This is a genomic window from Streptococcus dysgalactiae subsp. dysgalactiae (genome assembly GCF_900459225.1).
In the GTDB taxonomy this organism is placed as follows: domain Bacteria; phylum Bacillota; class Bacilli; order Lactobacillales; family Streptococcaceae; genus Streptococcus; species Streptococcus dysgalactiae.
Map to the genome: position 1 here is coordinate 1,245,931 of NZ_UHFH01000003.1, position 230,686 is coordinate 1,476,616.

Genomic DNA, 230,686 nt, shown 5'->3' on the forward strand with positions numbered 1-230,686 from the left:
AACGGTCGCCATAGTAGCTGTGTAGATAGTCTCAATGCCTGTCTCAACATTAAACTGTTTAGACAACATGTCTTGAACCATTTCAGGTGTGCGTGTTGTATTATTAGTCACCAATAAATAGGGAAGGTCTTTTTCTTGTAGGCGTTTGATAAACCGTTCCCCTGCTGGAATACGGTTTTTCCCTTGGTAAATTGTTCCGTCTAAATCAATTAAATAACCCTTATAAGGCACTAGTCTGTCTCGCTTTCTATTTGTTTAATCGCTCGCCATTCAATCGTGGCTTGGGCGTTCAGCTGCCCAGCTGTTATGATTTGATGATAAGAAGTCAATTGATCTAACTGATAACTGGAGGTAATTTGACCACCTGGTGAGACTTCTTTGACGTATTTTAAAGTCATGCGTAAAGGCTCATGAGCCTTTAGAAACTCATACCCCAACACATCATAAATCCAATCTAAATATTTACTGTTGTTAACGTGACCATTCATGTCAATGTCAAAATAGCGTACACGGTAATCTTGGTCAATGGGCTTTTCTAAGAGATGCATTTTAGGAGCTCGACGTAACTTTTTAACAAAATTAGTTTCAAACGGCGCTACTAAATCTTCCGGAATAGAGGCTACCTTGCGAGTTTCTGGATTGAGCAAAGCAAAATAAGCTAGAATATCTACCAAAAGTTGTCCCTCTTGGTCATAAATATAGAATTGTCGGTAACAAAAGAATTTATTATAAGATATGGCTTGTGTCTCAATGGTAATGGTTTCTTTGAAGCGAGGCAAGCGATGAATAGTTGCTTCATAATCCGTCACAATCCAAATTAAGCCGTATTGCTCTAAAAGGTAGTCATTACTTCGTCCTAATTGGGCAGATTGTCTCCCAGAGACCGTTAAACAATAGTCCAAGAGAAGCGGAAACTTAATATCTGATTTAACATCACACAGCTCAAAAGGAAGTTTGATGTCCTCGCGATAACTTAATCCCATAATAACTCTCCTAATCTAATATAAACCGCTCAGCAACAGAATCACCTAAGAAAAGACCCTTTTTAGTCATTCTGACAAAGGCATCATCTTTGACAAGCAGTCCTTGATCTTGAAGATCCCTAACAATAGTTCCATAGCGCTCCTCAAAAGAAATACCAAATTTTTCTTGAAATCGCTGGATGAAGACTCCTGTCTTTTTACGTAATCCTAAAAAGAGTTCCTCTTCCATCATTTCCTCTTTGCGCAGCACTTCCTCATTTAGTCTAGCATTCCCTGCTTCAACTGCCTTAAGGTAGTGCTGAATCGGTACCCTATTTTGATAGCGAATGCCATTAAGGTAACCCGAAGCCCCTGCACCACATCCAAAATATTCAACATTATCCCAATACATCAAGTTATGACGACTTTCAAAACCAGGTTTGGTAAAATTGGAAATTTCATAATGCTCAAAACCATTAGCTTCCATTTCTGAAATAATATACTCAAACATTTCCGCTTCCAAGTCTTCCGTTGGTAAGTTAAGTTTACCACGTCGCATTTTGTTCATAAAAACGGTGTGATGTTCCAAAATAAGGCTATAAAGACTAAGGTGGGGAATATCAAGTGCCAGAGCTTTAGCAACATTTTCCTTGACTTGAGCTAAGGTTTGACCTGGCAAAGCATAAATTAAATCAATGGAAATATTGTGAAAGCCTGCAGCTTTTAAATTAGCGATGGTGCTATAAATTTGTTCTTCATTATGGCTACGGCCAATCTGCTTTAATTGTTTATTATTAAAGGTTTGCACACCAAGCGAAATCCGGTTGACAGATGATTGTTTGAGCACTTCAATTTTATCTGGGGTTAAATCACCAGGATTGGCCTCAATAGTGAACTCTTCAAGATAATCTAAATTGAGGTTTCGTTCAAGGTGACTTAATAAATACTTCAGCTGAGCTGCAGTAATCGCCGTTGGCGTTCCCCCTCCAATATAAAGAGTCTTTAAGTCATTAATGTCATAGGATTCGAATTCTTGAATCAGCGCTTCCAAGTAGGCATCAACAGGTTGATTTTGGATAAAGACTTTAGAAAAGTCACAATAGTAACAAATTTGTGTGCAAAAAGGAATATGCACATAAGCTGAGGTAGGTTTTTTTGACATGTTCTTATTATACCACTTTAGAGACCAAACGCCTCACTAAGAATACCTTTCTACACTTTACTCATGCTTTAAAGAGGTCTTTAACCAGTTGGCAAATCAACTTACCGTCAGTTGATTTAAAAGCCAAATCATCAACTTTCTGGTAAAAGCCATGGGCTTGGTAAAAGATTCTTGCTGCTCCTTGCTCAACTGTAACGGTTAGCTGTAAAGCGTTTCCCTTAGTAGCTGCCAAAAGATGCTCCTCAATAGTAGTTAACATAGCTGGTGATATGACCTTTTGCTCTGCCTTGGTCAGTATTACTAAATCCATATGAACGGTTTCATTTGATTTTTCTAACACAAGCAAAGCCAGTCTAGAGCCATTACGAAGTAACTGTAAAACTTCTTTTTCATCCTCAACTGCAGCTTCAAAGGTCTGAATAGCCCCTACGCTGGATAAAGAGTGACAAGCTATTTCTTCATCCCTTAACAGCTGTCTGCCTACTTGTGTGGAAAGGGGCATAACATAAAACGAAGGCGTGTCTAGCAAGCGCGCAAAACTTTTAGTTAACTGCTTAATGCGACGGTTTTGAATATCTTCTTTTGGGGTTTGATAAACATATGAAGCATAACCATCTTGAAATTCAGGAATCATGTCTAAGTAAAGTTTGGCTGCAAAAGGAGGCAGTAAGTCCGCTAGTTTTTCGATTTGCTGTTTTGTCATCCGATATCCTTTCTCTTCTACTTTAGCAATTTATAAAAAGAGACTTGAGCTAAACGCCCCAAGCCTCTTTCCAATTGTTGACAGAAGCCTTAGAATTAAGGTTTCTTGTTTGTACTCAACTCGTTAGTTATCGCATCCGATTTCTGTACGGACTACATCAGCAATAGTATCGACATAATAATCAACTTCGGCATCTGTTGGCGCCTCTGCCATGACACGAAGAAGAGGTTCTGTACCACTCGGTCTCACGAGAATACGACCATTACCAGCCATTTCATCCTCCATTTTTGCAATGATGTTAGCAATAGCTGGAACTTCCATAGCACGTTCTTTCATGCTGTTTTTCACACGAATATTAACCAGCTTTTGAGGGTAAATGGTTACTTCAGCAGCTAATTCCGAAAGTGATTTTCCAGTTTCCTTCATCACCTTAGTTAATTGGATAGCTGTCAACTGACCATCTCCAGTGGTATTGTAGTCCATGATAATGACATGGCCTGATTGCTCACCACCGAGATTGTATCCTGAGCGACGCATTTCTTCAACCACATAGCGGTCTCCAACTGCTGTAATTGCTTTATTTATACCTTGTTTATCTAAAGCTTTATGAAAACCGAGGTTAGACATCACCGTTGTGACAATGGTATTGTGAGCAAGAAGTCTTTTTTCTGACAAGTATTTACCAATGATAAACATAATACGATCGCCGTCAACAATCTCGCCAGTTTCGTCCACGGCAATCAGACGGTCGCTATCGCCGTCAAAGGCTAAACCAAGATCTGCTCCTGTTTCCTTAACTAACTCTTGAAGCTGTTCTGGATGCGTTGAACCAACACCGTCATTAATATTAAGACCATTTGGTTTTTCACCAATGACAGCAATTTCTGCATTTAAATCTAAAAAGACATCACGTGCTGACACTGAAGCAGCTCCATTAGCAGTGTCTAAGGCAACTGTCATACCACTTAAGTCAGTACCTGTTGTTACCAAGAACTTTTCATATTTACGAAGTCCTTCTGGATAATCTACCAAGGTTCCAAGTCCTTCTGCACTTGGGCGAGGAAGCGTGTCCTCCGGAGCATCTAAGAGAGCTTCAATTTCCAATTCTTGGTCATCAGCTAACTTAAACCCATCATTCCCAAAGAATTTAATACCATTGTCAAGCGCAGGGTTATGACTCGCAGAAATCATCACACCAGCACTTGCTTTTTCAGTTCTAACTAAATAAGAGACACCAGGTGTCGCTAAAACACCAAGTTTATAAACTTCAATACCAACAGATAGTAGACCAGCAATCAAGGCTGACTCCAACATTTCTCCTGAAATACGGGTGTCACGCGCCACAAAAACTTTAGGTCTCTCGGTCTCATGTTGACTCAAAACATAACCACCGAAGCGGCCCAGTTTAAAAGCCAACTCAGGTGTCAGTTCAACATTTGCTTCGCCACGAACACCATCTGTTCCAAAATATTTTCCCATAATTTATATAAGCCTAATGGCTTCCTCCATTCAATTTTCTTAGCTATTATCCATTATTTTTTAGTAGTTGTCAACTGAACGGTCACTACTGAGGGCTCAATAGAAACCTGATTAGATGACAAACTCACAGTCTTACTCGTATTTTTAGTGACATCAGAGATGTTGACTTCTGCTACAATTTCGTTAATGGCTTCTAGGGCCTCTCGACTTCCTGAAATAAGAGCAGTCTGTTTTGACAATTTATATTGAATATCTGATAACCGGTCATCCATTACACCAACCGCTTCAACCCTAATCGGTACAGACTTAGTGATCCGCTTAACCCCGACAAACAAGTTAGCTTTTGCCGGATCTATAGCACTAGCCAAAATCGTTCCATCAGCAGAAACAGCTTGAAGCGTTACCCGACTACTGTAATTAGCATCCAATACCTGATCATCTGGTAATTTTGCCACAACATGATCAATCAAAGCAATGGTTGAGTCATCACTGGTCACTTCAACCCTATCAATCCCTGTTTCAATTTTATTGATTTCATAACCATTGGCAATCTGTTTGGCATCAACTGCTCCTCGAACTGGAAACATTTTGGATTCTTTTTTACCAATAATCACTGAAATCTTATCCGGTGATACCGTAGCGGTTACCCCAGAAGGTAAATTTTCCACTTTCAGGTCGACTGTGGCAGTGCCTGGATGACTCTTTGTTAAATCCGCAACGATTTTAAAACTGCGAGTATCACTATTTACTTCAGAATCCAATTTAACACGATTAGTCGATGTTAGATAAACTTCAGTGCCATAAGAGTAGCCACTGATAAAGTATTTTTCACTGTCATATTTCATGTCAATAGGAACATCTTTGAGACTATGCGTATAGGTTTCAATCGGACTATAGGTTTGCGAACCAGAATTATTATGGTTACTAGACGCAGCTGTCAAAAATAACAGAATGGCAAAAAAGACCGAAACTAGCCCTAACCAAGGGCGGCTATTTAAAAATCGTTTCATTTGCCTTGTCCTCCTAGAATTTTCTTGTACCATGGTAAAGTCATCGTTGGTTCACTGATTAAATAAGTTCGCAAAACAGTCTCAAATTCTTCTGCAGTCAGATCATGTAAAAATTGTCCTTTACGGGCAACCGAGGTGGCTCCTGTTTCTTCTGAAACAATAATAGTTAAGGCATCTGAGTTTTCAGATAGGCCAATTGCTGCTCGGTGCCTTGTCCCAAATTCCTTAGAAATTGTCATGGATTCTGACAAAGGTAGGTAAGCACTAGCTGCTACTATTTTATTATGGCCAACAATGACTGCACCATCATGCAGTGGAGTGTTAGGAATAAAAATATTGATTAAGAGTTGGCTGGAAATATCTGCATTTAAAGGGATTCCTGTGGCAATGTATTCTTGTAAGGTTTGAGTCTGCTCAATAGCAATCAAAGCACCGATTTTTCGAGGACCCATATAAGCAACAGACTTGATTAATGCGTCTACTAAGGCTTCTTCACTGCTAACCGTTTGCTTTTGTAAAAAGACCTGTGTAGAGCGACCAAATTTTTCAAGTCCTGCACGGATTTCTGGCGCAAAAATCACAACCCCAGCGATAACCCCATACGTAATAACCTGGTTCATCAAATAGGTAATAGTGGTGAAACCAATCCATTCCGCCATAAACCGAATAATCAAAAAGAAAATAACCCCCTGCACCAAGGACATGATTTTGGTACCTGTCAAGGCCTTAATAAAACGATAAATCAAGTAAGCCACAATCAAAATATCCAAGAGATGCACCGCTAGCATCCAGGGATCAGAAAATAAACTCAATAAAAACTTGGTGTCAATACTAGATAAATTACTCATACAACTCTCATTTCTATGTAAAAATAGATATCATTAACATTATATCATGATTCGTGACGTTTTTCTCTATCTAAAATTAAGAAACTTATGCTAAAATATAAACATGAAAATGAAGACATTACTCGGTCTCAGCGCCGGCAAAACAGCTCAATTGATGTTAAAGAAACTAGGGCGCGGTTCTACTTATCCCGGCCGTTTAGCGCTAGCCTTCGATAAAGATATTTTAGATAGCCTCTCAAAAGATTATGAGATTGTTGTCATCACAGGTACCAATGGGAAAACATTGACAACAGCTTTAACCGTAGGTATCTTGAAAGAAGCATTCGGCGAAGTACTTACCAACCCGAGCGGTGCCAATATGATTACGGGAATTACCGCAGCTTTTTTATCAGCTAAAAAAGGAAAATCTGGTAAACACATTGCTGTCTTGGAAATTGATGAAGCAAGTCTTCCAAAGATTACTAATTACCTCAAACCAAGTCTCTTTGTCTACACCAACATTTTTAGAGATCAGATGGACCGCTATGGGGAGATTTATACCACTTATCAAATGATTGTTGATGGAGCAAGCAAGGCACCTCAAGCAACTATCTTAGCCAATGGCGACAGCCCTATTTTCTCTTCAAAAGACTTAGTTAATCCGATGCAGTATTATGGTTTTGATACTGCTAAGCATTCCCCACAATTGGCTCATTACAACACTGAAGGCATCCTATGCCCTAAATGCGAACACATCCTACAATACCACCTCAATACCTATGCCAATCTTGGAGACTTTATTTGTTTAAATTGTGGCTTCAAGAGACCACAGTTGGATTATCGATTAACTGAACTCACGACAATTACCAATCACAGTTCTGAGTTTATCATTGATGGTCAAGATTACAAAATCAATGTCGGTGGTTTATATAACATTTACAACGCCCTCGCTGCCGTCTCTGTTGCTGAATTTTTCGGGGTTTCTCCCGAGAAAATTAAGGCTGGTTTTAACAAAAGCAAGGCCGTTTTCGGTCGCCAAGAAACCTTTAAGATTGGTGATAAATCCTGCACCCTTGTGCTTATCAAAAATCCTGTTGGAGCCAGTCAAGCACTGGAAATGATTCAATTGGCAGATTACCCATTTAGCCTATCTGTTTTACTGAATGCCAATTACGCTGATGGCATTGATACCAGCTGGATTTGGGATGCTAATTTCGAACTCATTACACAAATGCCAATTACTGAGATTAATGCTGGTGGTGTCCGTCACTCTGAAATTGCCAGAAGACTTAGAGTCACAGGATTTGACGATACTAATATAAAACAAGCTGAAAAGCTCGAGCAAATCATGGAAGCTATTGAAAAACAAGAAAGCAAACATGCTTATATTTTAGCAACCTATACTGCAATGCTAGAATTTCGTAGCTTGCTAGCTGACCGCCATGTGGTTGAAAAGGAGATGAACTAATGACTTACACTTCACTAAAATCTCCAGCAAACACTGACTATCTCTATGACCTAAACATTGCTCATCTCTATGGAAACCTGATGAATACCTACGGTGACAACGGGAACGTCTTGATGCTCAAGTATGTCGCTGAAAAACTTGGAGCTAGAGTTACTGTTGATATTGTTTCTCTCAATGATGCCTTTGACCAAGAGTACTACGACCTTGTTTTTTTTGGTGGTGGACAAGACTATGAGCAAACCATCGTTGCTAAGGATTTGCCTAGCAAAAAAGCTGCCTTAGCGGATTACATTGCTAAGAATAAAGTGGTACTTGCCATCTGCGGTGGCTTCCAATTGCTAGGGCAATACTATGTCCAAGCTAATGGGGTTAAAATCGATGGACTTGGGATTATGGGACACTACACCCTTAACCAGCACCAAAATCGCTTTATTGGAGACATTAAAATCCACAATGAGGCATTTAACGAAACCTACTATGGCTTTGAAAATCATCAAGGACGTACCTTCTTATCCAATGACGAAAAGCCACTTGGACGAGTGGTTTATGGCAATGGTAATAATAAGGAAGACCAAACTGAAGGTGTTCACTATAAAAACGTCTACGGCAGTTATTTCCATGGTCCTATCTTATCACGCAACGTGAACCTTGCTTACCGCCTTGTAACAACAGCTCTCAAAGAAAAGTACGGATCAGCTATTGCACTACCTAGCTATGACGATATACTGAAACAAGAAGTCGCTGAAGAATACGCCGACATCAAAAGTAAAGCTGCCTTTTATAAAGCTTAAGTTCTTTTTTCATATCGTCAAACAAAAACTCCTAAGCGGGACATGTCCCGCTTAGGAGTTTTATTATTTTTCCTTCTTACAGAATTTCTCAGTGCTTAAAATCATTAAGCAACAATAGCTTTAGCAACTTCTTCAACGGTCATACGTGAGAAGTATTGAGTCGTATCAATCGTTTGCAAACGTTCAAGAACATCCCGGTACTCATATTTACAACCAATTAATAGGTTCTCAATATCTTGAACATCTTTGATTCCAAAGAAATCACCATAGATTTTAAGGTTTTTAATAATAGAATTTTCAACATTTGCGAAGGTTGAAATTTTACCTGCAGGGTAACGAACATTGCGTTCAATAGTGTACTCTGGAGCTTTCCCATAAGTCCAGTCCCAGCTACCAAATTGCTCTTTGGCAGATTGTTCAATCTTAGCTAACTCATCTTCTGACAAGACATATTCTGTCATATCTGGGTAAGTTTCTTTCATTTTGGCCAAGATTTTATCTGAAAATTCCTCAACGGTAATTTTTTCTGGTAATTCATTTAAAATATTGGTCACGCGAGCACGAACAGACTTCACTCCTTTAGACTCAATCTTGTCCTTACTTACTTTAAGAGCATCGCCAAGAACGGTCATATCCACATCAAACAAAAGGCAACCATGGTGCATCATGCGACCCTTGTAATAGGCTTGAGCATTACCACAGATTTTTTTGCCATCAATCTCAATATCATTACGACCTGTAAAATTAGCTGTCACACCTAAATCAGCTAAAGTCGCAATCACAGGTTGTGAGAAAGTTTTGAAATCAAAAGCCCCTTCAGCTGTTTTGTTAGAAATAATGGTGTAGTTCAAATTATTCAAATCATGGTAAACCGCACCACCACCAGACAAACGTCGCACAACATGAATACCATGTTCATCAATGTATTCTTTATTGATTTCTTGAATTGTGTTTTGATGTTTGCCAATAATAATAGCCGGCTCATTGATCCAAAGGATAAACAATTCGTCTTCTTCCACTAGTTCTCTAAAAGCATAAGCTTCCAGAGCAATGTTAAAGGCAGGATTTTGACTTTTGTTAACGATGTATTTCATAGGAAAAAAGTCCTTTCAAAAATATGTAATCTACTTCTCTAGTATAATGAAAACAAGCCTAAATGACAAGCTTTCTAGACCAACTAACTAAGGGTAATATTACCAAAAGCGTTGGTGATGAGTAATTGACGAGGATGGGTCCCTTCACGATAGTAATGGCAACTTGTAGATTGTTGACCAAAAATATGACAACTTCCAAAATCTGTTGTCACATCAATAGTCACTTCTGTCTGATCTTGAGGTAAAAGTCTGACATCAGCATTACCACTAGCCATCTCTAAAAGCATGCGTTCAAAATTACTATTTTCAAGTGCCACATCACCATTAGCCAGCCTCATTTCAACTTGGCATAATTGACTCTGATTGATATGCGTATCCCCATTCTGATTATCAATGATGAGTCGATCTGAGCAAGTCCCGTTAGTCATTCCGATGTCGCCATTGTAACAGATAAGGTGAGTGTTAGCACTCTGGCTTTCTTGCCAGCTCATATCACCATTATTTAATTCCAGCTTTAGGTCTTGGAAATGACAATTCGAGAAACTGATATCTCCATTGACTAAAAAGCCTGATAATTGCTCAGCGGAAATAGCTCTTGCCTTAACATTACCATTGGTTAGGGTAAGCTGACATGTTTTGACAGCAAGACTTTCTATGTCGCCATCGGACGATACCAGATGGATAGCAAGATTTGTAAGAGTCAGTCCTTTGGGAACTAATAAGGTCAGCTTAGGTAACAAAAAATCAGGAACTTTGTCAGTTACTAGATTCAAAAAACGGAAGTTTTGCTTGGGTCTTGGTTTTACTTGTTTAATACTAAATTGCTCATCTCCTTGTTCTATCTGCAGAAAGGTCGAGAGGTTAGAAGGATAATCTAAAGTTAGCTGAGTAACGTCAGCTTCTCTAATCATGAGGTCAATATCCTCTAAGAAAACGGAAACTTTTTTGGTCACTACAACCTTGCTATCTTCAAGCGCCATGAATTCTCTCATCTCCATGGGAATGCCTTGTACCTTCATCTCTGATAACAAGTCTTGAGCAACTTGGTGGGGGGTCACCAAGTTCAGCAAGAGCATCGCTGGACTCTCCTACTTCTGCCAAATACTCTGTGAAAAAGACTAGTGCCTCTTCTCTAGCCTGAACAGGTAAACTGCTTAGGTCATGCTCTAATACTTGTAAAAAATCTTGCCTCATCATTTTGTTTCTCCTTTTGCCAATGCTAAGATAGCTGCCGAATAACGCAGCCATTCCTTCTCCAAAAATAGCAACTGTTCATACCCTTTCTCAGTTGGTTGGTAATACTTCCGTTGTCTCCCCTGATGAGCTTCCGTGTATGTCGATAGCCACCCATTTAACTCCATTTTCTTTAAAATAGGATAAAGGGTAGATTCCTTGATAGGGGTTAATTGCCGCAACTGCTGACAGATATCATAGCCATAAGAAGCTTTTTGCCCTACCATTCCCAATACTAAAAACTCAATCACAGGGGATGGTACTGGATAATACATGGTCACCTCCATAGATTTATTTTATTTATATACTTAATTTAAATATATATAAAATATAACTCTATCATGAGATTTTGTCAAGCTAAAACGGGCCCTCTAGCTTGATTGAGTTCTTAATACTGGAAAGTTTTTAGAGAGTATTAGATGAAATCGTCTTCTCCATAAGAAATAGCTGTAGAACCATGGTTCTACAGCTATTTTATTTATTCTGAGGTAAGATTTGACGACAATTATTTGCGTTTTGGTGGGTTGTGGATAGCTTCACCAAGAACATCTGCAAAGGCTTCATACATCACTTCAGAGAAGGTTGGGTGTCCATGAATTGATAATAACAATTCATCAACTGTTAATTCTGATTCCATAATTGTTGCTGCTTCGTTAATCATTTCTGCTGCAGTTGGACCAATAATATGAACACCTAAGATTTCATGGTATTTGGCATCAGCAATAACTTTAACAAAACCATGTGCTTCATTTGAAGCAATCGCGCGTCCGTTACCGGTAAAGCTATTTTTTCCGATAAGCACATCACCATATTGCTCACGAGCTTGTTCTTCAGTTAAACCAACCATTGCCACTTCAGGGTGTGTGTAAACAGCCGCTGGTGTGTATTTAAGGTTAGCTTTACGAGTTGTGTTACCATGCATAGCATTTTCTGCAGCCACTTCACCCATACGGTAAGCAGCATGAGCAAGCATTTTAGTTCCGTTAACGTCACCTGGTGCATAGATACCTGGAATTGATGTCTCTTGGTAGTCATTAACTTTGATACGGTTACGATCCATTTCAAGGTTAAGGTTTTCAAGACCGTTCATTTGTGGTACACGTCCGATAGAAAGCAAGGCTTTTTCAGCGACAACTTCTTCACCATTGTTAAGTTTCAAGGTCAATTGGTTATTTGCTTCAACAATTTCAGAGACACCAACAGATGTTTTGATCTTCATACCTTTCTTAGAAAGGATTTTTTGAAGTTCAAAAGATACTTCTTTATCCATAGCTGGGATAATGCGGTCAGCCATTTCAATAACGGTAACATCAACACCGTAAGATGCCCAAACAAGTCCAAGCTCGATACCAACAACACCACCACCCATAACTGCTAGTGATTTTGGCATTTCACGGAGGTCAAGGATATCGTCAGACGTTAAGACAAGTTTAGAGTCAATACCTGGGATATTGATACGTGATACTTTAGAACCTGTAGCAAGGATAACGTTGCGACCCTTAATGGTTTGTGATCCAATAGTAACTGTCTTATCAGGGTTTACTTGAGCAAGCCCGTTAAAGATAGTGACTTTATTAGCCTTTAGAAGACCTTGAACGCCGCCTGTTAATGTTTTAACAACAGTGTTCTTGAAGTCAACTGTTTTATCCATGTCAATGGTATAGTTAGTTGAGGCAAGATTAATCCCACGTCCTGCTGCGATCTTGATACCATCAAGAATTTCAGCATTTTTAAGGTAAGTTTTGGTTGGAATACATCCTACGTTCAAGCAAGTTCCACCAAATTCAGATTTCTCAACGATTGCAATTTTACCACCAAGTTGGGCACCACGAATAGCTGCATAATAACCTGCAGGTCCACCACCGACAACGATGATGTCATACTCATCATCAGCAAGTACAGCTTTTGGTGCAGCTGAAGCAGCTTGAACTGGTGCCTTTGGTACTTCAAGTCCGGCAGCTTCTAAATCTTCTGTTGTACGAGCAACATTCACATCTGAAGCAGCGGGGCTAGAAACCTCAACAGATTCACCTTCTGCACCGATGTAACCAATAACTTCTGTTACAGGTACTGTTTCACCGGCTTGACGTGTAATTTTAAGAAGAACACCTGAGTCTTCTGCTTCAAGTTCCATATTGGTTTTATCTGACATGATTTCAAGAAGAATATCGCCTTCATTGACAGTATCACCTTCTTGTTTTTTCCACTCGATGATTTCACCTTCTGCCATGTCAACACCGAGTTTCGGCATAATAATTTCAACAGCCATAATTTAAGATACCAAGAGCGAGGAGAAAGCGATTGAATTTTTGCGGTAAGTCAGAAATCTTTGATTTTGTTGACGCACCCACGTCAGGACGACTAGGACTTTCCGAAACAAAAATTGAGGAAAGTTCAGACGTCTACGACGCTAAGATTAGCCAACTCTTACCACTTTTATCCGAGCTTTCCGCTCGAGTTCAATCGCTTATCACTCATTTCCATGAAATCTCCTCGTTCTACATCCTTTCTATATTTTTGAGAAAAGGGCACCAAGCCTAAACTTAGCAAAATCCCTTTTATTAATCAATGCTTTTCTTTTTTAAAACTGATTGATCAGATTAACAATTCAAATGGATTTTCCATCAATTTCTTGAGGTCAACCATGAATTTTGCACCGTTCATACCGTCTACCAAGCGATGGTCGATGGTTAAGCACATCGCCATAATTGGACGAGCAACAATCTCACCATCCACAACCGTTGGAGTTGGGATAGTTGCTCCAACACCAAGAATTGCTGAGTTTGGCTGGTTAATAATTGGGTTAAATGTCTTCGTACCAAACATTCCCAAGTTTGTGATAGAGAAGGTTGATCCAGACATTTCAGCTGCTTTCAACTTACCAGTTTGCGCTTTTTTAATCACATCTTTTGAAGCAAGCACGAAATCTGACAAGCTCATCTTATCTGCACCATGGATAACTGGAACAATAAGACCATCATCAAGACCTACAGCAATACCAAGGTTCACAAAGCGGTGCAATTCAATATCATTAGCGTTATTGATGAGGGAAGCATTCATGTACTCATGCTCAGGTTTCATCAAAGTTTTAACCACTGCCATACCAATCAAGTCTGTGAAGCTGACTTTAAGGCCTGTTTTAGCCATGATTGGGTCAATTAACTTCTTACGAAGGGCGATCATTTCTGTCATGTCAATATCGTAATTAAGCGTAAAGGTAGGCGCAGTAAGGTAAGAGTTTGTCATACCTTTAGAGATTGCCTTACGCATAGCTGACATTGGCTTGTGTTCCACACCCTCTGGAAGCTCAACAACTTTTGCTTCTTTAGCTGCTGGTGCTTTTGCTTCAGCTGGTTTAGCAGCTTCAAGAATAGCCATGATGTCTTCTTTCATGACCTTACCGTTAAAGCCAGTACCTGAAACAGTCGCCAAGTCGATACCTTTATCAGCAGCGATTTTACGAGCAAGTGGTGAAGCTTTCGGTTGAGCACCTTTAAAGTTCTCAACATCTTCTTTATGGACACGCCCTTTTGGTCCTGTTCCTGGAACTTGGCCAAGGTCAATACCCATTTCTGCTGCAACCTTACGTGCAGCTGGAGTAGCACGAACTTTTCCACCATTTCCTTGCGGAATAGCTGTCGCTGCTACATGAGGAGCTGGACTGGCCACATCTTCTTTTGGAGCTACTGTTGGTCCTGCATCTGCTGAAGCAGGAACTGGAATTTCTGTTGTTTTTTCACTTGAAGCAATAGTATCTACTGATTCACCTTCTGCACCAATGTAACCGATAACTTCAGTTACAGGTACAGTATCACCAGCTGGACGAACAATTTTCAATAGAACACCTGAGTCTTCTGCCTCAAGTTCCATATTGGTTTTATCTGACATGATTTCAAGAAGGACATCACCTTCATTGACGGTATCACCTTCTTGTTTTTTCCACTCGATGATCTCGCCCTCTTGCATGTCAACGCCGAGCTTTGGCATAATAATTTCAAATGCCATTTCTACATCCTTTCACGATTTTATAAGCGCCATCAACAGCTCCGTCTTGTTACCTAAAGTAAGATTGACGAAACTGTTGTGACAAGGGATAAGACGATGTAGCCTTTCTTACAATAGGTTTTATCTATCTAAGAAATGACTAAGGGATAAGGTCTGTCCTAGACCATATGTCTTATCGCCTAGTTGCCTTTGTTTGCCATTTTCACAATAGCAGCTTTGATTTTCTCAACATCTGGTAAGATCGCTTGTTCAAGTACACGTGCATAAGGTACTGGAACATCTTCACTTGCCAGACGAACGATTGGGTGATCAAGGTAATCAAAGGCTTCACTTTCAGTAATCATGGTTGCAATTTCCCCAATGAATCCACCTGTTTTGTAAGCATCATTGACAAGCATTAATTTACCTGTTTTCTTAACAGATTCAATGATCAATTCTTTATCAAGTGGGATGAGGGTACGTGGGTCAACAACTTCAACATTGATACCATCTGCTGCAACTTCTTCAGCCGCTTGAAGAACACGCTCCAACATACGACCGTAAGAAACGATTGTCAAGTCAGTACCTTCGCGTTTGATATCACCTTTACCAAGTGGGATATAGAAGTCAGGATCTTGATTAACTTCTTCTTTTTTACCATAAAGAGCCTTAGGTTCCATGAAAAGAACAATATTATTATCACGGATAGCTGATTTCAATAATCCTTTTGCTTCGTTCGCATTACCTGGAGCGACAACTTTAATTCCTGGAATATGAGTTAACCATGCTTCAAGAGATTGTGAGTGTTGCGCAGCGGAACCAATACCAGAACCTGATGCTACACGGAATGTTACAGGGGTAATAAGGCCTCCACCAAACATGTAGTTATTTTTAGCACCGTTATTCACGATAGCGTCCATCATGATGGTAAGGAAATCCATAAAGGTAACGTCAACAATTGGACGAAGTCCTGTAATCGCTGCACCAATAGCTGCACCAGAGATAGCTGCTTCTGAAATTGGTGTGTCTTTAACACGTTTAGGACCAAATTCTTCAATCATTCCAACAGAAGTACCAAAGTCTCCTCCGTATACCCCTACGTCTTCACCCATAAGGAAAATGTTTTCATCCTTGCGCATTTCCTCAGTCATAGCAAGGTTGACTGCTTCACGCAAAGCCATTAATTTTGTTTCTGACATAATTTTTATTTCTCCATTTATTATTCAAATACGATTGCTTCTTACTGACAAGGTGATATTAGTCAACCCAAACGTCTTCGAAGGCTACTGAAAGTTCTGGATCTGGACTATTTTGTGCAAATTCGTAAGCATCGTCAACCTCTTTTTTGACTTGTGCTTGAATAGCATCCAATTCGTCATCAGTGGCAATGCCTTCGCTTGTCAGATAAGTACGATATTTGATCATTGGATCTTTTTCTTTCCACTCATCAACTTCTTCTTTAGTACGGTATTTACCAGCATCTGCAGTTGAGTGACCAAACCAACGGTATGATTCTACCTCAACAATAGCTGGGCCATTTCCGCCACGAACATGCTCAACAGCTTTGCCCATTGTTTCATAGACAGCCATCAAGTCATTTCCATCTTCACAGTAGAATCCTGGAATACCGTAAGCTTCTGCACGTGTGTATAAATGCGGTGTGTTTGTCGCATTGTTAATGCTCATGGAGATTCCATAACGGTTATTAATGATAAAGAAAATAACAGGAAGTTTCCATGTTGCAGCCATATTGACAGACTCGTGGAATGATCCTTCATTAGTAGCACCATCGCCTGAGAAAGCAACAGCAATGTTGTTAGTTCCTTTATATTGTTGGGTAAGCGCTGCACCTACTGCAAGAGCGTAACCACCACCAACGATACCATTGGTACCATAGTTTCCTTTTTCAAAGTCAGCCAAGTGCATTGAGCCACCGCGTCCTTTAGAGACACCAGTTGCTTTACCTGCAAGTTCAGCCATCATTTTGTTAAGGTCCATATCTTTTGCGATTGATTGACCATGTCCACGGTGATTTGAGAAAATAATATCATCGTAAGTCAAGTGAGCCACTGCACCAACATTAGCTGCTTCTTCACCAACAGAGAAGTGAGTCATCCCTTGTACAAATCCACGACGGACGAGTTTATTAATACGTGAATCAAATTCACGAATACGTTCCATTTTAAGGAACATATCCAAATGTTGTTCTTTAGAAACTGTTACCATTTTGGCCTCCATATTATCATATTACTTTCCTATGATAAAACTTTTTTTCACAATTTGCAAATAATTAAATCGCTTTCTTCCTTATCTTGTCTGATTTTATGGAATTGTAATAGTTTGTGAAGTCACAAACAAATCTGTACTAATAAATTTCAAAATAATATATAACAGTTCAGTATTTCACTAATCTTTCCTCAAAAAATGCGTCATTTTAAAATCTCTTTTACCGCTTCAAACAAGTTTCAAAGCCATAAAAATAAGCCTAGCAAAAATGCTAAAGCTTGTTTTTATGATTCTATTTGTTCAGCGATGCTTTCCCATTCTTCCATGAGAAGCTGTTGTTCTTGATCCAATTGGTCCCACTCTTCTTGCCATGTCATTAACTGAATTGTATCATTGCAAGCATGCATGTCTTCTTGAATAGCACCAATACGCTCTTCAATGATTTCCAATCTTGCTTCAATCTCCTCATATCGTCGAGCCAAGCGACGACGCTCTTTTTGATTAGCTTTTTGTAGCTGATAATCAGTGGCAGAGGCTTCTACTGTTACTGTTTCCTCAACATCCTCTCCTGCTGCTAGGCGGGCTAATTCTTCTAGTTCTGCCTTTTTCTCAAGGTAATAATCATAGTCACCTAAGTAAAGTGTTGAACCTTTTTCAGTAATTTCTAACACTTTGGTCGCTAAACGATTAATAAAATAGCGGTCATGACTGACAAAAAGTAAAGTGCCATCAAAATCTATCAGAGCATTTTCGAGCACTTCCTTGCTATCAATATCCAAATGGTTAGTCGGCTCGTCCAAAACAAGAAAATTATTGTTTTCCATAGATAACTTTGCAAGAAGAAGACGGGCTTTTTCGCCACCTGACAGCATGGACACCGATTTTTTGACATCATCTCCAGAGAAGAGAAAGGCTCCTAATCGGTTTCTGATATCGACTTCTGGAGTGGTTGAAAAGTCCTGCCATAATTCTTCCAAAACCATATTGCTTGGCGTCAAATGCGATTGAGTTTGGTCATAATAACCTGTTTCGACATTGGCACCATACTTGAGTTGTCCTTTGAGCAAAGGCAATTGTCCAATAATCGACTTGATTAAGGTCGATTTACCAATACCATTTGGCCCTACAACGGCAATAGCATCCAACTTATTGATATCTACATTAATAGGTTCGGACAAGACTTGGTCTCCATAACCGATCGCTGCTTCCTCAACTCTTAGCACAACATTTCCTGATGGTTTTTCTGCATGAAATGTCATATGAGCAGATTTACGCCCACTTGTGGGTTTGTCCAAACGCTCTATTTTTTCCAATTGCTTGCGCCTAGCCTGAGCCCTTTTTGTGGTAGAGGCCCTGACAATGTTTTTTTGAACAAAATCTTCTAGCTTGGCAATTTCTTTTTGTTGTTTATCGAACTGTTTTTCTTCGGCTACTAGTTTTTCAGCTTTTAAGGCCATAAAACGAGAATAGTTACCACTATACCGATCTAAACCGTTAGGCGTCAAATCTAAGGTCACGGTCGCCACTTTGTCTAGAAAATAACGGTCGTGACTCACAATGATTAGAGCTCCTTGATAATTGGCCAAGTAGTTCTCTAACCAGGCAATGGTTTCAATATCTAAGTGGTTTGTTGGCTCATCAAGGACCAATAGTTCTGGCTTTTCTAACAACATCTTGGCCAAGGCTAAACGGGTATTTTGTCCGCCAGACAACTCAGCGATAGTCATCTGCCACATGCTTTCATCAAATTTAAAACCATTTAAAATGGCTTTAATCTCAGCTTCATATGTAAAGCCGCCTTGCTGACGAAAACGTTCTGCTAAAAGATCATAATCCATCATCAGCCGTGTTAAGTCCTGACCTGAAACGGTTACCATATCCATTTCCATCTGACGGAGACGCTTTTCATCTTGGCGTAATGCTTCGAAAACCTTGAGCATTTCCTCATATATCGTTTTATCTGATTCAAAATGACTATTTTGAGCCAGATAAGACAAGGTTAGGTCTTTTTTAGTATTAATTTCTCCGCTCGTTGGCGTTTCTTCACCAACCAATAATTTTAGTAAAGTGGACTTGCCAGCTCCATTAGGACCAACCAAGGCAATGCGGTCACGTTCATCAACTTGCAGTGATATGTTTTGAAAAAGAACATCTCCTGAGAAAGAGCGTTCTAACTTGTTTCCTTGTAAAATAATCATACTTTCATTCTAACAAAAAAATGCCCTTTTGAGGACATTTTCAATCTAGTTTCCAAAAGAAATCTAACTCTTTTAAGTCATCGATGATCTTCTTGAGCACTAGCAAGGAAAGTCGAATGCCTTTTATCACTTTGATGATGCATCTTTGCAGATGGCTTTTGTGTTAAGGTATCAAAAATTTGCACCACTTGCTCAGTAACTGTCGAGATTTTATTGGCCAAAACGGAATCACTGTGATTAGAATAATAAATCAGCCCTATAATAATAATCGTTACTAATAAGACAGTTTGTAAAAACCCTTTGATAAGATGCCAAAATATTTTCACTATTAGCTTAGGAAGCCACAAAATGATCGCCAGTAATTGTTTCATTCGTCACCTCATGTTGTACTAGGAAATGGTTAAGACAACCTTTCTTCTTTTTGGTAGTTTATCGGTAACCACTCTAACAGAGCTTCTAATTGCTGGTTCCAATAGTACCACTCATGTTTACCATGACCTTTATGATAGTCAATGTCAAGACCTTGAGCTCGAAAATCAGCAATAGCTTTTTCATTAGCGGCAAAAAGGAAATCCTCATAACCACACCAAGCATAGAACTTAGACTTGCGATCACTCTCGCTTACCATCGTTTTAAGGTAATGCCTTTTAAGATTAGAGTCGTCAAAGGCTCCAAAAACACCTTGCCAATAGGCTGGTTCTCCTAGTTGTCCCTCAAGTAAGATCTCCGGAGAAAAATCCAAAGCTCCTGAAAACGAGGCCGCATAAGAAAAGCGATTGCTTTTGAGTGCCCACTTAAAGGCTCCATAACCTCCCATTGACAGACCAGCAACGAACGTTTTTTCACGTTTCTGGGTCATATTAGGAAAGAAAGATGCTAAGACCTGTGGTAACTCTTGTGACAACGCCTGATAATAGTTAAGCCCATAAGCCGTGTCTGTATACCAACCTAGGTCTGTCGAAGGCATAACGACTATCAAATTGGTATGCCGCAACAAGCGTTCAATATCCGTTCGCTTTTGCCAAGAGTTTTCATTGCCTCCCATCCCATGTAGTAGGTATAAAACTGGAATATCTTTGTCCCCTTGTTCTTCTTTAGAGATTTCCGATTGATCAGGATAAATAACCTGAACCCTACGCTCCATCTCTAAAACCGTTGAATGGTATTCAATCGAAATACTTGCCATAACAGATGCTCCTTTACTTGATTTTCATGTTTTATAAACAAGCTTAAACCAAAGAAGGTTGGCAATCAAGGCCTAACCTTCTTTTACATTAGCGAACTTCCATGACCACAGGTAGAATAGCTGGGCGTCGTTTGGTTTGTTCAAATAAGAATTTAGACAAATCATCTCTGACATTCCCTTTTAATTCTCCCCAATCAAAGGTATCTTTTTGGAGATAGGCTTCAACCGTTTTATTGACCAATTCAGCACTTTCTCTTAAAATATCACGGCTTTTCTTAACATAGACAAATCCGCGAGTGTTCACCTTGGCTTTTGAAATAATGCGTTTTTCTTTTTTGGAAACTGTAATAGCAACAATAAAGATACCATCTTCTGACAAGACTTTACGGTCTCTTAATACAATATTACCAACGTCACCGATAGCATTCCCATCAATCATGACATCGCTGGCAGGCACACTTCCTTCATGGAGGAAGCCTTCCTCATTAAGAACCATGATATCGCCGCGTTTCATAATATGAATATTTTCAGGGAAAATGCCGACCTCTTCAGCTAACTTAGCATGAGCAGCTAGGTCACGGTACTCTCCCTGAACGGGGAAGAGATACTGAGGCTTCGTTAAATTAATCAACAGTTGCAAATCACGTCCATTCGCATGGCCTGAGACACGTAAGTTTTGGGTAATTAATTTGACAGAACCACCAGCCTTGTAAATCAAGTTTTCAACACGCGCCACCATAGCTTCTTTTGCAGTACTTGGGGTTGTCACGATGTAAACAAGATCGCCTTCTTTAATCTGAACATAACGATGACGTCCCGCTGCCATTTTTTGCAAACTGTTGATAGGCTCACCCATGCGACCAGCCTCAAGAATAATAAGTTCGTGGTCTTCGAACTTAAACATGTCTTTTGGCTTGATCAGCAAACGCTCGTCTGTAATCATCAATTTTTTCAATCGTAGAGCTGTTCGTACAATATTTTCAACGTCTGTTCCCGTTAAGACCACACGACGTCCATAGGCAACAGCTGAATCAAAGACCTGCTGGATACGGACAAGGTTAGACGCCACTGCCGCCACAATAACACGGCCATCAGCATCTGCAATAACACTATCCATTTCTTCCCCAACTTCAGATTCACTAGCAATCTGATCGTTGCTAGTGGCATTTGCAGAATCAGACAAAAGCGCTAAGACGCCTTCTTTCCCAATCTCAGCTAGACGTAGTAAATCCGTCTGGTAACCTTCACGGGCCGCCTGGTCAAACTTGAAGTCACCGGTATAAACAATGTTTCCTTTATCTGTGCCAATCACTACCCCCATGCTTTCCGGAATAGAGTGTGTTGTTTTAAAGAAGGACACCAAGCCATCTTTAAATTCGATTTCTGTTTCACTATCCACCACATGGAAATTGTTAAATTTCTTAGTGTTATTATTGCCTTTGACAAATAATTTTGCCAACTCAATGGTCAATTCAGATCCAAAGACAGGAGCCGATACTTCTGACAATAAATAAGGTAAGGCACCAATGGCATCTGCATGCCCATGGCTCAAGAAAATCCCTTGGACCTTGTCTTTGTTTTCAATCACATAGTCTAAATTGGGGATAACTAAATCAACCCCAAGTTGTTCATTTTCTGGGTATTTAAGCCCAGCATCCAAAATAAACATGGAATCGTTAATTTCTACCAAATAGAAGTTCTTTCCGTATTCACGGACCCCTCCTAAGGCAATCAATTTGATATCAGTCATGATACTCCTCTAATATTTAATATTTTTTATTACAAACGGTCCTTACGAAGTAAGTCGAATTACTGTTATGTAGCTAAGCTACTATCCTTTATAGTATATCATATTTTAGGCAGTTTTTCGCTAAATAGTCTTGGTACTTTCAGATTATTTTCATGACAAGCATCCAAAAAACCATTGGATGAAGGTTCTCCAATGGTCACGTTTGAACAGATTAATCAAAAAGCTGGTAATAATCGGCAATGGTTAGTTGGGCCTTATCAGCTTGATTGAGATCTTTGATGATTTTCCCATTTTTCATCACAATGAGGCGGTTGCCATAAGTTAAGGCATCTTCCAGATGATGGGTAATCATCAGAGCTGTTAAATGATCCCTTGTCACAAATTCATCGGTTAAGCGCATCAAGGACTGACTTGTTTTAGGATCTAGAGCAGCGGTATGCTCATCTAGCAACAATAATTCTGGTTTTTTCAGGGTTGCCATTAATAAACTTAAAGCCTGCCTTTGACCTCCTGATAGGAGACCGGTTGGTGTTTCCAAATGCTTTTCTAAGCCGTTCCCTGTTCGTTTAACCAAGTCTTCAAAACTAGCTAAGTGCTCTGTTATTTTCCGAGAAACTAAAGAGCGTTTTTCACCTCTTTGTTGAGCAATTAAGAGATTTTCAGACACAGTCATTCGAGGAGCTGTTCCCATTTTAGGGTCTTGGAAAACACGTGATAAATAAAGAGCTCTTTTTTCAGCGGGCCAGGTCGTCACATCTTGCCCTAGAATCTTGATTTGCCCCCTCGTTAACATGAGAGTCCCCGCGATGACATTAAAGAGAGTGGACTTGCCAGCCCCATTCCCACCTAAGATCGTTAAAAAATCGTGTTCATAAATCGTCAATGAGACATCGTCTAAAATAGTTTTAATATCATCAAAACCGTTATTCACTTCCACTGTCGCATGGATTAATTCAATAATTGCTGTCATCGTGATAACCTCATCCCTTTAAAAAAGCGCTGCTTCAACACTGGAACCATCAGACATAGCGCTAAGACGAGAGCACTAAACAGTTTTAGATAATTAGTGTTAAAACCTAAAGCAATAACCGTTGAAATCAAAAATTGATAAAGAATTGATCCTACGACAATAGCAATCAAGCGTTCCAATAGTGTTAAACTTGTGGAATAAAGGACTTCTCCAACAATAATACTTGCTAAACCAATAACAATAACCCCAATCCCTTTTGACACGTCCGCATAGCCATCTTGTTGACTAACCAAGGCACCTGATAAAGCAATCAAAGCATTAGACACCACTAATCCCATCACTTCCATACGGTCGGTCTTAATTCCAAAACTCTTAGCCATGTCCCTATTGTCACCCGTGGCAATATAGGCTTGTCCAAGATTAGTATATAGAAAATAAATCAAGAGGCTAATCACCATAACAACTGCAATTAGGCCTGTGAGTAGGCTATTAACGTCTGCTGAAAAAGGCAAGTAGTCTTGGATACGTCTGCTCTCATGTAAGCCCAAATTAGCCTTCCCCATCACCATTAGCATAATAGAATTACAAGAGGTCATGACTAAGATTCCAGCTAAAATCGTTGGGATTTTTCCTTTAGTGTATAAGAGACCTGTCAATAAACCTGCCAGAGCTCCCGCAATCATCCCAAGGACAGTTGCTACCAAAGGATTCCAACCTAAACTTATTGCGGTAATGGTAACAGCACCTCCTAAGGGAAAGGAACCTTCAGTGGTCATGTCTGGAAAATTTAAAATTCTAAACGTTAGGTAAATACCTAATCCCAAAATCCCCCAAAAGAGACCTTGTGAAACTGATGAAATAATCATAGGATTCCTTTCTTCATTTATTCTATAACGGTGACTGTCTTCAACAGTCTTGGTGGTATAATTATGCCTAGTTCTTCTGCTACTTTCCGATTAATCAATGGTTTTCCATCATCAACGACTTTAACAGGGATATCAGACACTGCTTTTCCTTTCAGGAGCTGAAGTACTTGATTAGCTGTCTCAACCCCTAATTGATATTGACTTTGAGAAATAGAGGCTAAGCTTCCTTCTTCTACCATCGTGTCCACACTAGAGTAGACTGGAACCTTTGCGGCTTTACTGGCAGAAACGACAGATGAAAAGGCACTGGCAATCGTATTATCTTGCGGAATAAATATAGCATCTACCTTACGCAACATGACAGACATGGTCGCCGGTACCTCATTGGTGGAAGGCACCGCGTAAGGAACGATTTGGTAACCTTTTTTCTGAGCTAGCTGGCGGAAGGCTTTCACTTGAGACAAAGAATTGTCCTCATTGCTAGCATACAAAACTCCAATTCGCTTCACTTCGGGTGATAGCTCATTAATCAGATCAACAGTTTGCTTGACGGGAACCTTATTGGAAAGACCCGTAACATTGCTTTCAGGTTTTTCCAAATCTTTGACCAACTTGGCACCGACAGGATCTGAGATAGCTGACATGACAACTGGAATATCCTTAGTTACAGCGGATAATCCTTGAGCAGCTGGCGTGGCAATCCCAATCACCAAATCATTTCCTGATTGCGTTAATTGGCGACTCATGGTTTGAATTTTACTTTGATCCCCTTCGGCATTCATGAGTGTAATGATCACTTTTTTCCCTTTTGGGATATGCTTGCTCAGTTGATCCTCAATGCCTTGCTCAATATCGTCTAGGGCTTCGTGGGTAACCAGTTGTAAGATACCAATTTTAATATTTTGTTGGTTAGCTAAATCACGGTTTGCCTGTGATACTCCTTTTGATAATAGAGAGCCTATCACCATGACTGTCAGCAAGATTAGCGTCGCTATTAAACTCTTGTTTTTCATCTTGTTCCTCACATTTCATCTTCATATCGTTAACAGATTGATGAGAATACTTTTTAAAAGAAAAAGCACTTAGTAATGACTACTAGGCGCTCTTGTGAAATCCAATCTTAGCCTTAGCGCACAGATATCTTTTTAGAAGTACTCTAAAAGTCGTATCTATGCCAATCCATAAACACAACTTATCTATGCCAGCTTTGCCAATTAGTTAGATGTTGTGTTTGGGCCATTGCAGGACTTCCTTTCTTGTTTTTTTAACATTATAACCTAAATTGAGGAAATTGCAAGCACTTTCGTCCATATTGTATGTGTCTCAATTTTTGTGAAAATTAAATTTATCCCTTATCACTCAAGAAAACAAGCCTACTTTTTATGAAAAAAGACTGAAACAAGCCATTTTCCCCTTGCTTCAGTCTTGACGTTATCGTGTATGTTATAGTACAATAAGGTTCGACTGATTAAGTCAAGGGACAACTTGCTTAATCGGTGGTGTAGGAGTTCGTCGCTCCTACACCTTTTTTGTTTTTGACATTGTTATTATAGCATTCTTATAGACTAAATGCAAGTGAATACACGACAAAAAAGCCCTAAAAATCAACTTTTTAGCGGTTTTTCCTGGTTCGCATCTTCTCGTATCTAATGCTTAATAATGACTGCCCCATGGGGATAATGATCAACTAAATGGCCTACTCCTAAACGTGTTCCTTTATATTCTTCGTACCGTTTGCGCCAATCACCAAAGAATAAATTTTCTAATTGATCGATTCTCTCCAAGAGGATTAACTTAGCCATCGCATAAGCCCCCTTAAGACTCCAATACATTCCTCGATGTTTCATACGATACGTGACTTTCCGATGTTGCGACTCCATAACACCAATTCCTCTTGACGCTAAACCTCTTAACTTAGCCGGCTTAGTATCCTTAAAGTTCCTAAAGAGTTTTTGTTTAAAGGCAATCAAACGCTCATACTCTTCTTCACTCGTAACCAGTGATTCTGTTGTATCAAAAACAGTTCGTAATAATGATTTTCGATGTGTTTCGATAGCCTTAAACGCTAAATCTCTTAATAGTTTAGGATAGGGTTTAAAAAACTGTTTTAGACTATCATTTAGGTGATAACTATCCCAAAAATGTTCATGATGTTTAATTCCCAGTGCTTTCTTAATTTCCTGAAAGGCACGTCTCGTGTAACCTTTACCGTTATCTGAATTTGTCACAAGCAACGTTTGATCTGTTAGTTCAAAATGATTATAGAGATAATCAAGCAGCTCTGACATTGCTTTATCGTAATTGGTATGAATAATCTCGTGCTTGTTTTGCAGGATGTAGCGGTTTTTGCCAACCTTTTTAGAGCCTGTATGGATAAGGAAATGGGCCAGGTCCGTATTATGTCGTTCATCTTTTCCTGAAGTTGTTTTTACCATCACACCATCCCCTTCAATACAGAATTGTTGTACCTTTAATTTATGTGGTGATTCTTTTTCAACAAAGAAGCGATAACGCTCTCGTTCAAAAAAGAGATTCTCGGCCATTTTAACAGCTTTTAAAACCGTATCTTTAGTAATACTCAAGCGGTAAGTATCACGAACCGAACGACAAACTTCTCTGTAAGACATCTTAGAGGCTAGCTTAGCTAATTGAAATAGCAACTCTGGAGAATAGCGCAGATACTTCTTTAAACCTAGCCATTCATCTACGGGATAACGTGTCTTTTTCCCTTTACACCATCTATTTCTTGAGAAAGTCATTTCTCCAAAAGTAAAAAGGACTGTTCGTTCTGGGGCGTCAATTCTTCGATATCCATTCATACGCATCGTTGATGCGACTTGCTTATCATAAGCTGCCACTTGCTTTAGAAAGGCTAGTTCACTTTGTCTATTACGCTCTACTAAAAAAGTTTTTTCATCAAATCTCATAAGTCTATTTTAACTTAAATCAAACATTTTGACATCTTACATAAAAAAAGCGATTACATCTATACTGTTTTTTAAAATTGTTATATAATAAAATTATGAATCTGTTATGTATGTGCTGTTATTTTAAATTTTTCTATAATAAAATTAGTAACCAATCACCTAATTAGTAAGAAGGGGGGTCTAAGCGTTAATAAGGTGAGCTATTATAAAAAGGAGAAACTCCATGAAGGCAAAATCTCTTATCGTATCAATTACATCACTTTTCCTATTAGGAGCCTGCGCCACTGTCTCTGCGGCTGAATATCAGTCAACCACTCCAGATTTATTATCTCCAGTTATCAATGATAATCAAATTGTAGAAGCTTTACCAGAGGGCGGATTTATTTACAATCTCAATGGAAGCTCGACATTTGATCCTACTATTGTTACAAATAATCAAGGGAAGCTAATGTCTTATAAGCAGTACAAAGATACAGAAATTCCTAATAAAGGCATGGTTGACTATATAAACCCTCCAATTTTAGTCAGGTCTGCCTCTCCTTATAGAGCTACCAATAATCCTAAGATTCTTCCTTTAGGACAAAGCTATCGTTCTCAAGCTTTCTCAGGGTCAGGTTGGCGTTTTTCAGAACTTAAATTTGAGGCTGCACCGGGAACTGGAACTTGGTTATTTTGGGAATCTGTTGGAGACAGCGGATTAGTTGGAAATGAATATGAAGCTTACCGTACTTATGAATCTAAAAAACCTGTTTCTAGAGCAGTCATTGAAAACGGTCAAGGAAAGTATGTTAACGGCGAAGGTTCTTGGCTATTCTTCTATACTCATAATCCAGTTAATGGTTCTTGGTATAGAGTCACTAATAAATAAGGATATATAATTATGAAAAATAAGATTTCTTTAGGCTTAGGAGTAGGATTACTATTGTGTCCTCTGGTTATTTCTCAACAGACTTTCGCCTCAACTGAACAACAAGTAACACAAGAAACCACAGCAGTAGAAAAAAATCTCCCAAAAGAAGGGACACTTACAAGAAGCTTTGAAATCCCCCTAACTAAAAAAATGACGGTCAAGGATGTCTATAAAGTGGACCTTAATAATCGATCCGTAAAAAATTTAAAGAAAAAAGCTAAAAAAGACCCTTACTTGATTAATTCTTTTCTTGCTCATCCAGATACAGTATGGGTCATTTGTCATGGTGGTGGAATAGACTTCAGCTATGATATGCGTACTAAATTCGGCATTGAAAAAGTTAATTTGGCAGATGGAAAAGTCATTGACAGGGATGATGAACCAATCACAGTTGGTGCAGTCAAAAAATTATTAATGGATCTTGATAATCAAATTATTGATTATTCTAAAGTTGTTCCATCAGATAACACATTGGTTTATTAACCGTTATTCCTTTTATTGAATAGATATATTGAATAGAGACCGTCAAATTGTGATTAATCATAGATTTTGACGGTTTTTCCTTTGCTTTTAAAACAAGTTAATGACTATCTCCTTCAATAAGGATATCATTCTAATTAATAGCGATTGTATTATTACACAAATTCTTAATAGATTCTTTGATTTGGTCAATTTGGTATTAAAAATGTTTTTTCGCATCGCTCTCATAGGGAGTGATGTCAGATAATACCAAAGTTTCAATGTGCATAGTGACTCCTTTTATCGTTGACGAGTTTTTGATTGGTGATACTTATGGTCATAGCGTTCCTCCATTTCGTTCGCAAAATCGTAGTCCGTCACAATACGATTACGACGTTCCAACAGAGTTTCACGTTCAATTTGTAGTTCTTTAATCTCTTTACGTATCAGATGACGCTCAGTTGCACTGCTAACTTTAGCTTTTTCTAAAATAGCCATAGTGACTACAGACGGGATTAATTCATCCTGATAATCGGACAAGGCACCTAGTACTTTATTTAGATAGGCGATCTTATCATCCAACGCTGTCAAGGTTTTATCCGTTGCTTCTAGTTGCTCTAAAAAGCGTTCTTGCATTTCCTGAAACTGTTTGGAATTAGTAACCTTGTTAATGGCTAAGAAATTAAATTCTTCAACTAATTGATCTAATTTGGAAATTTGGCTATTTTTAGTTAGAATGACTTCTCCATTTTGACTAGCTAATTGTTTGATTAGAGTTGTTCCTTTGATAAAACGGTTTTGTTCCGAGTGATCCGCATTCAAAAAGTAAAAGAAATCATTTTTCTTTAGATAAGCCGTAAAGGTTCCATCTTCATTTTGGTCTAGCATACGAGCTGAAATAGAAACTGTTCCTTGTCGGTCTAAGCCAAAAGTGATTGGGACATGAATAGATTTTGTCGTTAAGCGGGAAATTTGCCAGGGCTCAATAATAACTTTCATTTCAAAGTCTTCTGCTTTCTTAGCCTGTTCTTCATTGTACTTTTCTTTGATATTATCCAAGTTATAAACTACTTCATTAAATGACAATCTCTCTTCAACTTTTTCAAGACTGTACTTGCCTTTTTTAGACAGCGTTCTATCTCTGACTGGCCGCTGTTGAGGCTGATCAGCTAATCGATAAGTGACGTACTTACCATTGGTATCTATTTGTAAGTTCAAAGCTTTAGCTTTTTGTAAGAGGTCTTGCTTATCAAGTGAATGTCTTATCAGAAAATCTAAGCGTTCCTTTATCTCAAAACGGAAATTATGTTGACGCCGCCAAGCAGAATAATCAGTATAAGAATTTCTTAGTTTGGGTTCTAAAATTTTAGCCCCGTACAATTCCGCATATTTATCTGAAATATGTTCTAAACTTTTCTTCGTACCTTTTTGCCAACGAAATTTTTTTAGGGTTACTTCATTGGTTGTATTAAAAATAATATGATTGTGTAAAAAACCTTTATCGACGTGTGTCGCTACAACAAATTGGTAATCTCCTCCTGTAAATTCTAAGGCTGTTTTTCGACCAATTTCATTCACTTCTTCAGGTGTCAAATTGTCATCTGGTGAAAAGGATTGAACGATATGATGCGCCAAGACACGATTATCATTTTTCAAATCTGACAAGGTGTCATTATCATAGAGGTCATCAACTGACTGTTTCAATAAAATGAAATCATCATAAATGGCATCACGGTCGCTTGAGTCAATGAGGTGATGGCCTGAAATCAATTTCTTGTGAACCTCACCATCTACCGTTAGCGTATAATCAAAAGCATCATCTTCATCATGTTGCTCAACTTTCATAAGAGTCGCATCATCACGTGTGATATAATCAATGGCTCGTTTTAAGTTTTTAGTTTGTTTGATTTGAAAGACTTTGGTCACTACCATGTTGTTTGGCAACCTCCTTTGTTTTAAATTCTTGGACAATCATCTGTTGGAGTTCTTTGACTTCTTCTTGTAAAGCTTTAAATAGCTCCTGGTCAATTTCCTCAAAAGTGTTCACGTAACGAACCAGCTGGTTGATATTTTGACCAATGCGATTGACTTCAATCCGTAGTTGACGCAATTCAGAATAGTCATACCTTTCAATTTTACCCTCAAGTAACATCTTTAAAGCGTAAGCTTGAAAGGTTTTCTTTCCTGATAACGTAATCCGATGACGTAACTTATCAGCTTCACTATAGTTCGTTGAAAACTTGAAAACAATAGGCCTAGTTCTCTTCTTTTGTTCCATCTTCCTTCTTCCTTTCCTCATTTCTACTTATTCGTCCTTACTAGGGACTTGACAGTTTTCTCAGAGCCCAGTAGGCTTATTCTCTGGCAAGCGTAGCACGTGTGGCCACACATGCGTAAATAAAAAGGGCGACAAGCCTATTTGCGGGTATCCCACAATTAGACTTTTGCCTTTTTCAGTTTTGGGGAAATCCCCAATCCCCTTTTTTGCACGACGTGTACTTTGTAATGTTACACTTTTTTCCGATCCTGCATTTTGATCAATGGCACAGCTTTTAAAAGTGTCATTTTTGAAAAATGCACGCAGTAAAAAACGGACAATCGTTACATTGTCCGCTTCTTATGTTGTGTCAATCAACATGTATTGTGGTTGGCTCCCAAGACAACATGTCTAATGTCATTTTTTGAAATTGGGCTTCAGACAGAGTTTCTAGCACTGTAAGTGTTATCTGTAGGTCTTCTTCATAATCTGTGACTTGGTCAGCTTGAAGCATTATCAAATCGTTTTTAATGACAGTTACGAGCTCCTCTTTTGTCAGTTGTGCCTGTTGTTGCTGGATGACTTTCTTGTCTTTGAGCCACTCATCTATCTCAAATAAGTAGGTCATTAGAATCACTTCAGTTGTCGTCATCATCTCTTCGGTTATCATATCTTTGTCCTCCTGATAGTGTTATTGCTTTCTGTGATGACCTACGTTGCACTACGGCATCGTAGGTCGATTGTCTTTTTTTACGCTTGATTCCTTTTCTTGAATGGCAGTTTGTGTTCTTGATGTTTTAGCGGCTGCTAAACTTTGGTAAAAGGGATGAGACTGCTTTTTCATTTCTTGTTTAGTCAATTGTTGGCCTTCTTTATTCAGTGTTACTGTTTGATATTGACTTAACTGTTGATCAATCCGTTCCATTAAGCTTTTGGCTTCTTCTTGCACGATTTCCAATTGTGCTGTTAAGTTGGCAAGTCCGTCTTTTTCTTTTGACCAGGACGCTAAATAAGGAAATGACTCTTGACTGGTATCGAATCCTAGATAGTTCGACACAACGTAAGCAATGGATTCTGCTTGAAGTTCTTTCGAACTAATCGTTAGTTTACCATCAAAGCGTTCGCTCAAACTTTTTTTATTGTGTAATTCCGAATGAGCCATTTCATGAATCAGCGTTGATAAAGTTCGTTCATAAGACATTCCTCTTTTAATAACGATTTCATTTGTCTGTGGACTATAGAATCCATCTTCTTGTCCAAGTTCTCTAAATCGAATGGGAACGTTATTGTTATTCTGAGAAATATCTCTTAAGCTACGATAGACATTTTGGTAGTAGTCTTTATCCAATTGTTCTGGAATAGTTCCCATGGCTTTAGGGAGATTGAGTTTTTTTCCTTCTTGGGGAGAAACCTGTTTAATGTCAAAGACAGGGACAGGTTTAAAGTAAGTGATGGTCTCCTTTTCTCCCGTTTCGGGATTAAGAATAGGTTTCCCATTCTTATCTTTTTGAATGACAGATACAGGCGCTTGAATGTAGATTGCTTTTTCACCTTTATTGACAGAGCCATTACGCTTCTTCCACTCTTGGAAAGACGCAACCATTGATGCTTCTGGAAACTGTGACATAATCAATTGAATATTTCGTGGCGAGTAGTTATTGAAGTGGGCCATCCCTTCTAGGTATTGCTTATAGGTATCACTATCAAAATACTGTTTTATGCCGTCTTGCAAGTGTTGATTCAGCGCTGCGGTATTTTTGGCTTTAATCATTTCTGACAAAGTGAAGTCACGTTTATTGGCTTCTTGTTGCCTTGTCACCTCATTATCAGAAACGTTGGTTGGGTCTGTACCATTTGCCTTTTCGACATTATCTGGAGTCCCATCACCATCACTATCAGAACTAAAGGGATTGGTGCCTAGAGTGATTTCTTCATCATCGGTTAACCCGTCTCCATCCGAATCTTTAGGATAATTAGTCTTTTGGTTGCCTTTTTCTTGTAAGTTTTCTGTTTGTATTGGTTCGAGTTCTCGGTTTACAATCATATCTTTTAAGGCCTGTCCGCCGTCCGTAATGTATTGATTGTTAATAGAGAGAATATTAACCTGACCATCTTTTTCACTAACGACACCAAGAATAGCCTTATTTGAAGCAACTGACAAATCTGACTCAAGTTTATGTGTCACTTTCATTAATGATGCTGGGAAGAATTCACCGTCAACATTCCTAAAAGCAATTAAGACATCACGATCTTCTGTTCGAATCGCCTTAGCTAAATCAAGACGATTCATCCGTTCAACCTCTGATAGATCATCAAAAATAAAACTGTTAGCATCTATAACAGCTTTAAAATCAGGTAAAACTTGAATTTTACTAAAGGTCGCTCCTCTGTTAGCAATCATAATATTTTGATAGCTCCCCTTACCTTCAACAAGGTCAGTAAGTGTTTTGGCAGCAGTTTGGTTTTCATTAATGGCAAACAATCCAATCAAATGAGGGTAGTGTTCCGGCTTAAAGGAAATTTGAAGAGCTTGTAATTGATTCTCATTTTTGTAAAAATAGGTCACTTGACTGTCTGCTAGCTCTGATTGATACCAGGAGGCATTTTCCTGGATTTGTGATGCATAACGATTCAATTTATTCAACTCTTTCGTGCTAATTGGGTGATAGCCTTGCTTATAAATTGACTTTTCAGTCTCAGAAATGGTAAAATGAAGTAAAGATTGAGACTGAGTTTGAGTCGGTGACGGCTCATTCAAAGAACGCTTTAACTGAGCGTTAGGTAGGGGTGCTGCCTCCTGAGACTTCTCAGGTAAATCCCCGATTGGGTTCTCAGTCTTTTTTGTTTGCCCTTGAATAGTATCAGGGGCTTTTTGTGTATCCTCAGTTTGTAACATTGTTCTTAGTCCTTTCTTTTGTTTCAAATAATCATTCCAATCCATTTTACTCTGGTATTCTTTCCGTGGTGGGAGGTCTACGGTAATTGGAATGCCATCTTCCTGTAACTCCTTAATAAAGTTTCGACCTGACTCGTCATTATCAACGGCAATGGTAATCAGATTGGGATTATTTTTAAGGATTTTGGTCGTTTGGTTAATGGCATCTATCGCTCCTCTAATCGACTCTCTGGGCATAGTTTGAGAATACTGACCACCAGTTAGTAAATCTGCTGTATAGCGACTAATAATCCCTTTTTTGATTCCGTCCATAGCCACTAAGCGGACATCCTGTAAACTCTCCTTATGCAGTTCATAATAAGAGAGAAGGTCAATAGGAGCTTCCGTAAATACGAGACGTTTAGGTGTTCCAACGTCCAAATGAAAACCTGCTAGACCGTCTGAATGCTTCATGATTTGTTTGAGACGGCCACGTTCAGGATGCTGGACTTTATTTTCAACGATCCCCTGAAGGCTACCGCCGATCATTCGACCGTCTTCCGCAAAACTTTTAAAGATAATAACAGGTTCAAAATAATCACCCTTTTTCAATGTCGCAGAGCTCATACTACCTGATGCGAAAACAAATTCAATGGTCTCATCAGATAGTCCCCGTTCTTCTTTTAAATACTGTCGTCCTAAGTCAAAATCGTGATATTCATAAGGGGCGAGGTAATGCTTAAAGGGTTCTCTAACGTTTGGTGTTACCGTAACCGATTCAAATTGCCCTGTTTCTAAGAAATTGACAGTTTCTCGAAAGCTAGGTTTCTTTCCTGTTAGCTCTTCTTGAATGATTTGGACTAAATCAATGGTATTGGTACCCACGCTTCTTGACCACCAACGAAAGGTGTTAGTTTGGGGATAAATATGAAAACTGTCGTGTTCGTCCCAATAGAGATGCCCACCTGAACCTTGTTTCAAGTTAATTCCTAGTGAACTCGCAACGGCCACAATATCTATAGCGATGAGTTTCTGACGTTGCGATTCAAAACGCTGAGATAATAAATCTCTTGTATTTGCCATAGGTTTTCCTTTCTGCTAAAACAAAAAGAATGGAAGCCTTAAACCTCCACTCGTTGATCCTCAAATGAAATCTCTCCGAAATCTTCTCGGTCTTCAGGGGGAAGTTCAAAAATCTCTCCAGTACCCATATCCACTAGTTTTTTAGAGGTTTCTGGTGTCTGAGAGGAGCTTTCTGAAGGCATTTCAGGATTAGTTACAGGGACTTGGTCATTAACTGACGTCTCAGGAGCTGATTGACGTGTGTTGTCAAAGCCGTTTTCTACTAAGAAGGCTTGGTAGTTAGACATATCAGGAGCCCAAATGTGGTCTTCTGGAATTTGTCCTGTCATGACAGCATCAATAAATTCCGCACCTTCTTCCATAAAGCGTTTATAGTGATACCATGTTTTATCCTGATAGTGATTAGCTAACCAATCTTTCATAGGATGATTTGATACCATGGCTTTCTTATCACGAAAAACATTTTGTTTGGAGATAAAGACTAAGGCTTCATCGACACCGATACGAGCAATCTCATCTGGGGTCATAAGATCCCGTTGATGCGCTTGTCTACTGGTCGTCCCTGTTCTTCGCTGTCCCCGTTGTTCCGAATAACTGGTCTGGGTAATGGTTTGTTTACCTGCACGCATCGAAAAATACTTCATGGTATCTTCATCATTGGTTCCTAAAAATAAAAGCGTTGCACAGTTATTAATCATCGATTTTCTAGCAGGTACACCATATAGGCTGTCTAGTTGACTAATGGCTTGAATGATGATTTTAATAGACATCTCACGGCTACGAATAGAGGCTAGGACTTCGTTAAAGTGTGGCATCTTACCACAATTGGCAAATTCATCGAAGTAGAATTGCACGTGTAATAAATCTTTCAGTTCATAGCCTTTCTTCTGACCTTGGATAATAGCATCTGCACTATGAGTCAATTGGTCAAAAACAACTGTAAAGAATGTGGAAGCCAAGAAGCTATAAGCCTTATTAGTTTCTGAAATGGCCACAAAGACTGCTGTCTTTTCGGTATTCCAAGTATCCATCTCCATCGTATCAGTCTTAATGAGATTTGTTACAGCATCATGATCAAAAATGGAGTACTGAGTGGCCACAATAGCTAAGACACTAGTCCTGGTTTCTGCCTCAAAGTTACTGTTAAAGAGTTCCCACTGTCGACAGGCATAGTTACCTGGTAATTTTTCTTCCAATTGCTTAAACATCTTCTCAACTGCACTGAGTTCCTTTTCATTGGGGCGTTTCAAATTTCTAAGTAAATCTGCCACCATTGATAAGTTCGGTTCATAATGTCTCACCTGGCTATCAAAATAAAGATAGCCAAGTAAAGCACGGTTCAAAAGAAGCTTGGCCTGATTCCAGAAGTCCTCTCCTTCTCGATCTCCCTTTTTTGTCCCTTCGACAATGGCTTCTGTAATGCGATCAATATCCAATTCTGATCTCATATACCTAAAGGGGTTAAACATATCCGAATTGGCTAAGTTAACCAGATCAAAGATTTTGATTTGATAGCCATTTTCTTTTAACATTGTTCCTACTTCTCGGACAAGCAACCCTTTAGGGTCCGTTACGATAAAAGAGGAATTCATTTGCATGAGATTTGGCTTTACATAGGTGTAGGTTTTTCCATCTCCAGGCAGACCTACAACTAAGACATTTTTATTGAGTTGCCGCTCAAACGGCAAGCGCTTATTAAAGAGTCCCATTTGAGCTTCTCTCGAGAAAATCATATTATTTCTTGGTTCTTCATCTTGAAAACCTTTTAATTCTTGGGCTGTTGCCATACGAGCTGAACCCGATTCTTCTCCATGCCGATAATTACCATCTAATCTAATCTTTAGATAGAAAAATAAGCCAACAAAAAAGCCCACTAGTGCAGAAAGAATTGCTAGTGGGCTAGTATTCCAATAAAAGTAAGGTGGTTCCGTTATCTTTTCAAAAACATAGGTATAGGGGGCAAAGAGATTAGTCATATCTGTCTGTGGTGCCATACAATAAAGGATATAAGCACGATGTGTCAGGTAGGCTATAAGCAAACTGAGCAGAAGATAGGGAAGCAATCGTTTACGTTTTAGTTCCATCAGATCCCCTTTCCTTTCTTCTTGTTTTTTACGGCTTCCGTTGATTTCTTAGAGGTTTTCTTGAGGTTTTCAATCTGTTGTTTAGGGGTTAATTCATGAGATTTCTTCATGTATTTATCTAGTGCTTCTTTTGGATTAGACACAATTTCCTGATTGATTTTCCTGAGAGCTTCTTGAATGACCTGTTGATTAGTAGCTTCAAACCAGACTTGCTTGGTGCCATCTCCATTCTTTTTAAAGTGAAAGTTAACCCCTGACTTTTTGAGTTCTTTTCTTAATTTTTCAAGATTAACCTCAGCCTCTTCAAAGTCGATATGATCTTTTGTTCGGGGTAACTGATTGAAATCCTTCCAGGACATCTCCCCTGATTGTTTGTGCTCTTTATAAGTCTTAGCTCCTTGGCTAACAGCATAAGCTAAAAACTGAAATAAGTGCTTCCCTGTATCCAAGGTGACTCGTGACCCTTTTTCCATAACTCGTTCTTGATCCATATGCTTCGTCTCCTTTCTTCATTAGGGGTAAGTGGTTAGTCTTGGCTTTTTGATAACAAGATAGCCATACTGAGCCTTCTTATCAGCCCTGACGGCTAGTGTTAGGCGCTTACTTGATACATGATCTTGTGCTTTTTTGATATTAACTACATAAGTCACAAGGGTTGTATCCCCTTTTGTTTCCTGACTTTCCAGTAAGACGCTGACTGGTATGACTTTCTCTGTTTTAAAATCTTCTTTAGGAAGTTTCTCTGATAAGTAATCTTCTAAATTGAGACTTTGAGAGAAGTAACTGCTAATGAAATAGCGACAAAAGACATCTGCCTTTTGATTGGTCACTACCGTCTCTCCTTTGGGAGTCACCTGCGGTTGTGTCTTAACTAACTGCAAGGTCTCCAAGGACAAGTAGATACTCGCTATCGATAGTACCATCGGCAGCAACCACATCAGCCCTTTTACTAACTTGAAGACGCCCGTTTTAGATTGGGAATCATTGGAATTTGAACTATTAATAGCTTGTGGTTGTTGTTTTGATTCGGAACGTTTCCAGAACGGCTTCTTAGCATCCCCCTTTCGTCCAAATTCACCGATTAATTCCTGAACTTCTTTGTCTTCTTGAGATGGGATGGTTATTTCCATTGATTCCATAATCTCTTCGTTTTTATCCAGATGAAACAGATAAAAGCTAGTCCTCATATTTAACTGCAAGCACCGTTTTTCCTCTCCTTCTAGTGAATATAGAAGAGCTGCCAGATTCTGAAATTCCTGTTCCTTCCCATCAGATTGATTCTGAATGCGAAACATTACCCTTCACCTCCAAATTCTTCTTTGTGAGTGGCTAAAATAGCTTCTAAGCCGTGTAAATCAATACCATATTCGGCCATAATTTCCTGTTGGCGTTTGCTTTCTAAGATGGCAATATCATCTTTTAGCGTTTTGATTTTCTTTTGAAGAGCGTCTTGACTTTCTTGTGCTTTTTCTAGCTGTTTTATCTTATCCTCTAAACGTTCTTGAGTGGATTTCTGACGACGGCTTTTTGATGAACTGGTTTGATTAATATATTCTTCATTTGTCATGTTCTTATCTCCTTTACTTTCTTTAGTCTGTTTCTGAAGGCGTAATTGCTCCATAAGCTTCTTCGCTTTCTGTTAAGTCAGATGAATCTGTTAATAGTAAGGTGCTCATGTGATTCACTAAAAAGTTACCATGAACTTTTGCATAATCTAATTGAATGGTTGTATGATTGACAACTCCCTTTTGTGCCCCTTCTGAATTATTCTTTTCCTTTAAAAGATCGTTTGTATAAATGACCTTGCAAATGACTTGATGATTGATGTGATCAATATAGATTTGTGCTGATTCAAAAGCGTAATTAATAATATAACCTTTATACGTTTGACTCTGAGCCTTATTTTCTTCTGAGACTGTCGCATTATAAAGCCCTTCGGTCATATACTCTTTATACCGCTGACGATTTTCTTCTAAATCTTTCTTCGTATAATAAGCAATTAGAAACTTCTTGACTAATGATTCATTCAGCCGCTTATCATCAGACTTATTTGTCGTTGATACTTTTGTTTCTGAACTATCTTGACTATTTTTACCCATTTGGCCAAATCCAAATCCTATACAGAATATTAGAATAAGACAAACGATCCCAATCGCTCGTTTAAAATAGGTTACTTTTACTGTATCAATCATGATTACTTCTCCTTCTTGTTTTATTATTTAGGTGTCGCAAAGCTATAAAAAGGAGCTGGGCGACAGACTCGATAGTGAATTTTATGTTGAATCCCCCCATAATTGAGTTCAGACACTAAAAATGAGCCATCTGGGTTAACCACTTCTACAATCCCAACATGGCCCCATTGTGGAAATGTCCCATCAAAACCGCCCGCCGTTGAAACAACAGCTCCCTTGATGGGAGTTGGACTATATCGCCAGCCTTTAGCAACCAAAGATGCCACCCAATTTTGGCCATTACCTAAATAGCCATAAGAACCTGATAAATCGGTAATACTACCTAGCTCCACTAGACGATTGTAGCTATACCAAGTACACTGTCCTACAGGATAACCATTACCAGCCTGTGTCGTCATCGCTCTTTGGGTTGGTGGGTTAGGAAACCTAGAACGATACTCTTCTGGGAAGTTATACGATGAAGCAAGCGTACCTCCACCTACAATATTAGGGTATTTAAACCAAGAAAGTGCTTGCTTGGCAATAGCTTGTCTCTGAGCTAATTTATTACCAGGTACACCTTCCCATTTGGCTAAGAACTCGGCTGTTAAACTATTCAGATCACTGTGCCCAGTCGCAATCTGTTTAAAGATGTTAATGTAGTAAGGATTATCCCCTTCCAACATAAATTGAACTTGTAACTCTAGACTATACCACTTTTTACCTTTACGTTTAGCGTAGGCTCGTAATAACGTATTACGATTCGCACCGTCAGAGGTATCTGTCCATTGTCCTAAACCGAGTCCTCGATGAAGGATATTCGGATAGCCACCGCCATAAATGGCCGGGCCACCTAACGTTAACCAGGACTCGTCATCCCAAGAAGAGTCAGAAGCGCCTACTGGCGGGCTGAGGTAGTCCCCTTCAGCTCGCTTAGGGTTGATGCCAGACTCTACTCCAAAGCAACCTACAATAGCTGCAATTCCATTATCGGTTGCCTGGGGCAAATATTTTTTAACCAAATCATAGAATTGCTTGGCTCGACCACCCATTTCAGATGGGGTTTGAGTCACAATAGTTGTTTCTGCATACTTCACAAAGGGAAAATAAAAGCCTGGGTTGGTGAGTACCCAAACTTCTTTCTTATCCTTCTTTGTTTGTATCGTATAGCCGTAAGGAACCTCTCTATCCCTAATATTTTTTAACCATGCGGCATCTTTATCATCTACTTCCCCGTAGCACTTAGCATACGCTATTTTTTGGGTGCTTCCTGAAACCGTAGCTAATTCTTGACCCGTTTCAACCCTATCTCCTGTCTTCACTCGACTATTTGAGACATCATAATAGATAAAGCGGGCCTCCTTATCTTCAATAATGAGGTTAGTGGTTTTCGTTTTTTCACCCTTTAAGTCTTTTGTGGTAACAGTTATTTTACCATCCATAACCGCATACAACTTTTGACTGGCTTTTGCTTGAAGTGTCGTCGTTGGATCAATGGTAGCTTGATCAGTATAGCCATAGCGTTTTGCCACAGTCAAGTATTCTGAATCTGCTTTGTCATCATTAGATGAATAGAAGGGGTTAGAAAGTTCTTGATAAGCTAAGAATTTGCCCGTTTCGGCTTGACTATCTAGAATCTCCTTATATTCCTCAAGATCATCTTTTGAGAACTTGATCCACTCTTTCCCATTGGTATAGAGTTCAGCCATGGTTTTTAGGTGATCAATATCTTGGTTTTCTTCCTTCCAAATATCATCTAGGGCATCTGAGAAGTGATTGAAACCTAAAGCACCTGTGACTTTTCCACCAAAGCCATCGTCCCACCTGGCATCAGGTTCCCACTCTCCACCATAGCGGTAATTCATATAGAGTAAGATGGAATCAATATCGGTATAGTAATCCACCTTATCAGAAGACTTCTGACGGTCTACCTTTGAAATATGAAGCCAGGACTGATTGAGAGTAAATTCATTTTGTTGGACCACATTACTCGAAAAGACCGAAGATACCAGGATAACGATTAACAAAAGCAAGCTGATGACTCCAGTCACAACCCAGGTTATCGGATTAGCAATAATGGGCGTAATGGCGCTCACTAATGCTTTTGAAGTAGCCACAAGAGTTTGAGTGGTTTTAGAAGCCACTTTAACCGTTTCTTGAGTAGCTTTTACGCTTCCTTTTCGTGTTTGATGATAGGCGTACTTAGTTCCTTTAGCTCCTAGTTTTACCGTTCCCTTGGCACTACGATAGGTCAATTTGATACCTTTACCGGTTGCACGTCCTGCTTGTTTAGCCATCGCTTGGGTTTGACGAATCTGATGCTTAGCTCTCACCAAATCAGATAAAGTATCATCTTGTTCTAACCCCATTTCTAGGATTTCTTGACCTGTTCGTTTAGTGATACGCCTACCTGTCTGTCTGGCTTTTTGACTAAGAGTTGGATTGGTTTTGCGTACTTTCTTTTTGACTTTTTTAGCATCCTTGTACTTAGCTTTAGCTTGTTTTAGCTTCTCCTGAGCTTTTTTAAGCGCTTCGTCGTCTATTATTCCAGCCCTAAAGTCTGTTTGTGCTTTTTGATAGGCTTCTCTAGCTTCTTTTAACTCTTTAGTGGCTACTTGAAGCTCTCCTTTCGCTGCTTTTTGAGCCTTTCTAGCGGAAGACTGGTTATGCCTGTGGACACTTGCTTTAATCTGACGTTTTCTTACAACTCGACTTCTAAGGTCTTGTTTTTCTTCTGTCACGGTTGCCTCCTTTCATATTGATTAACGTCCTAATTATTCTTACTCCATTTTTCGATAAGCATCGGTTGCGACTAAGCGAAATAATTCTGTATCCTCAGGAATAGGATTTTCAAATGGGACAGTTGTTGTACCTGCAATAATTAAGCCCGTTCCAATCGCTTTTGGCTTTTCAATATAGCGAACGAGAGCATCGGTTAGATTAATGGTTTTTAGTAAGTAGGGAATGGTCGTTTTCTTTTGTTTTAAGAGCACGAGGAACTCACTATTATATAGTAAGTTGCGACCTTCTTTCCGAGAAAGCAATGTTTCCACATTCTGCGTAATCCCTGTTGGGATTGACCCGTATTTACGGATACGTGCATACATTTTAGAAAAGAAAGCTGCCTGGTCATCTGTTTCAAATTGATTCTGCATCTCATCAAAGTAAACCCTAGTCACAAACTCATCTTTGTGATCAACGACGTGTTGCCAAATATAATCCTGAATGACCATCATGGCAAAGGGTTTTAATTTCCCAGATAGTTTTTTCAAGTTAAAAATAACAACTTGGTTATTGAGGTCTACATTCGTTTCATAAGCAAAAATATCTTGAGATCCTTTGGTATAGGATTCTGATTTTAGAGCGAGACTTTGCGCTTCCTCTTCAGGCTGTTCCAAGAGAATATCATGCCAATCCTTTAGGGTTGGGATGCGATCGGTAATCTGTTCATAACAAAGGCGAGTGACACGGTCAATAAGTGACACATCATCGTCAGTCACTTCTTGAAGGATATTTTCAAAGAGTCCCATGATAAGAGATGCTTTTTGCCCTACAAAATCTTTATCTTCATCTCGAAGCTTATCCAGATCAGGAATATCCATGAGATTAAAATGGGTTTTCGTTCCTGGATAGATATCAATAACCTGAGCACCAAAGGCATGGCCAATGTCCACGTACTCTTCCTCGGGATCGACTATGATGACCCGATCGTTTGGAAAACGTAAAATAGCTGGAATGACTTCGTTTATTTTAACAAAAACAGACTTCCCTGACCCAGAAGACCCAAGAATAACACCTGAAGACGTATATAAATCCCGTTGTCGGTCAAGAGAAATAATATTATTAGAAATTTGATTTTGACCATAGTAATTAGCTAGTGGACTTTGAGATTGTAAGTCTGTATTAGTGAATGGAATTTGGGTAGCTATATTGGTTGTCGTCATATCTCGCATAAAGCGACGTTTAACATCGATATAAGTCTTTCCAATCGGTAGCATACTATTGAGCGCTTCCTCTTGGTGATAATAAGTTTCCTCAAATTCTATCACGTGTTTGCGTCCAGCCTGTTTGATGCGACTTGTGTAGTCTGCCAATTCTTCAGCACTATCAGCTTTTACCATAACCAAAAAAACACCAGAAAACATTTTCTGATCGTTGTCATTGATTTCTGCTTTCCATTTTTCAGCTTCATCTGCCGTATCTTGAGCAACACTAGAAACTGCTAAATTACTAGAAATCCCTTTTTGAGCAGCAGACACTTGAGATTTAACCATGTCCATTTTCACACCTGCCTCAGCTGTATTGACTTTTTTCACCGCTTCAGCAACGTCATAAGGCTGGGCATGAATGGAAATAGCTAATTCAATCCCAATGTCTGTTAAGGATTTAATGAGTCGGTCATTAAGGAAGGCTGGGAAAGTTCTGGCAAAGAGAATCTTACAATATTTCTTATCCATCATAAACTGGTCAGGTTGAAACCAAAGACGACCAGGAGCGATGAAGGATTTAGTGCTCAGACCTGAAATTCTCACATCCTTATAGTCCACATCGAGGTAAGGATTCCCTCTCAGCAAATCCGCAAAGATATTGAGCCTTTCTGTCCCATCTAACGACTTGAGAAGGACATCAACTAATTGAAACTGTGTTGTAAAATGGGTATCAACATCATTTAACTTACGGTAAGCTTGTTTCCGATCTTTAGCCCTTGTCGAGACCGTCACAAATTTTTCCACTTTAAAGTTATTTTGATCTTTTGCAAAGCGAGAACGGATAATATTATTGTATTCTTTCCGAAAGACATCTCGCTCATCACCTTCTAAGTCATAGGTAATCTGATCCAGTAAGGTTGTAGGGACAGGACGATTAAGAATCGTCAACTGATAGGTATTTTCACTATCTAGACCATTTAAAGCATCAACATAGTATTCAATAATATCTAGTTTTTCGTCTTCACTACCTGTGATGTAATTCGTATCGCCTAATTGCCAAGACTTGGAATAGGTTTCATCAACAATGTGCATGAGTCCATCTTCAAAGAGAGAGGTGTACTGAATTGTATTTTGTGTACTAGCCTTCAGAGCTCTCTGTAATTGTTTTGCTCGTTCTTTTTCAGTTTTCATTAGGGTCATTCCATTCTTGGACACCCTTTTGGGGAATAAACGCACCATGAATTTCCTCACTTTCATATTCGGTTTGGTAGGCTCTTTCTTGCACCTTGAGCCTAAAGGTAATCACTTCTTTGATGTGTTCATCTTTTTTGATGCCATAGATAAAGGCCGGTGGCACGGTTAAAACTAGCGAGAGGTAAAAGAGAATGCTTGGCAGCTGCAGCAATGAGATAACTGTCGCAAATCCAACCCCCAAGACAATTCCCACAAACATCAGAATTTGTCTCCAGGTAAAACTTCCGATAATGCCTCGCTCAAATTGATCTATGGCCTTAAAAAATTCACTTCCTAGTTTGTTCATTGGTCTCCTTTCTTCAAGTGGTATAATATCCATAATATCTATGGAATGGAGAAAAAGGTACATGTTCAAATTTTCAGCAAATTCGCTTCAAATCATCCCAACTTTACAACCTTTATTTTTAGTTTTGTTCATAACGGCTATTATCATGCCTGAAACATTTCAAATGGTCATAACTGTTTTCACCTCTTATATGCCTGTTATCCCGTTTGGGATAATGGAGCTGGTATTCAGTTATAAGCTATTGACCATGTTATACCTAGGGGCTAAATTGATTGATGATATCTTATCCTTCAATAACAAAATGGCAATACCAGTACTGTATGGTATTTGGAATATCACCACATTCATCGTCTTATACCATGCTTGGACGAAGCCCGAGGGAGTTTTCCTGCTATTTTGGCAATCAAAAGAGAATCTCCTAGAAGTATCAATTCTCCTTTTGGGGTTCCTGCTATTTCTTTTTGATAAATTAGAAACTATCACAGCTCTCTACGTAAACTCCCATAATCCGTATAAAAAGATAATTACCATTTGTGGTTCTATCATAACTGTCCTATTTTATTTGATAAAACTATAGCACTTAACAAAAATGATTAAGCAATAGAGTATCGCAACAATCCAACAACATACAAATTCAATGTAGGCAAATACCAGTCTATACTTATATTCCAATAGTCCTACCTGTTCGGGACGTTCAAAGCCTTTGGCATCCCAATGAGACGGAGGTATTTTCTCGGCAATATAATCCACCTTCTTGCTTTTAATCACTTTTATGGCTATGCGACTTAACCAAAGGAATATGACTATCAGCAGTGGTTCATAGATTCTTATCGGATAGTTAAACATATAGTTATAGAGTCTTTCAAACATTGGGCTCCTTTCTGTCATAGTTGGTTTGATTATCTGATGATTGAGTAGATAACCCATAAAAAGAATCAACAATTCCAGCAGTACGCATAGCTGATTGCATAGCAGAGCGAGCGAGTTCTGAAGCAGCGATACTTCTGACTTTCAGCTCCCACAGCTCTTCTTCTTTTTCCTTGATGAGACCGTCCATCCATTCATTATCTCGGGTAAGTTCGTCTCGTCTTTGTTTCAGTTGTTCTAATTCCATTAGACTATCCTTTCATATATCATAGAGCTTGGTCTATCATGAAACCTGTAATAACTGCTTGGCTTTGCGCTGAGAACCAAATAACAAAATTAAAAAGATAACACACTTACCTATGTAACTGATCGCTGGTGCATACGTCCCTAACCAATTATTCTTATCCAACTGTATTGCAGTATCAATCTTAAAACCTTGCCAAATTAAAAGAAACAATACTATAACAGCTCCTTGAAGAGCAACGGCTCCGAAGGTTTTAAGAAAATTTTTAGCAATAGGTCTAGTATCATCTCCCATCCAAAAAGCAACGATAACTGGAGCAATTGCTTTATAGAAATAGAGTTCAATAAAACGAAGTAATACCATAACTTTTATAGACATAGTAGCTGCCGCTCCAATTAGATATGCTAGGAAGTTAAGACCTGTTCGTATTCCATAAGCTCCTTTTTTCAAGGCTTTAAATTCAAATAAATTACTTCCACTTAAATCTATACCAATAATTTTGGTCACACCGTTTGTAAACCATAAAATGGCATTGAGGATAGCTCCTGATTGGGAAACTAAAAAGTAGGCTATGAAGTATTTAACAGCCACTTCTAAGAATAGTTTCCACGTCATCTCTCCCCCCTGGTTACGAATAAAACGATACCAAGATAACAGCTCAATTAAAAATAAAATGGATACTAAAATGTATCCAATGGCCATGAGGGATTTATTAACGGCAGTCATGGAATTATTTACTGAGGAATTGTAGCTTCCTAGTCCCTTGGTTAGCTCTGAAAGTATATCTTTCATCGGTCTCCTTTCTGTCAAAAATAAAAAGAACCTCGAAAGGTTCTTAAGTATTAAGCTTCTGTTTTTGAAAAAGTGGTTACTAATGCTACGAATAGTGTAAGAATAATACAGATTATGATGTCAATTTCAGTAAAATAAATTGGCTCTAGGGCATTCGTCATAAAATCCTGTGCGAAAAAACGAAGCAGAGCTGGCGCTTGCATCAAGGTATTTATATTGCGCCAAGTTAAAAACTCAGCCAGCAAAACTCCAACAATACCTTTTGTCACAACACACATAACTACTACAGCAAAAGCAGATTTAATCAGATTAAAAAAGAAGAGGGTGAGATAGACTGGTGATTGAATAAGAATGAGGAGAGCTCTAAAGAAATTTCGTGTCACAAAGCTGAGCCCTGTTTTTAAGCGTTCCCATAAGCTTGGTCTGTAGGAAGCATTGATACGCTCAATCTCAGCTTGTGTTTCTTCTGGTGTATGAAACGCGACAATTCCTTCCCAAAGATCAATCCCTTGTTCAAGTTCTTCAGCTGTTGGTGGACGACCGTGTCGCTTTTCAAAGTCCTTGGCAAATGCCACATAATCAAAGCTTTCAGACATCTTCTTCCCTTCCTCTCGTTCTACTTTATTATCTCTATTATACCATATTTTAGGTCAATGGATGATCCATTTTCGTTTCTTTAGCCACATTTTCTAAACTAGGTTTAAAATGAAATAGCTCGCATAGCAGCTACAATCGCAGCTGCTACACCAGCAGCAATTACCGCCAAGGCACCTCCTGAAATCATAGAAGTAAACCCCTGGTCCATCATCTGAGGACTTCCGTTTTTACGACCTGCAAAATAATCAAAAGCTCCTGTCAAGATCCATCCCAGTCCGACAATCGCAAGTATTGCTCCCATAGCGGTGACAACACGTACAGCTGTATCCATTTTTATCAATCCTTTCTTCATAAAAATCAAGGCTAGAAGGTTCTAGCCTTGAACAAACCAGGAAGCCTTATGTCTCATCTTTTTTTTAGTTCTCCTGGTTACTTAGTTTTATGACTTTTCGGTCACTACTCTAGTGATAAACCAAAATCTATCCACTCACCCTAACAAGTAACTAAGAGTAAACTTTTTCGGCTAATTTTTGAAGGGAAAGGAGATCTCCCCTAATAGTCACTTGCTAGAGAGAATGGATAGACCCAAAGCAACTTGCTTTGATGGCTTATCCATTAACTGCTTACTATTGACGCTTTTTAAGTCCCACAAGGCCTAAAAGTGATAGTAAACCTGCTCCAAGAACCGTTAGTACAGATACCCCTTGCTCTCCTGTGGATGGTAAAGCTGGTGCTTTAGGTGTCACAGGTTGAGGTGGTTCTGCCGTATGAGTGGTGACTTTATTAGACTTCACAGGATTACCGTTGACATACAAAGTGTACTCATTTGTCACATCACCTGCTTTGATGCGTTTAACAACCACAAAAGCATCTGCACCAAATTCGCTAGAACGAACGACTTTAGCTAAGAAGTCTTGCTTGAACGCTAATTCATATTGTCCTGTTTCTTTGTTATATACTGTTTCTGTATATTGAGCGAGATCAGAACCTTTTGAAATTACCATGCCATCTGATAAAGTAATATCAACTGTCGCAAGGACCTTGTCTTTCTGGTAGAGGTCATGCGTGTGCTGAAGATGATCCACAAATTTATATTCTGTTAGGTCATAGCCACGACCTGCTGGGATGACCCAACCTTCCAATTTATAAGTTACTTCATCACCGATTTTCACTGTGCCATTTTGGATAGACTTACCATCTTGGTCAAGCACTTCTTTATGAACAGTTAATTCAGGCAGGTGGTTAACCACAACGTTGCCGTAATAGCCATTGCCCATATCTAATTGATAGGTTTGGTTAGTAATGTCACCTTTCTTGAATTCCTGCTTAAGTTTAAAGGACAAGTTGTAGGTAATGTCTAACCCTTTTTGAACATAAGCTTTGTAAAAGGCTGCTGGGTCTTTAGCTACCCACATGTAAAATTCACCGACTGGAGAAATGCCTGATGCCTTGATGAGTGCTTTTAGCTTATCGTCAAGCGTATCTTGAGACAACACATGGCGCATCTCTAAGAGATTGGTCACATCATCTCCGTTAGCGGCATTAATTGAATTCACAACGAGTGAATGACCATCTATCGCTTCATCCTTGTAATCATCGACATAGATAAAGCCTTTCATGACACTTTCTTTGGCAGCTGTCATCCCTTTGTACTGATCAAAATCTTGCTTAGCCAGGTAAGTCAGCGTGCTGTTTGGCAAGACAGACTTCCCATCAATGGACTGACCCTTGTCATCCACAATGGTTTTAGTTGGCTGAATCAGATTATCATGCGGTGTTGGATTATCTCCTCCTGGGTTACGAGGTGTTTTCGGATCGTTCCCTGGTGTATAAATCACTGGTGTGTTAGAGGTTACCATATAGCTACCAGTTGGAGTAGTGACCACCGTCTTAAAGGTATTGTGATAAGTTCCTGCATCATTCAGTAAACGACCAACCAATGATACCTTAGGGACTTCTGCTTCTTGGTCACGTTTAGCATTGAAGTGCTCCAAAAGGGTTTGCGAAGCCTTAAGACTAACCTTCCCTGCTTCATCCGTTGTTATCACCCAATCAGGAGAAAAGGTTTGTGTGGCGGTAACATCTAACTCAAAACCATCTGGTAGTGGATCAGTTAGTTCATAGCTTGTGATGTCCTGACGACCAGCTTTGAGAGAAGTATTAACAAGCTCCCACGTTACCGTTGATCCTTTTGGTACCAGTTGTCCATCGATATTAACCTGATCACTATTAGTAACAGACTTAACATTTGTTGGCGTTTGTTTCACTTGAACAGGATGAACCATAACCTCATAGACGACCTTTTCAGGAACGGTGACATGGGGTTTCACAACTGGTTTAATCGGATTATAAATCTCTGGCGTAAAGCTCTTGAGATCTGGCTTAACCGTTTCAGGTTTAACTGGAGTTGGTGGGACTGGTTTTTCCTTCTCTAAGTTTGGAACATCATCTGTTGGCTTTTGAGGAGCTTCTGGGACTGGTTTTTCTTGTTCTAAAACAGGTTTAACTGCCTCTGGTTTAACTGGGGTTGGTGGGACCGGCTTTTCCTTCTCTAAGTTTGGAACATCATCTGTTGGCTTTTGAGGAGCCTCTGGGACTGGTTTTTCTTGCTCTAAAGCGGGTTTAACTGCCTCTGGTTTAACTGGGGTTGGAGGAACAGGCTTTTCCTTCTCTAAGTTTGGAACACCATCTGTTGGCTTTTGAGGAGCCTCTGGGACTGGTTTTTCTTGCTCAACTTTTGGTGTAACTATATCAGGCTGTACTGGCTTGTCTGGTACCTCTACATGTGGCACAGCATCATTGTTATTAGTATAAGAAACTAAAGCAGAACCATGTGTATCATGTACCCAGTCATCATGCAATTGAAATACTTTGATATCTTTTACAGCTTCATGCGGTTTTAGTTGGTAAGTTAACTTAAGAGACACTGTCTTATTTAAAGTTTCACTAAAAGTTTTATCACCATCATGGGCTTTGACAAATAATTCTTGACCTGTGGCACTTAAAATACGAAAAGCAATATTTTTATCAACTGCGTCATTTTTAGCTACATTTTGATATTCATACTTATCAAATGTTACACTATCAATATAAGCTGTAATGCTACCATCTTTATTAGCCTCATAATGATGATTAATTTTACCCGTTAAAGTCCCATGCCCAATTGTTTTAACACCATCGATCATGTCATGCTTAAAAACAAAAGTACCATCTGGTTGCGTTGTAACAGTCATGATTGAATTACCATATTCTGCATTATCAACACCGTTGGCTTTTGCATCAATTCCAAAGACAACCTGATCGATAGCTTTGTTTTCAGCTTCTTTTTTAGCCTGTAGTGCTTGTTGGTAGGCTGATAATTGAGCTTCATAAGCTGCTTGGAGCGCTTGGGTTTGACGCTCTGCTTCTTGTCGAGCTTTAGCATTACGATCACGGATAGCGGCATTTTCGGCTTTGATGCGCTCAATCTCCGCTAATTTTTGTTGGTATTCTGCTTGTGCTACTTGATTGGTTTGATTCGTTGCTTGACCTGCTTGTTCATTACGTTTACGGATAGCTTCATTTTCGGCTTCAATCTGCTTGATTTCTGCTAATTTTGCTTCATAAGCTGCTTGGAGCGCTTGGGTTTGACGCTCTGCTTCTTGTCGAGCTTTAGCATTACGATCACGGATAGCGGCATTTTCGGCTTTGATGCGCTCAATCTCCGCTAATTTTTGTTGGTATTCTGCTTGTGCTACTTGATTGGTTTGATTCGTTGCTTGACCTGCTTGTTCATTACGTTTACGGATAGCTTCATTTTCGGCTTCAATCTGCTTGATTTCTGCTAATTTTGCTTCATAAGCTGCTTGGAGCGCTTGGGTTTGACGCTCTGCTTCTTGTCGAGCTTTAGCATTACGATCACGGATAGCGGCATTTTCGGCTTTGATGCGCTCAATCTCTGCTAATTTTTGTTGGTATTCTGCTTGTGCTGCTTGATTGGTTTGATTCGTTGCTTGACCTGCTTGTTCATTACGTTTACGGATAGCTTCATTTTCAGCTTCAATCTGCTTGATTTCTGCCAATTTTGCTTCATAAGCTGCTTGGAGCACTTGGGTTTGACGTTCTGCTTCTTGTTGGGCCTTAGCATTACGATCACGAATGGCAGCATTTCCAGCTTTAATGCGCTCAATCTCTGCTAACTTTTCTTGATAGGTAGCTTGTGCTGCTTGATTAGCTTGATGAGTTGCTTGATTAGCTTGTTGGTTGCGCTGACGGATAGCTTCATTTTCAGCCTTGATTCGCTCGATTTCAGTTAACTTGGCCTCATAGTCTGCCTTTAATTGGGCATTCATAGTATCAGCCGCTTCTTGGGCTTGTTTATTTTGCGCATCTACTTGAGCTTGACCCGCTTCATTTTTTGCCTTAGTATCCGCTTCTCCTTTAGTATTAAGAGCGTCAACTCTAGCTTTTTCGTCACGATTAGCTTGATCAATAGCTTTATTTTCCGAAACTGCTTGATTAATAGCAGTTGTATTAGCTTCTTGCTTAGTTGTAGCTTCTGTTACAGCTTTAGTTTGTTTCTCTAAATCGGCTTGCGCAGATGATAAGCTATCATGCGTGACCTTCTCAGACTGTTTTACAGCAACACCTGCTTCCTGAGCTGTTGTGACAGCATTGTCCCATTCAGTGTCGCTCACATCTGATACTAACTCACCTGACTGATGGCCAGCTTGATGAGCTAGCTGTGTTTGATCAGCTCTTGGAGGTGTTTGTAGCGTTGTTAAGTTAGTCGCTGGGTTTAAAGAAGTTACATCATCCGCAAAAGCTGTCGATCCCAACGTCAAAGCCCCTGCTAAAACAATACCACAAACAAGACCATAGGCCTTTGTTTTTCTAAAATAGCCATAACCCTTAGTTTCCATTTGTTTCATGTTATTTTCTCATCTCTCTTCTAGGTTGCTTTTTGTGACATTCCCAGGTCATGTGATTAGTGCGATACTTTTTTCTTGACAGCGTAGCCTAAAACCGAAATTAACATCATACCCAAGTAACCAAGCACGCTTTGTTTATCACCTGTCTTTGGTAGCGTCTTTTCAGCACCTGTAGCGTCTTTAAGTGTAACGGTACCATTAGGATTAACGTAGCCACCAAGGCTCTCAGGGGTAACGACTTGTGTACGGCCTGCTTGGTCACGAATAATCACCTGACTGTCCTTAGTACCGATAACTGTTTTGTCTGGTGTGACTGGAATCGGTTTAAAGACCACTTCACCTGTCGTGGTATCCACCTTTTCAATAATGTCTTTTGAGACATTATCTGGGACAAGCTCTTCTTTTTTCTTGTCTTCACTAGACTTAGGAGTTTCAGGTTTTACTTCTTCTTTAGGCTTTGTTTCCTCTTTAGGCGTTTCAGCCTGACCTGGGACAGTTTCTGGCTTGTCCTCTTTACCAGCTGATGGGGTGGTCGGATCCACAGGAACTGGTCGTTCTTCTCTTGGAGTTTCTGGCTCTTCTGGTTTTAAGGTGTCTAGTAGTTTTTCAGGTTGAGCAGGCGCAGGAGTGACCACTTCCGTTGAAGGAGCAGTCGGATCCACTGGCACTGGGGTCTCATCTGCGTAAGCAAGAGAGGTTGTGAGTAGGGCCACTGTGGTCGCTGTGAGGACACTAAGTAATTGTTTTTTTGTCATAAACGTTATTCCTTTCCTTTTCGGTGATACCCCCTACCGGTTAAACGTAGTGGGCTTTGTCGGTTGATTCTACGAGCCACTAAAGTATTTTGGGATTTGATGGTTCGTATCTGGTTTAAAATCTTTGGGTAAGGGATAATGACATCAATCTCTTTGAGGATGCCGTCCACATACCCTTTTGTCCTTCGAGTCGCATGTCTTGCTCTTAGAGTGATCAGTGTCCCATCTTCTAAGAGCGCGGTAGCGCCTCCTTGTTTTCCTAACTGTTTTAAGTCACTTAGGGTGACTACTGTTTCATTTTCATCAATCATTGGTTTCTCCTTGATGTTAGAAGGCTGAAATGAACAGCCATGCTGGAAGAGGTCTGTCACCTCTTCTCGGTAGTTTTGACACACGGTTTTTAGTCTAGGTACCGCAAACTCCTTCGCCTTAGAGGACAGGTCAAACTCTGGCTTTACGTTAAGTGGTCAGCACTAGCTATCCTTTTCTAGTTACAAACACCGCCCCCTTTTTTCTTTTATGCTTAGACCACGCTGATCAGGACAGTGGGGGTATTTAGTTGACAAAGGACTATGAGCTCGTTTACCCGCTCGAAGCAACAACTGTAGGCGAAGACTAAGGGATAAATCCACTCTAACAGTTGCTGGTTGGAGCAGATAAACTGCTCAGTTCATTAGCTTACTCGGCTTTCTTTTTAACAGAGACTAGGCCAAGGAGCGAGATGATAGTCATTCCTAATAGGCTTAAAAGTGATAAGGATTGCTCACCTGTCTGAGGAAGGCTACTTTGTGAAGTAGCGACAGTATCAAGAACCTTTTGATGGCCTTGCTTGACCATCGGTTGTGCACTAACAGAGGAAGTGTTCATTGTCTGTGATGATGTTTCTTCTGTTCTCACTGCTACAGCATCAGCCAACTGTGTTGTCCCAGACACGTAATCTGTTACATGTCCTACTTCATTGACCACAGGAACAGCTTCTTCTCCTTTAGCGTTAAAAGCATCAACCCTAGCTTTTTCATCACGATTGACTTGAGCAATAGCTTTGTTTTCTGCCATCGCTTGATCAATAGCTGTTGTGTTAGCTTCTTGTTTGGTTGTCGCTTCTATGACAGCTTGATAGGCTTTAAAGATGGCTTGATACTGTGCTGTTAGGTCAGCCTCTTTGGCTTGCAAGGTTTTTAAGGTCTCAAGTTCTTGTTCTAAACGAGCACTTGCTTCACTGAGAACCGCCTTAGCTTGGTTTACTTTGTCTTGACTGTCTTGTCTCAGTTTTGTCACTTGCTTAAGATTCGTCACATAAGCCTGTTTTTGGGTGAAGTCAGCCTTAGCCTGTTCAACTGCTTTTGTCGCACGGCCAAGATTTTCTTGAGCTACTGAAAGCACTTGAGTTAACTGTTCTAAGCTTTTCTCTTGAGTTGCTAGCTCCGTTTGAGCTTTAGCTAGGTCATCTTGTTTAAGGGTTAGATGTTCTTGAGCTTGCTTAAGATTAGCTGTTTTCGTTTCTAGGTCTTGTTCTGCTAATTTAGCCGTTTGTTTAGCCTTATCCAACATATCTTTGGCTGTGACTAAGTTAGCCTTAGCTGCAGCTAATTGTTCTTTGGCTTGTGAGGTTTGAGCAACAACTTGTTCTAAGGCTTCTACATTCGCTTCTGCTTGTTTAACAGCTTGCTTAGCTTCATCTAAGCCTTCATTAGCTACTGCTTTTGCCCTTTCGAGCTGTGCCATTTTTTGAGTTGTTATTTTAAAGAAAGGTACTCCAACCTCTGCTGTGTCAATAGCATCACGACTTTGTTCATTCCAAAGGTTAGCTACAGGATACCAACCAATATTTGCTTTTTCATATGGATCGTAGACATAAGTATTTCCATTTGAGTACCCACGCAAGACAATTTCATGACTATATTGTGGTCCCCAAGGACTAAATTTATTATTCTGTACTGCGGCCAAAACATGATGACCTGCTTGTAAAGCTGCAATAATAGTTGATTGACTATCTAAATGTGTTGAAGCAAAGCCATAATGATTAGTAGCAGCTACAAGTCCTTTACCGCTCGTGCCTCCATAATGTTTATTAAACTCATCTGTGTTATGCCATAAGTAATCAGCAATCTCAGTCGGTGTCACCTCTCTTTTAGCCAGCTCTGAAAAAACCATAGCCAAAGCACTAGGTACACAACCAGTTGCTGCAAAGGTTTGATTACCATAAGCTTTTTGCCACTCGTTATCTCTTTGGTTAAAGTAAGTGCCATTTTCAACAGGTTTGGTCAGACGCTCTGCTTCAATCGCAGCCATGACTTGTTCTAGAGTTGTTTGTTTTTCTGCTAACTCTTGTGACTTAAGGTCAAGCTCTTCTTTAGCATGACTCACATCAGACTCATGTTTTGCATCTGCTTCCTGAGCCTGAGAAACTTGTGTTTCTGCTTTCGTAACCGCTTCTTGAGCCTCTAACACTTTTTCTTCCGCTGCACTGACATCAACGGCTTGATTAGTTGTCGTGAAAGCTGCCTTAGCATGATCAACAGCTTGAGTAGCACTTGTCACTGCAGCTTCTTTCTCAACAACTGCTTGAGACGCTTTGACAACTGTTTCTTTTTGATGGTCAACTGCTGTTTGGGCTTTTGATTCAGCCTCTTGAACTGCTTCAAGTTGTGCTTGTGCATCAGTAACAGCATTTTGACTAGCCTCAGCCTCTTCTTGGGCTTTTGTTAGACCTTCTGGCGTTGCTTCACTGGCTAGTTTTTCGGCATCATTAACTGCTATTGTCGCATCAACTAAAGATTGTTGGGCTTGAGTTTTTTCTGCTTCAGCAGCTTTCACTGTAACTTCCTGATCCTTAACGGCTTGAGTGGCCTCATCAGCTTTTGCTTTGACATCAGCTACTTGATTTTCTGTCACTTCCGTATGTGTCACAACTTCAGCTGCTTTAGCTGGTCTTGTATTTGATAAATCATCTGCCTGCACAAGACCTGTGCCTGTCGATAAAGCTGCGACTGCTATTCCTGTTAATACTTTTGTTTGTTTCATTATTGTCTCCTTTAGTTTTGATTATTCTGATGTGTGATTAATTGTCAGTAACTGGCTTTGATAAGACTTGGAAAAAGGTTGACCAAACCTCCATGACAAAGTGCTTTTGACCATCTTTTTCGTAGTTGCGAGTTCGTAGCTCACCTTCAAGACTCATCAGAGTTCCTTTGTCGGTCCAACTAACAAGATTTTCAGCAGCTTTTCCCCAAATGATACAGGGAATGAAATCTGCCTCACTTCCTGACCCGCCTGCTTTCTTTTTACGGTTAATCGCTAGGGTAAAGCGAGCATAGGTTTTCTTATCAGGTGTTTGATAAAGTTCTGCTTTCTTGGTCAGTCGTCCAATTAAGTTTGTGTTATTCATTGGCTTCTCCTTTAGTTTCCATAAAGCATTTCAGCTTGTTTATGCGCTACGATTTTAGCCTCCAATCGCCGTTCTTCCTTGAGGTTTTCAAGCATCTTCATGAGATAAGCTAGAGGATGATCACAGTCATAAGGTACTCGCTCAATCATATCGATCACTTCATGACTTGTGATATACTCTTGTGTCAAGTACTGACCAATCATCATTTTTTGCTTATGCGTTAAACTATAATTTTGAGAATCTCCTGTAAAGAGGTCAATCTGACAAAACTTGCCGTTATACCTGTCCGCAATAACTTGTAAGAGGGAATAATATTTAGGCGGAACATACGTCACAGAATTTGCTTGAGAAGAGGTGTTATCAGTTTCAGTAGGTTGTGGCCATTCATCAGAATTGGGCACAGCCTTTCTAGAACTATTATTATCTTTACTAGAGTTAGTATTACTAGTATTAATATAATTCGGGTCAATATTTTTGACTGGCCCCGTCAATTTTTTTGACCCCCCCGGTAAACTATTTTTACTGGGGGTCTTTTGACGTTGTTCTTGTCTTTTTTGAAAGGCTTTCTCTTGGCGTTCAATACGTTCTTGTTTGTATTTTTCAGCATCATAGGTCATGACATTGCCTACATAAATACGATTAGCCACTTGTCCGTCCGCATTAGAATACTGATTAACTTCATAGATTAAGCCATAGTCCGCTAGAGCGTTTTTTAGCTTGATTGCTTTGGGTTTGGAGCAATTAAAATAACGTTGAATCTCCGCATTTGAAAACTGAATATAAACACGTCCTACTTCATCTACCCAACCATTCTTAGCAGAGAGTTCTAAACGATTCTTCATCATGCCATAAAGCGTTTTGCCATCTGATACCAAGTTTTGGTAATGAGTATCTTCCCAAAGTACCCAAGGCATCCTAAAAAAACTTTCAGATGTTTGCATTTGTTCTAGCGTAATCGCTGAAAATTGATCTAAACCAGTCATGGTGTCACCCCTCGAAAACTCTTAAATGAAAATTGCCATTACCAGAAAACTGAATCGTCTTTTCTACTTCTAGCCATTCTAAGGCTTTAAGGACTCTTTCTCTTGGCCAACCTGTTTGTTTCATGAGGTCGACGACCATCATATTTTTGGTTAATTGTGCCATCGAAGATTGTTTTGATGCCATAAATTCTCCTTCCCTTTCAACTCTCACCTTAGTATTCACATACTATTTTCTAATTGATTTACTTCTCTCAGGTTCCGTCTCTAGCATGTTGGTAGTATGGGTAAGTGCCGTGTTTATTTTTAGGACTCCGTTCATGAATGACTCCATCTCTCTCTACTTCTAAAAGCAAACTGGAGGAATTGTAATAATAGCCACTACACAGCCAAACTCTATTTAGGTCATCATACGGTGATTCTTTTACTTCTTCAGTAAAATCCTTAGTATCTTTAGCTACTACTTCTTCCTCGTTATCAAGATCTATTACTTCAAATATTTCTAAGGTGTCTATATCCATAACTATTTCTAAATTGTTTGACATTCATTAATACCTTTCTACTCGTTTAAAGCATAACTGCTCAAATTAGGGGTCAAGTGGTTACAAGTTTATCAATTGAGGCATTACTGAGAGAAATCACTTTATCCTTGGTTTCAATAATTATGACAAACGAAAAAGAGAACGATTTCTCGTTCTCTTAAGCTATAAGGATATTTAATTTTTTCGTTTCACAAAACTCTAGACACTTACCGTCCATATTTTTAGTCAAGCATTTGTGGTATAATGAAGAGATTAGAATTCAGAAAGGAGAAACCATGTCTTTTGACGGCTTTTTCTTACACCATTTAACCAAAGAATTAAAAGAGAGCTTGCTTTACGGGCGTATTCAAAAGGTCAATCAACCCTTTGAGCGCGAACTGGTTTTAACTATTCGTAACCACCGCCAAAATTATAAATTGTTATTGTCTGCTCATCCCGTTTTTGGAAGGGTACAAATCACCCAAGCAGACTTTCAAAACCCCCAAGTCCCAAATACCTTTACCATGATTATGCGCAAGTACCTTCAGGGTGCAGTCATTGAGCAGTTAGAACAGATTGAAAATGACCGTATTATTGAGCTTAAAGTGTCCAACAAAAATGAAATTGGCGATGCTATTCAAGCCACGTTAATTATTGAAATCATGGGGAAACACAGTAATATCATCCTAGTGGACCGTTCGGAAAATAAAATCATCGAATCCATTAAGCATGTTGGCTTTTCACAAAACTCTTACCGTACCATTTTACCAGGCTCTACCTATATTGAGCCTCCTAAAACAGGTGCTGTCAATCCTTTTACGATTTCTGATATGCCTTTATTTGAAATCCTTCAAACACAAGATCTATCTGTTAAAAGCTTACAACACTATTTTCAAGGATTAGGGCGAGACACTGCAAAAGAATTGGTTGAACTTCTGACAACAGATAAATTAAAACGGTTCCGTGAGTTTTTTGCTAGACCTACTCAAGCAAGTTTAACCAATACCTCTTTTGCACCAGTTCTTTTCTCAGAGAGCCAAGCAACGTTTGAGACTTTATCAGAGATGCTTGATCACTTTTATCAAGATAAAGCTGAGCGTGACCGTATCAATCAGCAAGCGAGTGACTTGATTCACCGTGTACAAAATGAACTAGAAAAAAATCGCAACAAACTAAGAAAACAAGAAGCTGAACTTTTGGCTACGGAAAACGCTGAGTTGTTCCGCCAAAAAGGTGAGCTGTTAACCACTTACCTCAGTATGGTTCCTAATAACCAGGACTCCGTGGTGTTAGACAATTATTACACAGGCGAAAAGATTGAGATTGCCTTAGACAAGGCACTAACACCCAATCAAAATGCTCAACGTTATTTTAAAAAATACCAAAAGCTAAAAGAAGCTGTCAAACACTTATCTGGATTGATTACCGATACCAAGCAAAGTATTGCGTATTTTGAGAGTGTGGACTACAATTTGTCCCAAGTAAGTATCGAAGATATTGAAGATATTCGGGAAGAGTTATATCAAGCTGGCTTTTTGAAAAGTCGCCACCGTGACAAACGACACAAACGTAAAAAGCCTGAGCAATACCTAGCTACAGATGGGAAAACCATTCTCATGGTTGGGCGTAACAACCTTCAAAATGAGGAGCTGACCTTTAAGATGGCTAAAAAAGGGGAACTCTGGTTTCATGCCAAGGATATCCCTGGAAGTCACGTCCTTATTAAGGACAACCTTGATCCAAGCGACGAGGTTAAAACGGACGCTGCCGAATTAGCAGCCTATTACTCTAAAGCCAGATTATCAAACCTCGTTCAGGTCGATATGATTGAAGCTAAAAAACTTCACAAACCAAGTGGCGCACAACCAGGATTTGTGACTTATACTGGACAAAGAACCTTGCGCGTAACACCTGACGAGGATAAAATCCTCTCCATGAAATTACAATAAGGCTTAACAGACTAAAAACAGTCCTCTGATGGGAAATGACTCCCAGATAGAGGACTGTTTTGTTATTCTAATAATTGATCATTTAGATGGTCTAAAAATGCTTGCATATTGACATCATCAGGCACCTGATTGAGATAATGGGTAGTCACCTTAACTGACTTAGTCAGCTCACCGAATTCTCTCAATAGATAAGCATAGTCTTGTAAAAATTCCGGATTTTCTGCTAAATCTTCCGCAATTTCCTTATAGAGAGACAAGGTTTTTTCTTCTTGCTCCAAGGCATGATAAGCTTTGGCAATCGTCCATTTAGTCAAAACATTGTCAATAGTATCATAGTCAAGCGCAACAACGTCTTCAAAACGATTCGCTTCAAAATAAAGCGTGGCCAGTCGCATCAGAATCTCTTCATCATCATCTGCTACTTCATTAGCTTGAAGAAGATAACGTTCAGCATTTTGACTATCATGTAGCTCATAAGACAATTGTGACGCTAACAATAATAAGTGACTGTCAAATGCATTTTTGCGAAGTCCTTGTTGGGCCAAACGCAAGGCATCTTGTGTTTTATGTTCCTCATGAAGGCTCAAGGCATAACCATATTCATAACCAGGAAAATCAGGGTTAATGGTCTCCAACTGTTTGAAATATAAGTTAGCTTTTTGGTAATTCTCTTGATCATATAAGAGGGTAGCCAGTTCAAAAACAGCTTCATCTTTATACTCAATCGCTACTGCTTTTTCTAAAAATTCGATGGCTACCTCAAATTTACCTAAACTGGCATAGGCTCGTCCAATGCGTTGGTAAGTAGAAATGCCTGTCAATTCAAGAATATGACGATTATCTAACTGCGCATAGTAATCAATAGCTTCCTTAAAATACTGTAAGGACATGTCAATTTCTGCCAAGCCAAAAATAATCAATGGCTCTGGGCTGATCGCTGCTGCTTGAAGTAATTTCTCGCGCGCCACATCTGTCAACCCTTCCATATCATAGAGGTCAGCCATGACTAAAAGAGCTGACAAATAATCGGGACTGTCTTTTGGAATCTTGTCCAAATAGAGAAAAGCTTCTTCCATAGCATCATCTTCAGCAGCGATTTGCGCCAAATTAATATTAAGTTCAGGATAGTCATCAGCCAATTGTAGGTAAAGACGTTTGGCATGTGGCAAAAAACCAATACTTTCTAAATATTCTCCGAGTGCAATCAAGGTTTCCTCATCATCTTCTTTCAAAGCCTTTTGAAAATATTTCTCCGCATGTGCTAAGTCTTGTTGGTCCAAGGAAGCAATCATTTTTTCACTACTCAACATGGTCAGTAACCTCCTCAACCACTAGGACTTCTTCATCATACAGGCCGCTAACTTTTTGATACCAGTCAAACAATTCTTTCACCACAACCTTGACAGAAGCATAAATCGGAATGACTAAGAAGACACCCCAAACGCCAAACATTGATCCTGCAGTCAACAATAAGAACATGATCGTAATCGGATGAATGCTCAGCTTATTTCCAAGAACAAGCGGTGCCACAAAACGGCCTTCAATGGTTTGCTCAATCATAAAAATCACAAGAACTTTGACTAACATCAACGGCCCCTGCACCATAGCCATAATAATGACAGGAATCATGGCTAGAAAACTCCCTAAGTAGGGAATCATATTGAGAAAGCCTGCGATGATCCCGAACGTAATGGAATATTTAAGACCTACAAGACTAAACATGATAGAAAACATAAAGCCGACAACAATAGCCACCGTTACTTGTCCTTGAACATAGCCTGATAATTGCTTGTTAATATCCCCCAATACCCGGGCCATAGGCACACGTAATTTAATTGGTAAAACATTAACCAAACCATTTTTCATCTTGCCACTATCTCGTAAAAAATAAAAAAGAATAAAAGGTGAAATAATGATGGCAACGGTAATTCGAGCAATGGCACCTGCAAAATTACCAGCCCAGTCAATGGCATTTTTTGAAAAGCTTTGCGCATAATCAAGAGCTTTTTGGCTGGTATTAGCAAGCATATCCTGTAACTGAGGCTTGTAGCTAACTAGCCATTCATTTTCAAGAAGTTTATTAGCTTCGTTGTTGACCTTACCAACATATTTTGGGAGATCTTCAATAAAGCTGGTAAGTTGAGTCTGTACCATTGGCACAAACCCTGAAATCGCCCAGACAAAGAGTAAAATGATTAAGCCAAATACAATAAATATAGAGGTTGTCCGACTAGGACCCAAACGATTAATCAAGTCAACGAGGGGCTTGGTTAAATAATACAGAATGGTTGAAATGACCAAGGGTAACATGATGACCGCAAAAAAAGAAATCACTGGAGTAAACAAAAACGAAATTTTCGTAAAGACAAAAATCGTTAGAAAAACTAAAAGGGTGATTACAAGGGCCATCACTGCTTGATTATTTAAAATCCACTTATAAAACAAACTATCTGTTTTAGAGGTGTTGGGTGTTAAGGGCATTAAGATAAGGTTCCTTTCTGTTGAAAACTAAAGGGGATGTAAACAGTACTCAGTCATAAAAGGTGACGGATTTCTCAATAAGTTGGTTAGTTTCATTGTAGGTAAATTTGGCAGAAAAAAAGGGGCAATCCTCTAAAATCCATTTAAAAATGTCATAATCCCCTTCCCATGTCGGTTTTTCCAATACTTGTTCGTAAGGCACCCATTCCAAGGTTCCCTCTCGTGAGTCAGCATCCGAAATAAGCTCCCCTTCAAATCCTGTTACTTTAAAAACATAGGTATACCAATCATGACCTGGTGTGAATTCTGGAAAAGTAATGATTCCTTTAAAAGCCATCTCTGTAACGGTCAAATGGGTTTCCTCTAGAATCTCACGACGGGCACACTCATCTGGAGTCTCCCCTGCTTCAAGCTTGCCTCCTACTGAAATCCACTTCCCTTCGTGGACATCATTTTCTTTTTTATTGCGGTGTAATAATAGCAAGGACTCGCCATTATCAATATAACAAATAGTTGCCAATTGGGTCATCTGTCTCTTTCCTTTCCATCTTTGTTTCTATTATACCAATCTCTGAAAAATATGCTATTATTTTATGATTGGAACAAGCGTTGAATCAAGCAAGGTAACAGAGAGATGATGCCTTTCACTCTTTCAACGCAAACACTTGCTAAAAAAAGAGTCTTATGATTAAATGAAAGCAACTTAAGAAAGAGAGGAAAAGAAATGAACCCACAAGAATTATTTGAGCACATCAAGGAATTAATCGCTAAAAAAGATTTTGCAGCTGCTAAAACCTTTCTTGAGGACCATAAAGAAAAGTTAGGAGACTACTTTGACAAAGCCAAAACAATGCTGGAAGGCAATGATATGGTCAATGATGCTCTCAAGAAAGTAAAAGGCCTGTTTGGCAAATAAGAAATCTTATTCAAAAAGAAAGAGGAAAAGAGCAGCCTCAAAAATCTCTGGTTTTTAAAGGCTAATCTTGCCTCTTTTTTGATATCTTTATTTAACCATTCGCAATGAATAAAAGGGTAATAAGTTTGGTGACCACATGTATACTGATAGGGACTATTAAACGATTGGTTTTGTAGTAGGAATAAGCAAAAACAAGGCCACTTGCCATATATAAAAACTATGTATCCAACTCGTGGTGTAATGCATGCCTGCAAAAAGCCAAGCGGAAACTATTATTGCTACATATGGGTACTTAGGCAAGATATATCGCATCACTAACCCACGCATGACAAGTTCTTCCAAAAATGGATTTAAGATAACATATACAAGAATCAATTGGGGCTAGGAAGTTTGAAAAAGACTTTGATTTAAGAGGACTTGATTAGCAGTTTCTCCAATTGGTAACCATTCTGACACCATTTGAATAACTTGGTTGGCGACAAGTCCTGCTAATAGCACCCAGATAAATGACTTCTGCCATTTTCCTTCAGTGAAAAAACGCATGCCACAGGCATTAAAAATTCCGTAAACGCTGATTGCCCACAATACCTGCCCTATAATAAGAGGCAGCGAGGTTGTGTTTAAGAATTCTTGGTAGGGCACCGTGCCAGGTTCCACATTTTGATAGACTATCGGTATAAGAGCCACTGCTAACTGATCAACAATAATCGTCACTATATGGTAAAAAATAAGTAATCCTAATCCAAAATACCATTTGATTGGAGAATCTTTTCCTCCTTGCCAACTTAACTCTTGTTCTAAAAGGTGTTTAAACAGACTCTCTCCTTCGCATTTTCCTCACTTCTAGAACTCTATTGTATCGTATTACTATTACAATAACAACGAACTACTACTATTCCCTTTTTACGATTGAGAAAGACTATTTGAGCTATGGAAAACAAAATAGCAAAACCCCTTAGCGATAGGGCTTCCCGCATCACTAAGGGGTATGTTCTCTCTAAACCTTATTTTTGGATAACTGTTTGAGTCTTGGCATAATTGGCCTCAACAGCTTCCTTATCAGCTTTCCACCAATCTTCGTGATCTGTATACCATTTGATGGTATCTTCTAAACCTTCTGAGAAATTGGTAAACTGTGGCTCCCAGCCAAGCTCCTCACGAAGCTTAGTAGAGTCAATAGCATAACGCAAATCATGACCGGCACGATCAGTCACATGATCATAAGCATCTTTAGGTTGCCCCATCTTCTCAAGAATAAGTTCAAGCACTTCCTTGTTATTTTTTTCACCATCGGCACCTATCAGATAAGTTTCCCCAATTTGACCTTTTGTCAAGATTGCCCATACTCCTGTAGAATGATCATTAGTATGAATCCAATCACGGACATTTTTCCCTTCACCGTATAATTTTGGCTTGATGCCTGATAAAATATTGGTGATTTGGCGAGGAATAAATTTCTCAATGTGCTGGTAAGGTCCGTAGTTATTGGAACAATTTGAAATGGTTGCTTTCACACCGAAAGAACGCACCCAAGCTTTAACAATAAGGTCTGAAGCAGCCTTAGTTGAAGAATAAGGTGAGCTTGGATTGTAGTTCGTATCCGCTGTAAATTTTTCACCTGGTCCCTCACCATGTCCTGGAAGATCTTCGCGCAAAGGAAGATCTCCATAAACTTCATCTGTTGATACATGGTGGAAACGAATATTGTAGTGACGCGCAGCCTCTAACAAGGTATAGGTGCCAATAAAATTCGTGTGAATAAAGGGACTTGGATCGTTGAGAGAATTGTCATTGTGGCTTTCAGCCGCGTAATGCACAATCGCATCCGCTTTTGCGGCTAATTCATTAACCAATTCTGCATCGACAATATCTCCAACTACCAACTCAACGCGATCCCCTAAAATTTCTTCAATATTAGCTCTATTCCCAGCGTATGTTAATTTGTCAAGGACCGTCACATGTACCTCTGGATGATTGTTATAGACATAGTGTACAAAGTTAGAACCGATGAAACCTGCCCCACCGGTTACGATAATATTTTTATACATAAGATACAAAGGGACCTTTCGTTTCCGAAAAAATCTATTAAAAGTAAATAACTCTAAGGGAGATGTTACTCCTAAAAAGGTATCTCTTTTCTAAGATTTGAGTCCCATGTTCAGCTCAAAGAGAGAAACTGAACTTTCCTTTCATCATTTTTAGTTGTGGCTTGTTGCCTGAAATAGAGAAGACTAACTTCCCCTCATATCCGTCTCAAATGATTAATTCCAATCATCTGAGTATGTTATTTCCTTATAAGTCTTCTGGTTTCAGTGGTTTGACATCACTAAGAAGAGGATGGTTTTTATCTGCTTCGGAAACTTCTGCAGCTGCTAGATTTTCCCAAGTAATCCCAAGACTTGGGTCAGCATAGTTTACAAAAGCATACTTAGGTTTCAAGTCAAGAGCCCAGTAGTCATTGACAAGATAACTGTAAGAGACAGTCTCTGAAAGAACTTGGAAGCCGTTAGCAACCCCTCTAGGAACAAAAATTCCTTTCGAAGCATCAATCACTGTCTGGTAGACGTTTCCAAATGTGTCTCCCTCACGAAGATCAACCCAAGCTCCTAAAACCTTGCCATCATCAGCAACTGAGATGTATTTATCCCAAGGTTCAGCATGAAGTCCACGTAGCACATGCTGACGTGAAAAAGAAACGTTGTTTTGTAGTTTTCCTTCCTCAAAAAAATGTTCTGGAAAGCCAATTGGCAGCATTTTTTCTTTTTGGAAATTTTCTTTAAACCAGCCACGATTATCCCCACGAACAGGAATATCAAACTCTAATAAGCCTGGGATTTCTTTGATTTCTCGGCAAGCCAATGGTTTGTCAAAAAAAGTTTCTGTCATTAAGCTTCTCCAATCAAACGAAGCAAGTATTGCCCGTATTCGTTTTTCTTTAAAGACTGCGCCAATTCATGGACATCTTCTTTACTGATGTAACCCATGCGATAGGCAATTTCTTCCAGATTTGCCACTTGAGCGTTTTGCAAACGTTGAACTGTTTCAATATATTGAGCCGCTTCAAGAAGACTTTCATGCGTTCCAGTGTCTAGCCATGCAAAACCACGCCCCATCAATTCAACGGAGAGGTCACCACGATCCAAGTAAGCCTTGTTGACGTCTGTAATTTCCAACTCACCACGCGCACTTGGTTTAATGTTTTTAGCAATTTCTACCACGTCATTGTCATAGAAATAAAGTCCAGTCACTGCAAAGTGGGACTTAGGCACTTCTGGTTTTTCTTCGATAGAGATAGCATTCATCTTCTCATCAAATTCCACCACTCCAAAGCGCTCAGGGTCCTTCACTTGATAACCAAAAACGGTGGCTCCTTTTTCTTTGGCAGCTGCCTTTTGAAGCATTTTAGTGAGGCCATTACCATGGTAAATATTATCTCCTAAAATAAGAGCAACACGGTCATCACCAATAAATTCCTCTCCAATAATGAAAGCTTGTGCTAAACCATCTGGGCTTGGCTGTTCCTTATAGGATAAGTTAATGCCAAATTCTGACCCATCCCCTAGTAATTCTTCGAAACGAGGAAGATCTTGAGGGGTTGAAATGATTAAAATATCTTTAATCCCTGCCAACATCAAGGTTGACAATGGGTAATAAATCATTGGTTTGTCATAAATGGGCATCAACTGTTTAGATGCGGCACGAGTCAGTGGATACAAGCGTGTCCCTGAACCTCCTGCAAGAATAATACCTTTCATACGTAGTGCTCCTATTCTTCTATATACCCTATTATTCTATCATTTTTTGAAAGCAGTGTCACGCTTTACCAGTAGACCGCCAAAGGTAAGGATCAGGGGAATAGTCGCTAGCCGTTAAAAGTCCTTCGTATCCTAGCAATAATTGAGCTAATTCATAGCCAATCAAAGGTCCAACTGTTAATCCCGATGACCCTAAACCACTAGCTGTATAAAGGTTCTTCAATCCTGGAACCTGACCATAAAAAGGAGAATAATCACTGGTATAAGCTCTTATCCCTACACGACATGATTTTTGATTAGCTTCTTTTAATAACGGCAAATAAGCGAGAGCTTGCATTTCAAGTTTTTTTAAGACCTGCCAATCAGGCTCCAAATCATAACCTTTATCATTTTCATGACTCGCACCAACAGAAATCTTACCTTGATTAAAAGGAATAAGGTCTATTCCACCTTCTGGCATAACAACGGGATAATTGTCGCTGATGACATGATGAACGCCATAATCCAAGAGTTGTCCCTTTTGTGGTCGCACATCAACCTGATAACCTAAAGGCATCAATAAGTCAGGTAACCATGCTCCTGCTGCCAGAATGACCTGATCAAAATAATGACCAGCAATCTCATACCCACTTCCTTGCTGTTTCAGAGTGACTTTCTGCCGAATAACAGGGTAACCACTAGCCTTGAGTAACGTCTCACATAAAGTAGCCCCTTCAACCCTAGCAGCTCCTGAAGCGTACAGACAACTGTCAAAACCAACTAAGCCTGGAAATGCCTCTTGTATCTCCTCACGTTTTTTTACTTCCAAATGACCGATTAAAGGAGATTCTTCTTGTCTACTTAAAGCTAATTGATAAAGATCTTTTAACTTCTCCTCTTGCTTTTTTAATAAGTAAATCCCATTTTGCTGGTAAAAATCCGTTGCAAAGCCATCAGTCTGTAAGTCGCTGACTAACTGTTGATAAAAATCGGCTCCTAAACGAGCCATGCGGTACCAAACTTTATTGCGACGCTTTGAAAACCAAGGACTAATAATACCAGCAGCAGCCTTAGTAGCTTGTCCTTGACCATGGTCAAAAAGAGTAACTTCTTTTTGACCACTTTGTTGTAAATAATAAGCAGCGGTTGATCCTACAATCCCCGCCCCAATAATGGCTATTTTCATCTGTTTATCCTATCCTAATGCGACATCCATCACCATCATAATCACGAAACCTAGCATTAAACCTAGGGTTGCCACGTCTGTGTTACCGTTGGTTTGCGATTCTGGAATCAATTCTTCCACCACCACAAAAATCATAGCCCCTGCTGCAAAAGATAGGGCATAAGGCAAAACCGAAAGCATCAACAAGACCAAGGCTGCTCCTACAACAGCCCCAATTGGCTCCACAATAGCTGACATAGCACCTCAATAAAAAGCTTTTAAACGTGACTTGCCATCAGCACGAATAGGAATAGATAAAGCTGCACCTTCTGGGATGTTCTGCAACCCAATACCAATCGCTAATCCTAAAGCGCCTAACAAGGCTGATGTTAAGGCCTTACCATAAGCCAAGGCTCCAAAAGTCACCCCAACTGCCAAACCTTCTGGAATATTGTGAATCGTAATGGCTAAAAACAACAGAGCTGTCTTAGACAATTTTTTAGGTGGCTGCAAACCTTCCACATCTGAGACCTCTTTGTCGAGATGTAAATGCGGTACAATGGCGTCTATGGATCTAATAAAAAGACCACCAAGTAAAAAACCAAAAGCCGCTGGAAACCAAGACCAAATACTACCGTCAGCCTTTGCATAGGCAATAGATGGTTCTAAAAGCGACCAAAAAGATGCCGCAATCATGACACCAGCCGCAAAGCCCATCATAATATCTAATAATTTATGACTAATGTTCCTGAAAAAGAAGACGATAGCCGCTCCTAAAATAGTACAACCCCAAGTAAAAAGTCCGGCTAAAAATGCTAGTAATACTAGATTTTGTGATAATAGCCAATCCATCTTAATTCCTCAATCTCCTACAAATGGCTAAACGGATTGGTTGAAGCTTCACTTGAAATAATGCTGACATCCCAATCGTTCTCTTCTTTCCAGCCTTGGAGTTTCTCCCTTATTTTCTCCGTAAACAGCACTTCAATGTGATGCCCCGGGTCAATTCCCATTACCCCTTCTGTCAGCATCTCCTGTGCTGTATGATAATAAATATCCCCTGTGATGTATACATCTGCACCTTTTTGTAAGGCAGCAGGATAAAAATCATCACCACTTCCACCACAAATGGCAACCTTTGACACCAAAGGATTTGCTTTATCGTAGCGCACGATCCGCACCGCATCTAAGTTAAAGATTCGTTTGACTTTACTTGCCAATTCTTCTAACGATTGCTGCTCAACAGTTCCGATACGACCGATGCCAAACCCCTCTTTTGTTTCAGATAGATCAGTCGTCTCCTTGATTTCGAGCAGATCACAAAACCAATCGTTTAGCCCACCTGGTACAATATCAATGTTGGTATGGCTGACATACACAGCAATATCATGCTTAACCAAATTTAGAAGAATATCACGCTGAGGTGAAGAGACAAGGTCTTTAACCCCTTTGTAAATCGGAGCATGCTTGGTAATGATTAAATCAACACCTTTGGCAATAGCCTCAGCTACGGTTTGTTCACGGATATCTAAGGTAACCATAACTTTGTGGATATCCTTATCAAGACTACCAATTTGTAACCCACGCACATCCCCCTCCATCGAAAGATTTAAGGGACAAAAGGCTTCGTAGGCATCAATTAGGGTTCTAGCTTTCATGTTTGATCACCTCTTCTATTTGGTTGATTTTTTGTTGAATAGCTGCGCGGTCATCCCGATTAGTTTCTGGAACACAGGACAAGGCGTAAGCTAACTTCTCCAGCTCTCGCTGCCATTTTCCAATAAAAACAGCCGATTGTTCACGACTTAAGAAGGGGCCGAATCGTAAGTCATTGGCTGATAGTTTCTGGCTGCCAGGCTCAGCTACGATAATTTCATAATATTTGTCATTTTCAGTCATAATCGTTTCGGCAACTATCCTAAAAGCGTTAGCTGATAACCAGGTCCGTAAATCATCCTCTCTGTTATTAGGTTGCAAAATCAGGCGTTCAATGCCCTGCAATTTTTCCTTACCTGCTTCTAAAATATCAGCAATTAAACGCCCTCCCATACCACAAATGGTAATGGTTGTTACGTGGTCAACCTCTTCAAAAGCTGCTAATCCATTAGCTAAACGAACCTCAACCTGCTCGCAAAGACCTGACTGACTAACATTTTTAAGAGCAGACTCATATGGTCCTTTGACCACTTCACCAGCGATAGCTGCAGAAATCTGATTGCTCTCCACTAAAAATATAGGAAGGTAGGCATGGTCGCTGCCAACATCTAAAAGCTTGGCCCTTTTAGGAACATATGCTGCAACTTGGGCTAAACGGTTTGATAAATGACTTTCCATCTTGACTTCTTTCTAAATTGTAATGCTTTTATTATAGCAAAATTCTCATCATAACAAAAGAAAGCCCAAGATTAGGCTTTCTTTTTCCCATAAGTATCCTTATAGTATTTGCAATAAGTTTGGACGGGACAAATCGCACATTTTGGATTTTTAGCCAAGCAATGATAGCGACCAAAGAAAATCAAACGATGATGCGTGATAATCCAATCTTTTTTAGGGATTTTAGCCATCAAATCTTGCTCAATCTCAGTCACATCTGCATTAGGAGCTGACACATTCAAGCGTTTGGCAACCCTTGAGACATGAGTGTCTACTGCAATTGCTGGCACACCATATACTTCTGCCAAGACAACATTAGCGGTTTTACGACCGACTCCTGGCAAAGATTCTAGTTCTTTGTGTGTTTTTGGCACTTGACCACCAAAGTTGGTTAACATAGCTTGAGCTGTCTTAATGATATTTTTAGCTTTATTTTTATAGAGGCCGATGGTTCGCAGACAATTTTCAACATCAGTCACATTTGCAGAGGCTAAATCTTCTATTTCAGGATATCTAGCCCAAAGGGCTGGTGTGACTTTATTAACTGCTTTGTCAGTAGTCTGTGCTGATAGAATCACAGCAATTAAAAGTTGAAACGGAGTTTCCCAATCCAACTCCCCTTTAGCTTCCGGGAACATCTCAGCAATTAAGGCTAAAACTTTACGTAAGCGTTCCTTTCCTATTTTCATGAGTCACTCCAAAGGTTCATGGCTGCCAAAAAATCATCAGACACGTTTACTTGAGAAGCATTCTGATCTTCTCTTGCCCGTTTACGCTCTTCTACTTGTCTAAGGTTAACAATGCCTTCTTTTCGCCAATTGCGTAAGATAGCTTGAATGTATTTCCAATTGGTTTTACCATTGAAAACAGCTTCTTTGAGGGCCTCTCGAATCAAGTCTGGATCTGTTTTAGCCTCACGAAGGGATTTTTCCAAATCTTCTAACTCGAAAGGACTCAAAAAACGCCCTAATTCTCGTTCAAACTCATCAACTAACTGTTTGAAATGATTAGGTTCTGTTTGATGTTCAGAATTGGTAGAAGTTTGACTAGCCAATAGTTGATCTAGTTTTGCCAAGACTGGACTAGCGTCAAAAATAATCTCAATCTCACCAGCCAACTCAATGGTTTTCATATCCAAGAGTTCTTGACTCGTCAAAGATGAAATGACCTTGTTAATGTCTGCAACTGATTTACCAAGGGCATTAGCAATCTGACTAGGCGCTAAATCATCACGCTTTGTCGTATTTTGCAAATAGAAAAATTGCCAGACCAAAAAATCATCTGAGCTCTTAAAAATATCTTTGTAATGAAAAAGCAAGGCACTTGGAAGGACCAAGTTACCTGACTTATAATGTTCTAAAAAACTCATAATTCCTCTATCAAGAGACTAAGATAATCTCTGTATCGTTTGCTACTTCACTGATTTCAGAAACCTAAACTCGTTCAATTGACTAATCTATTCTACTCGACTCGAAAAGAGCAAAGCCAATATGCTTATTTTGTAACAGGAAACTTTCTAAGTTGTCACTTTCATATCCCTTTACTACATGCTCTCTTCTAGTACTTTTTTGAGCCGTGTTTTTTATTATCCAGGAAATTGCATTAAGACTTTGCAATCATAGTCGTCAATCGCATCACGGCCGTTTAAACCATCCAACTCAATAAGGAAAGCACAACCTGCAACCACACCACCAAGTTGTTCAATCATGTCGATAGTTGCTTTTACTGTCCCACCAGTTGCTAATAAATCATCAACAATCATCACACGTTGACCTGGTTTGATAGCATCTGAGTGCATGGTTAAGGTATCAAGACCGTATTCTTTTTCATAATCAGCGGACACCACATCTCTTGGCAATTTACCCGGCTTACGAACAGGTGCAAATCCGATACCAAGTTCTACTGCTACAGGGCAACCTATGATAAAGCCACGCGCTTCTGGGCCGACAATCATATCAATGTCTTTGTCACAAGCATACTGAGCAATTTCACGAATAGCGTAGCTATATGCTTTCCCATCCGCCATTAAGGGGGAAATGTCACGGAAAGTGATACCCTCTTTAGGGTAGTTTTCAATTGATGCAATGTAATTTGTTAAATCCATAATTAATTCTTTCTAGTGGCAAGCTGCCAAAAATAAAATACTCTTCATTATATCACGAAAACTTTTTTTCGTAAAATAAGACTTTTACCTATTACCTTATTAACGCGTTAACTCTTATCTGAAGGCAGGTATGATTATGGTTTCGAATTGATTAAATAATCATACATTTCTTGAGGACTGGCCAAGGCCATGATTTCTTGGAACTTCACGAGTTCTTTTAGCTCTTGGTAGATACGACTCTCAGAAATATCTCGCTTTTGCGCTTGCGGGTTAACTGTCATCAGGCCATCTTCAATCGTCACAAAAGCTAACTCTTCAAAAATCTGAATGAGCTTAATCAATAAAAGTTTGTCAATGTTTAAGTAGCGACTCAAGTCAGTCAATTTATGACGCACATCAAATTTTGGAAATTGGTAAATGGTTTTATAGAGTTTAGCAAACTGTTCACGACTTCCAAAACCTGTTAGGTAATAGGGGTGCTTAATCTGATTTTTAAAATAAATGGCATCGAAGGTTCTATCAGCGAACTGATGACGCCAGTCTTTAAAAGATTCCGGAAGCTCCTTAATAACAATAACTGTTGCATTGGGATCTTCCTCAATCGTCGGAATACCTTCGGGTAGTTTAGCTGTTTTTGACCGTAAATCAAGCAACTGCACTCCTTCAACACGGGCGTCAACCAACATTAGTTGAAGACTGGTATTGCCATTCCAGTGGTTGACGGATAAAGTTACCGCTAACTCTAAACCAGTAGCTTGTTGAAAGTCTTGTAGTTGGCTTCCTTGACCAAAAGCCAGAACATCAAAGGAGGTCTTACCCTGACTGACTTTGAATTTAAGATGACTCTGGTCTTGACCCATGGTACGCGCTTGACTAACTTTAATATCCTTAACATAAAAGATTGGCTTAGGATGATCCATCCCATAGGGGGCTAGTTTGTCCAAACTCTTTAAAGTATCAAGACTAAGATCCTCCAAAGACAGCCTTTCATCAATAGTTAACGTATTTTTAGCAGTCTGATCTAAGCCATGTTCTATCACAAACTGACAAAGCAAGTCCGATAAAGCTTCTAAATTATCCACGGGTAAAGTCATCCCAGCTGCACCAGCATGTCCACCGAAGGCTGTAAAAAGATCACGATTCCCACTCAAGGCTTCAAAAATATTAATGGCCTCTAAACTTCTGGCCGAGCCTTTCGCAAAACCGTTATCAATAGCTAAGACAATAACCGTCTGTCCAATGGCTTCCATAATGCGACCCGCTACAATACCTAGCACACCTGGATGCCAACCAGCTTGAGCTAAGACTTGAACTGGTTTTTGAGGATCCACCATAGCCATCGCTTGATCAAAAATGTCTTGGACCAAAGCCTTACGCTCTTCATTTTTTTCCTTAATCATCAAGGCAATCGCTTGGGCTTCTTGATCATCAAAGCCCGTCAGTAGCTCGATGGCTGGATTAGGATTATCTAAACGACCTAAGGCATTCAACTGGGGAGCAATCTGAAACCCAACAGCATCTTCCGTAAATTGGTCCAAATCAATAGGAGACAAGGACATCAGTTCCTGCAACCCCACTCTTTCAGTGTGTTTTAGCATGGTCAAGCCATTTTTGACCAAGACACGGTTTTCACCTGTCAAGCTTACCATATCAGCAATGGTTCCAATAGCTACTAAGTCTAGACAGTCTGTTGGCAAACTTTCTAGCAAAGCAGTTGCTAATTTAAAGGCAACGCCACAGCCAGCTAAGTGTTTAAAAGGATAGTCAGCATCGGGATGCTCAGGGTGAATGATAGCAAAGGCTTCTGGCAATTCTTCAGGCAGGCTATGATGGTCAGTTACAATGACATCAATTCCCTGTACCTGGGCATAGCTAATCGCTTCGTGCCCAGCTACTCCATTATCCACTGTTATAATTAAGGAGACAGCCTCCTGCTCAATAAAGTACTTATAAACACTTTGGTTGGGGCCGTAGCCATCTGTAAAGCGGTTGGGAAGATAAACCAAAGGCTCTGCTCCCATCATGTCTAAGGCTTCTTTGACAATGGATGCCGACGTCATGCCATCAGCATCATAGTCGCCGTAAATCAAAATCTGCTCACCATCTTCAATGGCTTGACGAATCCTTAACACAGCTTTTTCCATATCATGTAGCAAATAAGGGTCATGCAGTTGAGATAAGTCCGCTGTTAAAAACTCATCTAAGGCTTCTTCAGTCCTTATCCCTCGCTCGTAAATCAACTGAGCGGCGGTCTGGGACAGGCCCTTTGCTTTTGCTAGCTTAAAGAAGCCATCATCTGGCTTCTTGTCTTCTATTTTCCAACTATATTTGGATTTAATCATTTATAATTAAATACCTTTCTTGCAAGATAATCGGAGAGTTTCGGGAAAAGAGTGTAGAATTGATGAGTTACCGCTAGAATAAAGGGCATATTCAATTCTCGTTTATTTTTCCCGATAATGGAAACCAAGCGCTTAGCCACTTGATTTGGTTGAAGAGTAAATTTACCAACGCTTTCCAAATAATGGCCAGACGGATCTGCTTGGTCAAAAAACTTGGTGGCAATGGGACCTGGATTAACGGTGGTCACGTAAACACCTTTATCCGCTAATTCTAAGCGAAGGGCATTGGAAAATCCGATAAGAGCAAACTTAGTCGCCGAATAAATACTCGATTTAGCGGATGCAATCAAGCCTGCCATGGACACAATGTTAATAAGATGGCCTTGTCCCTGCTCTGCCATTTGCTGACCAATCAAGCGAGCAAAGTGAATACTTGCTAGGGTGTTAACCTGAAACATATCAGCTATTTCTTGGGCGGGAAACTCTTCAAAACCTTTGAAAGCTCCATAGCCAGCATTATTAATCAAAACATCCACACGGCCATAACGCCGGTAAATCTGGGCAACCATCTCCTCAATGGCTTCTGGAGAGGTAATGTCCACTTCAAGGCATTCTTTGTTGTCAATATACCTGTAACAATGTTCTAAGCGCTCTTTACTACGCCCTAAAAAAATCAATCCATCTTCTTTAGGCAACTGTTTAACAATTTCTTGAGCTAGTCCTCCTGAAGCTCCTGTCATAACAATAATTCTTTGTGCCATTAAATAATCACTTCCTCTAAATCTCTGACCACCTTAACAGGCTCAAATATGGTTGCGGCATCCTTTTCCATTTGGCGACAATCACGTCCTAAAAAGCGGGCAGAGACGTGATTAAGTAGGAGGCGTTTAGCGCCTGCTTCATGAGCGATTTGCGCTGCCTGCATGTTAGTGGAATGGCCATGGTTTCTAGCGATACGCTCGTCACCCTTACCATAGGTTGATTCGTGAACCAAAACATCCGCATCTTTAGCGAGTTTAACACTAGCAGACGTTTTTCGCGTATCACCAATAATGGTAATAATTTTACCTTTTTTAGGGGCTGAAATAAAATCTTTAGCACAAATCAGACGACCGTCTTCGAGCTCAACATCCTGTCCATTTTTAATCTTGCCAAACAAGGGTCCAAAAGGAACACCTGCTGCCTTTAAGGCTTCAGCATCCAAGGTACCTTCTAAGTCTTTTTGAACCACTCGATAGCCCATGCAAAAGATAGTGTGTGCCAGGCGCTCTGCATAAACTTCAAACTTATCTGTTTCCATAATTTTGCCAAGAGATTTCTCATCAAATTCATGAAAGTGTATGATGTAGGGAAGGCGAGACCCTGACATTTTCAAACTGGTCAGGACATAGGTTTTGATACCCACAGGGCCGTAAATATCAAGATCTGTTTGCTCTTCACTAGCCTGAAACGCACGGCTGGACAAGAATCCTGGTAAGCCAAAAATATGATCGCCATGCAAGTGGGTGATAAAAATCTTTTTAATTTTGCGAGGTTTGATGGTCGTCTCTAAAATTTGTCTTTGGGTTCCTTCACCACAATCAAACATCCAAACTTCATTGATTTCGTCTAAGAGTTTCAATACTAGACTTGACACATTGCGCTGTTTGGCAGGTTGACCGGCTCCGGTTCCTAAAAATTGTAATTCCATTCAGTCTATTCTTTCTATTGGGTAATGTAAATCATAAATTCTCGTTGGGCAAAGTCATAATAACGTTGACCAGTAAAAGCTTGACTAAGGGTACAGAGTTCATCTACATTAAAGCCTTTAAGCAAGACAACATCATTTTTTAGATGGTAAATCTTCGTCAAGAGTGCGTCATCGGGCGTAATGTCTTCACATTGTCCTTGGTCAAACTGCTTGGCCTGCATTTTAAGTTGGCCTTTATCTTCATAAACCATGTATTGTGGAAAAATTTGTGTTAATTCAAAAAGGATGTTGGGATCCTTAGGCTCTGCTTTTTCAGAAAAAACAAGGGCTACTTCTTTGTCATTCTGATAGGCAAATCCGTAAGCTTTTCCAGATAAATTGAGGCGTACAAAAGGCTTGATTTCCTCAAAGGAAGGGTGGTCAGCAAAGAGCCCTAGAGCCTTCGAAAGCGTAAAATAATAATCAGTCGCAGCCTGCGGCGACTGTTTTTGATATATTTCAGCAAAGTAAGCATTGATAACACTGGGTGGTGGGGTAATAAAAGCTAGTTTTTGCTGATCTGTTAATCCAGCTAGTTGATGGTTCAAATAGTTAGCATCTAGATTGGTAAAGCCACCATATGTTTTAGCTAAGTCAATATAATCACTCATAAAAATCGTCAAGTCTCCATTGCTGTTTTTTGGAAATATAGCCAGATATCTCTTCGGTTTCTTGGTCAAACGTGTAGTGGTCTAAAAGGGCTACCCGATTCAAGTCGTACAGCTTATAAGCCTTGTCTTGATGCACTTTGATAGTAAAAGGAACAAACTGATCTCGAATTTGGTTAATGATTAAGCGTCTCAAGAGAAGTTTACTGTCTTTTGAACGCGCTGAAACCCTAACGTTTGGAAATACGGTAGCTCTTAACTGCTCTGCCATATCCATTTTGTTGTAAACAGCTAATCGTGGAATATCTAGCATGTCCAACTCTTTGAGGAGATCTAAAACTACCTTTTCTTGCTCGCTATGATTGGAATCACTCGCATCAATCACATGTAAGAGCAAATCCACATGTTTGCTTTCTTCCAAGGTTGATTTAAAGGCAGCCACCAATTCTGTTGGCAAATCTTGGATAAACCCTACGGTGTCCGTTAAGGTTGCTTGAAATTGATTTTCTAAGTAGAGTTGCTTTGTGGTCGCATCCAAGGTAGCAAACAACTCATTGGCTTCATAATGACTATCATCTGTCAACAAGTTCATAATGGTTGATTTTCCAGCATTGGTGTAGCCAATCAAGCCAATTTTAAAGGTATCTGATCCCACCCGACGATCTCTAATGGTTTGGCGATTTTTCTCTACCTGAGTTAATTGGCGTTCAATATCAGCAATCTGATGACGAATCGAACGGCGGTTTAATTCTAATTGGCTTTCACCTGGTCCACGGCTCCCAATACCACCTGCTTGACGACTTAACATGATACCCTGTCCAACCAAGCGAGGTAACATATACTTCAATTGGGCAAGGTGTACTTGTAATTTGCCCTCATGGCTTCTGGCACGCATGGCAAAAATATCTAAGATTAACTGCATACGATCAATAACTTTAACCTCTAAAACAGTTTCTAGATTAGCATTTTGTCTAGCAGTCAAACGATTGTTGACAATGACTGTATCAATCTCATCTGCTTCCACAATCGCCTTAATCTCATCCAATTTTCCTGAACCGATAAAAGTTTTGCTATCGTAGCGCTCCCGCTTTTGGGTAAAACTTCCAACAACTTCTGCCCCGGCAGTCTTGGCCAGATTAGCTAACTCAGTCATTGACATGTCAAAATGTTCTGTTGTCTGCAGTTCGACTCCTAAAAGAATCACTCTCTCCTGCTGACGTTTTGTCTCAATCATTACCTTTACCAATCCTCCAAATTCCGTAAACTTTATTATAACACACCTTCACTAGTTTCTGCTAATCTTACTCTAGAGGTTTTATCCTTGCTCAAGGAAATGTTTGACCTTGTCATAGACGACTTTTGGGTAATCAGAGGCAGTTATCGTCTCAAAATGGACAGACATTCGATTACGGAACCAGGTTAATTGGCGCTTAGCAAAGCGTCTGGTGTTTTGTTTTAACTGATCACTAGCTTCTGCCAAAGTCATTTCACCTGCAAAATAGGGGAATAATTCCTTATAACCTATGCCACGAATAGCCTGAACAGTCGGGTAATGCTCATATAACCATTTTGCTTCTTTCAACAAGCCGTTTTCAAGCATACGATCCACGCGCTGATTGATACGGTCATAGATCACTTGACGGTCATCATTCAAGCCGATAATAAGCGGCTCATAAGCCGTCTCGGCATTCTCTAATTTATCAGCAAACTGAGCCAATTCAAGGGCTCGAATCGCCCGCCTGCGATTCACCTGCTCAATAGTAATATTATTGACTTGCAAGCGTTCATACAAGTCTTGGTCGGATAATTGCTCTAACTCATTCCGATAGGCTTTTACAGCCTCTTGGTCTACTGTTCCTCCTAAGTGGTAACCTTCTAGTAAACTTTGAAGGTAGAGACCAGTTCCCCCCACAATAATCGGTAATTTCCCACGACTAACAATGTCTGAAATAGCTTTTTGGGCATCTTGAACAAAATCGTAAGCCGAATAAGACTCAGTCACCTCACGAATATCAATTAAGTGATGAACTGCTGCTGCTTGCTCTACCGCGGTAGCTTTGGCGGTACCAATATCCAATTGTCGGTAGACCTGTTGACTATCTCCTGAAATAATCTCACCATTAAACTCCTGAGCTAAGGCAATCCCAAGTGCTGTTTTTCCCACTGCTGTCGGACCAACAATCACAACTACTTTTATTTTTGTCATTTCCTTGTCTTTCTATTAGAAAAGCGTCCAAAAAACGCCTTTTACTTGAAAAATAGCTTATTTTTCGCTACCATATATTATAACATAAGATTAAGGACCACTGAGGTCCTTCACTAGAAATGGAGAATAATCATGGTTAAGAAATATCAATTTGTTAAGGGTCTTGTGACTGGTGTTTTAGCAACTGCTGCTACCGTTGCTGGTGCTGTCTTTGCTGTTAAAAAAACAATTATTGATCCTGAAGAAGAAAAAGCGGCTTTTGTTGAAGAAAACCGCAAAAAAGCAGCGCGTCGTCGTGTTGCTCGTTAATCAGATTGACAATAATCAAAAAAAGCTAGCCTATCACTGTGCTAGCCTTTTTCTTTATCTTAATGAGTTTTTAAGAAATAACTTACATATGTTACAGTACTTCTGTCATCTATTTTTCTTGCAGCCAAATAGGAAGTTCAAGTAAGCTCCGTAAACATAACTGACTAAGGCTGTTGCCAACAAGACTTCAGCAAACAAGAGCCCTTGCCATAACCAACCAATCCATCCTAAAAAAGTTAAAGCCATTTTCAAAGAAGTAGCGCTAATCACAAAAGGAAAGGTAAAAGCGGAAAAGCCGGGATTAAAGGGACGATTGAGTAAACGAGGCAGTTGCAAAACCACAAAAGCATATAATACCTGTGAACTGATGAGAAGAAAGAGAATCATTCCTTCTTGCGGCTTGGAAAAGGCTACTAAGTAAGAAGCTGACAGCAAGGACAAAGGAGCACAGAACGTTGAAATATTGGGCATTGCCGCTTCAGCCAGACCAATTTTATAAGCCTTTGTTGCCATAAAGGGTAAAAGCACACCTGTTAAAGACAGGCATACCCAAAAAACCACTTGTCCTAACAGAAACTGCTTGCTAGCAGGAGCCGTCAGTGCTGCCATAGCAATTCCTACAAAGAGAACTGACCATGACGGAAAGACATTATCCCACGAAAAAGGGAAAACAAACCGATACTGATAATAGACAATCAGAATAAAATTTCCTAAAAAGAATAACCACCAAGCCAGATAACCTAACCACTCCCCACCCGTTGCCTTTAGATAGAGAGATGCCAACAACATTCCTGTCATAAAAAACGTTGGAAAAACAGAAGCAATTAGAGGTTGTCGTAACTGCATTTTCGTCTCGTGAGGGTTTCTGACCATACCGACCAGCAAGATCCCATAGATAAATAGGGAGGCTGAGAGGCCTAGATAACCAAATAGGGGGAAATAGGTTGCCAAGAGATTGCCTAAGGAAAGGGTTCCTAATGCCAATCCCGACATTACTAAAGGAGGATTCTTCCAAGGTGTCATAATAGTCCTTTTCTTGTCTATTAATAAGTCTTTATGAGTAGCCTCATCTTGTCTATTTTAACATATCAGAGTTACTTTTAACATCCAAAATCTACAAATGCTCCACTATCTCAGAGAGGGTTTTCAGTGTTAAAGACTACAAAAAGGAGTAAGAAACCAATTCCTACTCCTATATCGTTTTATTAGTGAGCCGCAGCAGTCACTTTCTTAACAGCTGCATCCTCTATCATTTTTGCCATAAAAGCAGCTAAATGTGGGTAATTTTCATATGATTTAGGTGTTTTTTGCGACCATAAAGCCATGACATAAGCATAAGCATCTGCAATAGTTCTCTGATCGTGATAAACATGCCGACTATCTCCAATAAGACCATCTAAATGCGTCATAGCAATATCAATCCGCTTGTAAGAAGCTTGTTTGACTTCTTCAAGCGCTTGATTCTCTTGAGAAATAGTGTAGCGATGAGGGCTAAACATTGGCCAAAAAGCAGGGTGAAATTCACCTGTTAAGAAGTCCATGATTTCGTTGAATCGACTTTCTGCCAAAAGATTGTCTTGGGGAATGAGCTGAGCTCTAGAAGCTTGTTTCGCTATAAAGGTCAAGATGGTACCTGCCTGTGTGATAATTTGACCATCTTCAATCTGTAAAGCTGGCACCATCCCAAAAGGATTGATGTTAAGGTATTCTTCAGAACCTAGTTTTACCTTCTCTACCTCGTAATCCAATTGTGCCCATTCCATAGCTATCCAACAGGCTAAGGCACAAGTTCCAGGAGCATAATAAAGTTTCATCGCAACTTTCTCACTAATTAGTATTAAATTAAGTATAACACTTTTTTAAAAACCTTTTCAGGGATGAAGTATCCTTGTCTCATGTTTTTCTTTCTAATAGGCACTTATTTTGAGACTGGTTCAGCAGAAACTCACAATTCTTTTGAAAAGGTTCTAAGTAGAGTTGGTATTGACGTCTTCGGTGTTGACGGCTCTGTATGACAAAATGAGCTTGGCGTCCACGTTCACTAGTATCTCGTTGCAAACGCCTCTGCAATTCGGTCTCATTATCTGTATAGCAAAAAATAGAAAGATCAAACAATTCTTTTTCCAAGAAAGTAGATGACATCCCCTCAACAATCAACAGTTTACCCTGCCCTGAAATGATTTGACTAGGTGACCATGACGTATCAATCGTCAACAAATCCATTCCTTTTCGAAACATGAGGATATCTCTTTTGAGACTGGCTAACTCATGCCTAGCAGGATGGCAGGCAGTCATCTGATAACAGCCTTCTACACCTTTTAAATCATAGGTCACTTGAACACCTGAACTGTTACTTATAATATAGGCATCTGTTTCCAATAAATATGTGCTGTCTTTTGGTAAAACTTGATACAATCGTTTGGCTAAGGTCGTTTTCCCAGATGCCCCATGCCCACAAATACGAATAACTGTTTTCTCTTGCTCCTCAATACTATCCAAAATTGCTTGAATAACTCTTTCCATATGCCACCTCTTCTCTATTGTTGATAGCATTAGTATAACAAAAAACAAACCAGTTTCCTGATTTGCTTTGAGATATTAGGCACCTACAAATTCTGGTAAGGTTTCGCCAATTGCTTCAAGACGAGCTGCCCATTCTTGACGGCTCAAGCCATTTTCTGCCACATAACGGTTACGGTCATGGGCACGACATTCTGGTGAACACCCACGCACATATTTGTCTTCGTTTTCTTCAGAAGTGAAGATTTGTTTGTTACAGAATGGATTGGCACAATTAACGTAACGTTCACATGGTGTGCCATCGAAATGGTCACGTCCGATTACGGTTGGATCAACATGGTTGATTGGAACTGAAATACGTTCATCAAAGACATACATTGCTCCATCCCAGAGTTCCCCTTGAACTTCAGGGTCTTTACCATAGGTTGCAATACCGCCATGAAGCTGACCAACATCTTTAAAGCCTTCACGAACCATCCAACCAGAGAATTTCTCACAGCGAACACCACCCGTACAGTAAACAACAACACGTTTTTCCATAAACTTGTCCTTGTTGTCTCGCACCCATTGTGGCAATTCACGGAAGTTACGAATATCTGGTCGAATAGCACCGCGGAAATGACCAAGGTCGTATTCATAGTCATTACGCGTATCTAAAACCACTGTATCTTCATCAAGCAGTGCTTCTTTAAATTCCTTGGGTGATAGGTAAGCACCTGTTGTTTCAAGCGGGTTAATGTCGTTATCAAAGTCATTATCTTCCAAACCAAGATGAACAATTTCTTTTTTGTAACGGACAAACATTTTCTTGAAAGCTTGCTCATCTTCTTCGTCCATTTTGAACCAAAGATCTGCAAAGCGCTCATCGCTATGCACCCAATCCATGTATTTTTGAGTTGTTTCATAGTCACCTGAAACCGTACCATTGATGCCTTCGTCCGCAATCAAGATACGACCTTTAAGACCAATTGACTTACAAAAAGCCAGATGCTCAGCAGCATAGGCTTTAGCATTTTCAATAGGGACATATTTATAGTAGAGTAAAACTCGAATCTTATCTGACATGTGTTCTCCTTCGTCATCATTTCAATTATTCTCCATTATAACTTGTCAAAAAAGGTCTAAGCAAACCATTTGCTTGTCTCTTTTGTCACAAAAAACTTAACTATCTAAGTTTTTTCATCCCGTCATGAAGGTTAAACAAATGATTAGAAGCTTTCAATGTAAAGTGCTAAGATAGGAGCATGGAGGTTATGAGCAATGACTTACGAACTTTGTTTAGAATATGGAACTTATCCACTGTCTCTTGTGGATGCTACTTTAGGAGAGGATCAAAATCCACCAGAATTTATCCAAGATGATCAGGTGCTTCTTAATAAACTTGACATCATGAATCAGCTTTTTCATGACTTATTTGCAACCATTGAGTCGCAATTTCACTACATTGGCTTTAGCATGCCGGAAAAGAGAGCTCAGATTCGAGAACTCTACGATGAAGTGGTTACTATTTTGGAAACGAAGTACAAGGATTATCCTATCGTTATTGAAAAATTCCTCCTCTAATCCTGATAAAAAACAAAAAGCTAGAAACTTCTGTTTCTAGCTTTTTGAGTAATATCAAGCGCCGCTTAAGATTCAAATCGCTTTGCAAAATCAAGAAAAGCTTGTACTGAATCTGTTAAAAATTGCGCAGCAGTGGAATCTATGAAGTTCCCCTGTGCATTCACAATGGTATGAATGTGTGCTAAATAAATTTCTGGTTGTGGCATGACAGGAACATTTAAAAAGACCAAACTCTGTCTCAAATGATGGTTTGCACCAAATCCTGCCAAACTCCCATTAGATTGTGAAATAATCATTGCAGGTTTACCGCTAAAAGCTACCTGTTGATAGGGTCTGGAACCAATTTCGATGGCATTTTTCAAAGCTGCTGGTATGGTGCGATTGTATTCTGGTGTGATAAATAAAAGGGCATCTTGTTCTTTAATAGCCTGTCTAAAGCGTTCGTAAGAATCAGGTCTACGTCCTTCTTTATCAATATCTGGGTTAAACAATGGAAGATTTTCGATACGGATGAAGGATACCTCAACACTTTCAGGAAAAAGCGGCAACATTGCCTTAGCCAAAGATTTAGAAGATGACTTCTCTTTGATACTTCCTAAAATAATACCTAATTTCCTCATTATTACCTCCTTCTCATGTTTTGTGTTGTTATTAAGGATACTTTATTATCATACCGCTTCTTAGCGATAATTAGTAATATTTTTTTCGAATGCATATTTTCGATTCAAGTATAGTTTAAAACTATACCTTAAATGCTATTACTCTAAAAACCTTCAAAAGTCTCTTAACCACGTTTGCTAATCACCTATTTCTCCTTTTAAAGACACCAAAAAAAGCGGAAAATCCGCTTTTTAGGTAGGTGTTTAGTTTGAATGCCAGATATCTTCGTTGTACTGTTCAATGGTGCGGTCAGATGAGAAGAATCCAGCTTTGGCAATGTTGTGAACCACTTTTGTCATCCACAAATCTTGGGCTTCGTAGTCTGCCAACATTTTTTCTTTAACTTCAATGTACTCTTCAAGGTCAATCAAGGTCATGAACCAGTCTTTTGAAATCAATTCTTTATAAAGACGGTCAAGACGTTCTTCATTACCAAATGCTAGTAATTCTGGACTGATAATAAAGTTCACTGCTGCTTTAATAGCAGGGTGGTTATCATAGTAATCTTTTGCTACATAAGAAGCAGTTGCATAAAGGTTGATGATGGTGTCAGAATCTTTACCAAAGGTGTAGATATTCTCCATGCCTGCAAGCTCAGCGATCTCTACGTTAGCACCGTCCATTGTACCAAGTGTTAAAGCACCGTTAAGCATGAATTTCATATTACCAGTCCCAGAAGCTTCTTTAGATGCTAGTGAAATTTGTTCAGAAATATCGGTTGCAGGAATCAAGTGCTCTGCTACTGTCACATTGTAATTTTCAACAAGATGCACATTAAGGTATGGGCTTACTTCAGGGTCATTGTTAATCAATTCAGACAAGCAAAGGATTAAGTGAATGATGTCTTGAGCAATGATGTAAGCAGGCGCTGCTTTACCACCAAAAATAACAGTGATTTTACGTTTTGGAAGGTTGCCTTTTTTAATTTCCAAATATTTGTGAATCACATAAAGAGCATTCATCTGTTGACGTTTGTACTCGTGGAAACGTTTGATTTGGGTATCAATAATAGAATGTTCATCAAGCTCAATGCCTTTATTGTCTTTAAGGTAACGTTTAAGGGCTAATTTGTTGTTGAATTTGATTTCAGCCAATTTAGCATGAACAGCTTTATCATCTGCAAAGGCCATCAATTTTTCTAATTTTGTTGCGTCAGTCAAGTACTCATCGCCAATAAGTTCTTTAATATAATCAGCCAAGTCTTGGTTAGCAAATTCTAGCCAACGACGGAAAGTAATCCCGTTAGTTTTATTGTTGAATTTTTCTGGGTAAAGGTCATAGAAAGCTTTTAATTCACTGTTTTTCAAGATTTCTGTATGCAGCGCAGCTACCCCATTGACACTTGTTGCAAAATGAATATCCATATGGGCCATGTGCACACGACCAGTTTCATCAATAATTTGAACAGCTGGGTCAGACACTTCTGAACGAACAAGAGCATCCAATTTTTCAATGATGGTTACCAAGTGTGGCACTACTTCGTTTAAGTAATCTGTTGGCCATTTTTCAAGCGCTTCCGCAAGGATAGTGTGGTTAGTGTAACCAACCATGTCCTTCACAACAGATACCGCTTCATCAAAGTCAAAGCCATGTTTTTCTGTCAACAGACGAATCAATTCAGGAATAACCATTGATGGATGCGTGTCATTGATTTGCACGTAAGCGTAGTCTGCAAGATCATGAAGGTTAGAGCCACGTTCAATAGCTTCGTCAATCAACAGTTGAGCTGCATTTGACACCATAAAGTACTGTTGGTAAATACGAAGCAATTCTCCGTTTTTATCAGAGTCATCTGGGTAAAGGAACAAGGTTAAGTTTTTAGCAATTTCAGTTTTATCAAATGAAATACCGTCTTTGATTAATCCGTAATCAACGCCCTCGATATCAAACAAGTTAAGGTAGTTTTTAGTGTCGCGTTTGTAACCCAAAACATCAATACGATCAAGACGAGATTTCAAGGTGAAGTTCTTAAAAGGCACATCGTAAGAAATGTCTGTTGGAACCAACCATGAGTCATCTTCAATCCAGAAGTTTGGCTCTGCTTCTTGTTCATTGTGTTTGAAAACTTGTTTGAACAACCCACAATGATAATTCAAGCCAACCCCTTCACCATTAATACCAAGAGATGAAATAGAGTCAATGAAACATGAAGCAAGACGTCCTAAACCACCATTACCTAGTGATGGTTCTAATTCAACATCTTCGACTTCTGCGATAGATTTGCCAGCAGCTGCCAATTCTTCTTTGATGTCTTTGTAAATTCCTAGGTTAATCAGGTTGTTTGATAGTAATTTACCAATCAAAAACTCTGCCGAAATATAGTAAACTTTGCGTTTGACAGAATTTTTAGCCTTGTGGCTAGCTTCTTCTTTGACAAAGTTTAATAATGATAGATAAATCTCTTCATTGCTGGCCTGCGTAAGCGATTTTCCTAATTTAGTTTCAGCATATTCTGTAAAGCGTGTCATGTCTTCCTCTTTTCTATTGTTCTCTTATCATTAGTGATTGACGCGATCGTATAATTCTGTCAAATGTATCAAGTAGGCTTTGTGCTCTTCAGTGATATCTCCTTCAAGCATCCGCCATTGCCAATTACCACCCACGGTATTTGGCATGTTCATGCGGCTATCTGCCCCCTTATCAAGCAAGTCTTGCATGCACAAGATAGCCGTATCACTAACTGTTGCGAAAATCGTGCGCAACATGGCTTGTGTAATACTTTCATCTGCACCTTTGTGGAGGTAGTCGTTCACAAAAGCAACTTGTTCTTCCGTAAGGTTTGCATACCAACCATTAACCACTTCGTTATCATGCGTACCAGTATAAACCACACAGTTACGATCATAATGATGGGGTAAATCACTGCTTTGACTAGTAATGTCAAAAAGGCCAAATTCTAAAATCTTCATTCCTGGAAAGGCTGTTGAGGCTAATAGCTGCTCTGCCTTTTCATCAATATAACCAAGATTTTCTGCGATGATAGGCAGTTCTCCTAAAGCCTCACGAACTGCAGCAAACAAAGCAAGTCCCGGAGCTGATTCCCAATGTCCATTTCGAGCAGTTGTGTCGCCACCAGGAATTTCCCAGAAATCTGAAAAGCCTTTAAAGTGGTCAATTCTCAAATAGTCATATAATTTGAAACTTTCTTGAATACGGTAAATCCACCAAGCAAAGTTGGATGCTTCATGGGCTGCCCAATTGTAAATCGGATTGCCCCAAAGTTGACCATCTTCACTAAAGCCATCTGCAGGAACTCCAGCGATAAAGAGTGGGTTTTTATCCTCATCCACTTTAAACAAGTCTGGCATTGTCCAAACTTCCACACTATCTGCAGAAACATAGATTGGCATATCACCAATAATCTCAATACCGTTATCATTGGCATATGCTTTTAAGGCCAACCATTGTTGGTAGAAGAAATATTGACAAACTTTATGGTAGTGAACGCTTTCAGCAAGTAACTCACGGTAATGATATAAGGCTGCTTCTTCGCGTTTTACAATTGCTCTGTCATCCCATTCTTGTAGGGCCTTATTTTGAAAGTGTTCTTTCAATGACATGAACTCGGCAAAGTCACCCAACCAGCTCGCTTCTGCTTCAAAAGCTGCCAATTCTTTGACGCCTTCTTTAGTTGCAAGAAAGGCTTGGACCGCTTTTTCTAATAAGGGACGTCTTGCTTGAAAAATTTGAGCATAGTCAACCACCTCAGGGTCAGAACCAAAATCAACGCCAACGAGATCAGCTTCCTGCAAGTAGCCGTCTGCAACAAGTAATTCAAGATCGATAAAATGAGTATTACCTGCAATGGCTGAAAATGATTGATAAGGTGAATCACCATAACTTGTTGTTGTTAAAGGTAGGATCTGCCAATAAGTTTGTTTGGTTTCTTTTAGGAAATCAACAAAGTCAAAAGCTGCCTTCCCGAAAGTTCCAATTCCGGTCTTACCAGGAAGGGAACTAATATGCATTAAGATACCGCTTGCACGTTTATTCATTCATTTTTTCTCCTCATGAAATCTAGTTATGATGAAATTATAACGCAACCGTTTGCGTAAGTCAACCTCTTTCGTAAAAAAGTAGCATTTCTAAGAAATGCTACTGGTCGTTTATACCTTATTCATTAATATTACGGACACTCTCACGCTTTTTCAAGGTAAAAGGAACAAAGATTTTTTGGCTAAGGCTCTGCTCTTTCGAATTGATGATATCTAGCAGCTGCTTAAAGGATGTTTTACCAAGATTGTCAACATTGATGTCAAAGGTAGTTAAATAAGGGTGAATCAACTTGGCATAGCTTGAATTATTAAAGGTAATGATGGAAACATCATCGGGTACCTTAATGCCATAAAAAGATAATAATTGAACCATGCGCACTGATAAGACATCTCCAATAACAACTAAAGCTGTCGCCTTAAAGTCACGAATACCCTCGATAACATTTTGCACACTAACAGGATCTTTTCGGTCAAATAAAAGCATTGGTTTAGTCTCTAATGACAATTTTAAGCAACCTTTTAAATAACCGATGTAACGCTCTGATGCAACCTCGGAGACAAGATCATCTGTGATAAACAAAATCTGACGATGCCCTTTTTGATAGAGGTGATCTACTGCGGTTTTAGCCATTAATTGATTATCATTGTCAATATAGGTAATTTTATTGGCATCTCCTTCTGGAGCTCCTACAATAACAAAAGGAATTTTATTGGTCATCAAATAATTTCTGACCGGGTCTTCTTGATCAGAATAAAGAATAATAAAGCCATCAACCCGCTTTTGTAAATGCATCAACTTTACTTGCCCCAGCAAATCCTCTAAAGACATCCCTGTTGCAATAGAAACCGTAAAGTGTTGCTTTTTGGCTTCATTAGTGATGGTGGATAAAATTTCCATGAAGAAGGGCTCACTCAATCGGTCACTGGTCGTAATAGGCGGAAAAACCAGTCCAATATTATGTGTTAACCCACTGGCAAGCATTTGCGCAGCGACATTCGGAACATAGCCCAAATCAGCCATTGCTTTTCGAACTTTCTCCTTGGTTTTTTGAGAAATAGAACGATTATCTTTTAATACCCTACTCACGGTTGAGGGATTAACACCCGCTTTTTGGGCGACATCTTTAATTGTTACCATATTAACCTCGTTGTTGTATGTTCCCAAGATAATCCATACCTCAGGCCTTTTCTCTAGTGTTTTGTTTCCATTATACAGTTATCTTTTAAAAAATCAACTTTCATTTGAAGCTTTTTTTAAGTTCCAAGAAGCATTCCTAATTCTTTTTAAAAAATTTCAACTTTTTTTAAAAAAAGACTTGACTTTTTCTGCAAGCGGTTGCATAATAATAAGAGTAAGAAATATATCTTAGGAGGAAACAGCTATGAAATCATGGCAAAAAGTTATCGTCGGTGGTGCAAGTTTGACACTTGCAAGTACCTTATTAGTGGGATGCGGATCTGCTTCAAAAGATAAAATGGATTCAGCGTCAAGCTCTGATTCAAAAACCATCAAACTTTGGGTTCCAACTGGAGCGAAAAAATCATACGCAGATATCGTTGCTAAATTTGAAAAAGATTCTGGTTACACTGTTAAAGTGGTTGAATCAGAAGATCCAAAAGCACAAGAAAAAATCAAAAAAGATGCTTCTACTGCTGCCGATGTCTTCTCACTTCCTCATGACCAACTTGGTCAACTTGTAGAATCTGGTACTATCCAAGAAGTTCCAGAAGAATACACTAAAGAAATCGCTGCAACTGCTACTGACCAAGCGATTGTCGGTGCTCAATACAAAGGAAAAACGTATGCTTTCCCATTTGGTATTGAATCACAAGTTCTTTTCTACAATAAATCAAAATTAGCTGCTGAAGATGTTGCTTCATATGACACTATTACAACAAAAGCAACCTTTGGTGGTACCTTCAAACAAGCAAATGCTTATGCTACTGGTCCATTGTTCATGTCTGTTGGTAACACTTTGTTCGGTGAAAACGGTGAAGATGTTAAAGGCACTAACTGGGGTAACGAAAAAGGTGTTGCTGTTCTTAAATGGATTGCAGACCAAGCATCAAATAAAGGTTTTGTTAACTTAGATGCTAACAATGTCATATCTAAATTTGGTGATGGCTCAGTCGCATCATTTGAATCAGGACCATGGGATTACGAAGCTGCTCAAAAAGCTATCGGTAAAGAAAACCTAGGTATCGCTGCTTATCCAAAAGTAACCATCGGTGGCGAAACTGTTCAACAAAAAGCATTCTTGGGTGTTAAACTTTACGCAGTTAACCAAGCACCAGCTAAAGGAGATACAAAACGTATCGCTGCTAGCTACAAACTTGCTTCATACTTAACAAATGCTGAAAGCCAAGAAAACCAATTCAAGACTCGTAACATTGTTCCAGCTAACAAAGAAGTTCAATCTTCAGAAGCTGTTCAATCAAATGAACTTGCTAAAACTGTTATCACAATGGGTTCTTCTTCAGAATACACTGTCGTAATGCCAAAACTTAGCCAAATGGGAACTTTCTGGACTGAAAGCGCAGCTATCCTTAGCGACACCTTCAACGGTAAAACCAAAGAAGGCGATTACCTTGCTAAATTGCAACAATTTGACAAAGACATCGCTGCAACAAAATAATCTTATCTCGTTTTACTAATACCATATGAAAACAAGCACAGAGGTGAGTAACTTCTAGATGCCATCTGGTCTACTCATCTTTTGGGAGTGGAACTGAGCTCCATCACGTTTTGTTGGGGTTTAGTCCCACTCCTACTTGTTTTTGATGTTATGTGAGTAGCCTAGTGCTACTTAAATTTTTAACCACTTAAAGGTTTACGTAACACTTAGCTATTTGTTTTTAACAAGAGATATAACCTGATTTACCGACTCTGGTATCCTAAAATAAAGGAGAATCTATATGACTCAGTCAAGCTTGACACCACAAGTATCTGTGGCAGAAGCCCTAAAAAAAGGAAGTTGGGATATTAAGCTCTCTGCTATTATCATGGGATTTGCTAATCTCGCCAACAAGCAATTTGTCAAAGGGACACTATTTTTGCTTAGCGAATTGGTATTCCTAATCGCTTTTGTTTCTCAAATCATTCCTGCTATTGGAGGCCTCTTCACTCTTGGGACCCAAACCCAAGGCATGACCACTAAGACTATTGATGGCATCAAAATCCAAGTTGCCGTTGATGGAGATAACTCCATGCTAATGCTTATTTTTGGATTAGCATCACTCATCTTCTGCCTCGTTTTTGCTTACATTTACTGGTGTAACCTCAAAAGCGCTCGTAACCTCTACCTTCTTAAACAAGATGGTCAGAAAATCCCAAGTTTCAAAGAAGATTTTGTGACACTTGCCAATGGTCGTTTCCATATGACTTTAATGGCTATCCCACTGATTGGTGTGCTTTTATTCACCATTCTTCCTTTGATTTACATGATCTGTTTGGCCTTTACCAATTTTGATCATAATCACTTGCCTCCAAAATCTTTATTTGATTGGGTTGGTTTAGCTAACTTTGGTAATATTTTAAGTGGCCGTATGGCAGGAACTTTCTTCCCTGTCTTCTCATGGACTTTGATTTGGGCTGTTTTTGCGACAGTGACCAACTTCTTCTTTGGCATTGTCTTAGCCCTATTAATCAATACCAAGGGTCTAAAATGGAAGAAAATGTGGCGTACAATCTTTGTGATTACCATTGCTGTTCCTCAGTTTATCTCATTATTGATTATGCGGAACTTACTCAATGACGAAGGTCCACTCAATGCCCTTCTTAATAAAATCGGCTTGATTCACGACCCACTCCCATTTTTATCTGATCCTCTTTGGGCAAAATTTTCTATTATTTTCGTTAACATGTGGATTGGTATTCCTTTCACCATGTTGATTGCGACTGGGATCATCATGAACCTACCAAGTGAACAAATTGAGGCTGCTGAAATTGATGGCGCTAGCAAATTTCAAGTCTTCAAGTCTATCACATTCCCTCAAATTCTCTTGATCATGACACCAAACTTGATTCAACAGTTTATCGGAAATATCAATAACTTTAACGTTATTTATCTCCTTACTGGCGGTGGCCCAACAAATTCAGAATACTATCAGGCAGGAACTACAGACCTCCTCGTGACCTGGCTCTATAAATTAACTGTTACTGCTGCTGACTATAATTTAGCGTCAGTTATCGGTATCTTAATCTTTACGGTCTCAGCTATCTTTAGCTTACTTGCCTATACTCGAACAGCATCATACAAGGAAGGAGCGGCTAAATAATGAAAAACAAACGTCGATTTCAACTTGGCCTCGTTTATGCCACTTTAATTATCCTCTCAATCATTTGGCTCTTCCCAATTGCTTGGGTCCTTCTGACAAGTTTCCGTGGTGAAGGGACAGCCTATGTGAATTATTTTATTCCAAAAACTTTCACATTAGATCACTACATCAAGCTTTTTACCAATGAGACTTTCCCATTTGGCAGATGGTTCTTGAACACCTTTGTGGTAGCTACCTTTACTTGTATCATTTCAACCTTTATCACCGTTGCGATGGCCTATTCACTCAGCCGTATCAAGTTTAAATTCCGCAATCGCTTCTTGAAGCTGGCCCTTATTTTAAATATGTTCCCTGGTTTCATGAGCATGATTGCTATCTACTACATCTTGAAAGCTTTGGGCCTTACACAAACCTTGACAGCTCTTGTTCTGGTGTATTCAGCAGGTGCTGCTCTAGGCTTCTACATTGCTAAAGGGTTCTTTGATACTATTCCTTACTCGCTCGATGAATCAGCTATGATCGATGGAGCTACTCGGATGGATATTTTCTTCAAGATTACCCTACCTTTGTCAAAACCTATTATTGTTTATACTGCTCTTCTAGCATTCATGGGACCTTGGATTGACTTTATCTTTGCCCAAGTTATCTTAGGAGATGCTACAAGCAAATACACCGTTGCTATCGGTCTCTTTTCAATGCTTCAGCCAGATACCATTAACAACTGGTTTATGGCCTTCACTGCTGGTTCTGTCTTAATTGCCGTCCCAATCACTCTCCTCTTCATGTTTATGCAAAAATACTATGTTGAAGGAATTACAGGCGGTTCTGTTAAATAACTTACCAACATGCCAAACCTTCTAGGGGCCAGTTCCTTAGGAGGTTTTTAACGAACAAGCTAATAGCTGACCTGTTACTCACTTTTGCGAAAAGTTATAGAAATGTCCATCTTATCACCAAGACTTTGAGCCTTTCCTTGACTTTTACCCTTAATTCGGATATAACAAGACTATGACATCTAAAGTTACCATTAAAGATATTGCACGAGAAGCTGGTGTTTCTGTAGCCACTGTTTCTTACGTGTTAAATCAACGAAATGATCAGAAGATTAGCGAAGAAACTCGCAATAAAGTATTACACATCACTAACCTCCTGAACTATACCCCAAATCAAGCAGCCCGTTCTCTGGTGGCACGTCAATCCAACAGTGTTGTTCTTTATTACAAATACACTGACTCTATCCTGACCAGAGCAGAGCAACTACATACCATTAGCTGCTTATCACGATTGTTGCATGAACAGGACTATCAGCTCGTTTGCCTTAATGAAGATAGTATTGGAAAATTTGACTGGGCTGACCTTATTCTGACCTTAGATATTGAAAATGAGACCTTTTACAAAATCGGGAAACTTAATTTCAAGCCCTTAATTGCTATTGATAGCTTTGTTAATGACCCTCTCTTCTTCCAAATTAACACAAATTACGCAAACCTAAAAGACCAAGCAGATCAGTTTTTTAAGGATGAACCTTATACCCTGCTGACTCTCCCTATCAACAATCAAGAACGGTATGAGGCTATCTCCACCCTTTTTCCAAGCCTACATGTGGTTGACGACATGAGGGAGTTGCCCCGCTTTGAAAAGGAAAATCTTTTACTCATTGATGAGAGTTTGGATCAGTTCTTTGTGAACTCTTCGCAAAAACTCTACTGCCCACGTTTTTCCCCAGAAAAAGGGCAAGTTATCTTAGAGGCCATCGAGTGGGCCAAACAACGACAACTCAACAAAAATCATAACCTTCTCGTCTAATAGCACACAAAACCCCTTGCCACTTCAACTGAAGTGGCAAGGGGTTTTGATATGACATCGGTGTCAGAGTTCTCTTAGGATGGTAACGAATCTCTAAACTGTGTTTTGTAGAACACCCAGGTCAGCATTAATAAGGTACCAAATACTTGGCAATTCATAATCAATAGGGGATCCTGAATAAAGAAACTAAGAGCAATTGCCAGTAGACTTGGCCAGGCCAAACAATTGACCATCAAACCAAGACCTTCTGAAAAGTTTCGAATCATAAACAGCCGTGATCGTTTGGTCAAGGTCAAAAAGAAAGTGCCTAGACCAATCACAATAAGGCTGCCTACATACACCATGAGAACAAACGTCAACAGAATAAAACCAAGTACACTGGCTTTATTACTGTCATACCATTGCTGATTGACAAAGTCCTTCACTGCTTGAACTGTTGTTAGGTCAGCGAGCGACTGCTGCTCGCCTCTAACGTGGGCACGGAGTTCCTTGCCGTCAGGGGTAACAAAACGCCATTCTTTTTTCGTCACAATAATTTGCCTGGTTGATTCTGATGCCAATTTCTCTAAATCGACCTTTGTCGGTAAGACAGCCAAAACCACTTCACCATCTCGTCGAATCAAAGATTGACCCTGAAAGGTATTTTCCTCAAGCTTTCCTTGGGTCAATGCGTGATAGGTTTTGTCTGTGATAGGCGACAAACTCTTAGTTACAATCCGTTCCAAGGGATATGTTGTCATGTTAGCATAGTGTAACGTAACTGGAATCATTATTAAGGCGTTCAAAAAAACAATAATAAGAAGGTTTTGCCACCAAGTAAACTGAGCTCGGCTGGCAAACATTGCCCTAGGAGAAAGGCAATGTGATATGTAAGAAATAGGAAATTGTTTTTTATCTGGCATTAAACATTACTCCTTGTCAGGTTACCCTTTGGTACCACCACTTGTTAAACCTGAAACGAAATTTTTCTGTAGGAAGAAAAAGAGAACTGAAATAGGCACTGCAATCAGAATAGCTCCCGCAGCAAATAAGGTTACCTTAGGATTTCTAGCATCATTCGTAATAAACGATTGAAGACCAACTGCTACCGTATAATTTTCTTGCGCCCGTAAAAGGAATTTAGCCAACATGAAGTCTCCAAAAGGACCCATAAAAGCCCATAAGGATTGTACTGCAATCATTGGTCGCACAAGTGGAAGGACAATTTGGTAGAAGGTCCTAAAGTGTCCAGAACCATCTAACTTAGCAGATTCGTCCAAGTCATAAGGTACCGTGTCAAAATAACCCTTCATCAACCAGGCATTCATTGGAATACCACCACCGACGTAAATCAAAATCAAGAACCAGTATTGGTTTAAGGCATTAAAGAGCCAAGCCATAACAAAGTAAGCTGTTAAAGCCGCCATGGTAGGAACCATCTGTACGACTAGGAAAAAGATTAAACTTTTTTTGCGTCCAAAGAAATTGTAACGGCTATACGCATAACCTGTCAAAGTGATGACTGTTACTTGTATGAGCATGGTGAAGAATGCCACGATTAAAGTGTTCCAATACCATCTTAAGTATAAGGTATCTTGAAAGAGCGTTTTAAAGTTAGACAAGGTCCATGGCCCATCAAAATGAAAACTAAAGGCTGTGGTATTTCCTGGTCTAAAAGCTGAACTGACCGTCACTAGTATCGGGAATAAAATCACGATCGCTAAGGAGATTAGATAGAGATAGGTCAATAATTGGGTGAAGAAACGTTTGCGTTTCATGGATGTTGAAACATAGGTCTTTCTCATTATCTCTCCTCCATATCAAAAGCTTTAAATTTCTTAAAGGTAATCAAGGATACCGAAATCACTATTACAGAGATGATTAAGGTTACTGCCGACGCCATCGAAAACTGAGATGAGGTTTGTGTGGTCAACTTATAAATCCAGGAAATGAGGATATCAGTTGTCCCAGCTCCCCCCCAACAGTACCAGGGCCCCCATTATTAAACAGATAAATAATAGAAAAATTATTGAAGTTAAAAGTGTACTGTGCAATCAGCGTCGGTGCTGCAACCGCAAAAATCATTGGCATGGTGATATGACGGAATTTCTGCAAGACTGTCCCACCATCAACAGTTGCTGCTTCGTATAAATCAGCTGGAATTGCCTGTAAAATACCTGATACCAAAATATAGATATAGGGAAATCCTAGCCAACCTTGAACCATAATAACAGCCACTTTTGTCCAGAAGGGGTCTGTCTTCCAAGGCACAATTCCGAAGTCAACGAAAGGAAGGAATTTCTCGATGAAAGGAAGAACCTGAACATTCATGGCCCCAATGGAATCATTAAAGAAATTACCAAAACTCATAATAGAGATAAAGGCTGGAACAGCCCATGGTAACAAGAATATCACACCAAAGAGACGTTTTCCTTTGATAAAGGATTGATTAGCAATAACAGCCGTTGCAATTCCAATAACAATTTGAAGACTTGTTGCTGCTAATGTCCAGATCAGCGTCCATGACAAAACAGACGTAAATGCTGTTTTGAAGGTGCTTAATTCTAAGATATTAAGAAAGTTCTTCAATCCTACCCAGTCCAATAAACGATACGGAGGAATGTGCCTAAAATCGTAATTGGTAAAAGCAATCAGCAAGGTCACTAAAACTGGAAAAATAATAGCGAAAGCCATTGCTAAATAAGCCGGAATGATAAGCAAGTAAGGAAATCCTTTTTCATAAATCGCTTCAAGGGTTTCTTTAGCCGTCACCGGAACCTTCTTGCCTTCATTCATTTGACGAGCAACTAATTTAGCATCTCTCATAGCAACCAAATGAAAAATAACAAATAAGGCTAGGATAATTAATTGCATGGCCCCCTTAATTAACATAAATAAGGAGTGATCTTGCATTGGAACACTTCCAAGACTGTAAAGACCTGTTAAAGCAGGAATTGCTAGAACTACAATTTCTAGTAGTTCTAGCAAGAAAACAACTAATAAGACTCCCCCTTTAACGATTTGTTTATTGTATAGTTGTCCCAAGCCTGGGATAACAGATAGCCACATGGCTTTATTAGACTTCTGTTGTCTTTGGTTATCTATCATTTTTTATTCCTCTTTTCATAAACAATTAAGTGACTCCCCTTACTCAATGGCCTGCTTTTTCAGGTGAGCACCTAACCACTTATGTCACAATATAATCATGTTTTCCATTTAAAATGGGACTCTTAGTTAGATATCACGACATAGCCACCTTGAAGCAATTGGGCATTCTCTCTATCTACCCCATTACCGGTTAACACTTGTCCCTTATCCTTAATAGGATAATCACTCTCTCCATTGTTAAGAACAAGTGTAATGCTTTGCTCACTTAAGCTGCGTTTCAGAATGAAGCAATCTCCGTCATGATCAATGCTAATAGCTCCTTCTTGAAGAGCTGGCTGTTGGCGAAGAGCAATAATCGCTTTTACTTTGCTAAAGAAATCCTTGTCCCACTCAGCATCATCCCAGGGAAAACCGCGACGAGAATCAGGGTCGTAGCCCCCTTCCATTGCCACTTCTGTCCCATAATACAAGCAAGGAATGCCCATAAAGGTAAAGAGCAATGCTAAAGCAGCTAACAATTTATCTTTGGAACCCTTAACTTGAGTGAAGAAACGATGCGTATCATGAGAATCCAAAAGATTCAAGTTCATGCGATTAACTTGCCAAGTGTTTCGCATCAAAATGTTGCTTAATTTCTCAGCCAATTGTTTTGATGTCATGGTTTCAAAAGCAAAGTAATCCAAACAGGCTTTGGTGAAAGCATAATTCATAATCCCATCATATTGATCCCCTGCCAAATAAGGATAGGCATCATGCCAGTTCTCCCCAATTAAAATAGCATCAGCTTTTTCAGCTTTAACCGTATGACGGAAACGTCGCCAAAAATCATGAGATACTTCATCAGAAACATCTAGGCGCCAACCATCGATACCAAATTCTTTAATCCAGTATCGCCCAATCTCAATCAGATAGTCTTGAACATCTCTATTTGAGGTATTCCATTTAGGCATATAGTTACATCCAGCAAACGTCTCATAATTGACCAGTTCCATAGACGGGTGTTCATCATGAGTCATAAACCAATCAAAAAACTTAGACTCTTTACCGTATCTCAAGACATCCTGAAATTCCACGGCATCACTGCTGGCATGGTTAAAAACAGCATCTAAGATAATCTTGATTCCCATTTGGTGAGCCAAATCAATCAATTCTTGCAAATCATATTTAGTTCCAAATTGTGGATCAATAGCGTAGTAATCACTAATATCATATTTATGATTACTAATGGATTGAAAAATTGGCGTTAAATAGATGACATTAATCCCTAAATCTTTGAGGTAATCTAGTTTTTCTGTAATTCCCCTTAAATCTCCACTAGCAAAACTTTTAGGAGTCGGTTTTTCTAACCAATCCATGTTGACATAACTGTCATCTTTTTCCCAATCCCCACGGTTAAAGCGATCAACAAAGATTTGATAAAAAACCGCGTCTTTTGTTCAAGGAATGACCTGATGAACATCAACAGCATTGATATAAGGCATTTGGAAGAAATTATAAAAACCATTTGAAAAATCGTAACTAGTGGTTAACCCATCTTCACTAAAATAATAGGTTTGACCTTCTTCTTCAATTTTAAAAATATAAGCCAATCTCACATCGTCTAATGTTAAAGTGGTTTCATAATAGGCATGCGTATGGTCTGTATAGGCAACTGACATTTCCAATTCTTCTTGGAATTCATGATAACCATATTTAGGCCCGTGGACCAAATTAACAGTAATATCTTTATCTTCTTTGGCCACACGTAATCGGATGACAAGTTCCTTTTGAAATAAGGCAAAGCAATACCTCGAATCTGGAATATGTAACATTCCGGCAATATTCATTTCTACCTCCATTAATAAAGTATTGACATTGACGGTGAAGTGACCCCCAAAAGTTGGACATTATATTTTAAGTTAAGGATTGAGTTCTGTATTGCACAGGACTTAGTCCTTTTAATGTAAGTTTGATTCGTTTAGTGTTGTAGTAGTTGATATATTCTGAAATAGCTGTTTTTAATGTTTCGAGGGAAGTAAATTCCTTCTCAAACCCATAAAACATTTCTGTCTTCAATGTTCCAAAAAAAGATTCCATCATGCCGTTATCTAAGCTATTTCCTTTACGCGACATGGACGGTCTCATTCCATGCTCCTCAAGAAAATGATGGTAGTAAGTGTGTTGATATTGCCATCCTTGGTCACTATGTAAAATAGTGCCCTGGTAAGTTTGTTCAGGAAAAGCCTCGGAAAGCATCGTTTTAAGTTGTTGTAAGTTTGGCGAGGTAGATAAATGATATGCAATAATCTCACTGTTAAAGCCATCAAGAACTGGTGATAGATACAATTTTTGATCACTAGCAGGAATTGAAAACTCTGTGACATCGGTATAACACTTCTTAAGTGGTTGGGTAGCTTTAAATTGACGCTTAATGAGATTATCAGCTTTCTTGCCAACCTCACCTTTATAAGAGTTATAGCGACGTTTCGCACGGATTCTAGCTTTCAAACCAAGTTCTGTCATCAAACGTTGAACTTTCTTATGATTAACTTTATAGCCTCGATTTTTAAGTTCGAGGTGAATTCTACGGTAACCATATCTCCCTTTGTTCTCAGAATAAATATCTTGAATAGCTTCTTTTAATTCTTTGTTGTTATCTCCCTGAGTTAGACGTTTAACCTGATAATAGTAGGTTGATCGAGACAGCTTCAAAATATTAAGTAGGATTCTTAAATCAAATACATTGATTAGTCCTTGAATGATTTCTGTTGCTCTTTGAGCCTTGCTTCGACCCTCAATCGGAGTTCTCTCAACTTTTTTAGTACGGCATTCTCCGCTCTAAGGTACTCATTATCATATTGAAGACGCTCTAATTCAGTCATTTCTTCAAGTTTTCTCTTTGGTTTGCGTCCTATCTTTACAGGTCTCCCTCTTGATTTCTCAAGAATAGTATACCCGTTTTTCTTGTATTGCGCTATCCAATTAGGAAGCATTCCCTTGTTTGGTAATCCATAATCTAGAGAAACCTCTAGCTGAGACCTACCTTTCATCAGAACTTCGTTTATGATTTCCTGCTTTAGTTCAGGAGAATAATACCTATTTTTCCTTTTACAAACACTTTCCAATCCGTGTATATCAATAAGGCGGACCATGTATTGAAGGTTATACTTACTCATATTAAATGTTTGACTGATTTTAGGCCATGTCCAACCAGATTGTCGTAAGCGATAGATTTCAATTTTATCTTCATAACTTAATTTCATAGAAAAACACCCCAAAAGTTAGATTTGTTGTCTAACTTTTGGGGTGCAGTTCACGGTACTTCTTTTTCTTTAAAACGAAAAATAGCAGAACGACTCATACTTCTACATTTTTAGTATCTGTTTCATCTTCATCAAACTAAAAGAAATAGAGGCTGGGCGTACTTCTTTGTCCCAGCCTCCCTTTCTGTCTTATTTAGCGTATTTTTGTTCAATAGCTTCCTTAATAGTTTTTGCTGCTTCTTTAGCAGCTTTAGAAGCTTCTTCCTTACCAGAAGCCACGTTAAAGAACATATTTGCACCTGGTTCCCAAACTTCAGCCATTTCTGGAATATTTGGCATTGGTTGTGCGCTCTCAAACTGACTAATCACAGCTTTCGTTAACTCATTACCCTCTTTAGAAGCATAATCACGTGCTGTTAAGTTAGCTGGAATTTCTTGTGTTTTATCATAGAAACGTTTTTGGTTTTCAGCGTTGGTCACATAATAAAGGAATTTTTGAGCAGTCGTTTTTCCTTTAGAATAGTTTGAAATAACCCAAGCTTTACCACCTGCGAACGGTTGGTATTTTTTACCATTTGTCAAAGTAGGAATTTCCATGACCCCAAAGTTAACGCCAGCATCTTTAAATGAGCTAGCTGCCCATGGACCATCAATGATGACACCAGCTTTTTTAGAAATAAATTGTTCAGTGATAAAATCACCAGCTTTTTTAGTGTCTTGCATCCCTTGAGACCAAGTACCATACCACTGTTTCGCGTAGTTTAACCCTTCAACAGTTCCGCCGTTACCTAAGCCTAAATCACTTGGTTTGGTTCCTTTATCGCCAAAGACATAACCATCATAACCAGCAATCAAGCCATAACCATAATAGAAGTCTGTCCATTTCGCCAAGAAACCTACAGATTTTCCTAGTTCAGAGGCAAAAGCAAACTTAGGATCTTTTTGTAATACTTCTAATTCAGTAAAGGTTTTAGGAGCATCTGCCACTAAATCTTTATTGTAATAAGTTACCAAAGTTTCAATAACGTCTGGTGCACCATAAGTTTTACCGTCAATGGTTACTAATTTCTTAACCGTATCGTCAAACTCTTTGCTGTTTCCTAAAGTAACCTCAGCGATTTGACCTTCAGATCCTAAACCTCCCACACGGTCATAAGGTGCTAAAAAGACATCTGGTGAAGTGCCAGTTGAACCATCTGTTGATAACTTATCAAGAGTATCCATCATACCTTCTTTTTTGACTTTAACGGTGACTTTATTTTCTTTTTCAAACTCACCCTTAATGCTCTTAATGTAATCAGCATATCCCTCATCAACAGAGACTACAATAGTCTTTCCGTCTGTTTCTTTAGCGTCTTTACTACCACCACTTGTGCAAGCAGTTAGGTTTAGCACTAAAGCCAATGATAAGGTTCCAATCACAGATACTTTTTTTCCAATTCCATGACATAACATGTTCCTCCAAAAATGGTTTTTTAATGACAAATAAAATAGCTTATCAACTTAACTTCTATTTAAGCGACAAGATAGGAAGGTAACGTCAAACGACTCAAGTTGAGTTTGATCAAAATCAACTTAAACGTTTAAGTTAATTACGTTTTATCGTAATCGCTTACAAATGTCAATACCCTTTCTTAAAAAAACTGTCAGTGACTATCTTCTTTTAACTAGTTGTCTACCGCTTAACAATTGTCGTGAATCTTCTCAACTTTCTAAAGGAGAAGTTATTTTAAAAGGTTTTTAGCAAAATAAAAAAAGACCAAACAAGAATAACCTCTTCACCAGTATAACTGCGATTTGATATATGAAGAGAAATATCTTGTTTTAGTCTTATTGTTAAGCTTAGTCTTGGGAGACTAACCGCTTATTAGCCCATTCCTTACTATAAAAATAAGAATTAAGCTTATAATGTGGACTTGACTGATTGTTTTCCAAGAAAGGTTGCACTTCCTTATCAAAAGCTAACCAGCCATTCCAACCGAGATGGATAGTATCTTGCATAAAGTAGGACTCACCACCATCTTTTGAGAAGTCAGCAATGCGATGAAACCCTTGAGCTTTTAACTGATACTTAATCTTACGAACAGCTTCTTGATACTTATCTTGGTTGAGCCCTGTATATTCTGCCCAAGCTTTATTGACAGGAGTAATCACAAAGAGAACATCTGTTTTTTGTTTGGCAAATTCTGATAATAATAATTGAAAATCATTATATTCCGGCGAAGCCAGGTAACTATAATTGACCTGAAAATTTTTATAGAGGTTGTATTGAGGGGCAATGCGCTTACTATAAAAAGCATTCTTGATCCCAAAGCGGTTATTGGTCGTTGCCAATTGCCCACGTTTAGTGGCTAATTCATTTAATCGCTGGTATGAAAATACTTTTGGCAATCCTTTAACCCGTGGGAGAATCTTCCTATCGTAATTATCTGATTTACCTAAGAAACTAAAGAGAGATTCCTCTCTCAGTGCAACCTGGTGCTGCCATCTCAGGATAGCCCTATCCCACTTACTAAGAGATTGACCTTTACTGATTTTCTTCAATAAATCGGATTTGGATACGCCAGGATTAACCTCAAGTAAACGCTTAGCAGCAAATCGTGATTCTTTATCAGATTTAGCGTTTAACAAGAACTCAATGACTTGTGTATTTGACAAGTACATTTGAGCTGCTCCTGGATTAATTCCCTGCGGTGTGAACCATTGAGGAGAAACCACAAAAACCGCTTTTTGTCCTTGCATTTCCTTTGAAATTTGTTGCATGCCATAGTAATGAGATAAGGATGCAGAACCTCTTTTTCCAATTAAGAAAGGCCTATAGGTTCGATTGTAACGTTCCGCAAGAACCGAGGGATGCATACCGTCCATACGACTCCATTCACTGGAACCAAAAAACGGAACAAAGTGAATCGTTTTATCCGATAGGGCCTGCCTTTTAATCAGACCATTCTTAAAAGAACTATCACTAATGGCCACCGCATTTGAGCGTTCTTCTGTCAATGACTGATTCAGCTTTGTTGGAAAACTAAAAATAGTAATCACCACTAGGATAAAAGCTATGAAAAGAGGACCTAGGATTAACCAAAGTCTCTTAAGCATGTTGCAATTCCTCTACACCTTGAACAATCTTAGTTACCGTGTTCCAATCGTCACGACCAAATTCTGAAATTGGTACTTTAATATTGAACGTTGACTCTAACTCAACAATCAATTCAACTGTTCCTAGACTATCCAACACACCCGCATCAAACAAGTCTTCATCCATCATCTCTGAAACATCTTCCATAAACAAACGGTCAAACAATTCAATTACAGTTTCTTCAATAGACATTTTTATACTTCCTTTTATTAATGTAGTGGCCTGTTAAACCAAAGGTCATTTAAAAAACCAGAGAATAACAGAAGTGAAAACATGACAATATGGAAAGTTATCATGATACATAAGACATGGAACACCTTACTCTGAAAGAGGGGGGACAAGCCTTTTTTCTTACGGTGACGGTTGATTTCTTTTTTCTTGCGAATCCAGGCATCATTAATAACAAGTCCTACACCATGGAAAAGCCCATAGGCAATATAATACCAAGTCAGACCGTGCCAAAATCCCATCACTAACATGTTAACCAGATAGGCAACACCTGAGGTGACGTTACGATTCTTAAAGGTTTTATGCTTGATTAACAAGTGAACCAATCGCATAAACACATAATCTCTAAACCAGAAGGACAAGCTCATATGCCATCTATTCCAAAAATCTTTTAAACTTGCAGATAAGAAAGGCATATTAAAGTTTTCCGGTGTCCTAATGCCTAGCATGTAGGACATCCCAATCGCAAACATAGAATAACCCGCGAAATCAAAGAAGAGATTGAAACCATAGACATACATGACAAGGATTGTTTCCTTGTTAAAATAGCCTCCGGCCATCAGTGCTTTGTTTTCAATAATTGGAAGTAAAATACCACCTAAACAATACGAAATGATATGTTTATAGAGAAAACCAAGCATGAGGTACATGACTGCCTTGTTTAGCATACTTAAGTAGTCATTACGATCAGGAAGCTTATGATAATCTTCTTGAAAGCGTCTGAAGCGATCAATTGGCCCACTGGAAAAGGTAGGGAAAAAAATCATAAAGCGAATAAAATCTGGCAAACTAACTTCTTTAAGGGTTCCATCACGCATCTCAATAATCATTCCCACACTCTTAAAGGTCAGGTAAGAAATCCCCAAAAAACTAAAGAGGGTTTGGTTAGAAGATAGGGTTAAAGGTGCCACCTTAACACAGATAAGCGGAAACAGAGCCATTACAATAGCCAGGTAGAAGACTGCTGTACTATTGGCATTTTCACGGTATTTTTTGTAAGCAAAAACACTAACGATTTGCCAAGCGAGATAGAAGAGAAAAGCAACTAACTGTTGGTAATGATCTCCCCCAAACATAAACAAGATAAAAACCAAACTGACAAGGATTTCATAGACCGTCAGGCGTTTCTGTCTAAAAATCCCAATAATCACTGGCAAGAATGCCAAAATAAGATAAACAAAGTAAATGGGATTTCCGTAAGGTTCCATATAGGGAATATGGTCAAAGATCGTCATCATCGGTTATTGACCTCATTAATCAAAGCTTTAATATCTATCTTACCATTTGGGGTTAATGGGAGACTGTCTCGGTAAATAAACTTAGAAGGCATCATATAACTCATCATATGATCCTTAACAGAGGCTTTGATAGCTTTGGTTAACTCTAACTCTCTGTCAAAACGCTCTTTAACCCCATCTTTGACAACGATATAGGCTAAGAGATTTTGAACTTTGTGTTCCTTATTATATCTTGGAACAGCTACTGCTGAGGCAACCATTGGGGATTGATTCAACTGTTGCGACACGTCTTCCAGCTCGATGCGATAGCCAGCATATTTAATCTGAAAGTCTAAACGTCCACCATAGAGTAAGATATTATCTTCTGTTAAGGAACCAAGATCCCCTGTATGATATGCAGGCTGTCCTTTAAAAGTAAAGAAGGCTTCTGCTGTCTTATCAGGATTATTGAGATAACCTTTTGATACAGCAGGTCCTGTTACAATAATTTCCCCTTGTTCCCCTAAAGGCAATTCGTTCCCCTCTTCATCAATGATAAAAGTTGGAGAATCTGGTTTTGGGTAACCAATTGGCAAACGTGTCGAAGTCGAAACCATTTCTTTAGTAATTTCAATAGCAGACAAAGCCACAGTCGCTTCGGTTGGTCCATAGGCGTTAATAATCTTAGCATCTGGGAAGCGCTCAAAGAGTTTTCGAGCGGTCGATACCGTTAGCTCCTCACCATCAAAGTAAAAATGTGTCAAATTTGGCATCTTTTCTTGACAAAACTCATCGCTAAGCATGGCCATATCTGCAAAAGATGGCGTTGACGTCCAAATACCAACTGGCAATTGAGCAATCGTCGCAAAGAGTTGTTTAAAATCTGATACCAATTCTTTTGGAAGGGCAAATAAGGTACCACCTAAAGCTAAGGTTGGCGCCCAATACATGACTGAAAGGTCGAATGAGTACGGTGGCTGCGCTAGCATTTGTGGTTGTTTAGGAACATCAAATGCTTCATCCTCAATCATCCAGTTGGTAAAACTTAAGAGATTGTCGTGAGAAATTTGCACTCCCTTTGGTTGACCAGTCGTCCCAGAAGTAAAAATAATGTAATAATTATCATCCCCTTTAACTGGATGTGTTAGTTGGTAAGGTGTTTCTGTTGCTTTTGCCGATTCGATGTCTGCTAATGAAATCAGTGCGACCTTCTCAATAGTGATGGGTAAATCTTCAATAGCAATGACTAAACTTGGTTTAGCAATCTCAACAATAGACAAAATCCGTTCTGGTGCAGAGTGTACATCTACCGGAATATAAGCATGACCTGACTTGATCAAAGCAACAAAAGTAGCCAACATGTCATAGGTTTGTGCCCCAAAAACTAAAACAGGCGACTTTTCTGGTAATCCTAGACCATCTATATAGGCAGCAATGCTGTCAGAATCCTTTTTCAGTTGCCCATAGGTGCAACGTTCTCCCAAGCAATCATAAACTGGAAAATTAGCTTGTGTTTGAGCAAAATATTCAATGCTGTCAATCATATCCTTAATCATCAGTCCATCTCCTAAAATTCATTATAAATAAAGTTACTTTGACCATGTCCTAGGTAACCAAAGAAATAGACCAGCAACATAAAAATCAGATAAAATAAGGCTATTTTACCGATAAAAACGGCTACTTCCCTCATTCTTGATTTATTTTTTATCATACTTTACCTTCTTGTATTAGTGAAATAATGTACTAAAAAATTCTACTCGAAAAAGTCTCAGTTGACAAGCTAAAACCTAAATTATTAAAAAGAAAATTTATTTAATAAAAAACTTCTCAAATCTTAATATAAATGACTTGTCAATCGCTCTCCTAACTGTCATTTTAAGCCTTTAGCTTAAAGTTTTCTTAACAAAATGGAAACATTAAAAACAGCTAATATTTGACCGGTTTTGGAACATTTAAAAAGGCCTAATCCATTAGTTTTAACTCTAATATCATGTCACGAATTTGAGCAGCCATTTCAAAATCAAGTAATTCAGCTGCTTCTTGCATCTGCTTCTGTAAGGTTTTAATAGCTTCTTTTCGCTCAGAACGAGACATGGTTTCATAGTCCACTGCAGTTTCTGCGACATCAGACTCCGCTGCTTTGCTGATACTGATAAGATCTCTGATATCCTTTTTGATGGTTTGTGGGATAATCCCATGTGTTTCATTATAAGCCATTTGAATCTCACGACGACGAGCCGTTTCATCGATAGCCCGTTGCATCGATTCCGTGACCTTATCAGCATACATAATGACATGTCCATCTGCATTCCGGGCTGCTCGTCCAATAGTCTGAATCAAACCACGCTCGTTACGGAGGAAGCCTTCCTTATCCGCATCCAAAATGGCGACAAGACTAACTTCTGGCACATCAATTCCCTCACGCAGTAAGTTGATTCCAATAAGTACATCAAAGACACCTAACCTCAAATCACGGATAATTTCTGTCCGTTCTAAGGTCTTTATGTCGCTATGCATATATTTGACCTTGACACCCATTTCTTTTAGATAGTCTGTCAGATCTTCTGCCATTTTTTTCGTCAGTGTTGTGATAAAGGTCCGCTCACCACGTTCAACACGCTGATTGATTTCTCCCAATAGGTCATCCATTTGCCCCATACTTGGTCGCACATCTATTTCAGGATCAAGCAAGCCCGTTGGACGAATGATTTGTTCCACAATCGTATCTGTCTGCTCCATTTCATAGTCACCTGGAGTAGCAGAAACATACACGATTTGGTGCACATGGCTTTCAAACTCTTCCCGCCTTAAAGGACGATTATCCAAAGCAGAGGGCAACCTAAACCCATAGTCAACTAGCATTTGTTTTCTGGCTTGGTCACCATTATACATGCCTTTAATCTGTCCCATTGTCATATGACTTTCATCAATCATAATCAAAAAATCTTCTGGGAAGAAGTCTAATAATGTATAAGGGGGTTCTCCTGCTGCTCGACCATCCATATGGCGAGAATAGTTTTCAACACCGTTAGTGTAACCCATCTCCCTTAACATTTCAATGTCATACTCAGTTCTTTGGCGTAATCGCTGCGCTTCCAATAATTTGCCTTCAGTTTCAAAAACCTTCAACTGTTCTTCCAGTTCAGCTTGAATCTTAGCAATGGATTGTTCCATGTGTTCATCATTGGTAACAAAGTGAGTAGCAGGAAACAGAATCAAATGGTCTACTTCTCCTATGGTTTTACCAGTCAAACTTTCAATTTCTCGAATACGATCAATCTCATCTCCAAAAAATTCTATCCGAAAGGCATGTTCATCTCTTGAAGCGGGAAAAACTTCAACCACATCCCCGCGAACTCGAAAACGGCCACGTTGAAAGTCAATATCGTTACGCTCAAACTGAATATCCACCAGCTGGTTAAGCAGTTGATCCCTAGAAATTTCTTGTCCAGGTCTGAGGCTCACTGCTGAATCAGCATACTCTTTTGGAGAACCCAGTCCGTAAATACATGAGACCGAAGCCACTACAATAACATCATTACGCTCCAATAAGGCTGAGGTTGCAGAATGACGAAGTTTATCAATCTCATCATTGACAGAGCTGTCTTTTTCGATATAGGTGTCGCTTGATGGCACATAGGCTTCCGGTTGGTAGTAATCATAATAGGAAACAAAATATTCCACAGCATTATCAGGGAAAAATTCCTTGAACTCTCCATAAAGCTGTCCCGCTAAGGTTTTATTGTGAGCAATCACTAAGGTCGGTTTATTAACCTTGTTAATGACCTGACTCATGGTATAGGTCTTTCCCGTCCCAGTAGCACCCAAAAGAATCTGAGCTTTTTCTCCGCCTTTAATATTGTCTACTAAGGTCTCAATAGCTTGGGGTTGGTCGCCAGATGGCTCATATTTTGAAACCAAATGAAAAGGTTTGTTATCACGTTTATCAATCATTTCATTATCCTCGATTGTCTCTCTTACTTCCATTTTATCATATCCCAGAAAGAAACGTCTGATAAAAACTCCCCAAACCTTCCACACTAATGTTAGGTTTTATGACATGAAAAACTAGACTTATTGCCTTCTTTTAAAAAATTTGCTATAATGAGTCATATTTTTTATTTTTATAAGGAGATTAGTATGACCTACAAATTAAAAGCGTTATTGCTTGCAATAGTATCCATCATTTTCATGACAGGTAGTATTGCAAGCACTGAAACAATTGATATTGTTTCGGATACAGCTTACGCCCCATTTGAATTTAAAGATTCAGATCAAGTTTATAAAGGAATTGATGTTGATATTATCAATGAGGTAGCAAAACGCCAAGCTTGGGACTATAACATGACCTTTCCTGGATTTGATGCGGCTGTTAATGCCATTCAATCTGGTCAAGCTGATGCTCTGATGGCTGGTACGACGATTACTGAAGCTCGTAAAAAGGTCTTTCATTTCTCAGACCCATACTACGACACTAAAATCGTTATTGCGACACGTAAGGCAAATCCTGTCAAAAAGTATAGTGACCTAAAAGGAAAGACAGTTGGTGTCAAAAATGGTACGGCAGCTCAATCTTTCTTGGATAAATACAAGAAAAAGTATGGGTATACTGTTAAAACATTTGACACGGGCGACCTCATGTACAACAGTTTAGCTACCGGATCGGTTGCAGCTGTCATGGATGATGAGCCAGTTATCCAATATGCGATTAGCCAAAACCAAGACCTTGCCATCAACATGAAAGGTGAGGCAATCGGTAGTTTTGGTTTTGCCGTTAAAAAAGGAAGTGGCTATGACTACTTGATTGATGATTTCAACGCTGCTCTTGCTGACATGAAAGCTGACGGGACTTACCAAGCTATTATGGCAAAATGGTTAGGAACTGACGACAAAGCAACAACAAGCCAGGCAACAGGTGATCCAACTGCCAAAGCAACACCTGTGAAAGCAAGCTATAAAATTGTTTCAGATTCCTCTTTTGCTCCTTTTGAATTTCAAAATGATAAAGGAAAATATGTCGGTATCGACATGGAGCTAATTAAAGCTATCGCCAAACAGCAAGGCTTTAAAATTGAAATTGCCAATCCAGGTTTTGATGCGGCTTTAAATGCGGTACAATCTAGTCAAGCTGACGGTGTTATCGCTGGTGCAACCATTACTGACGCTCGTAAAGCCATTTTTGACTTCTCTGATTCTTACTATACCTCAAATGTGATTTTAGCGGTCAAAAAAGGAAAAGCTATCAACCGTTATGATGATTTAAATGGTAAAACCGTTGGCGCTAAAAACGGAACTTCTTCTTATTCTTGGTTGAAAGAAAATGCGGCTAAATATGGCTATAGCGTTAAAGCTTTCGATGATGGTTCAACCATGTACGATAGTTTAAATTCAGGTTCTGTTGAAGCCATCATGGATGATGAAGCCGTTCTAAAATATGCTATTTCACAAGGACGTCGCTTTGAAACCCCGCTTGATGGTATTTCCACAGGTGAAGTTGGTTTTGCCGTTAAAAAAGGAACTAATCCCGAATTAATTGAAATGTTTAACAATGGCTTAGCTGCCTTAAAACAATCTGGTAAATATGACGCTATCATCGATAGCTATCTAGATTCTAAAAAAGCTGCTAAACCTGCTGAAAAAAATGTCGATGAGTCAACGATTGCAGGACTCCTCTCTAATAACTACAAACAATTATGGGCTGGTCTTGGAACAACCCTCAGCCTAACCCTTATTTCATTTGCTATCGCTATGATTATCGGGATTATTTTTGGGATGATGGCTGTCTCACCAACCAAATCTCTCCGCCACATCTCAACCATTTTTGTCGATGTGGTCCGTGGTATTCCGTTAATGATTGTGGCTGCCTTCATTTTCTGGGGTGTGCCAAACCTTATTGAAAGCATGACTGGTCACCAATCACCAATTAACGATTTTTTAGCTGCTACTATCGCCCTGTCACTTAATGGTGGTGCCTATATTGCTGAAATTGTTCGTGGTGGTATTGAAGCTGTTCCAGCAGGACAAATGGAAGCTAGTCGTAGTCTTGGGTTGCCTTATGCAACAACAATGCGTAAAGTGATTCTTCCACAGGCCGTGAAGTTGATGTTGCCTAACTTTATTAACCAATTTGTTATCTCCCTAAAAGATACTACAATTGTCTCAGCAATTGGTCTTGTGGAACTCTTCCAAACAGGTAAAATTATTATTGCCAGAAACTATCAATCTTTCCGTATGTATGCCATCCTAGCAATTATTTACCTTATTATGATTACACTCTTAACAAGACTTGCAAAACGTTTAGAAAAGAGGCTTAACTAATGGCAGAACTAAAAATTGATGTCCAAGATTTACACAAATCTTATGTTCAAAATGAAGTGTTAAAAGGAATTGATGCTAAATTCTACGAAGGTGATGTTGTTTGTATCATTGGTCCTTCTGGTTCTGGGAAATCTACCTTCCTTCGCACCCTCAACCTCCTAGAGACGATTACCAGTGGTAAGGTCGTGGTGGACGGTTTTGAATTATCAGATCCTAAGACTAATATTGACAAGGCACGTGAAAATATCGGAATGGTATTCCAACACTTCAACCTTTTCCCTCACATGACTGTTCTTGAGAATATTATCTTTGCTCCTGTCGAATTAGGTAAAGAGTCTAAAGAAGCTGCTAAAAAGCACGGCATGGCACTTCTAGAAAAAGTCGGACTTTCTGATAAGGCTGACGCCTTCCCAGGAAGCTTATCCGGCGGACAAAAGCAGCGTGTGGCTATTGCACGAAGCCTAGCCATGAATCCAGATATCATGCTTTTTGACGAACCTACTTCTGCCCTTGACCCAGAAATGGTTGGAGATGTTTTGAACGTTATGAAAGACTTGGCAGAACAAGGCATGACCATGTTGATTGTTACTCACGAAATGGGGTTTGCTCGTCAAGTAGCTAACCGCGTTATCTTTACAGACGGTGGTCAATTCTTGGAGGATGGTACGCCTGAAGAGATTTTTGACCATCCTAAGCACCCTCGTCTCATTGAATTTTTAGACAAGGTCCTAAACGTCTAATAGATTAGACACCATACTAACTCCCAAAGAATAAAAAGGCAATGGCACTATGAAACCATTGCCTTTTGAATACTTTTTTCCTAAAAACAGAACCATTCATTCCCAAATGGCGATAGTTTTTCTAAGGTACTGTTAGAAAAGACCACTATCATTCCTGTCAAAACTGACTTCCTATTGACAGATCATTTAGGGAAGATTTATCTTTGTCAAGAACATAAACAAAATTTTTTTGACAAATTTATATCTTCTCCATTTCTCTCTTGATTAACTTTAGTATTTTATCTTTGTATGTTTCCCCTGTACCTTGCTTGAAATATAGGTTTACAGTGTATTTTGTCTTTCCAATATCCATAATTAACTGTTTATTAGGTGGTTCTTTTATTTCTCTTTTTCTTCTTCCATGTGCCCTCCTTTCCGTTTTTATACAAAGAAAAAACAGTAAATCTGGATGTATACTATAAAAGTAGACAAAACTTTGTGTGTTACAATCTGTTTTAAAAGACACAAAAACGAAAGGACAACCTATGTCAACATTTAAACGCTATGATGAAGAATTCAAACAATCTCTTGTCAACCTTTATCAAACTGGAAAAACTCAGTCTGAACTCTGTAAAGACTATGGGGTATCCGCTTCTGCGCTTGCAAAATAGATCAAACAGTATTCTCAAGTCAAACTCGAAGATAATTCTGTACTTACTGCCAAGCAAATACAAGAGCTACAAAAACCTAATGCGCAGCTTGAAGAGGAGAACCTTATCCTAAGTGCTATATTCATGCAAAACTTAAAGTAAGACTCCTTGCTGTCTATCGGTTACGCTTTGAACACGCCACAACAACCTTGTGTCGTGTTTTACGTGTCAATCGCTCCACTTACTATAAATTTCTAAAACTTAAGCCCTCAAAAAGAGAATTGGATAATCAAATTTATAGAAAACAAATACTTGAGATTTATACCAAAGCAAACAAAAGACTTGGTGTGAAGTCTATCAAGGTCATTCTTCAAAGAGACTACGACACAAAAATCTCTGAAGGAAGAATTTACCGTCTGATGAAGAATATGGCGCTCCCTAAAATGGCTACCCTTAAGCCAAAAACAGCTCTTAAAAAGACTCAAAAAACGTATCCTCAAAACTTACTCAACCAGACATTTTATCCTGACAAACCTAATCAAGTATGGTCTTCTGACTTCACCTATATTTCTATTGGATATAAGAAATATGTCTATCTCTGCGCAATACTTGATCTCTATTCTAGAAAATGTATTGATTGGAAACTGAGTCATCGTATGGATGCAAAGTTAGCATGTGACACTCTAGAATTAGCTCTTAATAAAAGAATGATTGAAGAAACACTTCTCTTTCATTCCGACCAAGGGTCACAATTTAAGGCCAGGGAATTTAGAAAAATAATTGATGACAATAATATCATGCATTCTTTTTCTAAACCTGGATATCCTTATGATAATGCCGTAACTGAAGCATTTTTCAAATATTTAAAGCATAGACAAATCATTAGCACTTTCAAATAAAATAAGCTCTGCGGTATGTTCGTTGTAAAAATCTTCCTGTTTGCTTTTCTTTAGCTTGCTATAGGCTTTATAGGTATCTTTATGTTTCAAATATTTTTCTGCTTGGTCTATAAGTTTGGTGTTATCATCAATTCTTTTTTTCAGTATCTTTCAAGGCTCTTGTGGTCTTGTAATTCTTATCTCTTAAAGTAACTATACTTTATTTACAAACTGGAATGTTAATCCAGCTTGTCTTTTCTTTTACTATTGTTATCACAATTGGTCTTGATATGATCACTTTTAGGCAAACTAAAAAGACTATTTCAGCCATTATCTTACTATATTTTTTCATATTTAAGCATGCTAAAGTCAGCCCAAGAAACCAGCGGTAAGCCACATTAACCTCAATTTCCTTGATGGTTTGACGCATGGAACGAATGCCAAAGAGACATCGAATCATGGGAATTTTTACTAACATGACCGGATCCAAACTAGGACGACCATTATCCGCACAATAACTGTCTTCAACCAATTGATAAATAAATGAAAAATCAACTGCACGATCAATGCGACGTAGGAGATGGTCTTTGGGAACCAACTCATCTAAACTATAGAACCCGACTTGATTTCGATTATAGTCAGGATTTTCTTTGTGGAACCTAGCAATACCTCCCAGAACACCTTACCTTTATGATAACTCTAGACAAACAGAAAAGTCCTTAGAAAAGTGAATGTCTAAGGACTTTGTCTTCAATCTGGGATGAAGTCTTAAGCTTCATCCTTTTTTAATTTCTCACGTTCTAAGCGTAAGCGCCTATTGGGATTTAAAAGATTAAATAATTCTTCTAATTTCTCAGCATTCCAAACATCTGCTGCCGATACAAAATTCCCATCCTTATCCTTAAAGGATATTGGTTTATCACCCATAAGAAACCTCCTCTTAAAGATAACACACAAGAGCACTATCACACTGCTATTGCCATGGATTGCCTTAATCCACAAATTCAAATTCAAACTTGCCAATTCGAACTAGATCCCCATCTTTTGCTCCGCGTTCACGTAGGGCTTCATCAACACCCATACCGCGCAATTGACGAGCAAATTTCATAATGGATTCATCACGTTCCATATTGGTCATGACAAAGAGACGTTCCAATTTCTCACCAGACAAGACCCAAGTAGCATCATCATCTCGGGTAATCTCAAAGTCTTTTTCAGTTTCTGCAAAGCCATAGTAAGCTTCTTCATCCACCAGATCAGCTTCATCATATAATAAGAATTCATCCGTCTTAGCAAGTAAGTCTGCTGTTGCTTCTAACAAGTTATCTAAGCCTTGATGTGCTAAACTTGAAATAGGGAAAATCATTGGTAGGTCATCAAACTCGTCATATTGGGCAGCCAATTTTTCCTTGAAGGCTTTCAAGTTTTCTTGAGCCTCTGGCATGTCCATTTTATTAGCTACAATAATCTGTGGGCGCTCCATCAATCGCAGATTATAGGTTTCCAACTCGTTATTAATGGAAACATAATCTTCGTAAGGGTCACGGCCCTCACTAGCAGACATGTCAATCACATGTAAGATAACCCGCGTCCGTTCAATATGACGGAGGAACTGAGTCCCCAAACCAACCCCTTGGCTAGCACCTTCAATCAAACCTGGTAGATCTGCCATAGCAAAGCTATCACCTGACTTGGTACGAACCATTCCTAGATTAGGTACAATAGTGGTAAAATGATAGGCACCAATTTTCGGTTTAGCTGATGACACAACACTTAACAAGGTTGATTTCCCAACAGATGGGAATCCGACCAAACCAACATCAGCTAAGATTTTGAGCTCTAGTTCTAACTGACGTTCCTCACCTGGTTCACCATTTTCAGCAATTTCCGGCGCAGGATTACGAGGAGTTGCAAAACGAATATTACCACGACCACCACGGCCACCCTTAGCAATCACCACTTCTTGGCCATGTTCTACTAAGTCTGTAATCACTTTTCCAGTTTCGGCATCACGAACAGTTGTTCCTTGAGGGACAGCGATAATCAAATCTTCTGAGCCACGACCATGCATTCCCTTAGTCATGCCTTTTTCACCAGATTTCGCCTTGAATTTACGATTATAGCGGAAATCCATTAAGGTACGCAATCCTTCGTCAACTCTAAAGATGACTGAGCCACCCTTACCGCCATCTCCTCCCCAAGGACCGCCATTTGGGACATACTTTTCACGACGAAAGGCCACCATGCCATCGCCACCGCGACCCGCTTGGACACTAATTTTTGCCGTATCTAAAAACATACTCATACTTTTTCTTCTCTAACTTTCTTTTACTTTAAAAAAACGCCTTTCAGCGTTTCCTTACATCAATACTGATAGGGCACTCGCAATAAGCCCGCCAACAGTTACAAGAACCATTAGGATAACAACAAACATTGTTACTTTTTCAAAGGTTGTTTTTTTGCGAGGTCCATTTTCTCCAAATGCCACGTTAAATACCTCATCTATTATTGATTTTTCTTCTTATATCTTAACATGAATGCGGCTTTTAAGCAAATATCAGCTAAGGATTTCTCGCTATAAAGGCATTCTTTTTCACAATTTCTTGTACATTTCCGTTGAATATGATACATTAGAATTTACAAAATAATATTTAGGAGATTCCCATGGTTTTACCTCATTTCGAACACAATCTTGACAAATACGCTAATTTGCTTATCAAAAAAGGGGTCAATGTTCAAAAAGGGCATACCCTTTTGATTACTATTGCTGCTGAACACTATCGCTTCGCTCGTCTTCTGACAAAGAAAGCTTACGAAGCTGGTGCTGCAGAGGTTATTGTAGACTATACTGATGATCAAATCACGCGCGAAAAACTCTTGAAAGCTGATGAGGACCGTCTCCTAAATGTACCCGACTATGTTGTTGAAAAGTCTCATTACTTACTTGGTAAAAAAGCTAGTCGATTAGTGGTTCGCTCATCTGATCCAAATGTTTTTGCAGGCGTTGACTCAGACCGCTTGTCTGGTTCTACCCGTGCTACTTCAATTGCTCTTGAAAAACAACGTGCAGCTACTCAAGCTAATAAAGTGAGTTGGAATTTAGTAGCGGCAGCAAGTTCTGAATGGGCAGCCATGGTTTTCCCAGATTTGGCCAGTGAGGAAGAACAAGTTGATGCTCTTTGGGATGCTATCTTCAAAATGAATCGCATTTATGAGGAAGATCCTATTAAAGCCTGGGATGACCATCAAGCACGCCTTGTTTCCAAAGCTAACCTCCTCAATGACTATCAATTTGATGCCCTCCATTACATGGCACCTGGGACTGATTTAACCCTCGGTATGCCTGAAAATCATGTCTGGGAAGCAGCAGGTAGCGTCAACGCTCAAGGGGAAGAATTCATCGCCAATATGCCAACTGAAGAAGTCTTCACCGCACCAGACTATCGTCGAGCTTACGGGTATGTCTCATCTACTAAACCACTTTCTTATGCCGGTGTTGTTATTGAAGACATGACCTTTACTTTCAAAGATGGCCAGATTGTTGATGTAACGGCTAAAAAAGGGGAAGAAACCATTAAGCGATTGGTCGAGGAAAATGATGGTGCTCGTGCCCTTGGTGAAATAGCCCTAGTTCCCCATAAAACCCCAATTTCACTTTCTGGTTTAACTTTCTTTAATACTCTTTTTGACGAAAATGCGTCTAACCACCTTGCCATCGGTGCTGCTTATGCTTTCAGTATTAAAGGTGGCACTGAAATGACCAATGAAGAATTAAAAGCAGCTGGTTTAAACCGCTCAACCGCCCATGTAGACTTTATGATTGGCTCAGAACATATGGATATTGATGGCATCACGAAAGATGGGCAAATTATTCCTATCTTCCGCGGTGGCGAATGGGCAATCTAAACTAACGAAAAAGTCAGTCTTGTGCTGGCTTTTTTTAATGGATAAGCCTATAATGTCAGTATGTATTACTTAATTTTAGAAAAATTAACGTCTGTCTCCCTGACAGACTGTCTTAACAACAAGCATCCTTATGTAGCTATCTTAACGCCAGAGGAATGGCGGCGCCACCACGACCTTTTTGATATGGATATTGATATGGAGTTTAACATTGATGTGGCCAATTCAACCAAGGCAGAAGTGAATAGTGATTCTTTAACAGGGACTTTTAAAATTCCCGATCGAAAAGATTTGCTTGGTCAAGCCATGGATTTTTCCTTCGCTCTTGATGAAAGAGGGGTTGTCTTTATCGATGAGCATCGTCATGTTGCTGATTGGTTGGTACAGATTCAATCTAGTAAAAAATGGAAAACGCCAAGCTTAGAACGTTTTCTCTACGATTTTTTAGAAACCATTATTCATGGTGATTTAACCCTTCTAGAAGATTTCGATAACCAACTAGATAAACTAGAAGAAACGATATTAACAGATAAAGGTATGATTAGTCAAGTTCAGCTGAATCTCATCAGACGACAACTCACCAAGTTAAATCTCCACTATGGGCAATTGATTGATTTGGCACAGGAATTTTACGAGAACGAGAACAATTTCTTCGCCGAGGAAAATCTACGCTTCTTTCATCTCTTCTCTTCACGAGTAACGAGACTTCAGACGACAGTTGTTACTTTACGTGAGACCCTTATTCAGATTCGCGAATTGGCCCAATCACAGTTGGAAACGAAACAAAATAAAATCATGAGCGTCTTAACCATCGTTACCACCTGCTGCATGCCTTTGACCATTTTAGTAGGCTGGTACGGCATGAACTTTAAGTACATGCCTGAACTCTCTAGCCCCTTAGGTTATCCTGCAGTGATTGGCTTTGCCATTTTAATTTTTGTGTCTGCTATTGCCTTTTTCAAATACAAAAAATGGTTGTAAGAATAAGGTAAAATCCTTCTCAGTCAAATGGAGAAGGATTCTTTTTTCTTTTATAATAGGCTCTGACAATAGGCTTCTAAGCTCTGCAATTCCTCGGATGTCAAGCGCCTAAAGTCACCTTCTGCGAGACTAGGGTCTAATCGCAAAGGTCCCATGCTAAGGCGTTGCAATTCCAGTACTTCCTTGCCACAAGCTGCTACCATGCGTTTCACCTGATGAAATTTGCCTTCTTGAATGGTAATGCTAACCAGACAAGTCTCTTGGCTTACATCCTTATCAAGCACTTCCAATTTAGCAGGAAGACACTGGTAATCCTTTAAAGAAATACCTTTGGCAAAATCATCTTTGTCAGCCTCAGTCATGATGCCTGCTACTTTCGCTAAATACTCTTTGGTAACGTGTTTTTTAGGGGATAAAAGGTCATGAGCTAGCTGACCATTATTGGTCAAGAGCAACAGCCCTCGAGTATCCTTATCTAATCTGCCAACAGGAAAAACGTCTTTTTGTCTGGCAGTTTCATCTAATAAGTCTATAACGGTTGCTTGCGCTCTGTCCTTTGTCGCTGACAAAAAGCCCGCTGGCTTATTCAAGACATAGTAAACAAAGGCTTCATAAGTCAAAGGTTTTCCAAGGTAAGTCACCACGTCTTTATGTTCATTTATTTGAACCTTGGGAGATGTTTCCACCTCTTGATTAACCAAGATAGCTTTCTTTTTCAAAAGACTCTTGACTTGGCTTCTACTCCCAACTCCTGTTTCTACTAGAAATTTATCTAAACGCATTGTCACCCTTTCAAGAAGAATTCTTTAACTAAGTATAACACAAAAAACAGTTATCCCGAGACTGAAAACGCTTAATGTATTATAATATATAGTATAGAAACAAGGAGATTAACTTATGACTATTTACTCTCATACTTACGAAACTGACAACCAGCATTCTGCGAAAGCCATGGGCTCTGGAACACTTGACGTATTGGCGACTCCTGCTTTAGTGGCTTTTATGGAAAATGCTTCTTACTTATTTGCCCAAGAATCACTAGAAACAGGATTGACCACTGTTGGTAGTGAAATGGCTATTCAACATTTAGCTGCTTCTGCCATTGGCCAAGCAGTAACCATTGTCATCACTGCTCTCAAAGAGGAAGGCCGAAAATACGATTTCCGCATAGAGGCTTTTGTGGGAGACCAACTGATTGGAAAAGCCTGTCATACCAGAGTGAGGGTAGATAGTCGAGATTTCATGGAAAAAGTAACAGACTAAAATGTTAAAGGTAAGCAATGAACAATTGCTTACCTTTTATCATGTCTAAAAGTGAACGATATCCTTGACAAGCGACTTTGATAGAGCTACATTCTTACCTATTTCAATTGCTGATAGGCCTCTGCCTTTAGTTGGCCAATCGTCCACATGGCAGCAAAACTAATGAGGTAGAGACATGATAGGAACATCATGACCATTGAAACTCCTGAAATATCTAAGATGCTTCCGATAATAACCGATGAAAAACCACCCAAAGCACGGCCGACATTTAAGATCACATTATTAGCTGTTGAACGGATATGATGTGGATAAAGTCTGGTAATCATCGCACCATATCCTGCAAACATCCCATTGACAAAAAATCCGACAATGGCACCTCCAATAAGCATAGTGCTCATGGAATGAGCAAATTGGAAGAGGTAAACACACAGCGAAGAGGCAAGCAGAAAGATTCCATAGACCAGGCGCGGTCCAAATCGGTCTAAAAGCTGACCAAATGTCAACATTCCTAAACACATCCCCAAAATGGTCGCTACCATCCACAACGAAGAACTTTTTACGGAGAGATTCAGACTTGTTTGAATAAGGGTTGGTAACCAGTTCATCATCCCGAAATACCCTGCAATCTGAACGGTTGTCATGACCATCAAAGCGAGGGTTTGAGCAGTCAATTCTTTTGTTTTGAAGAGCTCAGCAACACTTACCGGCTGATGATGGGTTTCTTCTTTTTGACCATGATAATCCCAAACCTTACGATCATCTATAGCTAAGATCATCCAGATTACTAATACTATCGGAAGGAGTCCGAAGAGAAAAAGTCCTCGCCAGCCTAAACTTGGTGCTAGCCACCCTGCTAGGAGAGCTGAGCTAATCGATCCTAATTGTCCGGCAATTCCGTTCAAAGAAGAAATGCGCCCCATTTTTTCAGGTGGAACAATTCCCGCCATAATGGCGATAGCCACGCCGTACTCTCCACCAACCCCTATTCCAGCAATAAAACGCATCCAGTATAAATAAGACAGAGACGGAGTCAAATAAATTAATCCTGTAGCGACTGAGAACAAGACGATTGTCCATTTAAAGACCTTAAACTTATGATACCTATCTGCCAGTAAGCCAAAAATAAGGCCTCCAGCTAACATCCCTAAATTCGTCATCGTCGCAATCCAACCTCCCTGTGTGCCACTAATTCCTAATTCGGTAATAATAGAGGACATCGAGAAAGCCAGAAACATCACATTCAGGTCATCCGTACCTGAAGCGACAATAGCGGCCACTAAGGCCCGTTTGTTGGTGGTATCCAAAGATCGTTTTGACATACTTGTCTCCTTTTTAATAGTAGCTCACTGACTACCTTAATTAATTACATACCTTCTTTCCAAGTAGCAAAAAAGACTTGGGAACACGTCCGCAAGTCTGCTAAAGGTCACCAAAAAACAAAAGATTAGTCTAAACTCTCTTTGATCTTAATGCTTTCATGCTTCACGGAACATGTTTAAAGCGGTATTTAATTGTTAATAGTATAATAAAGCCTCTTATACTTGTCAAGTGATTCCTACAGAACCTTTTACCTTTCTGCTGTAATACGCTCACCAAATCTAATTCTAATAGTGATAAATTCTGCTATCCCCACAAAAAATCTTTTGCTTCTCTTTGTTTCTTTGTTATAATGCTTTACAGAGGTGAAAAAAATGAAGACTATTGCTTTTGATTCTAATAAGTATTTAAACTTACAAAGGGATCATATTTTAGAACGTATTAGCCAGTTTGATGGTAAACTTTACATGGAATTTGGTGGGAAAATGTTAGAAGACTACCATGCTGCCCGTGTACTTCCAGGTTATGAACCTGACAATAAGATTAAATTGCTCAAAGAACTCAAAGAGCAAGTCGAAATTGTGATTGCCATTAATGCTAATAATATTGAGCACTCAAAGGCGCGTGGCGATCTAGGCATTTCCTATGACCAAGAAGTTTTCCGTCTCATCGACAAGTTTAACACATTAGACATTTATGTCGGTTCAGTCGTGATTACTCAATATAACAATCAACCAGCTGCAGATGCCTTTCGTAAACAACTCGAAAAAAATGGCATCGCTTCTTACCTACACTACCCTATCAAGGGCTATCCAACCGACATCAACCACATTATCTCACCTGAGGGGATGGGGAAAAATGATTACATCAAAACCAGCCGTAACCTTATTGTTGTGACAGCGCCAGGGCCTGGTTCAGGAAAACTAGCCACTTGCATGTCCCAAATGTATCATGATCAAATCAATGGTATTAAGTCGGGCTATGCCAAATTTGAAACCTTCCCTGTCTGGAATCTTCCTCTTCATCATCCTGTTAATTTAGCTTATGAAGCTGCTACTGCAGATTTAGATGATGTCAACATGATTGATCCTTTCCATCTAGAAACTTACGGTAAAACAGCTGTCAATTATAATCGTGACATCGAAGTCTTTCCAGTGCTAAATCGTACATTTGAACGTATTTTGAGCAAATCACCCTACGCATCGCCAACAGATATGGGGGTTAATATGGTTGGCTTCTCCATTGTCAATGAAGAAGCTGCTATTGAAGCATCCAAACAGGAAATCATTCGCCGTTATTACCAAACCCTCGTCGATTTTAAGGCAGAGCGTGTTTCAGAGGCTGCTGTTAAAAAGATTGAACTCTTGATGAATGATATTGGTGTCACACCTGAAGACCGTCAAGTTACTGTGGCTGCTCGCCAAAAAGCTGAGCAAACAGGACAGCCTGCCCTTGCTCTGCAATTACCAAATGGACAGATTGTCACCGGAAAAACATCTGAACTTTTCGGACCAACTGCTGCTGTGATCATCAATGCCATTAAAACATTGGCGAAAATTGACAAAGGCACTCATTTGATTGAACCAGAGTATGTGAAACCTATCCAAGGCCTCAAGGTAAACCATTTAGGTAGTCAAAACCCACGCCTACATTCCAATGAAATCCTCATTGCGCTAGCCATCACTGCTATGACTAATGACGAGGCTAACCTTGCCATGAAAGAACTTGGTAACTTGAAAGGCAGCGAAGCCCATTCTACCGTAATCCTAACTGACGAAGATAAAAATGTTCTCAGAAAGCTTGGGGTTAACATTACATTTGACCCTATTTATCAAAATCATAAACTCTACCGAAAATAAGGAGAGTCTAGAATATTTTCGGTATTCCCTATCATTTTCAAAAATAGCCTACGAACCATGGTCGTAGGCTATTTGTTTAGGATGGCAATACTAATTGTTTCTTATTGTTAAAGAAACTCCTATAAGCTAAATAAGTTGCTATAAAAGAAGCAATAGAGGTTGTCGATAGCAACATAAACGTCACCATCATCTGGTACTTAACAGCCTGAATAGGCGGGGTGCCAGCTAAAATCAATCCTGTCATCATACCAGGTAAGGTCACAATCCCCAAAGTCTTGGCAGAATCAATGGTCGGTACCATACCTGTTTTGATCACTTCTCGGATAATATCAATGGAAGCCGGTAATACATCTGCACCGAGAGCCAACTTGGTTTCCACTTCTGCTTGTTTGGTTGAAAAATCTGCATTGAGTTGTTTGTAACACAGACCAATAGCGACCATGGAATTGCTAATAATCATCCCTCCCACTGGAATGATTTGGTTGGGAACAAATCTAAGAATCCCAGATAACAACAAGACTGCCAAAGTGATTAAGGTCCCAGATAAGATGGCGACAAATGAAATCACTGCACTATGTTTAATTCCTTTTCCTCGTTTGGCAGCATTATAAGAGGCATTCAACATCATAAACAGGAGGAGTCCAGCTGTGAAGAGGGCACTTTGATAGCCAAAAATATAATCTAAGACAAATCCCACAATGAGAAGCTGGATAACCGCACGTACTGCACCTACAATAATCTCTTTCCCTAAACCAAGTTTTTGCCAATAGGAAAAAAAGAGAGTCAAGACAACCAATGATGACGCCGCTAATAAAGAGACGACACTGATATCGTTAACAGTATTCATTTTAACACCTCCAAAGATTTGAGTTGCCCTTCCACAATCGTTAATCTCTCAGTGGCATCACGCTTACTTTGCTCCTCATTATGAGTCACCCAAAGGATAGTCAAGCCCTCTTGATTTAAAGAGCGAATGACCTCTTCAACTAACGCGGCATTTTGGGCATCAAGAGCTGATGTAACCTCATCTAGCAACAGCACCTTAGGTTCAAATAGCAGTTGCCGAATAAGCGCTAAACGCTGCTTCTCTCCACCTGAGAGCTTGGTGATGTCCTTATTGACATACGATGCATCCATCTGAAAACGCTCTAACCACTGTTCTACCAAAGACTTATCGAGGGCTTTCTTTCGCAATGAAAAAGGGAAGAGCAGATTGTCCTCAACCGTTTTTCCAAAAAGATAAGGCGTTTGAAAACAGTAGGAAATCTCTTGCCGCAACGTGATTGGGTTAAACGTATCTAGTGATTTTCCGTGAAAATGAATCGTTCCCGAACTTGGGCTAATGAGATAACTCGCTAATTTTAACAAGGTCGATTTTCCTCCGCCTGAAGGACCTACAATCGTTACAAAATCCCCTTGGTCAATGCTAAAACTAATCTCTTTTAAAATCGTATGGTCCTTGTCTGTAAAAGTGACCTGATCAAATGCTAAAATAGCCATCAGTCTTCCCCCTCCTAAGCCTTTTTGGATACTTCTTTTTAAGAATAATTCTAATTAAAAAATCTAGCTTTAGTTTACCACGTTTTACTTTAAAAATCTGTCTTTTTAACCGAAAAAAATAAACAAAACCTCTAGCTATCAAAAACGCTAAAGGTTTTGCTTTAATGATTCTCAGATAGACGCTGATACAGCTGTTAGTTGTATTAGGATTTTTTCACCACAAACATAGTGAGGCCAACTTTGGTAAGCACTTGTTCTTTTTGATTGTAAACCACTACTTCGATTAATTGTGTCGAACGACCACCATGAACCAGCTTCCCTTCAATTGTTAGAATATCTCCTTTATGACCTGCTTTTAAATAATTAGCGTTAGCTTGGAGGGTAACCGCATCTTGACCAGTTGATCTGGCAACTAACCCACCAACTTGATCACAAAGGGTAAACAAATAGCCGCCATGGGCATTCCCATAGTAGTTAAGAGCAGAATCTGTCACTTCTGTTTTTAAAATCACATGACCATTTTCAAAATGCTCAACACTGTAGTTTTCAAAAATACTAATGACCTGTAAGTCAATCTCTTTTGGTAATTTAGGCATTTCCTATCTCTTTTCCTCTTAGTCTAAAATCAATACAAGTTTCATTATACTACAAATGTGAAAAGAAGGCAGAGCTCCTGTTTAAAAATCAGTAGGTTGTTCGACCTTGTCTAGTGTATGAAGCACCTCTAAACATAAATTGAGGGCAAAGGTAAAGGAATCTGATCCCCAGTTGCGTTGATCGTATGCTTCGACATCTGCTAGTGTATCTGCTGTAAATAAGAGTTGTCCCCAAAGAACCTTCCTGAGCTGAGCTACTGCTGCTAGGGCAGAACATTCCATCTCAACAACCGAACAACCTTCTTCCCGGCGATAAGCCACTTTCTCTTTTGTCTCCCGGTAAAAACCGTCCGTTGACCAGGTGATGACCTCTTGGTAGGCTAGTCCATTTGCTAAAAGAGTTTGCTCAATCAGACGGAGCATAATAGGACTGATGGCTATATAGCGCGATGGTGCCACATAATGATAACTTGTTCCTTCATCTCGTAAAGCCTTAGTTGGTACCAAAAAACGATTTTCCTCGATAGGCACCAAAACACCACAAGTTCCTGTACTCATGATTTCTTTGACCCCATAACCAATCAGCCAGTCCATGAATTGCGCGGCAGGAGCCGATCCAACAGGAGCCTGAGCTAAACAGATATCTTGTCCTTTATAAGTTAACAGATAAACAGGGTAAACCTTTGTAGCTGAAACGAATTCTGCGATTTTTTTACCTTGTTGCTCTAACGCAAAGACTTCAATCTCGTCTTCCAAGAAAGCATAGACACACTTAGCTGGCAGCTGAATATCCAGTCCTTCATGGGTAGGCATAATGACGGCTGATGGATCACTATCAAATTCTAAAAGAGGAATCTCGTGTTTAGTAATAGGCATACATCTCTCCTTACTATTATCATGTTCTAGGCATACGGCTAGTTCTTTTTATTGTAACAGCTTACCTTCAAAAAGCAAGGACTATCTATCACAAAAACTCTTCTAACACATGGCTAGAAGAGTTTTTGTGGCTCTTTGTCAACTGTAGCGGGTGACTTATAGCTAAACACGTGAGAAGACGAGACTCATCTTCTCTTTTGTTATGTTCAAAGTGAGGTGAAAAGGCCACAGTTTTCTATACAACATTTATAAAGTGTTTTTATTAGACCGTTAATCTTTTGGTCAGGGGTGTCTGGTAGTTGAGACCGCCATGAATGCGACGGTACTTCCACCAGTGGACGTAATCTTTTGTTTTAAGGGCTAATTCTTCTAGCGACTGAAAGGTTTCTTGACGAATAAACTCCAGTTTGAAGGAACGGTAGGTGCTCTCAGCTACCGCATTATCATAAGGACATCCTGCTTGACTTAGCGAACAGGTGATTCCGAAGGCCTCCAGCATGTCATCAATTAGCTGATTATCAAACTCCTTGCCACAATCAGCATGGAAGATCTTGACTTTGGTCAGAGCGTAAGGGATACTCTGAATGACTTTAACAGCTTTGCTACTTTTGTTGTCTTCACCCCCAACAAGTGAAACAGCAGAGAAATGGTCCTTACTTTCTTCAACTAATACACCATCTTTTTTCGGTGTTAAATTGAGTTTGGCAATGTAAGTTAGGTAGTTGAAAATCATGTCTTTTTCATTATATGCTTCATTGAGATTAAGTAATGACACTGGTGAAAAGACGAGATATTTTGAATTTTCCGTAATGTCTTCAACGTTTACTGACATACTCTTTGAATCACGAAAGTCAATTATCTTGCATAATAACTAAGCCATAATGCCTGAAATATTTTTTACTTTTTAGCTCTCCTAAGCACATTTCTTTCGGTCAAAAGATAATTCTCATTATTTCACTATACTTAACATTGTAATATAACTATCTCGATACTTTGTCCTCTACTTCCTACAGCATACATTTTCTTATATCTCTGTCACTTTCCTTTCTCTACTGCCTTGACATAAATAACAATTGTGTTATATTAGAGATACAATAATACAATACAGTATATGAAAGGAATGCCATATCTATGACAATTATCAAAAAAATGACTTATCTGGCTGCCTGTCTCCCATTATTTGCTCTCTTTATTTTACCTGACATAGTTATGTCTAAACCATGGGCAAATCAGCACACATATCCCTTATATCAAACAATGCTAGGTTGTAGTTTGGTTATACTAATTGTTTATCTTGCATATCGTCTCGCCAATTATTGGAATCTGATTCAGTTTAATCGTCGTTTTTTTAATTGGAAAACCCTTATTCTGCTAGGAATTGCTTATGCTATAGCTACCCTGATCAATCAAATAGGTACTGCTTGGTTAGATGCATTGGGTTCTTCAGCTTCTTCGAAGAATCAGGAAATGATGGAGACTTTGAAAAGAATGCCACTCATCTTTAACTTTTTATCCATGGCTGTTTTACCATCTATGTTCGAGGAACTCATTTCTCGAGGTATCCTCATGAAAAAAATATTTGGTTTTGGACGCCTCAAATGGATTGGACTCGTAGTCTCTAGTTTGATTTTTGCAGCTCTTCATGGACCAGCAAATCTACCAAGCTGGTTGATGTATACTGGCCCAGGTTTTTTGATGGGCTATCTCTATCTAAAAACAGATAATTTAGCTTATCCTATTGCTCTACATTTTATTAATAATGTAACTACTATTATAACAATTTATCTCTAAATCCTACCGCCAACTCAACCCTTACTTCTTCAATTAAAAACAAACAGACCATTTAAAAAAATCGTCTGTTTGTTTTTTTATGACCTATTGTGAAAATTCCATTATAATGTTGTTTCAATAATGCAACCATAATATATTCTTTTCATTCCAAATCACTTTTCTTCTCAGCCCAGTCTTTTTAAATTATCATTAAAAACCAACTACCTCCATATAAGGTATTTGCAAAAGTAAAATAAGCCCAAAAGCTATATTATTAAAATATAGCTTTTGGGTATGGAAAAAGACACCTGAACGGTGCCTTTTGGCTTATTTATTAAGTTCTAAATACTTATCATTTGCCACAAGCAGTTTTTTATAATACTCATCATAACTCTTGCTAAACTTTCTGATAAGTGGAATAGCTGTTTCACAGTATTTATTATCTAGTATATATTTGTTCAACTTATTTTGAGTGATTTTCATCGGGCTATTTTTATACTCATCACTATTTTTATAATTTTGATACTGAGATATGATGTCCTTATTTTCTTCTAGCCACTGTTCAGAATTCTCTATGGCTTCAATTTTTGATGCATTCACTTCTTTTAAAATTCTCATGTCATAAGTAGAGCTAACTTCTTCAATATACCCTTGCTCTTCTTTACTCAATTCAAATGAAGGTAGACTATCTAAATAGGCTACAAACTCCTTATATGCATCCTGCCCGTCTTTATCAAGTGCTTCATTTAAAAATGGTTGATAAGCAGAAAATATTAGCTGTCCAAAATATCCAGGAAAGGCATTTTCTAGTTTTTCGTAAATGCTTTCTTCTGTTTCTATCAAAGCTATTTTACTCTCAATTATATTCTGATTTTCTTTCTTAACTAGCAGTTCAATAACTTCTTTTCTTTTTTGTTCAATTTCTAGTTGATGCTCTTTTCTTCTAAGAATAGAAGATAGCGAACTACCATTTGATGATAAGCATTCCTCAATCTCAGATATACTTAGACCAATTTTCCTAAACAAAGATATTTTATTTAGGATTTCTAAATCGTTATCACTATAATCTCGATAACCATTTTCTAATTTTAAAGGCTTAATCAAACCTCTTTCTTCATAATACTCAATTGCTTTTCTAGTCAAACCTGTTATTTCTTGAATTTCATTTCTAAGCATGGTCTAACACCTCCTTGATTAAAGGATACTCCAGTCCCTAACGGACAGGTCAAGGCTTATATTAATATTTTTCTCCTCCATAAGGTATAGTATCTTTCCGTCTACATCAAATCACATATTTTAGGTGGGTGCATTTTTCTTGTTATCCATTCCCTAGTGTCAACTCTTATCTATGGATACGTTTCCATTAAGCCTGATTTTCTCCTAAAAAATAAAGCTTGCTCCAAGCTACCGATACCTTTTAACCATAGCCTTAGAATAAGCCTTTGTTTTCAACGCTTTATTTACTTAGTGGGTGTAACACTTGACATCAATACTAACACACTCCACGTGATGCGTCTGTGGGAGTCAAAAGGTCCAGTGGACCTTTTGAGCGTCTCATCTTGAAATAATAGAGTGAGACGGACTCTTTAACTACGTTTCTCAAGTAAACTTACACACTCCACGTGATGCGTCTGTGGAAACAAATCCACTGGCTGCACTTTGGTTAATTTGTAGCCCAAGTCTTGGTAGCGTTTGATATCACGCGCCATGGTGGCTGGGTTACAAGACACGTAGGTGATTTTTTGTGGTCCCATTGCCACGCTGGCCTGGATAAAACTTTCTGTTAAGCCTTTTCGTGGTGGGTCTACCAGAATAACACTTGGTTTGATGCCTTCTTTAGCCCATGTTGCCATGGCATTTTCTGCTGTATCTGCGACAAAGTGGACATTGGTGATGCCATTACGAGCAGCATTCTGTTGAGCATCTTTGACAGCTGTTTCAATCACTTCAACACCATAAACAGCTTTAACTGTTTTAGCAAATGACAGACCAATGGTTCCAATACCTGAGTAAGCGTCAATGACAATATCATCGTCAGAAAGGTCTGAAAAGGCTATCGCCGTTTGGTAAAGTTTTTCTGCCATAACTGTATTCACTTGATAGAAAGACTGGGCAGAAATGGCATAGTCATTTCCAAGTATACTGTCAGTAATGGTATCCTTGCCGTAAAGCCTTTTGAAGTCTTTACCAAAGATTGCATTGGTATTTTTATCGTTAATATTTTGAATAATGGACACTACTTCTGGGAAGGTTTCAACAATTTTTGAAATAACTTGATCTACACGGAAAACTTTTGGTCTGGTAGTCACTAAAACCAGCATCATTTCCCCAGAATAATGACCACGGCGCACAACGATATGGCGAATAAGACCTGTTTGTTCTTTTTCGTCATACGGTTTGACATCAAAGCGATGTAATAACTCACGGGTAAAATTAATGAGACGATCAATCTCTTTATCCTGAATATAATAATCTGAAATAGGAACTAAGTCATGAGAATGTTTTCGGAAGAAGCCAGTTTCAAGCTGGCCATTAACACGTCTAACCGGAACTTGGGCTTTATTTCGATAAGCCAGAGGATTATCCATACCAATGGTTTGGTTTACCGTTACATCATTGATACCAGCAATTTTATACAGGTTATCTTGCACTTGCTTTTGTTTGAATCTCAATTGGTCTTCATAAGCTAGATGACCAAAATCTGCAATACCTGTCCGTAAGTAAGTGACGTCGATAGCTTGGTTTCTCGCAGGTGATAGTTTCTGATAGGCTTCCACCTTACCAAAGCCACTGTTTTTATTCACCTTCAAGACACGCATGTCTATGATTTCTCCAGGTAGGGCATTATCCACAAAGAAAACAAAACCGTCGTGTTTAGCGACACCTGCTCCCTCATGGCTTAAGTCAGAAATGGCAACTGTAATGACATCGTTTTTTTTTAACATTGTGTTTTATTTTTTCCTTTTCTAGGGAATGCTGCTTGCTCAAAAAAGAAGAGCAACTTTAGTTACTCTCCATTATAACACATTTTAACGCAATCCCAATTGAGATAATGTTTTCTGATATTTGTCAAAATCAATGTAAAGGGCTTGCCCACCATACATGTCATATTCATCCACCCAATCTCCATTTTCTGGGATAGTCACGTGTTCAATGCCATTTTTACCACTTCCTAGAGCCGATACCCCATTTTTGAGAACAAAGGGGAAGGATACGTTTGTGGAGGTAAGGGCATAAATTTTACCAATGGCTGCAGAGCCAGTGAAGAGTTTGGTTGGGTCTTTGATTTGAGACATGACTTCGGACATGACTTGCTGCTGTCTCACAGTCCTACCAAAATCCCCCTCATCATCTTTACGGAAACGAGCATAGTTGAGCAAGGTTCTGCCATTCATGCGTTGTTCTCCGACTTCAATGGTCTGATTAGGGACCACACCATCTTTCATTCGTAAATCATCTGGAACTTCCACAGAGTCAACGGCAACACCGTCTACCGTAGCAAATTTGGCATCAATCTTAACCCCATTTGGGAACAGAGTATCAATGGCTTCCGCAAAAGTTTCAAAGTCCACCATGACGTAATATTTAATATCGATATCAAAATTGTGTTTAAGCGTCTGACGAACAAATTCTGCTCCGTGATGATCCTCTTGTTCTCCTAGGTTAAAGGAAGCATTGAGTTTGAGATCATAGGAATCACTATCATTATAGCTATAACCTGGGATATTAACCAAGGTATCTCGCATAAAGGAAACCATTTTGATTTTCTTATCTTTATTACCAACATTCACCACCATAATGGTGTCTGTCCGTGCTTCGGTAGAGCCTTGTGTGACCCTTTGATCCGACCCCAAGACGAGAATATTGGTGCCATCCTTTGTATCTTTGCCATTAAAGGCCTGCGAGACTGCTGGCTTATAAGTTGCCTTATTGCTCGAAACATCAACGATTCCTTTGAGAAACATGAAACCAACTGCCAAAATCATCAATAGCAGTAAGAAACTGAGCAGTTTAAAGAAACGCTTAATGCGACCTTTTTTATGGCGACGTCGCTTTTTAGCTTTAGGAAGAGGTTGCGCCACAGGGTATTCTTCTATATAACCGTAGTCACCATATGCAGGGTCTTCTTCGTAGGCTTGTCCATAAACTGGCTGCGGGGGAACCAAGGCCTTACGAGCTGCGGCTCTGGCCTGCCGTTTAGACCGTTTCTTTTCCTCTTTTGGGTAAAGAGGGAGACCATTTGGCGTTAAGGAAGGATCTTGAAAAGGCTCCTCTTCTGAGTAAGTGGCGTAAGAATCTTCCTCATAGTAGTTTTTTGGGGGAAGGTAGGGCTCGGGCTGTCTGACAGGGCGCGTCGCTGACGGTGTCGCGTAAGCACGCCCAGCTTCCATTTTCGATTTTAAAAATGCGAATTCTCTTTTTTCATTCTCGCTAAGGTAACTAAGGTTCCTTAGGAGATAAAAATAACGTAATTCTTCGTGGTGACTAAGGCCACCGTTTTGGTATTTTGTCATATCAAGTCATCTCTTAGTATTACAATACAATCTATTCTTTTTAACTAACACTTCTATTATAACCTATAATGGTTATATTGTCCTCCCCCAATTTTAATACAAGCAGGCTTAGAAGAGATATTTGCTGATCCTTTAATAAAAAGAAGAAGGGACTTTTGGTATTTGAACTGCACCCCAAAAGTTAGACAACAAATCTAACTTTTGGGGTGTTTTTCTATGAAATTAAGTTATGAAGATAAAATTGAAATCTATCGCTTACGACAATCTGGTTGGACATGGCCTAAAATCAGTCAAACATTTAATATGAGTAAGTATAACCTTCAATACATGGTCCGCCTTATTGATATACACGGATTGGAAAGTGTTTGTAAAAGGAAAAATAGGTATTATTCTCCTGAACTAAAGCAGGAAATCATAAACGAAGTTCTGATGAAAGGTAGGTCTCAGCTAGAGGTTTCTCTAGATTATGGATTACCAAACAAGGGAATGCTTCCTAATTGGATAGCGCAATACAAGAAAAACGGGTATACTATTCTTGAGAAATCAAGAGGGAGACCTGTAAAGATGGGACGCAAACCAAAGAGAAAACTTGAAGAAATGACTGAATTAGAGCGTCTTCAATATGATAATGAGTACCTTAGAGCGGAGAATGCCGTACTAAAAAAGTTGAGAGAACTCCGATTGAGGGTCGAAGCAAGGCTCAAAGAGCAACAGAAATCATTCAAGGACTAATCAATGTATTTGATTTAAGAATCCTACTTAATATTTTGAAGCTGTCTCGATCAACCTACTATTATCAGGTTAAACGTCTAACTCAGGGAGATAACAACAAAGAATTAAAAGAAGCTATTCAAGATATTTATTCTGAGAACAAAGGGAGATATGGTTACCGTAGAATTCACCTCGAACTTAAAAATCGAGGCTATAAAGTTAATCATAAGAAAGTTCAACGTTTGATGACAGAACTTGGTTTGAAAGCTAGAATCCGTGCGAAACGTCGCTATAACTCTTATAAAGGTGAGGTTGGCAAGAAAGCTGATAATCTCATTAAGCGTCAATTTAAAGCTACCCAACCACTTAAGAAGTGTTATACCGATGTCACAGAGTTTTCAATTCCTGCTAGTGATCAAAAATTGTATCTATCACCAGTTCTTGATGGCTTTAACAGTGAGATTATTGCATATCATTTATCTACCTCGCCAAACTTACAACAACTTAAAACGATGCTTTCCGAGGCTTTTCCTGAACAAACTTACCAGGGCACTATTTTACATAGTGACCAAGGATGGCAATATCAACACACTTACTACCATCATTTTCTTGAGGTGCATGGAATGAGACCGTCCATGTCGCGTAAAGGAAATAGCTTAGATAACGGCATGATGGAATCTTTTTTTGGAACATTGAAGACAGAAATGTTTTATGGGTTTGAGAAGGAATTTACTTCCCTCGAAACATTAAAAACAGCTATTTCAGAATATATCAACTACTACAACACTAAACGAATCAAACTTACATTAAAAGGACTAAGTCCTGTGCAATACAGAACTCAATCCTTAACTTAAAATATAATGTCCAACTTTTGGGGGTCACTTCAATTCCAATACCTTTTTAAATCAAAGACAACTGACAAGTAGGAATCAGTTGTTTAATTTTTGTGTGACGATTAATAAGCTTTGATTATCCCTGCTATTTCTGCTGGTGTGCGATGATCAACGGTAATCACCAAGTCTGCTAAACCTTCATAGAGAACCATACGCTTTTGATAAAGGTGATAAAAAGCTTCTTTGGAATGCTTGCTAAAAAGCGGTCTTTGAGTTTCTGTATCCTCTTGTAACCGTTGGTATAGGACTTCAAAAGAGGCGACTAACAAAATATTCTGGTGTCGATTCGCTGCCAATAATCGACGATTTTCTTTTGAAAGCACCACACCACCGCCCGTAGCAATCACAAGATTATCTGGTTCAGATAGCAAGTCTGCCAAGACCTGACTCTCAATGCTTCGAAAAGCTGTTTCACCATATTGATCAAAAAAGCTAGCAATAGGCATGCCTACGCGCTCCTCAATAATAGCATCCATGTCTCTATAATTCTGATCTAACTCCTTTGAGACAGTGCTTTTGCCCACTCCCATAAATCCCAATAAAACTTTAGTCATGACACAGCCTCTCTAAATCATTGAAAAACGTCGGGTAAGACGTCATGATAGCTTCTTCTCTATCCAGATGGACCTGCCCTTGTTTCACAAGTAAGGCTGCAATAGCTGTCATCATACCAATTCTATGATCACCAAACGTACTGGTTTTGGCCGCGTGGAGGGCTGTCGGCCCTTCAATAATCATCCCATCTGCTGTCGCTTTAATAGTAGCCCCCATGCTTTTTAAAATATCAGTAACCACCTGAATACGGTCCGTCTCTTTGACCCGTAGTTCCTGAGCATCTTTAATGTAGGTGACCCCTTGTGCTTGGGTTGCTAGTAAAGCAATAATAGGCAACTCATCAATTAAGCGTGGAATCAATTGACCAGAAATCGTTGTTCCTTTGAGTTGAGAATAAGCGACTCCAAGATTGGCTGATTGTGTCTGAGAATTAACAGCCTCATAAGTGACCTGCCCACCCATTTGTTCAATCACTTCTAAAATACCTGTTCTTGTCGGATTGATACCGACATTTTCTAAAAGAATAGCCGAGCCAGGAACAATGAGGCCTGCCACCAACCAAAATGCTGCACTTGAAATATCTCCTGGAACAGTGACTTCTTGACCGATGAGTGTCTGAGGGCCTGTTAACCAAATCTTTTTACCATCAACACGTAGCCGCCCTCCAAATTGTTGAATCATGTCTTCCGTATGATTACGGGTTATTTCCTTTTCAATGAGCTCTGTCGTGCCATTTGCCTGTAAGGCAGCTAACAAAATCGCTGACTTGACTTGGGCAGAAGCGACTGGAAGCGCATAGGTTATTGGATTTAACCCTCGACTTCCCTTGAGTTTGAGAGGGGAGAGATGTCTAGAACTTTCTCCTGTGATGTCAACTCCCATTTGGCGTAAAGGCAGGACAATACGATCCATAGGGCGCTTAGACAAACTATCATCTCCTGACATGGTAACCTCAAATGATTGTCCTGCTAAGAGGCCAGCAATGAGACGCATAGAAGTTCCAGAATTTCCCATATCAAGTATCTGATGAGGAGCAGTCAATCCTTCAAAGCCTTGCCCCTCTATCACAAGCTGATCATCCTTTTCTTCGATACGGACGCCTAAATTCCTAAAGGCTTGAATCGTGGAAAGCACATCTTCCCCTTTTAAAAGTCCTTTTACGCGTGTTTCCCCTTTAGCAATAGCTCCTAATATGACTGCTCGGTGACTAATTGACTTGTCTCCTGGAACGCAAATAGTTCCCTGTAACCACCCCACATTTGTTCGCAATTTCATCCGTTTCATCTGCCTTTCTATTTGCTAAGATCAATAATTTTCTTTTCATCCTCATAAAAAATGAAGCAAGAAAGACCCTTCCTACTTCATCTCGTTTGTCAGTTTTTTTACTCTCCATCAACAGAGGAAGATGGCGATTGATCCGTATCATTCCCTAAGGTTTTTTTGAAAATGGATACCACATCTCCACTGCGGCTTTCTAGTTTTCCTACAGATATTTCTTGATAAGTGGCATTAAAAATGGCTCCTAAGATCAAAATTCTAGCCAAGAAAATAAACCATAACATGATAATGAAAATCATCACGGACCCGAAGGTTTTGATATCTACCATTTTCTCAACATTATGTACCACATAATTACCAACCAAGTTACTCAAAAAAGTCATGACAAATGACGTGAAAATCGTACCTGGCAAAATATAGCGAATCTTTTTAATCTTGACATTTGGCAAGAGGAAATACAATAACATCAGGCCGACAAATATAATCAAGACCGTAATAGGCTGGATTAAGAGCAAGAATGCCGTCGTGATATTGTCACTTAGGTTATAGTGGTTATCTAACACCTGGATAGCTGCCTTTGAAAAGGTCGAAAAGATCAAGGCAAAGGTCAAAAGAAATAAAATAATGAGACTGGTCAAAAGTCCAACCAAGTGACCGATAAAGAAATCACGATGTTGTGAGGCTCCATAAGCTTTATTGATGGCTTTTTGCAAGGACGTTAAGCTTCGAGACATGGTCCAAAAACCAGTTAAGGTCGCAACCCCAAGCACACTTCCTGAAGGTTTTGAAAAAATATTAACCACAATCGAAGAGGCTGGTTTGAAAATATCCTTAGGCAGGTTTTGCTTCATTAACCGTAGCAAATCAGCAATGTCAATATTAAGGTAAGGAAAAATATTGGCTGCAATAATAATCAATGGAAAAGCTGTCAAAATAAGATAGTAAGCCACAGCAATTGAAGACAAATCCATTTCAGAACTTTGAAAATGTCGCATAAAAGCTTGAATGGGTTCATACTGCCACTTTGACATGACTCTATCAAAGAATTTTTTTTCTGCCATTTTAGTAAGTTCTTTCTTCTCCTTGGCTCGTTAAAATAACAGGGCCGTCTTTGGTAATGACAAATTGATGTTCATATTGACAAGACAGGCCACCATCCAAAGTCTTATGCGCCCAACCTGTTTTCATATCCGTGTCAATTTCCCAAGTTCCTGTGTTGATCATTGGCTCCACTGTCAAGACCATTCCTTCTTTCAGACGAAGGCCTCGACCAGCTGTTCCGTAGTTTGGTACCATTGGTTCTTCATGCATGGTAGGTCCGACACCATGACCAACAAGGTCACGTACCACACCATAGCCAAAGCTTTCAGCGTACTCTTGGACAGCTGCTCCGATATCACCGATACGGTTACCAATCACAGCTTTCTCAATCCCGCGGTACATTGCTTCTTTAGTGACATCCATTAATTGTTTCACTTCGTCAGATGGCGTTCCTACAGCATAAGCCCAACACGAATCTGCCAAGCCACCAGAATAAGACTCTGTCCATTTTTTCATCTCAGAAACATTATCAAAATCTAGGGCTGAGACATCCACAACTGATTTGTCCAAAGGCTCGCTTAAAACCATGTCAACCTTAAGCAAATCCCCTTCTTTAAGGATGTAGTGGCGTGGAAAGGCGTGAGCCACTTCGTCATTCAACCCGCAGCAGGTAGCATACGGGTAATCCATGACATGACCATCCACTCCAATTTGCAAGGGAAGCACATTGTCTTCTTTACAACGACGACGAACGTAGGCTTCAACTTCCCACATGTCCGCACCAGGCTTGATAATATCTCTTAGCCCAATATGGATATCAGCTAGGAAGTCTCCAGCTCTATCCATAGCTTCTATTTCGCGTGCAGATTTTAATGTTATCATGTTTTATCTTTCTCCTCTAATTAATCTTGGTTGTTATTATTGCTTTAGCAATCACTTGATCATCGACAAAAACTTCGATATCAATGGTGCTGCTTCGTCTATTTTCAGTAATGATTTTAGGGTATAGTTTCAATTGATCATCAATTTGAACAGCATGTAAAAAGTATATCATCATTTGTTCAATAATGATATTTTTTTGATGCTTTTTCGTTAGGACACGAATACTGATTTCCTTGAGAAATTCTGAAATGACCCCATTCGACATGTTACCAGCACTATCAATCATGGTGGGTTCAACCAAAACCTGATAATAATCAAGAGTCTCTTCAAGGCTGGAAAGCATCTGTTCACTGTAGGTGTAGAGGTTACTTGGCTGGTTAGTCGGAAGATTCTCCATTGCTTGTCTACGGGTAATCATCCCTAGTAAGACATGGTCTTCATCAACAACAGGAAGCATGTTCAAATCTTCAAAAATCATTTTTTGACTGATGTTCGCAAGGCTGGTATTGGGTTTCGCGGTGATGGGGTTTCGAGACATGATTTTAGTCACTTTAGTGGTCGGTAATTGATCCACCACATCTCGCATACTGACCACCCCGATTACTTTGGATTTGTGATCCAGAACAGGAAATCTTACCTCTCGTGTCTTCTTAATGAGGGCATTAAATTCTTCAATCGTATTGTCCTCATAAAGACAGCCATACTGCTCAACAGGAATCAAGACCTGCTCGACGGTTTTGAGGTCTGTTTTGATGCGAATGTTAGACAAGGCATGATTAATCATGGTCGCGACCGTAAAGGTGTCATAATTGGTTACCATGACAGGAATACCTTGGCTATCTGCTGTTTCAATAACCCGTTTAGAAACTGGGAAACCACCAGTTACCAAGATGGCATTATGATTTTCCAAAGCCAGCAATTGGATATTTTCGCGGTCACCGACAATTAAAAGCCCTCCTTTAACGAGGTAGCGGCGGATATTTTGCTGAGTCATAGCTCCGATTGAAAACTTACTAAATTCATGCCCCAGACCAGCATGTCCCGCTAGCACTTCTGAATCACTAATACGAGCAATTTCGGCATAGGTCAGACGATCAATGCGAACCCGTCTTTTTTTCTCAATGCGAACCGTGCCACTTCTTGGTTTGGTTTCGACAATGCCTCGATTTTCAGCTTCTTTGATAGCGCGGTAAGCCGTGCCATCACTAACCTTTAAATGGTTAGAAATACTTCTGACACTCACCCGTTTCCCGATAGCGAGCTTTTCCAGATAATCCAAAATATCTTGATGTTTACTCATGATGATCATCACCTATTCTTAATTGGTACGCTTTATAATCGCGAATCTTGTGGGTATAGCGATCACTGCCTCTAAATCGTTTGTAACAGCGAAATCCTGCTTTTTCAGCCACACGTTGACTGGCTACATTTTCCAGATGGATGAGTAACTCCAATGTTCTAAGTCCAAAAGTTTGAAAGGCTAAAAAACTCAGCGTCTTAAGAACTTCTGTCATGATACCTTGCCCCCAGTAAGCATGATGTAAAAAATAACCAACTTCAGAACTGGATACTTTAGCGTTATAATGTTCCAGTCGGATACAGCCTATCAGTTGGTGTGTCAGCTTGTCCTCAATGGCCCAAATCCCTAAAGGAGATGCCATAAACTCATGAACTAAGAGGTAGTCGCTTTCCTCTTTAGTCCTTTTTTCTGGAAAGACATAAGATAAGTACTCAGTATCATTAACCATGGCGTAAAAAGCCGCATGATCGGCATATTGAAAAGGCCTCAGTGTAACCTTTGGAGTATCCCAAAAGGCAAATGCTGCCAACTGTGTCCAAATATCCATTGATGCCCTTTCCACTTTCCCTGTATTAGTTTTATTATAACAAATATCGTAGAAATATTCTATAACAGTTTTTAGCTTTCTGTGAGCTTTTTTAGCAAAAACTACTGTTTTCAGAACTTAGATGTCCTATCCTGTCCACATCCTTAGAGAAACAGCTGTCAACTGTATTACTTGTGTTTTAAAAACACAAAAAAGAGGAAACCTAGAGTTCCTCTTAAAAAGCTTTTTGTCAAAAGCAATGTCAATTAGTCTTCTTTACGTTTTGAAGCGACTGCCAAAGCACCCGCACCAGCCATTACTGCAAGCGCAGCAGCTGTGAAAAATGGGTTGCTTCCTTCACCAGTTGTAGGAAGAGTTGCAGCTTTCTTAGCTTCTTCTTTCTTAGCTTCTTCTTTCTTAGCTTCTGGTTTTTTAGCTTCTGGTTTTTTAGCGTCTTCTTTCTTAGTATCGACTTTCTTAGTATCGTCTTTCTTAGCGTCATCTTTAGCAATTGGAGTTGCAGGAGTTAACGGAACAAGAGGGATACTTGCTTCTGGCTTTTCTGGTTCAGTTGGTGCATCACCAGGAATTTCAGTAACCATTTCAGTTACCGTAAAGGTCTTAGTCGCATCATCGTAAGTCCAAACACCATCAACACCGTTTTCGTTAGCGTATTGTTTGAAGGCTTTTTCTGCAGTTTCTACGTCTACTGCTTTAGTAGTTGTTTCGCCTTTCAATGTTTTACCATTGATAACAAGTTTGTAGGTTGTCAATGCTGGTGTTAATTCAGGTGCGTCAATCACTGCTGGTTTTTCAGTAACTGTAAAGGTTTTAGTTGCATCGTCATAAGACCATTCACCGTCAACATTGTTAGCTGTTGCGTATTGTTTGAAGGCTTTTTCTGCAGTTTCTGCGTCTACTGCTTTAGTAGTTGTTTCGCCTGAGAAAGTGTTACCTTTAACAATAAGTTTGTAAGTAGTCAAGGCTGGAGTTAGTTCAGGTGCGTCAATCACTGCTGGTTTTTCAGTAACTGTAAAGGTTTTAGTTGCATCGTCATAAGACCATTCACCGTCAACATTGTTAGCTGTTGCGTATTGTTTGAATTCTTTTTCTGCAGTTGCAGCATCGATAGCTTTAGTAGTTGTTTCGCCTGAGAAAGTGTTACCTTTAACAATAAGTTTGTAAGTAGTCAAGGCTGGAGTTAGTTCAGGTGCGTCAATCACTGCTGGTTTTTCAGTAACTGTAAAGGTTTTAGTTGCATAGTCATAAGACCACTCACCGTCAACATTGTTAGCTGTTGCGTATTGTTTGAATTCTTTTTCTGCAGTTGCAGCATCGATAGCTTTAGTAGTTGTTTCGCCTGAGAAAGTGTTACCTTTAACAATAAGTTTGTAAGTAGTCAAGGCTGGAGTTAGTTCAAGTGCGTCAATCACTGCTGGTTTTTCAGTAACTGTAAAGGTTTTAGTTGCATCGTCATAAGACCACTCACCGTCAACATTGTTAGCTGTTGCGTATTGTTTGAATTCTTTTTCCGCAGTTGCAGTATCGATGGCTTTAGTAGTTGTTTCTCCTGAGAAAGTGTTACCTTTAACAACAAGTTTGTAAGTAGTCAAAGCTGGAGTTAGTTCAGGTGCGTCAATCACTGTAGGTGCTTCTAGTTGAACTGCCTGAACTGCATCTCTCAACTGATCTGCAAGATTGTTGACTTTATCTTGAGAATCATACTTACTGTAATCTTTTGATTCTAACACATCGTATGCATCATTAATTAACTTATACAACGGCTGAATTGATTCTGCTGTATAAGCATCTGAATTATTAACAATTTCATTAGCAGCATCATACCAGGTATTCAAGCGAGTAGTATCAAATACTACTGGTTCTACTCCAATTGGTAAAAGAGACTGCGTAGTATTCTTTAAATTGTTTACCAATTCAACAATCCTATCTTGAGAATCATATTTTCTATAGTCTTTTGATTCCAACACATCGTATGCATCATTTAGTAAACGATATAATGCCTTCATTGAGTCTGCTGTAAATACGCCTCCCGGAGTAGCATTGTCAGTCGCAACTAAATCATTTGCAATGTCATACCATTTTTGTAATTCTGTAGTATCTAGGCCAACAGGTACAATGACCGCTGCAGGTATAGTTTCTGCAGAAACAGTTATAGTATTTTCTAGTGCTCCCGAAACTAAAAACGCAGCTGATACAGACGCTAATCCAAAAGCTGATTTACGTAAAAAGTATTTTACTTTTTTTTCTTTTTCCATTACTTTCTCCTTTTTTATTTAATACGCCAGCACATATTAAAAAACCAAAAAATTTGAAACTACAATCTAATAATTTCACCTTTTATTATACAACTTAACAAAATTAAATCAAGGATTTCATTTAATTTTTCTATCAATTTTCGTTAAATTAATAAAATTAGGAAATCCTGGCAAATAAATCTCCTATCATAGACTCATCAATTTATATTTATGGCTATTTTATTAGCATAAAAGTGGTTTTCTATAATTTTTCAAAAATTACTTTCTTTTATAATAAAATAAAGTTTTATAAAAATGGGATTTTCTGTCAATATCACCGTTTATTTATTTCGTAACAGAGATCAATCATTTTTTGTCAAAAAAACGTTAGGAGAATATCTCCCAACGCTTGACTAATATTCTTTTTATAGTAGTTCGTTTTTCGCTTTAGTTTCAGTACTCTCGCCACAAGTGCGTGTCAATAAGACCACAAAAAGCATCTACTGGTGAAATACCTGTGAAGCTTGACTCACCCGCCAATTTCTCCACCAAGGCTTTCATGGTATTATCCTTGCCGTCGTAAGCATTGATATAAGTACCTACTTGTGGCATGTCTGCAAGAGCAAAAGCATGCTGAACTGATACCACAATGGTTGGGATTTCATGCACATAAAAGGGCTGATCTGGTGTCCCCTTGGCTGCTGGCCAGACAATACGCTGAACTGTTCCACCAGAGTTGACATCAACAAGGTTAAGGATTAAATCGTAATGGTCTGTTAAATTGGAAATCGGTTGTTTTTGGGCGTAGACATTGGCAATTGCTGCAGCTCGTTCACTTTCTGGCAATTGCATGATGCGTTCTTCCGTTGATTCCCACACTGTGACGTCATGGCCACGCGCTTCTAGCAATTCCTTGACTACATCAGATGCTCGTTTTTTCTGCCCTGCAATCATAGCACCAAAACCACCTTTGTGACCTTCTACATTGACAATTAAAATGCGTTTGTAACGTTCAGGAGTGACTGGGAAAATATCCTTTTGCTTATCTTTAACAAGAGTAATAGCTTTGTCAGCTACCTCGTCAGCAATGGCTTGCGCTTCTTTGGTATTAATCAGAGCCATCGCTTCTTCTTTTGGTAGCATAATCTCTTCACGACGACCTTCATATAAATGAAGTCCTAGACGTGCTTTCAAACCAAGGGTACGACGAAGGGCATCATGGAGGCGTTCTTCTGTCAAAATGCCAGCCTCATAGCCTTCTTTCATCCATTGCAAATCTTCATCTGGATCATTAAAGAATAAGAAGAGGTCACATCCCGCTTCCACAGCCGTTGGTAGCATCAAGCGACGTGGCATAGAAGCTGTCATGGCAACCATGTGAGAAGCATCTGTCACAATAGCCCCATTGTAACCAAGCTCCCCGCGCAGCAATTCATCCAACAACGTTTTGTTGAGTGAAGCTGGTAGCATGTCATCCAACTCACGTTCAGGATGCAACTCTTTCTCAACATTCGGCAAATGGATATGACCCGCCATTATACCTGGAAGACCAGCTTCTGTCAATTCTCCGTAGATTCGACCGAAGGTAGACATCCACTCGTCTTTTGTCATCGGGTTTGATGCAAAAGAGAGGTGATGGTCACGTTCATCAATCCCGTCACCTGGGAAATGTTTGGCAAATGGCATAATGCCATGCTCCATAATCCCTCTCATGTACTCTTTAGACAAGGTAATGATTTGGTCCACGTTTGAGCCCCAGTTACGGCTAGCAATAATTGGGTTGCGCCAGTTGCGTGTCAGATCAACAATAGGAGCAAAGGAAGCGTTACAGCCAACCGCTGCTGCTTCAATTCCTGCAATGCGTCCCATTTCATAAGCATATTTTGGATCGTTTGTTGCGGCAACCTTAATTTCATCACCAATCTTTGTGCCATCATTAACTGCCCCATCGCCACCAGCTTCGGTGTTAGCAGCAATTAAGAGTGGAATTTTTGATTTGGTTTGTAAGATGTAGTTTTGTTCCCAAACTTCGTCGGCCATGCCTTTATTGTAGCGAACCGCCGCAATCTTATAATCATTAAGCACTTGGGTCAAATACTCTTCGGTACGACTAGCTCCCATGTTAACAAATAACTGCCCAATTTTCTCCTCCAAGGACATGGAGGCAATGGTTTCTTCTACCCAAGCGATGGCTTGGTCATCAAGGTGATAAGGTTTTTTGCGTAAATCTACTAAATGTGTCATTTCTTTTCCTTTCAAGAGGGTCTCGGTTTTCTAATACCTTCTTACCAAATTCCTCTACTTACTTCTTTTCTCATCCTTTTGGACTAGTCAAGCTAATTAGTAGCTCTGCTATTGATCTAATCTAAGTTATGCCAGAAGGTTTCTTTCAAGCTGTTAAAATCTAGATCAGACAGTTCTCCTGTAACAAAGGCATCTGCCACAGCTTCTTTTAAGTCAGCCCAAGATTGCGCCTCTTTGCCGACTAATATAGGGAAGAAAGCCACTTGATTTTGCTCTGCTGCGACCAAATCTCCCGGAGAATCACCAACCATCATGAGGCGTTCTTTTTGATACCCTTTTTGAAGAAGCTCTGCGATAACATCCTCTTTTTTACCACGGTTTTGGCAATACAAGTCATCAACATGTGCCATTAGTCCTTGATCGTGCCACTCTTCTTCGACAGCTTCTTTATTGGCTGAACTCACAACGAATACTTTCCCTAGCTGATGCAATTTCTCAAGACCTGATATAGCTCCTGGAAAAGCCAACGCCTCACCTTCATAAGCTTTGATTTGACGGTTCACTTCATTAGACCAGTCCAAGGCTTTTTGAAGGTCATCACTAGCTTCTTTAGCAAGCTCTGCTTCCAGTGAAGCATTGGAGAGAGATTTGGTGTTGGCAACCCAATCTTTCAAACGGTCAATGCCTTTCAATCCTGCATAGTCAAGTCCTATGACAAGCCCAACAAAACGATTAACCCCACGCGTGCGTGAGTACAGGTTAACACGGTCCCATTCTTTTAAAAATGCTTCTCTATTTGTCACCCCAAAGACATCTGCAGCAATTGGACCAAAGAATAGCTGATGCTTATAGGTCATCGTATCCATCGCACAACCATCTGAGTCTACGCAGAAGACAAAGGCTTCCTTTTTAGTCGTCATGTTTTCCTCCAATTAACTATAATTCATCTGATGATTTTATTGTAACATAGCTAGAAAACGCTGTCAATTAGAAAACTAACATTAGATCCATTTTTCTTAATACCCTTTATAATATACTTTATTTTAAGATGAATATCCAAATTGTTGCCAAATTATTCTCTCTTAACGATCATTTAAAAGTTATCCAAGTCGTCATATCACTTATGACAATAGTAACTAACCCCTAAACAAAAACTCACCCAAGGCATCACATTTTCTTGAGTGAGTTAGTTACTAAGGATTAAACGCCAGAGTAAGCTGCAAAGCCTCCATCAATTGGGAGAACAACGCCGTTAACGAAGCTAGCTGATTGTTCATCAGCTAGGAAAAAGAGACCACCAATCAATTCTTCTGCTTCTCCGAAACGTCCCATTGGCGTATTGTTAAGGATTTTTTCAGCACGTGCTGTTGGTTGCCCCTTTTCAGTGAACAAAAGGCCACGGTTTTGGTTGGTCACCAAGAAACCTGGGGCGATAGCATTACAACGGATTCCTACTTTTGAGAAGTGAACAGCTAACCATTGCGTAAAGTTAGAAATAGCTGCCTTAGCTCCTGAATAAGCTGGGATTTTTGTCAATGGTGTGAAAGCATTCATTGATGAAATGTTAATGATGTTAGCCCCTTTTCGCCCAACCATGTCTTGAGCGAAAACTTGCGTAGGAAGCAATGTTCCTAGGTAGTTCAAGTTAAAGACAAAACTAATTCCTGCTTCATCTAAATCAAAGAAAGTTTTGGTCTCTTCAGGCAAACCAACCTCATGAAATTCATTATCAGTAGTTGCTTTCGGACTGTTTCCACCAGCTCCATTGACCAAAATGTCTGCTGGACCAAAATCAGCTAAAACAGCCTGACGTACCTCTTCTAAATTCTCTTTTGAGAGGACATTTGCTTTGTAAGCTTTAGCCACACCACCTTCTGCTTCAATCTCAGTTACAAAAGCTTGTGCTGCTTCTTGGTTCAAATCTAAAAGAGCTACCTTGGCACCTGCTTTGGCAAACTCTTTGGCCATGTAGCCGCAAAGCACTCCACCAGCACCTGTTACAATCACAACCTTATCTTTAAAATCAATTACTCTAGTCATGTTATTCCTCTTTCTTATTTGTCGCCAACTGTTTTGACAGTAATGCCAAAGTCTGGTGTCTTACCAGCAGCACGCATATTGGCCTCATAAAGACCATTAAAGTAAGTAGCTCCCAAAGCACGGTCATATAGGCCATAACCAGGTGTTTTGATTTGATCTCCCCAGATACGACGACCATGGTCTGGGCGAAGAGCCCCTTTCCAATCATAGTCAACCAATAATTTGACAACAGCATTCATGTCAATATCACCAGCTTGTGATAGGTGTGCTGTTTCTTGGAAGCCCCAAGCGCCGGCTGTCACGTTCCGCGTGTGCATAAAGTTGATACGGTTACGTTTAAGAGCGTACTCAGTCATGGCAATCACATCATTTTTAGGATCAGAAGCGTAAGACCCTACACACATGGTAATCCCATTGTTTGGAGAATCATAGAGATTTAAGAAGCGCTCAACAGCATCTTGATCTGTTATAATACGTGGCAAACCAAAGATACCATATGGTGGGTCATCAGGGTGGATCGCCATTTTCACACCAGCTGCTTCTGCGGTTGGCATAATAGCTTTGATGAAGTAGTCTAGGTTTGCCCATAAATCTTCTTCAGAGATATTGTTGCGGTAATTCTCGATGATGGCTTTCATTTCTTCTTTAGAATAAGAAGAATCCCAACCTGGTAGATTCAAATCGTCAGCTACTGGATCAACACCCTCTAAATCAGCTTTTAAGAAAGCAAGCGATGTGGATCCGTCCGGTAGGGGATGGTTAAGATCTGAACGTGTCCAGTCAAAAACTGGCATAAAGTTGTAACAAACCACCGGAATACCTGCTTTACCAACGTTGGTAATAGAGGTTTTATAGTTTTCAATCAATGCATCACGCGTTGGCTTGCCTTGTTTGATATCTTCATGAACTGGGATAGATTCAATAACTGAAATCTCTAAACCAGCATCTTCGACCATTTTCTTCAAGGCAAGAATGTTCTCAAGTGGCCAAGCTTGACCAACCGGAACATCATAAATTGCCGTAACAATTCCCTGCATACCTGGGATGGCTTTGATTTCTTCTAAGCTGACTGGGTCATGTTTCCCATACCAGCGAAATGACATTTTCATATACAATTACCTAGAGCTGATAGGCTCCTTTTTCCTTTCATTTCCACACGATTTTCATTTATTGAGAAGGCTGCGCTTCCCAACTTATTTCGTTTTAATTAAAATAGCGAACAGCGTTGTCGTAAGCGATGTCTTTAGCCATCTGACCAATGACTTGATAATCTTCTGGGACTTCCCCTTCTTCAATCCATTCCCCTAGATAGGTAGCTAAAATACGTCTGAAGTAATCATGGCGTTGATAAGACAAGAAGGAACGAGAATCCGTTAACATGCCTACAAAATTAGCAAGCATTCCTTGTTCAGCAAGAGCATTCATCTGGCTAATCATTCCAAGCTTGGTATCTGCAAACCACCAACCAGCTCCAAATTGAAGATAACTTGCCACACCGGCTTCATTGGCTTGGAAATTAGCCAAAGTGTTAGCTACTGCAATATTGTAACTTGGGTTTAAGTTATACCAAATCATTTTTGGTAGACTATCCATCTGCACCAAGTTATCCAACAAGCGGTTCATATTAATCGTTAAAGCTGTTTGGTCTCCTAGAGAATCCACCCCTACATCTGCTCCTAAACGTTTGAAAATACCAGAATGGTTGTTGCGCAGAGCACCAAAATGAACTTGGGTTACAAAACCATACTGCTTGTACAATCGACAAAGGTCTGCAAAAACAGCAGTCTGCCATTGGTTGATGTCAAGTTGGCTTGGTGTACCACCCGCTAGCACCTGAGCCATGATCTCATTTAAAGCTTCTGGTGTAGCCTTTTCAAAAACAATTTCTGTAAAGCTGATATCACTTGCCTTGCAGCCTTTTTCAGCAAAGTAAGCAATCCGTTTCTCCATGGCTGCCATAAACGTCGTAAAGTCTGTAATGTGGCTGCCTGTTGAAGTTCCTAAACGCTCCACAAACTGGGCAAAATTGCGGTGCTCAACAAAAGCCTCATCTGGTCTAAAGGTTGGTGCTACAACTGTCTCAAAAGTGCTATCGTCAGCAAGCTGTTGATGCCATTCGAGGTCATCAAGAGGGTGATCAGTAGTTCCAATAAAAGTTACCTTGCTGTCTGCAATTAATTTGCGCGGGCTAATCTTATGGTCAACCAGATAAGCATTCAAGCGATGATAAATCTCTTCCGCATTGTCCTGTGTCAACAGCTCTTCCACACCAAAAACATTTTTCAACTCCATAGCTGACCAATGATAAACAGGGTTACCGTAGGAACGTTCTAAGGTTCTTGCAAAAGCTTTAAATTTATCAAGTTTAGACGCTGAACCAGTGATTTCTTCTTCTGAGATGCCATTAGCACGCATCAATCGCCACTTGTAGTGATCCCCGCCTAACCATAAGTCAACAATATTGTCATAGACCTTATCTTCAAAAATTTCTTTTGGGTCTAAGTGACAGTGATAGTCAAAAATCGGTTGATCTTGAATCTGTTGATACAGTTTTTTAGCAGCTTCATTTTTTAACATAAAGTTCGCATCGTTAAATGTCATGTTCGTCTCCTCTGTGATAACTTCCACACTTAGTCAAGGGCTGATACAAATGATTGCGCAATTCGAGTGACACTGTCATAACCCTCTGTCGCCACCTTGCTAGCAAGGGCGGAACCAACACCTACAGCGACTGCTCCAGCATTTTTCCACTCTTTCACGTTATCAACTGAAACCCCTCCAGAAGGCATCAAATCAACCTCAGGTATTGGTTCGTGAATATCTTTGATAAAACCTGGGCCAACAACCCCTCCTGGGAAAACCTTAATAATAGGACAAGAGGCATTCATGGCAGTCACAATTTCAGTTGCTGTGGCGCAACCTGGAAAGTAAAGGTTGCCTTCTTGGTTAGCAATGTCAGCAATTTCTTTGGAAAAATGCGGACTTACTAAGAATTTGGCACCTGCTGCAATCGCTTCTTTTGCGAGTTCAGTAGTCATTACCGTACCAGCTCCAATAACAACACTTGTGTCATCTTTAAAGTCATCTGATAATTTGCTAATGACCTCAGAAGTATTTGGAGTGGAGTAAGTAATTTCAATATTACGAATTCCACCTAAAACCGCGTGTTTAGCGATTTCAATCGCATCTTCTGCGGTTTTTCCACGTACAACAGCGAAAAAGTAATTCTCTTTTAATTGGGTTAACATCCGTTTTTCCTCCTCTATGAAACCGTTATCTTGTTATTATTATACAAATCATCTGATGACTTGTCAAGAAAAAAGTCTAAAAAACAGCAATTATCACAATTGCTGTTAGTTCTTCGCCGATATTTCATTAAGGCAAGAAAGCCGTTCGTTTTACGGTCATAATATGTAAAAGCATAGCATCATGCGCTGCGATAGGGTTTCTCTCCTTAATAGCTGTCAAAATGTCGCGATGGGCTTGTAGGGAATCTTCTTTCATCTGACGATTTGTGTAATTCGCATTTATCAGATGAATTGACTTGTTAATAACAGGCAATAAACTGTCCATCGCAATATTACCACTAAATTTGGCCATCATCGAATGGAAGGTCACATCTAACTGTAAATGCTTAGGATCACCCACTGTTACAGCTTCTTCAATCTCTACGACAATCTTTTCAAGCTCTTTAATCTCTTTCGGTGTCGCATTCTGAGCAGCTAAGGCAGCAATCCGGGGTTCTAATAACAACCGTAATTCAAACAAATCTGCTGTCAATTTTGCCGTGTCTTTCACCAATGAAAAACCAAGCGGGTCTTCTGATACCCCTTTTTTAGAGCTCACATAGGTTCCAGAACCCTGTCTGACTTCTAAGACATTGCGGGTTGCTAAACTTCTGACAGCCTCTCGGATAGTGCTACGTCCTACATCCAAGTCTTGAGCTAATTCGTACTCATTAGGGAGCTTAGCCCCTACGTCATATCCACGTTCTAAAATAAGCTGTAATAAACGTTCTGCTGTTTTTTCAACTAATGGTCTAGCCATCGTATCGTCCTCTTCCTGTTTCTACTGTCTCCTATTTTACACTATTTTTTCTTGTAATTGTAGTTAGGAATAGCTGTCCAACGTTTTTTAAATTCTCTGACCACTTGCTTAGGCTGACGATTCCGCGAGAAGAGTCCTTTGTGGTTACCTTGCACACGAAAAATCATTAAATTGGTCTCAAAGTCTGCAAAATTCCAAACTTGTTCACCAACAAGGTTAGGAATCTCATCAAAAACCCCATGCGTCATCGCATAAAAATCACATTGGAATTCTTCCGTATACGGAATATCCCACATCGAATGCAAGCCAGGTAAGGTATCTGCCCCATACTCAGTCATCAGAATAGGTTTGTCTGGGAACTTGCTCTGCCATTCTAACAATTCCTTGCGAAGACCAACTTCTCCCTTAGCCAGATCACCGTGATCCACATACCAAGCGTAATAACGGTTCAAACAAATCACATCGACCAAATCCATAACTTCATCTCGGTCTGGTGTTGCCATTAAAATATTGACCAATGTCACTGGACGTTTTTGAGGATCCAATTCTTTGTAGAGAGCCACCAGAGGTTCAAAATAGTCATGCGCTCCCGCCTCATGGCTTGCAGGTTCATTGGCAACTACCCACATGATAACAGATGGGTGATTTTTATCACGTTTCACCAATTCTTGGATAGCCTGTTCGTGTGCTTCTTTTGTTTCCATCACAGACCAAGTTCCCATATCTTTAGGTGTTAAGTCAAGAGAGGCCGTGAAATTTTGGAATAAACCAACCGCTGGAATTTCGTCAATCACCAAAATCCCCATACGGTCTGCAAGCCGCATCATTTCTTCAGAGTAAGGGTAATGTGAGGTGCGGAACGAATTAGCGCCAATCTCTTTCAACAAGTTCATATCCATCAAGTTAGCCGCTTCATTGAGACCACGGCCATTGATAAAGGTATCTTCGTGTTTCCCAAAACCTTTAAAGTAAACAGGTTTATGATTGACAAAGAACTGACCATCCGCTACATGTACACTACGCACTCCGAAAGGTTCTTCATAGGTATCAACAATTTGACCATCTACACTAATCTCAATATGAGCTGTGTAAAGGTAAGCATCTAGCACTTCCCAGAGACGCACGCAATCAAGTTTGACATAGCCGTCGTTCGTTTGACCAACGACTTGCCGTTCTTCATCAAGGATAGTCACCTGAATTGCATCAACAGCTGCTGACGTTTCAACAGCAATGGAAAGGTCTGCTGTTTTCAAATCATCTGATAAGTCACTGGTAATGGTGACATCCGAAATGTGGGTTTTAGGACGCACTACTAATTTGACTGGACGATGAATACCCGCATAGTTAAAGAAATCGAAGTTTTCTTTGACCATTTTTTTCATGCTGCCATCTTCTTGACGTTCTTCGCTATAATTGCCCACAGGAAGTGTACTGTAATCTAAAATATTATTGGCACGGACAGAAATTCTGATCTGATGGTCCTGGTAAAGTTCCTCTGGCACCACGACTTCAAAAGGAGTAAATCCTCCCTTATGAGAAGCCAGCTCACGCCCATTAACATACACGGTAGCATTGTGAGTCACTGAGCCAAAACGTAAGACCAATTCATCATCTTTAGCTAACTTTGGAAGATCAACCAAACGCTCATACCAAAAATCACCGATATAATTGCGTTTATCCTTATCGACCACCACATCATTAAAAGAAGTCGGCACAACCATAACGTCTTCTGTTGATAAACAGTCTTCCGGGTTATGGTCTCCTAATTTGAATTGCCACAAACCACTAAGGTCATATAAACTTCTTGTTTTGGTTAAAGTTGGGTATAGCATCTTTTCTCCTTTTTCTCATTGTTAACGTTTAATCTCATGCGATGCATCAGTTATTAAATAATCAATATCTGCTGGGGTAATAATATTGCTGTCACCCTCAATCGTATGTTTGAATTTAAAACTCGCCATTGCAATGGCTAAGGCCTTGTCAGGCGCTTCATTTTGTAATATACCATGAATCAAGCCAGCAGTGAAAGCATCTCCAGTACCAACACGGTCCAACACCTGAATGCCTGACTTGTCTGTCTGGTAAAGATTACCATCTTGATATAAATAACCCTTCAAGAGGTATTCATTGGTATGCCCCATTTCCCTTTGGGTAAAAGCAAATCCAGTCACACCGTAAGTTTTTGCCAACTTAGAAAGAACGTTTTCCAATAATGCTTGATCTTCATACGGTCGACTCAATCCCAATTGGTCTTTCAAATCTTTTTCCTCATCGCCTGCTAAAACCAAGGGTTCAATTCCAATACAAACATCTGCCAAAGTAACTAAAGGGGACAATAATTCTCTAGCCTCTTGGAAAGAGTCCCAAAGGCTGGCCCTAAAGTTTAAATCAAAGGAAACCTTTAATCCTTCTGTTTTTGCCTTTGTCATCAGATAATGAGTCAAGTGATAAAGCTTATCGGTCAGAGCCGGGGTAATACCAGATACATGAAACCAATCAGCCCCCGCAAAAACATTTTCTAACTCATAATCGGCTAACTGCGATTCCCAAAAAGCAGAATATTCTCGGTCATAGGTCACGCGACTAGCCCGTAAGGAAAACCCTTTTTGATAGTAATAAATCCCCAAACGTTGACCTTTTTCAATAATATAATCTTGACTGATTTGACGAGAAAAAAGAAAGGTCTTTGTCATTCGTCCCAAATCATTGGCTGGTATTGCTGAGATAAGAGAGACTTTATGCCCTAACTGCGCCAAGGTTGACAAAACATTTAATTCCGACCCACCAAATTGACATTCCAGACTGGTTGCCTGAGTTAGGGTCTGGTACTGCGGCGGTGATAATCGTAACAAAATTTCGCCTAAAGAAACAACTGTTTTCACTCAAAACCTCCTCTACTAATGATGATAAGGACATTATACCTGATTGTAGTGATTTTTTAAAAACCTAGGCAAAGAGTCCTCCGATGACTAAAAATCACATTTTTTCTAAGTTAAAAGAGTCGAGCACATCTTGCCCAACTCCTTCCAAACGACTAATCTTTATCAACTGGATATTTCGTTACATCAACGTAGTCCATATCTGACAATGGCACATTGCGAGCGATATCCTTCACGCGTTCTTTTGAACTTGCAGCTTTCATGACTTGAATTTTCTCTTGGATACGAACCATTTCTTCTTTATCCAGTTTGTAGAATCTCATCAAGAACAAGGCGACTGACAAGGCGACAAACGGAATACCAACTAAAAGAATAATGGTTGCCATTTTAAGTTCTGGTGTTAATGGTGTTTCCATTGTTGGGAAAGCTTTGGCAAAACCAATCGTTGCCAGAACAGCTCCAACAACCATCGGTGCAAATGAAGAAGCGATAGAGTCTGTCAATGAGAAGATTGTCCCAATCATACCTGACACATAACGACCTGATTCAGATGTTTCATAGTCTGAAATATCTGCCCCCATTGTTAAAACCAAACCAGCCGGCGCTTGAGTAATGTAACGAGCCAACATGTAAGTAATGATAAAGCAGATAGTGTAAAGGTTAATGTTACTTAAACTCAAATCACCAACTTTACCAAAGTAAAGGACAACCCCAAAGGCAGCTAAGGCAATCAAACCAAATTGAAGTGACGCCACATATGAGAAACGAAGACCTTTTTTACGAGCAACACTTGAAATCAAAATGTTAATCAAAACACCTGGAATCACAAAAAGTAGTGAGAATTGACCTGACAAGGCATAGTTACCAAACACAATACCGTAAAGCATAACCATGACAACTGAGTCTCCAAAGAATTGCACGCTAAACTTAACAAGTGCTGCTGCAATTGACAAGACTTGAAGAGGTTTGTTGCCTTTTATGACTTTCATGTAGTCTTTTAATTCTGTTTTTTGAGTATTTTCACCAAGACCGAAGTATTCTTTGTTGTCTTTAGACCAGATACCGATAACAGCCAATAATCCTAAAATAGCTGAAATAACAATTGTTCCATAGATAAGCACATTGAAGAATTCCAACGTGAAGTTACCAAATTTAGGAACCAAGAATCCTGAAACCACAAACTGTCCACCAGTCATCAAGGTTGTTAACATGACAGCATCCACAATGTTGAAAATTGGACGTTGTTTTGGATCATTCGTCAAGGCAGTTTGACCTGCTTTTGTGATGGTTTGTTGCATGGAATAACCAATTTTGTGAACAATCAATACCAAAATAAAGAGTGGGAAGCGCATCCCTTCGCTAACATTATTTAAAGCAAGTAATAGAATAAGCGATAGAGCCGTAATAATATTACCAGCAATTAAAATTGGGCGGTATTTCCCAAACTTAGTATCTGTTTTATCAATCATGATACCGATAGCTGGGTCAATAAAACCATCAAAGATACGAATATAACCCATGATTTGGCTAACAAAGATAGCTGCTAGCCCAAGAACACCTGTTGAAAAATAGGTGATAAACATGAAAGCAAATAGGTAAATGTTGGTAGATGTATTATTCAAGGCAAATAATACCAGTTGCCAAACTTTAGCTCGGTTATAGGTAACTTCCTCAACCCTTTGATCAATCGTTTTCTCCATCAGAGAAATCCCCCTTATATCCTAACACTTTTCTTGAAAGCGTTTTTATTTTTCTACATGTTTATCTTACTATTCATCTGATGATTTGTCAACACAATTTTAGTGATTTTTCGTCTTTTTTTTAAAAATAAGCTATATTTTAAGATTTAAAGTAAAATTCATCTGATAATTAATCACTAATCAAATATAGTCATCAGACAATTGAGCAACCTTGAAGAAAATGATTTCTGATGTGAAAAAGACTAATAAGTGGCAATTTAACCCTCAATAAGGGACTATTCCTTAACTTTCAGACCTCTCAATATAAGTTGTTTCGTCAAAAAAAGAGAAGCCACTAGCTTCTCTTAGTCTTCGATTAATTGGATGTCCGCTCCTAATGCTGTCAATTTCGCAATAATATTAGCGTAACCTCTCAAGATAAACTCAATATTTGTGATCTCTGTCTTGCCTTCAGCCATCAAACCAGCTGTTACAAGAGCAGCTCCTGCTCGTAAATCAGTTGCCTTGACTTGAGTTCCTGTCAATTGAGCTGGCCCTTGATAGACAATTTTACCACCAAGAACAGAAATATCAGCTCCCATACGCGCTAATTCTGGGACATGATTGATTCGTTTTTCGTAAATGGTATCAATAATACTGCCGCGCCCTTGGGTTTTTAACAATAGCGGAGTCAAAGGTTGTTGCAAATCTGTAGCAAAACCTGGATAAGGGGATGTTTTAAGGGTAACCGCTTTAAGATGATCTTGTTTTTCAACAAAGATAGCATCTTCTTCCACAGTCATTCTAACACCCATCTCTTCTAACTTGGCAATAAAACTTTCCAAGTGCTCATAGAGAACATTCGTTACCTTGACACCTTCTCCAATAGCTGCCGCTAAGGCAATGTAAGTTCCTGCTTCAATACGATCTGGAATGACTTGATGTCTCGTTCCGTGAAGTTTGTCTACCCCTTCAATAGTAATGATATCTGTCCCTGCACCACGAATATGAGCCCCCATATTATTCAAAAGGGTTGCCACATCAATAATCTCAGGTTCACGCGCAGCATTTTCGATGACTGTTTTACCATCTGCTTTTGCTGCCGCAATCATTGTATTAATGGTTGCACCAACACTAACCGTATCCATATAAATATGAGCCCCATGAATCTTATGACCATTTGTAGACAAATTCATGTTTTGACCTTCGTAAGAAACCGTAGCTCCCATTGCTTCAAAAGCCTTTAAATGAAGATCAATCGGTCTTGGACCCAAATCACAGCCACCTGGCAAGCCAACAACAGCTTGTCCAAAACGTCCCAACAGACTACCATAAAAATAATACGATGCTCGAAGGCTATTGATTTTCCCATAAGGTATTGGAATATCTTGTACCCCTCTAGGATCGATTTCTAAGGTGTCACCATGGTAGTTAATCTTAGCACCCATTAGTTCCATGATTTCAATCAAACTATCAACATCACTAATAGCAGGAACACCGTCTAAGGTTACAATATCATCTGCCAAGATAATTGCTGGGATAAGGGCAACAACACTATTTTTTGCTCCTGAGACAGCCACTTCCCCGGACAAGGCTTTTCCGCCATTAATAACAATTTTACGCATACATCCAAAACTTTCTTATACTAGAATTCAACCTTTTTATTTTATCACAAATCATGTCACCTGACAAATATCGACGTCTAAATTTTTAATCTTTTCTTAGAAAGAGTCCTTAAATCCCCTTTTTGAACCACAAAAAACAGGAATAACTAATGATAGCTATCCCTGTTTTTACAACTTCTATCAACAATTAAGATAAGGTTTTAACAACCTCTGTTAACGCTTCAACTTTATCTAAATGTTCCCATGGTAAATCAATATCAGTTCTTCCCATATGACCATAGGCAGCCGTTTGTTTGTAAATCGGACGTTTTAAATCTAGCATCTGAATAATACCCGCTGGGCGCAAATCAAAGGTCTGACGAACAGCAGCTTCTAAAATTCCTTCTGAAACTGTAGACGTTCCAAACGTATCCACACGGACAGAAACAGGCTGAGCAACTCCAATCGCATAAGCTAGTTGGACTTCAGCTTTCGTCGCAAGACCTGCCGCAACAAGGTTCTTAGCAATATAACGTGCTGCGTAAGAAGCCGAACGGTCTACTTTTGTCGCATCCTTACCCGAAAAAGCTCCACCACCGTGACGAGAATAACCACCATAAGTATCCACAATAATCTTACGGCCAGTCAACCCAGAGTCTCCTTGCGGACCTCCAATAACAAAACGACCTGTTGGGTTGATAAAGAATTTTGTGTCGTCATCTAAATAGTTGGCTGGAATAACAGCCTTGATCACTTTTTCAATCACATCCTGACGAATTTGCTTATTGGTTGCTTCTGGATTGTGTTGTGTTGAGATGACCACAGTATCTACACGGACAGGTTTATCCTGTTCATCATATTCAACCGTAACCTGTGACTTAGCATCAGGACGTAAATAACTGATTTCTCCCGACTTGCGTAACTCCGCCAAGCGACGCACTAATTGGTGTGATAAAGAAATTGGTAACGGCATCAATTCTGGGGTTTCATTGATGGCAAAACCAAACATGAGCCCTTGGTCACCTGCACCAATATGGCTAAGGTCATCAGTATCACCTTCTCTGCTTTCAAGAGCTTCGTTAACCCCTTGAGCAATATCTCCTGATTGTTCCACAAGAGATGGATGAACTCCGACTGATTCTGCTGAAAAGCCGTATTCTGCTTCGGTGTAACCAATTTCTGCAATGGTGTCACGAACCACACGGTTAATATCAACATAAGCAGTTGTTGATATTTCTCCAAAAACATGAACAGAACCAGTATAAACACAGGTTTCTGCTGCCACATGGGCTTCTGGATCTTCTGCTAAAATGGCATCTAAAATAGCATCTGAAATTTGGTCTGCAATCTTATCTGGATGCCCCTCAGATACGGATTCAGACGTGAAAAGTTTACGTTCTGACATAAAAATGTCCCCCCTATAAATGTATTGTCTCAAAAAGAGATGATGACTGTTCGTTCCATAAAGGTTCAGATGACACCGATATGATGACATAGTATAGAAGTCATCCATCAAACCAACAAGTCATTTAGGTAGACCAATTGACATGCCTATTACCTGACCTTAGTCATCAATAGGTGTAGCGAGTTACAAAGAATCCAACCAGCATGGTTCCCCATGCCTCTCTAGCAATCAAACTAGTGATCAACGCTCCTACACCGATAACATCAGTTGTTTCGGATGACTAACACTAATACAATTGCCAGATAGGTTGTCTTATCGGGACTCAATAACAATCTATTATAACATGTTTTAGCTTTTTACGTACCATTCATTTCACATATTCTTCTATTTATTTGTAAGAACCCCTCAAGAATAGCTTGAGGGGTTCTTAAATAAAGTAAACTAGGTACATCATCATTGCCTTATGATGACTATATTTTAAGTAAACTTAGTGAGCGTGATCTTCGTCGTGATCATGACCATGATGATGATCATGCGAATCTTGAGCACTTTCTTCTGCCTTAGCAGCTCTCGCGGCTTTTTCTTCTACTGTGCCATTACCTACCATAGATCCTTCTTGGACAGCTGGGAAGTTTTTAGCAATAGCTTCTGGAATATTTTGAGAATTTAATTTAAGGTCGGATAGTGGAATATCATTATGGCTAATATCGATATTAGTAATCGTCTTGTTAGACTCAGACAAAGTGACATTTGTTAATTGATTTTTAGCAACACTCAAAGTATCAAGTGCTGTAAAGTTATTCACACCTTCTAAAGATGTCAAGTTATTTCCGCTAACATTCAAGAATGTTAATGAACCTTGCTTGTCTTTTAGCACTAGAGATTTGATTTGATTTCCTTCTGCTTCTATTCGAACAATATCACTACTTGCTTCGACACCTTCAAGAGATTGTAATTGAGCTCTGTTAATAGATAGACTAGCTAGGCTAGGATTATTTTTTAGGAAATCCAAATGAGAAACGTTAGTATCGTTGACCATTAAAGTTTCTAATTTTGGTAATTTAAGAGTTGCCAAATTAACATTAGCATTTTTTGATAAATCAACAACTGTCAACGATTCCTTATGAGATACAGGATTCATATCTGTAACATTATTATTATCAATGTGAAGTTCCTGTAGATGAGCAAGAGATGATAGTGGGGTTAAATCGGAAATCATGTTGTTGCTTAGTACTAAGAATTTCAAATTCGGTAATTGACCAAGTGCTGTAATATCTTCAATACCATTGTCAGCAGCAGCGACCAAAGTCAAGTTTTTATACTTACTCAAAAAACTAATATCTTTAAGGTTATTTTGTGAGATATCGATACCTTCCAGATAAGGCATCTGATCCATAAAACTATAATCTACCACACCAGTCTTAGTCATTAATAATTGTTTCAATTTTTTAAATTGTAAAACTGGCGATATGTCTTTGATAGGTGTAAAACCAATCCCTAGGGTTTCAAGATTAGGTAAAAACGAGAGCCCTTTGCGCTGCAAAGGATTTTCACGACTTCCTAAGTCAAGCTTAACAACAGTCGCTAACCATTCCTTCATCTTATTGAGGTCTTTTTCGTTTGATGGGAATGGTGTTGGCGCATCGTGAGTACGGACAATATCCAAGATAACCTCTTCATCAAATCCTAAAGCACGCAAAGTATCCATTCCTACCTTATGCTTTTCCAATTCACGAACATGTGCAATAGCATGTGGATCTGGAATATCTTTTCCAATTTCAATATCAGACAACATTAAAACATGTGCATGATCGTGATGAGGATACTCCAATCCTAGTTTGCCATCTTGAGTTTCTACACGTTTAATGCTTGAAGGATCAATCCCTAATTTTTCTGCTAAATAAGCTAATTTTTCTTGATATTCTTTTTCACGACTGTCCTGTTCTTGTCTCTGATTAGCATCTGCTGGTTTTTCAGATTTTTTAGCTGGATCATACTGATCTGCTAGCTGCCCCCAGCCACCTTGGCGAAGGTCTGCAAAGGAGATAGGGTGTAGGTGACCGTCATGGTTTACTAAAATACTATTTTTAGTGACACCAACAATCCCTTCTCCATTAAATTTAAAGCCATCTGAGGTAGGAAAATGTAAGCCTGGAATACCATTAGCGGTTGCAATAGAGACAGGACCAGAAGTCTGTGGTAAACGGCTTACAACTTGCTCTGCCTGTGTTTGCACATGACCTGGTAAGCTCGATTTCAAAATGTAATGAAAGTGATCCCCATGACGAACAGTATATCCCAAGGCATCTTCAGCCACAATATCAGCAGGATTAAATTCATAATGATGGTGAGAACCTAATGATTTTCCGACCCCTTGAGCATTTGATTGTTGAGTCCCAACCGGCTTGCTCAAATTGGCTCCCTTAGGAATAAGATACTCAAATTGGCTGCCTTTTAAATCAGCATAAAAAACAAAATGGGAGTGACCATCATGGTCGACAACTATTCCCTGATCAGTTCTTGATAAAATTTTTGAATCTTTAGTTAAGATAAAACCATCATCTGTTGGAAAATCAATCCCCGCAATACCTTTATGATTTTTGTTATCTTCTCTAGATTTTTTGGCCGATTTCTTTTTCTTTGAAATTACCTTTTTATTAGTTTGTTTGGTTTTAGGTTGATTTGTCTGATTATTAGCCTGCGATTGACAAGCAGTTAAGCACAATTGACATGATAAAAGTAAGCCTGCTAAGGCCATTATTTTTTTAGATTTCACTTTATTCCTCCATAAGTTAACTAGTTAATTATGATGTTAACTAGTTAATTATATACTAATAAAAATTTTTTTGCAATCTTTTTCATATTCAATATACTTTATTAAAATTGAATGATAATTCAGTTTTCATCTTTTCTCTTGAAATCTAACGCTTTTACATTATACTAGAAATATGAAAACATCCGAAAAAATTTACCAACTACTATCTCAAACTGATGACTTTATCAGTGGCGAATACCTCGCTGAGCAACTCAACCTTTCTCGCACATCTGTCTGGAAGTCTATTAAAAGTCTCGAAAACCAGGGGATTCAAATTGATTCTTTAAAACACAAGGGCTACCGCATGATACAAGGTGATATTTTATTACCCAAAACCATTAGCCAAGGACTTGGGATGCCAGTTACCTATATCCCTCACAGCCAATCTACCCAATTAGATGCAAAACAAGGAATCGAAGCTCATAACAGCACTCCTAGACTTTATTTAGCTCCTAGCCAACAATCCGCCAAGGGGCGCTTGGAACGTCAGTTCTTTGCTGCTAAAAATGGCGGTATCTACATGTCGCTACACTTGAGACCAAATATTCCTTATGCCGATATGCCGCCTTATACGATGATGGTCGCTTCTAGCATCGTCAAGGCCATCTCGAGATTAACAGGTATCGATGCCGAAATCAAATGGGTCAATGATATTTATCTGGGGAAACATAAAATCGCGGGTATTTTAACAGAAGCCATCACATCTGTTGAAACTGGTTTAATCACTGATGTGATTATTGGTGTTGGCCTCAACTTTTTTGTCACCGACTTCCCAGAAGCCATTGCTCAAAAGGCAGGTTCTCTCTTTATCGAAAAACCAAGCATCACACGCAACGACCTAATCATCGACATTTGGAAACTTTTCTTATCCATCCCTGTCAAAGACCATGTTAAAGTCTACAAAGAAAAATCACTTGTTCTCAATAAACAAGTGACTTTTATGGAAAATAATCAGGAAAAACGTGCGACTGCTATTGATCTGACAGATCAAGGACACCTCATTGTACAGTTTGAAAATGGTGACCTCCAAACCCTTCGAAGCGGTGAAATCAGTCTTTCTTCTTGGGAGAATTAGCCGCTTTTAAAATGGTTTTAGTCAATTGGTTAATGGTATGCACTCGTCTTAAATCCCTAAAGAGTAACAAGCCCCAAAATAAAGCGAAAAGGTAATTTCCAGAGAGCAACAGGTCATTAAAAAAATAGGTTTCAAAGGCACATACAAAGGCCATAAAAAGAAATTGTCGAATACTCATAACCCTATTATAACAGAAAAAATGATTCTATGAAGAATCCACACAGATTTATGCTTTCTTGGATACCCAAGAAAGCATAAATCTTTTTTGATCTCACTTCTACTATTAGAGGAGTGGCTAGAATATTAGATAAAAAAACGCTAAAGGTAAGCCTAATAGGCTTACCTTTAGCGTTACTGGTTAATTAACAGCTAATAATGTTTAATCCTCAACGGCATTAATTTTGTCAACTAGAAAATCAAATCCTTCTGGAATCTCAAGGGTTTCTTCTATCGCCTCTTCTGTAGAGTCAGGAGCCTTTTGAGTTTTCAATTGTAAGGCAAACTCAGAACGAATGTGATGAAAATCAGCTTTAGGGACTGCCAAAATATTAGGCGAAAAACCTGCTGCCTTGCTCATAATGTTACCGAACATCGCATTCAAATCAGTACGCTTCATTGCTTGCTCAGCATTAAAAGCAGCTTCAAAAGCTAAAATAGCATTCTCACTATTGGCCAGAACAGGCTCTGATCCCATTAGTAAGGCTCTATCTTGGGCTGAGATACTGTCTAAAATTTCATTCCAAGCTGTTTTTAGGGCTTCTAAGTATTGGCGCGATTGCTGACTATCTTGAACCGTTTCTTCCATGATTTTCAGTATTTTCACCCGATCGATCTTGTAAGTGGTTAGTTTCGGTTTAGCCTGTGCTGCTTTGGCAGGAGCAAGTGGTGGACTGGCTTGCAATTGTGCCATGGCTTGCTTAAGCTGATCAAGTTCACGTTTAAGTCCCTCAATTTCAGTCGTCACATCTGGTGACGAACCTGATGGTAACGCTACTCCTTCTTCTTTAGCTAGCTGAATAGTCATCATTTCAGCATAAATGCGTGGGTGAGTTCCTTTTTTGATTTCTGGCAAATGGTTGGTCACTACCGCTATCATTTGAAAAATACGCTCCGTTGGCAACGACAAATTGACATCAAAAAGAGCCGATTGTCGCTGATTGTCACCACCAGCCTTCACTACCAGTAAATCCCGCAGATAAGTTAACAAGTCCGTTGCAAAACGGCTCATACTTTTGCCACTATCATAAATAGTCTCTAAAGCTTGGAGTGCTTGAGTTGCTTGATTTTCCATCAGATGCTGAACATAGTCATCTAATGCCACCATAGAAATAGATCCCGTGATTTCTTCTGCAATCGCCATGGTTACCTGGTCATCTGGTGAGAGGCTCAAAGCCTGATCTAAAATAGATAAGGCATCTCGCATTCCTCCTTCTGCCCGCCTAGCAATGAGATTCAAGGCGTCCACTTCATAAGTTAGACCTTCTTTATCTAGAATACCTGCCAGATGCTCGCGAATTGCCTTTTGCTTAATCGCTTTAAATTCAAAACGTTGCACGCGTGATAAAATAGTAGCCGGAATTTTGTGCAATTCCGTTGTTGCGAGGATAAAAACGACATTTTCCGTTGGCTCTTCCAAGGTTTTTAACAGGGCATTAAAGGCCCCTGTTGATAGCATGTGAACCTCATCAATAATATAAACCTTGTACGTCGCACGACTTGGTGCGTAGGTTGATTTATCTCGAATATCGCGAATTTCATCAACACCATTGTTAGAGGCTGCATCAATTTCAATCACATCTTCCAAGCTACCATTCGTGATATCTCGGCAAATGTCACACTGATTGCACGGCTCCCCATTGACTTGATTAGGGCAATTCATAGCCTTAGCAAAAATCTTTGCAGCACTCGTTTTACCAGTCCCTCGAGGGCCTGAAAAGAGATAAGCATGGCTAATCTTCCCCGATTCAACAGCCTGCTTTAAGGTGGTGGAAATAACAGATTGTCCTACCATTTCGTCAAACGTTTGACTCCGATATTTCCGGTAAAGGGCTTGATACATTAGTTTTCAACTCCAAACATGTCAAAAGTAAAGGTGGTTTTCTCGAGAAGTACTGCCACAAAGGCTTCCAGGTATTCTTGATCAATAGCATCATAGTCCGCCACTAGGCTAGAATCTAGATCCAAGACCCCCACCAGACAGTCATCTTTTACCATTGGGACAACAATCTCACTCATAGCTGCTGCATCACACGAAATATAGTTGGCATGCTGCTTCACATCATCTACAATAATGGTACGACGAGACTGAGCTGATTCGCCACAAACCCCTTTACCGAGATGAATGCGGACACATGAAACACCGCCCTGAAAAGGCCCCAAAATTAACTCTTGCCCATCAAAAAGATAAAAACCAGCAAAAACAGAGTTGGGAAGAGTCATTTTCAAAAGGGCACTCGCATTTGACAAGTTCGCCAGGACATTAGTCTCATTAGCAAACAGCCCCTGTGCCTGTGCTAATAATAGTTGGTATTGTTCAATTTTTTTGCTCTTATTCATACTAAACATTATAACACACCTAGATCGTTTCAAGCATTTTTTTCAGTTCTTATTTGACTTTAAAACCTCTAGTCTTTCAAGATGACTTGTGGTATACTTTTTAGTATTAAACACATCATACAAGATTTAGGAGGTTTCCGTGAAACGACTGATACATTCTAAATGGCTCTTACCAAGTCTCTTTATTGCCCTTGTTCTCAATGGCATTGAATTTGAATTTCTAGGACTCTTATCCAATGTCCCAACTTATCAAGTGGCTTCTGCTCTTATTTTGGCTACTAGTCTCTTTGGCCTTTACCTGATTCCTTTTTCCGTGGGCATTTACTATCTCGCCAAACGCTACCAAATGTCTGGATTCCTTGTCGCTGTTGCCTCTCTAGGGGGAATTTATATCTCAGGATTTCTAGCCTCACATGGTAACCAATGGATGGGACAATTTTGGTCTCATGTTATCCCTTCCACATCTTTTTTAAGTCATTGGAATGATGCCTTAACCGCTCCTATTGTTGAAGAACCTATTAAAGCCTTTGCAGCTATTTTAGTCATCTCTCTCTTTCCAACCATTTCCCTTAAAGAAAAGTTTGTTGTCGCCTTACTAGCAGGTATGGGCTTCCAGTTAACAGAAGACATCAGCTACCTTAGCCAAGCAGCTAGCAAATCTCTAGACAGCCTTTTACCGACTACTTTCGAGCGCATCAGTGGTGCTGCCACGTCTCACTGGGTCTATACTGCTATCTTTACTATGGGACTTTACCTACTTCTCAAAGGCTCTACGACCTTTTCTAGATGTCAGCAGCTTTTTTGGCTGCTAAGCCCACTAGTCTTGCACTTTATTTGGAACTCTCCTCTCACCAATTTCAGTGGTCTTACGATTGCCTTGGGAACATTGACGCTACTAATCTTTATCAACCTTTTTCAAAAAATCGATGCTTTGGACTCCAATAAGCGTTTATAGACAGACAAAACTCCTTAACCATCTCCGTCATGGTTAAGGAGTTTTTAATAGTTAGCTGTGCTAATCATATAGGTAACTAACAAGCCCAGCAACATTCCCAAATACCAAGTTAAGACGAAATACCATTTTCGTGTTTTGTGATGATAATAGTTAGCCGCTAACCAGGCCCCTAAACCTCCACAAGCAAGGGTTACCAGTAATAAAGTTTTTTCACTAATGCGCCACTGTCCCCTAACTGCCCTTCTCTTATCTAAGACATATAAGATGAAAACTATGCTATTCCATACAAGAGCACCTATTAACCAGATCTGTAACATCTTCTCCTCCTTTCCCTGACACTAAAAAAGCAGATTGAAGTAATCCGCTCAGTTATGAATTAGACTTCACCAAGGATACTAGCAATCTTAGTGTTAATGAGATCAATAGCAACGACATTGCTGACCCCTTCAGGAATAACAATATCAGCATAGCGTTTACTGGGCTCAATAAACTGATGATACATCGGCTTCACCACGCTTGTGTATTGGTCAATGATGCTTTCTAAGCTTCTGCCACGTTCCATCATGTCGCGCTTAATACGACGAATAATACGAATATCATCATCCGTGTCCACAAATAATTTAATATCCATTAACTCACGAAGACGCTCATCCTCCAAAACCAAGATCCCTTCAACAATAATAACATCTTGAGGATCTTGACGGAAGGTCTTGTCACTACGGGTATGCTTTTTGTAATCATAAATTGGAATATCCACTGGTCGACCAGCTAATAATTCTTTTAATTGTTGAATCATAAAATCTGTATCAAAAGCTAGAGGATGGTCATAATTGGTCTTGACCCTTTCTTCAAAACTCATATGAGACTGATCTTTGTAGTAAGAATCGTGTTGAATCATTGCAATGCGGGCATTTGGAAAGCTATCCAAAATAGCACGTGACACACTTGTTTTACCACCACCTGAACCACCAGTTACACCAATAATAATCGGTTTTTTAAGCATTTTAAACTCCAAATCTAAAAAGTCTTTCTCACTATTTTACCAAAATTAAGACTATAATGCTATAATGAATATAGAAACAATAGTAAAAGGACCTATCATGATCACTATATTTCCGCCTCAATGGCAAGAAAAACTTGACCAAATCGCATTTACCAAGCTGACACCAATCCAAGAACAGGCTTTCCAGCCTATTTTTGATGGCAAAAACCTCCTTGGCGTCAGTCCAACTGGAACAGGTAAAACCTTAGCTTATCTTTTCCCCACTCTTTTAACCCTGACTCCTAAAAAATCACAACAACTTCTTATCTTAGCCCCTAACACCGAATTAGCCGGCCAAATTTTTGAGGTCGCAAAGGAATGGGCAGAGCCATTAGGCTTAACCGCACAACTCTTTATTTCTGGGACCAGTCAAAAACGCCAAATCGAACGTCTCAAAAAAGGGCCAGAAATTCTGGTTGGAACACCTGGCCGTATTTTTGAACTCATTAAATTGAAAAAAATCAAAATGATGTCAGTCAATACCATTATACTAGACGAATATGATGAATTATTGAGCGACTCTCAGTATGATTTTGTCCAAAGAATCAGCCGCTATGTTCCTCGTGACCATCAAATGGTATACATGAGCGCTACCAACAAGGTCGACCAAACTTCCTTAGAAGAGAATACTTTATTAATAGATCTTTCCGAGCAAACCAACGATGCCATTGAGCATTTTTACTTGATGACGGATAAACGCGAACGTACAGATTTATTGCGAAAATTTGCTAATATCCCTGACTTTAGGGCTTTGGTCTTTTTCAATAGTTTATCTGATTTGGGTGCTACGGAGGAACGTCTCCAATATAACGGCGCTGCTGCGGTTTCCTTAGCGAGTGACATTAATGTCAAATTCCGTAAAACCATTCTCGAAAAATTCAAATCCCACCGACTCTCTTTATTGCTAGCTACGGACCTTGTTGCTCGGGGCATTGATATTGATAATCTTGAGTATGTTATTCATTTTGATGTTGCTCGGGATAAGGAACATTATACTCACAGAGCTGGACGAACCGGCCGTATGGGAAAATCTGGCATCGTTATTACCTTTGTTAGCCACCCTGAGGACATCAAAAAGTTAAAAAAATTCGCCAAAGTATCTGAAATTCAACTCAGAAACCAACAACTTCTCCCCAAAAAATAATGACTACTCCTAACATACTCTATTAAAATACCATCGATAGATGCTGAGGGATAAAGCCATAAGATTCTACTCTTCTCAGCTCTCTCGGGGAAGGTAACACAACCATTTCCAAAATACCAATGACTTAAAAGCCAACTGTGTGGGAAAGTGAAGCATTGAACTAGCTGTATCCTCCAGAATCCAAGCCAAAATCTACAAAAATCCCCTAACTTTAGCAATGAAAAGTTAGGGGATTTTTTGATTAACGTCAAATGAAGGAACACCAATTTCCTTAATTCTTAATGGTGGTTATAAAGGTCTGAAACAGTCACACATTGATAACCTTCAGTCTTAAGATATTCCATAACAGTGGGAAGAGCATTCACTGTCGTCTGATGAATATCATGCATTAAAACAACGCCGCCAGGTTGTAACTGCTTTTTAATATTAGCCATAATCCCTGCCGTGCTGTGGTTTTCCCAATCCCTTGTATCAACGGTCCACAACATTTGTGCCAAACCTGAAGCCCGCTGCACGGTGTCATTAGTTGCACCATAAGGAGGCCTTAGATACAAGGGTTTCTTTCCACAAGCCTTGCTAATGGCTTGATTAGTAGCGTTCACCTGATATTGAATCTGATCCACTGTCAATTTAGTCATGTTAGGATGATCCCAAGAATGGTTCCCAATCTCATGCCCTGCTTCACTCACCCGTTTGACTAGAGCTTCATTACCAGCAACCTTAGACCCCATCATAAAGAAAGTCCCCTTAGCTTGATACTTGGCCAAAATATCTAGTACTTGAGGGGTTGTGCGTGGATCAGGACCGTCATCAAAGGTTAAAGCCACTAATTTTTGAGGGTGTTTAGCTTCTTCCTCTACTTTTTTCTGAGCTATATACTCATCATAAGCTACCTTATCTGCAGTATCCAGAAAGTCTGGATTAATCACGTCAAATAAACGTGATAAAGGAATACTAAGTCCCTCTCCTAAAACCAAGTGACCTGCACTCACATCAAAGTGATCAGTGACTAGATGGTTACTTTCACTCAACTGATCATCAGCTGTTATATGAAAAGCTTTATCAGGATACCTTTTTTCTACCTCTTGACTAATTCTTTCAAGATGTCCTGACACCAAGTCTGTCAACGCAAACCGTTGAAAATCATCTGTCACATGATAAGAACTAACAACTTTTTCTGATACTTTTTTCAAATGAAACCATTTTTTCTGATAAACTTTCTTTGAAATTGTCATTTTATGAATGCCTTTTAATTGTGATGGATGCCATTCAGGTTTCAATAAAATAACTGCTTTATCAACTGGCTCATCCTTATACATGGAAACCGGTAAATTGTTGACAAAAAAGTCATCTGCATTGTTTAGAGGTGAAAAATAATAATAATCCTTTTGATCCACTTTGATTTTCTTAACAGATTTAATGGTTACCTGTGATGACTTCTTCTTTTCAGCTAAAACCAACTGATGACTCTCTTTTTTGATTTCCCACTGGTTAACAGAAATGAAAATCAAACCCAATAGTACTATACTTAATAAACTAACGAGAATAAGATTGATTTTTTTCACGTGTTGCCTCCTATTGTATTGCCATTTTAACACAATAAAAGTAAAAAATAAATGAAAAAAAGTTAGGTCACCCTAACTTTCTCATTTATTGAATATCAAAAACAACAGATTTTACCGTAGTCATGGCTTCAATAGAGTATTTAACTCCTTGAACACCTGCACCTGATTTTTTAGCACCTAAGAATGGGAAATTATCTGTTCCACGTTGTGTTTTATTGTTGAGGTGAATAGTTCCGACTTCTAATTGCTCAGCAATTCCAAAAGCTTTGGGGAAGTTATTCGTAAAGATGGATGCCTGTAAACCATATTCAGAAGCGTTGGAAATCTCAATAGCTTCTTCCACAGAAGTGACACGAATAATTGGTAATACTGGACCGAATGGTTCTTCCCATGCCAAACGCATGTCAGTTGTCACATGATCAAAGAGAACGGGTGAAATAAGATTGCCCTCACGGTTAAAGGTTGTCAAAGCAGTTGCTCCCTTATCTGCAGCATCTTTAATCAACCCCTCAACAAAATCAGCTGCTTTTGTATCAATTAATGGTGTGATATCAGCATCGTCTTCAGGCATTCCGACACTCAGTTTTTCAACAAGTGTTTTAATCTCAGCCGCCAATTGATTAGCCACCTTGTCCATCACAAGAACGCGTTTAACCGCTGTACAACGCTGTCCTGAGTAACCAAAAGCACCTGCTACAATATTTTTCGCTGCTAAAGCAAGATCTGCATCTTCCAAAACGATAGCAGAATCCTTACCACCAAGCTCAAGCATAATTGGTCGCATACCCGCTAATTTACCGATTCCTTCTCCAATTGGAGTAGAACCTGTAAAGTTGATAAAGTTAACCGCTTCGTGCTCAACGATGTAATCACCGATAACAGAACCTCGCCCTGTAATGGTATTAAAGACACCTGCTGGAATACCAGCTTCTGCAAAAGCTTCTGCTAGTAACAAACCAGAAATAGAGCCTTGTGTTGGTGGTTTAAGAGCAACAACATTTCCTGCAATAAGAGCTGGAGCAATTTTAGAACCTGCCAAATTAACAGGGTAGTTAAATGGAGAAATAGCAAGAACTAAACCAACTGGTTCACGACGAACAATAGCAATCTTCTTCTTACTTGCTGCTTCGAAGCTACCGCCTTCCAGAACTTCGCCTTCCATACGAAGGCCTTCTTCTGCTGCATAATTAATGATTTCAGCAGTACGAATAACTTCACTCACTGCTGCCTTGTGGCCTTTTGCGACTTCTTTTGATAGAACAGCACCAATCTTCTCAGCATCACGCACCAAGATATCAGCAGTCTTATGTAAATAAGCTGCACGTTCTACATAAGATAGGGCACGCCAAGCTGGGAGAGCCATTTTAGCTGAAGCGTAAACAGCATCTACCTCTGCCTGCGTCATCGCTGGAACTGATCCCAACTCTTCGCCTGTTGCTGGGGCGTAAATCTTAATATCACTTTCTGAAAGTTTCCAATCACCGTTCACTAAATTTTTATATTGTGTTGTCAACATTTTATCTCCTTTTACGATAGTAATCCTATTCTATCACTTTTCTCTGATATTTCAACAGTTGGATATGTAAAGTATCAGAAAATTTCGACAAATTGTTTGAGGTTTCAAATTATTTTACTGAAAGAATAATAAAAAGAGTTGGAAATTTCCAACTCTTTTGCTATTAATCTTCAGAAACGTATTCTTTAGAAAGTTCAAGAACTTCTTCTGCTGTTGAACATTCTGTAAGAGCACGATTTGCATATTCTTCCATTTTAGCAGAATCAAGTTTCTTCATTAAGCTACGTGTACGAAGAACAGATGTTGCTGACATAGAGAACTCATCAAGTCCCATTCCGACAAGAAGCGGAACAGCTTGTTGATCACCCGCCATCTCACCACACATACCTGCCCATTTACCTTCAGCATGCGCTGCTTTAATCACATTGTTGATCAAACGTAGGATTGATGGGTTGTATGGTTGGTAAAGGTATGATACTTGCTCGTTCATACGGTCTGCTGCCATAGTGTATTGGATCAAATCATTTGTTCCAATTGAGAAGAAATCAACTTCTTTAGCAAATTGGTCTGCAAGCATAGCAGCCGCAGGAATTTCAATCATGATACCAACTTGGATGTCATCCGCTACTGCAACACCTTCTGCAAGCAAGTTTGCTTTTTCTTCGTCAAAGACTGCTTTTGCAGCACGGAATTCTTTAAGAAGAGCTACCATTGGGAACATGATACGAAGTTGTCCGTGAACAGAGGCGCGAAGAAGAGCACGCATTTGTGTACGGAACATAGCATCTCCAGTTTCAGAGATTGAAATACGAAGAGCACGGAAACCGAGGAATGGGTTCATTTCTTTTGGAAGGTCAAAGTAAGGAAGTTCCTTATCTCCACCAATATCCATTGTACGAACCACAACAGGTTTGCCATTCATGCCTTCAAGCACTGCTTTATAAGCTTCGTATTGTTCGTCTTCAGTTGGGAAGTCTTGAGAATCCATGTACAAGAACTCAGTACGGTAAAGACCAACAGCTTCAGCACCATTGTCATTAACACCTTCAACGTCTTTTGGCGTTCCGATGTTAGCAGCCAATTCAAAGTGTTTGCCGTCAGCTGTTTCAGTATGCGCATCTTTAAGGAGGGCCCACTCTGCTTTTTGTTTGGCATAAGCAGCACCAGCTTCTTTGAAAGCGAGGATTTGATCTTCACTTGGATCAATAATGACTTCACCAGTGATACCGTTAACAGCAATCATGTCGCCATCTTTAACACGTTTTGTAATATCATTTGTTCCAAGTACCGCAGCGATCTCAAGTGTACGTGCCATGATAGCAGAGTGACTTGTACGACCACCGATATTTGTAACAAATGCTTTTACAAATTGTTTGTTAAGCTGAGCAGTATCTGAAGGTGTCAAATCGTGTGCAATAACGATTGATTCTTCATTGATTGTAGCTGGGTTTGGAAGTTTCACACCTAAAAGGTGAGCCAACACACGTTTTGCAACATCGCGGATGTCCGCTGCACGTTCTTGCATGTATGGGTTATCTTCCATGCCTTCAAAGATAGTGATGAACATGTCAGTCACTTCTTTAAGACCTGTTTCTGCATTCGTTTGTTTTGCGCGAATAGTTTCTTTAATTTGGCTGATCATTTCTGGGTCAGCAAGAACCATCAAATGTGCATCAAAAACGGCTGCCGCTTCTTCGCCTAAGCTTTCTACTGCCTTTTCACGGATAACAGAAAGCTCGTCTTGTGAAGCTTGGAGTGCAACATCAAGGCGAGCTTCTTCTGCATTTGTATCTTCGACTGTAACAGTCTCAAATGACAAATCCGGCTGAACTAGTAGATATGCTTTAGCAACGGCAACACCATCAGAGGCTGCGATTCCTTTAAGCATTTCTGTCATAGTCTTATGCCAATCCTTCTTTAGTCATTGTTTCTTCGATTGCTGCGATTGCATCTTCAGCGTCAGCACCTTCAGCTGAGATTGTTACATCAGCACCTTGACCAACACCAAGACTCATAACGCCCATGATTGATTTAAGGTTTACTGCTTTACCTTTGTAGTCAAGAGTGATATCTGAAGCAAATTTGCTAGCTGTTTGAACAAGCAAAGTAGCTGGACGTGCATGAATACCTGTTTCTGCAACAATGTGAAAGTCTTTTGAAGCCATATTATGGTTCTCCTTTTAAGTTGTGTATTTTTGAGCCATCATATGATAACCCTTACAATATCACATTATAGCATATTGCGATTTTATTTTCAAGATTAAATATCTGAGACAGGAAAAATCTGCATTTGTTTTCATGATATTCTCACGTTGTTTTCATTAGTTTTCTTTTTGTGTTAAATTTTTTTCATACAACTAACACTGACAATTTAGCATTTCTTTTCCAGAAGAGCTTAACCACAATATTTAGAAGGGTTTCTAAATATTAGACACAAGATATAGTGCTTTTTTAACTCAAAATCTTGCTTTTTGGAATGTTTTTTTATATGCTATTATAGTAATTCTATTTAAAAAAATGGAATACTCATCACTATAGAGGGGCAAGACATGATTACAGTATATTCAAAAAATAATTGCATGCAGTGCAAAATGACCAAGAAGTTTTTAGAACAACATGGGGCTAACTTCCAGGAAATTAATATCGATGAACATCCTGAAAAAGTTGAGTATGTGAAAAGTCTCGGGTTCACGTCTGCTCCTGTTATCGAAGCGGATAACCTCGTATTTTCTGGCTTCCAACCTGCAAAATTAAAAGAACTGATTTAATAAGACAAGGAAAAATAATATGAGTCTCAAAGATCTTGGCGATATTTCTTATTTCCGCCTAAATAATGAAATTAACCGTCCTGTTGGCGGTAAAATTCCACTCCATAAAGATAAAGAAGCTTTAGAAGCTTTTTTCACTGAAAATGTGCTTCCAAACACCATGTCTTTTGCCTCCGTTACGGAAAAAATTGAGTATTTAATCTCAAATGATTACATTGAATCAGCTTTTATTCAGAAATACCGTCCTGAATTTATTACTGAATTAGCTGACGTCATCAAGACAGAAAATTTCCAATTCAAATCATTCATGGCAGCTTATAAATTTTATCAGCAGTATGCCTTAAAAACAAATGATGGAGACTATTATTTAGAAAGCCTTGAAGACCGTGTTATGTTTAATGCTCTGTATTTTGCAGATGGTAACGAAACCCTTGCTAAAGACTTAGCCATTGAAATGATCAACCAGCGCTACCAACCGGCAACTCCTTCTTTTTTAAATGCTGGTCGAAGCCGTCGTGGCGAATTAGTGTCTTGTTTCTTGATTCAAGTTACAGATGACATGAACTCTATCGGACGTTCTATTAACTCTGCCTTGCAATTATCTCGTATCGGTGGGGGAGTTGGTATTACCCTTTCTAACCTGCGTGAAGCTGGGGCACCAATTAAAGGGTATGCTGGGGCAGCTTCAGGGGTTGTTCCTGTTATGAAGCTGTTTGAAGATAGTTTTTCTTATTCAAATCAACTTGGGCAACGTCAAGGAGCTGGTGTTGTTTACCTAAATGTTTTCCACCCGGATATTATCGCTTTCTTATCTACTAAAAAAGAAAATGCTGATGAAAAGGTGCGTGTGAAAACCTTGTCATTGGGGATTACCGTTCCTGATAAATTCTACGAATTAGCTCGTAAAAATGAGGATATGTATCTCTTTAGTCCTTATAATGTTGAAAAAGAATATGGCATTCCCTTCAACTATCTCGACATCACCAACATGTACGATGAGTTAGTGGCTAATCCTAAAATTACTAAGACTAAAATCAAAGCTCGGGATCTTGAGACAGAGATTTCAAAATTGCAACAAGAATCTGGCTACCCTTATATTATCAATATTGATACCGCTAATAAAGCTAATCCTATCGATGGAAAAATCATCATGAGCAACTTGTGTTCTGAAATTTTACAAGTTCAGACACCTAGCCTTATCAATGATGCACAAGAATTCTTACAAATGGGAACTGACATCTCATGTAACCTCGGCTCAACCAATATTCTTAACATGATGACGTCTCCAGACTTTGGACGTTCTATTAAAACCATGACACGTGCTTTAACCTTCGTGACCGACTCATCAAGCATCGAAGCTGTTCCAACCATTAAACATGGCAATAGCCAAGCTCATACTTTTGGTCTTGGGGCAATGGGACTTCATTCTTACTTAGCTCAACATCATATTGAATATGGTAGCCCAGAATCCATCGAATTCACTGATATTTATTTCATGCTCATGAACTATTGGACTCTCGTCGAATCCAATAATATCGCTCGTGAACGCCAGACCACCTTTGTTGGTTTTGACAAGTCAAAATACGCTGATGGAACCTACTTTGACAAATATATCACAGGTCAATTTGTTCCAAAATCTGATCTGGTGAAAGACCTGTTCAAGAACCATTTTATTCCGCAAGCTTCAGATTGGGAGGCTCTTCGTGACGCCGTTCAAAAAGATGGTCTTTACCATCAAAACCGTCTTGCAGTTGCTCCAAATGGCTCTATTTCTTATATTAATGACTGCTCTGCTTCTATCCACCCCATCACACAACGCATCGAAGAGCGTCAAGAAAAGAAAATTGGTAAGATTTACTACCCAGCAAATGGCTTGTCAACGGATACTATTCCTTATTACACGTCTGCGTATGATATGGACATGCGTAAGGTTATCGATGTCTATGCTGCTGCAACCGAACATGTGGATCAAGGCTTGTCATTGACTCTTTTCCTTCGCAGTGAGTTGCCAATGGAACTCTATGAATGGAAAACAGAAAGTAAGCAAACCACTCGTGACCTTTCTATTTTACGAAATTACGCTTTCAATAAAGGTATTAAATCTATCTACTATATCCGCACCTTTACGGATGATGGGGAAGAAGTTGGTGCAAACCAATGTGAGTCTTGTGTCATTTAATTGGGAAAAATACTTAATTGATACACGTCCACTGGTTAGTCACTAAATCATCAGTATCAGAATTTGATAATAAAAAACGCCAGTAAACCACTCAAGAATGGGTTACTAGCTTATGATATGATTTTTCATATCGACTACTCTTTAGGAGAACTTTAGAAATGACAACATATTATGAAGCAATTAACTGGAATGAAATCGAAGATGTCATTGACAAATCAACTTGGGAAAAGCTGACGGAACAATTCTGGCTTGACACTCGCATTCCCTTATCAAATGATTTAGATGATTGGCGTAAACTTTCTGACCTTGAAAAAGATTTGGTCGGCAAGGTCTTTGGGGGCCTTACCCTGCTTGACACCATGCAGTCTGAATCAGGAGTTGAAGCTATTCGTCAAGACGTTCGTACGCCTCATGAAGAAGCTGTCTTGAACAATATTCAATTTATGGAATCAGTTCACGCTAAATCATACTCGTCCATCTTTTCAACCTTAAACACCAAAAAAGAAATTGAAGAGATTTTTGAATGGACCAACAATAACAAATTTTTACAAAAGAAAGCTCAAATCATCAATGAGATTTATGAGCATGGTGATGCGTTGCAAAAGAAAGTAGCTTCCACTTATCTTGAAACCTTCCTTTTTTATTCAGGCTTCTTCACTCCTCTATACTATCTTGGTAACAACAAATTAGCCAACGTTGCTGAAATCATTAAATTGATTATCCGTGATGAATCCGTTCACGGAACCTATATCGGTTACAAGTTCCAACTTGGCTTCAATGAATTGCCAGAAGCTGAGCAGGAAACCTTCCGCGAGTGGATGTATGATCTCCTTTACCAATTATATGAGAACGAAGAAGATTATACAAAGACTCTCTATGATGGTGTAGGCTGGACCGAAGAAGTTATGACTTTCCTTCGCTATAATGCCAATAAGGCTTTAATGAACCTAGGCCAAGACCCTCTCTTCCCAGATACCGCTAATGATGTTAACCCTATCGTTATGAATGGTATTTCAACAGGAACTTCCAACCATGACTTTTTCTCACAGGTTGGAAATGGCTATCTCCTTGGTTCCGTGGAAGCTATGTCTGACGATGACTATAATTACGGGCTCTAAGCATTCTGACGAGGTTGATATCAAATCAGCCTCTTTTCTTATCTTTTGCTATAATAATCTTATGAAACGACATTTTTTACTTTGGAGTGGTTACCTTATTGTAACAGGTTTGACAGCTGGTCTTGTTGCTTTTTTGTTGACAGAGGCAATCCATCTGATTCAAACTCTGAGCTTTGGATTCAGTCAGGGCTCTTTTAGCACCATGATTGCAAGTGTTCCCCCAGAACGGCGTGGTCTGTCCCTACTCATGGCTGGACTTCTTGCAGGACTTGGGTGGCATCTACTAGCCAAAAAAGGAACAGCTATTCAATCCATTCAGAAAACCCTTGATGATGACACTCAATTTAGCCCCTGGACACAATTTTGGCACGGCTGGCTACAATTAAGCACCGTTTCAATGGGGGCACCGGTTGGCAGAGAAGGGGCATCACGTGAAGTTGCTGTGGCTGTGACCTCCTTTTGGACACAGAGAGGTAACTTGTCCAAAGCCGAGCAAAAGCTTTTATTGGCCTGTGCTTCTGGCGCTGCCCTTGGTGCTGTCTACAATGCTCCCTTAGCCACTATTTTATTTATTTTGGAAGCTATTCTTAACCGTTGGTCCCTTAAAAATATATACGCTGCCTGCCTAACAAGCTATGTGGCTGTGGAAACAGTTGCTTTATTACAAGGCCGACATGAGATTCAATACCTAATGCCTCAGCAACATTGGACGCTAGGAACCCTTATTTGGTCCGTCCTGGCTGGTCTTATCCTTTCCCTCTTTGCTCACGCTTATAAACATCTTTTGAAACACCTTCCTAAGGCTGATGCCAAAAGTCTTTGGTTTATTCCGAAAGTCTTCATCGCTTTTAGCCTTATCGCAGGACTCAGTATTTTCTTTCCAGAGATTTTAGGAAATGGCAAAGCTGGTTTACTCTTTTTTCTCCATGAAGAACCACATTTGAGCTATATTAGCTGGCTACTAGTTGCCAAAGCTGTCGCTATCTATTTAGTTTTTGCTTCTGAAGCAAAAGGGGGGAAAATTGCTCCTTCTATGATGCTTGGAGGTGCTAGTAGTTTACTCTTGGCGAGTTTTAGTCAACACTTTTTCTCCTTACCTCTATCACCTACCTTAGCCATTATCATTGGTGCCTCACTCTTTTTAGGTATCATTAATAAGATGCCCTTGACCGCACCACTTTTCCTACTTGAAATCACCGGTCAATCCTTGACGACCATTGTTCCCTTAGCTGTCGCCAATCTAGGAGCTTATATGACTTATCATTCCTATCACATCATCAAAAAAAGACTTGCTCAAGCGTGGACAACCAAATCAGTAAACGACCCTCATTTTTAAAAACGCCTCGATAATGATATCGAAGCGTTTTTTCTTATAGGATTCCTAATCCCATTAGTAGTAACGTAATAGCTGGGAATAAATTATTGAAAATATGAAGTAAAATGGAATCTCTTAAATTCCCTCGTCTTTGATAGGCAACGAAAAGGAGGATTCCCATACAGGTATACATGACAAATTCAATAATATTAGTAGCATGCGGTAAGGCAAAAACAAGAGAGGTCACTAAACCTGCCACTTTAAGTAATTTTCCTCTAAAGAGATCGGTCATTGGAAACCCTCTAAAGGCCAACTCTTCCATAATTGGTGCTATTAAAGCAATCACCAAAACAAATAAAGCGGTATAGAGAGGAAAACCACCTTTGATAAATCCAGCTAAGGTATGTATCGCAGCATCATTGGTACTAATTTCTTGTCCAGACCAGGCTTGATTTAGGAGTGTTCCTACAATGGCAATCACACGTCCTATTAACCAAAATAAAGCCAGATAGCCCCAGTCAACTAGTCTCATTTTTTGCTGTTTAATAGAGGTGTCCTCCTTATTTTGATAAAGACGCCATAAACAGACAAGAGTAATCCCTACAATAACTAAGTAGGTCATTCCAATTCCCCAATTAACCCCCATAGGAATATCATGTTGCTTTTGCAATAAGATCATCGGAAGGGCATTGAAAACCAAAGCGAGAATAATAAGCGCTGCTATTTTTAAACAATTAATGAATACTTTCATAAGTAGTCTCCTTTTAGGCTAACGATAAAATTGTCTGGTCATTGTTGCACTCTTAAAGAGTAAATAAAGCTGAATTAACACCAAAACTAGGATAGCTGTCAATTCCACTTGACCAGTGAATAGATAGATAAAAAATAAAATCACATACAAGCAAGGGATAATGAAACCATTTAGGGACAACACACTTTCAAACGATGTCTTGTGATAGGCTTGTAATTCTGCCTCATCTAGAGCCATGATATTATGTTTTAATTCTTTCAAATTTGGAAAATAAGGAACATCGGTTCCCCGAATGGCATTGTAACGTTTCATGGCTAAAGCTTGAAAAGGAATGGCCATTAGTAATAAAAGGATATCCAGAAGCGGAATGGCCAGCATGGCATGCTGTGAATCATTGGTTAAGGTCAGACCAAGTAGCACATTACACATGGATAAAATAGAAGCTACGGCAATCAATAACATGGTATAAGCATGCTTTTTATTCAGCTGACGGTAACCTTTTTCAGAATAATCATCCTCTTCAATTGTGTTATAAACAGCCGTCTCTTTTTTCAGTTGCGTTAAAAAAACAAAAGAGAGTGTGAGTCCTGTGACAACTACCAGACGATTTAATAAGATAATCAGGTTAATCACATCGTCTTTTAGGAACGTGAGATGATCTAATCTCCCTCCATGGTAACCTAAAAAGGCTCCAACCATGCCACCTATGATCCCTCCCGCCAAACTTGATAGCAATAATATTTTTAACAAGCGTAAAAAACTATTCTTCTTCTTTTTCATTCCTCGACCTCCACTAGACGAAACACCTCTTCAACTGGTTCGTGAAACACCTTAGCAATTTTCATGGCAATTACAATTGATGGGGTATATTCGTTACGCTCAATGAGACTGATGGTCTGTCTCGATACACCTGCAAGTTTTGCCATTTCCGTTTGATTAATACCATCTCTGGCTCGTAATTCTTTGAGCCGATTTTTAAGAACAACCTCCATTGATATCTTCTCCGTCCTTCTTTTACTCACTTTCTAAGATAAGAAAAAGTATTCAACAGTAAGGTTAACCCTGTAAACCCCAAAACAAGATAACTCAAGGGTGCTCCAAACCAGATTACTCTGATAAGATGATAACTTAAAATGAAAAGAGTCAGGATAGCTGACCATAGGCAAATCTGCCTACTCTTACCTTTGATGCCATGTGTCATTTTCTCTAACACCTCCTCATGTCTTTGCGTTACCAATATTGTAACACATCCCTTCTTCATTGACAACGATAATAGTCAAAAAAGTTATGATTATTGTCAAATTTCCTATGAAGATAGTCAAAAACCAAGCTCCTAGGAGCTTGGTTTTTGAGTTTATCTGATTAAAATTGCTCCGGAACTGCTGCAATCAAATCAGAAATCTTAGAGGCATCTGAACCACCGGCCATTGCCATATCTGGTTTCCCACCACCACGACCTGACACAATAGGCGCTAACGTTTTAATCATGTTACCTGCATGAACTTCTTTAGACTTGCTTGCCACGAGGACATTAACTTTCTCACCAATTGCTGCTACTAGAACTAGCACCTCTGAGTAGTCTTTTTGTTTCCAATTATCAGCAAAGGTACGTAGGGCGCCTGCATCAGATACAGACACTTGACTAGCAATATAGCGCAAGCCATTTACTTCCTTGACCTCTTTAAAGACATCACCAGCTTGGGCTGCTGCAGCTTTTTCTTTAAGCTCTGCATTTTCTTTTTGCAAATCGCGGAGCTGTTCACTTAGACTCACAACCTTAGCAGGAACTTGATCTATTTGTGGAGCTTTCAATGTGTGAGCGATCTCTTTCAACGCATCTTCTTGCTTGCGGAAGCTTTCAAAGGCCTGTTGACCCGTAACAGCTAAAATACGACGTGTTCCTGAACCAATACCTTCTTCTTTAAGAATCTTGAAAAGACCAATTTCCGAAGTATTGCTTAAATGAGTTCCTCCACAAAGCTCAACAGAATAATCACCGATTTGAACCACACGAACAGTTTTACCATATTTCTCACCAAAGAGTGCCATAGCTCCCATTGATTTAGCGGTTTCTACATCAGTTTCAGTTGTTGTGATAGCAAGAGCCTTCCAGATTTGTTGGTTAACCTCTTCTTCAATGCGACGAAGCTCATCTGCTGTTACAGCTTCAAAATGAGTGAAGTCAAAACGTAAGAATTCTTCCTCGTTTAAAGACCCCGCTTGGGTAGCATGATCACCTATAATGTTGTGAAGGGCTGCATGCAACAAGTGAGTTGCTGTGTGATTTTTCTCAACAGCATAACGACGCTTGTGATCGATGTCAAGAGTGTAAACAGTGTTGAGGGCTAAACTAGCTAAGACATCTACCTTATGCAAGGCTTGCCCATTTGGTGCTTTTTGAGCATCTGTTACACGAGCAACAATGTTTCCATTAGCATTTTTAATGACCCCGCGGTCCGCCACTTGTCCACCCATTTCAGCATAGAATGGCGTTTGGTCAAAGACAAGTAAGGCTTGACCTTCTGACACGACTTCACTACGTTCATTATCGACAATAATAACAGCTAGACGAGCATCAACAGTTTCCGTTTCATACAAGAAGGTTGATGGTTCGGTAATACCAGCAAGGGTTTCATTTTGCATCCCCATTGATCCGCCTTTAACAACAGCTGCACGGGCACGGTCCTGCTGTTCTTTCATGGCAGCCTTGAAACCATCATGATCAATTTTGTAACCAGCTTCTTCTGCCATTTCCTCAGTCAATTCAACTGGGAAACCATAGGTATCATACAATTTGAAGATATCTTTACCTTCTAGGGTATCTTTACCAGCTTCTTTTAACTGCGCCAGCAATTGATCCAAATGACCTGAACCAGCATCAATGGTACGAGCAAAAGTCTCTTCTTCGCGTTTAACAATTTTCTCGATGAAGTCACGTTTTTCAAGGATTTCTGGATAGTAGGAAGCCATGATTTCCCCTACAGTTTGAACCAGTTTGTAAAGGAAGGTTTCTTTGATACCAAGTTTACGTCCATGCATGACCGCACGACGAAGCAAACGGCGAAGCACATAGCCGCGACCTTCATTACCTGGAAGAGCGCCGTCACCGATCGCAAATGATAGAGCACGAATATGGTCTGCAATGACCTTAAAGCTCATGTTGTCCCCGTCTTGATCGTAAGTTTGACCAGACAGTTTTTCGACTTCCTTGATGATTGGCATGAACAAATCAGTTTCAAAGTTTGTTTTAGCCCCTTGCATCACCGCTACCAGACGTTCTAAACCAGCGCCCGTATCAATGTTTTTATTTGGTAATTCTTTGTACTCTGAACGTGACACTTCTGGATCAGCATTGAATTGAGATAAAACGATGTTCCAGATTTCAATGTAGCGATCATTTTCCAAATCTTCCTCGAGCAAACGAATCCCAATATTTTCTGGATCAAAAGCTTCTCCACGGTCAAAGAAAATCTCAGTGTCCGGACCTGAAGGACCCGCACCAATTTCCCAGAAATTGTCTTCTAAAGGAATCAGGTGACTCGGATCAACACCAAGCGCCAACCAGCGATTGTAAGAATCCTTATCTTCCGGATAGTAAGTCATGTAAAGTTTTTCTTTTGGAAAATCAAACCATTCCGGGCTCGTTAACAACTCAAAGCCCCATTCGATAGCTTCATTACGGAAATAATCTCCGATAGAGAAGTTTCCAAGCATTTCAAACATGGTGTGGTGGCGGGCTGTTTTACCTACGTTTTCAATATCATTGGTACGAATAGATTTTTGCGCGTTAGTAATCCGTGGATTTTCAGGAATAACAGAGCCATCAAAATATTTTTTGAGAGTAGCAACCCCTGAATTAATCCAAAGAAGAGTGGGATCATTAACAGGAACAAGGTTAGCAGAAGGTTCAACCGAATGACCTTTTGATTGCCAAAAATCTAACCACATTTGACGAATTTCAGCAGATGATAAGTGTTTCATAAAAAATGAGATACAAAGAGTAAGCGAAATAGAAGCTTGCTAAATCTTGCCATGTGAATACAAAAACTAGCACAACCATTTCTTCACTAGATGACCTACTATAATCTTAGTCAATCTAGTTTACTCTATTCCTTTCGTTGATTTCAAATAGTCTTCAAAACAAAACAAGTCCATCTCACAGAGGGCGAAAACCGCGGTACCACCTCTATTCAATGAACTTGTCATTCTTATTTTATTATATCAATTGTTATAAAGCTAAGTAGCATGTCTATCTGATTATCCATGACTCGCAGCAACCGTCACTTTTCTGTATCTAATCCTTGATAAACAATTCTTAACTAAATTATTATAAGTTTTTTTTACTGATTAGTCAATGAAAACTTATTATTGAGCAGCAGTCTCACCTGTTTGAGTATCAGCAGTTCCTTCAGCTGGTGTTGCTTCAGATTGGCCTGCCTCTGGCTGGCTAGCTTCTGTTTTTTCCGAAGCAGGGGTTTCAGCTGATGCTGGTGTCTTTTTATTTGTGCTTTCAGCATTAGACTTCTTATCAAGATTAGCATACTGCGTTAAAATATTAGCAAATGCCTTGTCTTTAATTTTAACGTTAGCTTTATCTAAAGCCTTAGCAATAATTTTGTTTTGGAAATTTACATCTTTTGTTTTTTCAGCAAGAATAATAGCTTTCAAACGTTTTTGATAAACTTTCCAGTCAGCTTTCTTTTCAGCTTTTTTGTTTACTTTGATAATGTAAAACTTATTTTGATAAGTGGTAGGATCCAATACTGAAATTACTTCTGACATCTCCCCCTCTTTCAAGCTTGATGCTGCTTTAACGACATCTGCTGGTAAAGTTGTTGTCCCTGAGTCAAACTTGTAGGCAACTTTTTTATCTGCTGATGTTGTCTTTTCTTTAGCAATAGTAGCAAAATCTGCTCCCTCCGCTTTTACTTCTTCTAAGGTATGATTAGCCTTTTCCTCGCTATCAAGAGTAATAACTTGTGCTGCCATTGTTGGAGTATAGGATTCATAAGCTTTTTGATATTCTTTAGTTGTTAATTCTTTTTTGGCAGCTTCTCTAACAGCGTATTCTACTAATTTTGATGAGCGAATTTGTTTTTTGTAAGTCTCTGGCGTCAAACTTGCCTGGGCCAAAACTCCCGAGAATGAAGCACCATATTGGTCAGCAGTTTTATTATAAGCTTTTTCGACTTCCTTATTAGATACTTTATCACCATACTGAGCTTCAAAAACACGACCAATTAAAAGGTGTAACATAGCTTTCCGAGAAACTTCTGTATTTTTGATTTCATTATAAAAGTCGCTAACACTAATGGTATCACCCTTCATTGAGACGACTTTAGTATTGTCATTGGTTGATTGACAAGCTGTCAAAGTGATTACTGATGCTAACGTAACAATACCAGTGATAAGTTTATTTGATTTTTTCATTTACTTCTGAGCTCCTTTTTATCATTAACTAATACATTATATCACAATTTCTTAAACGTAACTTAATCTGGTAAAGTAATTTCTTCCTGATTCTTACGAATCATCAGTAACCCGTCACTAAGTGGAACAAGGCTTGCTGTCAGATCCGGATGGTCTAGAGTTGCATCAAACAAGGCTTGTAGCCCACGATAAATGGTACGCTGTCCACGACGAACCTCTTCAATAGGTTTAGCAATGTCACCACCTTGAAAAATATCATCTAAGATAATCACACCGCCAACAGCCAAGCGCTTTAAAATTTCTGGAAGAAAAACAATGTATTTTGATTTAGCAGAATCCATAAAAACAAAATCAAAAGATCCTTCAAGAGTCGCTAAAATATCAGCTGCATCGCCTTCTAACAAACTAATTTGCTGGCGACAATCATATTTGGCGAAATTATCCTTAGCAAAGCCGATCATTTCAGGATTACGATCAATCGTTACAATCGTAGCGTCTGGAGCGTTCTCTGCCATTAAAAGAGCAGAAAAGCCAATAGCTGTACCAATTTCGAGAATCTGCTTTGGCTGCAAGGTCTGCAATAAGAACCTAAAATAAGCAACCACTTCATGTTGAATAATAGGGATATTTTCTTGCCTTGCGAACTGTTCTAGTTCTGCTAAAAAACCTGTGTTTTGCTTTTGTTTCGTCCGCATGTAGTGAACAATATCTTCTTTGACCACAGGACGACGCATATTGTGATTTGCATTTTTACTATATGATTTAACCATGACATTAATTATATAAAAAAACTCTAGGCATTGCTAGAGTTTAAGTTCACATTATCGATTAGTAGCTGACTTCTTCAACCACCAGGTTAATATCAAAGCTAGACTATACAAACAAATGAAAACTTGTAAAGTGAAAAGATAACTTTGCGTCCACTCAAAAGTAAACGATAATAGCATGGGACCAACCAATGCAGCTATTGCCCAAGCTGTTAAGATGTAGCCATGAAGCATGGCTAATTCTTTAGCTCCGAAAAGATCACTTAAATACGGAGGTATTAAAGAAAAACCAGCGCCGTAACATGTCATGAGAATAGCCATAGCAGCCACAAAAAAGAAAGATTGATGAACAACAATAAGACTACTTGTCATTGCTATATTAACTAAAAACACTAGTAGCACAGTCAAAGGGCGACCAATATAATCCGATAGACCGGCCCATAAAAGACGACCAAACCCATTGAATATTCCCATCAAGCCAACAACAATCGCTGCAGCCTCTGGGGTTAAACCAGCAAGGTCTTGAGCCATTGGTGCAACAACTGAAATGAGACCTAACCCACAAGCAATATTTAAAAACAGTATCATCCAAAGAAGGTAAAAAGATTTTGTTTTAAGGGCTTCTTTAGCAGTCATGCCTTTGGTCAAATCATTATGTTGTCCAGTACTTCGCTCCATCAAGCTTGCTAATTCATGACTAGTCGGTTTTTTTATGAACTGAGAGGCTAGTAGCATCACCACTAAATAAACCAGACCTAATAAGTAGAACGTAGCAACCACTCCCTTAGTGGCAATCAACCACTGGGCAACAGGACTTGTCAGCAAAGAGGCAAAGCCGAATCCCATAATAGCCAGACCAGTCGCTAAGCCTCTCTTATCTGGAAACCATTTGATAATAGTAGATACTGGGGTAATGTAACCAGCTCCAAGCCCTAGTCCACCGACAATACCATACCCTAGATATAATAACCAAATCTCTTGACGATCAACAGCTAGGCCAGTCATTATATTCCCTGCCGCATACAGGACAGCAGATATGCTTCCAGTAACACGAGGACCACATTTTTCAACCAAAGTCCCCATAAAAGCTGCTGACAACCCCAAGCAAAAAATAGCTAATGAAAAGCCAAAGGCAACAGTTGCTTGATCCCAACCAGTTTGCTGCATGATAGGGTTTCGATAAACACTCCAGGCATAAGTCGATCCTAGCATCAGATGAAGGAGAACCCCAGCTATTGCTACCACATAACGATTTGTTTTTTTCACAAAAAACCTCTTCCTATTTATCGAATATTAAAGCAGTTCATTGAAAAAATGTTAGGTTTTTATTTTATTACATCTCACATCTAATGTCAAAAATGCTGCTCAATAGAAACATTCCCTTACGATTTAATTTATCAACCTAACATAAGACTTTTTTACAGTAAACACAAACCTTATGAAAAACTGATAGCCTTAGAGATGATACCCCTCATTCTACTCCACTTCCTTCCAAAAGCATCTTTGAAGTGTACTCGCAAACAATACCACCCTGCCAACACTAATGCTATTGATAGTATTTGATGTGAATTCTTCCTAAACGATTAGGCCTGGTTTGCTAATCAAGAATTTCTGGCAAGAGGTCTAGAATCGCCATCAAATCGTTAATGTGCTGATTGTTAGAACTACTTGGACAAGTTAAATTCAAGGATTGAATCCCTGATTTTTCTGCAGCTTGCTGATCTAAGGGCCTGTCACCGATATAATAGGTCCTCTTTTTGTCCATTTGGTATTTGTTAATCAGGTAGGTTAGAGCTTCTGGATCTGGTTTACGTTTAAAGCCATTGGCGGCTGTTACCACTTCTTCAAAATAAGATGCCATGTCTAATCGCTCCAAAACAGGATGCGTCGTAGCGCCTTTATGGGTCAGAATATAATGCTTGACACCTTTTTGAGCCGTTTTTTCCAAGACTTCTTTGGCACCTGGCATCGCATTTATCATGTGATCACGTGTCTCTTGTTCCTGATTGAAAAAGGTCAATAATTCCTCAAAAGACAATTCTTCTTTAGCTAATTGTTGCAATAACGCACCAATTGATTCTTGAATAATGAAGGTCATAACCCAATCCTCATCAAAAGGCAAATGATAGGTCTGATAAAGCAAAGCTAATACTTCTCTAATCGCCTGACTAGACTCCACTAAAGTTCCATCAAAATCCCAAATAAAATGAACAGTCACTACTTTTCTCCTAAATTAATCCAATAACGGGCAAGTTCTTGACCTGCCATTAATGACACGTTGTAATCCATAGGTACCTGAACAATATCTTCTAAGATACCTCCTACTTTTTCAATGGTTCGCCGACTAGCGATATTATAACGGTTTGCCGTGATAAGGACTCTCAAAATCCCTCTTTCCCGATAACATTCTAATGCAAAGAGTAGTAACTCTGTCATAATTCCTTGTCCACGGTAATCTGGTCGTGTTACGTAACCAATATGTCCTCCAAACCTCTCCAAATCTCCCTTTTCCAACTGCCAGCGGCAACCAATACGAGCCACCAACTCATCATCTAGAAAATAATAATAATTCGTACTAGTAGACCAATCCGGATGATCTGTTCGTGTTTCAAACCGTTTAGATTTAGTAACAAAAGCTGGAAAATCAGTGACCATTTTGGTTTCGATAAAAGGATTTCCAGCAGCTTTTTCTGCTAATAACATAGCTTGAAACTTTTCAAAAGCTGCTTGGTCACTTAACTGAATGCGATGTATTGCCATGGCAGAACCTCCTTAAGTGTCCTCATTATAACACAAAAAAGTAGTGACCAAATGGACCTATGAGTCAATCCAAACCATCACTACTAATGAAATGAGCTTTATTATTAATTGGTTACCTGAGATTAATTCTCAAAACGTTTGGCAAAACCAAGATAAGCATCAACCACCGTTTGCAAGAATCCTTTTGTGCCTTCATTTGACAATTGCCCCTGCTCATCGAATAATTGATCAGCTTGTGCCAAGTAAGCTTCTGGCTGTGCCAAGACAGGAACATTTAAGAAAACTAAACTTTGACGCAATTGGTGATTGGCACCAAAGCCAGAAACATTCCCAGTAGAGTGCGAAACGATAAGACTTGGCTTGCCATCAAATACCCCTTGACCGATTGGACGAGAACCAATGTCAATAGCATTTTTAATGGCCGCCGGTAGACCACGATTGTATTCAGGAGTAATAAATACGATACCATCTTGTTCTTTGACAGCTTGACGGAAACGAGTATAGCTTTCAGGAACATTTCCTTCATCAAGATCTGGATTATAAAGGGGAAGATCTCCAATAGGAATTTCAGTGATTACCACTTTTTCTGGAAATAGGGCTTTAACAGCTGCTGCTACTTTTTGAGAATTTGACTCTTGACGTAAGCTACCAAGAATAAAACCAATACGTTTAACCATAATCATGTCTCCTTTAATACATTATCGACTAATCTAACAATCTTAGTCTCAAGCGATGCTACTCAACTTTGCCGAGTCTAGGTCACTACGATTTTGCGAATATATCACTATCTATTACTAATTAATGGTAAAATAAAAAAAGTTAAAAAACAAGAGATATGCTCAAAGCAATCTCTTGTCAATAGTATTAGCGATGAGCTCCCTTTGCAACAAGGGCTTCAAGTTCTGTTAGACGTTCTTCGAAGACTTTAAAGGCTGCGTCAAGATAGTCGCCTTTTGCCATATCAACACCCGCTTTAGCGATGACCTCAAGTGGGTAGTCAGAATTTCCTGACTTGAGGTAGGTCAAGTAATGATCAATATCGTCTTGCGTTCCGTGAACAATCTTATCGGCTAAATAACTTGCTGCTGCAAAGCCTGTAGCATACTGATAAACATAATAATTGTAATAGAAGTGAGGAATACGTGCCCATTCATACTGAATAAAATGATTATCGTCTTTACTCAACCCATAATACTTTTCATTCAACTCAGCATACAATTGGTTGAGGTATTCGCTCGTTAACACTTCTCCTTTTTGATCAGCTTGATGGATCGCGTGTTCAAACTCAGCAAATTGGGTTTGACGGAAAACAGTGCCACGGAAACCGTCAAGGTAATGGTTTAAAATAGCAAAGCGTTCTTTCTCATCTTGAACCTCATTTAAGAGAGCTTCTGTCATGATGTTTTCATTAGTTGTAGATGCAATTTCTGCCAAGAAAATACTGTAATCTCCATACACATAAGGCTGTGTTTCACGAGTGAAAGTAGAATGCAAACTGTGCCCAGTTTCATGAACTAAAGTGTATAGATTGTCTAAGGTATCTTGCCAGTTTAATAGCATAAAGGCATTGGTATCGTAGGAACCACCTGAATAAGCTCCAGAGCGCTTCCCTTTATTGACATGAACATCAATCCAACGTTCTGTAAAGGCACGATGCACTCGGTCTGCATAATCCTTACCAAAAACAGCCAAAACCTTCTCAGCTTTTTCCAAAGCCTCATCATAACCAATGGCTAGGTCTGTTTCAGATAATGGTGTGTAAACATCATACATCTTCAACTCATCTAGACCAAGAACATCTTGGCGAAGTTTCAAGTAACGGTGTAAAAGTGGTAAATGTTTGTTAACTGTTTCTAATAAAGTGTCGTAAACAGCTTCTGGAATAAAGTTAGCAGCCATAGCAGCTTGACGTGCTGAATCGTATTTATGAACACGCGCCTTGTAATTTTGAACCTTAACATTTGTTTGTAAGATTTTAGCATAAGTGTGTTGGAACTGTTCATAAGTGCTATACATTGCCTCGTAAGCAGCTTGGCGAACGCTACGATCTTTAGATTCCATTAAACTGATGAAGTTACCATGGGTTAATTCAACATCTTCCCCCTTATCATTTTTAACTACTGGAAAGACAATATCAGCGTTATCCAGAATGCTAAAGGTTTCTTCAGCACCGTTGAAAATTTCTTGGGCTCCTGCTAATAATTCCTCTTCAGCCTGACTAAGCACATGGTCACGTGTCTGGAACAATTTGTCAAAGAAATGATGATATCTTTTTAACTCAGGAGTTTCCACAAGAAAAGCTTGGTAATCTTCCTGACTCAATGCCATAACTTCTGGGTCATAGAATGAAAACACTTCGCTAAATTTAGCATACAAGCCAGAAGCCTTAGCCTGATATTCTTGATATTTAGCAACAGTCGTGTCTTGATCATTTTTCATATGCGCATAAACATAGACTTTCTCAACACGACGAGCCAACTCTAAATAAGTATCTGTAATTGTCAACAGATTAGCGCTAGAATCTAGTAAATGACCTGCAAAATCCTTAGCCGTGTCAATTTCACTAGCTAAGCCACTCACTTCAGCTTCCCAATCCTTATCTGTTGCAAAAATAGTGCTCAAATCCCAAGTGTACTTTTCTTCTAAATGACTACGATTATCTGTCATAATATCCTCCTCATTTTCTATTACTAACTATTTTAACATAATATTGAGGCGAAAAAAGCGTTTGCACCTTTTTATTCCCTTCTTTTTTGTAATAAGCTTTAAAACTCTTATCATAATCATGGAGATTCTCTTTGATTTGACAAAAACCAGTAGCCGACTGTACGGGGCGCCATTGAGAATAGAAGGCCTCTACTGGCAACATGAGTAAATTATAGCCAGCTAAATAGGCTCTTTCCTGACGATGTAACCATTTAGAATGCTTCGTTAATAAAGCCCTTTGAATGGGTATCGAAAGAGATTTGGCCATAGGTTTTTGGTAAGAACAGAGCTTCCTTTGGTGATAAGGAATCCGCAAACTTTCCATGATATTGTTATCCAAAGAAATGGTTTTGGTTAGGTAACTCACTTTGCCAAATAAATCTTCATGAATTAAGTATTTTAGACGTAACAGATGTGCAGCTGTATCCAACTCCCACAAATGAAAGCCTAAACTAGACGAAAAGTAAAGACATTGTTTTTGGAAGGCCGTTAAACGATTTTTAAGCCAAAGTTTCTTTCCCAACAGCCAACGAACCTCGTAACCATTTTTCTGATAGGCTTGTGTACGTGCCACCAAACGCTCAATTGGTAAAGGGCTGCACTGAATTTCTAAGGCTAATTTATCATTCACCCAAAGGTCTGGAAATTGTTGTAACTCAGGAAGATACTTTTCCACACAAACCTTTTCTGTCTTTACCAGGCTTGTATATAATTTTGCTTTCAAATGCAAATGTTCTTGGGACTCATTTTCTGTTTGAAAATGACAATTAGCTAATGTGATGTGTGCAAAATGAGGGCGTATAATTTTTCCCTGACGCAAGCGAACAGGGGATCCACAAGCTGGACAACGAAATGGTTGCTTCTGAGGATTAGGCTGTGCTAGCAAAGAAATCACCTGATTCTCATTGGTTAAAGCTGTTAATACTCTCAACACCTCCTCCTAGTCCTTCTACCTTATTATTCGTAAAAAGAAACCGTTCTTACCTCAATTTAGTCTTTTGACAAAAGACTAAATTGAGGTACAAAAAAACAGGCAAATGGTGAACTGCACCCCAAAAGTTAGACGTAGAATCTAACTTTTGGGGTGGACTTGTCAAGAAAAAATAGACCTAAAGTTAAGCTAATTAGTAACTATTTTTTTCAAATTCTACAGGTGAGAGATACCCTAAAGCTGAATGCAGACTTTTAGGGTTATAGTAAGTCTCAATATATTTAAAAATCTCAAGCTGAGCTTGCTCAATAGTTGCGAAATGAGCATCATTGACAAGCTCTCTTTTTAATGTTTTATAAAAGGCTTCCATGAGTGCATTATCGTATGGATTACCTTTTCGACTCATACTGGACTTCCATTTTTTCCGTCTAAGTAGGACCTGAAATCGTGCCCCGGTATATTGAGACCCCTGATCTGTATGGACGATTACCCCTTCTTTAGGCTTTTCTCTATCATAAGCTTGATTGAAAGCCTCTGTTACCAACTTGTCTTGCATACGTCGGCCCATTGCCCAACCAACAATCTTTCTACTATAAACGTCTATAAAGACAGATAAATAAAGTATTCCTTCTTGTATAGGGATATAGGTTAAGTCTCCTAGCCATAATTTATTCTTACCAGTTGCTTGGAAACATTGATTAACAAGATTGGGACGAGTTAATGAAGAACGTCGACGGTTATAGTATTTATAGTTATATCGACTTCCTTTAGCATAGAGACCTAACTGATGAAGGAGTCTACCAACACGTTTATGATTGACATGCATGCCACGTCTACAAAGTTCTTGGGTAATTCGTACACTTCCGTAACGCTCTTTATGTTCATAGAAAATGGCTTTAATCATTTCCTTCAAAGCTTCATTCTCAACATGCCTTGAAGATGGACGACGTTTTAAATAAGCATAGAAATCTGAACGGGAAACTTGAAAAGTTTGACAGGCGTGATGACTATTCAAGCTAACACTATTTTCCTTCAGAAACCGAAATTTTATTTCTGGTTTGGCTTCAAGAAGACCTGGAACTTTTTTAGAAGAGCTAATTCCTCCTGTAGCAGTTTGTTCTCTTTTTCAAGTTTTTTTATCTCAAATTGAGCATGACGAAGTGCGCTCCCGTGTCCTGGGAACGCACTTTCTCCATATTTTTCATATTCTTGAATCCATCGATAAAGACTATTGGGATGAATTTCTAAAGTTGAACTAACCATTTTTACAGACTACTCTTCCTCAAGGATGAGTTTGACAGCAGAGAGTTTGAAGGCTTTATCAAAGGTTTTTCTTGGCATAATGACTTTTCCTCGTTTCCACTTAATTTTGTGTCTACTTTATTATACCAAGTCCAATCCTTTCAATAATTTCTTGTCCAACTTTTTAGGGGCAGTACAATGGTTACCTAGCTTCTTTGAAAGGAGCTTTTTTCAGCAGCCCATACAAGATAAGATTGACCAACATAAAACCGCTCGTCATATAAAAAGGAATTACAAACATTTCCCAATGCCAGAGTGCTGGTAGTTTGGTTAATAAAACTGGCGTTAGAATCACACCAATATTCCCTGCGGTAATTGCCAAACTGGTTACAAAATGATTATGTTCCCTTTTAAAATGTTTAGCAATATAATCAAAAACAGCAGACATGGCTCCCACAAAACTTGCTCCGATTAAAAGGGCTCCTAAGATGAAAAGGGCACTATGAGTAGCAAAGGTAAAGATAAGATTTCCCAGACCCATGAGGAGAATCATCACAGCCATGATGCTATCGTTGAGATACTTGGTCAGCTGTCCAAAGACCAGACCAATCAAAATACCGCTAATAGCTAAAATAGTCAGCATGTTACTCGCATAGAAACTGGAATAATGGTATTTATTGACAAGAAGAGAGGGGATTTTAATGGTTGCTCCAATATAAGAAATCCCCACAAAGAAGGTTATTAACATCAGGTAACCAACAGCCTGATCAATATAAGTTGTTTTCTTAAGTGTTAAATGACTTGTATCAATTTCAGGAACGTATTTGCTAAAGAAAATGTAAACAGGAATAACCAACAAATACACAAGGTAGGTATAATTAACACCAACTAACAAAGCTAGACCAACGATAAAAGTCGTTAAGGCCTTTCCAATATTAAGTGTTGCCGTTCGAAAGCCAATCATGCTGGCACGCTCGTCACCCTCATAATAATCGCTGATAATACTGATAGAAAGGGAATTGTAAAGGCCAATACCTACTCCCAATAACAGACGGCACATTAAAGCCACTACAAATTGCTTGGTAAAAAAAGATACCAGACCTGATACTAGAATCAACACCAATCCCAGTTGGATCGTTTTTTTCTTTCCTAATGTTGCGACGACAAGGTGACTTAGCATGACAAAAATGGTAATCATCATGGCTGGAATAGTCACGAGACTCTCCACAGAAGCTAAGCCAATATGAGGATTTTGCCCATGATAGAGGGCATAAAGTTTAGGAATGGCAGGTGCAATCGCTAAATGCGACATTAAAAAGAGTGAGATGGACAACATTGCCAATTTGGTTGGCAGTTTCGTTTTCATGAAAAATCTCCTTTAACTAAGATACTGTTTCAGTATATAGACAGTTTGCTATTTAAGCAAGAATAGCGTATTAGTGACCAGTAAGTTTTTATCAATCTAAATAAGCTTTAATCACTAATGTTTCAGCATCAGTCAAGGAACGATAGGCTCCACTCGCTAGTTCCCCAAGTTCCAGTCCTGCAAAACTAGTTCGTTTAAGAGAAATCACTTTCAAGCCATAGGTCAAAAACATTTTTTTCACTTGATGAAATTTACCTTCTGAAATGACCAAACGTGCTTGTGATTTCTCCTGACTTGCCTGAAGGATTGTTAACTGAGCTGGTCGGCACTGCTCTCCTGTTGGAAACTTAATTCCTGCTGCGAAAAAATCTGGAGCATCCTCATCTAAGAAGCCATTGACTGTTACCATATAGGTCTTTGCAACATGATGACTAGGATGTAACATTCGAAAACCTAAAGGGCCATTATCAGTGAGTAAAACCAAACCTTCGGTATCTCTGTCCAATCTGCCAACTGGATACAAGTCTGGGTGTCTGTCTTTCTCCGCAAGTTGATCCAACACTGTTACATGGTTAATATCGCTTCTTGCCGAGACAACCCCTGCTGGTTTATTAAGGATAAAATAGGAATGTTTGGGATGACTTATCCGTTTTCCGGAAACCTCAATCAACTGTAGCCCGGGGTCTACATTTTGTCGCCCACTCCAAGCGATCTCGTGATCAATTCTCACGTCTTGTCCCTTGATCAACTGTTTCACTTGCCGCCGCGAACCATTTGCAACGAGCTCTAATAATTTATCTAAACGCATATTAGTAGTGTAACATAAATTGATAGCAACAAAAGAAAAAGAAGGAAAAAGAATTCACCTCAAGAACTCTTCTTCCTCTTTCTTCTTATAAAATTATTAATGATTAGTCAACTTTATTTAATTTAGATGCTGCAGCTTCATCCACAATCACAATCACATTCTCATGTTGTTGGAGAATACTAGCTGGAAGATCTTCTGTGACAGGACCAGATACCATTCCTTTAATAGCATCAGCTTTTTCTTCTCCAAAAGCGAGAAGAACAATCATTTTGGACTTCATGATAGAAGCAATGCCCATAGAAATAGCTTGTTTTGGGACATCATCAATACTTGTAAAGAAACGACTATTGGCTTCAATGGTTGATTCTTGAAGATCCACCACATGCGTTTCTTCTTCAAAAGAAGTCCCAGGTTCGTTAAAACCAATGTGCCCATTACGCCCAATCCCAAGCACTTGAAAATCAATCGGATGCTCTGCAATGATTTGGTCATATCGTTTAGCTTCTGCTTCGACATCGGTTGCTAAACCATTGGGCAAGTAATTCTTTTTAAAAGGCTTCGCATTAAAAAGGTTTTGACGCATAAAATAATCATAACTCTGATCGCTATCTACTGGAAGACCGACATATTCATCCAAGTTAATACTTGTTAAGTCCGAAAAATCCAAAGGACTTTTGATCATTTCTTGGTAAAAACTAATGGGTGAACTTCCTGTTGCTAATCCTAAGGTCTTAGCTCCCTTAGCCAAGCTATCTTTCAATAAGGTAAAAGCGATTTTCCCACCTTCAATCTGATCTTGGACCCGAATAATTTTCATGTCATTCTCCTCCTTTTATTGGTATAGACCTTTTGTAATTTTATTATATGGTATATACCAATTTTTGTCAAGCCTGTCCTTTCTTTTCTGATGAAAGATTAAAGATGACGGGTTAAACGACAAGTGATATAATAGAAAAGATTTATCTTATCAGAGAGCGACTGCCCAGAGGTGCTCTAGTAACTCAAAGGAGACCTAATGAATACTAACGATTTTGATTTTGATTTGCCCGAAGAACTGATTGCCCAAACACCACTTGAAAAAAGAGATAGTTCAAAACTTTTGATTATTGACCACGAGCAGAAGACAATGATTGATAGCCATTTTGATCACATCATCGATCAACTAAATCCAGGTGATGCGCTTGTCATGAACAATACTCGTGTCTTACCTGCCAGACTCTATGGGGAAAAACTTGACACCCATGGTCATGTGGAATTGCTCTTATTAAAAAATACCCACGGAGATCAGTGGGAAGTCCTTGCCAAACCTGCTAAACGCCTCAAAGTTGGTAGCCAAGTCAGTTTTGGAGATGGTCGACTAACAGCAACCATTGTTGAAGAATTAGAACACGGTGGCCGCATTGTAGAGTTTAACTACGAGGGGATTTTTCTAGAAGTTTTAGAAAGTCTTGGCGAAATGCCTCTACCTCCTTACATCCATGAGAAATTAGATGATGCTGAACGTTACCAAACCGTATATGCTAAGGAAAATGGCTCTGCTGCTGCCCCAACTGCTGGTTTGCACTTCACAACAGACTTACTCTCAAAAATCGAAGCTAAGGGTGTCCATTTGGTTTACCTAACTCTACATGTGGGCTTGGGTACTTTCCGCCCTGTTTCCGTGGAAAATCTTGACGACCACGACATGCACTCTGAATTCTATTCCCTTTCAGAAGAAGCAGCACAAACACTGCGCGACGTCAAACAAGCTGGAGGCCGCGTTGTCGCTGTTGGAACCACCTCTATTCGTACATTGGAAACCATCGGAAGTAAGTTCCAAGGGGATATTCAAGCTGATTCTGGTTGGACCAATATTTTTATTAAACCAGGCTACCAATTTAAGGTTGTTGATGCCTTCTCAACTAATTTCCATCTTCCAAAATCAACTCTTGTCATGCTTGTTTCCGCCTTTGCAGGGCGTGACTTTGTCCTTGATGCCTATAAGCATGCTGTCGATGAAAAGTATCACTTCTTCAGTTTTGGCGATGCCATGTTTGTGAAATAAAACCATGAAAACACTTGGAAAATGGCTGCGCTTCTTGATTTTTTTAATCTTCTGCATTAGCTTTTGGCAAAAAGACTATCGTCGCCTAACCTTTGAAAAAAAGCACAAACCTTATCAGGACTTAGTGGCGCCTTTTTACCAAAAACATCCTAAATTACAAGAACTCCAGCTTTCAGAAGCTATTAAATTACGCCACGACTTGCTTAATTATGTTCGAAAACTCAATAGGGACGGATGGTCCTATAAGGCCATCCAAAAAGGATACCTTGAACACCTTACTGTTGGAGGTAACTCTTATCATTTCGAACAACTTTATAGTCGCATTCGCCTGATAGGATCACCTGACTTTCAAAAGCTCTGGCAACAAGAGGGGATGGCACAGACGCCTCAAGAAGCTCAAAAACGACTAGAACTCCTCTTGACCTATTTAAACATGCCAGAAGAAGTGACTGGACAGGTACACCAAACTCAGCAAATTTTGGCGCATTTTAGCCCCAATTTAACTCCCGCAGATCCCTTCTGGGATCAATTATCTGCTCTCATCCAAGCTTGTTATATCAATCTGGAGCACATCCCTTACAGCAGTTTTAACCGGCAAATCCATCAGCTACGCTACCTCTTATCTACTCAACAAATCGAGTGGGTTCGTTCTCAGTATGGGAAAAAAGGCGAAACTGATGCGGATGCTTTAGCCAAGTATCTGGCTACTCTCGAAGATGACGACTACAATCTATATGAATCATCTCGGTATCACAATAAAGTCGCCAGTATTTTAGACGCCAGTGGCAATTATCAGGCTGTCTACACTGATAATATTCCCCAGTCTAACTATAAGATTTTGGTTCATTTTCATTCAGAATTTATTTTGTCAGAATCTGGACAATTTTTAGTCGCATTAGATCCGGAAAACCTAACACGCAATAGTATTGTCAATGGTTCATCTTTCAACTACGGGAATCAAAACGATGACTTACACCGTCTCCTTGATATTGATCCTATTTTGCTCTTTGAACCTACATTTATCGAAGAGGCAACCCATAGCCCAGAAGCCACTTTCCTCGTTCCTGATTTGGAACAACAAGGTGACAAACATAACCCTATTTATAGTAGGAATGGGAAATCCTCCAAACAACTCACTCGCGCAGCTATCAAAAAATTTAAAAAGTTGTTGTACCATTATCAAAGTGCTATAACTAAAACGCAAACATCTAACAAACAATATTAAGGAAAAAGGTTTGACAAAGTTAATTGTCAAACCTTTTTTATTTCTATAAAAGCACAGCCTCTACCGGTAGTCATATGACTATTTAAATCGCCTCACTCCCCAAAGATTTCATCAATCAGCTAAGTCATATTGTGATTAACCCTATGCCATTCATTGATCACATAGGTTAAATTAATTAACTGCACATAGCCAAGTCCGTTAACTTCTTCTGACTCTTCTGTAGCTCCACCAAGACCTGCTGAATAAAGAGCAATAAGGTATGGAGATTCTTCACAAACAATCGCGCCTATATTTAAAGCTTCTCTGACATACCCAGGTTTTTGATAGATGGTGATATTTGGCAAGTAAGCCTTGTAATACAAATCAGGAAACGACTCTCCGATAAAATATAAAATATCTTCATATTTATCCTGATGCTTCCACAAATAATCAAGAACTTGCAAGTAGTACGCAGTGGTTGTCTTGTTTCCCTTGCGATCAATAGTTGGTATGGGACCAGATGCTTTTCCATACCGATCGAATAGTTGGTAAGCTTTATTCATGCCACCCAAACGTTCTGCCAAAGCGTAAGCAGGTGTATTTTCTGAATAAACAAGGGAATACTCCTGCATATCTGGAATTGACATAGCCCCATTAAATTGAGCCACATAGGTATTATGTTCTTGTTCGTATTCATAATCCGTTCCAGTAATGTCAAAACGCTCGGTTAACGTCAGCTTGCCCTTTTTCACCTCATCAACCACCAACATGTTTAGCGGTAACTTATAAGTACTTCCTGCTGTCATAGGCTAGTTTTCATTCATGGCCACTGTCTTACCTGAACGAAGATCTTTGTAGGAAAAAGCAATCTGAGACTCATCAATACCAAACTCTTCCAGATAAGCTTTCACCGTATCCACCAAACTCAACGTATGGTAGTCATAATAAAGGCCTAAGGCATTCATCTGTGCAAAATCTGCATCCATAGTAGCTTGCTTAGCTTCTTTGGATTTTTCCGATAATGGCTTAGGTTTAACTGTTTTTTTCTTATTTTTCTTTTTTAAATAGGCTATTTGCTGTTGATGTTCTCCTATTTTCTTGGAAGCTGTTTTCTTTTTAATCGCTAAGCAACCAACTAACATAGCTAAAGCCACTATGGTTAAAGTACACCACAAAATATTACGTCTTTTCTCACTTAACACCTAAAATCTCCTATACGTTCTATTCTAGCTAGATCTGATTAAAAATCAAGGCATTATATTAAAAAGACAAACCATTTTTATCTTATCCTAGTTACAGACTGTTTTCCTATTAAGTCATCAAACCATCTAAAAAACCAATCTCCTCTCGAGATTGGTACCTGTTTCCTTATCTAGCCGCTTGGTAAAGTTCGGATACTTTTTTCCAATTAATAATATCAAAAAAAGCTTTGATGTAATTTGGACGGACATTACGGTAATTCAAGTAGTAAGCATGTTCCCAAACATCAAGTCCTAGAATAGGAGTTTTACCGTCTGAAATTGGCGTATCTTGATTGGCTGTTGAAGTGATTTCAAGTTTTCCATCTGCGTTAACAACTAACCAGGCCCATCCTGAACCAAATCGTCCAGTAGCAGCTGCCGTAAATTGTTCTTTAAAAGCGTCAAATGAACCGAAGGCATCATCAATAGCTTGAGCAACATCAGGAGTGACGTCTTGTTTTTCTGGGGACAATAATTCCCAGAAAAGGGAATGGTTTAAATGTCCTCCGCCATTATTAATTAAGGCTTGACGAATATCTTCTGGAATTTTGGTTACATCTGCCAATAATTCCTCGAGGTTTTCACCTATTTCAGGGTGTTTTTCTAAAGCAGCATTCGCATTAGCAACATAAGTCGCATGGTGTTTATCATGATGGAGAGTCATTGTCTCCGCATCAAAATGTGGTTCAAGAGCATCATACGCGTATGGAAGTTCTGGTAAAATAATAGCCATTTTCCTATCCTCTTTTTCTTTATGGTAAGTCTATCTTATCGCAAAAAATAAGAGCTTTCAACTAATTTGATTAGCTCTTAGAAAGCGGTTCAATCGCTCCTTTGTAATGTGGTTACCATCTTTAAAAGAGCTATATCAACTAAATACTGTTTGTCATAAACCCCAGTTTTAATCTGATAATCTGTCTCAATTAAGGTTTTGACCACAAATGCTAGCTCCTTGAGAGACAACGTTCTAGAATCTTTAATAGCATACTTAACTTGATAAGGATTAACTCGCCGACCAAGTATCTCTGACAAACTGGTTACAAGCTGCTGTTCTGATTTTCCTTCTTTAGCAAGAATGGCAAGCTGTAAATATAAGCGAAATTGACCCAACATAATAGCAATTAATTTAATATCATCTTCCCCTGATAAGCGTAAATCATGAATCAAATCTCTAGCTGCATCGTTTTTTCCTCGTAGAACGAGTCTCGTTAAGTCAAAAATATTGTCTTGCAAACTTTTAGGAATGGCCTGTTCAATATCTTCTAGACTGACAGTCCCCGATTTTTTATAAGCTTTTAAAAAAGTCATGTTTTTCATGATTTGACTAAAATCATCGTTTGATTTCAAAAGCAATTGGTCAAAGGCACCACTCTCGAAACCTAAACCCAGTTGATGACTGTATTTTTGAAAATAAGTTCTCAGCTCTGCTTCTTTCAACGGACTAGCTTCCAAAATAAGAGCATCTCGTTTTAAGAGTTTGACCAAGCGTCGTTTACTATCCAACTTCCCTGGTGCAAAGATGATTAGCCGAGTAGTCTCTAAGGGATTTTCTAAATAAGCCTCAAAGGCCTTTAGGTCTTTTTCTTTTAAAAAACTTTTTTTATTGGTCGTGATATCTAACAAATGATCAAAAATGACCACCTTCTGCTCAGCAAAAAAAGGCAAACTCAACAAATCCATTTCTGCATCCTGATAAGCCGTCTCGGACATGTCAAAATAAGAATAGGTTAAATCATCCTTATCAAAAGCAATTTGCGTCATTAAACGCGACTTCAACTGGCTATACTGTCCAATATCCTCTCCCGTTACTAACGTAATGAGGCCTAAATTTTGTTTACTCAGTTTCTCTATCTTTTCTATCGTAATCATGCTTTTATTATATCATCTTTCAAAAGAAAAGCTATCGACCTGACATCAAGCTGTTAAGAAATTAATGCACTTTCCCCTTGATCAACGAGCAGTCTCAATATGCCAGTTTAGCCACCCTGTCAACCGAATAGCTCCTTGAATATCCGTGCGATAATAAGAAATTCCCCTATCCTCCAAACGGGTTAGGGTTTCTCTGTGAGGATGCTGATAACGGTTATTTTTTCCAGCAGAAATAAAGGCCACTTTGGGCTGAATATGGTCTAAAAAAGCTGCACTAGAAGAGGTATTTGATCCATGGTGACCTACTTTTAAATAATCTACTCTTAGTTGAGGATAACGTTCTATGATCTCGTTTTCCCCCTCTTTTTCCAAATCACCTGTAAATAGAAAAGTTTGATTGAGGAGCCTACCATAAAGAACCAGAGAATCATTATTTTTCCCGTCCCCTAATTGCCAAGGATAGAGTACCTGTAAGACACTTCCCATAATAGGCAATTGGTCTCCAGCTGCTAAAACCCTAACGTGACATTTTAAACGCCTTAACCGCCTAACAAAGCTTGGCTGGCTTAAACTACCTTGGCTAGTCAAAATCTCCTTTATCCGAATAGCTTTGGCAACCGCCTCTATATCCCCCATATGATCAGTATCCGCATGAGTCACTAGTAATTGGTCAATGGTGTGAATGCCTCTACTTTTTAAGTAAGGAATTAAGGTTTTCTGAGCATTCGATGTCTGGTGCCCCTGTCGCCACTGCTCTTTTGAAGAAAACGAAAGGCGCCCACCTACATCTATTAAGAGATTTTTTCCTGTCCAATCCCTCACTAAAATACTATCGCCCTGGCCAATGTCGATAAAGGTCACTTCATTGGTCAAAGGATATTTAACAGATAAAAGCGTCAGGCCTATGAGCAAGCCGCAAGTGATAACTCTTTGTCGTATCTGCCGATAGTCATAAAGAATAGCGAAGCTAATCACCAAGATAAGCAAGTGCCAACTGGTCGGACTTCCAAAAACAAGGGAGACATTGAGGGTATTCCCAAGAAATTGAATGACTTTTTCTAAGAAAAGAAAGAGATAATTACATCCTGAGAGAGTTATCAAAGGAGACAAACAGAAAACCAAGCAAAGAAGAGGCAAAATCAAAGCATCGAAGAGATAAGACAAAAGCCCTGTTAACACCATTGACATGGGGTTAAAACTAGCAAAATAAAAGAGCAAGAAAGGTAACATCCCTAAAGAAACGGTGACGACCTGAACGAAATGCTTTTTAACTCCCGATAACTCCTCAAAAGTGATAACAGTTAAGATAAACGCATAGCTAAATGTTAGTACTCCACCAACAGTCATCAAAGCATGAGCATTCCATAAAAGAACAAGTAAGAAAGCGTAAACCAGGTTATTTAAACCTTTTATGCCTAGATGACCTAATTGGGCCTGCAGAAGGCTTCGAATAACAGAAATACTGTAACCTGTCAGCGCAGCATATAGACAGGCAAAGGGAAGTTCTATCCATTTAATCCATTCGAGAGGAATAGCTAATAGCGTCAAACCTCTTCTAAAACAGGTTAAAAAGAAACCAATCTGCATCCCTGATAGGGCAAAAAGATGAATGATACCAAGCTGACTATAATAATCTGTCATCTCACCAAAGGACTTATCCAAATAGCCAAAAAGGAGTCCCGTCAAATAATGAGACATGGGCTTTGGAAAGGATTGTTGACAATGGACAATAGCCTGTCGCCTCAAAGAAGATAAATAATCACCTACTGACTTTGGTGAAACCACTTTAAGCTGCTCTACTTGTTCCACTTTTCCTATCCTGTAAATTCCCTGATAGGCTAAAAAAGATTGGTAATTAAATCCTCTAAAATTTCGGGAAGTCTCAGCCTTGTCCAATACTATTTTGGCATGCATCACTATCCAACGGTACTCTTTTTGGAAAAATCGGGCTTCCATTTGATGTTTAAAACGATAAAACAACTGATAAGAATGATTACCGTGACGCCCAATAACAGCTAATTGATCTCCATTAATTCGAATACTATCCGGAACCAATGCTACCTGAGACACTTGTAAAGGTTGTGTTTCCAATTGCTGTCTCAACTGATGTTTCCGATAAACAAAGACAGCAGCAAATAAGGCCAGAATCATAACAACCTTACAGAGGGTCTGTTGAGGAAACTGCTTCAATAGTAACATTCCTAAACAGCTGCTAAGTAAGCAAGTCAACCAGCTAGGACAATAGATCTGATAATAAAGAGCCATTACCAAAAAGGCTAGTTGAATGGGAGGCAAGGGAGACCACTTAATCCAACGATAGTTCATGTTTCAATTTCTCAAGTGTTTTTTCACCAATTCCAGATACCTGCCTAAGATCATCTAACGTTTTAAAGCCACCTAGACTGTCTCTCGTCTCAAGAATATCCTGAGCTCTTTTTACACCAATGCCCGAAATACGTTGTAACTCCTCTAAATTTGCCTTATTGATATTCACCTTTGTTGAGTTAGACATTTCTGCGTTAGCTTTACTTGCTGAGGAGGCATTTGGCAAGACAGAAATGTCTTCACCCTGCTTAGCCACATACACAACCTGCTCATCCACCAGTTTTTCTGCAAAATTAATAGCATGTCTATCAGCTTCCTGAGTAAGTCCCCCAGCTAATTCAATGACATCGCGCACACGGCTATTAGCCCTGAGCTTATAAACTCCCTCCTGTTGTACGGCTCCTTTCAAATCCACTAGAATATTACTCTCTTCTGAAGGATACTTTTTTTCCTCACTAGCTGGCTGTTGTATGGAAGAAGAAGTTGATACAATAGGAAGTTTTGTTTGGCTCTGCTCTTTTCTCCAGATAACAAAACTTAGGGTTAGTATCAGAAAAATGGCTAACACAACACCAATCAAGCGTGGCAGAGAATAAATCTTTCTCAAGCTATTTGTTCCTTTAGTTAACAAGTCATCTATCATTTTTTCACCTCATCTTTTTATTCGTAAATGAATGTTAAAAAATAATTCTCATGAGACTTTTTGAAGAGAGTGCAAATGGCCCCCCCTAGCAACCAACTCTTGCTTGAGTGCGAAACCGACTTTTCTATATAATGTTGTTACCAATTAAATCAAAGAAGATAATATGCTATTGAAACCTATTTTTTCTATTAGTTACGTATGGTTTTTGCCAAATTGCCCTCCTTGTCAACCAAAAATGAAGCAAGCACTTGATAAACCTGCCAATATCTAGTCGATAGCCTTCTTCTGATTTCTCTGTCACCAAATAAAAAAGCTAAGCTTTAGTAAGTCTGTTACTCAGAAATACTAAAGCTTAGCTCTTTTTTTGAAACAAAGATGTTCTTCTTATTTTCGTTTTTAATGACGGTGTTTATCTGGATCCCAAACAAAGCTAGCAATATAGGAAAATAGCATGGTTAATAATAATACCACCACCAAAACCAAGCCCAGAGGTAATCGGTAAAGATAAGTTAAAGAGTTTCTTGCTTTGCCTGGTTGGAAAGGTGCCAACTCATCATCCATCCGATCAAATTCTGCCTGAATACGGTTTGCCACCTCAGCAATCCCTTCATCATTCATGCGTTTAATATCTGAGACGTCAATGGGATTCCCAAAAGTCATGTCAACTCGTTCTCCCGCTAGTAATCCCTTGACCGACATAGGTCCTTGATAGGCTGCTGGCATAATCTTGACCTTAGCCATTTTAGCAATCACCGCTACCCCTCCTTTGACCTCTTGAGAGTGTCGGCTTCCACTTGGAAACATAAGAAGAGAACGATTGCTCTTTTTGAGCATATTAACAGGGTAACGAATAGCATCTGGATTCGGTTTATCACGATCAATAGGAAAAGCACCACACATTTTAATCCACCAAGCAAAGAGACGATTCGTAAACAACTCTTTTTTAGCCATAAAAATAAACTGCTTAGGACGTGCTGCAAATGCCATGTAAACTGGATCCCAAAAGGTTCGATGAGGTGCTACCAGAATATAATTCTCAGAAGCATCTAACATATTTTCTTCATGATGGTAGTGGGCATTGCCATTGACAACCCATAATAAAAAGACTACTAAACCACGTAAGTAAGCGTAAAACACAGGCTTCTCCTTTAATAGAATAATCTTACTTATTGTACCATGAAACCTGACTTTTCGAAAGTCAAAATCCCTCTTCAAACATTCACCTCAAGCCTATTTTATGTTAAAATAACAGGTATGATAAAAGCAATCTTAAAAGAAGGCGAACGTATTGATCAACTCTTTTCAAGTGATGTTCGCATTATTCAAAGCATGGATGTCTTTAGTTACTCTATTGATAGCGTCCTCTTATCCCGCTTCCCTAAAATGCCTTCCAAAGGGTTAATTGTGGATTTGTGTTCAGGAAATGGGGCGGTCGGCTTATTTGCTAGTACCAGAACCAAGGCAACCATCGTTGAAGTCGAGTTACAAGAACGGCTTGCTGATATGGGGCGGCGATCCATTCAACTTAATCAGCTGGAAGACCAAGTAACCATGATTTGTGATGATTTAAAATATCTCCTAAACCATGTGCCACATTCGGGAGTTGATTTGATACTCTGCAATCCCCCTTACTTTAAAAGTCACGAAAGTTCCAAGAAGAACGTCTCTGAACATTATTTATTGGCTCGTCATGAGATTACCACTAATTTAGAAGAGATTTGTCAGGTAGCCCGCCATGCCCTTAAATCAAATGGCCGTCTGGCAATGGTTCATCGACCAGATCGATTCTTGGAAATTATAGATAGCCTTCGAGCTAATGGTCTTGCTCCCAAACGGGTACAATTTGTCTATCCTAAATTAGGTAAAGCAGCTAATATGTTACTTATTGAAGCAATCAAAGACGGTTCTATTGAAGGGATGACTATTTTACCTCCTTTAATTGTCCACAAGGAAAACGGGGAATACACTGATCATATTTTTGAGATTTATTTTGGTGCTGCTTCCAAAGGAAAACCTGATCATGACCACTAAAAAAGCTTACATGTATGTGTTAGAGTGTGCAGATAAAACCCTCTACACTGGTTATACAACTGATTTGCAAAAACGTTTAGCCACACATAATGCAGGAAAGGGGGCTAAATATACTCGCTACCGATTACCTGTTTCTTTACTTTATTACGAAGTGTTTAATAGCAAAGAGGCTGCGATGAGCGCTGAGGCACTCTTTAAGAAACGAAAAACAAGAAGCCAGAAATTGGCCTATATTGCTACTCATCAAAAAGAAAAGAAAAAACATTGAGACTTATCATCTCAATGATTTTTTTATGCTTCACTGTCTTCCACAGGCACCAATTCTTTGATTGGTAACTTCAAGACATCTGATAAAATTAAAGGAACCACTTCAAGTGTTACTTCGGAGTATTGAAGACCAAACCACCGCATTGGACTGGCAGTGACATGTTTGATGCTCGCCTTAGTCTGCATAATAAAGCGTTCAAAATTAGTGAGTTAACGTGCATTGGAGACCCGCTCTTCTATTAAAACAAAGCGAAAATCACCAACATCACGGCCAGGTGTGATAGTATATTCTTGTTCTTGTTTTGGCAAACGACCACTTTCCATCAAGTCATGAACAATCGTACGCAAATAGCGTGGCACAGCCTGTGGCATTCTAAAACCGAGATAAAGTTCGACTCGAACCATATAATCCGTTCCCATCATATCAACCTTGTACTTGGCTGTATAAGGTTCATCAGTTACCTGAACATTCACAAACCAATAAACTTGAGCGCGCTTGGGCCGCTTATCTAAAATGGAATACAAAATAGAACGGTCAATCATGTAATCCTGCATGCGATTTGAGAGATAAACCACATTGGTTTGGTAAAGGTCAAAACGAACGTCATCACGAAGTTGTTTAATCTGCTCCTTGTAATCATTCAAATTGAGAGATTTCACATACTTGAAAACAATGCGTGTGCCCGCATGCCAGATAAACATGACAAAGACAATTGCTAGCGCTAAAATAACCACTACATAGCCACCGTGCATGAATTTGACAGCGGAGGCCCAGAAGAAAATGAACTCTACAAGGGCAAAGAAAGCCATCACTAAATGAGCTAGGATAGGTTTTACGCCTTTTTTAATCAAATAGTAATTCAATAATATAGTGGTCATTAACATGGTAATGGTAATGGCCAGGCCATAGGCCGCTTCCATATGAGCAGAGGTTCTAAAATACAAAACCGTACAGGACGTGACTGCAAAGAGAATCCAGTTAATCACCGGAATATACAATTGCCCCAAATTAGCACCAGGATAAGTCATTCGAAATAGAGGGAATATTTTCAAGCGCATGGCTTCTGAAACCAAGGTAAAAGAACCTGAAATTAAGGCTTGTGAAGCAATAATGGCTGCTAAGGTGGCAAGGATAACCACATAAACCGTTAGTTGGGAAGATACACTAGCAAAGAAAGGATTAAGCTCAATGCCTGAATCTTTATGGGATAGAATCCATGCTGCCTGACCACAATAGGATAAGACAATGCATAGCTTGACAAAAGGCCAACTCACATAAATATTACCTCGGCCGACATGTCCTAAATCAGAGTAGAGAGCTTCAGCTCCTGTTGTCGCAAGGAAAATAGACCCCAAGATAAAAATCCCTCGATGATTTTCTGGACTAAAAAGCAAATGCAGGGCATAGTAAGGATTGATAGCCGTGAAAATTTCTAAGTGCCCTAATGTGTTCAGTGAACCACTAATTCCCAAAAAACTAAACCAAAGGAGCATCACAGATCCAAATATTTTCCCGATAAACCCTGTCCCAAATCGTTGAATGCCAAATAGAATCATCAAAATAATCAGGGTTGTGATAATCACATTGGTTTGATTTTGATAAATCTGACTGAGACCAGGAACAGCTTTCAATCCTTCAATGGCTGAGGTCACCGTTACCGCAGGCGTAAGAGCCCCATCAGACAAAAGCGTTGCACCTCCAATCATAGCCGGAATAATGAGCCATGGTGACATTTTGCGAACCAAGGTGAATAAAGAAAAAATCCCACCCTCATGATGGTTATCCGCTTTTAGAGCAATCAAAACATATTTGATTGTTGTGATTAACGTTAAGGTCCAGATAATCAAGGACACGGCCCCTAGAATAAAGGGTTCAGAAACCTGAGCGATACCTCCTTGATTTTCCACCAAAGATTGCATCGTGTAGAGAGGACTTGTTCCAATATCTCCATAAACAATACCTAGAGCAATAATAAAACCTGCTTTTGATGCTTTATCAAAGGCAGTATGATGGGCATTAGATATCCCAATTTTCCTCCTAATAGTTAAAAAGTGCCATAAAATGACTGAAACCATTATAACAGATTCGAACGTAAAAGCAACTTTTTCAGAAAATTAAAGAGAGTCGATTCCCATCGACTCTCTTTAATCCTATTCACCTTTGTGACGAATCACAAATCCAGTGTTTTTAGGGCTTGATTTCTTTTCTTTATTGAAAAAATCTTTAGCATTACGTTTTGGTTTACGTTTGAAATCACGATTGCCACTGCCATCATGACCGTCACGTTTATCACGTTTTTGACGACGACGATCACCATCACGCTCATCTCTGTTACGGTCGCCACGATAGCCACTACGGCGATCTCCGCGGTTACGGTTGTCACGTCCACGACCACCTTTGCCATTTTTATTGCCATGGCCACCACCCACATACTTGAATGGTAATGGTTTTTCACGCGCAATTTCCACTTCTGGTAAGCTATCCGGATCTTGAACCGTTAAGCTCAAAATATACAATGCCAACTCTTCTGGAGTGAATTCAGCTGCTAATTGGATAGCATCTCCTTTGAATTTATCAAAGTTAGAACGGATAACATCATCAGCAAAATCACGTTCAATTTTTTTAAGGGCTACTTTTTTCTTGGCTTGGAAAGCCTCTTCTGCAGTTGCTGGGCAGAGAGGTTTCATCTGTTTTTTCGTTAAGTTCTCAATCATTGAGAGGTAGCCCATCTCATTTGGTGAGACAAAAGTGATTGACTCACCTGATTTACCCGCACGACCAGTACGGCCAATACGGTGAACATAACTTTCTGGATCTTGGGTAATATCGTAGTTATAAACGTGGGTAACTCCTGAAATATCAAGACCACGTGCTGCCACATCAGTGGCTACAAGAATATCAATTTGATCGTTTTTGAAATCACGAATAACGCGTAAGCGTTTATTTTGGTCTAGATCACCATGGATTCCTTCGGCACGGAAACCACGTAATTTTAGACCACGTGTAATCTCATCAACACGACGTTTAGTCCGACCAAACACAATAGATAGTTCAGGTTGGTTAACATCCATTAAACGTGTCATGGTATCAAATTTTTCTTGTTCCTTCACACGGACATAGTATTGATCAACATTCACGTTGGTTAATTCTTTGTTCTTAATTTGAACATGTTCAGGGTCTTTCATGAATTTTACCCCGATTTGTTTAATAGGAGCTGGCATCGTTGCGGAGAAGAGCAAGGTTTGACGGTCTGCTGGGACACGACTAATAATAGCTTCAATGTCTTCCAAGAATCCCATGTTAAGCATCTCATCTGCTTCATCAAGGATTAAGGTTTCCACATGATCTAAAATAAGAGCCTTACGCTTAATCAAATCTAACAAGCGGCCTGGTGTTCCCACGACAATGTGGGCACCTGATTTTAGGGCTTTGATTTGTTTTTCAATACTTGATCCACCGTAAACAGAGCGAACCTTAACCCCTTTTTCACGTCCAAAACGGAACAATTCTTCCTGACTTTGTACAGCCAATTCACGCGTTGGTGCAATGACCAATGCTTGGATGATATTTTCGTTAGTACGAATCTTATTCAAGGTTGGTAGACCAAACGCTGCTGTTTTACCAGTTCCTGTTTGTGCCTGACCAATAACATCCTTTCCTTCTAGTGCGAGAGGAATCGTCATTTCCTGGATAGGAGATGCTTTCTCAAAACCAGCGGTAACGACAGCTGATTGGATGTCTTCTGATAAGTTAAATTCTGTAAATTTCAATTGTTTCTCTTTTCTAAAAAGGCAGTGCGAAGCTGCCTTATAAACCTTTTAATTTCGTCGTTTGATTAACAACTTAACTAGTGTAACACAATTAGAATCAAAAAGATAGGAAATAAGGTTAATCTCATTAATAACACGTTTTCATAAATAAACGATTCTTGTAACACTCCTCCAAAACAACTAAGAAAGCTCCTTTTCTAAGATAAAGAAGCTTCTCAATGTTGATTTTTAAAAGGCAACCTCTGCTTCACTTGGAAGTTCATTGGTGATGTAATCTCCAATTTCATCACTAGTTAACACCTCTTCGAGCACTTTAATTTTAGCACTGTTTTTATTATCCTGACGAGCTACTAGGACACCTGCAAAGTGAACGTCTGGTTTTTTCTCATAAAGCAAGCGGTCTTTTTGAGGGGTCAAGTTAATTTTAGCGACGTAAGCTGGAAAGTTAAAGACAAGGTCATACTCAAAGTAAGCCTGGTTAAGGTTAAGAAGTGCCACCGGCTCAATAGCTAACTGTTTAGGATTGTCGGTAATATCTTCAATAGCTTTTGTTGGTTTGTCTGTTTTCTTAAGTTTAATCAGATTTTTTTCTTGTAACAATAGCAAAGCTCTAGTCATATTTGAAGGATCTGAAGGGATGGCTACCCGTGAACCATCTTTTAAGTCATCAATGCTTTTTAAGCCTTTACCATAAAAACCGGCCAGTGAATGGTAGATAGGCGTTATCGAAACGAGATGCCCTTTGTTTTCTTTGTTAAAAATGTCCATGAAAAATTCATGTTGTAAAAGATTAGCATCATGTTCTTTATTTTCTAAGGCAATATTTGCTTGAATATAATCAGAAACCGTCTCAATTTTTAAGGTGTATCCTTTTTCTTTAACGTTATCTTCAACCAACTCTAAAAAGGTGGATGATGGTTTAGTATAAGTTGCCACCGTGATCACACGATCTTCTTTAGCCTTAGTCGTATCTTTAGACTGACTTGATTCTTTTTTAGCGCAAGCCAGTAAAAAAAACGGATGCCATAACAAGACATATTAGGGAAAGTACTTTTTTCATAACTCCTCTTTTCATTTGTTTTTCTATTTCTTTGCATAGCGATTGGCTAAAAAATAGCCTAAACTTTGCAAGATAAACACGTACATAATAAATAAGAAAACAATCAGATACATGACCGGATAATCATATTCCTGATAACCAAAGCGATAGGCATATTCACCTAAGCCTCCCGCGCCAATAACCCCCATCACCGTTGAATAGCCTAGAACACTAATCGCCGTTGCTGTAAAGGACAAAATCAAATCCATCTTAATGGATGGGATCAAAAAATAACGTATCAACTGTCCCTTACTGGCACCCAAACTCAAAGCTCTATCGATGACTACCTGAGGAACATTCAACAAAGCCTGCTCAACGTAACGCGCATACAAACTCACTGAGACAAGCGTTAGCGGCAAAATAGCTGCTATCGTTCCAAATGATGTTCCAAAAATTAATCGATTAAGGGGAATCAAGATAAAAATAAAGATTAAAAAAGGCACACTACGCAAGGTTCCAAGGAACAAGTTTAAACATTGATAGGCCAAAGGATGCCTGATTAGGTAAGATTTTTTCAACGAAAAGAGTAAAATACCTGTGGGAAAAGCAATCATAAAACACAAAGCCAAGGTAAGCCCTAGCATTAGATTGGTCTCCCAAAATGAATTCAGAATGGCTTCACCATGTTTTGCTAAAATATCAGTCATGTAATAAGAACTCCTTTACCTGGCTCACATAATCTGTCTCCAGTTGATGGGATGCTGTTTTGACAGGAACTACTGTTTCTGCAATCGTCTGGTAATCTAGAATCATCACGCGATCACCATATTGTTTTAAAACAGAGAGATGATGGGCAATCATTAAAACGGAAATGCCATACTGGTCACGCAAGCTAGCCAATAAATCAAAAATCTCTCTTTCACTATTGGTATCCAAGGCAGAACTAATTTCATCACATAAAATCAACCTTGGTTTTTGCAAGATAGCCATAGCGATTGCTACTTTTTGTTGCTGACCACCACTTAAACTGCGACACTTGACTTCCTTAACCCTCGCTAGTCCAAAAAAGTCTAAAATATCATCAATAGCTTCATGATCAACTTTTTGATGATTCAGCTTATAAACTAGGGATAAATGATAGAAAACCGTTTCTCCAGGTAAAAGGTTATGGTGCTGAAAAATATAGGCAATATCTTTACGCATTTGCCGCAATTGGCTGGCCAATAATTCCTTTAATTCTTGTCCTTGATAATAAATATGACCCTGATCATAGGACATTAAACCATTTATCATTTTTAAAATGTACTCTTCTCAGTCCCGTTGGAACCAATAAGCCCTACTATCTCGCCTTCTTCAATGTTAAACGAAATGTGCTCTAACTTAAACTGAGCTTTTGGAAATATTTTACCAACTTCTTTTAATGCTATTATCATTATTTAATGCTCCTCGAAAACTTATCCTATCAAAAAAAATGTAGCGTTTTCAAAAAATTTGTCTAGAAATCAAAGTCACTCATCCGGATTTCCATATCCTCCTACGCGTTTTAAATCTATTCCTCTTTTGGTCACTTTTTTAGGCAACAAAAAACATGACCTTGCTCTTCTGAGACCAGTGGTCATGTTTTATCTTAATAATGAGATGTTATTCTCCTAAAACAGCTGCTGCTAAAGCCTGTTGAATCGCAATAACACTTTGATCGCTCTTAAACTTTAAGGTTTCAGCAGGTTCCATAGCAGAGGAAACCCATATTTTTAATTCAGCATCCAAATCAAAATGCCCTGATGTTTCGACTGTAAAACGAGAAATAGAGCGATAAGGAATAGACTTGTAAGATACTTTCTTGCCTGTCACTCCTTGTTTATCGACTAGAATTAAGCGTTTTTTAGTAAAAACAATTAAATCCCTAACCAATGAAAAAGCTAGTTCTACTTGCTCTCCAGTGACTAAAACATCTACTAGTTGAGCTTGAATTTTTTGATTGTCTTGCTGTGACGCATTGCCTAATAATCCTGATAGTAATCCCATAGGATATCCTCCTTTTTTAGTAACTATATCACAATTGTTAATGATAGTCACACCAAACGAAAAGAGACTAGACAACGGAATATAGTCAGAAAACAGCTAGACCTCGTGATACCAGTCTCCGTCGGAATTACATTTTTTCTTCCAATTTGACGTCTGGGTATTTATCTGTAAACCAGCGAAGGGCAAATTCGTTTTCGAATAGGAAGACAGGCTGATCAAAACGATCCTTAGCTAAAATGTTTCGGCTTGACGACATGCGTTGATCCAAATCATCTTCTGAAATCCAGCGAACAGTCTTTTTACCCATCGGTGTCATAACAACTTCAGCGTTGTATTCACCTTCCATCCTGTGTTTAAAGACTTCAAACTGCAACTGCCCTACAGCACCTAACATGTATTCACCTGTTTGATAGTTTTTATAAAGTTGAACAGCTCCTTCTTGCACCAACTGTTCCATTCCCTTATGGAATGATTTTTGCTTCATGACATTTTTAGGAGAAACTTTCATAAAAATTTCTGGGGTAAAGGTTGGCAGTGGTTCAAATTCAAACTTACGTTTACCAACAGTCAAGGTATCCCCAACTTGGTAGGTTCCTGTGTCATAAACCCCAATAATATCACCTGCCACCGCATTTTGGACATTCTCACGGGACTCTGCCATAAACTGAGTGACGTTAGACAACTTTGCCCCTTTACCAGTACGGGTTAAGTTAACAGCCATTCCCTTTTGAAATTCACCTGACACAATACGTACAAAAGCGATACGGTCACGATGTTTAGGGTCCATATTGGCTTGAATTTTAAAGACAAAACCTGAAAACTCTTTATCCAGAGGGTCAATCATGACATCTTCAGTCGTTTTGTGACCGTGAGGTTCTGGAGCAAATTCCAAGAAAGTATCTAGGAAGGTCTGCACACCAAAGTTTGTCAGCGCTGAGCCAAAGAAAACAGGGGTAAGTTTCCCATCTAAAACAGCTTGTTCAGAAAAATCATTACCAGCTTCCTGTAACAATTCAATATCTTCTAAAACTTGTTCATAGAAAGGGTTTTTCGCAAAAAGAGTTGCCCCTTCTTCAAAATCAGCAAATCGTTGATCTCCTTTGTAGAGTTCTAAACGCTTGTTGTGCAAATCATACAAGCCCTCAAAGGCACGTCCCATACCAATAGGCCAATTCATTGGATAGGAAGCAATCCCTAAGACCTCTTCTAATTCTTCCAAGAGTTCTAAAGGCTCACGGCCGTCACGGTCTAACTTGTTAATAAAGGTGAAGACAGGAATATTACGGTGTTTGACAACCTCAAATAATTTTTTCGTTTGTGCCTCAATACCTTTAGCAGAGTCAACAACCATGACAGCTGCATCTACCGCCATCAAGGTACGGTAAGTATCTTCAGAAAAGTCTTCGTGTCCTGGGGTGTCAAGGATGTTAACCCGTTTGCCAGCATAATCAAATTGCATTACTGATGAGGTAACGGAAATTCCACGTTGTTTTTCAATATCCATCCAGTCTGACTTAGCAAACTGACCTGATTTTTTTCCTTTTACAGTCCCCGCCTCGCGGATCTCACCCCCAAAATAGAGCAGTTGTTCAGTGATTGTTGTCTTCCCTGCATCCGGGTGACTGATAATAGCGAAGGTACGGCGCTTTTTAATTTCTTCTGTAAGTGACATTCTTTTTTCCTTGTGTGTTAAAATGGCAGAGCTTTTCTCTGAGTTATTTTCGTTGGGTATTACTCGTTTATCAAAAGATTTGGGCTACATTGGTCTTCTCCATATACGATTAGCCTCTAAAGTTTTTCATAACTGGTATTATAACTTATCTTGAACTATCAATGAGTATCTTTTCTAAAAAAATCGAGCCTGGAAATAATCCCAGACCCTTCTTATTATAGCTGATTTTAAGTGCTTTTTCAACGGCTTACTTTTCCTTAGAATAAACAAGTTCTAGTTGCTGTGATTCTCCAAGTTTCACATAGGACCATTCTATCAATTTAACCATCCCAGTCAATCCCCCAGTCACAATCACAAAGTTTAGCAATAAATGATGAGTATGGATAACAGGAATATCTGTTACAAAGCCATAATTGCCCTTAGTCAGCAGACTGACAGTAAGGAGAAGGAAATTAACAGTTGCAAAATAGCGTAATACTAGAACGGGCTTTAATTGACTTGGATTGTAAAAACGCAAGAGATAAATCAACCCATTAACCAAGAGAGCATAATGACCTAAGTAGAATGCCACATTCGCCACGTGCCATAGCTTGAAAGGATAGAGGTCTGGTGATAAAAGTGCCAAGAAAGTCCCGCCTATCCCCAAAATCATAAACAATTGTTTAAAACTGTTACGATCCGGTAGGAAAAAGACTGCCAGCATGGCAATACGGCAATGATACAAAGGCAAGGCTTCATTTAAAGGAAAACCTCTTAGGGCATACCAAGTGTATAAACCAATCAACTGTGATAACTGTAATCCCAAGAAAAAATAGCGATAAGGTTTTGATTGATAAGCTTGAAGCGTCAAAAAGACAAGCAATGGTGCTATCAAAAGTGATGACACATAAAAAATAAGTGAGGTGTGAGGTAACCCAATCGGGTCAATTGCAAAAAAATCCATAACCATCTCTTTCTACGTTTTTTCATTATACCTTAATCTTTATGAGAGAACAAGCCCTTCTCTGTGCTTTTTCTAAAAAGCAAGGCTAAGGTAAGTCTTCACTTTAATTTTCAACTAAACGATTGACCAATTTAGCCAGCCCCATTGAGTTACTCCCTTTTAAAAGGATTTGGTCAGAGGGGGCAAGTAATTGTTGCACTTGTCTTACCATGTCTTCAAACTGATCTGCTTGCTGATTTTTTCGGAAGAACTGAACATGTCCTTCAGGATAAAACTCATGTGCTAATTGGGCTAACTCTTGAATATCATCACCATAAAAAACAAGTTGGTCAATGCGATCAGGTGACAATTGTTTGATTAACTGCGAGTGTAGGGCAACAGAATCTGGTCCTAATTCTTTCATGTCAGCTAGCACTGCAATCTTTTTTCCACCGGGGTTCTTTGCAATGTTAGCAAAGGTTTCTAAAATCAGACGCATGGCTGTCGGATTGGCATTGTAAACATCTGATAAGATGTCAGCACCATTAGCAGCTTTTTTCCATTCTGTACGATTAGCAGTGAGTTGAACAGACTCTAACGCCTCGATAATATCCTCATCTGCTACTGCCAACAATTTGCCAACATAGGCTGCTACCATAGCATTGGTCGCGTTGTATTTTCCTGGTAGAGGTAGGGACACAGGTGTTGCTAACACATTTGTTGTAAACGTTAAGCTATCTTTTTCTTCTCGAATATCAGTAACATTCAATTCTTGGTGGTCTCCAAATCGAATGACCATCTGGTTTTCTGGAAGATAAGGATCGATAATCGAATCACCTGGGGCAATTAAAATGCCATTTGAATCCATTCCATCAACAATTTGCATTTTCCCTTGAGCAATCTTGTCACGTGACCCAAAATATTCTAAATGGGCTTCGCCTACCAGAGTTAAAACAGCAATACGGGGTCTTGCAATTTCAGAAAGAAGATGAATATCTCCCATGTGGTCTTGTCCCATCTCAAGAACAATTTTTTCAGTATCTTCAGGCATGTGGAGAACGGTGTAGGGTAATCCGATCTCATTATTGTAATTTCCCTGCGTTTTATAAGTTTTATAAGTTGTTGATAGGACTGCGCTGATCATATCTTTGGTAGAGGTTTTCCCATTTGAACCTGTCACGGCTATCACATCCACGCGCATCTTATCAATGTAATACTGGGCTAACGTTTGAAAAGCTTTTAGACAATCGTTAACAAGAAGATGGGGTTTACCTGGCAAGTCTTTTTCTGAGAAAGTAGCAACTGCTCCATTTTCGAAAGCTAAATCAATAAAATCATGGCCATCTCTCTCGCCTTTAAGGGGTAAAAAAAGATCTCCTTCTGTAATCTTACGGCTATCAAACTCAATCTGATTCAGAGGGACGTCGTCCAGATCAGATACATTATTTTGGGCATCAACAATTTTAGCCACTTCATGTAAGGTTAGTTTCATCTTGTTTTCCTTCTAAGAACACTTGTTTTTACAATTTCCTTTCTATTATAGCATAAAATATTAGAAAATTTTCTAAAATGTCCAAGTCCTTTTGCCGCCCTGCTATTCTTTCTAAAAACCTCAAAAAGGATGGGGTTCGGAAAACATCTTGGCGATGTTCCACGTCCCATCCTAATAATCAAGTCAGTCCAGTGATGTAGAAGCCTTAAATAAGGTGACTTTCGCGCTGATCAAACATTTCTTGCGCTAATGTGACCAATTCCTCTATCAAATCAGAATAAGCCAATCCCATATTTTCCCATAAAAGGGGATACATAGACCATTGAGTAAAGCCTGGCATAGTGTTTAGTTCGTTAAGGTAAATCTGTCCATCTTGACTTAAGAAAAAGTCACAACGAGACAAGCCACAGCCTCCCAAAGCTTTAAAGGCAGACTCCGCATAAGTGCGCATCTTAGTCATCGTATCCTGATTAATTTCGGCAGGAATAGCCATGGTAATTTTGTTATCGATGTATTTAGCCTTATAGTCGTAAAAATCAACATCCTTAACGACTTCGCCAGGTAAGGTCGACTTGACTTCTGTATTGCCAAGAAGGCCAACTTCGATTTCTCTTGCAACCACACCTTGTTCAATTAAGACGCGGCTATCATAGGTCAGTGCTAATTGAATAGCCTCTTTTAATTCCTCTTTTGTTTGGGCTTTAGAAATACCTACTGAAGAGCCCATATTAGCTGGCTTCACAAAAATAGGAAAGGCTAAGGTAGCTAGCGTCTCTGTCAAACAAGCTTCTAAGTCCTGCCCATCAATATAAACAGTATAAGCCACCTGAGGAATACCTGCCGACTCTAAGACACGTTTTGTGGTGATCTTATCCATAGCCACACTGGATGAGAGGATGTTAGTCCCTACATAAGGCATTCGTAACACTTCCAAAAAACCTTGAATAGAGCCGTCTTCTCCCATAGGTCCATGTAAAAGTGGAAAAACAACGGCATCTTCTTCATAGATATCGCTTGGCTTGATCTGCTGCTCATACTGAATCGTACTATTGGTCATCAAGCGTTCTGTGGCTGCTGGCTTTTCTGAAAATTCTTGGGTTTTGATGAATTGGCCTGTCTGACTGATAAAATAAGTTTTCACCAAAAACTTATCATAGTTAACTGCTCGCATCACACTCTCTGCTGAAAGCACTGAGACTTCACGTTCTGCTGATCGGCCTCCGTATAATAGAACTAACGTTTGTTTAGACATAGCTAACCTTTCCTAACTGAATTAAATGTCTCCTTATTATAGCAAAAAGAAGGAGGCTTTTCAAAATCTTCTGATAATAGTTATCTCTGCTGAAGTTACTTGAGATAACCTTTAAAACCTCTTGACCTCTTGAGGGTTTCACAAATCAAAAATCCCTTTTTCTGCCACCACTTAAAGTTCTGTGCGGTTTTCAATAGCTCTTAACAAGGTGACTTCATCTGCGTATTCAATATCTGACCCCACTGCGAGCCCTCTTGCTAAGCGGGTAACTTTGATTCCTGCTGGTTTCAAGACCCGTGAAATATACATAGATGTTGCTTCGCCATCAGCGGTGGCATTGGTCGCTACGATAACTTCAGTCACTTTACCGTCCATTAAACGGGTAATTAAACTTTTTAGATTGATATCATCCGGACCAACACCATTCATCGGTGAAATTAAACCATGCAGCACATGGTAATAACCATGATACTCTTGAATTTTTTCCATAGCAGAAACATCTTTAGCATCTTCCACTACAAGAATCGTTGTCTGGTCACGACTTGTATCTGTGCAGATAGAACAGGGATCATCATCTGTCAGGTTCCCACAAATAGAACAATAGGTTAATTCTCTTTTAGCTGCCAATAAATTTTTGGCAAAGTCATTGACATCCTCGTCAGACATTCCAATTGTGTAAAAGGCAAGCCTGGTTGCCGTTTTAACCCCAATTCCTGGGAGCTTGGAATAACTTTCGATTAATTTTGCAATAGGGGTTGGGTAAAGCACTCAATTCTCCTTTATTGGTTTCCATACATTGTCATATATAGTGTCATCATTTCTTTAGCAATTAATTGCTGTGCCTTAGCCAGTGAATTGGTCGCATGTGGATACATCACTGCAACAGCGATGTCAGCGTCATCACTTGGCCCATAGGCTACAACATTTAAATTGTAAGTTGCTAAAGGTTGCCCTGTTTTATCCTTAACGTAGGTTTCAGCTGTTCCTGTTTTAGCGCTGATACTAATTGGTCCACCTGATAATTCTCGACCTGTGGCATAACCACTGCCACTATTCACCACCTGATAAAAACCATCTTGAATAATCGCCAATTGGTCTCCTGATAAATGAACTTTGTTCAGTAAGCTGGTTTCAATTGCCTGACTTAACTGCCCTGGTCCTTGGCTACCATCATCTTGGTAAATGCCCTCAACAATATGTGGGGCAACCCGATTACCACCATTAGCAATAGTGGCTACATATTGCGCTAACTGCATTGTCGTGTAGTTGTCAAACTGACCAAAAGATTCGCTCAGAACATTTGAAATGGTGTAATTGTCCGTTAAGTAGCCTCTAGATTCTCCAGGCAAATCAATTCCTGTTGGCACACCCATGCCAAATTCCGCGTAGGCCTTTCGCAACGCTGACATGGTTTCTGACATTCCAGAACCTGTTAAAGACATGCCCGGATAATACTCTTGGCCCATCATTTTCAGGGCCAACTTTACCATATAGGTATTTGAAGAGTATTCTAAGGCTTGGCTAGCAGTGATTGGCAACTGTCCTGCTGTAAACCAAGAATTAATAGGTTTAGAATCTCCAAATTGAATCGATTGGTCCGTAATAACCTCGTTTCCCTCAATGGCTCCTGTCTGCCAACCTGCTGCCAGAGTAGCTCCTTTAACAACAGAACCTGGGGTAAACACGTCGGTAATAGTTCCCAAAGCATCACTATCCACTTGACCTGTCTCCTTGTTATGAGATAAGCCTGACATAGCTAAAACTGCTCCTGTTTTTGGATTCAGCGCAACAGCATAGATTCCTTCAGAATAATCCGCTTGACCACTGGCCATTTCAGCCTCATAATACCGCCTTATGATGTCATCTACGCCTTGCTGATAGTCCAAAGGAATCGTTAGTCTGATATTTTTACCTGGCTCTCCTTTATCAAGTTGCTGTTCAGAGAGGATTTTGCCTGCCTTATTAGTTTTGATTTCTTTAATCACGTGATTCCCTTGAAGAACGGATTCGTATTGTTTTTCAAGGTAGGAAGTCCCCACACGATCATTCATAGCATACCCTTTTTTGAGGTACTGATTAACTTCTTCTTTAGGAAGACCAGCTTCCTCACTAGATACTTTTCCTATAAGGGCTGTTAAGCTTGTATTGGCAACCTGTCGTTCCCAATCAGTCCCAACAGCAATACCTGGTAATGTTGTTTGATTAGCCCGAATATTTTTAATAGTCTCTTCATTTAAGGGATTGGTTCTTAAATTAACCGTTGTAAAAACAGCCGCTCCATTCATTTGATTAAAAATGGCAATGGTTTTCAAGTCCTCATCTGAGTAATGAAGGTCACTTTCTTTTACAGAAGCAACAGCATTGGCATAAATCGTCACTTCCGTTAAGCGATTGCCAAACCGGTCTAGAACAGCCTTTTTAGGAAGTCTCTTAACAATTTTGGCATACACATCTGGATCAGCCAAATAAAAATCTTTTTTAGCTCGGCTTGTCACGCTAGCTTCTGGGTACGAAACATAACTTGCCAGATGCTTAGCTAGAACTTTCAGTTCGTTAGCACTGGCTTTTGGACTTCTGGTGTAAGTAACCACATCTTTTATGGCATTTGAGACAAGGGGTTTGCCACTAAAATCAAAAATTTTTCCACGAGGTTGAGACACTTTAACCTTATAAACGGTAGAAGATTTTAGCTTACTCACGTAAAAAGAGGTCGTGTAAATTTGCATGTAGGCCAACCGTAAAATCAGTCCGACAAATAATAAGACAATAATCAAAAAAAGGAGATGAAGTCGTCTCGGAATACTTGCTTTATTTTTAGTAATGAGTGATGCCATTGTGTTCTTCTACTCCTCCTTTTTAAACTTCGCTTCTTATTTTATCACAAATTATAAAAAGAAGACCGGGAATAAAGTCTTCCCAGTCTAAAAATTTTATCTGAACTTATGCTTTCTCAGGATGATAGTAAGCTTTGAAATAAAAGAGACTCACAAAAATAGCTCCACCAATAATATTACCGGCATAGACAAAGGTAAAGTTAAGGATAAAGTCCAACCAAGTTGCTCCACCTTCAAAAATTGCTGCTGGAATGACAAAAGCGTTTGCCACACTATGCTGAAAACCAAGTGCTACAAAGGTCATGACAGGAAACCAAGTACCAAGGAGTTTACCCGTAGCATCACTTGCGCCATAACACAACCATAAAGCAAGACCCACAAACCAGTTGCAACCAATCCCTGATACAACGGCTTGTAAAGGTGTTGCGGCTATCTTAGCATGAGCTACTTCTATCACTTCTTCTTTAAAAATTCCTGCCGAGGTCAATCCTAGAAAATGCCCAAAAACAAAGGCTACAAATACCGCACCAATAACATTAAATAAGGTAATGATGAGCCAGTTGTTTATTAAGTCCTTGGCTTTAATCTTTTTGGCGAAAAAAGCCGCTGAAACAGCCATCATGTTTCCTGTAATTAATTCTCCACCAGCCATCAAGATAATAATCAATCCAATTGGAAATGCACAGGCCCCCAGAACACTCGAGAAAGCTCCAAATGTCTCTAAACCACTAGCAGCAATCCTAACGTAGAGCAAGTAGCCTAAACTAATCATTGCGCCTCCAATAAAGCCTAAAATAGACTTGGCAAGAAATGGCTTACTAATCTTATGCTCTCCAATATGAATCGTTGATGCTAAAATCTGTTCTGGTGTTTTCATGACATCTCCTTTTGTTATCGTATTCACAAATGCACTTTTTAGTATATCAATTTTTTAAAAAAATGCAAGCCCTTCCATAGTGAAAGGGCTAGTTTTATAGATGGAGGAGCCATCAAGACTACCTAGCTAAGGTTTTGCAATGGATAAGTCTAATTCAGCAGCTAAAAATCTCCAAAGAACTAAAGCAAGATAAAAGTCTACCATGCCATGAATCAGAGAGCCCACACCAATCAGGCCAAACATTGACCAAAAATAGGATAAAGAGGTTGCAGTTGTTGCTGTCATAGCATAGACAACCACAAATTCAGTCAATCCATGAATAACATTGACTAAAAAGGCAAACCAAAAGGTTTTGAGTGGAGATTTAATCGTTTGAGGGGATTTGCTCAACCACCAAGCTGCCAAGACAGCAAACAAAAGATGCGAAAAAGCTCTCAAGACAATAATAAGGGGAAAGCCAGCCAATAAAAAACCTAGCCCCGTTCCAAGGGCTACAAAAAGAGCCACAGTAACAGATATGAAAACAGCTAGAAATAAGGGAACATGACTAGCCAGCGTGAAAGAGGCTGGGCCGATAATCAGCTTAAGAGGCATAATCATTGGAATTAAAATAGCAAAAGCAACTAAGATCGAAACATAGGCAATTAATTGTGTTGGTTTTTTAGTCATTATATCTCCTTTTAAGAGATAGTATAGCGCATTGATTTACAAGTGTCAAGACACCTATAAAACAATGCGCTGTTCCGATTCCTATTTATTCTTTGGACTCTCTACCGACCAGTATATAGAATGCCCGCTGCTTCTAAATCTTGGGACATTGCTTCAAAAGATTCTTGACTCGGACAGGAAATCAAATGGCTGTGCAACCCTTCTGTCAAAGATGATAGCAATTCAGCATTAGAGTGGTTTAGTTTTTTCATAAAGTTAGTCACATCAGACTGACTTTTTATATTCAAGGGGGCTGTAATCATGCCATAAATAGGATGTTCTACTTCAACAGTAGTAATAATTCCCTGATGCGCTAAAATGATTTGCAATTCTTTTTCTGTCTCTGCCAAACCGTGTTGACAGACAATGCGGGCACAAAATTGGTGACTAAACAGAGCTGTTGACATAATATAGCCTTTAGGAGTTGAAATGATATCAATTTGTTGGGCACGAAGTAAGGCAACATCTCCAACAATGACTTGGCGACTAACACCTAGCAACTTAGCCAAATAAGTAGCGGACAAGGCCTCTTGTTCGCCAGTTAAGTACTCAATAATTTTTTGACGACGTTCTTCTGCTTTCATAATCTATCCTTTTTTTCAAGTTAGTTCTATCATACCACATTTTTCAGAAGAAACTCCTGTCTCTCATAAGTAAGACAAGAAAAAACCAGACCAAAGTCTGGTTTCACAATTATTCACCACCGAGGTAGTATTCTTTAACAATGTTAAGTTTTTCATCCAATTCGAAAACAAGGGGTGGGAAGTTTGGAATTTCCACATCCATGATTTCGTCATCTGAAAGACCTTTAATGTGTTTAACAAGAGCGCGGATTGAGTTACCGTGTGCACCAACAAAGACGTTTTTGCCGTCAAGAAGAGCTGGAGCAATTTTTTCTTCCCAGTAAGGCATTGCGCGTTCAAGGGTTACTTTTAAGTTTTCAGCATCTGGGATAAGAGCTGGATCAAGATCAGCATAACGACGATCATTGTGTGCTGAATACTCGTCATTTTTATCCATAGCTGGTGGTAAAACATCGTATGAACGACGCCAAATGTGAACTTGCTCATCACCAAATTGTTCAGCAGCTTCTGCTTTGTTTTTACCAGTTAAAGCACCATAGTGACGCTCGTTCAAACGCCATGATTTTTCAGTTGGTACCCATAATTGACCAGCATTTTCAAGAGCAAGGTTAGTTGTTTTAATAGCACGTGTTAATACAGAAGTGAATGCAAGGTCAAATTCGATGCCTGCTTCTTTGATCAATTTACCAGCATCAATTGCTTGTTGTGTTCCTTTTTCTGAAAGATCAACGTCTGCCCAACCAGTGAAGAGGTTAGCTTTGTTCCATTCTGACTCACCGTGGCGAGCGAAAACCAATTTTACCATTAGTTAATATCTCCTTTTAATTTAAAGGTTGCTACCTTTTTACAACTTCTATTTTACAAGAAATAGGGTAAAAAAGCTAGTCAATTCCTTCTTTTATTGAAAATCCTATTGTGAATATCATGAAAACATTCATTGTTCGGAAATTGATTAATAAAAAGGATTTTTTTCAAAAAACATCTTGCTATTATTCACATCCGGTGGTAGAATAGAAAAAATTTGTCTAAAATATGGAGGAAATAATGGTTTCTACTGCTACACAAATTGGTCATTTCTATTTCGATAACTGTTTGATGAATGCTGCTGGCGTTTACTGCATGACAAAAGAAGAGCTTATGGGGGTTGAAAAGTCTCAAGCCGCTTCCTTTGTCACCAAAACAGGGACGCTCGAAGCTCGTCAAGGGAATCCTGAACCCCGCTATGCCGATACTAGTCTCGGTTCTATCAATTCGATGGGACTCCCCAATAATGGTTTTCGCTACTACTTAGACTTTGTCAGTGATCTTGCCAAAACCGGACAACATAAACCTCATTTTCTCTCCGTTGTCGGGCTATCTCCTACTGAAACCGAAACCATTTTAAAAGCCATCATGGCTTCAGATTATGAGGGTCTAGTGGAACTAAACCTTTCTTGCCCGAACGTTCCAGGGAAACCACAGATTGCTTATGATTTTGAAACCACTGATCAACTTCTAGAGAGCATCTTTACCTATTACACTAAACCTCTTGGTATCAAATTACCTCCTTATTTTGACATTGTGCATTTTGACCAAGCGGCTGCTATTTTCAATAAATACCCCCTTTCCTTTGTTAACTGTGTCAATTCTATCGGAAATGGTCTAGTACTTGAGGATGAACAAGTCCTCATCAAACCTAAAAATGGCTTTGGTGGCATTGGTGGAGATTATATTAAACCTACTGCTCTTGCCAATGTCCATGCGTTTTACAAACGCTTAAAACCTTCTATCCACATTATTGGTACAGGGGGAGTTAAAACAGGACGCGATGCCTTTGAACATATTCTTTGTGGCGCCAGTATGGTTCAAATTGGCACGGCTCTTCATCAAGAAGGACCGGCTATCTTTGAGCGGGTGACCAAGGAATTAAAAACGATTATGGCAGAAAAAGGCTACCAACGTTTAGCAGATTTTCGTGGGAAATTAGGCTACAGGGATTAATCTTAATAGTCAAAAAAGCTTGGAGAGTTGTACTTTGTACACTTTCCAAGCTTCTTTTTAAAATGGAAATTTTTTTGAAGGGACGGCGTCATTTTCTTGGGCCTGTTTTTGCTGGTCAGTGGATTCAACTTTCCTTTTTTGCTTACGCTCAAATCGTTGATATGAATAGAAAAACAAGATGATTTTGATTATTGAAAATATAGCTAAGCCAATAGTAATAATAGTAAACATAGAATGGTTTTCTCTTTCCTCAATCTCACTATTATTATAAACACTTTCACGTCTTCAAGCAAGTTTCCTGCTACTTATAAGAAAGTAACCGCAAGCTATTCAAAATTACTAAGATTGTTGATCCTTCATGCCCAACTACCCCAAGAGGTAAGTTCACCACTTGAAAAACATTAGCGAAAATCAATAGAGTGATAACAGACAACGCAAACACAATATTTTGTTTGACAATGGTTTTCATTTTGCGTGACAATTGAATCGAAAAAGGAATACGAGTCAAGTCATCCATAATCACACTATCTGCACTTTCCATAGCGATATCTGTTCCTGATCCAATAGCATAAGAAACATCCGCCTGAGCAAGGGCAGGAGCATCATTGATACCATCTCCTACCATGGCCACAAAGCCATATTTTGCTTTGAGTTCTGTTAGTTTTGCGACCTTATCTTGAGGCATACAATTAGCAACAAATTCGTCAATACCAAGCTTTTGGGCAACATAATTAGCAGTTCGTTCTTGGTCCCCTGTTAACATGACCGTCTTGATTCCCATAGCATGAAGAGCTTCAATGGCACGTTTTGACTCTAATTTGATGTCATCTAACAAAGCGTAGTAGGCTACTAGTTGGTTGTCGCGAGAAACAAAGATAAGAGTTTTCCCTTGACTTTCTTCTACCTGAATCGTTTCTTCAAAAGCAGAAAGATCTGGCACCATCTCTAAAATAAAGGATTTCTTCCCAATGCGCCATTCTTGACCTTGATAGAATCCTTGGAATCCTTTCCCAGAAATCTCGTCTAATTGGTCAAAATTCAGTGCTTCTACTGTTTCAGTGTGTTCAAGCAGGGCTTTAGAAATAGGATGGGTACTGGCAGATTCGGCTCCTTTTACCAGTCTATTCACAAGTAATTCATCTGTTAAATAATGCGCAGCTACGACAGATGGTTTGCCTTGAGTTAGGGTTCCTGTTTTATCCATCACGACAGCCTGAATATCTCCCATATTATCTACGATGTCACCGCCCTTGATAATCAATCCCTTTCTGGCTGCACGAGAAATCGCTGAGAGACTAGCAGGTGTTGAACTAGCAATCAAAGCACATGGAGAGGCGACTGTCAATAGAATCATCCCTCGGTAAAAAGCATCCAACCAGGTCCAAGCAAGAACAAAATGACTAAAGAGAATAAAGGCAGGGACAAGGACAAGGACAAATTTAACATAGCTATCTTCTAAACTCTCAATAAAGGTAGCTGTTTTACTCTTTTGACCTTGGGCAGATTCTACCAAGCTTACAATCTTAGCAAAAAGAGTATTGTCATTCTCAACAGTAACCAACATATCGATCGTTTGCCCTTGGTTAATGGTTCCTCCAATAAGTTCTTGACCTTTTGTCTTATCAACAGTAATCGGCTCACCAGTAACCATAGACTCGTCAAACTGACCAAAAGTACTCAAGAGTTCCCCGTCAATTGGAACAGCTTCGCCTTTACGAACCTGCAAACGATCTCCAATAGTCAAAAGCTTGGTCTCAACGTCTACAATACTACCATCTTCTTGATAACGACGTGCTGTATCTGGCGTTAAAGACATTAAGGCAGAAATAGCATCTTTACTTTTTTCCATGGCCATTTCTTCAAGGGTATTAGATAAAGAAAAGATAAAAATCAGCAGAGCGCCTTCCAACCAGTAGCCAATGATTCCAGCACCGATAGCAGCTAAAATCATCAGAACATCTACTGACAAATGTTTATGTTGTACCAAATCCAATAAGCCAGCTTTTGCAGATTCATAACCTCCAATTAAGAAAGCCAAAATAAAAATGGCAGAGGCAACATGTGGAAATGGTCCAAGAAAGGCTAAGCCAATGATGATCAATACCAGACAGGCTAAAGTCTCCATAAGATGAAGATGATCTATGATCCATGCTTTGATTGTCATTTTAGTTTCCCTCACAATTAAAAATTCTCTCAATCTTTAAGATATATTAATTATAATAATTCTAAATAGATAAGTCAAGTAATTTAGAACAATTCTAAATAAAGTTTTTTAGATGATCTTCTCTTTGAAAAATCTCATAGCTACCATTTGCAAATATGAGAAAATCCTATCCCAAACTAAGGAAATGTTATACTAATAGAAGGAGGATTGACCGCATGGCAAAACCATTAGGAGAAACATTTCGTGAGCTAAGGCTAAATCGAAACCTTTCCCTACAACAAGTTGCAGGAGACTCTGTCTCACTGTCACAGTTATCACGTTTTGAACGGGGACAGTCAGATATTTCCCTCAATAAATTTTTAGTTGCCTTAGATAGGATGCATGTTGAAGTAAAAGAATTTATGGATGTCGCTTCTGACTTCAAAAAAACTGAGCAGATTCGTTTTATGTCACATTTAATTCCGCTTGAATATGCCCGTGATGTGGAGGGATTTAAAGCTTTGCAGGAGGAAGAAAACCGGAAATACCAAGAGCAGCCTGATTGGAAAAGGTATTATTTAAACGTTATTTTACTACAAGGATTTATTTGTAAGTGTGACCCAACAATTCCTTTTCCAAAAGCTTATCTTGATGACGTTACTGATTATCTCTTTAGCACTGAGCAGTGGCAGATTTACGAACTCATTTTGATTGGCAATCTTTATCTCTTTATCGATATACCACTGCTCGACAGAATGGGACGAGAGATTCTTAACAATCATCATTACTATCAAGATATTTCCAGTCATAAGCATTTAGTAACCATTACCCTCTTAAATATCTGGGAGACGTGTCTGCACCGACAGGCTTTATCCTATGCCACTTACTACCAAGACCAGCTAAAACCTTTATTGACAAATGAGACCAAGCTATATGAAAAAACCATCTTCTTGTTTTTACAAGGCCTACAGGACTATTTAACTAGGGACTGCCTAGCTGGTATTCAAAAAATGACAAAAGCTATTGATATTTTCGAAGCATTGGATTGTCCTCATATGGCTCATAATTACCGTTCAGACTTTGAACGATTTGTTAAATCTCTTACCTAATTTGCAAAAAAATCAAAAACCTCCTAAAAGTGATTTATAATAACATCACTTTATTGTGGAGGTTTTCTAATGACAAAAAATGAATACCGACTTTTAACAAGTCGTGCTGTTAACAAGATTGGCAATGTGATTTACGATTATGGTAATAGCAGTTGGATTGCTGGTCTAGGTGTAGTAGGGCAAAAATACCTCGGTTATTACCAGTTAGTTGATAGCCTGATTGCTCTCTTTTTAAATCCAATTGGTGGTGCTATCGCTGATCGTTATAAACGTCGACAGATTCTGTTATGGACTGATGCTATCGGAGCTATAGCCTGTGGCTTGTTAGTTTTTATGCCTAGCAAGCAAGGCATGCTCTTTGGTCTTATTACTGTCAATGCCATTTTAGCTATCTCACATGCCTTTTCTGGTACCTCTTTTCGTGCCTATGTTGTCACTCTTGTTAAGGAAGAAAGGTTAGTAAACTTTAATGCACATTTGGAAATTATTTCCCAAATCATTAGTATTTCCTCCCCTTTGCTGGCTTTTTTGGTCGTTGATCGTCTCGGATTGAGATCCGCCTTACTGCTAGATAGTATCAGTTTTGCCCTTTCCTTCGTCTGCTTATGGTCAATCACCACCAAAGAAACTCATCTTCAGTCCAAATCTGGTCAAATCGGTATTAGGCATTTACTGACAGACATAAAGGAAGGCTTAGACTTTATTCGCCGGGAAAAAGAGATTTTCTTTCTCCTCACAATCGCAACTCTGGTTAATTTTTTTATTGCCGCCTTTAATTACCTTCTCCCCTTCTCCAATCAGTTGTTTAATCGTTCCTCTAGTTACGCTACCATGCTGTCACTTGGAGCTGTGGGAGCCATTTTAGGAGCACTGTTTGCTAACAAATACTTCAAAAATAATTACCAAAGTCTCTTAATTGCTTTAGGAACTAGTGGCTTAGGACTTGCGATGCTTACTCCATTGCATCTTGCTAAGGTTTCCACCTTGGTCTTAGCCTCCGGTAATCTTTGGTTTGAATGTTTTCTAACCATTTTTAACATTCACTTCTTTTCCACGGTTCAAAAAAAGGTCCCAAAAGTCTTATTAGGACGTGTCTTTAGCTCTATTTTTACCCTTGCCGTTTTACTGATGCCTTTAGCTACCATCCTTATGACAGCCTTACCAATATCGGTTAATCCTCTTAGCTTTTCCCTAATCGGATTTGGAATAAGCCTCATTTCCCTGTTAGCCTATGTCTACGCCCGTCAACACTTCATGTAACACCACTATCAAAAATTTTTTACTATAACAATTCAGGTGATGCGCAGAACCTTTTTTAAGCTGTTATTCACATAACCATAGCAAGAAGCACAACGATAGCTGACACCATGAAACACTACTAATTTCATAGCCAAATATACAAAAAAGCCCACTGCACAGGCTATAATGCTTGATACAACGGGCTTTTATCTATGCAATTATTTAACAGCGTCTTTAAGAGCTTTACCAGCTTTGAAGGCTGGAACTTTTGAAGCTGCGATTTCGATTTCTGCACCAGTTTGTGGGTTACGACCTTTACGAGCTGCACGTTCGCGGACTTCGAAGTTACCAAAACCGATTAATTGTACTTTCTCACCTTCGGCAAGAAAAGCTTCGATTGCAGAAAATACGGCATCAACTGCTGCTGCTGAATCTTTTTTTGTAAGTTCAGTTGCTTCTGCAACTTTTGCGATTAAATCTTGTTTGTTAGCCATTTAACAAATCCTCCAAATAATTAGTAAGCTTAATGCTTTAACAGATATTATCATATCTAAAAAAAGCGATTAGGTCAAGTATTTAACGTTATTTGGCCTTATTTCTTGTAAATATCGAAGCTGATTTCATCCTTAAACAAATCAATTTTCTTGGCCTTCAAATAGACCCTCGCATCGTTTTTAACCTCTTGCAAATTGACCACAATAGCTGATTGTTGTGGCATCACTTTCACAAACTTCGGCAACTTGTAGCTTGACTTCAAATATTGCAGAACATCTTTTTCAGGTAAAGGTAAGGTTCCTACTGAAAAAGAAATCACCTGTAGCTGAACAGCTCCATTATCTAAACGATGAGGTTGAAAGTAGATGTATAAAGGGACTTCATATCCTAGAAGTTGGTAGGTTCCTTCGAATAAAATGGAAGAAGAGGTGGAGTAGAATTTGTAATGCATCTTTTCAGACTGATAGTCCTTGAGGTAGCTGGCCACCGTTTCATTCAGTTGTTCTCTGCTTGTGGTAAACGTACCGACTTTAACATTTTTAGTGGCTTTTTGAGCAATTAAATCTGACTCAGGCTCTCTCACTTGAATAAGACGACTTCCAATAACTAATAAAAAGGCGACATTGAAAGCCAACAAAAGCAAGAAGCCCCATTTCCACCAGTTAAGGGGTGATTTCTTTTCCATGTTTTCTGATTTTCTCCATTACTGCGTCTGACATGATTTGATAACCAGTATTATTGGGGTGAAAATGGTCTCCCGTAAACAAGGCATCGTTAAC

196 protein-coding genes and 16 pseudogenes (2 of these 212 running past the window's edge) are annotated in these 230,686 nt (G+C 39.2%); 35 read left to right on the forward strand and 177 right to left on the reverse strand.

Features of this window, described 5'->3' with window-relative positions; genetic code table 11:
- From DYD17_RS06555 to cdaA, 7 genes are all read right to left on the reverse strand, one after another.
- A protein-coding gene (locus DYD17_RS06555; protein ID WP_003051156.1) for a TIGR01457 family HAD-type hydrolase crosses the window boundary here: on the reverse strand, window positions 1-231 show its start. 534 nt of this gene lie to the left of the window's left edge; 231 of the gene's 765 nt are visible here — the first part of the coding sequence; its start codon is at window positions 229-231; its stop codon lies off the left edge, out of view.
- A complete protein-coding gene (locus DYD17_RS06560) occupies window positions 231-983 on the reverse strand; it encodes an acyl-[acyl-carrier-protein] thioesterase (protein ID WP_115276409.1) in 753 nt (250 codons plus the stop codon). Before DYD17_RS06560 ends, DYD17_RS06555 begins: the two co-directional genes overlap by 1 nt.
- 10 nt (window positions 984-993) lie before the next feature.
- Window positions 994-2,124, reverse strand: coding sequence for a radical SAM family heme chaperone HemW (hemW, locus tag DYD17_RS06565; RefSeq protein ID WP_003051158.1), 1,131 nt, complete (start codon window positions 2,122-2,124; stop codon window positions 994-996).
- Between the two features lie 61 nt (window positions 2,125-2,185).
- Window positions 2,186-2,827, reverse strand: a complete 642-nt coding sequence (locus DYD17_RS06570; RefSeq protein WP_003051159.1) for a GNAT family N-acetyltransferase — start codon at window positions 2,825-2,827, stop codon at window positions 2,186-2,188.
- Window positions 2,828-2,950: 123 nt separating this feature from the next.
- Window positions 2,951-4,306, reverse strand: a complete 1,356-nt coding sequence (gene glmM, locus DYD17_RS06575) for a phosphoglucosamine mutase (RefSeq protein ID WP_115252930.1) — start codon at window positions 4,304-4,306, stop codon at window positions 2,951-2,953.
- 53 nt (window positions 4,307-4,359) lie between these two features.
- Complete coding sequence (locus DYD17_RS06580; protein ID WP_003051161.1) at window positions 4,360-5,316, reverse strand: CdaR family protein; 957 nt, start codon at window positions 5,314-5,316, stop codon at window positions 4,360-4,362.
- Entirely contained in the window at window positions 5,313-6,164 is an 852-nt protein-coding gene (gene cdaA, locus DYD17_RS06585; protein WP_003051162.1) for a diadenylate cyclase CdaA, read from the reverse strand. Before cdaA ends, DYD17_RS06580 begins: the two co-directional genes overlap by 4 nt.
- 103 nt (window positions 6,165-6,267) lie before the next feature.
- Between cdaA and murT the strand changes: the two genes are divergently transcribed.
- The gene (murT, locus tag DYD17_RS06590) at window positions 6,268-7,611 is read left to right on the forward strand and encodes a lipid II isoglutaminyl synthase subunit MurT (protein ID WP_003051163.1); all 1,344 of its coding nucleotides are present in this window, start codon (window positions 6,268-6,270) and stop codon (window positions 7,609-7,611) included.
- Window positions 7,611-8,402, forward strand: coding sequence for a lipid II isoglutaminyl synthase subunit GatD (gatD, locus tag DYD17_RS06595; RefSeq protein ID WP_003051164.1), 792 nt, complete (start codon window positions 7,611-7,613; stop codon window positions 8,400-8,402). Before murT ends, gatD begins: the two co-directional genes overlap by 1 nt.
- Window positions 8,403-8,506: 104 nt before the next feature.
- On the opposite strand, the gene DYD17_RS06600 is transcribed toward gatD, so the two are convergent.
- The 16 genes from DYD17_RS06600 to DYD17_RS06675 all read right to left on the reverse strand — a co-directional run bounded on the left by DYD17_RS06600 (window position 8,507) and on the right by DYD17_RS06675 (window position 26,836).
- Window positions 8,507-9,496, reverse strand: a complete 990-nt coding sequence (locus tag DYD17_RS06600) for a lipoate--protein ligase (RefSeq protein ID WP_115252932.1) — start codon at window positions 9,494-9,496, stop codon at window positions 8,507-8,509.
- A gap of 83 nt (window positions 9,497-9,579) precedes the next feature.
- Window positions 9,580-10,476: a DUF4097 family beta strand repeat-containing protein gene (locus DYD17_RS06605; RefSeq protein ID WP_236593278.1), complete on the reverse strand. Its 897-nt coding sequence runs from the start codon at window positions 10,474-10,476 to the stop codon at window positions 9,580-9,582.
- A complete protein-coding gene (locus DYD17_RS11185; RefSeq protein WP_236593277.1) occupies window positions 10,466-10,693 on the reverse strand; it encodes an HAAS signaling domain-containing protein in 228 nt (75 codons plus the stop codon). The genes DYD17_RS06605 and DYD17_RS11185 overlap by 11 nt, the downstream gene beginning before the upstream one ends.
- Window positions 10,690-11,004 (reverse strand): PadR family transcriptional regulator, encoded by a 315-nt coding sequence (locus tag DYD17_RS06610; protein ID WP_003051169.1) that lies wholly within the window; start codon window positions 11,002-11,004, stop codon window positions 10,690-10,692. The genes DYD17_RS11185 and DYD17_RS06610 overlap by 4 nt, the downstream gene beginning before the upstream one ends.
- A 230-nt stretch (window positions 11,005-11,234) precedes the next feature.
- On the reverse strand, window positions 11,235-12,998 hold the full coding sequence (lpdA, locus tag DYD17_RS06615; protein WP_115252933.1) for a dihydrolipoyl dehydrogenase: 1,764 nt from the start codon (window positions 12,996-12,998) through the stop codon (window positions 11,235-11,237).
- A 326-nt stretch (window positions 12,999-13,324) separates the two neighbouring features.
- Window positions 13,325-14,734, reverse strand: a complete 1,410-nt coding sequence (locus DYD17_RS06625) for a dihydrolipoamide acetyltransferase (protein WP_115252934.1) — start codon at window positions 14,732-14,734, stop codon at window positions 13,325-13,327.
- Between the two features lie 179 nt (window positions 14,735-14,913).
- Complete coding sequence (locus DYD17_RS06630; protein WP_003051182.1) at window positions 14,914-15,912, reverse strand: alpha-ketoacid dehydrogenase subunit beta; 999 nt, start codon at window positions 15,910-15,912, stop codon at window positions 14,914-14,916.
- Window positions 15,913-15,970: 58 nt separating this feature from the next.
- Window positions 15,971-16,939: a thiamine pyrophosphate-dependent dehydrogenase E1 component subunit alpha gene (locus DYD17_RS06635; RefSeq protein ID WP_037584959.1), complete on the reverse strand. Its 969-nt coding sequence runs from the start codon at window positions 16,937-16,939 to the stop codon at window positions 15,971-15,973.
- Between the two features lie 284 nt (window positions 16,940-17,223).
- On the reverse strand, window positions 17,224-19,137 hold the full coding sequence (locus tag DYD17_RS06640) for an ABC-F family ATP-binding cassette domain-containing protein (protein WP_003051187.1): 1,914 nt from the start codon (window positions 19,135-19,137) through the stop codon (window positions 17,224-17,226).
- A 77-nt stretch (window positions 19,138-19,214) separates the two neighbouring features.
- The gene (locus DYD17_RS06645; RefSeq protein ID WP_003051189.1) at window positions 19,215-19,508 is read right to left on the reverse strand and encodes a hypothetical protein; all 294 of its coding nucleotides are present in this window, start codon (window positions 19,506-19,508) and stop codon (window positions 19,215-19,217) included.
- A 29-nt stretch (window positions 19,509-19,537) separates the two neighbouring features.
- Window positions 19,538-20,323, reverse strand: coding sequence for an alpha/beta hydrolase (locus DYD17_RS06650; protein ID WP_003051192.1), 786 nt, complete (start codon window positions 20,321-20,323; stop codon window positions 19,538-19,540).
- Window positions 20,324-20,411: 88 nt separating this feature from the next.
- On the reverse strand, window positions 20,412-22,073 hold the full coding sequence (locus tag DYD17_RS06655) for a ribonuclease J (RefSeq protein ID WP_003051195.1): 1,662 nt from the start codon (window positions 22,071-22,073) through the stop codon (window positions 20,412-20,414).
- Window positions 22,074-22,284: 211 nt separating this feature from the next.
- Window positions 22,285-23,043: an ABC transporter ATP-binding protein gene (locus DYD17_RS06660; protein WP_003051198.1), complete on the reverse strand. Its 759-nt coding sequence runs from the start codon at window positions 23,041-23,043 to the stop codon at window positions 22,285-22,287.
- On the reverse strand, window positions 23,040-23,909 hold the full coding sequence (locus DYD17_RS06665; RefSeq protein ID WP_115252936.1) for an ABC transporter permease: 870 nt from the start codon (window positions 23,907-23,909) through the stop codon (window positions 23,040-23,042). The genes DYD17_RS06660 and DYD17_RS06665 overlap by 4 nt, the downstream gene beginning before the upstream one ends.
- A gap of 17 nt (window positions 23,910-23,926) precedes the next feature.
- Window positions 23,927-24,922 carry a tryptophan ABC transporter substrate-binding protein gene (gene trpX, locus DYD17_RS06670; RefSeq protein WP_003051205.1) on the reverse strand — a complete coding sequence of 332 codons (996 nt, stop codon included), beginning with the start codon at window positions 24,920-24,922 and terminating at the stop codon, window positions 23,927-23,929.
- Between the two features lie 633 nt (window positions 24,923-25,555).
- Window positions 25,556-26,836, reverse strand: coding sequence for an ISLre2 family transposase (locus DYD17_RS06675; protein WP_115276410.1), 1,281 nt, complete (start codon window positions 26,834-26,836; stop codon window positions 25,556-25,558).
- 223 nt (window positions 26,837-27,059) lie between these two features.
- Between DYD17_RS06675 and DYD17_RS06680 the strand changes: the two genes are divergently transcribed.
- A complete protein-coding gene (locus DYD17_RS06680) occupies window positions 27,060-27,704 on the forward strand; it encodes a hypothetical protein (RefSeq protein WP_226316582.1) in 645 nt (214 codons plus the stop codon).
- Window positions 27,705-27,716: 12 nt separating this feature from the next.
- Window positions 27,717-28,229: a hypothetical protein gene (locus DYD17_RS06685; RefSeq protein ID WP_115276411.1), complete on the forward strand. Its 513-nt coding sequence runs from the start codon at window positions 27,717-27,719 to the stop codon at window positions 28,227-28,229.
- A 276-nt stretch (window positions 28,230-28,505) separates the two neighbouring features.
- Here the strand turns inward: DYD17_RS06685 and DYD17_RS06690 are convergent, their stop codons facing one another.
- The 24 genes and pseudogenes from DYD17_RS06690 to DYD17_RS06815 form a co-directional block, all read right to left on the reverse strand.
- Entirely contained in the window at window positions 28,506-30,137 is a 1,632-nt protein-coding gene (locus tag DYD17_RS06690; RefSeq protein WP_115276412.1) for a helical hairpin domain-containing protein, read from the reverse strand.
- Window positions 30,100-30,483 (reverse strand): plasmid mobilization protein, encoded by a 384-nt coding sequence (locus tag DYD17_RS06695; protein WP_115276413.1) that lies wholly within the window; start codon window positions 30,481-30,483, stop codon window positions 30,100-30,102. Before DYD17_RS06695 ends, DYD17_RS06690 begins: the two co-directional genes overlap by 38 nt.
- 349 nt (window positions 30,484-30,832) lie before the next feature.
- Window positions 30,833-31,132 carry a hypothetical protein gene (locus DYD17_RS06700; RefSeq protein ID WP_115276414.1) on the reverse strand — a complete coding sequence of 100 codons (300 nt, stop codon included), beginning with the start codon at window positions 31,130-31,132 and terminating at the stop codon, window positions 30,833-30,835.
- A gap of 51 nt (window positions 31,133-31,183) precedes the next feature.
- On the reverse strand, window positions 31,184-34,420 hold the full coding sequence (locus tag DYD17_RS06705) for a PBECR4 domain-containing protein (protein ID WP_115276415.1): 3,237 nt from the start codon (window positions 34,418-34,420) through the stop codon (window positions 31,184-31,186).
- Window positions 34,421-34,458: 38 nt separating this feature from the next.
- Window positions 34,459-36,504 (reverse strand): VirD4-like conjugal transfer protein, CD1115 family, encoded by a 2,046-nt coding sequence (locus DYD17_RS06710; RefSeq protein ID WP_115276416.1) that lies wholly within the window; start codon window positions 36,502-36,504, stop codon window positions 34,459-34,461.
- Complete coding sequence (locus tag DYD17_RS06715; protein WP_115276417.1) at window positions 36,504-36,995, reverse strand: DUF3801 domain-containing protein; 492 nt, start codon at window positions 36,993-36,995, stop codon at window positions 36,504-36,506. The genes DYD17_RS06710 and DYD17_RS06715 overlap by 1 nt, the downstream gene beginning before the upstream one ends.
- A 21-nt stretch (window positions 36,996-37,016) precedes the next feature.
- Window positions 37,017-37,799 (reverse strand): hypothetical protein, encoded by a 783-nt coding sequence (locus DYD17_RS06720; RefSeq protein WP_115276418.1) that lies wholly within the window; start codon window positions 37,797-37,799, stop codon window positions 37,017-37,019.
- The gene (locus DYD17_RS06725) at window positions 37,799-38,071 is read right to left on the reverse strand and encodes a hypothetical protein (RefSeq protein WP_115276419.1); all 273 of its coding nucleotides are present in this window, start codon (window positions 38,069-38,071) and stop codon (window positions 37,799-37,801) included. Before DYD17_RS06725 ends, DYD17_RS06720 begins: the two co-directional genes overlap by 1 nt.
- A gap of 22 nt (window positions 38,072-38,093) precedes the next feature.
- Complete coding sequence (locus DYD17_RS06730) at window positions 38,094-38,696, reverse strand: hypothetical protein (protein WP_115276420.1); 603 nt, start codon at window positions 38,694-38,696, stop codon at window positions 38,094-38,096.
- A 23-nt stretch (window positions 38,697-38,719) separates the two neighbouring features.
- Window positions 38,720-41,416: a phage tail tip lysozyme gene (locus DYD17_RS06735; RefSeq protein ID WP_115276421.1), complete on the reverse strand. Its 2,697-nt coding sequence runs from the start codon at window positions 41,414-41,416 to the stop codon at window positions 38,720-38,722.
- A 39-nt stretch (window positions 41,417-41,455) separates the two neighbouring features.
- Window positions 41,456-43,804: a VirB4-like conjugal transfer ATPase, CD1110 family gene (locus tag DYD17_RS06740; protein ID WP_115276422.1), complete on the reverse strand. Its 2,349-nt coding sequence runs from the start codon at window positions 43,802-43,804 to the stop codon at window positions 41,456-41,458.
- A complete protein-coding gene (locus DYD17_RS06745; RefSeq protein ID WP_115276423.1) occupies window positions 43,785-44,144 on the reverse strand; it encodes a PrgI family mobile element protein in 360 nt (119 codons plus the stop codon). Before DYD17_RS06745 ends, DYD17_RS06740 begins: the two co-directional genes overlap by 20 nt.
- A gap of 862 nt (window positions 44,145-45,006) precedes the next feature.
- The gene (locus DYD17_RS06760; protein WP_115276426.1) at window positions 45,007-45,258 is read right to left on the reverse strand and encodes a hypothetical protein; all 252 of its coding nucleotides are present in this window, start codon (window positions 45,256-45,258) and stop codon (window positions 45,007-45,009) included.
- Window positions 45,259-45,294: 36 nt separating this feature from the next.
- The gene (locus DYD17_RS06765; RefSeq protein ID WP_115276427.1) at window positions 45,295-46,047 is read right to left on the reverse strand and encodes a hypothetical protein; all 753 of its coding nucleotides are present in this window, start codon (window positions 46,045-46,047) and stop codon (window positions 45,295-45,297) included.
- A gap of 50 nt (window positions 46,048-46,097) precedes the next feature.
- Window positions 46,098-46,643: a hypothetical protein gene (locus DYD17_RS06770; RefSeq protein WP_115276428.1), complete on the reverse strand. Its 546-nt coding sequence runs from the start codon at window positions 46,641-46,643 to the stop codon at window positions 46,098-46,100.
- Window positions 46,644-46,747: 104 nt separating this feature from the next.
- A complete protein-coding gene (locus tag DYD17_RS06775; RefSeq protein ID WP_115276429.1) occupies window positions 46,748-46,975 on the reverse strand; it encodes a hypothetical protein in 228 nt (75 codons plus the stop codon).
- A 295-nt stretch (window positions 46,976-47,270) separates the two neighbouring features.
- Complete coding sequence (locus DYD17_RS06780) at window positions 47,271-51,554, reverse strand: SspB-related isopeptide-forming adhesin (RefSeq protein WP_115276430.1); 4,284 nt, start codon at window positions 51,552-51,554, stop codon at window positions 47,271-47,273.
- A gap of 56 nt (window positions 51,555-51,610) precedes the next feature.
- Window positions 51,611-52,309, reverse strand: coding sequence for an LPXTG cell wall anchor domain-containing protein (locus tag DYD17_RS06785; protein ID WP_115276431.1), 699 nt, complete (start codon window positions 52,307-52,309; stop codon window positions 51,611-51,613).
- A gap of 5 nt (window positions 52,310-52,314) precedes the next feature.
- Window positions 52,315-52,620, reverse strand: a complete 306-nt coding sequence (locus DYD17_RS06790; RefSeq protein ID WP_115276432.1) for a hypothetical protein — start codon at window positions 52,618-52,620, stop codon at window positions 52,315-52,317.
- A 367-nt stretch (window positions 52,621-52,987) separates the two neighbouring features.
- Window positions 52,988-55,333 carry a C39 family peptidase gene (locus DYD17_RS06795; RefSeq protein WP_115276433.1) on the reverse strand — a complete coding sequence of 782 codons (2,346 nt, stop codon included), beginning with the start codon at window positions 55,331-55,333 and terminating at the stop codon, window positions 52,988-52,990.
- 37 nt (window positions 55,334-55,370) lie between these two features.
- Window positions 55,371-55,697: a single-stranded DNA-binding protein gene (ssb, locus tag DYD17_RS06800; protein ID WP_115276434.1), complete on the reverse strand. Its 327-nt coding sequence runs from the start codon at window positions 55,695-55,697 to the stop codon at window positions 55,371-55,373.
- Between the two features lie 11 nt (window positions 55,698-55,708).
- Window positions 55,709-56,680: a replication initiator protein A gene (locus tag DYD17_RS06805; RefSeq protein WP_115276435.1), complete on the reverse strand. Its 972-nt coding sequence runs from the start codon at window positions 56,678-56,680 to the stop codon at window positions 55,709-55,711.
- Window positions 56,681-56,684: 4 nt separating this feature from the next.
- On the reverse strand, window positions 56,685-56,864 hold the full coding sequence (locus DYD17_RS06810) for a hypothetical protein (RefSeq protein ID WP_115276436.1): 180 nt from the start codon (window positions 56,862-56,864) through the stop codon (window positions 56,685-56,687).
- A 70-nt stretch (window positions 56,865-56,934) separates the two neighbouring features.
- Window positions 56,935-57,222: pseudogene (locus DYD17_RS06815) on the reverse strand (hypothetical protein); the annotation flags it as partial.
- A gap of 272 nt (window positions 57,223-57,494) precedes the next feature.
- On the opposite strand from DYD17_RS06815, the gene DYD17_RS06820 reads away from it, so the two are divergent.
- Complete coding sequence (locus tag DYD17_RS06820) at window positions 57,495-59,147, forward strand: Rqc2 family fibronectin-binding protein (RefSeq protein WP_115252937.1); 1,653 nt, start codon at window positions 57,495-57,497, stop codon at window positions 59,145-59,147.
- A gap of 62 nt (window positions 59,148-59,209) precedes the next feature.
- Here the strand turns inward: DYD17_RS06820 and DYD17_RS06825 are convergent, their stop codons facing one another.
- From DYD17_RS06825 to DYD17_RS06835, 3 genes are read right to left on the reverse strand one after another with little or no spacing between them, the layout of a single operon-like run.
- Window positions 59,210-60,457, reverse strand: coding sequence for a tetratricopeptide repeat protein (locus DYD17_RS06825; protein WP_115252938.1), 1,248 nt, complete (start codon window positions 60,455-60,457; stop codon window positions 59,210-59,212).
- Entirely contained in the window at window positions 60,447-61,628 is a 1,182-nt protein-coding gene (locus tag DYD17_RS06830) for an AI-2E family transporter (RefSeq protein ID WP_115252939.1), read from the reverse strand. The genes DYD17_RS06825 and DYD17_RS06830 overlap by 11 nt, the downstream gene beginning before the upstream one ends.
- A gap of 49 nt (window positions 61,629-61,677) precedes the next feature.
- The gene (locus DYD17_RS06835; RefSeq protein ID WP_003051220.1) at window positions 61,678-62,157 is read right to left on the reverse strand and encodes an NUDIX hydrolase; all 480 of its coding nucleotides are present in this window, start codon (window positions 62,155-62,157) and stop codon (window positions 61,678-61,680) included.
- 195 nt (window positions 62,158-62,352) lie between these two features.
- Here DYD17_RS06835 and DYD17_RS06840 point away from each other — a divergent pair, with 195 nt between their 5' ends.
- The gene (locus tag DYD17_RS06840; RefSeq protein ID WP_003051223.1) at window positions 62,353-62,544 is read left to right on the forward strand and encodes a hypothetical protein; all 192 of its coding nucleotides are present in this window, start codon (window positions 62,353-62,355) and stop codon (window positions 62,542-62,544) included.
- 91 nt (window positions 62,545-62,635) lie between these two features.
- Here the strand turns inward: DYD17_RS06840 and DYD17_RS11190 are convergent.
- From DYD17_RS11190 to miaA, 18 genes and pseudogenes are all read right to left on the reverse strand, one after another.
- Window positions 62,636-62,919 (reverse strand): annotated as a pseudogene (locus tag DYD17_RS11190) (CPBP family intramembrane glutamic endopeptidase).
- A gap of 6 nt (window positions 62,920-62,925) precedes the next feature.
- Window positions 62,926-63,186, reverse strand: coding sequence for a hypothetical protein (locus DYD17_RS11195; protein ID WP_226323812.1), 261 nt, complete (start codon window positions 63,184-63,186; stop codon window positions 62,926-62,928).
- Between the two features lie 362 nt (window positions 63,187-63,548).
- A complete protein-coding gene (gene rfbB / locus DYD17_RS06850; RefSeq protein ID WP_003051229.1) occupies window positions 63,549-64,592 on the reverse strand; it encodes a dTDP-glucose 4,6-dehydratase in 1,044 nt (347 codons plus the stop codon).
- Window positions 64,593-64,836: 244 nt separating this feature from the next.
- A complete protein-coding gene (locus DYD17_RS06855; RefSeq protein WP_115252941.1) occupies window positions 64,837-65,430 on the reverse strand; it encodes a dTDP-4-dehydrorhamnose 3,5-epimerase family protein in 594 nt (197 codons plus the stop codon).
- A complete protein-coding gene (rfbA, locus tag DYD17_RS06860) occupies window positions 65,430-66,299 on the reverse strand; it encodes a glucose-1-phosphate thymidylyltransferase RfbA (protein WP_003051238.1) in 870 nt (289 codons plus the stop codon). The genes DYD17_RS06855 and rfbA overlap by 1 nt, the downstream gene beginning before the upstream one ends.
- A gap of 58 nt (window positions 66,300-66,357) precedes the next feature.
- Complete coding sequence (locus tag DYD17_RS06865) at window positions 66,358-67,464, reverse strand: NAD(P)/FAD-dependent oxidoreductase (protein ID WP_003051240.1); 1,107 nt, start codon at window positions 67,462-67,464, stop codon at window positions 66,358-66,360.
- A gap of 9 nt (window positions 67,465-67,473) precedes the next feature.
- A pseudogene (locus DYD17_RS06870) lies at window positions 67,474-68,295 on the reverse strand (ZIP family metal transporter).
- Between the two features lie 17 nt (window positions 68,296-68,312).
- The gene (locus tag DYD17_RS06875; protein WP_003051243.1) at window positions 68,313-69,101 is read right to left on the reverse strand and encodes a Nif3-like dinuclear metal center hexameric protein; all 789 of its coding nucleotides are present in this window, start codon (window positions 69,099-69,101) and stop codon (window positions 68,313-68,315) included.
- Window positions 69,091-69,777, reverse strand: a complete 687-nt coding sequence (locus DYD17_RS06880; protein ID WP_003051245.1) for a tRNA (adenine(22)-N(1))-methyltransferase — start codon at window positions 69,775-69,777, stop codon at window positions 69,091-69,093. Before DYD17_RS06880 ends, DYD17_RS06875 begins: the two co-directional genes overlap by 11 nt.
- A gap of 71 nt (window positions 69,778-69,848) precedes the next feature.
- Window positions 69,849-70,505 (reverse strand): endonuclease III, encoded by a 657-nt coding sequence (nth, locus tag DYD17_RS06885; protein WP_003051247.1) that lies wholly within the window; start codon window positions 70,503-70,505, stop codon window positions 69,849-69,851.
- Complete coding sequence (locus DYD17_RS06890; RefSeq protein ID WP_115252942.1) at window positions 70,502-71,185, reverse strand: DnaD domain-containing protein; 684 nt, start codon at window positions 71,183-71,185, stop codon at window positions 70,502-70,504. The genes nth and DYD17_RS06890 overlap by 4 nt, the downstream gene beginning before the upstream one ends.
- Before the next feature lie 216 nt (window positions 71,186-71,401).
- Complete coding sequence (locus DYD17_RS06895; RefSeq protein WP_003051253.1) at window positions 71,402-71,920, reverse strand: adenine phosphoribosyltransferase; 519 nt, start codon at window positions 71,918-71,920, stop codon at window positions 71,402-71,404.
- 134 nt (window positions 71,921-72,054) lie between these two features.
- On the reverse strand, window positions 72,055-74,262 hold the full coding sequence (gene recJ, locus DYD17_RS06900) for a single-stranded-DNA-specific exonuclease RecJ (RefSeq protein ID WP_003051256.1): 2,208 nt from the start codon (window positions 74,260-74,262) through the stop codon (window positions 72,055-72,057).
- On the reverse strand, window positions 74,259-75,023 hold the full coding sequence (locus tag DYD17_RS06905; protein WP_115252943.1) for an SDR family NAD(P)-dependent oxidoreductase: 765 nt from the start codon (window positions 75,021-75,023) through the stop codon (window positions 74,259-74,261). Before DYD17_RS06905 ends, recJ begins: the two co-directional genes overlap by 4 nt.
- Window positions 75,023-75,952 (reverse strand): ribonuclease Z, encoded by a 930-nt coding sequence (gene rnz / locus DYD17_RS06910; RefSeq protein ID WP_115246119.1) that lies wholly within the window; start codon window positions 75,950-75,952, stop codon window positions 75,023-75,025. Before rnz ends, DYD17_RS06905 begins: the two co-directional genes overlap by 1 nt.
- 14 nt (window positions 75,953-75,966) lie before the next feature.
- Window positions 75,967-76,602, reverse strand: a complete 636-nt coding sequence (locus DYD17_RS06915) for a hypothetical protein (protein ID WP_003051262.1) — start codon at window positions 76,600-76,602, stop codon at window positions 75,967-75,969.
- Window positions 76,595-77,833: a GTPase HflX gene (gene hflX / locus DYD17_RS06920; RefSeq protein ID WP_115252944.1), complete on the reverse strand. Its 1,239-nt coding sequence runs from the start codon at window positions 77,831-77,833 to the stop codon at window positions 76,595-76,597. The genes DYD17_RS06915 and hflX overlap by 8 nt, the downstream gene beginning before the upstream one ends.
- An 81-nt stretch (window positions 77,834-77,914) precedes the next feature.
- The gene (gene miaA, locus DYD17_RS06925) at window positions 77,915-78,805 is read right to left on the reverse strand and encodes a tRNA (adenosine(37)-N6)-dimethylallyltransferase MiaA (protein WP_003051270.1); all 891 of its coding nucleotides are present in this window, start codon (window positions 78,803-78,805) and stop codon (window positions 77,915-77,917) included.
- Between the two features lie 132 nt (window positions 78,806-78,937).
- On the opposite strand from miaA, the gene DYD17_RS06930 reads away from it, so the two are divergent.
- Window positions 78,938-79,114: a DUF3042 family protein gene (locus DYD17_RS06930; protein ID WP_003051277.1), complete on the forward strand. Its 177-nt coding sequence runs from the start codon at window positions 78,938-78,940 to the stop codon at window positions 79,112-79,114.
- A gap of 105 nt (window positions 79,115-79,219) precedes the next feature.
- Here the strand turns inward: DYD17_RS06930 and DYD17_RS06935 are convergent, their stop codons facing one another.
- The 4 genes from DYD17_RS06935 to trhO form a co-directional block, all read right to left on the reverse strand.
- Window positions 79,220-80,137, reverse strand: coding sequence for a TDT family transporter (locus DYD17_RS06935; protein ID WP_115252945.1), 918 nt, complete (start codon window positions 80,135-80,137; stop codon window positions 79,220-79,222).
- A gap of 182 nt (window positions 80,138-80,319) precedes the next feature.
- Complete coding sequence (locus tag DYD17_RS06940) at window positions 80,320-80,928, reverse strand: glutathione S-transferase family protein (protein ID WP_115252946.1); 609 nt, start codon at window positions 80,926-80,928, stop codon at window positions 80,320-80,322.
- A 79-nt stretch (window positions 80,929-81,007) separates the two neighbouring features.
- Window positions 81,008-81,637: a uridine kinase family protein gene (locus DYD17_RS06945; protein WP_115252947.1), complete on the reverse strand. Its 630-nt coding sequence runs from the start codon at window positions 81,635-81,637 to the stop codon at window positions 81,008-81,010.
- A gap of 75 nt (window positions 81,638-81,712) precedes the next feature.
- Entirely contained in the window at window positions 81,713-82,699 is a 987-nt protein-coding gene (trhO, locus tag DYD17_RS06950; protein ID WP_003051291.1) for an oxygen-dependent tRNA uridine(34) hydroxylase TrhO, read from the reverse strand.
- A gap of 195 nt (window positions 82,700-82,894) precedes the next feature.
- On the opposite strand from trhO, the gene DYD17_RS06955 reads away from it, so the two are divergent.
- Window positions 82,895-83,197 (forward strand): hypothetical protein, encoded by a 303-nt coding sequence (locus DYD17_RS06955; RefSeq protein ID WP_003051294.1) that lies wholly within the window; start codon window positions 82,895-82,897, stop codon window positions 83,195-83,197.
- Window positions 83,198-83,262: 65 nt separating this feature from the next.
- Here DYD17_RS06955 and DYD17_RS06960 read toward each other — a convergent pair whose 3' ends face one another.
- The 4 genes from DYD17_RS06960 to DYD17_RS06975 form a co-directional block, all read right to left on the reverse strand.
- Complete coding sequence (locus DYD17_RS06960; protein ID WP_003051297.1) at window positions 83,263-83,817, reverse strand: NADPH-dependent FMN reductase; 555 nt, start codon at window positions 83,815-83,817, stop codon at window positions 83,263-83,265.
- Window positions 83,818-84,060: 243 nt separating this feature from the next.
- A complete protein-coding gene (gene glgP / locus DYD17_RS06965; RefSeq protein WP_115246129.1) occupies window positions 84,061-86,325 on the reverse strand; it encodes a glycogen/starch/alpha-glucan family phosphorylase in 2,265 nt (754 codons plus the stop codon).
- A 30-nt stretch (window positions 86,326-86,355) separates the two neighbouring features.
- Window positions 86,356-87,852, reverse strand: a complete 1,497-nt coding sequence (gene malQ, locus DYD17_RS06970) for a 4-alpha-glucanotransferase (protein ID WP_115252948.1) — start codon at window positions 87,850-87,852, stop codon at window positions 86,356-86,358.
- A 118-nt stretch (window positions 87,853-87,970) separates the two neighbouring features.
- Entirely contained in the window at window positions 87,971-88,990 is a 1,020-nt protein-coding gene (locus DYD17_RS06975) for a LacI family DNA-binding transcriptional regulator (protein WP_003051308.1), read from the reverse strand.
- 244 nt (window positions 88,991-89,234) lie between these two features.
- On the opposite strand from DYD17_RS06975, the gene DYD17_RS06980 reads away from it, so the two are divergent.
- From DYD17_RS06980 to DYD17_RS06995, 4 genes are all read left to right on the forward strand, one after another.
- The gene (locus DYD17_RS06980) at window positions 89,235-90,488 is read left to right on the forward strand and encodes an extracellular solute-binding protein (RefSeq protein WP_003051311.1); all 1,254 of its coding nucleotides are present in this window, start codon (window positions 89,235-89,237) and stop codon (window positions 90,486-90,488) included.
- A 280-nt stretch (window positions 90,489-90,768) separates the two neighbouring features.
- Window positions 90,769-92,130 carry a carbohydrate ABC transporter permease gene (locus tag DYD17_RS06985; protein ID WP_003051313.1) on the forward strand — a complete coding sequence of 454 codons (1,362 nt, stop codon included), beginning with the start codon at window positions 90,769-90,771 and terminating at the stop codon, window positions 92,128-92,130.
- Entirely contained in the window at window positions 92,130-92,966 is an 837-nt protein-coding gene (locus DYD17_RS06990; protein WP_003051318.1) for a sugar ABC transporter permease, read from the forward strand. Before DYD17_RS06985 ends, DYD17_RS06990 begins: the two co-directional genes overlap by 1 nt.
- Window positions 92,967-93,138: 172 nt before the next feature.
- Entirely contained in the window at window positions 93,139-93,936 is a 798-nt protein-coding gene (locus DYD17_RS06995; protein ID WP_003051320.1) for a LacI family DNA-binding transcriptional regulator, read from the forward strand.
- Between the two features lie 74 nt (window positions 93,937-94,010).
- Here DYD17_RS06995 and DYD17_RS11200 read toward each other — a convergent pair whose 3' ends face one another.
- The 12 genes and pseudogenes from DYD17_RS11200 to uvrB form a co-directional block, all read right to left on the reverse strand.
- Window positions 94,011-94,838, reverse strand: coding sequence for a DUF1189 domain-containing protein (locus DYD17_RS11200; RefSeq protein WP_115252949.1), 828 nt, complete (start codon window positions 94,836-94,838; stop codon window positions 94,011-94,013).
- A gap of 21 nt (window positions 94,839-94,859) precedes the next feature.
- Window positions 94,860-95,720, reverse strand: coding sequence for a sugar ABC transporter permease (locus DYD17_RS07005; RefSeq protein WP_003051326.1), 861 nt, complete (start codon window positions 95,718-95,720; stop codon window positions 94,860-94,862).
- Window positions 95,720-97,023, reverse strand: a pseudogene (locus DYD17_RS07010) (ABC transporter permease subunit). Before DYD17_RS07010 ends, DYD17_RS07005 begins: the two are co-directional and overlap by 1 nt.
- A gap of 122 nt (window positions 97,024-97,145) precedes the next feature.
- Window positions 97,146-98,849: pseudogene (locus DYD17_RS07015) on the reverse strand (glycoside hydrolase family 13 protein).
- A gap of 67 nt (window positions 98,850-98,916) precedes the next feature.
- A protein-coding gene (locus DYD17_RS07020) for an IS3 family transposase (RefSeq protein WP_115252789.1) occupies window positions 98,917-100,265 on the reverse strand; the annotation gives its coding sequence in 2 pieces (ribosomal slippage) (window positions 98,917-99,824 and window positions 99,824-100,265; 1,350 coding nt in all).
- A gap of 189 nt (window positions 100,266-100,454) precedes the next feature.
- On the reverse strand, window positions 100,455-101,720 hold the full coding sequence (locus DYD17_RS07025; RefSeq protein WP_003051330.1) for an extracellular solute-binding protein: 1,266 nt from the start codon (window positions 101,718-101,720) through the stop codon (window positions 100,455-100,457).
- Between the two features lie 387 nt (window positions 101,721-102,107).
- Complete coding sequence (gene dltD / locus DYD17_RS07030; RefSeq protein WP_003051332.1) at window positions 102,108-103,364, reverse strand: D-alanyl-lipoteichoic acid biosynthesis protein DltD; 1,257 nt, start codon at window positions 103,362-103,364, stop codon at window positions 102,108-102,110.
- Window positions 103,357-103,596: a D-alanine--poly(phosphoribitol) ligase subunit DltC gene (gene dltC, locus DYD17_RS07035; RefSeq protein WP_002984216.1), complete on the reverse strand. Its 240-nt coding sequence runs from the start codon at window positions 103,594-103,596 to the stop codon at window positions 103,357-103,359. Before dltC ends, dltD begins: the two co-directional genes overlap by 8 nt.
- A gap of 17 nt (window positions 103,597-103,613) precedes the next feature.
- On the reverse strand, window positions 103,614-104,870 hold the full coding sequence (gene dltB, locus DYD17_RS07040; RefSeq protein WP_003051335.1) for a D-alanyl-lipoteichoic acid biosynthesis protein DltB: 1,257 nt from the start codon (window positions 104,868-104,870) through the stop codon (window positions 103,614-103,616).
- Entirely contained in the window at window positions 104,867-106,405 is a 1,539-nt protein-coding gene (gene dltA / locus DYD17_RS07045) for a D-alanine--poly(phosphoribitol) ligase subunit DltA (protein ID WP_003051338.1), read from the reverse strand. Before dltA ends, dltB begins: the two co-directional genes overlap by 4 nt.
- An 11-nt stretch (window positions 106,406-106,416) precedes the next feature.
- On the reverse strand, window positions 106,417-106,560 hold the full coding sequence (locus DYD17_RS07050; protein ID WP_003051342.1) for a teichoic acid D-Ala incorporation-associated protein DltX: 144 nt from the start codon (window positions 106,558-106,560) through the stop codon (window positions 106,417-106,419).
- A 251-nt stretch (window positions 106,561-106,811) separates the two neighbouring features.
- On the reverse strand, window positions 106,812-108,803 hold the full coding sequence (gene uvrB, locus DYD17_RS07055; RefSeq protein WP_115252951.1) for an excinuclease ABC subunit UvrB: 1,992 nt from the start codon (window positions 108,801-108,803) through the stop codon (window positions 106,812-106,814).
- A gap of 186 nt (window positions 108,804-108,989) precedes the next feature.
- Here uvrB and DYD17_RS07060 point away from each other — a divergent pair, with 186 nt between their 5' ends.
- A complete protein-coding gene (locus tag DYD17_RS07060) occupies window positions 108,990-111,167 on the forward strand; it encodes an ABC transporter substrate-binding protein/permease (protein ID WP_115276438.1) in 2,178 nt (725 codons plus the stop codon).
- Window positions 111,167-111,907: an amino acid ABC transporter ATP-binding protein gene (locus DYD17_RS07065; protein WP_003051352.1), complete on the forward strand. Its 741-nt coding sequence runs from the start codon at window positions 111,167-111,169 to the stop codon at window positions 111,905-111,907. The genes DYD17_RS07060 and DYD17_RS07065 overlap by 1 nt, the downstream gene beginning before the upstream one ends.
- A gap of 238 nt (window positions 111,908-112,145) precedes the next feature.
- Here DYD17_RS07065 and DYD17_RS11350 read toward each other — a convergent pair whose 3' ends face one another.
- On the reverse strand, window positions 112,146-112,259 hold the full coding sequence (locus DYD17_RS11350; protein WP_368655990.1) for a transposon-encoded TnpW family protein: 114 nt from the start codon (window positions 112,257-112,259) through the stop codon (window positions 112,146-112,148).
- Window positions 112,260-112,431: 172 nt separating this feature from the next.
- Between DYD17_RS11350 and DYD17_RS07075 the strand changes: the two are divergent.
- Window positions 112,432-113,417: pseudogene (locus tag DYD17_RS07075) on the forward strand (IS3 family transposase); the annotation flags it as partial.
- A gap of 3 nt (window positions 113,418-113,420) precedes the next feature.
- On the opposite strand, the pseudogene DYD17_RS11205 reads toward DYD17_RS07075, so the two are convergent.
- From DYD17_RS11205 to DYD17_RS07100, 5 genes and pseudogenes are all read right to left on the reverse strand, one after another.
- Window positions 113,421-113,634, reverse strand: a pseudogene (locus DYD17_RS11205) (MobQ family relaxase); the annotation flags it as partial.
- A gap of 144 nt (window positions 113,635-113,778) precedes the next feature.
- Window positions 113,779-114,081, reverse strand: a pseudogene (locus DYD17_RS07085) (transposase); the annotation flags it as partial.
- A 101-nt stretch (window positions 114,082-114,182) separates the two neighbouring features.
- The gene (locus tag DYD17_RS07090; protein WP_002984154.1) at window positions 114,183-114,341 is read right to left on the reverse strand and encodes a hypothetical protein; all 159 of its coding nucleotides are present in this window, start codon (window positions 114,339-114,341) and stop codon (window positions 114,183-114,185) included.
- A gap of 64 nt (window positions 114,342-114,405) precedes the next feature.
- Entirely contained in the window at window positions 114,406-115,719 is a 1,314-nt protein-coding gene (gene obgE, locus DYD17_RS07095; RefSeq protein WP_037584962.1) for a GTPase ObgE, read from the reverse strand.
- 54 nt (window positions 115,720-115,773) lie between these two features.
- A complete protein-coding gene (locus DYD17_RS07100; protein WP_002989532.1) occupies window positions 115,774-115,902 on the reverse strand; it encodes a DUF4044 domain-containing protein in 129 nt (42 codons plus the stop codon).
- 176 nt (window positions 115,903-116,078) lie between these two features.
- Between DYD17_RS07100 and DYD17_RS07105 the strand changes: the two genes are divergently transcribed.
- The gene (locus DYD17_RS07105; RefSeq protein ID WP_003051369.1) at window positions 116,079-117,320 is read left to right on the forward strand and encodes an aminopeptidase; all 1,242 of its coding nucleotides are present in this window, start codon (window positions 116,079-116,081) and stop codon (window positions 117,318-117,320) included.
- Between the two features lie 60 nt (window positions 117,321-117,380).
- Entirely contained in the window at window positions 117,381-118,298 is a 918-nt protein-coding gene (locus DYD17_RS07110) for a magnesium transporter CorA family protein (RefSeq protein WP_003051375.1), read from the forward strand.
- 50 nt (window positions 118,299-118,348) lie between these two features.
- Here DYD17_RS07110 and DYD17_RS07115 read toward each other — a convergent pair whose 3' ends face one another.
- Window positions 118,349-119,080, reverse strand: a complete 732-nt coding sequence (locus tag DYD17_RS07115; protein ID WP_115252954.1) for a pseudouridine synthase — start codon at window positions 119,078-119,080, stop codon at window positions 118,349-118,351.
- 115 nt (window positions 119,081-119,195) lie between these two features.
- On the opposite strand from DYD17_RS07115, the gene DYD17_RS07120 reads away from it, so the two are divergent.
- The gene (locus DYD17_RS07120) at window positions 119,196-119,561 is read left to right on the forward strand and encodes a thioesterase family protein (RefSeq protein ID WP_003051383.1); all 366 of its coding nucleotides are present in this window, start codon (window positions 119,196-119,198) and stop codon (window positions 119,559-119,561) included.
- A 98-nt stretch (window positions 119,562-119,659) separates the two neighbouring features.
- On the opposite strand, the gene DYD17_RS07125 is transcribed toward DYD17_RS07120, so the two are convergent.
- The gene (locus DYD17_RS07125; RefSeq protein WP_003051385.1) at window positions 119,660-120,880 is read right to left on the reverse strand and encodes an MFS transporter; all 1,221 of its coding nucleotides are present in this window, start codon (window positions 120,878-120,880) and stop codon (window positions 119,660-119,662) included.
- Between the two features lie 372 nt (window positions 120,881-121,252).
- On the opposite strand from DYD17_RS07125, the gene DYD17_RS07130 reads away from it, so the two are divergent.
- Window positions 121,253-122,737, forward strand: a complete 1,485-nt coding sequence (locus DYD17_RS07130) for a DUF1846 domain-containing protein (RefSeq protein ID WP_003051388.1) — start codon at window positions 121,253-121,255, stop codon at window positions 122,735-122,737.
- 76 nt (window positions 122,738-122,813) lie between these two features.
- Here DYD17_RS07130 and DYD17_RS07135 read toward each other — a convergent pair whose 3' ends face one another.
- The 5 genes and pseudogenes from DYD17_RS07135 to DYD17_RS10980 form a co-directional block, all read right to left on the reverse strand.
- On the reverse strand, window positions 122,814-123,584 hold the full coding sequence (locus DYD17_RS07135) for an ABC transporter permease (RefSeq protein WP_003051391.1): 771 nt from the start codon (window positions 123,582-123,584) through the stop codon (window positions 122,814-122,816).
- Window positions 123,581-124,237 carry an ABC transporter ATP-binding protein gene (locus DYD17_RS07140; protein WP_003051393.1) on the reverse strand — a complete coding sequence of 219 codons (657 nt, stop codon included), beginning with the start codon at window positions 124,235-124,237 and terminating at the stop codon, window positions 123,581-123,583. The genes DYD17_RS07135 and DYD17_RS07140 overlap by 4 nt, the downstream gene beginning before the upstream one ends.
- A 203-nt stretch (window positions 124,238-124,440) precedes the next feature.
- The gene (locus DYD17_RS07145; protein ID WP_003051396.1) at window positions 124,441-124,833 is read right to left on the reverse strand and encodes a PaaI family thioesterase; all 393 of its coding nucleotides are present in this window, start codon (window positions 124,831-124,833) and stop codon (window positions 124,441-124,443) included.
- Between the two features lie 81 nt (window positions 124,834-124,914).
- Window positions 124,915-125,709, reverse strand: coding sequence for a nucleoside phosphorylase (locus DYD17_RS07150; protein WP_115252955.1), 795 nt, complete (start codon window positions 125,707-125,709; stop codon window positions 124,915-124,917).
- A 262-nt stretch (window positions 125,710-125,971) separates the two neighbouring features.
- Window positions 125,972-126,571 (reverse strand): annotated as a pseudogene (locus tag DYD17_RS10980) (MetQ/NlpA family ABC transporter substrate-binding protein); the annotation flags it as partial.
- A 269-nt stretch (window positions 126,572-126,840) separates the two neighbouring features.
- On the opposite strand from DYD17_RS10980, the gene DYD17_RS07160 reads away from it, so the two are divergent.
- Window positions 126,841-127,500, forward strand: a complete 660-nt coding sequence (locus tag DYD17_RS07160; RefSeq protein ID WP_003051405.1) for a CPBP family intramembrane glutamic endopeptidase — start codon at window positions 126,841-126,843, stop codon at window positions 127,498-127,500.
- Window positions 127,501-127,806: 306 nt separating this feature from the next.
- On the opposite strand, the gene DYD17_RS07165 is transcribed toward DYD17_RS07160, so the two are convergent.
- From DYD17_RS07165 to DYD17_RS07175, 3 genes are all read right to left on the reverse strand, one after another.
- Window positions 127,807-128,655 carry a MerR family transcriptional regulator gene (locus tag DYD17_RS07165; RefSeq protein WP_115252956.1) on the reverse strand — a complete coding sequence of 283 codons (849 nt, stop codon included), beginning with the start codon at window positions 128,653-128,655 and terminating at the stop codon, window positions 127,807-127,809.
- 410 nt (window positions 128,656-129,065) lie between these two features.
- Window positions 129,066-130,424, reverse strand: coding sequence for a 23S rRNA (uracil(1939)-C(5))-methyltransferase RlmD (rlmD, locus tag DYD17_RS07170; protein WP_115252957.1), 1,359 nt, complete (start codon window positions 130,422-130,424; stop codon window positions 129,066-129,068).
- An 84-nt stretch (window positions 130,425-130,508) separates the two neighbouring features.
- The gene (locus DYD17_RS07175) at window positions 130,509-131,993 is read right to left on the reverse strand and encodes an LCP family protein (protein WP_115252958.1); all 1,485 of its coding nucleotides are present in this window, start codon (window positions 131,991-131,993) and stop codon (window positions 130,509-130,511) included.
- 216 nt (window positions 131,994-132,209) lie between these two features.
- Between DYD17_RS07175 and DYD17_RS07180 the strand changes: the two genes are divergently transcribed.
- Window positions 132,210-133,558, forward strand: a protein-coding gene (locus tag DYD17_RS07180) for an IS3 family transposase (RefSeq protein WP_115252561.1) whose coding sequence is annotated in 2 segments (ribosomal slippage) — window positions 132,210-132,651 and window positions 132,651-133,558 — 1,350 coding nt in all. Because the reading frame shifts where the segments join, the coding sequence is not laid out codon by codon here.
- A gap of 101 nt (window positions 133,559-133,659) precedes the next feature.
- Here the strand turns inward: DYD17_RS07180 and DYD17_RS07185 are convergent.
- The 21 genes and pseudogenes from DYD17_RS07185 to DYD17_RS07290 all read right to left on the reverse strand — a co-directional run bounded on the left by DYD17_RS07185 (window position 133,660) and on the right by DYD17_RS07290 (window position 160,108).
- A complete protein-coding gene (locus DYD17_RS07185; protein WP_003051415.1) occupies window positions 133,660-134,151 on the reverse strand; it encodes a shikimate kinase in 492 nt (163 codons plus the stop codon).
- The gene (aroA, locus tag DYD17_RS07190; RefSeq protein WP_164549249.1) at window positions 134,144-135,427 is read right to left on the reverse strand and encodes a 3-phosphoshikimate 1-carboxyvinyltransferase; all 1,284 of its coding nucleotides are present in this window, start codon (window positions 135,425-135,427) and stop codon (window positions 134,144-134,146) included. Before aroA ends, DYD17_RS07185 begins: the two co-directional genes overlap by 8 nt.
- A gap of 107 nt (window positions 135,428-135,534) precedes the next feature.
- A complete protein-coding gene (locus DYD17_RS07195) occupies window positions 135,535-136,491 on the reverse strand; it encodes a YihY/virulence factor BrkB family protein (protein ID WP_003051418.1) in 957 nt (318 codons plus the stop codon).
- A 1-nt stretch (window position 136,492) separates the two neighbouring features.
- A complete protein-coding gene (locus DYD17_RS07200) occupies window positions 136,493-137,353 on the reverse strand; it encodes a methionyl aminopeptidase (RefSeq protein ID WP_003051421.1) in 861 nt (286 codons plus the stop codon).
- 16 nt (window positions 137,354-137,369) lie between these two features.
- Window positions 137,370-138,653, reverse strand: coding sequence for a CBS-HotDog domain-containing transcription factor SpxR (gene spxR / locus DYD17_RS07205; RefSeq protein ID WP_003051424.1), 1,284 nt, complete (start codon window positions 138,651-138,653; stop codon window positions 137,370-137,372).
- On the reverse strand, window positions 138,646-139,200 hold the full coding sequence (locus tag DYD17_RS07210) for a GNAT family N-acetyltransferase (RefSeq protein ID WP_003051426.1): 555 nt from the start codon (window positions 139,198-139,200) through the stop codon (window positions 138,646-138,648). The genes spxR and DYD17_RS07210 overlap by 8 nt, the downstream gene beginning before the upstream one ends.
- Window positions 139,201-139,445: 245 nt before the next feature.
- Window positions 139,446-140,168 (reverse strand): annotated as a pseudogene (locus DYD17_RS11395) (LPXTG cell wall anchor domain-containing protein); the annotation flags it as partial.
- A 42-nt stretch (window positions 140,169-140,210) separates the two neighbouring features.
- Window positions 140,211-141,455: pseudogene (locus DYD17_RS11400) on the reverse strand (YSIRK-type signal peptide-containing protein); the annotation flags it as partial.
- Window positions 141,456-141,887: 432 nt separating this feature from the next.
- Window positions 141,888-143,678: a glycoside hydrolase family 3 protein gene (locus tag DYD17_RS07230; RefSeq protein WP_115252960.1), complete on the reverse strand. Its 1,791-nt coding sequence runs from the start codon at window positions 143,676-143,678 to the stop codon at window positions 141,888-141,890.
- Window positions 143,679-143,794: 116 nt separating this feature from the next.
- On the reverse strand, window positions 143,795-144,598 hold the full coding sequence (locus DYD17_RS07235) for an HAD family hydrolase (RefSeq protein WP_115252961.1): 804 nt from the start codon (window positions 144,596-144,598) through the stop codon (window positions 143,795-143,797).
- A gap of 280 nt (window positions 144,599-144,878) precedes the next feature.
- Window positions 144,879-145,718: an SDR family oxidoreductase gene (locus tag DYD17_RS07240; RefSeq protein WP_115252962.1), complete on the reverse strand. Its 840-nt coding sequence runs from the start codon at window positions 145,716-145,718 to the stop codon at window positions 144,879-144,881.
- 14 nt (window positions 145,719-145,732) lie between these two features.
- Window positions 145,733-146,827: a mannonate dehydratase gene (locus DYD17_RS07245; RefSeq protein ID WP_037584964.1), complete on the reverse strand. Its 1,095-nt coding sequence runs from the start codon at window positions 146,825-146,827 to the stop codon at window positions 145,733-145,735.
- Between the two features lie 94 nt (window positions 146,828-146,921).
- Entirely contained in the window at window positions 146,922-148,319 is a 1,398-nt protein-coding gene (gene uxaC, locus DYD17_RS07250) for a glucuronate isomerase (protein ID WP_115252963.1), read from the reverse strand.
- Window positions 148,320-148,348: 29 nt separating this feature from the next.
- Entirely contained in the window at window positions 148,349-148,966 is a 618-nt protein-coding gene (locus DYD17_RS07255) for a bifunctional 4-hydroxy-2-oxoglutarate aldolase/2-dehydro-3-deoxy-phosphogluconate aldolase (protein WP_115276440.1), read from the reverse strand.
- 127 nt (window positions 148,967-149,093) lie between these two features.
- Window positions 149,094-149,765, reverse strand: a complete 672-nt coding sequence (locus DYD17_RS07260; RefSeq protein ID WP_003051446.1) for a FadR/GntR family transcriptional regulator — start codon at window positions 149,763-149,765, stop codon at window positions 149,094-149,096.
- A 41-nt stretch (window positions 149,766-149,806) separates the two neighbouring features.
- The gene (gene uidA, locus DYD17_RS07265) at window positions 149,807-151,597 is read right to left on the reverse strand and encodes a beta-glucuronidase (RefSeq protein ID WP_115276441.1); all 1,791 of its coding nucleotides are present in this window, start codon (window positions 151,595-151,597) and stop codon (window positions 149,807-149,809) included.
- 21 nt (window positions 151,598-151,618) lie between these two features.
- A complete protein-coding gene (locus DYD17_RS07270) occupies window positions 151,619-152,647 on the reverse strand; it encodes a sugar kinase (RefSeq protein WP_115276442.1) in 1,029 nt (342 codons plus the stop codon).
- A 152-nt stretch (window positions 152,648-152,799) separates the two neighbouring features.
- A complete protein-coding gene (locus DYD17_RS07275; RefSeq protein WP_003051452.1) occupies window positions 152,800-154,344 on the reverse strand; it encodes an MFS transporter in 1,545 nt (514 codons plus the stop codon).
- 344 nt (window positions 154,345-154,688) lie between these two features.
- A complete protein-coding gene (locus DYD17_RS07280) occupies window positions 154,689-155,948 on the reverse strand; it encodes a UDP-N-acetylglucosamine 1-carboxyvinyltransferase (protein ID WP_115252965.1) in 1,260 nt (419 codons plus the stop codon).
- A gap of 187 nt (window positions 155,949-156,135) precedes the next feature.
- The gene (gene metK / locus DYD17_RS07285; RefSeq protein ID WP_003051459.1) at window positions 156,136-157,332 is read right to left on the reverse strand and encodes a methionine adenosyltransferase; all 1,197 of its coding nucleotides are present in this window, start codon (window positions 157,330-157,332) and stop codon (window positions 156,136-156,138) included.
- Between the two features lie 487 nt (window positions 157,333-157,819).
- On the reverse strand, window positions 157,820-160,108 hold the full coding sequence (locus DYD17_RS07290) for a leucine-rich repeat domain-containing protein (RefSeq protein ID WP_115252966.1): 2,289 nt from the start codon (window positions 160,106-160,108) through the stop codon (window positions 157,820-157,822).
- A gap of 172 nt (window positions 160,109-160,280) precedes the next feature.
- Between DYD17_RS07290 and birA the strand changes: the two genes are divergently transcribed.
- Entirely contained in the window at window positions 160,281-161,222 is a 942-nt protein-coding gene (birA, locus tag DYD17_RS07295; RefSeq protein ID WP_115276443.1) for a bifunctional biotin--[acetyl-CoA-carboxylase] ligase/biotin operon repressor BirA, read from the forward strand.
- On the opposite strand, the gene DYD17_RS07300 is transcribed toward birA, so the two are convergent.
- The 3 genes from DYD17_RS07300 to DYD17_RS07310 all read right to left on the reverse strand — a co-directional run bounded on the left by DYD17_RS07300 (window position 161,197) and on the right by DYD17_RS07310 (window position 163,778).
- Window positions 161,197-161,400, reverse strand: a complete 204-nt coding sequence (locus DYD17_RS07300) for a DUF3272 family protein (RefSeq protein ID WP_003054620.1) — start codon at window positions 161,398-161,400, stop codon at window positions 161,197-161,199. The two genes, birA and DYD17_RS07300, sit on opposite strands and share 26 nt — an antisense overlap.
- A gap of 201 nt (window positions 161,401-161,601) precedes the next feature.
- On the reverse strand, window positions 161,602-163,281 hold the full coding sequence (gene dnaX / locus DYD17_RS07305; protein WP_115252968.1) for a DNA polymerase III subunit gamma/tau: 1,680 nt from the start codon (window positions 163,279-163,281) through the stop codon (window positions 161,602-161,604).
- Window positions 163,281-163,778: a GAF domain-containing protein gene (locus DYD17_RS07310; RefSeq protein ID WP_115247079.1), complete on the reverse strand. Its 498-nt coding sequence runs from the start codon at window positions 163,776-163,778 to the stop codon at window positions 163,281-163,283. Before DYD17_RS07310 ends, dnaX begins: the two co-directional genes overlap by 1 nt.
- A gap of 139 nt (window positions 163,779-163,917) precedes the next feature.
- On the opposite strand from DYD17_RS07310, the gene DYD17_RS07315 reads away from it, so the two are divergent.
- Entirely contained in the window at window positions 163,918-164,733 is an 816-nt protein-coding gene (locus DYD17_RS07315) for a PrsW family glutamic-type intramembrane protease (RefSeq protein ID WP_115252969.1), read from the forward strand.
- A 44-nt stretch (window positions 164,734-164,777) separates the two neighbouring features.
- On the opposite strand, the gene DYD17_RS07320 is transcribed toward DYD17_RS07315, so the two are convergent.
- Together DYD17_RS07320 and udk are read right to left on the reverse strand one after the other, a co-directional pair.
- Complete coding sequence (locus tag DYD17_RS07320) at window positions 164,778-165,050, reverse strand: DUF1294 domain-containing protein (RefSeq protein ID WP_003051477.1); 273 nt, start codon at window positions 165,048-165,050, stop codon at window positions 164,778-164,780.
- Window positions 165,051-165,109: 59 nt separating this feature from the next.
- Entirely contained in the window at window positions 165,110-165,736 is a 627-nt protein-coding gene (gene udk / locus DYD17_RS07325; protein ID WP_003051479.1) for a uridine kinase, read from the reverse strand.
- 97 nt (window positions 165,737-165,833) lie between these two features.
- Between udk and DYD17_RS07330 the strand changes: the two genes are divergently transcribed.
- Window positions 165,834-166,919 (forward strand): DEAD/DEAH box helicase, encoded by a 1,086-nt coding sequence (locus DYD17_RS07330; RefSeq protein WP_115252970.1) that lies wholly within the window; start codon window positions 165,834-165,836, stop codon window positions 166,917-166,919.
- Window positions 166,920-167,197: 278 nt separating this feature from the next.
- Here DYD17_RS07330 and DYD17_RS07335 read toward each other — a convergent pair whose 3' ends face one another.
- The 4 genes from DYD17_RS07335 to DYD17_RS07350 form a co-directional block, all read right to left on the reverse strand.
- Window positions 167,198-168,484 carry a polysaccharide deacetylase family protein gene (locus DYD17_RS07335; protein ID WP_115276444.1) on the reverse strand — a complete coding sequence of 429 codons (1,287 nt, stop codon included), beginning with the start codon at window positions 168,482-168,484 and terminating at the stop codon, window positions 167,198-167,200.
- A gap of 85 nt (window positions 168,485-168,569) precedes the next feature.
- Window positions 168,570-169,997: an NADP-dependent glyceraldehyde-3-phosphate dehydrogenase gene (locus tag DYD17_RS07340; protein WP_003051488.1), complete on the reverse strand. Its 1,428-nt coding sequence runs from the start codon at window positions 169,995-169,997 to the stop codon at window positions 168,570-168,572.
- 166 nt (window positions 169,998-170,163) lie between these two features.
- Entirely contained in the window at window positions 170,164-171,897 is a 1,734-nt protein-coding gene (ptsP, locus tag DYD17_RS07345; RefSeq protein WP_003051490.1) for a phosphoenolpyruvate--protein phosphotransferase, read from the reverse strand.
- 4 nt (window positions 171,898-171,901) lie between these two features.
- Window positions 171,902-172,165: a phosphocarrier protein HPr gene (locus tag DYD17_RS07350; RefSeq protein ID WP_002984031.1), complete on the reverse strand. Its 264-nt coding sequence runs from the start codon at window positions 172,163-172,165 to the stop codon at window positions 171,902-171,904.
- Window positions 172,166-172,549: 384 nt separating this feature from the next.
- Between DYD17_RS07350 and DYD17_RS07355 the strand changes: the two genes are divergently transcribed.
- The 4 genes from DYD17_RS07355 (at window position 172,550) to DYD17_RS07370 (ending at window position 177,401) form a co-directional block, all read left to right on the forward strand.
- On the forward strand, window positions 172,550-172,768 hold the full coding sequence (locus DYD17_RS07355; RefSeq protein ID WP_003051493.1) for a redoxin NrdH: 219 nt from the start codon (window positions 172,550-172,552) through the stop codon (window positions 172,766-172,768).
- 19 nt (window positions 172,769-172,787) lie between these two features.
- On the forward strand, window positions 172,788-174,947 hold the full coding sequence (gene nrdE, locus DYD17_RS07360) for a class 1b ribonucleoside-diphosphate reductase subunit alpha (protein ID WP_115252972.1): 2,160 nt from the start codon (window positions 172,788-172,790) through the stop codon (window positions 174,945-174,947).
- A 158-nt stretch (window positions 174,948-175,105) separates the two neighbouring features.
- Window positions 175,106-176,065, forward strand: coding sequence for a class 1b ribonucleoside-diphosphate reductase subunit beta (nrdF, locus tag DYD17_RS07365; RefSeq protein WP_003051499.1), 960 nt, complete (start codon window positions 175,106-175,108; stop codon window positions 176,063-176,065).
- Window positions 176,043-177,401 carry a chloride channel protein gene (locus DYD17_RS07370; protein WP_115276445.1) on the forward strand — a complete coding sequence of 453 codons (1,359 nt, stop codon included), beginning with the start codon at window positions 176,043-176,045 and terminating at the stop codon, window positions 177,399-177,401. The genes nrdF and DYD17_RS07370 overlap by 23 nt, the downstream gene beginning before the upstream one ends.
- Window positions 177,402-177,435: 34 nt before the next feature.
- On the opposite strand, the gene DYD17_RS07375 is transcribed toward DYD17_RS07370, so the two are convergent.
- The 16 genes and pseudogenes from DYD17_RS07375 to nagB form a co-directional block, all read right to left on the reverse strand.
- Entirely contained in the window at window positions 177,436-178,131 is a 696-nt protein-coding gene (locus tag DYD17_RS07375) for a CPBP family intramembrane glutamic endopeptidase (protein ID WP_115252974.1), read from the reverse strand.
- An 18-nt stretch (window positions 178,132-178,149) separates the two neighbouring features.
- Window positions 178,150-178,911 carry a DUF3169 family protein gene (locus DYD17_RS07380; RefSeq protein WP_003051506.1) on the reverse strand — a complete coding sequence of 254 codons (762 nt, stop codon included), beginning with the start codon at window positions 178,909-178,911 and terminating at the stop codon, window positions 178,150-178,152.
- Window positions 178,908-179,123, reverse strand: coding sequence for a helix-turn-helix transcriptional regulator (locus DYD17_RS07385; RefSeq protein ID WP_003051509.1), 216 nt, complete (start codon window positions 179,121-179,123; stop codon window positions 178,908-178,910). Before DYD17_RS07385 ends, DYD17_RS07380 begins: the two co-directional genes overlap by 4 nt.
- Window positions 179,124-179,493: 370 nt before the next feature.
- Window positions 179,494-182,112 carry an alanine--tRNA ligase gene (alaS, locus tag DYD17_RS07390; RefSeq protein WP_115252975.1) on the reverse strand — a complete coding sequence of 873 codons (2,619 nt, stop codon included), beginning with the start codon at window positions 182,110-182,112 and terminating at the stop codon, window positions 179,494-179,496.
- A 384-nt stretch (window positions 182,113-182,496) separates the two neighbouring features.
- Window positions 182,497-183,561, reverse strand: a complete 1,065-nt coding sequence (gene prsA / locus DYD17_RS07395; RefSeq protein WP_003051511.1) for a peptidylprolyl isomerase PrsA — start codon at window positions 183,559-183,561, stop codon at window positions 182,497-182,499.
- 62 nt (window positions 183,562-183,623) lie between these two features.
- Window positions 183,624-184,331 carry an O-methyltransferase gene (locus DYD17_RS07400; protein WP_115252976.1) on the reverse strand — a complete coding sequence of 236 codons (708 nt, stop codon included), beginning with the start codon at window positions 184,329-184,331 and terminating at the stop codon, window positions 183,624-183,626.
- 51 nt (window positions 184,332-184,382) lie between these two features.
- Window positions 184,383-185,594: an L-lactate MFS transporter gene (locus tag DYD17_RS07405; RefSeq protein ID WP_115246186.1), complete on the reverse strand. Its 1,212-nt coding sequence runs from the start codon at window positions 185,592-185,594 to the stop codon at window positions 184,383-184,385.
- 331 nt (window positions 185,595-185,925) lie between these two features.
- Window positions 185,926-186,546, reverse strand: coding sequence for an HAD-IA family hydrolase (locus tag DYD17_RS07410; protein WP_003051518.1), 621 nt, complete (start codon window positions 186,544-186,546; stop codon window positions 185,926-185,928).
- Window positions 186,546-187,088 carry a GNAT family N-acetyltransferase gene (locus DYD17_RS07415; RefSeq protein ID WP_003051521.1) on the reverse strand — a complete coding sequence of 181 codons (543 nt, stop codon included), beginning with the start codon at window positions 187,086-187,088 and terminating at the stop codon, window positions 186,546-186,548. The genes DYD17_RS07410 and DYD17_RS07415 overlap by 1 nt, the downstream gene beginning before the upstream one ends.
- A gap of 122 nt (window positions 187,089-187,210) precedes the next feature.
- The gene (locus DYD17_RS07420) at window positions 187,211-187,765 is read right to left on the reverse strand and encodes an NADPH-dependent FMN reductase (protein WP_003051524.1); all 555 of its coding nucleotides are present in this window, start codon (window positions 187,763-187,765) and stop codon (window positions 187,211-187,213) included.
- A gap of 187 nt (window positions 187,766-187,952) precedes the next feature.
- Complete coding sequence (gene pepF, locus DYD17_RS07425) at window positions 187,953-189,755, reverse strand: oligoendopeptidase F (RefSeq protein WP_003051527.1); 1,803 nt, start codon at window positions 189,753-189,755, stop codon at window positions 187,953-187,955.
- A 10-nt stretch (window positions 189,756-189,765) separates the two neighbouring features.
- Window positions 189,766-190,728, reverse strand: a complete 963-nt coding sequence (locus DYD17_RS07430; protein ID WP_115252977.1) for a competence protein CoiA — start codon at window positions 190,726-190,728, stop codon at window positions 189,766-189,768.
- A gap of 190 nt (window positions 190,729-190,918) precedes the next feature.
- Window positions 190,919-192,066 (reverse strand): annotated as a pseudogene (locus DYD17_RS07435) (IS3 family transposase).
- Window positions 192,067-192,169: 103 nt separating this feature from the next.
- A complete protein-coding gene (locus DYD17_RS07445) occupies window positions 192,170-193,333 on the reverse strand; it encodes an MFS transporter (RefSeq protein WP_115252978.1) in 1,164 nt (387 codons plus the stop codon).
- A gap of 91 nt (window positions 193,334-193,424) precedes the next feature.
- Window positions 193,425-194,141, reverse strand: coding sequence for a pseudouridine synthase (locus DYD17_RS07450; RefSeq protein WP_115246193.1), 717 nt, complete (start codon window positions 194,139-194,141; stop codon window positions 193,425-193,427).
- Between the two features lie 103 nt (window positions 194,142-194,244).
- Window positions 194,245-194,958, reverse strand: a complete 714-nt coding sequence (gene nagB, locus DYD17_RS07455) for a glucosamine-6-phosphate deaminase (RefSeq protein WP_003051540.1) — start codon at window positions 194,956-194,958, stop codon at window positions 194,245-194,247.
- 198 nt (window positions 194,959-195,156) lie between these two features.
- Here nagB and queA point away from each other — a divergent pair, with 198 nt between their 5' ends.
- Both queA and DYD17_RS07465 read left to right on the forward strand, forming a co-directional pair.
- Entirely contained in the window at window positions 195,157-196,185 is a 1,029-nt protein-coding gene (queA, locus tag DYD17_RS07460; RefSeq protein ID WP_115252979.1) for a tRNA preQ1(34) S-adenosylmethionine ribosyltransferase-isomerase QueA, read from the forward strand.
- 4 nt (window positions 196,186-196,189) lie between these two features.
- Window positions 196,190-197,410, forward strand: a complete 1,221-nt coding sequence (locus DYD17_RS07465; protein ID WP_115252980.1) for a DUF3114 domain-containing protein — start codon at window positions 196,190-196,192, stop codon at window positions 197,408-197,410.
- A 119-nt stretch (window positions 197,411-197,529) separates the two neighbouring features.
- Here the strand turns inward: DYD17_RS07465 and DYD17_RS11325 are convergent.
- The 6 genes and pseudogenes from DYD17_RS11325 to DYD17_RS07500 all read right to left on the reverse strand — a co-directional run bounded on the left by DYD17_RS11325 (window position 197,530) and on the right by DYD17_RS07500 (window position 204,604).
- A pseudogene (locus DYD17_RS11325) lies at window positions 197,530-198,591 on the reverse strand (serine hydrolase).
- Between the two features lie 166 nt (window positions 198,592-198,757).
- Window positions 198,758-199,363 (reverse strand): superoxide dismutase SodA, encoded by a 606-nt coding sequence (gene sodA / locus DYD17_RS07480; protein ID WP_003051555.1) that lies wholly within the window; start codon window positions 199,361-199,363, stop codon window positions 198,758-198,760.
- An 89-nt stretch (window positions 199,364-199,452) separates the two neighbouring features.
- Complete coding sequence (holA, locus tag DYD17_RS07485) at window positions 199,453-200,499, reverse strand: DNA polymerase III subunit delta (RefSeq protein ID WP_003051561.1); 1,047 nt, start codon at window positions 200,497-200,499, stop codon at window positions 199,453-199,455.
- A gap of 81 nt (window positions 200,500-200,580) precedes the next feature.
- A complete protein-coding gene (locus tag DYD17_RS07490; RefSeq protein WP_115252981.1) occupies window positions 200,581-202,824 on the reverse strand; it encodes a DNA internalization-related competence protein ComEC/Rec2 in 2,244 nt (747 codons plus the stop codon).
- Window positions 202,805-203,467 (reverse strand): helix-hairpin-helix domain-containing protein, encoded by a 663-nt coding sequence (locus tag DYD17_RS07495; protein WP_115252982.1) that lies wholly within the window; start codon window positions 203,465-203,467, stop codon window positions 202,805-202,807. Before DYD17_RS07495 ends, DYD17_RS07490 begins: the two co-directional genes overlap by 20 nt.
- A gap of 396 nt (window positions 203,468-203,863) precedes the next feature.
- A complete protein-coding gene (locus DYD17_RS07500; RefSeq protein ID WP_003051567.1) occupies window positions 203,864-204,604 on the reverse strand; it encodes a lysophospholipid acyltransferase family protein in 741 nt (246 codons plus the stop codon).
- A gap of 117 nt (window positions 204,605-204,721) precedes the next feature.
- On the opposite strand from DYD17_RS07500, the gene DYD17_RS07505 reads away from it, so the two are divergent.
- Both DYD17_RS07505 and DYD17_RS07510 read left to right on the forward strand, forming a co-directional pair.
- Window positions 204,722-205,498: a tRNA1(Val) (adenine(37)-N6)-methyltransferase gene (locus tag DYD17_RS07505; RefSeq protein ID WP_115253259.1), complete on the forward strand. Its 777-nt coding sequence runs from the start codon at window positions 204,722-204,724 to the stop codon at window positions 205,496-205,498.
- Window positions 205,488-205,766, forward strand: coding sequence for a GIY-YIG nuclease family protein (locus tag DYD17_RS07510; RefSeq protein ID WP_003051573.1), 279 nt, complete (start codon window positions 205,488-205,490; stop codon window positions 205,764-205,766). The genes DYD17_RS07505 and DYD17_RS07510 overlap by 11 nt, the downstream gene beginning before the upstream one ends.
- Before the next feature lie 23 nt (window positions 205,767-205,789).
- Here DYD17_RS07510 and DYD17_RS07515 read toward each other — a convergent pair.
- The 16 genes and pseudogenes from DYD17_RS07515 to DYD17_RS07595 all read right to left on the reverse strand — a co-directional run bounded on the left by DYD17_RS07515 (window position 205,790) and on the right by DYD17_RS07595 (window position 223,746).
- Window positions 205,790-207,790 (reverse strand): annotated as a pseudogene (locus DYD17_RS07515) (KUP/HAK/KT family potassium transporter).
- 126 nt (window positions 207,791-207,916) lie between these two features.
- Window positions 207,917-209,536, reverse strand: a complete 1,620-nt coding sequence (locus tag DYD17_RS07520; protein WP_003051576.1) for a DEAD/DEAH box helicase — start codon at window positions 209,534-209,536, stop codon at window positions 207,917-207,919.
- Between the two features lie 228 nt (window positions 209,537-209,764).
- Window positions 209,765-210,596 (reverse strand): annotated as a pseudogene (locus tag DYD17_RS07525) (MetQ/NlpA family ABC transporter substrate-binding protein).
- Between the two features lie 23 nt (window positions 210,597-210,619).
- On the reverse strand, window positions 210,620-211,282 hold the full coding sequence (locus DYD17_RS07530) for a methionine ABC transporter permease (RefSeq protein WP_003051582.1): 663 nt from the start codon (window positions 211,280-211,282) through the stop codon (window positions 210,620-210,622).
- Window positions 211,275-212,008: pseudogene (locus DYD17_RS07535) on the reverse strand (ATP-binding cassette domain-containing protein). Before DYD17_RS07535 ends, DYD17_RS07530 begins: the two are co-directional and overlap by 8 nt.
- Window positions 212,009-212,216: 208 nt before the next feature.
- On the reverse strand, window positions 212,217-212,600 hold the full coding sequence (locus DYD17_RS07540; RefSeq protein ID WP_003051585.1) for a PH domain-containing protein: 384 nt from the start codon (window positions 212,598-212,600) through the stop codon (window positions 212,217-212,219).
- 127 nt (window positions 212,601-212,727) lie between these two features.
- Window positions 212,728-214,272: a peptide chain release factor 3 gene (locus tag DYD17_RS07545; RefSeq protein ID WP_115252984.1), complete on the reverse strand. Its 1,545-nt coding sequence runs from the start codon at window positions 214,270-214,272 to the stop codon at window positions 212,728-212,730.
- 247 nt (window positions 214,273-214,519) lie between these two features.
- The gene (locus DYD17_RS07555) at window positions 214,520-215,215 is read right to left on the reverse strand and encodes a TMEM164-related integral membrane acyltransferase (protein ID WP_115252985.1); all 696 of its coding nucleotides are present in this window, start codon (window positions 215,213-215,215) and stop codon (window positions 214,520-214,522) included.
- Between the two features lie 103 nt (window positions 215,216-215,318).
- Window positions 215,319-216,686, reverse strand: coding sequence for a UDP-N-acetylmuramoyl-tripeptide--D-alanyl-D-alanine ligase (locus tag DYD17_RS07560; protein WP_115252986.1), 1,368 nt, complete (start codon window positions 216,684-216,686; stop codon window positions 215,319-215,321).
- A 205-nt stretch (window positions 216,687-216,891) separates the two neighbouring features.
- The gene (locus DYD17_RS07565) at window positions 216,892-217,938 is read right to left on the reverse strand and encodes a D-alanine--D-alanine ligase (RefSeq protein WP_003051595.1); all 1,047 of its coding nucleotides are present in this window, start codon (window positions 217,936-217,938) and stop codon (window positions 216,892-216,894) included.
- 171 nt (window positions 217,939-218,109) lie between these two features.
- Window positions 218,110-218,706, reverse strand: a complete 597-nt coding sequence (gene recR / locus DYD17_RS07570) for a recombination mediator RecR (RefSeq protein ID WP_003051598.1) — start codon at window positions 218,704-218,706, stop codon at window positions 218,110-218,112.
- 11 nt (window positions 218,707-218,717) lie between these two features.
- Entirely contained in the window at window positions 218,718-220,772 is a 2,055-nt protein-coding gene (pbp2b, locus tag DYD17_RS07575; RefSeq protein WP_115252987.1) for a penicillin-binding protein PBP2B, read from the reverse strand.
- Between the two features lie 106 nt (window positions 220,773-220,878).
- Window positions 220,879-221,649 (reverse strand): formate/nitrite transporter family protein, encoded by a 771-nt coding sequence (locus tag DYD17_RS07580; RefSeq protein ID WP_003051604.1) that lies wholly within the window; start codon window positions 221,647-221,649, stop codon window positions 220,879-220,881.
- 126 nt (window positions 221,650-221,775) lie between these two features.
- On the reverse strand, window positions 221,776-222,318 hold the full coding sequence (locus DYD17_RS07585; protein ID WP_003051607.1) for a hypothetical protein: 543 nt from the start codon (window positions 222,316-222,318) through the stop codon (window positions 221,776-221,778).
- Window positions 222,319-222,419: 101 nt separating this feature from the next.
- Window positions 222,420-222,941 (reverse strand): transcription repressor NadR, encoded by a 522-nt coding sequence (locus DYD17_RS07590; protein WP_003051609.1) that lies wholly within the window; start codon window positions 222,939-222,941, stop codon window positions 222,420-222,422.
- A gap of 109 nt (window positions 222,942-223,050) precedes the next feature.
- On the reverse strand, window positions 223,051-223,746 hold the full coding sequence (locus DYD17_RS07595; protein WP_003051611.1) for a phosphoglycerate mutase: 696 nt from the start codon (window positions 223,744-223,746) through the stop codon (window positions 223,051-223,053).
- Window positions 223,747-223,985: 239 nt separating this feature from the next.
- Between DYD17_RS07595 and DYD17_RS07600 the strand changes: the two genes are divergently transcribed.
- The gene (locus tag DYD17_RS07600; protein ID WP_115252988.1) at window positions 223,986-224,921 is read left to right on the forward strand and encodes a dihydroorotate oxidase; all 936 of its coding nucleotides are present in this window, start codon (window positions 223,986-223,988) and stop codon (window positions 224,919-224,921) included.
- Between the two features lie 57 nt (window positions 224,922-224,978).
- On the opposite strand, the gene DYD17_RS10985 is transcribed toward DYD17_RS07600, so the two are convergent.
- Complete coding sequence (locus DYD17_RS10985) at window positions 224,979-225,152, reverse strand: hypothetical protein (protein ID WP_003051617.1); 174 nt, start codon at window positions 225,150-225,152, stop codon at window positions 224,979-224,981.
- Between the two features lie 70 nt (window positions 225,153-225,222).
- A complete protein-coding gene (locus DYD17_RS07605; protein WP_003051620.1) occupies window positions 225,223-227,085 on the reverse strand; it encodes a heavy metal translocating P-type ATPase in 1,863 nt (620 codons plus the stop codon).
- Window positions 227,086-227,300: 215 nt separating this feature from the next.
- Here DYD17_RS07605 and DYD17_RS07610 point away from each other — a divergent pair, with 215 nt between their 5' ends.
- Window positions 227,301-228,173 (forward strand): helix-turn-helix domain-containing protein, encoded by an 873-nt coding sequence (locus DYD17_RS07610; RefSeq protein WP_115252989.1) that lies wholly within the window; start codon window positions 227,301-227,303, stop codon window positions 228,171-228,173.
- 69 nt (window positions 228,174-228,242) lie between these two features.
- A complete protein-coding gene (locus DYD17_RS07615) occupies window positions 228,243-229,433 on the forward strand; it encodes an MFS transporter (protein ID WP_003051623.1) in 1,191 nt (396 codons plus the stop codon).
- 197 nt (window positions 229,434-229,630) lie between these two features.
- On the opposite strand, the gene DYD17_RS07620 is transcribed toward DYD17_RS07615, so the two are convergent.
- The 3 genes from DYD17_RS07620 to DYD17_RS07630 form a co-directional block, all read right to left on the reverse strand.
- Window positions 229,631-229,906 carry an HU family DNA-binding protein gene (locus DYD17_RS07620; RefSeq protein WP_003044261.1) on the reverse strand — a complete coding sequence of 92 codons (276 nt, stop codon included), beginning with the start codon at window positions 229,904-229,906 and terminating at the stop codon, window positions 229,631-229,633.
- 98 nt (window positions 229,907-230,004) lie between these two features.
- Window positions 230,005-230,592: a YpmS family protein gene (locus DYD17_RS07625; protein ID WP_003051794.1), complete on the reverse strand. Its 588-nt coding sequence runs from the start codon at window positions 230,590-230,592 to the stop codon at window positions 230,005-230,007.
- Window positions 230,570-230,686: the end of an SGNH/GDSL hydrolase family protein gene (locus DYD17_RS07630; protein ID WP_003051796.1), read on the reverse strand. The gene runs 726 nt beyond the window's last position; 117 of the gene's 843 nt are visible here — the last part of the coding sequence; its start codon lies beyond the right edge, outside the window — the gene reads right to left on this strand; the stop codon is at window positions 230,570-230,572. Before DYD17_RS07630 ends, DYD17_RS07625 begins: the two co-directional genes overlap by 23 nt.

Bases quoted from the DNA above. Each gene is read 5' to 3' on its own strand.
- DYD17_RS06560 (WP_115276409.1), bottom strand. From the start codon at position 983: ATGGGATTAAGTTATCGCGAGGACATCAAACTTCCTTTTGAGCTGTGT.
- hemW (WP_003051158.1), bottom strand. From the start codon at position 2,124: ATGTCAAAAAAACCTACCTCAGCTTATGTGCATATTCCTTTTTGCACA.
- DYD17_RS06570 (WP_003051159.1), bottom strand. From the start codon at position 2,827: ATGACAAAACAGCAAATCGAAAAACTAGCGGACTTACTGCCTCCTTTT.
- glmM (WP_115252930.1), bottom strand. From the start codon at position 4,306: ATGGGAAAATATTTTGGAACAGATGGTGTTCGTGGCGAAGCAAATGTT.
- DYD17_RS06580 (WP_003051161.1), bottom strand. From the start codon at position 5,316: ATGAAACGATTTTTAAATAGCCGCCCTTGGTTAGGGCTAGTTTCGGTC.
- cdaA (WP_003051162.1), bottom strand. From the start codon at position 6,164: ATGAGTAATTTATCTAGTATTGACACCAAGTTTTTATTGAGTTTATTT.
- murT (WP_003051163.1), top strand. From the start codon at position 6,268: ATGAAAATGAAGACATTACTCGGTCTCAGCGCCGGCAAAACAGCTCAA.
- gatD (WP_003051164.1), top strand. From the start codon at position 7,611: ATGACTTACACTTCACTAAAATCTCCAGCAAACACTGACTATCTCTAT.
- DYD17_RS06600 (WP_115252932.1), bottom strand. From the start codon at position 9,496: ATGAAATACATCGTTAACAAAAGTCAAAATCCTGCCTTTAACATTGCT.
- DYD17_RS06605 (WP_236593278.1), bottom strand. From the start codon at position 10,476: ATGGCGCTTGAAGATAGCAAGGTTGTAGTGACCAAAAAAGTTTCCGTT.
- DYD17_RS11185 (WP_236593277.1), bottom strand. From the start codon at position 10,693: ATGATGAGGCAAGATTTTTTACAAGTATTAGAGCATGACCTAAGCAGT.
- DYD17_RS06610 (WP_003051169.1), bottom strand. From the start codon at position 11,004: ATGTATTATCCAGTACCATCCCCTGTGATTGAGTTTTTAGTATTGGGA.
- lpdA (WP_115252933.1), bottom strand. From the start codon at position 12,998: ATGGCTGTTGAAATTATTATGCCGAAACTCGGTGTTGACATGGCAGAA.
- DYD17_RS06625 (WP_115252934.1), bottom strand. From the start codon at position 14,734: ATGGCATTTGAAATTATTATGCCAAAGCTCGGCGTTGACATGCAAGAG.
- DYD17_RS06630 (WP_003051182.1), bottom strand. From the start codon at position 15,912: ATGTCAGAAACAAAATTAATGGCTTTGCGTGAAGCAGTCAACCTTGCT.
- DYD17_RS06635 (WP_037584959.1), bottom strand. From the start codon at position 16,939: ATGGTAACAGTTTCTAAAGAACAACATTTGGATATGTTCCTTAAAATG.
- DYD17_RS06640 (WP_003051187.1), bottom strand. From the start codon at position 19,137: ATGATTATTTTACAAGGAAACAAGTTAGAACGCTCTTTCTCAGGAGAT.
- DYD17_RS06645 (WP_003051189.1), bottom strand. From the start codon at position 19,508: ATGAAACAATTACTGGCGATCATTTTGTGGCTTCCTAAGCTAATAGTG.
- DYD17_RS06650 (WP_003051192.1), bottom strand. From the start codon at position 20,323: ATGGCAAGTATTTCGATTGAATACCATTCAACGGTTTTAGAGATGGAG.
- DYD17_RS06655 (WP_003051195.1), bottom strand. From the start codon at position 22,073: ATGACTGATATCAAATTGATTGCCTTAGGAGGGGTCCGTGAATACGGA.
- DYD17_RS06660 (WP_003051198.1), bottom strand. From the start codon at position 23,043: ATGACAGCAATTATTGAATTAATCCATGCGACAGTGGAAGTGAATAAC.
- DYD17_RS06665 (WP_115252936.1), bottom strand. From the start codon at position 23,909: ATGATTATTTCATCAGTTTCACAAGGTCTCTTTTGGGGGATTTTGGGA.
- trpX (WP_003051205.1), bottom strand. From the start codon at position 24,922: ATGAAAAACAAGAGTTTAATAGCGACGCTAATCTTGCTGACAGTCATG.
- DYD17_RS06675 (WP_115276410.1), bottom strand. From the start codon at position 26,836: ATGAGATTTGATGAAAAAACTTTTTTAGTAGAGCGTAATAGACAAAGT.
- DYD17_RS06680 (WP_226316582.1), top strand. From the start codon at position 27,060: ATGAAGGCAAAATCTCTTATCGTATCAATTACATCACTTTTCCTATTA.
- DYD17_RS06685 (WP_115276411.1), top strand. From the start codon at position 27,717: ATGAAAAATAAGATTTCTTTAGGCTTAGGAGTAGGATTACTATTGTGT.
- DYD17_RS06690 (WP_115276412.1), bottom strand. From the start codon at position 30,137: ATGGTAGTGACCAAAGTCTTTCAAATCAAACAAACTAAAAACTTAAAA.
- DYD17_RS06695 (WP_115276413.1), bottom strand. From the start codon at position 30,483: ATGGAACAAAAGAAGAGAACTAGGCCTATTGTTTTCAAGTTTTCAACG.
- DYD17_RS06700 (WP_115276414.1), bottom strand. From the start codon at position 31,132: ATGATAACCGAAGAGATGATGACGACAACTGAAGTGATTCTAATGACC.
- DYD17_RS06705 (WP_115276415.1), bottom strand. From the start codon at position 34,420: ATGGCAAATACAAGAGATTTATTATCTCAGCGTTTTGAATCGCAACGT.
- DYD17_RS06710 (WP_115276416.1), bottom strand. From the start codon at position 36,504: ATGGAACTAAAACGTAAACGATTGCTTCCCTATCTTCTGCTCAGTTTG.
- DYD17_RS06715 (WP_115276417.1), bottom strand. From the start codon at position 36,995: ATGGATCAAGAACGAGTTATGGAAAAAGGGTCACGAGTCACCTTGGAT.
- DYD17_RS06720 (WP_115276418.1), bottom strand. From the start codon at position 37,799: ATGTTTCGCATTCAGAATCAATCTGATGGGAAGGAACAGGAATTTCAG.
- DYD17_RS06725 (WP_115276419.1), bottom strand. From the start codon at position 38,071: ATGACAAATGAAGAATATATTAATCAAACCAGTTCATCAAAAAGCCGT.
- DYD17_RS06730 (WP_115276420.1), bottom strand. From the start codon at position 38,696: ATGATTGATACAGTAAAAGTAACCTATTTTAAACGAGCGATTGGGATC.
- DYD17_RS06740 (WP_115276422.1), bottom strand. From the start codon at position 43,804: ATGACCCTAATGAAAACTGAAAAAGAACGAGCAAAACAATTACAGAGA.
- DYD17_RS06745 (WP_115276423.1), bottom strand. From the start codon at position 44,144: ATGAACAAACTAGGAAGTGAATTTTTTAAGGCCATAGATCAATTTGAG.
- DYD17_RS06760 (WP_115276426.1), bottom strand. From the start codon at position 45,258: ATGGAATTAGAACAACTGAAACAAAGACGAGACGAACTTACCCGAGAT.
- DYD17_RS06765 (WP_115276427.1), bottom strand. From the start codon at position 46,047: ATGAAAGATATACTTTCAGAGCTAACCAAGGGACTAGGAAGCTACAAT.
- DYD17_RS06770 (WP_115276428.1), bottom strand. From the start codon at position 46,643: ATGTCTGAAAGCTTTGATTATGTGGCATTTGCCAAGGACTTTGAAAAG.
- DYD17_RS06775 (WP_115276429.1), bottom strand. From the start codon at position 46,975: ATGGATACAGCTGTACGTGTTGTCACCGCTATGGGAGCAATACTTGCG.
- DYD17_RS06780 (WP_115276430.1), bottom strand. From the start codon at position 51,554: ATGAAACAAATGGAAACTAAGGGTTATGGCTATTTTAGAAAAACAAAG.
- DYD17_RS06785 (WP_115276431.1), bottom strand. From the start codon at position 52,309: ATGACAAAAAAACAATTACTTAGTGTCCTCACAGCGACCACAGTGGCC.
- DYD17_RS06790 (WP_115276432.1), bottom strand. From the start codon at position 52,620: ATGATTGATGAAAATGAAACAGTAGTCACCCTAAGTGACTTAAAACAG.
- DYD17_RS06795 (WP_115276433.1), bottom strand. From the start codon at position 55,333: ATGAAACAAACAAAAGTATTAACAGGAATAGCAGTCGCAGCTTTATCG.
- ssb (WP_115276434.1), bottom strand. From the start codon at position 55,697: ATGAATAACACAAACTTAATTGGACGACTGACCAAGAAAGCAGAACTT.
- DYD17_RS06805 (WP_115276435.1), bottom strand. From the start codon at position 56,680: ATGACTGGTTTAGATCAATTTTCAGCGATTACGCTAGAACAAATGCAA.
- DYD17_RS06810 (WP_115276436.1), bottom strand. From the start codon at position 56,864: ATGGCATCAAAACAATCTTCGATGGCACAATTAACCAAAAATATGATG.
- DYD17_RS06820 (WP_115252937.1), top strand. From the start codon at position 57,495: ATGTCTTTTGACGGCTTTTTCTTACACCATTTAACCAAAGAATTAAAA.
- DYD17_RS06825 (WP_115252938.1), bottom strand. From the start codon at position 60,457: ATGTTGAGTAGTGAAAAAATGATTGCTTCCTTGGACCAACAAGACTTA.
- DYD17_RS06830 (WP_115252939.1), bottom strand. From the start codon at position 61,628: ATGCCCTTAACACCCAACACCTCTAAAACAGATAGTTTGTTTTATAAG.
- DYD17_RS06835 (WP_003051220.1), bottom strand. From the start codon at position 62,157: ATGACCCAATTGGCAACTATTTGTTATATTGATAATGGCGAGTCCTTG.
- DYD17_RS06840 (WP_003051223.1), top strand. From the start codon at position 62,353: ATGAACCCACAAGAATTATTTGAGCACATCAAGGAATTAATCGCTAAA.
- rfbB (WP_003051229.1), bottom strand. From the start codon at position 64,592: ATGTATAAAAATATTATCGTAACCGGTGGGGCAGGTTTCATCGGTTCT.
- DYD17_RS06855 (WP_115252941.1), bottom strand. From the start codon at position 65,430: ATGACAGAAACTTTTTTTGACAAACCATTGGCTTGCCGAGAAATCAAA.
- rfbA (WP_003051238.1), bottom strand. From the start codon at position 66,299: ATGAAAGGTATTATTCTTGCAGGAGGTTCAGGGACACGCTTGTATCCA.
- DYD17_RS06865 (WP_003051240.1), bottom strand. From the start codon at position 67,464: ATGAAAATAGCCATTATTGGGGCGGGGATTGTAGGATCAACCGCTGCT.
- DYD17_RS06875 (WP_003051243.1), bottom strand. From the start codon at position 69,101: ATGAAAGCTAGAACCCTAATTGATGCCTACGAAGCCTTTTGTCCCTTA.
- DYD17_RS06880 (WP_003051245.1), bottom strand. From the start codon at position 69,777: ATGGAAAGTCATTTATCAAACCGTTTAGCCCAAGTTGCAGCATATGTT.
- nth (WP_003051247.1), bottom strand. From the start codon at position 70,505: ATGAAAATAGGAAAGGAACGCTTACGTAAAGTTTTAGCCTTAATTGCT.
- DYD17_RS06890 (WP_115252942.1), bottom strand. From the start codon at position 71,185: ATGAGTTTTTTAGAACATTATAAGTCAGGTAACTTGGTCCTTCCAAGT.
- DYD17_RS06895 (WP_003051253.1), bottom strand. From the start codon at position 71,920: ATGGATTTAACAAATTACATTGCATCAATTGAAAACTACCCTAAAGAG.
- recJ (WP_003051256.1), bottom strand. From the start codon at position 74,262: ATGATTAAATCCAAATATAGTTGGAAAATAGAAGACAAGAAGCCAGAT.
- DYD17_RS06905 (WP_115252943.1), bottom strand. From the start codon at position 75,023: ATGGCACAAAGAATTATTGTTATGACAGGAGCTTCAGGAGGACTAGCT.
- rnz (WP_115246119.1), bottom strand. From the start codon at position 75,952: ATGGAATTACAATTTTTAGGAACCGGAGCCGGTCAACCTGCCAAACAG.
- DYD17_RS06915 (WP_003051262.1), bottom strand. From the start codon at position 76,602: ATGAGTGATTATATTGACTTAGCTAAAACATATGGTGGCTTTACCAAT.
- hflX (WP_115252944.1), bottom strand. From the start codon at position 77,833: ATGATTGAGACAAAACGTCAGCAGGAGAGAGTGATTCTTTTAGGAGTC.
- miaA (WP_003051270.1), bottom strand. From the start codon at position 78,805: ATGACAAAAATAAAAGTAGTTGTGATTGTTGGTCCGACAGCAGTGGGA.
- DYD17_RS06930 (WP_003051277.1), top strand. From the start codon at position 78,938: ATGGTTAAGAAATATCAATTTGTTAAGGGTCTTGTGACTGGTGTTTTA.
- DYD17_RS06935 (WP_115252945.1), bottom strand. From the start codon at position 80,137: ATGACACCTTGGAAGAATCCTCCTTTAGTAATGTCGGGATTGGCATTA.
- DYD17_RS06940 (WP_115252946.1), bottom strand. From the start codon at position 80,928: ATGAAACTTTATTATGCTCCTGGAACTTGTGCCTTAGCCTGTTGGATA.
- DYD17_RS06945 (WP_115252947.1), bottom strand. From the start codon at position 81,637: ATGGAAAGAGTTATTCAAGCAATTTTGGATAGTATTGAGGAGCAAGAG.
- trhO (WP_003051291.1), bottom strand. From the start codon at position 82,699: ATGTCAGATAAGATTCGAGTTTTACTCTACTATAAATATGTCCCTATT.
- DYD17_RS06955 (WP_003051294.1), top strand. From the start codon at position 82,895: ATGACTTACGAACTTTGTTTAGAATATGGAACTTATCCACTGTCTCTT.
- DYD17_RS06960 (WP_003051297.1), bottom strand. From the start codon at position 83,817: ATGAGGAAATTAGGTATTATTTTAGGAAGTATCAAAGAGAAGTCATCT.
- glgP (WP_115246129.1), bottom strand. From the start codon at position 86,325: ATGACACGCTTTACAGAATATGCTGAAACTAAATTAGGAAAATCGCTT.
- malQ (WP_115252948.1), bottom strand. From the start codon at position 87,852: ATGAATAAACGTGCAAGCGGTATCTTAATGCATATTAGTTCCCTTCCT.
- DYD17_RS06975 (WP_003051308.1), bottom strand. From the start codon at position 88,990: ATGGTAACAATTAAAGATGTCGCCCAAAAAGCGGGTGTTAATCCCTCA.
- DYD17_RS06980 (WP_003051311.1), top strand. From the start codon at position 89,235: ATGAAATCATGGCAAAAAGTTATCGTCGGTGGTGCAAGTTTGACACTT.
- DYD17_RS06985 (WP_003051313.1), top strand. From the start codon at position 90,769: ATGACTCAGTCAAGCTTGACACCACAAGTATCTGTGGCAGAAGCCCTA.
- DYD17_RS06990 (WP_003051318.1), top strand. From the start codon at position 92,130: ATGAAAAACAAACGTCGATTTCAACTTGGCCTCGTTTATGCCACTTTA.
- DYD17_RS06995 (WP_003051320.1), top strand. From the start codon at position 93,139: ATGACATCTAAAGTTACCATTAAAGATATTGCACGAGAAGCTGGTGTT.
- DYD17_RS11200 (WP_115252949.1), bottom strand. From the start codon at position 94,838: ATGCCAGATAAAAAACAATTTCCTATTTCTTACATATCACATTGCCTT.
- DYD17_RS07005 (WP_003051326.1), bottom strand. From the start codon at position 95,720: ATGAGAAAGACCTATGTTTCAACATCCATGAAACGCAAACGTTTCTTC.
- DYD17_RS07025 (WP_003051330.1), bottom strand. From the start codon at position 101,720: ATGTTATGTCATGGAATTGGAAAAAAAGTATCTGTGATTGGAACCTTA.
- dltD (WP_003051332.1), bottom strand. From the start codon at position 103,364: ATGCTTAAGAGACTTTGGTTAATCCTAGGTCCTCTTTTCATAGCTTTT.
- dltC (WP_002984216.1), bottom strand. From the start codon at position 103,596: ATGTCTATTGAAGAAACTGTAATTGAATTGTTTGACCGTTTGTTTATG.
- dltB (WP_003051335.1), bottom strand. From the start codon at position 104,870: ATGATGACGATCTTTGACCATATTCCCTATATGGAACCTTACGGAAAT.
- dltA (WP_003051338.1), bottom strand. From the start codon at position 106,405: ATGATTAAGGATATGATTGACAGCATTGAATATTTTGCTCAAACACAA.
- DYD17_RS07050 (WP_003051342.1), bottom strand. From the start codon at position 106,560: ATGATAAAAAATAAATCAAGAATGAGGGAAGTAGCCGTTTTTATCGGT.
- uvrB (WP_115252951.1), bottom strand. From the start codon at position 108,803: ATGATTGATAAACGTGATAACAAACCTTTTCATTTGGTTTCAAAATAT.
- DYD17_RS07060 (WP_115276438.1), top strand. From the start codon at position 108,990: ATGACCTACAAATTAAAAGCGTTATTGCTTGCAATAGTATCCATCATT.
- DYD17_RS07065 (WP_003051352.1), top strand. From the start codon at position 111,167: ATGGCAGAACTAAAAATTGATGTCCAAGATTTACACAAATCTTATGTT.
- DYD17_RS11350 (WP_368655990.1), bottom strand. From the start codon at position 112,259: ATGGATATTGGAAAGACAAAATACACTGTAAACCTATATTTCAAGCAA.
- DYD17_RS07090 (WP_002984154.1), bottom strand. From the start codon at position 114,341: ATGGGTGATAAACCAATATCCTTTAAGGATAAGGATGGGAATTTTGTA.
- obgE (WP_037584962.1), bottom strand. From the start codon at position 115,719: ATGAGTATGTTTTTAGATACGGCAAAAATTAGTGTCCAAGCGGGTCGC.
- DYD17_RS07105 (WP_003051369.1), top strand. From the start codon at position 116,079: ATGGTTTTACCTCATTTCGAACACAATCTTGACAAATACGCTAATTTG.
- DYD17_RS07110 (WP_003051375.1), top strand. From the start codon at position 117,381: ATGTATTACTTAATTTTAGAAAAATTAACGTCTGTCTCCCTGACAGAC.
- DYD17_RS07115 (WP_115252954.1), bottom strand. From the start codon at position 119,080: ATGCGTTTAGATAAATTTCTAGTAGAAACAGGAGTTGGGAGTAGAAGC.
- DYD17_RS07120 (WP_003051383.1), top strand. From the start codon at position 119,196: ATGACTATTTACTCTCATACTTACGAAACTGACAACCAGCATTCTGCG.
- DYD17_RS07125 (WP_003051385.1), bottom strand. From the start codon at position 120,880: ATGTCAAAACGATCTTTGGATACCACCAACAAACGGGCCTTAGTGGCC.
- DYD17_RS07130 (WP_003051388.1), top strand. From the start codon at position 121,253: ATGAAGACTATTGCTTTTGATTCTAATAAGTATTTAAACTTACAAAGG.
- DYD17_RS07135 (WP_003051391.1), bottom strand. From the start codon at position 123,584: ATGAATACTGTTAACGATATCAGTGTCGTCTCTTTATTAGCGGCGTCA.
- DYD17_RS07140 (WP_003051393.1), bottom strand. From the start codon at position 124,237: ATGGCTATTTTAGCATTTGATCAGGTCACTTTTACAGACAAGGACCAT.
- DYD17_RS07145 (WP_003051396.1), bottom strand. From the start codon at position 124,833: ATGCCTAAATTACCAAAAGAGATTGACTTACAGGTCATTAGTATTTTT.
- DYD17_RS07150 (WP_115252955.1), bottom strand. From the start codon at position 125,709: ATGCCTATTACTAAACACGAGATTCCTCTTTTAGAATTTGATAGTGAT.
- DYD17_RS07160 (WP_003051405.1), top strand. From the start codon at position 126,841: ATGACAATTATCAAAAAAATGACTTATCTGGCTGCCTGTCTCCCATTA.
- DYD17_RS07165 (WP_115252956.1), bottom strand. From the start codon at position 128,655: ATGCTTAGAAATGAAATTCAAGAAATAACAGGTTTGACTAGAAAAGCA.
- rlmD (WP_115252957.1), bottom strand. From the start codon at position 130,424: ATGTTAAAAAAAAACGATGTCATTACAGTTGCCATTTCTGACTTAAGC.
- DYD17_RS07175 (WP_115252958.1), bottom strand. From the start codon at position 131,993: ATGACAAAATACCAAAACGGTGGCCTTAGTCACCACGAAGAATTACGT.
- DYD17_RS07185 (WP_003051415.1), bottom strand. From the start codon at position 134,151: ATGACTAAAGTTTTATTGGGATTTATGGGAGTGGGCAAAAGCACTGTC.
- aroA (WP_164549249.1), bottom strand. From the start codon at position 135,427: ATGAAATTGCGAACAAATGTGGGGTGGTTACAGGGAACTATTTGCGTT.
- DYD17_RS07195 (WP_003051418.1), bottom strand. From the start codon at position 136,491: ATGGCAGAAAAAAAATTCTTTGATAGAGTCATGTCAAAGTGGCAGTAT.
- DYD17_RS07200 (WP_003051421.1), bottom strand. From the start codon at position 137,353: ATGATAACATTAAAATCTGCACGCGAAATAGAAGCTATGGATAGAGCT.
- spxR (WP_003051424.1), bottom strand. From the start codon at position 138,653: ATGAGTAAACATCAAGATATTTTGGATTATCTGGAAAAGCTCGCTATC.
- DYD17_RS07210 (WP_003051426.1), bottom strand. From the start codon at position 139,200: ATGGATATTTGGACACAGTTGGCAGCATTTGCCTTTTGGGATACTCCA.
- DYD17_RS07230 (WP_115252960.1), bottom strand. From the start codon at position 143,678: ATGACACATTTAGTAGATTTACGCAAAAAACCTTATCACCTTGATGAC.
- DYD17_RS07235 (WP_115252961.1), bottom strand. From the start codon at position 144,598: ATGACGACTAAAAAGGAAGCCTTTGTCTTCTGCGTAGACTCAGATGGT.
- DYD17_RS07240 (WP_115252962.1), bottom strand. From the start codon at position 145,718: ATGACTAGAGTAATTGATTTTAAAGATAAGGTTGTGATTGTAACAGGT.
- DYD17_RS07245 (WP_037584964.1), bottom strand. From the start codon at position 146,827: ATGAAAATGTCATTTCGCTGGTATGGGAAACATGACCCAGTCAGCTTA.
- uxaC (WP_115252963.1), bottom strand. From the start codon at position 148,319: ATGACATTTAACGATGCGAACTTTATGTTAAAAAATGAAGCTGCTAAA.
- DYD17_RS07255 (WP_115276440.1), bottom strand. From the start codon at position 148,966: ATGTTAACCCAATTAAAAGAGAATTACTTTTTCGCTGTTGTACGTGGA.
- DYD17_RS07260 (WP_003051446.1), bottom strand. From the start codon at position 149,765: ATGGCTAGACCATTAGTTGAAAAAACAGCAGAACGTTTATTACAGCTT.
- uidA (WP_115276441.1), bottom strand. From the start codon at position 151,597: ATGCTATACCCAACTTTAACCAAAACAAGAAGTTTATATGACCTTAGT.
- DYD17_RS07275 (WP_003051452.1), bottom strand. From the start codon at position 154,344: ATGGAGAAAACGATTGATCAAAGGGTTGAGGAAGTTACCTATAACCGA.
- DYD17_RS07280 (WP_115252965.1), bottom strand. From the start codon at position 155,948: ATGCGTAAAATTGTTATTAATGGCGGAAAAGCCTTGTCCGGGGAAGTG.
- metK (WP_003051459.1), bottom strand. From the start codon at position 157,332: ATGTCAGAACGTAAACTTTTCACGTCTGAATCCGTATCTGAGGGGCAT.
- birA (WP_115276443.1), top strand. From the start codon at position 160,281: ATGAAAACATCCGAAAAAATTTACCAACTACTATCTCAAACTGATGAC.
- DYD17_RS07300 (WP_003054620.1), bottom strand. From the start codon at position 161,400: ATGAGTATTCGACAATTTCTTTTTATGGCCTTTGTATGTGCCTTTGAA.
- dnaX (WP_115252968.1), bottom strand. From the start codon at position 163,281: ATGTATCAAGCCCTTTACCGGAAATATCGGAGTCAAACGTTTGACGAA.
- DYD17_RS07310 (WP_115247079.1), bottom strand. From the start codon at position 163,778: ATGAATAAGAGCAAAAAAATTGAACAATACCAACTATTATTAGCACAG.
- DYD17_RS07320 (WP_003051477.1), bottom strand. From the start codon at position 165,050: ATGTTACAGATCTGGTTAATAGGTGCTCTTGTATGGAATAGCATAGTT.
- udk (WP_003051479.1), bottom strand. From the start codon at position 165,736: ATGCTTAAAAAACCGATTATTATTGGTGTAACTGGTGGTTCAGGTGGT.
- DYD17_RS07330 (WP_115252970.1), top strand. From the start codon at position 165,834: ATGATCACTATATTTCCGCCTCAATGGCAAGAAAAACTTGACCAAATC.
- ptsP (WP_003051490.1), bottom strand. From the start codon at position 171,897: ATGACAGAAATGCTTAAAGGAATCGCAGCCTCTGATGGTGTTGCCGTT.
- DYD17_RS07350 (WP_002984031.1), bottom strand. From the start codon at position 172,165: ATGGCTTCAAAAGACTTTCACATTGTTGCAGAAACAGGTATTCATGCA.
- DYD17_RS07355 (WP_003051493.1), top strand. From the start codon at position 172,550: ATGATTACAGTATATTCAAAAAATAATTGCATGCAGTGCAAAATGACC.
- nrdE (WP_115252972.1), top strand. From the start codon at position 172,788: ATGAGTCTCAAAGATCTTGGCGATATTTCTTATTTCCGCCTAAATAAT.
- nrdF (WP_003051499.1), top strand. From the start codon at position 175,106: ATGACAACATATTATGAAGCAATTAACTGGAATGAAATCGAAGATGTC.
- DYD17_RS07370 (WP_115276445.1), top strand. From the start codon at position 176,043: ATGACTATAATTACGGGCTCTAAGCATTCTGACGAGGTTGATATCAAA.
- DYD17_RS07375 (WP_115252974.1), bottom strand. From the start codon at position 178,131: ATGAAAGTATTCATTAATTGTTTAAAAATAGCAGCGCTTATTATTCTC.
- DYD17_RS07380 (WP_003051506.1), bottom strand. From the start codon at position 178,911: ATGAAAAAGAAGAAGAATAGTTTTTTACGCTTGTTAAAAATATTATTG.
- DYD17_RS07385 (WP_003051509.1), bottom strand. From the start codon at position 179,123: ATGGAGGTTGTTCTTAAAAATCGGCTCAAAGAATTACGAGCCAGAGAT.
- alaS (WP_115252975.1), bottom strand. From the start codon at position 182,112: ATGAAACACTTATCATCTGCTGAAATTCGTCAAATGTGGTTAGATTTT.
- prsA (WP_003051511.1), bottom strand. From the start codon at position 183,561: ATGAAAAAATCAAATAAACTTATCACTGGTATTGTTACGTTAGCATCA.
- DYD17_RS07400 (WP_115252976.1), bottom strand. From the start codon at position 184,331: ATGGTTAAATCATATAGTAAAAATGCAAATCACAATATGCGTCGTCCT.
- DYD17_RS07415 (WP_003051521.1), bottom strand. From the start codon at position 187,088: ATGGCAATACATCGCATTCAGTTAAGTGACCAAGCAGCTTTTGAAAAG.
- DYD17_RS07420 (WP_003051524.1), bottom strand. From the start codon at position 187,765: ATGGTTAAACGTATTGGTTTTATTCTTGGTAGCTTACGTCAAGAGTCA.
- pepF (WP_003051527.1), bottom strand. From the start codon at position 189,755: ATGACAGATAATCGTAGTCATTTAGAAGAAAAGTACACTTGGGATTTG.
- DYD17_RS07445 (WP_115252978.1), bottom strand. From the start codon at position 193,333: ATGAAAACGAAACTGCCAACCAAATTGGCAATGTTGTCCATCTCACTC.
- DYD17_RS07450 (WP_115246193.1), bottom strand. From the start codon at position 194,141: ATGCGTTTAGATAAATTATTAGAGCTCGTTGCAAATGGTTCGCGGCGG.
- nagB (WP_003051540.1), bottom strand. From the start codon at position 194,958: ATGAAAATTATTCGGGTCCAAGATCAGATTGAAGGTGGGAAAATCGCT.
- queA (WP_115252979.1), top strand. From the start codon at position 195,157: ATGAATACTAACGATTTTGATTTTGATTTGCCCGAAGAACTGATTGCC.
- DYD17_RS07465 (WP_115252980.1), top strand. From the start codon at position 196,190: ATGAAAACACTTGGAAAATGGCTGCGCTTCTTGATTTTTTTAATCTTC.
- sodA (WP_003051555.1), bottom strand. From the start codon at position 199,363: ATGGCTATTATTTTACCAGAACTTCCATACGCGTATGATGCTCTTGAA.
- holA (WP_003051561.1), bottom strand. From the start codon at position 200,499: ATGATTACGATAGAAAAGATAGAGAAACTGAGTAAACAAAATTTAGGC.
- DYD17_RS07490 (WP_115252981.1), bottom strand. From the start codon at position 202,824: ATGAACTATCGTTGGATTAAGTGGTCTCCCTTGCCTCCCATTCAACTA.
- DYD17_RS07495 (WP_115252982.1), bottom strand. From the start codon at position 203,467: ATGATAGATGACTTGTTAACTAAAGGAACAAATAGCTTGAGAAAGATT.
- DYD17_RS07505 (WP_115253259.1), top strand. From the start codon at position 204,722: ATGATAAAAGCAATCTTAAAAGAAGGCGAACGTATTGATCAACTCTTT.
- DYD17_RS07510 (WP_003051573.1), top strand. From the start codon at position 205,488: ATGACCACTAAAAAAGCTTACATGTATGTGTTAGAGTGTGCAGATAAA.
- DYD17_RS07530 (WP_003051582.1), bottom strand. From the start codon at position 211,282: ATGACTGATATTTTAGCAAAACATGGTGAAGCCATTCTGAATTCATTT.
- DYD17_RS07540 (WP_003051585.1), bottom strand. From the start codon at position 212,600: ATGGGATTACTATCAGGATTATTAGGCAATGCGTCACAGCAAGACAAT.
- DYD17_RS07545 (WP_115252984.1), bottom strand. From the start codon at position 214,272: ATGTCACTTACAGAAGAAATTAAAAAGCGCCGTACCTTCGCTATTATC.
- DYD17_RS07555 (WP_115252985.1), bottom strand. From the start codon at position 215,215: ATGGATTTTTTTGCAATTGACCCGATTGGGTTACCTCACACCTCACTT.
- DYD17_RS07560 (WP_115252986.1), bottom strand. From the start codon at position 216,686: ATGAAACTAACCTTACATGAAGTGGCTAAAATTGTTGATGCCCAAAAT.
- DYD17_RS07565 (WP_003051595.1), bottom strand. From the start codon at position 217,938: ATGTCTAAACAAACGTTAGTTCTATTATACGGAGGCCGATCAGCAGAA.
- pbp2b (WP_115252987.1), bottom strand. From the start codon at position 220,772: ATGGCATCACTCATTACTAAAAATAAAGCAAGTATTCCGAGACGACTT.
- DYD17_RS07580 (WP_003051604.1), bottom strand. From the start codon at position 221,649: ATGAAAACACCAGAACAGATTTTAGCATCAACGATTCATATTGGAGAG.
- DYD17_RS07585 (WP_003051607.1), bottom strand. From the start codon at position 222,318: ATGACTAAAAAACCAACACAATTAATTGCCTATGTTTCGATCTTAGTT.
- DYD17_RS07590 (WP_003051609.1), bottom strand. From the start codon at position 222,941: ATGAAAGCAGAAGAACGTCGTCAAAAAATTATTGAGTACTTAACTGGC.
- DYD17_RS07595 (WP_003051611.1), bottom strand. From the start codon at position 223,746: ATGGTAAAATTGGTTTTCGCTCGCCACGGTGAGTCAGAATGGAACAAA.
- DYD17_RS07600 (WP_115252988.1), top strand. From the start codon at position 223,986: ATGGTTTCTACTGCTACACAAATTGGTCATTTCTATTTCGATAACTGT.
- DYD17_RS10985 (WP_003051617.1), bottom strand. From the start codon at position 225,152: ATGTTTACTATTATTACTATTGGCTTAGCTATATTTTCAATAATCAAA.
- DYD17_RS07605 (WP_003051620.1), bottom strand. From the start codon at position 227,085: ATGACAATCAAAGCATGGATCATAGATCATCTTCATCTTATGGAGACT.
- DYD17_RS07610 (WP_115252989.1), top strand. From the start codon at position 227,301: ATGGCAAAACCATTAGGAGAAACATTTCGTGAGCTAAGGCTAAATCGA.
- DYD17_RS07615 (WP_003051623.1), top strand. From the start codon at position 228,243: ATGACAAAAAATGAATACCGACTTTTAACAAGTCGTGCTGTTAACAAG.
- DYD17_RS07620 (WP_003044261.1), bottom strand. From the start codon at position 229,906: ATGGCTAACAAACAAGATTTAATCGCAAAAGTTGCAGAAGCAACTGAA.
- DYD17_RS07625 (WP_003051794.1), bottom strand. From the start codon at position 230,592: ATGGAAAAGAAATCACCCCTTAACTGGTGGAAATGGGGCTTCTTGCTT.